This window comes from Rhizobium sp. P40RR-XXII, assembly GCF_012641405.1.
In the GTDB taxonomy this organism is placed as follows: domain Bacteria; phylum Pseudomonadota; class Alphaproteobacteria; order Rhizobiales; family Rhizobiaceae; genus Rhizobium.
On record NZ_JABAII010000001.1, the window covers coordinates 227,481 to 450,271 of the forward strand.

The 222,791-nt window shown below is 60.8% G+C and carries 224 protein-coding genes, 1 tRNA gene, 1 other RNA gene and 2 pseudogenes (2 of these 228 cut by a window edge); 115 read left to right on the plus strand and 113 right to left on the minus strand.

Annotation, left to right across the window (positions count from 1 at the left end; genetic code table 11):
- The 8 genes from HGP16_RS01045 to HGP16_RS01080 all read right to left on the minus strand — a co-directional run.
- Positions 1-227, minus strand: partial view of a 5'-nucleotidase C-terminal domain-containing protein gene (locus HGP16_RS01045; RefSeq protein WP_168838176.1) — the 5' portion only. The gene continues 1,888 nt to the left of window position 1, outside the view; the window shows 227 of its 2,115 coding nt (coding positions 1-227); its start codon is at positions 225-227; the stop codon falls past the left edge of the window.
- A 146-nt stretch (positions 228-373) separates the two neighbouring features.
- Positions 374-697 carry a hypothetical protein gene (locus tag HGP16_RS01050; RefSeq protein ID WP_168838177.1) on the minus strand — a complete coding sequence of 108 codons (324 nt, stop codon included), beginning with the start codon at positions 695-697 and terminating at the stop codon, positions 374-376.
- A gap of 28 nt (positions 698-725) precedes the next feature.
- Complete coding sequence (locus tag HGP16_RS01055) at positions 726-1,112, minus strand: hypothetical protein (protein WP_168838178.1); 387 nt, start codon at positions 1,110-1,112, stop codon at positions 726-728.
- A gap of 181 nt (positions 1,113-1,293) precedes the next feature.
- A complete protein-coding gene (locus HGP16_RS01060; RefSeq protein WP_168838179.1) occupies positions 1,294-2,745 on the minus strand; it encodes a homospermidine synthase in 1,452 nt (483 codons plus the stop codon).
- A gap of 238 nt (positions 2,746-2,983) precedes the next feature.
- On the minus strand, positions 2,984-3,268 hold the full coding sequence (locus HGP16_RS01065; protein ID WP_168838180.1) for a YciI family protein: 285 nt from the start codon (positions 3,266-3,268) through the stop codon (positions 2,984-2,986).
- Positions 3,269-3,272: 4 nt separating this feature from the next.
- Positions 3,273-3,914 (minus strand): aminotransferase class IV family protein, encoded by a 642-nt coding sequence (locus HGP16_RS01070; RefSeq protein WP_168838181.1) that lies wholly within the window; start codon positions 3,912-3,914, stop codon positions 3,273-3,275.
- Positions 3,899-5,059: an aminodeoxychorismate synthase component I gene (locus tag HGP16_RS01075; protein ID WP_168838182.1), complete on the minus strand. Its 1,161-nt coding sequence runs from the start codon at positions 5,057-5,059 to the stop codon at positions 3,899-3,901. Before HGP16_RS01075 ends, HGP16_RS01070 begins: the two co-directional genes overlap by 16 nt.
- Positions 5,060-5,335: 276 nt before the next feature.
- The gene (locus HGP16_RS01080; protein ID WP_168838183.1) at positions 5,336-7,180 is read right to left on the minus strand and encodes a M3 family oligoendopeptidase; all 1,845 of its coding nucleotides are present in this window, start codon (positions 7,178-7,180) and stop codon (positions 5,336-5,338) included.
- Between the two features lie 220 nt (positions 7,181-7,400).
- Here HGP16_RS01080 and HGP16_RS01085 point away from each other — a divergent pair.
- The 6 genes and pseudogenes from HGP16_RS01085 to HGP16_RS01105 form a co-directional block, all read left to right on the plus strand.
- Positions 7,401-8,652: pseudogene (locus tag HGP16_RS01085) on the plus strand (sigma-54-dependent transcriptional regulator); the annotation flags it as partial.
- 116 nt (positions 8,653-8,768) lie between these two features.
- Positions 8,769-8,981 (plus strand): annotated as a pseudogene (locus HGP16_RS34640) (helix-turn-helix domain-containing protein); the annotation flags it as partial.
- Positions 8,982-9,156: 175 nt separating this feature from the next.
- On the plus strand, positions 9,157-11,109 hold the full coding sequence (locus tag HGP16_RS01090) for a DUF882 domain-containing protein (protein ID WP_168838185.1): 1,953 nt from the start codon (positions 9,157-9,159) through the stop codon (positions 11,107-11,109).
- A gap of 252 nt (positions 11,110-11,361) precedes the next feature.
- A complete protein-coding gene (locus tag HGP16_RS01095; protein WP_168838186.1) occupies positions 11,362-11,979 on the plus strand; it encodes a hypothetical protein in 618 nt (205 codons plus the stop codon).
- Positions 11,980-12,099: 120 nt separating this feature from the next.
- Positions 12,100-12,957: a glycosyltransferase family 25 protein gene (locus HGP16_RS01100; RefSeq protein WP_168838187.1), complete on the plus strand. Its 858-nt coding sequence runs from the start codon at positions 12,100-12,102 to the stop codon at positions 12,955-12,957.
- Positions 12,954-13,655, plus strand: a complete 702-nt coding sequence (locus tag HGP16_RS01105; protein ID WP_168838188.1) for a polysaccharide deacetylase family protein — start codon at positions 12,954-12,956, stop codon at positions 13,653-13,655. The genes HGP16_RS01100 and HGP16_RS01105 overlap by 4 nt, the downstream gene beginning before the upstream one ends.
- A gap of 127 nt (positions 13,656-13,782) precedes the next feature.
- Here the strand turns inward: HGP16_RS01105 and HGP16_RS01110 are convergent, their stop codons facing one another.
- On the minus strand, positions 13,783-14,052 hold the full coding sequence (locus tag HGP16_RS01110) for a hypothetical protein (protein ID WP_168838189.1): 270 nt from the start codon (positions 14,050-14,052) through the stop codon (positions 13,783-13,785).
- 345 nt (positions 14,053-14,397) lie between these two features.
- Between HGP16_RS01110 and HGP16_RS01115 the strand changes: the two genes are divergently transcribed.
- The 4 genes from HGP16_RS01115 to HGP16_RS01130 all read left to right on the plus strand — a co-directional run bounded on the left by HGP16_RS01115 (position 14,398) and on the right by HGP16_RS01130 (position 19,081).
- Positions 14,398-15,660, plus strand: a complete 1,263-nt coding sequence (locus HGP16_RS01115) for an NAD(P)/FAD-dependent oxidoreductase (protein WP_168838585.1) — start codon at positions 14,398-14,400, stop codon at positions 15,658-15,660.
- A 180-nt stretch (positions 15,661-15,840) separates the two neighbouring features.
- Positions 15,841-16,938 (plus strand): branched-chain amino acid aminotransferase, encoded by a 1,098-nt coding sequence (locus HGP16_RS01120; RefSeq protein ID WP_168838190.1) that lies wholly within the window; start codon positions 15,841-15,843, stop codon positions 16,936-16,938.
- Positions 16,939-17,034: 96 nt separating this feature from the next.
- The gene (locus HGP16_RS01125) at positions 17,035-17,961 is read left to right on the plus strand and encodes an NAD(P)-dependent oxidoreductase (RefSeq protein WP_168838191.1); all 927 of its coding nucleotides are present in this window, start codon (positions 17,035-17,037) and stop codon (positions 17,959-17,961) included.
- Between the two features lie 67 nt (positions 17,962-18,028).
- A complete protein-coding gene (locus HGP16_RS01130; RefSeq protein WP_168838192.1) occupies positions 18,029-19,081 on the plus strand; it encodes a nitronate monooxygenase family protein in 1,053 nt (350 codons plus the stop codon).
- A gap of 78 nt (positions 19,082-19,159) precedes the next feature.
- On the opposite strand, the gene HGP16_RS01135 is transcribed toward HGP16_RS01130, so the two are convergent.
- The 3 genes from HGP16_RS01135 to HGP16_RS01145 all read right to left on the minus strand — a co-directional run bounded on the left by HGP16_RS01135 (position 19,160) and on the right by HGP16_RS01145 (position 20,710).
- Entirely contained in the window at positions 19,160-19,411 is a 252-nt protein-coding gene (locus HGP16_RS01135) for a DUF2312 domain-containing protein (protein WP_015341059.1), read from the minus strand.
- A gap of 171 nt (positions 19,412-19,582) precedes the next feature.
- Positions 19,583-19,888 (minus strand): DUF1244 domain-containing protein, encoded by a 306-nt coding sequence (locus tag HGP16_RS01140; protein ID WP_168838193.1) that lies wholly within the window; start codon positions 19,886-19,888, stop codon positions 19,583-19,585.
- 27 nt (positions 19,889-19,915) lie between these two features.
- Entirely contained in the window at positions 19,916-20,710 is a 795-nt protein-coding gene (locus HGP16_RS01145) for an N-formylglutamate amidohydrolase (protein WP_168838194.1), read from the minus strand.
- Between the two features lie 202 nt (positions 20,711-20,912).
- Here HGP16_RS01145 and HGP16_RS01150 point away from each other — a divergent pair, with 202 nt between their 5' ends.
- The 4 genes from HGP16_RS01150 (at position 20,913) to HGP16_RS01165 (ending at position 24,618) form a co-directional block, all read left to right on the plus strand.
- Positions 20,913-21,401: a DUF1036 domain-containing protein gene (locus HGP16_RS01150; RefSeq protein ID WP_112343349.1), complete on the plus strand. Its 489-nt coding sequence runs from the start codon at positions 20,913-20,915 to the stop codon at positions 21,399-21,401.
- Complete coding sequence (gene pyk, locus HGP16_RS01155) at positions 21,401-22,840, plus strand: pyruvate kinase (RefSeq protein ID WP_168838195.1); 1,440 nt, start codon at positions 21,401-21,403, stop codon at positions 22,838-22,840. The genes HGP16_RS01150 and pyk overlap by 1 nt, the downstream gene beginning before the upstream one ends.
- 131 nt (positions 22,841-22,971) lie before the next feature.
- A complete protein-coding gene (locus tag HGP16_RS01160) occupies positions 22,972-23,853 on the plus strand; it encodes an NAD(P)-dependent oxidoreductase (protein WP_168838196.1) in 882 nt (293 codons plus the stop codon).
- A gap of 129 nt (positions 23,854-23,982) precedes the next feature.
- Positions 23,983-24,618, plus strand: a complete 636-nt coding sequence (locus HGP16_RS01165) for a LysE family translocator (protein WP_168838197.1) — start codon at positions 23,983-23,985, stop codon at positions 24,616-24,618.
- A 1-nt stretch (position 24,619) separates the two neighbouring features.
- On the opposite strand, the gene HGP16_RS01170 is transcribed toward HGP16_RS01165, so the two are convergent.
- The 4 genes from HGP16_RS01170 to HGP16_RS01185 all read right to left on the minus strand — a co-directional run bounded on the left by HGP16_RS01170 (position 24,620) and on the right by HGP16_RS01185 (position 27,050).
- Positions 24,620-25,591: a threonine/serine dehydratase gene (locus tag HGP16_RS01170; RefSeq protein WP_168838198.1), complete on the minus strand. Its 972-nt coding sequence runs from the start codon at positions 25,589-25,591 to the stop codon at positions 24,620-24,622.
- A gap of 89 nt (positions 25,592-25,680) precedes the next feature.
- A complete protein-coding gene (locus HGP16_RS01175; protein WP_168838199.1) occupies positions 25,681-26,253 on the minus strand; it encodes a DUF4865 family protein in 573 nt (190 codons plus the stop codon).
- 3 nt (positions 26,254-26,256) lie between these two features.
- Positions 26,257-26,652 carry a cupin domain-containing protein gene (locus HGP16_RS01180; protein ID WP_168838200.1) on the minus strand — a complete coding sequence of 132 codons (396 nt, stop codon included), beginning with the start codon at positions 26,650-26,652 and terminating at the stop codon, positions 26,257-26,259.
- A 5-nt stretch (positions 26,653-26,657) separates the two neighbouring features.
- A complete protein-coding gene (locus HGP16_RS01185) occupies positions 26,658-27,050 on the minus strand; it encodes a tautomerase family protein (protein ID WP_168838201.1) in 393 nt (130 codons plus the stop codon).
- 111 nt (positions 27,051-27,161) lie between these two features.
- Here HGP16_RS01185 and HGP16_RS01190 point away from each other — a divergent pair, with 111 nt between their 5' ends.
- Positions 27,162-28,103, plus strand: coding sequence for a LysR substrate-binding domain-containing protein (locus tag HGP16_RS01190; protein ID WP_168838202.1), 942 nt, complete (start codon positions 27,162-27,164; stop codon positions 28,101-28,103).
- On the opposite strand, the gene HGP16_RS01195 is transcribed toward HGP16_RS01190, so the two are convergent.
- The 6 genes from HGP16_RS01195 to HGP16_RS01220 all read right to left on the minus strand — a co-directional run bounded on the left by HGP16_RS01195 (position 28,082) and on the right by HGP16_RS01220 (position 32,010).
- Positions 28,082-29,131, minus strand: coding sequence for an alpha/beta fold hydrolase (locus tag HGP16_RS01195; RefSeq protein WP_168838203.1), 1,050 nt, complete (start codon positions 29,129-29,131; stop codon positions 28,082-28,084). The two genes, HGP16_RS01190 and HGP16_RS01195, sit on opposite strands and share 22 nt — an antisense overlap.
- A 108-nt stretch (positions 29,132-29,239) precedes the next feature.
- Positions 29,240-29,869: a hypothetical protein gene (locus HGP16_RS01200; RefSeq protein ID WP_168838204.1), complete on the minus strand. Its 630-nt coding sequence runs from the start codon at positions 29,867-29,869 to the stop codon at positions 29,240-29,242.
- A 90-nt stretch (positions 29,870-29,959) separates the two neighbouring features.
- Entirely contained in the window at positions 29,960-30,085 is a 126-nt protein-coding gene (gene ykgO / locus HGP16_RS01205) for a type B 50S ribosomal protein L36 (RefSeq protein ID WP_003582204.1), read from the minus strand.
- A gap of 152 nt (positions 30,086-30,237) precedes the next feature.
- Positions 30,238-31,296 (minus strand): 5-(carboxyamino)imidazole ribonucleotide synthase, encoded by a 1,059-nt coding sequence (locus HGP16_RS01210; RefSeq protein WP_168838205.1) that lies wholly within the window; start codon positions 31,294-31,296, stop codon positions 30,238-30,240.
- Positions 31,293-31,787, minus strand: a complete 495-nt coding sequence (purE, locus tag HGP16_RS01215) for a 5-(carboxyamino)imidazole ribonucleotide mutase (protein ID WP_069613329.1) — start codon at positions 31,785-31,787, stop codon at positions 31,293-31,295. Before purE ends, HGP16_RS01210 begins: the two co-directional genes overlap by 4 nt.
- 19 nt (positions 31,788-31,806) lie before the next feature.
- On the minus strand, positions 31,807-32,010 hold the full coding sequence (locus HGP16_RS01220) for a YdcH family protein (RefSeq protein WP_075851912.1): 204 nt from the start codon (positions 32,008-32,010) through the stop codon (positions 31,807-31,809).
- 231 nt (positions 32,011-32,241) lie between these two features.
- Between HGP16_RS01220 and HGP16_RS01225 the strand changes: the two genes are divergently transcribed.
- Positions 32,242-32,415, plus strand: coding sequence for a YdcH family protein (locus tag HGP16_RS01225; RefSeq protein ID WP_168838206.1), 174 nt, complete (start codon positions 32,242-32,244; stop codon positions 32,413-32,415).
- Positions 32,416-32,586: 171 nt separating this feature from the next.
- On the opposite strand, the gene HGP16_RS01230 is transcribed toward HGP16_RS01225, so the two are convergent.
- A complete protein-coding gene (locus HGP16_RS01230; protein WP_168838207.1) occupies positions 32,587-32,847 on the minus strand; it encodes an ArsR/SmtB family transcription factor in 261 nt (86 codons plus the stop codon).
- Between the two features lie 222 nt (positions 32,848-33,069).
- Between HGP16_RS01230 and HGP16_RS01235 the strand changes: the two genes are divergently transcribed.
- The 5 genes from HGP16_RS01235 to HGP16_RS01255 all read left to right on the plus strand — a co-directional run bounded on the left by HGP16_RS01235 (position 33,070) and on the right by HGP16_RS01255 (position 38,182).
- Positions 33,070-33,723 (plus strand): thiamine phosphate synthase, encoded by a 654-nt coding sequence (locus HGP16_RS01235; RefSeq protein ID WP_168838208.1) that lies wholly within the window; start codon positions 33,070-33,072, stop codon positions 33,721-33,723.
- Positions 33,724-33,732: 9 nt separating this feature from the next.
- The gene (locus HGP16_RS01240; protein WP_168838209.1) at positions 33,733-34,971 is read left to right on the plus strand and encodes a tetratricopeptide repeat protein; all 1,239 of its coding nucleotides are present in this window, start codon (positions 33,733-33,735) and stop codon (positions 34,969-34,971) included.
- 196 nt (positions 34,972-35,167) lie between these two features.
- Positions 35,168-35,968 (plus strand): inositol monophosphatase family protein, encoded by an 801-nt coding sequence (locus tag HGP16_RS01245; protein ID WP_168838210.1) that lies wholly within the window; start codon positions 35,168-35,170, stop codon positions 35,966-35,968.
- Between the two features lie 135 nt (positions 35,969-36,103).
- Complete coding sequence (locus HGP16_RS01250; protein WP_168838211.1) at positions 36,104-37,147, plus strand: MotA/TolQ/ExbB proton channel family protein; 1,044 nt, start codon at positions 36,104-36,106, stop codon at positions 37,145-37,147.
- 3 nt (positions 37,148-37,150) lie between these two features.
- Positions 37,151-38,182, plus strand: coding sequence for a peptidoglycan -binding protein (locus tag HGP16_RS01255; protein WP_168838212.1), 1,032 nt, complete (start codon positions 37,151-37,153; stop codon positions 38,180-38,182).
- Between the two features lie 4 nt (positions 38,183-38,186).
- Here HGP16_RS01255 and HGP16_RS01260 read toward each other — a convergent pair whose 3' ends face one another.
- From HGP16_RS01260 to HGP16_RS01275, 4 genes are all read right to left on the minus strand, one after another.
- Positions 38,187-39,434, minus strand: coding sequence for an RNA polymerase sigma factor (locus HGP16_RS01260; RefSeq protein ID WP_168838213.1), 1,248 nt, complete (start codon positions 39,432-39,434; stop codon positions 38,187-38,189).
- Between the two features lie 5 nt (positions 39,435-39,439).
- Positions 39,440-39,778, minus strand: coding sequence for a YciI family protein (locus HGP16_RS01265; protein WP_168838214.1), 339 nt, complete (start codon positions 39,776-39,778; stop codon positions 39,440-39,442).
- 248 nt (positions 39,779-40,026) lie between these two features.
- Positions 40,027-40,215 (minus strand): YegP family protein, encoded by a 189-nt coding sequence (locus tag HGP16_RS01270; RefSeq protein WP_015341032.1) that lies wholly within the window; start codon positions 40,213-40,215, stop codon positions 40,027-40,029.
- Between the two features lie 109 nt (positions 40,216-40,324).
- Positions 40,325-42,145, minus strand: a complete 1,821-nt coding sequence (locus tag HGP16_RS01275; protein ID WP_409526803.1) for an ABC transporter transmembrane domain-containing protein — start codon at positions 42,143-42,145, stop codon at positions 40,325-40,327.
- A gap of 175 nt (positions 42,146-42,320) precedes the next feature.
- Between HGP16_RS01275 and rpmE the strand changes: the two genes are divergently transcribed.
- Positions 42,321-42,542: a 50S ribosomal protein L31 gene (rpmE, locus tag HGP16_RS01280; RefSeq protein WP_015341030.1), complete on the plus strand. Its 222-nt coding sequence runs from the start codon at positions 42,321-42,323 to the stop codon at positions 42,540-42,542.
- Positions 42,543-42,617: 75 nt separating this feature from the next.
- Here the strand turns inward: rpmE and HGP16_RS01285 are convergent, their stop codons facing one another.
- The 4 genes from HGP16_RS01285 to HGP16_RS01300 form a co-directional block, all read right to left on the minus strand.
- Positions 42,618-44,555 carry an elongation factor G gene (locus HGP16_RS01285; RefSeq protein ID WP_168838216.1) on the minus strand — a complete coding sequence of 646 codons (1,938 nt, stop codon included), beginning with the start codon at positions 44,553-44,555 and terminating at the stop codon, positions 42,618-42,620.
- 278 nt (positions 44,556-44,833) lie between these two features.
- Positions 44,834-45,349, minus strand: coding sequence for a DUF1465 family protein (locus tag HGP16_RS01290; protein ID WP_168838217.1), 516 nt, complete (start codon positions 45,347-45,349; stop codon positions 44,834-44,836).
- A 385-nt stretch (positions 45,350-45,734) separates the two neighbouring features.
- Positions 45,735-45,926 (minus strand): DUF1192 domain-containing protein, encoded by a 192-nt coding sequence (locus HGP16_RS01295; protein WP_168838218.1) that lies wholly within the window; start codon positions 45,924-45,926, stop codon positions 45,735-45,737.
- 28 nt (positions 45,927-45,954) lie between these two features.
- The gene (locus tag HGP16_RS01300) at positions 45,955-47,229 is read right to left on the minus strand and encodes an MFS transporter (protein WP_168838219.1); all 1,275 of its coding nucleotides are present in this window, start codon (positions 47,227-47,229) and stop codon (positions 45,955-45,957) included.
- A 226-nt stretch (positions 47,230-47,455) separates the two neighbouring features.
- Here HGP16_RS01300 and HGP16_RS01305 point away from each other — a divergent pair, with 226 nt between their 5' ends.
- Entirely contained in the window at positions 47,456-47,617 is a 162-nt protein-coding gene (locus HGP16_RS01305; RefSeq protein ID WP_168838220.1) for a hypothetical protein, read from the plus strand.
- A 48-nt stretch (positions 47,618-47,665) separates the two neighbouring features.
- On the opposite strand, the gene HGP16_RS01310 is transcribed toward HGP16_RS01305, so the two are convergent.
- The 8 genes from HGP16_RS01310 to tkt form a co-directional block, all read right to left on the minus strand.
- Entirely contained in the window at positions 47,666-48,583 is a 918-nt protein-coding gene (locus HGP16_RS01310; RefSeq protein WP_168838221.1) for a PhzF family phenazine biosynthesis protein, read from the minus strand.
- A 160-nt stretch (positions 48,584-48,743) separates the two neighbouring features.
- The gene (locus HGP16_RS01315; protein ID WP_246705493.1) at positions 48,744-49,928 is read right to left on the minus strand and encodes a serine hydrolase domain-containing protein; all 1,185 of its coding nucleotides are present in this window, start codon (positions 49,926-49,928) and stop codon (positions 48,744-48,746) included.
- A gap of 306 nt (positions 49,929-50,234) precedes the next feature.
- On the minus strand, positions 50,235-51,260 hold the full coding sequence (locus HGP16_RS01320) for a class I fructose-bisphosphate aldolase (protein WP_168838223.1): 1,026 nt from the start codon (positions 51,258-51,260) through the stop codon (positions 50,235-50,237).
- Between the two features lie 213 nt (positions 51,261-51,473).
- Positions 51,474-52,676 (minus strand): phosphoglycerate kinase, encoded by a 1,203-nt coding sequence (locus HGP16_RS01325; RefSeq protein WP_168838224.1) that lies wholly within the window; start codon positions 52,674-52,676, stop codon positions 51,474-51,476.
- A gap of 72 nt (positions 52,677-52,748) precedes the next feature.
- Entirely contained in the window at positions 52,749-54,599 is a 1,851-nt protein-coding gene (locus HGP16_RS01330; RefSeq protein WP_168838225.1) for a potassium/proton antiporter, read from the minus strand.
- Positions 54,600-55,086: 487 nt separating this feature from the next.
- Positions 55,087-55,671: a putative glycolipid-binding domain-containing protein gene (locus HGP16_RS01335; RefSeq protein ID WP_168838226.1), complete on the minus strand. Its 585-nt coding sequence runs from the start codon at positions 55,669-55,671 to the stop codon at positions 55,087-55,089.
- Positions 55,672-55,673: 2 nt separating this feature from the next.
- Positions 55,674-56,684 carry a type I glyceraldehyde-3-phosphate dehydrogenase gene (gene gap / locus HGP16_RS01340; RefSeq protein ID WP_168838227.1) on the minus strand — a complete coding sequence of 337 codons (1,011 nt, stop codon included), beginning with the start codon at positions 56,682-56,684 and terminating at the stop codon, positions 55,674-55,676.
- Between the two features lie 64 nt (positions 56,685-56,748).
- Positions 56,749-58,731, minus strand: a complete 1,983-nt coding sequence (tkt, locus tag HGP16_RS01345; RefSeq protein WP_168838228.1) for a transketolase — start codon at positions 58,729-58,731, stop codon at positions 56,749-56,751.
- 402 nt (positions 58,732-59,133) lie between these two features.
- On the opposite strand from tkt, the gene HGP16_RS01350 reads away from it, so the two are divergent.
- The 3 genes from HGP16_RS01350 (at position 59,134) to ssrS (ending at position 60,059) form a co-directional block, all read left to right on the plus strand.
- Entirely contained in the window at positions 59,134-59,409 is a 276-nt protein-coding gene (locus tag HGP16_RS01350) for a DUF4164 domain-containing protein (protein ID WP_015341018.1), read from the plus strand.
- A 47-nt stretch (positions 59,410-59,456) separates the two neighbouring features.
- On the plus strand, positions 59,457-59,834 hold the full coding sequence (locus tag HGP16_RS01355; protein ID WP_168838229.1) for a cell division protein ZapA: 378 nt from the start codon (positions 59,457-59,459) through the stop codon (positions 59,832-59,834).
- 66 nt (positions 59,835-59,900) lie between these two features.
- A non-coding RNA gene (gene ssrS, locus HGP16_RS01360) (6S RNA) lies at positions 59,901-60,059 on the plus strand.
- 93 nt (positions 60,060-60,152) lie between these two features.
- Here the strand turns inward: ssrS and HGP16_RS01365 are convergent.
- Positions 60,153-61,952, minus strand: coding sequence for a chloride channel protein (locus HGP16_RS01365; protein WP_168838230.1), 1,800 nt, complete (start codon positions 61,950-61,952; stop codon positions 60,153-60,155).
- A 324-nt stretch (positions 61,953-62,276) separates the two neighbouring features.
- On the opposite strand from HGP16_RS01365, the gene HGP16_RS01370 reads away from it, so the two are divergent.
- Positions 62,277-62,714 carry a MarR family winged helix-turn-helix transcriptional regulator gene (locus tag HGP16_RS01370; RefSeq protein WP_168838231.1) on the plus strand — a complete coding sequence of 146 codons (438 nt, stop codon included), beginning with the start codon at positions 62,277-62,279 and terminating at the stop codon, positions 62,712-62,714.
- Between the two features lie 73 nt (positions 62,715-62,787).
- On the opposite strand, the gene HGP16_RS01375 is transcribed toward HGP16_RS01370, so the two are convergent.
- Both HGP16_RS01375 and HGP16_RS01380 read right to left on the minus strand, forming a co-directional pair.
- On the minus strand, positions 62,788-63,504 hold the full coding sequence (locus HGP16_RS01375) for an SDR family oxidoreductase (protein ID WP_168838232.1): 717 nt from the start codon (positions 63,502-63,504) through the stop codon (positions 62,788-62,790).
- A 56-nt stretch (positions 63,505-63,560) separates the two neighbouring features.
- Positions 63,561-64,379, minus strand: a complete 819-nt coding sequence (locus tag HGP16_RS01380) for an SDR family NAD(P)-dependent oxidoreductase (protein WP_168838233.1) — start codon at positions 64,377-64,379, stop codon at positions 63,561-63,563.
- A gap of 102 nt (positions 64,380-64,481) precedes the next feature.
- Here HGP16_RS01380 and HGP16_RS01385 point away from each other — a divergent pair, with 102 nt between their 5' ends.
- Complete coding sequence (locus HGP16_RS01385) at positions 64,482-65,345, plus strand: helix-turn-helix transcriptional regulator (RefSeq protein WP_168838234.1); 864 nt, start codon at positions 64,482-64,484, stop codon at positions 65,343-65,345.
- Between the two features lie 36 nt (positions 65,346-65,381).
- On the opposite strand, the gene HGP16_RS01390 is transcribed toward HGP16_RS01385, so the two are convergent.
- A complete protein-coding gene (locus HGP16_RS01390; protein ID WP_168838235.1) occupies positions 65,382-65,705 on the minus strand; it encodes an ArsR/SmtB family transcription factor in 324 nt (107 codons plus the stop codon).
- 73 nt (positions 65,706-65,778) lie between these two features.
- On the opposite strand from HGP16_RS01390, the gene HGP16_RS01395 reads away from it, so the two are divergent.
- From HGP16_RS01395 to HGP16_RS01430, 8 genes are all read left to right on the plus strand, one after another.
- Positions 65,779-66,261, plus strand: a complete 483-nt coding sequence (locus HGP16_RS01395; protein WP_168838236.1) for an SRPBCC domain-containing protein — start codon at positions 65,779-65,781, stop codon at positions 66,259-66,261.
- A 439-nt stretch (positions 66,262-66,700) separates the two neighbouring features.
- The gene (mprF, locus tag HGP16_RS01400; RefSeq protein WP_168838237.1) at positions 66,701-69,310 is read left to right on the plus strand and encodes a bifunctional lysylphosphatidylglycerol flippase/synthetase MprF; all 2,610 of its coding nucleotides are present in this window, start codon (positions 66,701-66,703) and stop codon (positions 69,308-69,310) included.
- The gene (locus HGP16_RS01405) at positions 69,307-70,704 is read left to right on the plus strand and encodes a virulence factor family protein (RefSeq protein WP_168838238.1); all 1,398 of its coding nucleotides are present in this window, start codon (positions 69,307-69,309) and stop codon (positions 70,702-70,704) included. Before mprF ends, HGP16_RS01405 begins: the two co-directional genes overlap by 4 nt.
- Before the next feature lie 193 nt (positions 70,705-70,897).
- The gene (locus HGP16_RS01410; RefSeq protein WP_246703254.1) at positions 70,898-71,572 is read left to right on the plus strand and encodes an HAD family hydrolase; all 675 of its coding nucleotides are present in this window, start codon (positions 70,898-70,900) and stop codon (positions 71,570-71,572) included.
- A gap of 104 nt (positions 71,573-71,676) precedes the next feature.
- A complete protein-coding gene (locus HGP16_RS01415) occupies positions 71,677-72,264 on the plus strand; it encodes a 5-formyltetrahydrofolate cyclo-ligase (protein WP_168838239.1) in 588 nt (195 codons plus the stop codon).
- A gap of 3 nt (positions 72,265-72,267) precedes the next feature.
- Complete coding sequence (locus HGP16_RS01420; RefSeq protein ID WP_168838240.1) at positions 72,268-73,092, plus strand: YmdB family metallophosphoesterase; 825 nt, start codon at positions 72,268-72,270, stop codon at positions 73,090-73,092.
- Positions 73,093-73,315: 223 nt separating this feature from the next.
- Positions 73,316-74,158 carry an MBL fold metallo-hydrolase gene (locus HGP16_RS01425; RefSeq protein WP_168838241.1) on the plus strand — a complete coding sequence of 281 codons (843 nt, stop codon included), beginning with the start codon at positions 73,316-73,318 and terminating at the stop codon, positions 74,156-74,158.
- 123 nt (positions 74,159-74,281) lie between these two features.
- Positions 74,282-75,028 (plus strand): YebC/PmpR family DNA-binding transcriptional regulator, encoded by a 747-nt coding sequence (locus HGP16_RS01430; RefSeq protein ID WP_168838242.1) that lies wholly within the window; start codon positions 74,282-74,284, stop codon positions 75,026-75,028.
- Between the two features lie 151 nt (positions 75,029-75,179).
- Here HGP16_RS01430 and HGP16_RS01435 read toward each other — a convergent pair whose 3' ends face one another.
- Both HGP16_RS01435 and HGP16_RS01440 read right to left on the minus strand, forming a co-directional pair.
- Positions 75,180-75,983: an anti-sigma factor family protein gene (locus HGP16_RS01435; protein WP_168838243.1), complete on the minus strand. Its 804-nt coding sequence runs from the start codon at positions 75,981-75,983 to the stop codon at positions 75,180-75,182.
- Positions 75,980-76,735 carry a sigma-70 family RNA polymerase sigma factor gene (locus tag HGP16_RS01440; RefSeq protein ID WP_168838587.1) on the minus strand — a complete coding sequence of 252 codons (756 nt, stop codon included), beginning with the start codon at positions 76,733-76,735 and terminating at the stop codon, positions 75,980-75,982. Before HGP16_RS01440 ends, HGP16_RS01435 begins: the two co-directional genes overlap by 4 nt.
- A gap of 321 nt (positions 76,736-77,056) precedes the next feature.
- Between HGP16_RS01440 and HGP16_RS01445 the strand changes: the two genes are divergently transcribed.
- The 3 genes from HGP16_RS01445 (at position 77,057) to HGP16_RS01455 (ending at position 79,171) form a co-directional block, all read left to right on the plus strand.
- Entirely contained in the window at positions 77,057-78,031 is a 975-nt protein-coding gene (locus HGP16_RS01445; RefSeq protein WP_168838244.1) for an MBL fold metallo-hydrolase, read from the plus strand.
- Between the two features lie 24 nt (positions 78,032-78,055).
- Entirely contained in the window at positions 78,056-78,517 is a 462-nt protein-coding gene (locus HGP16_RS01450) for a tetratricopeptide repeat protein (RefSeq protein ID WP_168838245.1), read from the plus strand.
- Positions 78,518-78,733: 216 nt separating this feature from the next.
- A complete protein-coding gene (locus tag HGP16_RS01455) occupies positions 78,734-79,171 on the plus strand; it encodes a DoxX family protein (RefSeq protein WP_168838246.1) in 438 nt (145 codons plus the stop codon).
- A gap of 60 nt (positions 79,172-79,231) precedes the next feature.
- On the opposite strand, the gene HGP16_RS01460 is transcribed toward HGP16_RS01455, so the two are convergent.
- Positions 79,232-80,230 carry an LLM class flavin-dependent oxidoreductase gene (locus tag HGP16_RS01460; protein ID WP_168838247.1) on the minus strand — a complete coding sequence of 333 codons (999 nt, stop codon included), beginning with the start codon at positions 80,228-80,230 and terminating at the stop codon, positions 79,232-79,234.
- A 190-nt stretch (positions 80,231-80,420) separates the two neighbouring features.
- On the opposite strand from HGP16_RS01460, the gene ruvC reads away from it, so the two are divergent.
- The 8 genes from ruvC to HGP16_RS01500 all read left to right on the plus strand — a co-directional run bounded on the left by ruvC (position 80,421) and on the right by HGP16_RS01500 (position 85,463).
- A complete protein-coding gene (gene ruvC / locus HGP16_RS01465; RefSeq protein WP_168838248.1) occupies positions 80,421-80,933 on the plus strand; it encodes a crossover junction endodeoxyribonuclease RuvC in 513 nt (170 codons plus the stop codon).
- A gap of 55 nt (positions 80,934-80,988) precedes the next feature.
- The gene (locus tag HGP16_RS01470; protein WP_168838249.1) at positions 80,989-81,252 is read left to right on the plus strand and encodes an AbrB/MazE/SpoVT family DNA-binding domain-containing protein; all 264 of its coding nucleotides are present in this window, start codon (positions 80,989-80,991) and stop codon (positions 81,250-81,252) included.
- Positions 81,230-81,649 (plus strand): type II toxin-antitoxin system VapC family toxin, encoded by a 420-nt coding sequence (locus tag HGP16_RS01475; RefSeq protein ID WP_168838250.1) that lies wholly within the window; start codon positions 81,230-81,232, stop codon positions 81,647-81,649. The genes HGP16_RS01470 and HGP16_RS01475 overlap by 23 nt, the downstream gene beginning before the upstream one ends.
- Before the next feature lie 12 nt (positions 81,650-81,661).
- Positions 81,662-82,276: a Holliday junction branch migration protein RuvA gene (gene ruvA / locus HGP16_RS01480; protein ID WP_168838251.1), complete on the plus strand. Its 615-nt coding sequence runs from the start codon at positions 81,662-81,664 to the stop codon at positions 82,274-82,276.
- Between the two features lie 154 nt (positions 82,277-82,430).
- Positions 82,431-83,471, plus strand: coding sequence for a Holliday junction branch migration DNA helicase RuvB (ruvB, locus tag HGP16_RS01485; protein ID WP_168838252.1), 1,041 nt, complete (start codon positions 82,431-82,433; stop codon positions 83,469-83,471).
- Positions 83,472-84,374 carry a metallophosphoesterase gene (locus HGP16_RS01490; RefSeq protein ID WP_168838253.1) on the plus strand — a complete coding sequence of 301 codons (903 nt, stop codon included), beginning with the start codon at positions 83,472-83,474 and terminating at the stop codon, positions 84,372-84,374. It abuts the gene before it with no gap.
- Positions 84,375-84,377: 3 nt separating this feature from the next.
- Positions 84,378-84,890: an NUDIX hydrolase gene (locus HGP16_RS01495; protein WP_205926343.1), complete on the plus strand. Its 513-nt coding sequence runs from the start codon at positions 84,378-84,380 to the stop codon at positions 84,888-84,890.
- A 9-nt stretch (positions 84,891-84,899) separates the two neighbouring features.
- Positions 84,900-85,463, plus strand: coding sequence for a DinB family protein (locus HGP16_RS01500; protein WP_168838254.1), 564 nt, complete (start codon positions 84,900-84,902; stop codon positions 85,461-85,463).
- On the opposite strand, the gene HGP16_RS01505 is transcribed toward HGP16_RS01500, so the two are convergent.
- From HGP16_RS01505 to HGP16_RS01515, 3 genes are read right to left on the minus strand one after another with little or no spacing between them, the layout of a single operon-like run.
- Entirely contained in the window at positions 85,408-86,361 is a 954-nt protein-coding gene (locus HGP16_RS01505; protein ID WP_168838255.1) for an NAD(P)-dependent oxidoreductase, read from the minus strand. The genes HGP16_RS01500 and HGP16_RS01505 overlap by 56 nt on opposite strands.
- Positions 86,358-87,221: a glycosyltransferase gene (locus HGP16_RS01510; protein ID WP_246703269.1), complete on the minus strand. Its 864-nt coding sequence runs from the start codon at positions 87,219-87,221 to the stop codon at positions 86,358-86,360. Before HGP16_RS01510 ends, HGP16_RS01505 begins: the two co-directional genes overlap by 4 nt.
- Positions 87,221-88,441, minus strand: a complete 1,221-nt coding sequence (locus HGP16_RS01515; protein ID WP_168838256.1) for an NAD-dependent epimerase/dehydratase family protein — start codon at positions 88,439-88,441, stop codon at positions 87,221-87,223. The genes HGP16_RS01510 and HGP16_RS01515 overlap by 1 nt, the downstream gene beginning before the upstream one ends.
- A 136-nt stretch (positions 88,442-88,577) precedes the next feature.
- On the opposite strand from HGP16_RS01515, the gene ybgC reads away from it, so the two are divergent.
- The 12 genes from ybgC to glmM all read left to right on the plus strand — a co-directional run bounded on the left by ybgC (position 88,578) and on the right by glmM (position 101,097).
- Positions 88,578-89,033, plus strand: a complete 456-nt coding sequence (ybgC, locus tag HGP16_RS01520) for a tol-pal system-associated acyl-CoA thioesterase (protein WP_168838257.1) — start codon at positions 88,578-88,580, stop codon at positions 89,031-89,033.
- A 417-nt stretch (positions 89,034-89,450) separates the two neighbouring features.
- Entirely contained in the window at positions 89,451-90,173 is a 723-nt protein-coding gene (gene tolQ / locus HGP16_RS01525) for a protein TolQ (protein WP_168838258.1), read from the plus strand.
- Between the two features lie 27 nt (positions 90,174-90,200).
- A complete protein-coding gene (gene tolR / locus HGP16_RS01530; protein ID WP_168838259.1) occupies positions 90,201-90,662 on the plus strand; it encodes a protein TolR in 462 nt (153 codons plus the stop codon).
- Between the two features lie 9 nt (positions 90,663-90,671).
- Positions 90,672-91,904, plus strand: coding sequence for a hypothetical protein (locus tag HGP16_RS01535; RefSeq protein ID WP_168838260.1), 1,233 nt, complete (start codon positions 90,672-90,674; stop codon positions 91,902-91,904).
- A gap of 71 nt (positions 91,905-91,975) precedes the next feature.
- Positions 91,976-92,335, plus strand: coding sequence for a hypothetical protein (locus HGP16_RS33745; RefSeq protein ID WP_205926342.1), 360 nt, complete (start codon positions 91,976-91,978; stop codon positions 92,333-92,335).
- Between the two features lie 20 nt (positions 92,336-92,355).
- Positions 92,356-93,660 carry a Tol-Pal system beta propeller repeat protein TolB gene (tolB, locus tag HGP16_RS01545; RefSeq protein ID WP_168838261.1) on the plus strand — a complete coding sequence of 435 codons (1,305 nt, stop codon included), beginning with the start codon at positions 92,356-92,358 and terminating at the stop codon, positions 93,658-93,660.
- 153 nt (positions 93,661-93,813) lie between these two features.
- The gene (gene pal, locus HGP16_RS01550) at positions 93,814-94,347 is read left to right on the plus strand and encodes a peptidoglycan-associated lipoprotein Pal (RefSeq protein WP_168838262.1); all 534 of its coding nucleotides are present in this window, start codon (positions 93,814-93,816) and stop codon (positions 94,345-94,347) included.
- Between the two features lie 160 nt (positions 94,348-94,507).
- Positions 94,508-95,527: a tol-pal system protein YbgF gene (gene ybgF, locus HGP16_RS01555; RefSeq protein WP_168838263.1), complete on the plus strand. Its 1,020-nt coding sequence runs from the start codon at positions 94,508-94,510 to the stop codon at positions 95,525-95,527.
- Positions 95,528-95,532: 5 nt separating this feature from the next.
- Entirely contained in the window at positions 95,533-96,867 is a 1,335-nt protein-coding gene (tilS, locus tag HGP16_RS01560) for a tRNA lysidine(34) synthetase TilS (RefSeq protein WP_168838264.1), read from the plus strand.
- A gap of 116 nt (positions 96,868-96,983) precedes the next feature.
- Complete coding sequence (gene ftsH / locus HGP16_RS01565) at positions 96,984-98,927, plus strand: ATP-dependent zinc metalloprotease FtsH (protein ID WP_168838265.1); 1,944 nt, start codon at positions 96,984-96,986, stop codon at positions 98,925-98,927.
- Between the two features lie 286 nt (positions 98,928-99,213).
- Positions 99,214-99,438: a GDCCVxC domain-containing (seleno)protein gene (locus HGP16_RS33860; protein WP_246703253.1), complete on the plus strand. Its 225-nt coding sequence runs from the start codon at positions 99,214-99,216 to the stop codon at positions 99,436-99,438.
- Between the two features lie 306 nt (positions 99,439-99,744).
- Positions 99,745-101,097, plus strand: a complete 1,353-nt coding sequence (gene glmM / locus HGP16_RS01570; protein WP_168838266.1) for a phosphoglucosamine mutase — start codon at positions 99,745-99,747, stop codon at positions 101,095-101,097.
- A gap of 82 nt (positions 101,098-101,179) precedes the next feature.
- Here the strand turns inward: glmM and HGP16_RS01575 are convergent, their stop codons facing one another.
- On the minus strand, positions 101,180-101,734 hold the full coding sequence (locus HGP16_RS01575) for an SH3 domain-containing protein (RefSeq protein WP_205926341.1): 555 nt from the start codon (positions 101,732-101,734) through the stop codon (positions 101,180-101,182).
- A 318-nt stretch (positions 101,735-102,052) separates the two neighbouring features.
- On the opposite strand from HGP16_RS01575, the gene HGP16_RS01580 reads away from it, so the two are divergent.
- Both HGP16_RS01580 and HGP16_RS01585 read left to right on the plus strand, forming a co-directional pair.
- A complete protein-coding gene (locus HGP16_RS01580) occupies positions 102,053-102,901 on the plus strand; it encodes an outer membrane protein (RefSeq protein ID WP_168838267.1) in 849 nt (282 codons plus the stop codon).
- A gap of 242 nt (positions 102,902-103,143) precedes the next feature.
- Positions 103,144-103,977: an outer membrane protein gene (locus HGP16_RS01585; RefSeq protein WP_168838268.1), complete on the plus strand. Its 834-nt coding sequence runs from the start codon at positions 103,144-103,146 to the stop codon at positions 103,975-103,977.
- Between the two features lie 111 nt (positions 103,978-104,088).
- On the opposite strand, the gene HGP16_RS01590 is transcribed toward HGP16_RS01585, so the two are convergent.
- Positions 104,089-104,874, minus strand: a complete 786-nt coding sequence (locus tag HGP16_RS01590) for a glycosyltransferase family 25 protein (RefSeq protein WP_246703252.1) — start codon at positions 104,872-104,874, stop codon at positions 104,089-104,091.
- 265 nt (positions 104,875-105,139) lie between these two features.
- Here HGP16_RS01590 and HGP16_RS01595 point away from each other — a divergent pair, with 265 nt between their 5' ends.
- From HGP16_RS01595 to HGP16_RS01630, 8 genes are all read left to right on the plus strand, one after another.
- The gene (locus tag HGP16_RS01595; protein ID WP_168838269.1) at positions 105,140-106,318 is read left to right on the plus strand and encodes a phosphoserine transaminase; all 1,179 of its coding nucleotides are present in this window, start codon (positions 105,140-105,142) and stop codon (positions 106,316-106,318) included.
- Positions 106,319-106,462: 144 nt separating this feature from the next.
- Positions 106,463-108,058 (plus strand): phosphoglycerate dehydrogenase, encoded by a 1,596-nt coding sequence (serA, locus tag HGP16_RS01600; protein WP_168838270.1) that lies wholly within the window; start codon positions 106,463-106,465, stop codon positions 108,056-108,058.
- Positions 108,059-108,266: 208 nt separating this feature from the next.
- Positions 108,267-108,914, plus strand: a complete 648-nt coding sequence (locus tag HGP16_RS01605; protein ID WP_168838271.1) for a lysophospholipid acyltransferase family protein — start codon at positions 108,267-108,269, stop codon at positions 108,912-108,914.
- A 2-nt stretch (positions 108,915-108,916) separates the two neighbouring features.
- Positions 108,917-109,867, plus strand: a complete 951-nt coding sequence (locus HGP16_RS01610; RefSeq protein WP_168838272.1) for a phosphatidate cytidylyltransferase — start codon at positions 108,917-108,919, stop codon at positions 109,865-109,867.
- A complete protein-coding gene (locus HGP16_RS01615; RefSeq protein WP_168838273.1) occupies positions 109,864-110,265 on the plus strand; it encodes a hypothetical protein in 402 nt (133 codons plus the stop codon). Before HGP16_RS01610 ends, HGP16_RS01615 begins: the two co-directional genes overlap by 4 nt.
- A 6-nt stretch (positions 110,266-110,271) precedes the next feature.
- A complete protein-coding gene (locus HGP16_RS01620) occupies positions 110,272-110,925 on the plus strand; it encodes a CDP-alcohol phosphatidyltransferase family protein (RefSeq protein WP_168838274.1) in 654 nt (217 codons plus the stop codon).
- Between the two features lie 274 nt (positions 110,926-111,199).
- On the plus strand, positions 111,200-112,399 hold the full coding sequence (gene mnmA / locus HGP16_RS01625) for a tRNA 2-thiouridine(34) synthase MnmA (protein ID WP_168838275.1): 1,200 nt from the start codon (positions 111,200-111,202) through the stop codon (positions 112,397-112,399).
- A 164-nt stretch (positions 112,400-112,563) separates the two neighbouring features.
- A tRNA-Met gene (locus HGP16_RS01630) sits at positions 112,564-112,640 on the plus strand.
- A gap of 98 nt (positions 112,641-112,738) precedes the next feature.
- Here HGP16_RS01630 and HGP16_RS01635 read toward each other — a convergent pair.
- The 3 genes from HGP16_RS01635 to HGP16_RS01645 form a co-directional block, all read right to left on the minus strand.
- The gene (locus HGP16_RS01635) at positions 112,739-112,942 is read right to left on the minus strand and encodes a hypothetical protein (protein ID WP_168838276.1); all 204 of its coding nucleotides are present in this window, start codon (positions 112,940-112,942) and stop codon (positions 112,739-112,741) included.
- A gap of 522 nt (positions 112,943-113,464) precedes the next feature.
- Positions 113,465-113,776, minus strand: coding sequence for a PilZ domain-containing protein (locus tag HGP16_RS01640; protein WP_312867306.1), 312 nt, complete (start codon positions 113,774-113,776; stop codon positions 113,465-113,467).
- Positions 113,716-114,132 (minus strand): hypothetical protein, encoded by a 417-nt coding sequence (locus HGP16_RS01645; protein ID WP_168837992.1) that lies wholly within the window; start codon positions 114,130-114,132, stop codon positions 113,716-113,718. The genes HGP16_RS01640 and HGP16_RS01645 overlap by 61 nt, the downstream gene beginning before the upstream one ends.
- Between HGP16_RS01645 and HGP16_RS01650 the strand changes: the two genes are divergently transcribed.
- Entirely contained in the window at positions 114,038-114,352 is a 315-nt protein-coding gene (locus HGP16_RS01650) for a hypothetical protein (protein ID WP_246703251.1), read from the plus strand. The genes HGP16_RS01645 and HGP16_RS01650 overlap by 95 nt on opposite strands.
- A gap of 4 nt (positions 114,353-114,356) precedes the next feature.
- On the opposite strand, the gene HGP16_RS01655 is transcribed toward HGP16_RS01650, so the two are convergent.
- The 4 genes from HGP16_RS01655 to HGP16_RS01670 form a co-directional block, all read right to left on the minus strand.
- A complete protein-coding gene (locus tag HGP16_RS01655; RefSeq protein ID WP_168838277.1) occupies positions 114,357-114,608 on the minus strand; it encodes a DUF6074 family protein in 252 nt (83 codons plus the stop codon).
- Between the two features lie 121 nt (positions 114,609-114,729).
- Complete coding sequence (locus HGP16_RS01660; protein WP_312862855.1) at positions 114,730-114,987, minus strand: DUF982 domain-containing protein; 258 nt, start codon at positions 114,985-114,987, stop codon at positions 114,730-114,732.
- Between the two features lie 332 nt (positions 114,988-115,319).
- Entirely contained in the window at positions 115,320-115,727 is a 408-nt protein-coding gene (locus tag HGP16_RS34645) for a DUF982 domain-containing protein (protein ID WP_409526800.1), read from the minus strand.
- 79 nt (positions 115,728-115,806) lie between these two features.
- On the minus strand, positions 115,807-116,067 hold the full coding sequence (locus HGP16_RS01670; RefSeq protein ID WP_168838279.1) for a DUF982 domain-containing protein: 261 nt from the start codon (positions 116,065-116,067) through the stop codon (positions 115,807-115,809).
- A gap of 258 nt (positions 116,068-116,325) precedes the next feature.
- On the opposite strand from HGP16_RS01670, the gene HGP16_RS01675 reads away from it, so the two are divergent.
- Together HGP16_RS01675 and HGP16_RS01680 are read left to right on the plus strand one after the other, a co-directional pair.
- The gene (locus HGP16_RS01675; RefSeq protein WP_168838280.1) at positions 116,326-117,021 is read left to right on the plus strand and encodes a DNA-3-methyladenine glycosylase I; all 696 of its coding nucleotides are present in this window, start codon (positions 116,326-116,328) and stop codon (positions 117,019-117,021) included.
- A gap of 55 nt (positions 117,022-117,076) precedes the next feature.
- Positions 117,077-118,108: a hydroxyacid dehydrogenase gene (locus HGP16_RS01680; protein WP_168838281.1), complete on the plus strand. Its 1,032-nt coding sequence runs from the start codon at positions 117,077-117,079 to the stop codon at positions 118,106-118,108.
- Between the two features lie 62 nt (positions 118,109-118,170).
- Here the strand turns inward: HGP16_RS01680 and HGP16_RS01685 are convergent, their stop codons facing one another.
- The 4 genes from HGP16_RS01685 to HGP16_RS01700 all read right to left on the minus strand — a co-directional run bounded on the left by HGP16_RS01685 (position 118,171) and on the right by HGP16_RS01700 (position 121,835).
- Positions 118,171-118,827 carry a methionine ABC transporter permease gene (locus HGP16_RS01685; RefSeq protein ID WP_168838282.1) on the minus strand — a complete coding sequence of 219 codons (657 nt, stop codon included), beginning with the start codon at positions 118,825-118,827 and terminating at the stop codon, positions 118,171-118,173.
- Entirely contained in the window at positions 118,817-119,902 is a 1,086-nt protein-coding gene (locus HGP16_RS01690; RefSeq protein ID WP_168838283.1) for a methionine ABC transporter ATP-binding protein, read from the minus strand. The genes HGP16_RS01685 and HGP16_RS01690 overlap by 11 nt, the downstream gene beginning before the upstream one ends.
- A 366-nt stretch (positions 119,903-120,268) precedes the next feature.
- The gene (locus HGP16_RS01695; RefSeq protein WP_168838284.1) at positions 120,269-121,117 is read right to left on the minus strand and encodes a MetQ/NlpA family lipoprotein; all 849 of its coding nucleotides are present in this window, start codon (positions 121,115-121,117) and stop codon (positions 120,269-120,271) included.
- Between the two features lie 214 nt (positions 121,118-121,331).
- Positions 121,332-121,835, minus strand: coding sequence for a cupin domain-containing protein (locus tag HGP16_RS01700; protein WP_168838285.1), 504 nt, complete (start codon positions 121,833-121,835; stop codon positions 121,332-121,334).
- A 331-nt stretch (positions 121,836-122,166) separates the two neighbouring features.
- On the opposite strand from HGP16_RS01700, the gene HGP16_RS01705 reads away from it, so the two are divergent.
- A complete protein-coding gene (locus tag HGP16_RS01705) occupies positions 122,167-122,556 on the plus strand; it encodes a hypothetical protein (RefSeq protein ID WP_168838286.1) in 390 nt (129 codons plus the stop codon).
- 59 nt (positions 122,557-122,615) lie between these two features.
- Here the strand turns inward: HGP16_RS01705 and HGP16_RS01710 are convergent, their stop codons facing one another.
- Positions 122,616-123,029, minus strand: coding sequence for a carboxymuconolactone decarboxylase family protein (locus HGP16_RS01710; RefSeq protein WP_168838287.1), 414 nt, complete (start codon positions 123,027-123,029; stop codon positions 122,616-122,618).
- Positions 123,030-123,267: 238 nt separating this feature from the next.
- Here HGP16_RS01710 and HGP16_RS01715 point away from each other — a divergent pair, with 238 nt between their 5' ends.
- A complete protein-coding gene (locus tag HGP16_RS01715; RefSeq protein WP_168838288.1) occupies positions 123,268-124,428 on the plus strand; it encodes a CaiB/BaiF CoA-transferase family protein in 1,161 nt (386 codons plus the stop codon).
- A gap of 43 nt (positions 124,429-124,471) precedes the next feature.
- On the plus strand, positions 124,472-125,749 hold the full coding sequence (locus HGP16_RS01720) for an L-fuconate dehydratase (protein WP_168838289.1): 1,278 nt from the start codon (positions 124,472-124,474) through the stop codon (positions 125,747-125,749).
- A 69-nt stretch (positions 125,750-125,818) separates the two neighbouring features.
- Here the strand turns inward: HGP16_RS01720 and HGP16_RS01725 are convergent, their stop codons facing one another.
- On the minus strand, positions 125,819-127,372 hold the full coding sequence (locus HGP16_RS01725) for a VOC family protein (protein ID WP_168838290.1): 1,554 nt from the start codon (positions 127,370-127,372) through the stop codon (positions 125,819-125,821).
- Positions 127,373-127,503: 131 nt separating this feature from the next.
- The gene (locus HGP16_RS01730; RefSeq protein WP_168838291.1) at positions 127,504-127,743 is read right to left on the minus strand and encodes a hypothetical protein; all 240 of its coding nucleotides are present in this window, start codon (positions 127,741-127,743) and stop codon (positions 127,504-127,506) included.
- A 425-nt stretch (positions 127,744-128,168) separates the two neighbouring features.
- On the opposite strand from HGP16_RS01730, the gene HGP16_RS01735 reads away from it, so the two are divergent.
- Positions 128,169-128,378: a cold-shock protein gene (locus tag HGP16_RS01735; RefSeq protein ID WP_034503699.1), complete on the plus strand. Its 210-nt coding sequence runs from the start codon at positions 128,169-128,171 to the stop codon at positions 128,376-128,378.
- 233 nt (positions 128,379-128,611) lie between these two features.
- On the opposite strand, the gene HGP16_RS01740 is transcribed toward HGP16_RS01735, so the two are convergent.
- The gene (locus HGP16_RS01740) at positions 128,612-130,066 is read right to left on the minus strand and encodes an MFS transporter (protein WP_168838292.1); all 1,455 of its coding nucleotides are present in this window, start codon (positions 130,064-130,066) and stop codon (positions 128,612-128,614) included.
- Between the two features lie 157 nt (positions 130,067-130,223).
- Between HGP16_RS01740 and HGP16_RS01745 the strand changes: the two genes are divergently transcribed.
- From HGP16_RS01745 to HGP16_RS34650, 3 genes are read left to right on the plus strand one after another with little or no spacing between them, the layout of a single operon-like run.
- Complete coding sequence (locus tag HGP16_RS01745; protein ID WP_168838293.1) at positions 130,224-130,436, plus strand: hypothetical protein; 213 nt, start codon at positions 130,224-130,226, stop codon at positions 130,434-130,436.
- Complete coding sequence (locus HGP16_RS01750; protein ID WP_246703250.1) at positions 130,433-130,753, plus strand: hypothetical protein; 321 nt, start codon at positions 130,433-130,435, stop codon at positions 130,751-130,753. The genes HGP16_RS01745 and HGP16_RS01750 overlap by 4 nt, the downstream gene beginning before the upstream one ends.
- Entirely contained in the window at positions 130,666-130,914 is a 249-nt protein-coding gene (locus tag HGP16_RS34650) for a GNAT family N-acetyltransferase (protein ID WP_409526801.1), read from the plus strand. The genes HGP16_RS01750 and HGP16_RS34650 overlap by 88 nt, the downstream gene beginning before the upstream one ends.
- Before the next feature lie 194 nt (positions 130,915-131,108).
- Here HGP16_RS34650 and ggt read toward each other — a convergent pair whose 3' ends face one another.
- A complete protein-coding gene (gene ggt, locus HGP16_RS01755) occupies positions 131,109-132,851 on the minus strand; it encodes a gamma-glutamyltransferase (protein ID WP_168838294.1) in 1,743 nt (580 codons plus the stop codon).
- Positions 132,852-133,190: 339 nt separating this feature from the next.
- Between ggt and HGP16_RS01760 the strand changes: the two genes are divergently transcribed.
- Positions 133,191-133,373: a hypothetical protein gene (locus HGP16_RS01760; protein WP_168838295.1), complete on the plus strand. Its 183-nt coding sequence runs from the start codon at positions 133,191-133,193 to the stop codon at positions 133,371-133,373.
- Positions 133,374-133,393: 20 nt separating this feature from the next.
- Here the strand turns inward: HGP16_RS01760 and HGP16_RS01765 are convergent, their stop codons facing one another.
- Positions 133,394-134,659, minus strand: coding sequence for a glycerate kinase (locus HGP16_RS01765; protein WP_168838296.1), 1,266 nt, complete (start codon positions 134,657-134,659; stop codon positions 133,394-133,396).
- A 151-nt stretch (positions 134,660-134,810) separates the two neighbouring features.
- Between HGP16_RS01765 and HGP16_RS01770 the strand changes: the two genes are divergently transcribed.
- A complete protein-coding gene (locus HGP16_RS01770; protein ID WP_168838297.1) occupies positions 134,811-135,239 on the plus strand; it encodes an OsmC family protein in 429 nt (142 codons plus the stop codon).
- Positions 135,240-135,401: 162 nt separating this feature from the next.
- Here the strand turns inward: HGP16_RS01770 and HGP16_RS01775 are convergent, their stop codons facing one another.
- From HGP16_RS01775 to HGP16_RS01785, 3 genes are all read right to left on the minus strand, one after another.
- Positions 135,402-135,965: a carboxymuconolactone decarboxylase family protein gene (locus HGP16_RS01775; protein ID WP_168838298.1), complete on the minus strand. Its 564-nt coding sequence runs from the start codon at positions 135,963-135,965 to the stop codon at positions 135,402-135,404.
- Positions 135,966-135,988: 23 nt separating this feature from the next.
- Positions 135,989-137,335, minus strand: a complete 1,347-nt coding sequence (locus HGP16_RS01780; RefSeq protein WP_168838299.1) for an LLM class flavin-dependent oxidoreductase — start codon at positions 137,333-137,335, stop codon at positions 135,989-135,991.
- Positions 137,336-137,484: 149 nt separating this feature from the next.
- Positions 137,485-138,396 carry a LysR family transcriptional regulator gene (locus HGP16_RS01785; protein ID WP_168838300.1) on the minus strand — a complete coding sequence of 304 codons (912 nt, stop codon included), beginning with the start codon at positions 138,394-138,396 and terminating at the stop codon, positions 137,485-137,487.
- Positions 138,397-138,518: 122 nt separating this feature from the next.
- On the opposite strand from HGP16_RS01785, the gene HGP16_RS01790 reads away from it, so the two are divergent.
- From HGP16_RS01790 to HGP16_RS01800, 3 genes are all read left to right on the plus strand, one after another.
- Positions 138,519-139,259, plus strand: a complete 741-nt coding sequence (locus tag HGP16_RS01790) for an SDR family oxidoreductase (protein WP_168838301.1) — start codon at positions 138,519-138,521, stop codon at positions 139,257-139,259.
- A gap of 86 nt (positions 139,260-139,345) precedes the next feature.
- On the plus strand, positions 139,346-140,248 hold the full coding sequence (locus tag HGP16_RS01795) for an SDR family oxidoreductase (RefSeq protein WP_168838302.1): 903 nt from the start codon (positions 139,346-139,348) through the stop codon (positions 140,246-140,248).
- Between the two features lie 154 nt (positions 140,249-140,402).
- Positions 140,403-141,614, plus strand: coding sequence for an adenylate/guanylate cyclase domain-containing protein (locus HGP16_RS01800; RefSeq protein ID WP_168838303.1), 1,212 nt, complete (start codon positions 140,403-140,405; stop codon positions 141,612-141,614).
- 19 nt (positions 141,615-141,633) lie between these two features.
- Here the strand turns inward: HGP16_RS01800 and HGP16_RS01805 are convergent, their stop codons facing one another.
- From HGP16_RS01805 to HGP16_RS01840, 8 genes are all read right to left on the minus strand, one after another.
- The gene (locus HGP16_RS01805; RefSeq protein ID WP_168838304.1) at positions 141,634-143,589 is read right to left on the minus strand and encodes a 3-hydroxyacyl-CoA dehydrogenase NAD-binding domain-containing protein; all 1,956 of its coding nucleotides are present in this window, start codon (positions 143,587-143,589) and stop codon (positions 141,634-141,636) included.
- A 21-nt stretch (positions 143,590-143,610) separates the two neighbouring features.
- Positions 143,611-144,006: a RidA family protein gene (locus tag HGP16_RS01810; protein WP_120664857.1), complete on the minus strand. Its 396-nt coding sequence runs from the start codon at positions 144,004-144,006 to the stop codon at positions 143,611-143,613.
- Positions 143,984-144,415 (minus strand): thioesterase family protein, encoded by a 432-nt coding sequence (locus HGP16_RS01815; protein ID WP_168838305.1) that lies wholly within the window; start codon positions 144,413-144,415, stop codon positions 143,984-143,986. The genes HGP16_RS01810 and HGP16_RS01815 overlap by 23 nt, the downstream gene beginning before the upstream one ends.
- Positions 144,416-144,423: 8 nt before the next feature.
- Positions 144,424-145,605, minus strand: a complete 1,182-nt coding sequence (locus HGP16_RS01820; RefSeq protein WP_168838306.1) for an acyl-CoA dehydrogenase — start codon at positions 145,603-145,605, stop codon at positions 144,424-144,426.
- A 112-nt stretch (positions 145,606-145,717) separates the two neighbouring features.
- Positions 145,718-146,896: an acyl-CoA dehydrogenase family protein gene (locus HGP16_RS01825; RefSeq protein WP_168838307.1), complete on the minus strand. Its 1,179-nt coding sequence runs from the start codon at positions 146,894-146,896 to the stop codon at positions 145,718-145,720.
- Between the two features lie 4 nt (positions 146,897-146,900).
- Positions 146,901-147,752: an enoyl-CoA hydratase family protein gene (locus tag HGP16_RS01830; protein ID WP_168838308.1), complete on the minus strand. Its 852-nt coding sequence runs from the start codon at positions 147,750-147,752 to the stop codon at positions 146,901-146,903.
- Between the two features lie 3 nt (positions 147,753-147,755).
- Positions 147,756-148,535, minus strand: a complete 780-nt coding sequence (locus HGP16_RS01835; RefSeq protein ID WP_168838309.1) for an SDR family NAD(P)-dependent oxidoreductase — start codon at positions 148,533-148,535, stop codon at positions 147,756-147,758.
- Positions 148,536-148,542: 7 nt separating this feature from the next.
- Positions 148,543-150,861: a bifunctional salicylyl-CoA 5-hydroxylase/oxidoreductase gene (locus HGP16_RS01840; protein WP_168838310.1), complete on the minus strand. Its 2,319-nt coding sequence runs from the start codon at positions 150,859-150,861 to the stop codon at positions 148,543-148,545.
- Positions 150,862-151,159: 298 nt separating this feature from the next.
- Between HGP16_RS01840 and HGP16_RS01845 the strand changes: the two genes are divergently transcribed.
- Positions 151,160-152,773 carry an AMP-binding protein gene (locus HGP16_RS01845; protein ID WP_168838311.1) on the plus strand — a complete coding sequence of 538 codons (1,614 nt, stop codon included), beginning with the start codon at positions 151,160-151,162 and terminating at the stop codon, positions 152,771-152,773.
- A 33-nt stretch (positions 152,774-152,806) separates the two neighbouring features.
- On the opposite strand, the gene HGP16_RS01850 is transcribed toward HGP16_RS01845, so the two are convergent.
- The 6 genes from HGP16_RS01850 to HGP16_RS01875 form a co-directional block, all read right to left on the minus strand.
- The gene (locus HGP16_RS01850) at positions 152,807-153,370 is read right to left on the minus strand and encodes a VOC family protein (protein WP_168838312.1); all 564 of its coding nucleotides are present in this window, start codon (positions 153,368-153,370) and stop codon (positions 152,807-152,809) included.
- Between the two features lie 83 nt (positions 153,371-153,453).
- Positions 153,454-154,308, minus strand: a complete 855-nt coding sequence (locus HGP16_RS01855) for an ATP-binding cassette domain-containing protein (RefSeq protein ID WP_168838313.1) — start codon at positions 154,306-154,308, stop codon at positions 153,454-153,456.
- Entirely contained in the window at positions 154,305-155,177 is an 873-nt protein-coding gene (locus HGP16_RS01860; protein ID WP_168838314.1) for an ABC transporter ATP-binding protein, read from the minus strand. The genes HGP16_RS01855 and HGP16_RS01860 overlap by 4 nt, the downstream gene beginning before the upstream one ends.
- On the minus strand, positions 155,174-156,067 hold the full coding sequence (locus tag HGP16_RS01865; protein ID WP_168838315.1) for an ABC transporter permease: 894 nt from the start codon (positions 156,065-156,067) through the stop codon (positions 155,174-155,176). The genes HGP16_RS01860 and HGP16_RS01865 overlap by 4 nt, the downstream gene beginning before the upstream one ends.
- Positions 156,060-157,067, minus strand: a complete 1,008-nt coding sequence (locus tag HGP16_RS01870; protein WP_168838316.1) for an ABC transporter permease — start codon at positions 157,065-157,067, stop codon at positions 156,060-156,062. Before HGP16_RS01870 ends, HGP16_RS01865 begins: the two co-directional genes overlap by 8 nt.
- A gap of 226 nt (positions 157,068-157,293) precedes the next feature.
- Positions 157,294-158,829 carry an ABC transporter substrate-binding protein gene (locus HGP16_RS01875; protein WP_168838317.1) on the minus strand — a complete coding sequence of 512 codons (1,536 nt, stop codon included), beginning with the start codon at positions 158,827-158,829 and terminating at the stop codon, positions 157,294-157,296.
- A gap of 376 nt (positions 158,830-159,205) precedes the next feature.
- Here HGP16_RS01875 and HGP16_RS01880 point away from each other — a divergent pair, with 376 nt between their 5' ends.
- Positions 159,206-161,359 carry an indolepyruvate ferredoxin oxidoreductase subunit alpha gene (locus tag HGP16_RS01880; RefSeq protein WP_168838318.1) on the plus strand — a complete coding sequence of 718 codons (2,154 nt, stop codon included), beginning with the start codon at positions 159,206-159,208 and terminating at the stop codon, positions 161,357-161,359.
- Positions 161,360-161,368: 9 nt separating this feature from the next.
- Positions 161,369-162,928 (plus strand): indolepyruvate oxidoreductase subunit beta family protein, encoded by a 1,560-nt coding sequence (locus tag HGP16_RS01885; protein WP_205926340.1) that lies wholly within the window; start codon positions 161,369-161,371, stop codon positions 162,926-162,928.
- Between the two features lie 173 nt (positions 162,929-163,101).
- Here the strand turns inward: HGP16_RS01885 and HGP16_RS01890 are convergent, their stop codons facing one another.
- From HGP16_RS01890 to HGP16_RS01900, 3 genes are all read right to left on the minus strand, one after another.
- Positions 163,102-163,608, minus strand: a complete 507-nt coding sequence (locus HGP16_RS01890; protein ID WP_168838319.1) for a MarR family winged helix-turn-helix transcriptional regulator — start codon at positions 163,606-163,608, stop codon at positions 163,102-163,104.
- A gap of 24 nt (positions 163,609-163,632) precedes the next feature.
- Complete coding sequence (locus tag HGP16_RS01895) at positions 163,633-165,222, minus strand: NAD(P)/FAD-dependent oxidoreductase (RefSeq protein WP_168838320.1); 1,590 nt, start codon at positions 165,220-165,222, stop codon at positions 163,633-163,635.
- A 74-nt stretch (positions 165,223-165,296) separates the two neighbouring features.
- A complete protein-coding gene (locus HGP16_RS01900) occupies positions 165,297-166,079 on the minus strand; it encodes a cyclase family protein (RefSeq protein ID WP_168838321.1) in 783 nt (260 codons plus the stop codon).
- A 394-nt stretch (positions 166,080-166,473) separates the two neighbouring features.
- On the opposite strand from HGP16_RS01900, the gene HGP16_RS01905 reads away from it, so the two are divergent.
- Both HGP16_RS01905 and HGP16_RS01910 read left to right on the plus strand, forming a co-directional pair.
- Complete coding sequence (locus HGP16_RS01905; protein ID WP_168838322.1) at positions 166,474-168,042, plus strand: NAD(P)/FAD-dependent oxidoreductase; 1,569 nt, start codon at positions 166,474-166,476, stop codon at positions 168,040-168,042.
- Between the two features lie 98 nt (positions 168,043-168,140).
- Positions 168,141-168,656: a MarR family winged helix-turn-helix transcriptional regulator gene (locus HGP16_RS01910; RefSeq protein WP_168838323.1), complete on the plus strand. Its 516-nt coding sequence runs from the start codon at positions 168,141-168,143 to the stop codon at positions 168,654-168,656.
- 71 nt (positions 168,657-168,727) lie between these two features.
- Here the strand turns inward: HGP16_RS01910 and HGP16_RS01915 are convergent, their stop codons facing one another.
- The 7 genes from HGP16_RS01915 to HGP16_RS01945 form a co-directional block, all read right to left on the minus strand.
- On the minus strand, positions 168,728-169,402 hold the full coding sequence (locus HGP16_RS01915) for an amino acid ABC transporter permease (protein ID WP_168838324.1): 675 nt from the start codon (positions 169,400-169,402) through the stop codon (positions 168,728-168,730).
- 92 nt (positions 169,403-169,494) lie between these two features.
- On the minus strand, positions 169,495-170,292 hold the full coding sequence (locus tag HGP16_RS01920; protein WP_168838325.1) for an ABC transporter substrate-binding protein: 798 nt from the start codon (positions 170,290-170,292) through the stop codon (positions 169,495-169,497).
- Positions 170,293-170,372: 80 nt separating this feature from the next.
- A complete protein-coding gene (locus HGP16_RS01925; protein ID WP_168838326.1) occupies positions 170,373-171,581 on the minus strand; it encodes a pyridoxal phosphate-dependent aminotransferase in 1,209 nt (402 codons plus the stop codon).
- 188 nt (positions 171,582-171,769) lie between these two features.
- A complete protein-coding gene (locus tag HGP16_RS01930; protein WP_168838327.1) occupies positions 171,770-172,552 on the minus strand; it encodes an HpcH/HpaI aldolase/citrate lyase family protein in 783 nt (260 codons plus the stop codon).
- Between the two features lie 171 nt (positions 172,553-172,723).
- Entirely contained in the window at positions 172,724-174,004 is a 1,281-nt protein-coding gene (locus HGP16_RS01935; RefSeq protein ID WP_168838328.1) for a cysteine desulfurase-like protein, read from the minus strand.
- A 102-nt stretch (positions 174,005-174,106) separates the two neighbouring features.
- Positions 174,107-174,829 (minus strand): GntR family transcriptional regulator, encoded by a 723-nt coding sequence (locus tag HGP16_RS01940; RefSeq protein ID WP_168838329.1) that lies wholly within the window; start codon positions 174,827-174,829, stop codon positions 174,107-174,109.
- Positions 174,830-174,911: 82 nt separating this feature from the next.
- A complete protein-coding gene (locus HGP16_RS01945) occupies positions 174,912-175,871 on the minus strand; it encodes a DMT family transporter (RefSeq protein ID WP_168838330.1) in 960 nt (319 codons plus the stop codon).
- Between the two features lie 137 nt (positions 175,872-176,008).
- Here HGP16_RS01945 and HGP16_RS01950 point away from each other — a divergent pair, with 137 nt between their 5' ends.
- The gene (locus HGP16_RS01950; protein ID WP_168838331.1) at positions 176,009-176,770 is read left to right on the plus strand and encodes a helix-turn-helix domain-containing protein; all 762 of its coding nucleotides are present in this window, start codon (positions 176,009-176,011) and stop codon (positions 176,768-176,770) included.
- 3 nt (positions 176,771-176,773) lie between these two features.
- Here the strand turns inward: HGP16_RS01950 and HGP16_RS01955 are convergent, their stop codons facing one another.
- Positions 176,774-177,658, minus strand: a complete 885-nt coding sequence (locus HGP16_RS01955; RefSeq protein ID WP_168838332.1) for a sigma-70 family RNA polymerase sigma factor — start codon at positions 177,656-177,658, stop codon at positions 176,774-176,776.
- Positions 177,659-177,792: 134 nt separating this feature from the next.
- Here HGP16_RS01955 and HGP16_RS01960 point away from each other — a divergent pair, with 134 nt between their 5' ends.
- Positions 177,793-178,251, plus strand: a complete 459-nt coding sequence (locus HGP16_RS01960; RefSeq protein WP_168838333.1) for a carboxymuconolactone decarboxylase family protein — start codon at positions 177,793-177,795, stop codon at positions 178,249-178,251.
- A 59-nt stretch (positions 178,252-178,310) separates the two neighbouring features.
- On the opposite strand, the gene HGP16_RS01965 is transcribed toward HGP16_RS01960, so the two are convergent.
- A complete protein-coding gene (locus HGP16_RS01965; RefSeq protein ID WP_168838334.1) occupies positions 178,311-179,222 on the minus strand; it encodes a LysR family transcriptional regulator in 912 nt (303 codons plus the stop codon).
- Between the two features lie 232 nt (positions 179,223-179,454).
- On the opposite strand from HGP16_RS01965, the gene HGP16_RS01970 reads away from it, so the two are divergent.
- The 6 genes from HGP16_RS01970 to HGP16_RS01995 all read left to right on the plus strand — a co-directional run bounded on the left by HGP16_RS01970 (position 179,455) and on the right by HGP16_RS01995 (position 190,027).
- Positions 179,455-180,267 (plus strand): alpha/beta hydrolase fold domain-containing protein, encoded by an 813-nt coding sequence (locus HGP16_RS01970; RefSeq protein ID WP_168838596.1) that lies wholly within the window; start codon positions 179,455-179,457, stop codon positions 180,265-180,267.
- A 169-nt stretch (positions 180,268-180,436) separates the two neighbouring features.
- A complete protein-coding gene (locus tag HGP16_RS01975; protein ID WP_168838335.1) occupies positions 180,437-181,624 on the plus strand; it encodes an efflux RND transporter periplasmic adaptor subunit in 1,188 nt (395 codons plus the stop codon).
- Between the two features lie 128 nt (positions 181,625-181,752).
- On the plus strand, positions 181,753-184,950 hold the full coding sequence (locus tag HGP16_RS01980) for an efflux RND transporter permease subunit (protein WP_168838336.1): 3,198 nt from the start codon (positions 181,753-181,755) through the stop codon (positions 184,948-184,950).
- 333 nt (positions 184,951-185,283) lie between these two features.
- Entirely contained in the window at positions 185,284-186,168 is an 885-nt protein-coding gene (locus HGP16_RS01985) for an NAD(P)-dependent oxidoreductase (protein WP_168838337.1), read from the plus strand.
- A gap of 7 nt (positions 186,169-186,175) precedes the next feature.
- Entirely contained in the window at positions 186,176-187,960 is a 1,785-nt protein-coding gene (locus HGP16_RS01990) for an IlvD/Edd family dehydratase (protein ID WP_168838597.1), read from the plus strand.
- Between the two features lie 240 nt (positions 187,961-188,200).
- A complete protein-coding gene (locus HGP16_RS01995) occupies positions 188,201-190,027 on the plus strand; it encodes an EAL domain-containing protein (RefSeq protein ID WP_168838338.1) in 1,827 nt (608 codons plus the stop codon).
- Here the strand turns inward: HGP16_RS01995 and HGP16_RS02000 are convergent.
- Positions 189,990-191,012, minus strand: a complete 1,023-nt coding sequence (locus tag HGP16_RS02000) for a YeiH family protein (protein ID WP_168838339.1) — start codon at positions 191,010-191,012, stop codon at positions 189,990-189,992. The genes HGP16_RS01995 and HGP16_RS02000 overlap by 38 nt on opposite strands.
- 116 nt (positions 191,013-191,128) lie before the next feature.
- Here HGP16_RS02000 and HGP16_RS02005 point away from each other — a divergent pair, with 116 nt between their 5' ends.
- Positions 191,129-192,052, plus strand: coding sequence for a LysR substrate-binding domain-containing protein (locus tag HGP16_RS02005; RefSeq protein WP_168838340.1), 924 nt, complete (start codon positions 191,129-191,131; stop codon positions 192,050-192,052).
- A gap of 102 nt (positions 192,053-192,154) precedes the next feature.
- Here HGP16_RS02005 and HGP16_RS02010 read toward each other — a convergent pair whose 3' ends face one another.
- Entirely contained in the window at positions 192,155-192,964 is an 810-nt protein-coding gene (locus tag HGP16_RS02010) for a DeoR/GlpR family DNA-binding transcription regulator (protein ID WP_168838341.1), read from the minus strand.
- A 313-nt stretch (positions 192,965-193,277) separates the two neighbouring features.
- On the opposite strand from HGP16_RS02010, the gene HGP16_RS02015 reads away from it, so the two are divergent.
- Both HGP16_RS02015 and HGP16_RS02020 read left to right on the plus strand, forming a co-directional pair.
- Positions 193,278-194,156: a choline/ethanolamine kinase family protein gene (locus HGP16_RS02015; RefSeq protein WP_168838342.1), complete on the plus strand. Its 879-nt coding sequence runs from the start codon at positions 193,278-193,280 to the stop codon at positions 194,154-194,156.
- Between the two features lie 9 nt (positions 194,157-194,165).
- A complete protein-coding gene (locus HGP16_RS02020) occupies positions 194,166-196,613 on the plus strand; it encodes an FAD-dependent oxidoreductase (RefSeq protein ID WP_168838343.1) in 2,448 nt (815 codons plus the stop codon).
- Positions 196,614-196,674: 61 nt separating this feature from the next.
- Here the strand turns inward: HGP16_RS02020 and HGP16_RS02025 are convergent, their stop codons facing one another.
- Entirely contained in the window at positions 196,675-197,145 is a 471-nt protein-coding gene (locus HGP16_RS02025; protein WP_246703249.1) for an AAA family ATPase, read from the minus strand.
- Between the two features lie 300 nt (positions 197,146-197,445).
- Between HGP16_RS02025 and ung the strand changes: the two genes are divergently transcribed.
- Complete coding sequence (ung, locus tag HGP16_RS02030; protein ID WP_168838345.1) at positions 197,446-198,144, plus strand: uracil-DNA glycosylase; 699 nt, start codon at positions 197,446-197,448, stop codon at positions 198,142-198,144.
- Positions 198,145-198,208: 64 nt separating this feature from the next.
- Here the strand turns inward: ung and HGP16_RS02035 are convergent, their stop codons facing one another.
- On the minus strand, positions 198,209-198,619 hold the full coding sequence (locus tag HGP16_RS02035; protein WP_168838346.1) for a type II toxin-antitoxin system VapC family toxin: 411 nt from the start codon (positions 198,617-198,619) through the stop codon (positions 198,209-198,211).
- The gene (locus tag HGP16_RS02040; protein WP_168838347.1) at positions 198,619-198,873 is read right to left on the minus strand and encodes a type II toxin-antitoxin system Phd/YefM family antitoxin; all 255 of its coding nucleotides are present in this window, start codon (positions 198,871-198,873) and stop codon (positions 198,619-198,621) included. Before HGP16_RS02040 ends, HGP16_RS02035 begins: the two co-directional genes overlap by 1 nt.
- 219 nt (positions 198,874-199,092) lie before the next feature.
- Here HGP16_RS02040 and HGP16_RS02045 point away from each other — a divergent pair, with 219 nt between their 5' ends.
- Together HGP16_RS02045 and HGP16_RS02050 are read left to right on the plus strand one after the other, a co-directional pair.
- Positions 199,093-200,025, plus strand: coding sequence for a VOC family protein (locus tag HGP16_RS02045; RefSeq protein ID WP_168838348.1), 933 nt, complete (start codon positions 199,093-199,095; stop codon positions 200,023-200,025).
- 13 nt (positions 200,026-200,038) lie between these two features.
- On the plus strand, positions 200,039-200,650 hold the full coding sequence (locus tag HGP16_RS02050; RefSeq protein WP_168838349.1) for an alpha/beta hydrolase: 612 nt from the start codon (positions 200,039-200,041) through the stop codon (positions 200,648-200,650).
- Positions 200,651-200,698: 48 nt separating this feature from the next.
- Here the strand turns inward: HGP16_RS02050 and HGP16_RS02055 are convergent, their stop codons facing one another.
- Positions 200,699-201,124 (minus strand): hypothetical protein, encoded by a 426-nt coding sequence (locus HGP16_RS02055; RefSeq protein WP_168838350.1) that lies wholly within the window; start codon positions 201,122-201,124, stop codon positions 200,699-200,701.
- A 370-nt stretch (positions 201,125-201,494) separates the two neighbouring features.
- On the opposite strand from HGP16_RS02055, the gene HGP16_RS02060 reads away from it, so the two are divergent.
- The 4 genes from HGP16_RS02060 (at position 201,495) to rutF (ending at position 204,359) form a co-directional block, all read left to right on the plus strand.
- Entirely contained in the window at positions 201,495-202,391 is an 897-nt protein-coding gene (locus tag HGP16_RS02060) for a DMT family transporter (protein WP_168838351.1), read from the plus strand.
- A gap of 61 nt (positions 202,392-202,452) precedes the next feature.
- Positions 202,453-202,842: a RidA family protein gene (locus HGP16_RS02065; protein ID WP_168838352.1), complete on the plus strand. Its 390-nt coding sequence runs from the start codon at positions 202,453-202,455 to the stop codon at positions 202,840-202,842.
- 68 nt (positions 202,843-202,910) lie between these two features.
- Positions 202,911-203,639, plus strand: a complete 729-nt coding sequence (locus tag HGP16_RS02070; RefSeq protein WP_168838353.1) for a bifunctional 2-polyprenyl-6-hydroxyphenol methylase/3-demethylubiquinol 3-O-methyltransferase UbiG — start codon at positions 202,911-202,913, stop codon at positions 203,637-203,639.
- Positions 203,640-203,819: 180 nt separating this feature from the next.
- The gene (rutF, locus tag HGP16_RS02075) at positions 203,820-204,359 is read left to right on the plus strand and encodes an NADH-dependent FMN reductase RutF (protein WP_168838354.1); all 540 of its coding nucleotides are present in this window, start codon (positions 203,820-203,822) and stop codon (positions 204,357-204,359) included.
- An 18-nt stretch (positions 204,360-204,377) separates the two neighbouring features.
- On the opposite strand, the gene HGP16_RS02080 is transcribed toward rutF, so the two are convergent.
- The 3 genes from HGP16_RS02080 to HGP16_RS02090 all read right to left on the minus strand — a co-directional run bounded on the left by HGP16_RS02080 (position 204,378) and on the right by HGP16_RS02090 (position 207,555).
- Positions 204,378-205,151, minus strand: a complete 774-nt coding sequence (locus HGP16_RS02080; RefSeq protein ID WP_168838598.1) for an alpha/beta fold hydrolase — start codon at positions 205,149-205,151, stop codon at positions 204,378-204,380.
- A gap of 5 nt (positions 205,152-205,156) precedes the next feature.
- The gene (locus HGP16_RS02085; RefSeq protein WP_168838355.1) at positions 205,157-206,161 is read right to left on the minus strand and encodes an NAD-dependent epimerase; all 1,005 of its coding nucleotides are present in this window, start codon (positions 206,159-206,161) and stop codon (positions 205,157-205,159) included.
- A gap of 71 nt (positions 206,162-206,232) precedes the next feature.
- Positions 206,233-207,555: a UDP-glucose/GDP-mannose dehydrogenase family protein gene (locus HGP16_RS02090; RefSeq protein WP_168838356.1), complete on the minus strand. Its 1,323-nt coding sequence runs from the start codon at positions 207,553-207,555 to the stop codon at positions 206,233-206,235.
- A gap of 338 nt (positions 207,556-207,893) precedes the next feature.
- Between HGP16_RS02090 and HGP16_RS02095 the strand changes: the two genes are divergently transcribed.
- The 3 genes from HGP16_RS02095 to HGP16_RS02105 all read left to right on the plus strand — a co-directional run bounded on the left by HGP16_RS02095 (position 207,894) and on the right by HGP16_RS02105 (position 212,836).
- Positions 207,894-208,751, plus strand: a complete 858-nt coding sequence (locus HGP16_RS02095; protein ID WP_168838357.1) for a GNAT family N-acetyltransferase — start codon at positions 207,894-207,896, stop codon at positions 208,749-208,751.
- A gap of 346 nt (positions 208,752-209,097) precedes the next feature.
- Complete coding sequence (locus HGP16_RS02100; protein WP_168838358.1) at positions 209,098-210,393, plus strand: adenylosuccinate synthase; 1,296 nt, start codon at positions 209,098-209,100, stop codon at positions 210,391-210,393.
- Positions 210,394-210,454: 61 nt separating this feature from the next.
- Positions 210,455-212,836 (plus strand): hypothetical protein, encoded by a 2,382-nt coding sequence (locus HGP16_RS02105; protein ID WP_168838359.1) that lies wholly within the window; start codon positions 210,455-210,457, stop codon positions 212,834-212,836.
- Positions 212,837-212,924: 88 nt separating this feature from the next.
- Here the strand turns inward: HGP16_RS02105 and rpoH are convergent, their stop codons facing one another.
- Together rpoH and HGP16_RS02115 are read right to left on the minus strand one after the other, a co-directional pair.
- Complete coding sequence (gene rpoH, locus HGP16_RS02110; protein WP_168838360.1) at positions 212,925-213,833, minus strand: RNA polymerase sigma factor RpoH; 909 nt, start codon at positions 213,831-213,833, stop codon at positions 212,925-212,927.
- A 372-nt stretch (positions 213,834-214,205) separates the two neighbouring features.
- Positions 214,206-215,231, minus strand: a complete 1,026-nt coding sequence (locus HGP16_RS02115) for an RluA family pseudouridine synthase (RefSeq protein WP_168838361.1) — start codon at positions 215,229-215,231, stop codon at positions 214,206-214,208.
- Between the two features lie 50 nt (positions 215,232-215,281).
- On the opposite strand from HGP16_RS02115, the gene HGP16_RS02120 reads away from it, so the two are divergent.
- Both HGP16_RS02120 and HGP16_RS02125 read left to right on the plus strand, forming a co-directional pair.
- Entirely contained in the window at positions 215,282-215,659 is a 378-nt protein-coding gene (locus HGP16_RS02120) for a hypothetical protein (RefSeq protein WP_168838362.1), read from the plus strand.
- A 10-nt stretch (positions 215,660-215,669) separates the two neighbouring features.
- A complete protein-coding gene (locus HGP16_RS02125) occupies positions 215,670-216,500 on the plus strand; it encodes an RNA methyltransferase (RefSeq protein ID WP_168838363.1) in 831 nt (276 codons plus the stop codon).
- 35 nt (positions 216,501-216,535) lie between these two features.
- Here HGP16_RS02125 and HGP16_RS02130 read toward each other — a convergent pair whose 3' ends face one another.
- Together HGP16_RS02130 and HGP16_RS02135 are read right to left on the minus strand one after the other, a co-directional pair.
- Complete coding sequence (locus HGP16_RS02130) at positions 216,536-217,744, minus strand: hypothetical protein (RefSeq protein ID WP_168838364.1); 1,209 nt, start codon at positions 217,742-217,744, stop codon at positions 216,536-216,538.
- Positions 217,745-217,929: 185 nt separating this feature from the next.
- On the minus strand, positions 217,930-218,541 hold the full coding sequence (locus HGP16_RS02135; protein ID WP_168838365.1) for a DUF1134 domain-containing protein: 612 nt from the start codon (positions 218,539-218,541) through the stop codon (positions 217,930-217,932).
- A 303-nt stretch (positions 218,542-218,844) separates the two neighbouring features.
- On the opposite strand from HGP16_RS02135, the gene chpT reads away from it, so the two are divergent.
- Both chpT and HGP16_RS02145 read left to right on the plus strand, forming a co-directional pair.
- On the plus strand, positions 218,845-219,492 hold the full coding sequence (gene chpT, locus HGP16_RS02140; protein WP_168838366.1) for a histidine phosphotransferase ChpT: 648 nt from the start codon (positions 218,845-218,847) through the stop codon (positions 219,490-219,492).
- Between the two features lie 204 nt (positions 219,493-219,696).
- Positions 219,697-220,059 (plus strand): PleD family two-component system response regulator, encoded by a 363-nt coding sequence (locus tag HGP16_RS02145; protein ID WP_168838367.1) that lies wholly within the window; start codon positions 219,697-219,699, stop codon positions 220,057-220,059.
- 192 nt (positions 220,060-220,251) lie between these two features.
- On the opposite strand, the gene ctrA is transcribed toward HGP16_RS02145, so the two are convergent.
- Entirely contained in the window at positions 220,252-220,953 is a 702-nt protein-coding gene (gene ctrA, locus HGP16_RS02150) for a response regulator transcription factor CtrA (RefSeq protein ID WP_069611718.1), read from the minus strand.
- A 441-nt stretch (positions 220,954-221,394) separates the two neighbouring features.
- On the opposite strand from ctrA, the gene HGP16_RS02155 reads away from it, so the two are divergent.
- Complete coding sequence (locus tag HGP16_RS02155) at positions 221,395-221,751, plus strand: flagellar export protein FliJ (RefSeq protein ID WP_149634533.1); 357 nt, start codon at positions 221,395-221,397, stop codon at positions 221,749-221,751.
- A gap of 336 nt (positions 221,752-222,087) precedes the next feature.
- Here HGP16_RS02155 and HGP16_RS02160 read toward each other — a convergent pair whose 3' ends face one another.
- Positions 222,088-222,369: a GNAT family N-acetyltransferase gene (locus HGP16_RS02160; protein ID WP_168838368.1), complete on the minus strand. Its 282-nt coding sequence runs from the start codon at positions 222,367-222,369 to the stop codon at positions 222,088-222,090.
- 234 nt (positions 222,370-222,603) lie between these two features.
- Positions 222,604-222,791, minus strand: partial view of a DUF1153 domain-containing protein gene (locus HGP16_RS02165; protein WP_004107124.1) — the 3' portion only. 88 nt of this gene lie beyond the right edge of the window; only the last 188 of its 276 coding nucleotides appear in the window; its start codon lies off the right edge, out of view — the gene reads right to left on this strand; it ends in the stop codon at positions 222,604-222,606.

The following is a 222,791-nucleotide window of genomic DNA, read 5'->3' on the forward strand; positions in this document are numbered from 1 at the left end:
GCGCGGCGCTGGTCGATGATAGTCTTCAGCCGGGCTGCGCCGCCTAAACACTCGTTCTTGGCCTCCTCGGCTGCCGAGCAGGTCGCGTCGAATTTGTTGATCGATTCCACGCGCGAATGGAAATCATTGAAATGCAGGATGTTGAGCTGATAGTCCGCGAAGGCGGCGCTGGTGCTGAGCGCCAGCAGCGTGGCGGCCAAAAGGCCCACTCCGAAGGGCTGCTTCATCTGTCTCTCCTGTTGGTCATCGCAATCCGGCCCGCCTGTGCCCCGTGGCGGTCCCCCGTGCCGATGTTTTCATCACGGGCAAGCGAGTGCAAGCAAAAGCTGTTGGCTTCATTAGGATTTTTACAAGCGCGAAATGGGGCGCCGGATCAGGCGCATGCCTCGACGGAGGCGGGGCCGTAGGATTCCCGCAATGCCGCAGCGACATTCCAGCCGACGGCGCAGAAGACGAGCAGGCAGCAAAGGGAAGCTGCGAGGTGAAAGCGCCATTTCCGCTTCCGGTAGAGGAGGATCGCGCCGGCACCATAGATCAGCAAGGCCGGCAAGGCGAAGAAGAGGACGCTGATCGGCCCGTCGCAATCGAGCGCCGCGAAGCCCTGAGCCCGATAGGTGTTGACGGGGAGAACCGTCGCCATAACAGCGACGGGGAAGGCTGCGATAAGAGCGAGATAAAGGATCAGCACGCCGCGCATGATGCCTTATCCGTCCAGCCGGCTCATGTCAGCCTTGGCGATTGAGCGAGAAATGCCCACCGGTTTCGGAGGTGCAATTGAGCTGGCTCGGATTGGCCAGGAAGCAATTCACCTTCGACGACGTGCGCTTGATGTTCGAATAAAGATTGATTTGGATCGTGCCCGACGGATCGGTCGTGTAGGTTCCCGAGGCCATCTGCTGGTTCGTGCCGTCCGTGGTGTGCGTTTCGAAGCGGCCGGCGTTGAAGGTCGAGTTCAGGCCGTTCGAATCGGCCCAGCTGCCTTCCACCGCGTTCATCCGCGGCTGGGCGCCGGTGTTCATTCCCATCGGCGGCGGCCTCGATCCGCCGAAATCGACGCAGGCGGACAGGGCTGACGCGGCAGCAACAAGGGCAAGCAAGGTTCTTATCTTCATAAATGTCTCCCGCGAATAAGGGCGGACCAAAGGCGCATCGGTTGCAAGGAAGATGACGCGGCCATCGGGCTAAAGCAAGGCTTCGCCGCCGATCTGCTTGATTTATCTGGCTTGCGTTACAAAAATGCCCGCACGACCTGTGCGGGCATTGAAGCATTGTATTGGACGAACGCTGTTACTCTCAGCGAACCAGAATGTTGCGGAACTGCCAGGGGTCCTTGGTGTCGATGTCTTCCGGGAACAGGCCCGGACGGCCTTCGAGCGGCGTCCAGTCCGTGTAGTGGCCTTCGACCGGACCAAGGTAGGGCAGCTGCACTTCGAGGCAGCGCTTGTAATCGACTTCGTCGGCCTCGACGACGCCGGCCGTCGGGTTTTCCAGCGCCCAGACCATGCCGGCGAGCACTGCCGAGGTTACCTGCAGGCCGGTGGCGTTCTGATAGGGGGCGATGCGGCGGGTCTCTTCGAGAGACAGGCGCGAGCCGTACCAGTAGGCATTCTTGGCATGGCCGTAGAGCAGCACGCCGAGTTCGTCGATGCCGTCCTCAAGCTCGTCCTCGTCGAGAACGTGATGGACCGGTTGCGCGGTGCCGCCGTTGCCGAACATTTCGTGCAGCGAAAGCACGGCGTCATTGGCCGGATGATAGGCGTAATGGCAGGTCGGGCGGAAGGTCACTTCGCCGTCCTTGTCGCGCACGGTGAAATAGTCGGCGATCGAGATCGACTCGTTGTGCGTGACGAGGAAGCCATATTGCGGGCCGGGGGTCGGGCACCAGGTGCGGACGCGGGTGTTGGCGCCCGGCTGTTCCAGATAGATGGCGGCCTGGCAGCCCTTCTTGTGCTTCTTGGCGTTCTTCGGCATCCATTCTTCATGGGTGCCCCAGCCGAGTTCGGCCGGCTGCAGGCCTTCGGAGATGAAGCCTTCGACCGACCAAGTGTTCCAGAAGACGTTGAGCGGCTTCGGATGCTTGGTGCGCTGCGTGTCGCGCTCGGCGATATGGACGCCCTTGACGCCGACCTTCTTCATCAGCTTGGCCCAGCCTTCGCGGTCATGCTGGTCCGGCTCGTCGAACTTCAGGTCGATATCTTTGGCGAGGTTGACAAGCGCCTGCTTGACGAACCACGAGACCATGCCCGGATTGGCGCCACAGGTGGAAACGGCCGTCGCGCCGCCGGGGTTCTTCGCCTTTTCCTTGCGCATGGTTTCACGCAGCGCATAGTTCGTGCGGTCGGCGTTCTTCAGGCTTTTGTCGAAATAGAAGCCGAGCCAGGGTTCGACGACGGTGTCGATGTAGAGCACATCGAGCTTGCGGCAGAGCTTGACCAAATCGAGCGAGCCGGTGTCGACAGAAAGATTGACGCAGAAGCCCTGGCCGCCGCCTTCCGTCAGGAGCGGCTTCAAGAGATCCTTGTAATTGTCCCTGGTGACATATTCCTTGATGTGACGGACGCCATGCTTTTCCAGGATCGCCAGGTGCTCGGCGTCCATCTGCGGGTCGATGACGACCATCCGGCTTTTGTCGAATTTGAAATGGCGCTCGATCAGGGGCAGGGTGCCGCGACCGATGGAGCCAAAGCCGATCATCACGATCGGACCGGTAATTTCGGCATATACCGGATAGTTCTTTTCCGTCATTCTTTTCTCCTTCGAAAGGCAGGACGCCGTTCGGTTTGCGAAATTCAATCAGAGTTGGCGCGAAAACGCGAGATGAGCGGCTCTAATCATAATTTGATGTCACAATAAAGAGCTGTTCAGGGTTAGCCGGGCAAAGTCAAGAAGACCAACATACACGCCATATGCGACGAGTTTGTTGCCTTCAAGGTTTGTTTTCACTGACGTAGGGGAATAGGGCTGCGGTGGCCGCCCTCATCGATCAGGCTTTCAAGCCTTCGAAACCATCGGCGACGGTGGTGAAAGCGATTTCCTGAACCTCGTAAGCAGCGACGCCATGAATGGTAAAGGGGTCGGCGGCAACATAGGCTTCCAGCTCGGTCCGCTCGCCGCGGGCGAGGATGACGCCGCCGGTGCGCGGCACCTTGCGGCCGGAGGCCAGAAACCAGCCCTTGGCATAGCCTTCCTTCACCCAGGCCATGTGCGGCTCCATATGCTTGTCGGCTTCGTCATTGCCCTTGAGATAGGTGAGCGAGAGGATGAACATTCAATCAATTCCATAGGAGTTGTGCGCGGATCAGGCCGCGCAGGGAGTTTCCGACGTAAAGGGTGCGGTCTTTGAGATCGTCGAGCCGGATGCGGCCGACGCGAGCTTTGCGCTGGCAGATAAGTTCCGTGCGCAGGACGCCCGCCAGCAGGCCGGCGGAAATCGGTGGAGTGCGCAATGCGTCCGGACCGTCTTCGATGAAAACCGAGGTGATCGTCCCCTCGCATACCTCGTCCTTCTCATTGAGCAGCAGCACCTCGTCTGCTTCATCGGGTCGATACTCGGCGCGAGCCGCTTCATAGACGCCACGGCGCGTGGTCTTGACGCGTAGCAGCTTGTCGGCGGAATCGAGCCGGGTCGCGGCGATGCGCACCCGCCAGACAGTGTCGGGCGGCAGTGGGACAAAGGGGGCCGTCGTCACCGCCGTCTGCCCTTCGCGATCCAGCGTCAGCCGAACTCGCAAGGGTGCGGCTGCGCCGGCAACAGCCTGCTCGAGTTTTCCAAGCACGTTCTTCGGCGCTGAAAAGCTGAGCCGGCGGGCGGAGCGCTGCACCCGGGCGAGATGCAGGCGCAGGCGGACGAAGCCGGTTTCCGGCTCGTAGCGCAGCGTCTCGATCAGGGAAAAATCCTCTATCGGTTGATCCATCGGTCCCCCACGGCGAAACGCGCCTTGAGGAGGCATTCCTCATATTCCGCTTCCGCCGTCGAATCGAAGACGATGCCTCCGCCGACATTGAACACCGCGCGGCCGTCTTCGAAAAGCGTGATCGTGCGGATCGCCACGGAAAAGCGCATGGCGCCGGTCGGCGAGATCATGCCGATCGCGCCGCAATAGGCGTCGCGGGGTGTGTCTTCGAGTTCGTGCAGGATTTCCATCGCCCGCATCTTCGGCGCGCCGGTGATCGAGCCGCAGGGGAAGAGCGCTGCGAGGATATCGCGGATTGATATGCCGGAAAGCAGCTTGGCCTGCACATGGCTGACCATCTGATGCAGGGTGGGATAGGTCTCGATCTCGAAGAGCCTGGGGACGGCGAGCGTGCCGACCTCGGTGATGCGCGAGATATCGTTGCGCAGCAGGTCGACGATCATGCGGTTTTCGGCTTGCGTCTTTTCGTCGGCCAGCATGGCGGCGATGATCTCGTTATCCTCGGCGGCATCCTTGCCGCGCTTGGCCGTCCCCTTCATCGGATGCGTCTCGATCCAGCCGTCCTCGTCCGTACGGAAGAAAAGCTCCGGCGAGCGCGACAGGATGATCGGTCCGCCGAGATCGACAAGCGCGCCGTATTTCACCGGCTGCCGTTCGATCAGCGACCAGAAGGCGGCGCGTGGATTGCCGTTCCAGCGGGCATGGATCGGCATTGTGAGGTTCGCCTGATAGCAATCGCCCTGGCGCAGATGCCAATGCAGCCTGTCGAAGCGCTCCTTATATATCTCGAAATTCCAGCCGGCTTTCGGCTCCGTGAGGAACTCCCGGTTTTCCGGGCGCTGTGCCGGCCGGCCAAGCGGATGATCATCGGCGGCGGGGGCATCGAAAACGCCAAAGCAGAGAAGCGGCGTTTCCCTGTTCTCCTCGGCGAAAGATGCGAGTTTTTCCTCGAAGAGATGGCCGGCTTCATAGGCCACATATCCGGCAAGCCACTTTCCCTGCCGCTTGGCTTCTTCCATCCTATCGAGGGCATCGAAGAACTGCGCGCGCGTATGGGCCACGATGATCTCGGCCGGTTCGGCAAAGATCATCACCTGTCCTGTGCTGTCGTCCCTGAAGAGGACGTAGGGTATGGCGTCGGCCATGGGCGGATTTCTATCCAGTCTTTTGTTCAGTCGATCTCAGGCATGAATGCGCCTGACGCGTCTTCGCGCATGGCCCCTCACCCCAACCCTCCCCCCCTAGCGGGGAGATGGAGTTACCGCAGCCACTTCCCCATGATTTCAACGGGAACAGTGCGGCTGATGCCGAATAGGTTCCCTCTCCCCGCAAGCGGGGAGAGGCTAGGGTGAGGGGCTACGCCCGATGGCATTGCAATGGCGAAGGTGCCTGGCCCGCTGCTCCTGTCAGCAGGCGGAATTTCAGTTCTTATCTAGCGCTTCCAGCTCGTCGATCAGCCCTTCGATCATCGACAGTCCCTTGCTCCAGAACGACGGATCGGTGGCGTCGAGGCCGAAAGGCTTCAGGAGTTCGGAGTGATGCTTGGTGCCGCCGGCCTTCAGCAGCTCGAAATACTTGTCCTGGAAACCCTTTTCGGCATTGCGATAGACCGCATAGAGCGAGTTCACGAGGCAATCGCCGAAGGCATAGGCATAGACGTAGAAAGGCGAGTGGATGAAATGGGGGATATAGGCCCAATAGGTCTCATAGCCCTCGGAGATCTTGATCGCCGGCCCCAAGCTGTCCGTCTGTACCGAGAGCCACAGCTCGCCGATATTATCCGATGTCAGCTCGCCATTCTTGCGGGCGGTATGCACCTTGCGCTCGAATTCATAGAAGGCGATCTGGCGCACGACCGTATTGATCATGTCCTCGACCTTCTGGGCAAGCATGGCCTTGCGCTCGCGCTTGTCGGTGGTCTTGTCGAGCAGGGCGCGGAAGGTCAGCATCTCGCCGAAGACCGAGGCGGTTTCAGCTAATGTCAGCGGCGTCTGGCACATCAGCGCGCCCTGACCGCCGGCCAGCACCTGATGCACGCCATGGCCGAGCTCGTGCGCCAGTGTCATGACATCGCGCGGCTTGCCCATATAGTTGACGAGAACGTAAGGGTGGGCCGACGGGACGGTCGGATGCGCGAAGGCGCCCGGCGCCTTGCCCGGGCGCACCGGCGCATCGATCCATTCCTCATCGAAGAAGCGCTTGGCGATATCGGCCATTTCCGGTGCGAAGTTACCGTAGGCGGAAAGAACCGTGTCTTTCGCCTCGCTCCAGGGGATCAGTGCATTGGGCGTTTCCGGCAGCGGCGCGTTGCGGTCCCAGAAATTCATCTGGTCCATGCCGAGCCACTTGGCTTTCATCTTGTAATAGCGGTGCGAGAGGCGCGGATAGGCCTCCCGCACGGCAGCCGCCAGCGCATCCACCACCTCGCGCTCGACGCGATTGGCCAGGTGCCTGCTGTCGGCGATATCCTCGAAGCCGCGCCAGCGGTCGGCGATTTCCTTGTCCTTGGCCAGCGTATTGGTGATGAGCGTGAAGGTGCGCAGATTGGCCTTGAAGGTTTCGGCAAGCGCCATTGCCGCCTTGCGGCGCACGTCCGGATCCTGTTCCTGCAACATGTTCAAGGCGACTTCCAGTGGCTGCTTCTCGCCGTCGATGTCGAAACGCAGCTCAGCCATCGTCTCGTCGAACAGACGGTTGAAGGCGGCGGCACTCGTCATGGATTTTTCCAGGAACAGCTGCTCCAGCCTGTCGTCGAGCTGATGCGGCTTGTCCTTGCGCAGGTCGACGATCCACGGGCGATAGTGGCCTGCGGCGGGGTCGTTAGCCATGCAGGCGTCCATGACAGCATCGTCGATGCGGTTCAGTTCCAGCGCAAAGAACAGCAGGTGAGAGGAGTAGTCCGTGAGCTTTGTCTGGACGTCGCCATAGAGCTTGCCGTTGTTCGGATCGATCGTATTGGAAAAGTAGGTGAGCCCGGCGAACGAGCCGAGACGGCCCATGACGTCGTCAAGCGCCTCATACTCCTTGATGGCAGCGCCGATACCGGCATCGCCCGATTTGGCGGCGGCGTCGGTAAGCTTTCCCTTCCACTTTTCCTCGAAGGCAACCGCCATCCTGCCGGCCTTTTCCATATCATCGAGGAAGGCTTGCGAGGTGGCGGACGGATAGAGATCGCTGAGCTTCCAGGCTGGCAGGTCACCAAGCGTCTGGCCGGCGGCCGGGCTCGCGGAGAAGTTAAGGGATTGATGGAGAGAGGTCGGGCTCATGGGCGATATTTCCTCTGCTTTTCTTGTTCGGACCGTCCGGTCCGTTCGTGTCTATTCGGCTGGAAAGCCTGCTGCAAGGCCTGATTTTCCTGCGTTGGCGCTTGAAACATAAGCGATGTTACATTCGTCATAATGATTAAAATGCAATGATTTGGCAAAACTTCATGTTCAAGCCTTTCTGCGAGTGTTCGCTTCAGGTTTCGCATGAAGTGAGGCACCAATGACCGTTTACAATAGCGCCAAGGTGGGCGCGCAGATTCTCGTTGTCGAGGATGATCCGATTCAACGACGTCTGCTGAAAAATGCCATCGAGCGGCACGGACACGTTGCCCATTTGGCAGAGAATGGCCGTCTCGGCCTTGAAGTTTTGAAGCGCAGCAGCGATCAGATCAGCGTGATCGTGCTTGATCTCATGATGCCGGAAATGAACGGCATCGAGTTCCTGGGCGCCCTGAACGATATGGGTATCGATCTGCCCGTGATCGTACAGACGGGGCAGGGCGGCATCGACACCGTGGTGCAGGCCATGCGGGCCGGTGCCTTCGATTTCGTCGTCAAGCCGGTATCGCCCGAGCGTATCGCGGCATCGATCGCCAACGCCCTGAAGCTCGACCAGCGCGAGGCCAAGGCTCGTGCCGGGCGTAAGTCGCGCTCGAGCAGCATCACCTTCGACGACATCGTCTCGGCAAGCCCGGCGATGATGCGTGTGATCGACCTTGCCCATCGTGCGGCGCAATCGAATATTCCGGTCGTGCTGGAAGGCGAATCCGGCGTCGGCAAGGAATTGGTCGCGCGTGCCATCCAGGCCGCCAGCGACCGTGCCGGCAAGCCGTTCGTGACGGTCAACTGCGGCGCCATTCCGCATAATCTGGTCGAAAGCATTCTTTTCGGTCACGAGAAGGGCGCCTTTACGGGTGCTGCCGAGCGCCATGTCGGCAAGTTCATGGAAGCCGATGGCGGCACGCTGTTCCTCGACGAGATCGGCGACCTGCCGCTTGATGTCCAGGTCAAGCTGCTTCGCGCCGTCCAGCAGGGCGAAATCGAGACCGTCGGCGCGCGCGTCGCGCAGAAGGTCAATGTCCGGCTGATCTCGGCGACCAACAAGGATCTGATCGAAGAGGTCAAGGCAGGGCGGTTCCGCGAGGACCTTTACTATCGCCTCAACGTCTTCCCGATCACCATGCCGGCCCTGCGCCGCCGCAAGGAAGATATTCCGCACCTGGCACGCGCCTTCGCGGACCGGTTCGCTCTGGAGCAGAAGCTCGATCATCCGCTCGGGATCAGCAACGATGCCCTTGCGCTGTTGACGGCCTATGACTGGCCGGGCAATATCCGCCAGCTCGAAAATGCGATCTTCCGCGCGGTCGTCCTGTCCGAAGGACCGGAGTTGCTCGATAGGGATTTCCCGCAGATCTCCGCGCAGTTGCCGGGCTATTTCGCGGCCGAGCATCCGACCTTAGTTGTGGATAATTCGCACGCGCACGCCGCGGAAGCCATTGCAACCGAGAGAGCGGACCGGGCCGCACGCCCCCTTCTTCAAGGCGCGGCTGCAACCTCTTCTCTTGCGGGCGGGGATGCTTCAGAGAGCGCTTCCGACAATGTCATCGTCAGCACCAATATATCGGGCGACGTCAGAAAACTGGCGGATGTCGAGGAAGAACTCATCCGATTTGCCCTGAAATTCTATCGCGGGCAGATGAGCCAAGTGGCAAGAAAGCTCGGAATCGGCCGCTCAACTCTCTACCGGAAGTTGAAGGACTACGGCATAGACCCGGATGACCCGCAAAAAAACGCCGCATGAATGGTGATTTAACGTTTAGGCAAGCATATTTTGTTACCCGTCGTAAAGCACTTGTTAGTGCATCGTTCACCATGTATGAAGAGGGCGACCATGTGTGGCATTTTTGCCATCGTGTCACCGCAATTGACAGCCATTTGGAACACGATGCGACATTGTCTGTCGGACGGGGATCGAATTGCCGAATTTGAGTGGAAATACCAAGCCTAAAAGCTTGAGCTGGCATTCTGCGTGCTCTGACTTATTTCGCAAGGTGGCCAAGGTTGCAGCCGTTGGCCTCCTTGCTTTGGCCGTTTCCACCCCAGTTTTCGTCGGCACTCCCTCGCAGGCCGGCGGCGAAACCCGCAGCCTCAAGATCTACTACGTCCATACCGGCGAAAAGGCCGTCATCACCTACAAGCGCAACGGCAAGTTCGATCCGGACGGTCTGGAGAAGCTGAATCGCATCCTGCGCGACTGGCGCAAGAATCAGCCGACCAAGATGAATCCGCGCCTGTTCGACCTCATCTGGGAAGCCTACCGCGAAAGCGGATCGCACGAATTCATCTACGTGATCTGCGGTTTCCGGTCTCCAGGCACCAACGAGATGCTGCGCACACGCACGGCCCATACGGGCGTTGCCAAGAAGAGCCAGCACATGCTCGGCAACGCGATGGATTTCTATCTTCCGGACGTCAAGCTTTCCAAGTTGCGCGAAATCGGCATGAAGCTGCAGGTGGGCGGCGTCGGCTACTATCCGACCTCCGGCTCCCCCTTTGTCCATATGGATGTCGGCGGCGTGCGCGCCTGGCCGCGCATGGATCGCCAGGATCTCGTCCGCCTGTTCCCGGACGGCAAGACCATGCATATTCCGGCTGATGGCCGGCCGCTGCCGGGCTACCAGCAGGCAGTTGCCGATTACAAGCGCCGCATGTCGTCAGACGATATCCAGATCGCCAGTTCCTCGTCGCCGCGGCGTGGCTTCTTTGCCCGCCTGTTTGGCGGCGGCGGTGCGGATGAGGAAGAGGATAATGCGGAAAGCGGCACAGCGGCAGCACCGGTGGCCGTCGCTTCGGCTGCCCGTAAGGGTCAGCCGGCTCTGCCCGCAAGCGACGAGGGTGACGATAGCGCCGCTCCGGTTCAAGCTCCGGCCCAGGTTCAGGTTGCAAGCGTAAACGCTCCGGTTCCGCAGGTTCGTCCGGCCTTCGGCAATCAGCCTGCGGGCAGCGATGTTGCGTCCGCGCTTGTCTCGCCGTCGCGTAACGCCGCGCAGGACGCGCTTGCCGCCGCAATGCCTGATACCGACGATCAGCCCCAATATGCCGATCTTCGTTCCTATCACGTACCCGTTCCGGCCTTGCTCGATCGGCGTGCGCCTGGCGATGCCGAACTGGCCTCTGCCGAGGCTGACATGAAGGGCCAGGTCGCTTCCGTACCCGTGCCGGCACAACGCCCCGAACTCGCCGAGAATCTTTTGGCATCCAGTGATGCGGACCAGGAAGCGCTCGACGATCAGGCCGATGTCGCCGCGCTTTCGCCCTCGGTCGTTGCTGCTCTCGAGCAAAGCCGTCCCGATCGATCCGATGCGAATGCTGCGGTCGCGCCGCCGCTTAACGATGTTGCGTCGAAAGACCAGATCGCGCCCGTCAACGAGGGGGCTGCGGGCGGGAACGGTGCCGCCCAGGCGATTGCTTCGGTTCTGCCACAGCAGAGACCGGCGCAGCAGATGCCGATGCAGGTGGCGGCGCTCGCGCCGATCCGCAACGAGCTCAAAGCCAGCAGCCGTCGTTTCAACGATAGTTTCGATACTGCGACCCCGCAGGAGCGTCCGATTGCCGCTGGCATCGCGACCAAGGGCTCGCGGCCGAGCAGGCAGGATGCGGCCGAGGCCGATGCCGGCCGGGCTACGGTGACGACCGCGCCGAGCCTGACGGAGAAGATGATTTCGCAGTGGGCGATCGCAAAGGCCCGTGTCGAGATCGTCAATCGCCCGGTCAAGGCGCCGCGTTTCGTCAGCCCGACGCTGCGTGCCCAGCCGACCGCCGTCTACACGGATGGCTTCAAGATGCAGACGGCATCGATCGATCCGGAACGTTTCAGCGGATCCGCCGTGAATTTCCTTCAGGTGAAGAAGTTCAATTCGGTCGAATAGGCTGAGTTCCTGTTCTATGCAGTTTGCGGGAGCCGTTTAGGCTCCCTTTGCATATGGCGGGCGGGGCTGAGACGCGGTCTGGAACTATTCGTCATGGGATCTGCGCGTTCTGGCTGAAATGTCGATGACGGCCCGTGGCTGTTGCTTGCCGGTGACACCGCATCTGCTTTCAGGTTCACGTCAGATTTTATTCATCTTGGCCTCATTGAGTGCGATTAGGGCGGCAGTCTTTGCAAGGCTGGATATCCGCGTTTGAACCGAAAGACGGCAATCATCATCGGCAATGGCAAGCTGCAGCGCGATCTCTCGGAGATCGTGGACGGGGCGGATTTTACGATGCGCTTCAACGAGCCGAAGGCGTCGATCGGCATGAGCGGATCGCGCACCGATATTCTCATGCTTGCAGCCTCCAGCAAGCCGATGCAACGCCGACTGACGGATCCGACTTTCCTGACCAGCGCTACCTTCAAGGCCGCAAAGGAGGTCGTGCTTGCCTACCATCCCGTCATCATCAGCAAGTATCACCCCAAGCCCAATTTCCTTTCGCGACTGAAAGGCAGGAGAAGCGACTGGACGATGCGGACGATCGAACTCGTCGGCGCCGCCGGCAAGGAGATCCGCATCATGCCGCCGCAATTCTATATCGAAGGCTGTGCGGAGCTTGGCGTGACCGAATGCCGGATGCGCCAACTTTTTCCGAGCACCGGCTTTTTCGGCATCCGCTATGCCCTGTCGCGGTTGCCCGCCGACGAGTGGGACGTGAAGCTGTGCGGCTTCAGCTGGGAAGGATGGAAGCGTCATGCCTGGCTGGATGAGCGCCGCTGGATCGACGACAAGATGGCGAGCGGGCGCATCAGTCTGCTTGCCTAACCTCCTTTCAGTTGTTCAGATCGGTTGAAAACAACCGTTTTCAGTTTCGGCTCAGGTTTGCCTAAGCCCGCTTTCATTCACGGTTGCTAGAGCCTCGCGAAATTGACCGAGGTATTCTCAATGCAAACCTACGAATTCAACCCGTCTTCGGCGATGCCGCTCGAAAGATCTCATGCGGGATTCGAGTTCGATCATGCATCCAATCCCGTCGGCACCAGACTGGACGAGCCGAGGCAACCCGTCATTCGCGGCTTCATCATTCATCTGGAGCGGGCTCGCGACCGCATGCCCCAGGTCGAGCGGCTTGCCGCCAGGCTTCCGGTGCCAAGCGAAATCATCGAAGCGGTTGACGGACGCGTCCTGTCGGTCGGCGAGGTCGAGCGCGTCTATCGCCGCCGACTGCAGAAGCCGTACTATCCCTTTGCAATGAGCATTGGCGAAATCGCTTGTTTCCTGTCGCACCGCAAGGCATGGGCCGCTATTGTCGAGCAGGGTATCGATGCCGGCCTTGTCTTCGAGGATGACGTCGAAATCGATGATGCGTTCCGGGTTGCCTTTGCCGCAGCCAAGGCTTGCCTGAAGCCGGGTTCGTTCATTCGTTTCCCATTCCGCATGGGTAAGGAGCATGGCAAGTGCGTTCTGTCCGAGGGGGAGACCAATGTCATCCAGCCGACCCGGATCGGTCTCGGCATGGTGGCGCAGCTCGTCAGTCGAGATGCTGCCATCCGTCTGCTGGAGGCGACATCGATTTTTGATCGGCCCGTGGATACGACCGTGCAGATGAGCTGGTTCACCCGCGTATCCCCGCTGGCGGTCCTGCCGGGCGGTGTGCATGAAATTTCGCCGCAACTTGGCGGCAGTACCATCAAGAGCCACAAGACATTGGCCGAGCGGCTTTCGAGAGAGGTGTTGCGGCCACTCTATCGCGCGAAAATCGTCTTCCATTCGCGCCGCTTCATCCGAGACGCCATATCGTGACCATTCCAATCCTCGCCTATCATCAGATTGCGGTGCCGCCCTCGCGCCAGGCGCCGTTCAGAAGCATGGTCGTTCATCCCGAAGCCTTCCATCGCCAGATGGCGTGGCTGAAACGGCTTGGCATCCAGGGCATGACGCTGCGTGAGGCAATGCCCTACATCCGGGGCGAAAAGGCCGGCAAGGTCGCCGCTATCACCTTCGATGACAGCTATGCCAATGTCTATGAGAATGCCTTGCCTGTGTTGCAGGAGTTCGGCTTCACGGCCACGAATTTCGTGGTGGTGAACCAGATCGGCGGCAGCAACGTTTGGGATACGCCCATCGGTCTAGGGCATGCGCCCTGCATGTCGGTGGAGCAGCTGCGCCACTGGCACAGTCTGGGGCACGAGGTGGGATCGCACACGCTCGATCATGTGCGGCTCCCGCGATTGCCGATGGAGGAAGCGCGCCGCCAGATCACGCATTCGCGCGAGCTGCTGGAAGATTTGCTCGACGAGGGTATCTCGTCTTTTTGCTTCCCCTATGGCGACGAAACGCCGCTTGATCGCGTGTTGACCTATGAGGCGGGCTATAGTGCCGCGACGACGACCCGGCGCGGCCGGGCGCGGCCGGGCAACGACCCGTTCGGCTTGCCGCGCGCAACGATCCGGCGCAACGACAGCTGGATGCATTTCGTCAAGAAGTGCATCGTCGGATAGCAGGCTGCCACTAGAGGTTTTTCGCTTTTCTTCGAATCGCGAAAACGCTCCATCTTCTTATTCCGAACGCATTCCGGACGGAAAACCGCACTTTTCCTGGAAATGCGGTGAATCGCGGCAGCACCGGTTATGGCTGCTTTTTCGATACGGGAGCGGGATCCGCGAGGGGGTGGCCATTGATGTCGCTGAGCGTGATGGGGCCGCCGAGATGGTTCCGCACCGTCGTTGCCGGCGGCATGAGGGTCCATGTGAAATAGGCGATCAGGCCGCAGACACCGAGCAGAAAAACGGTGAGAATCGCCGGAATGGACCATTCTTTCGTGAACATCGGCATCTGCCGGCGAGGCTTGAACGTGGCACGGCGGCCTGCCGCCGTCTTATTGAGCTGTGTCGGCATCGGTGCCTCCAAAACTAGGTGTCCAGGCAGAGCAGGGGCCGAGGGATATCAGCGCAACGGCGCATAGAATACGCACCGGCCATTGCGTTGTTGCGAAGACCCGCTTGCGCACGATCCCTCTCCATGTCTGTCTGGATGAAGCACGTACGACATTCGCCGTTTCAGCTCAATGCGGCAATTTGGTATCGCCGTCTTGGTATCGCTGGCGCCGCGCCCGTTTACACGCCACTTCGAGGTCAGCTACAGATGAAGGTGATGGCTCGCGCTGGCGGATTGGCGGGCCTCGTATCGTCCACCGTCGCGCGGCTGGGTCGCTTTCCGGCGCTTGCGCGAAAAGGAATTGGAATGCCCATCGTGTCCTGGAAAGGCGGCGAGGTCGACGTTGCCGTCATCGGTGCGGGAGCCGCCGGTGTGGGCGCTGCCCGGCAATTGCAGCTGCTTCGCCCGGATCTCTCCATCCTATTGCTGGAAGCCTCTGATCGGGTCGGCGGTCGTGCTCGCACAATCCATCCGTTCGGTGCGGATGGGGTCGCGCTCGATCTCGGCTGCGGCTGGCTGCATGGCGCGCGAACCAATGCCTGGACCAGGATCGCTGAAGAGATCGGCCTGACCGTCGATCGCACGCCCGCGCCCTGGAGCGATGGCGGACATCGGCTCGAACAAGACGATCCCGAGGTAAAGGCTGCCGGGGCAGCTGTGAACCGATTTTTCGAACGCGCCTACGCCTATGAAGGCGCGGATGATGCGGATCTTTCGACCCTGGTTGCGCCTGACGATCCGTGGAGTGAACGGATTCATGCCGTCGGGGCGTTCATGACCGGAGGAGAGCTCGACAAGTCCTCGGTGATCGATCTTGGCCGCTATGATCCCGGTCCTGGCCCGGATTGGCGGGTGCGGCAGGGCTACGGAACGCTGGTTGCGACCTATGGCCTGCCGGTGCCGACCGTCGTTGGCGTCGAGGTCCGTCGCATCGACCATAGCGGCGCCGGCCATGTCGTGCTTTCCACGAGCAAGGGCGATCTGCGGGCAAGGGCCGTTATCGTCACCGCTTCCACCAATGTGCTCGCTGCCGAACGCATCGCCTTCTGGCCGCCGCTGCCGGAGAAGATCGAGGCCGCGTCGCGCCTGCCGCTCGGGCTGGCAAACAAGCTTTTCATTCGCATTGCCGAGCCGGATATGTTTCCCGACGATACGCATGTCATGGGATCGCAGCACAGCCACCGGACAGGCGCCTATCAGTTGAAGCCGTTCGGCGCGCCTGTCATCGAAGCCTATTTTGCCGGCGATCTCGCGCTTGATCTGGAACGGCAAGGCATGGAGGCGATGTTTGCTTTTTCGGTGGAGCAGCTAAAGCGTGTCTTCGGTTCGGATGCCGGCGCGAAACTGTCGCCCCTCATCATGTCTGCCTGGGCTGGTGAGCCCTTTGTCGGCGGATCCTATTCCTATGCGACACCCGGCGCATCCGATCTCCGTGGGGTACTGGCCGCCGCCCGCGACGATCGGTTGTTCTTTGCTGGAGAAGCCTGTTCGAGGCCGCGATATTCGACCGCTCATGGTGCCTATGAGACCGGCGCCGCTGCCGCTAAAGCCGTCGCGAAAGCACTGTGACGGGAAGCTGAGAGGAGGGGCGGGCGGGAAATGACGGTTTGCCTCATAAATTTCTGAAAATCACTCTTAAACTTGCGCAGGAACAGGCGTAAACGCAATCAAATACCACCCGATTTGATTTAAACCATCCTTCGGGAGATGGGCGGCGAAAGCCGCAATAAATGAAGCATTGGAGGAGCCATGAGCAACGGCGACACGTTAACCTTCGCCATCGAGAAAAATCCGAACCCCGCAACGGCCAGCGAGCGCGAAGCGCTGCTGCAAAATCCGGGTTTCGGCCGCGTATTCACCGATCACATGGTGACGATCCGCTATTCGCAGGACCGCGGCTGGCATGGCGCCAAGATCGAGCCGCGCAAGGCGCTGGCTCTCGATCCGGCGACTGTAGTGCTGCACTACGCGCAGGAAATCTTCGAAGGCATGAAGGCCTATCACCTGCCCGACGGCGGCGCTGCGCTCTTCCGCCCGAGCGCCAACGCACGGCGCTTCCACAATTCGGCCGAGCGGCTGGCGATGCCGACCTTGCCTGAGGATCTGTTTGTCGAGTCCGTCCGCGAGCTGGTCAAGATCGATCGCGAATGGATCCCGACCGCCGAGGGCGCATCGCTCTATCTCCGGCCGTTCATGATCGGCTCGGAAGCCGCGCTCGGTACGCGACCGGCCACCGACTACCTCTATTGCGTCATCGCCTCTCCCGTCGCTTCCTATTTCAAGGGCGGTGCGTCGGCTGTTACGCTTTGGCTGTCCGAGAATTTCACGCGTGCGGCCCCGGGCGGTACCGGTGCTGCCAAGTGCGGCGGCAATTATGCCGCAAGCCTTTCCGCGCTTGCCGAAGGCCAGCGTGAAGGTTGCGATCAGGTCGTGTTCCTCGATGCCGTCGAAAAGCGCTGGATCGAAGAGCTTGGCGGCATGAACATCTTCTTCGTCTTCAAGGACGGTTCGCTGCAGACGCCACCGCTCGGCGGCACGATCCTGCCGGGCATCACCCGCGACTCGCTGATCAAGCTCGGGCGCGACGTGGGCCTCACCGTGCGCGAAGAGCCCTATTCCATCGAGCAGTGGCAGGCAGATGTCGAGAGCGGGCGCCTGAGCGAAGCTTTTGCCTGCGGCACGGCGGCTGTCGTGACGCCGATCGGCAAGCTGAAGGGCCGCAACTACGGCTTCACCATCGGCGACGGCAATGCCGGCCCAACGACCCTGCGCCTGAAGGCCGCACTGACCGACATCCAGTTCGGCCGCGCGCCCGACAAGCATGAGTGGCTGGACCGCCTGTTCTGAGCGGATGATAGACCGATATCCGGCGGGAAAGGCACGTAAGCTCTCCCGCCGGCTCTGACACGAGATCGCATCGTCACCCGGAATATCGGAGTCGTTATGATGACCAACGTCAGTGAACGCCCCGGCGACGAGCCGGGCGAGGAGATCGGTTTTGTCGGTCTCGGAGTCATGGGGCAGCCAATGGCCCTCAATCTTGCAAAAGCCGGCGCGAAACTCGTGGTCTGGAACCGCTCGCCGGCAGCGGCCGATCCGCTGCGCGAAGCCGGTGCGGCCGTGGCGGCGAGCGTCGAGGGGGTGTTTACGCGCACGCGCATCGTCATCCTAATGCTCGTCAACGAAACGGTGCTGGATGAGGTTCTGCAACGCGGGACGCCGGGCTTTGCCAGGCTGCTTGCCGGGCACATCGTGGTTTCGATGGGAAGCAATCCACCCGACTATTCGCGTGGCCTTGCCGCCGATATTCTTGCTGCAGGCGGGCGCTATGTCGAGGCGCCGGTTTCGGGCTCGCGGAAGCCTGCGGAGACGGCACAGCTCGTCGCGCTGCTCGGCGGCGACGCCGAGACGGTCGCGGAGGTGCGGCCGCTGCTTGCGCTCATGTGCCGTGAAACGATTGTCTGCGGTCCCGTCGGCAATGCGCTGCTGATGAAGCTGACCGTCAATCTCTATCTTTGCACGATGTTGGCGGGGCTCGCCGAGGCGGCGCATTTTGCCGAGAGAAACGGGCTCGATCTCACAACCTTCCAGGCTGCCATCGATTCCGGCCCCATGGCGAGCGACCTGACGCGCGTGAAAATTCCGAAGCTCATCGCCAGGGATTTTTCAGTGCAGGCCGCAACCGCCGACGCATTCAACAGCACAAGCCTGATCGCCGAGGCGGCACGCGCCGCCGGCATGGCGTCGCCGGTTCTCGACCTCTGCCGCATGCTTTATGGAGAGAGTGTGGAACTTGGCAACGGACGGCTTGACATGATGTCCGTGGTTGTAGCCATCGAGGCCCGTACATCGGCTCTCGACCAATCCTAGGCAAGCGTCGCGCCCGCACCTATGTTGCATTGAGACGGAAACAGACACTCCGGAAAGGAAGACGGATATGCCGGCTGCCACGGACAGCAATCTCTTTCGCCAACTCGGTTTGAAGCACCCGCTGATCGTCGCGCCGATGGCCGGCGGCCCTTCATCGGTGGAGCTCACGGCGGCTGCGTCGGCCGCGGGCGCGCTCGGCGCCATGGGAGGCGCCTATTCCAATGCCGCGGCCATCGAGGCTTTTGCGGATCAGGTGCGCCAGCGAACCGACAAGCCGTTTTCGATCAATCTTTTCATTCCGCATTCGATCCCCGACGTTGCAGCAGACCGGCTCGCGCGCGCAGCCGAGGCGACTGCTCGCTATCGACAGGAATTGGAGCTGCCTCCGCCGCGGCTTGGGGCCCCTTATGAGGAGGATTTCGACGTGCAGTTCGAAGCCGTTCTGCGCGTCAAGCCGGCGTGCTTCAGCTTCGTCTTCGGTCTGCTCTCCGCCGAGCATGTCCGCGAGGCGAAAAAGGTCGGTATCCCGCTGATCGGAACGGCGACGACGCTCGAGGAGGCGAGGGCGCTGGAAGACGGCGGCGTGGATGCAATCGTGCTGCAGGGCTTCGAAGCGGGCGGCCATCGCGGCATTTTCGATGCCGGGGCAGCGGATCCGGAAATCGGGATGCGCGATCTCCTGGCGCAATGCGCCGGCACCATTCGCGTGCCGCTGATCGCAGCCGGCGGCATCATGACCTCAGGCGATATTCGCGCGGCGTTGCAGGCGGGAGCGCAGGCCGTCCAGATGGGCACGGCGTTTCTCGCCTGCGCGGAAGCCGGAACATCGGCACCCTATCGCAGGAAGCTTCTCGAAGCGTCGGAGCGCAGGACGCGGACGACACGCGCCTTTTCGGGCCGTTTTGCACGCGGCATCGAAAATCGCTTCATGGATGAGATGGATGGCAAACCGGACGCCATTCTTCCCTTCCCGGCGCAGAATAAGTTCACGCGCGATATGCGTGGCGCATCGACGGCAAAGGGGTTGCCGGATTTCCTGTCTCTCTGGTCGGGAACCGGCAAGGGCGAACTCTGGCAAGGCAGTACTGCCGCCTTGATCGACCGGCTGTTTGGCGAGTGAGGCCTTCTTTCCGGAGATAAAAGAAGGGAGCCGGCAAGCCGGCTCCCGATCGTCTTGCAAGGCTGATGACTGCCTTTATTATTCCATGCCGAGTGCGGCCATGTAGGTCTGCAGGATGGATTCTTCTTCCAGACGTTCATTCGCGTCCTTCTTGCGAAGGCGGATGATGGTGCGGATCGCCTTGGTGTCGTAACCGCGGCCCTTGGCCTCGCCCATCACATCCTTGATGTCGCTACCGATCGCGGCCTTTTCTTCTTCCAGGCGCTCGATCCGCTCGATGAATTGACGCAGTTCCGCCGCGGCCACGTTCTCGACGCTGTTCTCTTCCATGCACTTCTCCTAAAGGGTCTCAAAGGATCGCTTGCGGCCGGTCGCAACTAAGATCGGTGGATCACCGATACGGTAAATCGCTTCGGGGCCTGCGGGGTATTTCGAATTCGATCGGGCAGTTGACGTGCCGCGAATGGCGCGTAAGGTCAAGCCGGATTGGTGAAGGGAGAGTTAATCTTTTGGCTTGTTCTGCTCGAAAGCGGCTTTTTGCACAGGCGAAGCTTCTTTCTGGTGCAGGTTTTTCCAATCCTCATAGGGCATGCCGTAGATGATTTCGCGCGACTCGTCCTTGCTGACGGCCAGGCCCGCTTCCTCGGCCGCTTCGCGATACCAATTGGAGAGACAGTTGCGGCAGAAGCCGGCGAGGTTCATCAGGTCAATGTTCTGAACGTCGCCGCGTTCGCGCAGGTGCGCCACGAGACGGCGGAAGGCGGCGGCCTCGAGCTCGGTCTCTTGTTCCCTGGTAAGCGTGGACATGTTTTTCTCCTCGGTTCGCTCGCGGCCTCATGCCTCGTAAGGACCGGTGCGCGAAGCATAGCGTTTATAGTGGTGCAGGGCCGGATCGGCATTGATCTCGGCGAAGATCGGCGTCAGCCGGTCGACCCATTCGGCAATGCCGGCCTCGTCGCCGATCAGATCCTGCCGGACCTCCAGCAGCGCGTGCGGAATGCCTTTCATCATGCAATGCCGGAACATGGTGTCGTTACGCAGGGCGCCGTCGTAAGGTTCATTGTCTCCGATAACGAGATTGGTATCGGCGCCGAGTTTTGCAAGAAGCGGCACGACGGCGCGATCGTCGCTATCCCAGAGCACGCTCGCATGCCAGGGCCGAGGAACGCCCTTCCATGCCGGCGTGAAGGAGTGCATCGAGAATACCAGAGGTGCCTTGCCCGTTATTGCAGCCACAGCGGAAATCGTCCCGTCAACGGCATTGTGGTACGGACGATGGAAGGCTTCGATGCGGTGGTTCCACTCTTGGTCCGTGATCGGGTGATTGCCCGGGATGATCGCCCCGTCCGAGATCTTCATGATCAGGGTCGGGTCGTCCTCGCCGCGGTTCGGGTCGATCAGCAGGCGGGAGAAACCGCCGAGCACACCCGGCACGCCCAAGCGCTCGCAGAGATGGCGGCACAGGTTTTCGATGCCGATATCATAGGCAATGTGGCGGGAGAAGGCGGTTTCCGGCAGGCCGAGGCTGCCATAGCGCTCGGGCAGATGCCGCATGGCATGATCGCCGAGAATGACCATGCCTTTGTCACGATTGCCGGATATAATTTCGAACGGTCTGAAGTCGATCATGCGGATTGTCGGTTATCGAAATTTTCAACTCTTTGTTTGATTGCATGTGAGGATGGAAGGTGCAAGGTTTGCAGCTTCGATCGGATGGGAGCGGTGCGAGGCGCCGTCACCATCCGTGAAGAAAATATAATCGATTAGAGTTGCGTTGACATTCATGGGATGGCGGCGCAAGAAGACGCAACAACGAATAACCGGGAGCCAATTGGAAGCCGTGTCCAGCCAAGTCGCGCCACGTTTCGTTAAGCGGTCAGGTCCGCTCGCCCGAATCGCCTTCCTCATTCTCGCCGCTGCCGCGCCGTTCTTCTTCATGCCAAATGCGGCTCATGCCGACTTCCGCGTTTGCAACGGCACGCAGAATCTCGTCGGTGTCGCGATCGGCTATCGCGCAAAGGATGGCTGGGTGACGGAGGGATGGTGGCAGGTTCCGGCGACCACCTGCGCCACGCTGATCGAGGGGCCGCTTCAATCCCGCTATTATTATCTCTACGCAGAAGATGCGGCTCGCGGCGGCCGCTGGACGGGCGACGTCGAAATGTGCGTGGCGGAAAATGAATTCAAAATCCCAGGCGTGAAGGACTGCTACGCTCGTGGCTACCAAAAGATGGGGTTCAAGGAATACGACACGGGGCGTCAGGCGAGCTGGATGGTTCAGCTCTCCGATACCTCGGGCAGCCAGGAAAGCCAGAATTGATGAGACGCAACCGCAAAGTCAAAATCCTCGCAACGCTCGGTCCGGCCTCCTCTTCGGAGGAAATGATCCAGAAGCTCCATGAGGCCGGAGCAGATCTGTTCCGCATCAACATGAGCCATGCCAGCCATGATCTGATGCGCACGTTGATCCAGCGCATTCGCGCCGTCGAAGCCCGCTGTGGTCGTCCGATCGGTATTCTCGCCGACTTGCAGGGTCCCAAGCTGCGCGTCGGCAAGTTTGCCGAAGGCAAGGTCGATCTCAAGCCCGGCCAGACGTTTACGCTCGACAATCAGGATACGCCCGGCGACAACACGCGGGTGTTCCTGCCGCATCCGGAAATTCTGGAATCGGTCCAGCCCGGCCATCGCCTGTTGATCGACGACGGCAAGCTGGCTCTGCGCGCCGAGAAGTGCGACGGCAAGAGCATCGTCACGACGGTCATTTCGGGCACGAAGATTTCGGACCGCAAGGGCGTCAGCCTGCCCGATACGCTGCTCGGTGTCGGCGCGCTGACCGACAAGGACCGCGTCGACCTCGATGCTGTTCTCGCCACCAACGAAGTCGACTGGGTGGCGCTCTCCTTCATTCAGCGCCCCGAAGACCTGATTGAGGTCCGCAAGATCTCCCATGGCCGTGTCGGCCTGATGTCGAAGATCGAGAAGCCGCAGGCCGTCGAGCGCATCGAGGAAATCATCGAGCTTTCGGATGCGCTGATGGTGGCCCGCGGCGACCTCGGCGTGGAAATGCCGCTGGAAGCCGTTCCCGGCATTCAGAAGCAGCTGATCCGCGCCTGCCGTCGCTCCGGCAAGCCGGTGGTCGTCGCCACGCAGATGCTGGAATCGATGATCTCCGCGCCGGTTCCGACCCGCGCCGAAGTCTCCGACGTCGCAACCGCCGTCTTCGAAGGCGCCGATGCCGTTATGCTCTCGGCAGAATCCGCATCCGGCGACTATCCGGTCGAATCTGTCTCCATGATGGCCTCGATCGCCGGCACCATCGAGCGCGAGCCGCATTATCCGGGCATCATCTACGCCCAGCGCGCGCTTCCAGAAGCGACCGGCGCCGATGCGATCTCGCTGGCCGCCCGCCAGATCGCCGAAACACTGAAGCTCGCCGCGATTGTTTGCTACACCTCGTCGGGCACGACAGGCCTGCGCGCCTCGCGCGAGCGCCCGCAGGTTCCGATCCTGGCGCTGTCGCCGATCATCCAGACGGCGCGTCGCCTTTCCGTCGTATGGGGCATGCACTGTGTGGTCACGCACGATGCGACCGACCTCGACGACATGGTCAACAATGCCTGCCGCATCGTCGCCGAAGAAGGCTTCGGCAAGCCGGGCGACCGCATCATCATTTCGGCAGGCGTGCCGCTCGGTACGCCCGGCGCCACCAACATGCTGCGCATTGCGTATATCGGTTCGGACGGCCAGTCCGGCGTGTGATTGCCGACATCCGGTCACGGCAGCACCCTGAAATATCCGAAACCCGCTGTCGCAAGACGGCGGGTTTTTTCTTGTAGCCGAAGCGCCTGCGATCACCCCCAGGGCAGGCGGATTGAGAAGGAGATATGCCAATGAAAGTCGGATTTATCGGATTGGGTCACATGGGCAGCGCCATGGCGGTCAATCTCGTCAAGGCCAGGCATGAGGTGACGGTCTACAATCGCTCACGGGACAAGGCCGAGGCTTTGGCCGGCGAAGGTGCTAAGGTTGCCGTGAACGTGGCGGAAGCCTGCGGCGGCGAGGCCGTCTTCACCATGCTTGCCCATGACGAGGCGCTGTCCGCCGTCGTTCACGGCGATGGCGGCGTTCTCAAGAGCCTTGGCAAGGGTGCGGTCCATATCTCCGCAAGCACGATCAGCGTGGCGATGTCCGAACGACTGACAAAGGAACACACCGCCGCAGGCCAGCGCTTCGTGGCAGCACCCGTTTTCGGCCGTCCGGAAGCTGCTGCCGCGGCGAAGCTGTTCGTTGCCGCAGCGGGTGCGCCCGATGCCGTCCAGTCGGTCGCACCGCTCTTCGAGGCGATTGGTCAGCGTACTTTCGTGCTCGGCGAGGAGCCGAAGGCCGCCAATCTCGTCAAGCTCAGCGGCAATTTCCTCATCGCCGCCGTCATCGAGTCGCTCGGCGAGGCCATGGCGCTGGTGGAAAAGGGCGGCGTCGACCGGCACGCCTATCTCGATCTGCTGACGTCGACGCTCTTCAATGCGCCGGTCTACAAGACCTATGGCGGGCTGATCGCCGATCGCAAGTTCCAACCGGCAGGCTTCACCGCGCCGCTCGGCCAAAAGGATATCCGACTGGCGCTCGCCGCCGGCGAGGCGCTCAACGTGCCGTTGCCGCTTGCCAGCCTACTGCGCGACCGGTTCCTGACGTTGCTCGCCCATGGCGGCGAGGAGCTGGACTGGTCGGCCATCGGCGCATTGGCCGCTAAGGATGCCGGGTTGGTGAGGTAACTATGTAACCATCGGTGACTGAGTGCGAGGGGGGTATCAGAAGTGCGGCATACTCAAAGCCTCCATCAAGCAACCCCTTGCTAAGTACCCCACCGCATGCAACCTTCCTCTCGCCAAGAGGAGGGACCCATGCATCTCACCACACTGCTCGCCTTTGCCGCCGTTTCCTTTATCGGTATCGCGACGCCGGGGCCGACCGTGCTTCTGGCGTTGACCAACGGCTCGCGCTTCGGCGTCCGGCGTGCCTTGCCGGGCATGGTCGGTGCTGTTCTGTCCGATGCCGTTCTGATCAGTGCCGTCGCCATCGGCCTTGGCGCTCTGCTTGCGGCGTCGGAATTCTGGTTCTCGGCGCTGAAATGGGTGGGGGCTGCCTATCTCGCTTTTCTCGGCATCATGATGCTGCGCTCGAAGGGAAGCATCGATGGCGCCTTGCAGGCGAGCGCGAACCAGCCGAAGGGAACAGCCTTTGCCATCGGCCTGAAGAGCTTCATGGTCGCCGTGACCAATCCCAAAGGCTATCTCTTCTTCTCGGCCTTCCTGCCGCAGTTCATCGAACCGGCCGCGCCGCAGCTGCAGCAATACGTCGTTCTGGGCACCATCTTCGCCGCGCTCGATTTCACGATCATGTTCGGCTACGCGGTGTTCGGCTCCCAGGCCGTCCGCGTCCTGAAATCGGAAGGGGCGAAATGGCTCGAGCGCGTCTGTGGCGGCGCGCTACTGGCTCTTGCCGGATCGCTGGCGCTCTACCGTCGCGCCGTCAATTGATTTAACGACGGCTCAACGCCGCTTCGAAGACATCCTGGTCGACATTGCCGCCTGACGTGACGGCGATCACCGTATCGCCGTCGATATCCCCGCCATGGAAGAGTGCTGCGGCCAGGGCGACGGCGCCGCCCGGTTCCACCGCGATCTTCAGACGGGTGAAGGCGAGCGCCATGGCCCTTTGCGCTTCCTCATCGGTGACGACGAGGCCGGGGCCGCAGAGGCGTTTCAGGATCGGAAAAGTGATGTCGCCGGGCTGCGGGCTGATGATGGCGTCGCAGATCGAGCCCTGCAGCGCGGCATTGCGTTCGATCTTGCCCGTGACCAGCGAACGGGCGGTATCGTCGAAATTTTCCGGTTCGCACGGGCGCACCTTGAAACCCGGCGCGCGGGATTCGAGCGCCAGTGCAATGCCCGAGGTCAGGCCGCCACCGCCGCAGGGGACGAGCACGCTTGCGGCATCGATGCCTTCCTCGGCAGCCTGTTCGGCGATTTCCAGTCCCGTCGTTCCCTGGCCGGCGATCACCTGCGGCTCGTCGAAGGGCTTGATGAGCGTCAGCCCACGCTCCTTTGAAATGTGTGCGCCAATCTCGTCGCGATCTTCCTTGACGCGATCGTAGAGCACGACCTCGGCGCCGAAGGCGCGGGTATTGGCAATCTTCAGCTTCGGAGCATCCACCGGCATGACGATGACCGAGGGGATGCCGTGCAGCTTTGCGGCCAGCGCCACGCCCTGCGCATGGTTGCCGGACGAGAAGGCGATGACGCCCCTGGCGCGGACGGACGGCTCCAGCGCAGAGACCGCCGACCAGCCGCCGCGAAACTTGAAGGAACCGGAATGCTGCAGGCACTCGGCCTTCACGAACAGGCGGCGCCCGGCAATCTCATCGAGAAAGGGCGAGGAGAGAAGCGGCGTGCGCCGTGCCCGGCCGCCGAGGCGGGTGCGGGCGGCTTCGATCATTGCAATATCGACCATGGAGGGATCACTCTTTTGATTTCGAGAGGCTTTCCATCCATAAAGCGACCGGCTTCCCTTTGAAACAAGGAGATTGTCCCCATGACACTTCAGGCAATACCGGGCAGCGAGAGATGCCCGACATTGTAGGTCTGCACACCGGATCGAGTCGGATCTTTCGGCGGCTCGGCCAGCAGGCGGAAGCGCACCAGCGTCCAGTGGGTCGGTTCGAAGGCAACGACCGAGGCGAGGGCGCCGCCATTCGATATGGCTTGTGTTGCGGCTTCGCTCTCTTCTTTCCGGAGTTCGGCGAGCGATGCGTTGGGATCGATTGCGGCCACCTCACGCGTGGCGAAGCTGGCGTTGCGAATATCCGCCGAGGTATCGGCGCGCCAGACGACCCAAGTATTGACCTGGGGACGGCCGAAGCTCTCGGTCAGGGCCACGAAGCCGGGGCCGCAGACGAAGTCGCTCAGGCCTTCTTCCTGCTGCCAGACGTAGAACGGCGCATAGAGATTTTCCCAGCTTGCCGTCACCGCATCGCCCTTTCTTGCGGTGAGATAGGCCTTGAACTTCAGGCCCGGGAGATTGTCGAGCAGGGGACCCTTGTCGCGGATGCGGCGATCGATGATCGCCATGTCGTAATCCGCGGGCAGGGGGAAATTATACTGCATGGCGATCATTGCTCATTCCTCCAGCCAGGTCACGGCGCTGCCATCCTGCGCCGCCTGGATACTGATATAGGAAAAGGTGCTTTTCGCTGCCGCGCCGTGCCGATGGCGCTCGTTCGGCGCGAAGCTGATGCAGTCGCCAGCCCGAAGTTCCTCAGCCGGGCCGCCGAACCGTTCGGCAAGCCCGATGCCGGACAGGACATAGAGGATCTGTCCGTGCGGATGCTTATGCCAGCGCGTCATGACGCCAGGCTCAAGGGCGCAGCGCATGGCGGTCAGGCCGCCATTCTCACTGTTCTCCACGAGCGACTCGACCCAGAACGAAGCGGTGGCGATGCCCTCGGGCGAGAGACGCATATTCGTGCCGGCACGGTGGATGACGGGTGATTCTCGGGACGTCGTTTGAGGCATCGCTCTCAGGCCTGCTCGATCATCTGCGCGCGGCCATCGGAAAAGGACCAGTCCTCGCGCGCTGCCGTCGTGATGGTGATCATGATGTCCTCCGGGCGGACACCAGGCGCGTCTCCAAGCAGCTCGGCGACGCGGCGATAAAAGGCCTTCTTGACCTCCGTGCCGCGCGGCTTGCCGATCGTGACATCAAAGAAGACGTAATCGTCCGAGCGTGGAGTGCTGGCGAAATAGGTTCGATCGAAGACGAGCTCATACGGCTCCAGCTGATGAATGGCCTGGAAACGATCGGTTGGCGGCACATCGAAGGCCTCTACCATGGCGCGGTGGAAATTGTCCGACAGTGCCTTGAGATATTCCGGCGACTTGCCGCGCTGAAGGGTGATGCGGGTGAATGGCATGGGATTGCTCCTGTTTCCGTGTCACTTGACGAGCATAGAATGCCAGCAGATAATCATCCCGAAAATCAGATAATTCAGGATTTATAGTCCTAAAAATATGGACAGTTATCCATGCGGAAGATTATCTTCGATCTCGATGTACTGCGCAGCTTCGTCACCGGCATGGATCTCGGCAGTTACGCCAAGGCGGCTGACAGGCTCGGGCGTTCGACCTCGGCAATCAGCGCCCAGCTCAAGAAGCTGGAGGAGCAGGCGGGAATGCCGATCTTCCGCAAGGCAGGGCGAGGACTGGCGCTGACGGAGGCCGGCGAAACGATGCTCGGCTATGCGCGACGGCTGCTGGATCTGAACGATGAGGCAGCCACGGCGCTGCATGGGACGGAGCTCGAGGGATGGGTGCGGTTGGGGTTGCAGGAGGATTTCGGGGAAACGCTGCTGCCCGAAGTGCTTGGACGTTTCGCGCGCGCCCATCCAAAGGTGCGCATCGAGGCGCGTGTCGTGCGCAATGCGGAGCTTGTGGAGCGAGTGACGTCAGGCAAGCTCGATCTGGCGCTTGCCTGGAGCGACGGCTTTCGTACTGCTCATTGTGATCGCATTGCGGAAGTGCCGGTCTGCTGGGTTGGTCCGGCGAATGGTGCGGTGAATTGGCATGCCGGCAGCGGCGAGGTTATGCCGCTGGCCTCGCTGGAGGCACCCTGTCTGCTGCGGACGATCGCCACGAAGACGCTCGATCGCGCAGGCATCGGCTGGCGGATATCCTTCGTCAGCCCGAGCCTGGGAGGCCTTTGGGCAGCAACAGCGGCGGGCCTCGGCCTGGCGCTGCGCACCCCGCTGGGCTTGCCGGGTAAAGTGCGGCAACTGGCGCCGGGGGAGGCCGGTTTGCCAGCCTTGCCGAAGCTGGATCTGGTGCTGCATCGCGCCGAGGCCGAGTCGAGCCCGGCGACGGAACGACTGGCATCGATCATGCTGCAGGCCGTGCGACAGACCGTCGGCGCCGTACCGCAGAGCCGGATATTCGAGGATGCGCCGGCTCATGATGTCGTCACGGCCTGAGATCCGGCGCTGGATTCGGAAGATTCTCCCGTCAGGCCGGCGATACGGATTTCAGCCTGGGTTGCCAGTATCCGTAAATCGCGCGGCTGGCCCGCCAGCCGTTCGATGGCTGCGATCGCAACATCCGTGGTCACATAATCGGGCTTGTGGCCGAGATTGCGGATTGTGATGAGTTCCGCACCCGCGATATCCCGCGCAAGCCCGCGCGAATGCAATTTCTCCAGGACGATATCGTCGCTGTCGCCGGTAATGATGATGGTGGGCGCCGTGATCTCGCTGTAGCGCGTCGCATGGGTCGAGACATAGGCAAAGAGATTGACCACGTCGATTGCATTGTTGCGGAAGGTCTGTGGCCGCAACACGAGTTCCGGCGCTGTCTTCATGATATAGTCCGCCGGCCGCGCATTCGGATGGAAGATGTTGAGCGTACCGGTATCAACCCGGCGCAGGCCGATCGGAATGACGAAGAGCTGGGTGAAGAGCCAGCCGAAGACCGGCATGGCGGCGAGCGTATAGTACCAGTCGACGCCGCCGGGCCAGGGGTGAGTCGCCGGAGCGAGGAAGAGCAGCCCTTCCGTCTTTTCGGGATGACGCATGCCGAAGGCCGCAGCTATCGCGCCGCCGAAGGAATGACCGATGATGATGGCACTCTTGATGCCGCGCCCGTCCATCAGTTTGGCGATGGCGTCGGCTTGGCCGGAGGGGAGGGCATTTTCGGCCGTCCCGCGCTCGGAATAGCCGTGACCGGGCCGATCGACGAACAGCATTTCAGCGCGGCCGCTTAAAGGTGCCGCAAAGGCTTCGAACTGATCGCGCAGATTGCCGCTGGCGCCGTGGATGAAGACAAGAGCCGGCAAGTCCGCCGTCGTCGGTCGCGGCAGATGCACGGCGTTCAGGCGGTAGCCGCCGATATCAGTAAGTTCGCCGATATTGGGATAGGTCTGCTCGATGGCACGCGTTTTGTAGGCGGAAAAGCCCGCGGCAACGACAAGAAGCATGACAATGGCAGCGAGAAGAGAATCGAACATTGCAGCACGGATCAAATATCGTAAGACACTAATCTAGCGCAGTTTCGCGGCTTTTTCATCCCCTCCAACTCGGCTTCGACGAAAGGAAGAGCGTTTGCGGCCGTGATATCAGGTGCGGCTGCCGGCAACCTTTTCCGAGAGCTTGGCGGCTTCTTCCTGAGCCGACCGATTCGCCGGATATACTTCCAGAAAGCGCTCCCATGCCCTGAGGGCGAGCGCATCATTGCCGCGTTCGGTCAGGATCGCCGCCATGCCGGCCAGCGCGCCGAAATGGCGCGGCTCTATCCGGAGGACCTGATTGATATCCTCCATGGACTTGCGATAGTCGCCGATGGCGAAATTCAGCGTCGCGCGCCTGTTCCAGCCTTCGACATAGTCGGGTTTCAGCGAGATCACCTGATCGAGATAATCCATGGCGGCGGCATTGCGCTTGTCCTGAATGGCCTTGTCGGCCCATTGCATCAGGAGATTGATCGTGGCACTGCCGGAATCGCTGAGCTCAGTGTTGATCTGATCTGCGATCAGGCTTGCCTGATCGGGATCGCGCTGGCGCTTCAGCGCCGTGAAGAGATTGTCGAGCTGCTGCTTCGGCGACAGGCTGCCGGAGGGATTACCGGGATCCTTCTTCTCCACTATGCCCGGTTCATCCGCCAACGCCGCAGGGGGCGCGGAGGCCGTCAGAGCAAGCAGAATCGGCAGAGCTAGATATGACAAAGCAAAAACGCGCATGGCGGGCATAGTAGCCCGCCAATGTCGAAGATCAAACCAAATTTGATGCGATCAACTAAAACTGAGTGCTCGATCCATGGGATCGAGCCGCGCGCTATATCAGCCCTGACGAGCCTTGTAGCGCGGGTTCAGCTTGTTGATGATGTAGATGCGGCCCTTGCGGCGGACCAGACGGTTGTCACGGTGACGCGCCTTGAGCGACTTGAGCGAATTCTTGATCTTCATTTTTCTGATCCGCGATGTTCGAGGGGGAATGTCACATTCGCCCGTATCTTTAACAATCAAAAGCGCGCTCGGGGCGCGCTCTTTAGGGTGGGGAGCAAATACCCTGTCATACCGGGCCTGTCAACCATGTCAGGGGCTTTTTCCCACGCCTCTCAGCGTAGAAGCTGTGTGACATGGCCCATCTTGCGGCCCGGCCGTGCTTCGGTCTTGCCATAGAGGTGCACCAGCGTATCGTCAAGGCGAAGCCATTCCGGCAATGCCTCGATGTCGTCACCGATCAGATTCGTCATGACGCAATCCGAATGACGCGTGGGATTTCCGAGCGGCAGGCCGGCGACGGCGCGGATATGCTGCTCGAACTGCGAGATGACGCAGGCGGCCTCCGTCCAGTGACCTGAATTATGTACGCGCGGCGCCATCTCATTGGCGATCAGGCTGCCGTCGGCGAGCGCAAAGAATTCGATGCCGATGACGCCGACATAGCCGAGCGCCGTCAAAATCTTCTCTGCCGCCTCGCGCGCGGCGATCGCCGTTTGCGCGGAAATTTTGGCCGGCAGCGTGGAGGTATGAAGGATACCGCTGCGATGGATGTTTTCGGCTGGATCGTAGCAGGCGACCGTTCCATCGACCCCGCGCGCCGCGATGATGGAAATCTCGCGCTCGAAGGATACGAAGCTCTCGAGGATGAGCGGCACGTTGCCTAAAGCCGCATAGCCGCCTTCCGGGCAGTCGGCGGCGGAGCGATAGACGCGTTGCCCCTTGCCATCGTAACCGAGGCGGCGGGTTTTCAGCACGCCTTGTCCGCCGAAATCCGCCAGCGCCTTTTCAAGATCGGCCTGGCTGTCGACGGCGTGGAAACGGGCGGTCGGAATGCCGCAACCATTGATGAACCGCTTCTCGGTCAGCCGGTCCTGCGCCATCTCCAGCGCCTTCGGCGGCGGATAGACCGTTACTCGCGAGGCAAGCTCCTCGGCGGCGGAAACCGGGACGTTCTCGAACTCATAGGTCACGACATCGCAGCGTCTCGCCAGCTCGGCGAGAGCGGCCGGATCATCATAGGCGGCGGCAATCTGTTCGTTGGCGACCTGGGCTGCGGGACAATCCATCTGCGGCTCGATGATGACGGTGCGGAAATTCAGGCGCGCGGCCGCCATGGCCAGCATGCGGCCGAGCTGGCCGCCGCCGATGATGCCGATCGTCTTCGCGCTCATAGGTCGTCCATCGGATATTCGGCGACCGCAGCGCTTTGGCGGGCGCGCCATTCGTCGAGACGGTCGGCGATCTCTTCATCGCCGAGCGCCAGGACGGCGGCGGCAAGAAGGGCGGCATTGACCGCGCCGGCCTTGCCGATCGCCAGCGTCCCGACGGGAATGCCCGCGGGCATCTGGACGATGGAGAGAAGGCTGTCCTGCCCGGACAGCGCGCGGGACTGCACCGGTACGCCGAAGACCGGCAACGGCGTCATGGATGCCGCCATACCCGGAAGATGCGCCGCGCCGCCGGCGCCGGCGATGATGACCTTGAAGCCTTCGTCCTTCGCGCCCTTGGCGAAATTCACCAGCCTGTCGGGCGTACGATGAGCGGAGATGATGCGCGCATCATAGGTGATTTCAAGCGCTTCCAGAGTGTCCGCGGCATTCTTCATGGTTTCCCAGTCGGACTGGCTTCCCATGATGATGGCGACAGGCGGTCTTTCGGTCATCATCGTTGCTTTATGCTCCTCAGGCTATGATATCGGGGATGATCTGGTCTTCCAGCTTGGTCAGCTTGTCCTTGATGACGAGCTTCTTTTTCTTCATGCGCTGGATTCGAAGGGCATCGCAGCCCGTCTGGATCATGGCATTGATTGCGGCGTCATAATCCTCGTGCTCCTGGCGCAGCCGCGCCACGATCAGCCTGATTTCCGCCTGTTCCTGATCGGCCATGTTCATTTCCCCAGCCTATAGCGGAATCGCATTCGTTCCGTCTCCTGAATTCCGCAAGCTCCTATCACCAAACGGCGATAACGGGAAGTTCTCCTTCATCACGAATTTGCCGCCTATAGGCCACGTTTTCGCCTTCGACAAAGGTTCGATATTATGGCACAGTGGGAGGGTTGACACCTAGGGCCTTGGCGAATGGATGGTCAGGGCCCTTAAAGAGGAAGGAAGGGTCATATGACTGTTCAAGCTCATCTTGAATCGCTGGAAAAGAAACATGTCGCTCTCGAGGAGGCGCTGCATCTGGCACTATCATCTCCCTCTATGAATGATACGGAAATAGCCGACATCAAACGCAGGAAACTGCGCGTCAAGGACGAAATCCAACGTCTGCGTTCGTCAGTTCACTGACATAACGGTTTTAAAGTTCAAAAAAGCCATCGATCTTGGGGGCACCAGAGGCAGATCGAAAATTTTCCAGCCAGGATCGATGAGCATTTCCGTCAAAACGGATGCGCCAGCATCATAGTGTCAGAGGTAGAAGTTGGCGCAATTTTCCTGAAGCCGCGAAAGCCAAGGATTTCAGGACCAGAACTGATCCAGCCATAAATTTAGCTTGTCGAAACCGCGGCTGTTGACCGCGTATATGCGTTTCGTGCCTTCATTGGTGACGGAAACGAGATTGCTGTCGAGCAACGCCTTGAGATGCTGCGAAACGGCCGGGCGGCTGATCGGCAGGCCGTGCGCCAGTTCGTTGACCGTTTTGGGTGCGCGGCGCAATTCCTCCAGCAGGTAGCGCCGGTTCGGATCCGCGATGGCTGCGAAAGGGTCCATGATCGACATGGCGGAAAGCTACGTCAAACGCTAAAAGGCGGCAAGTTAATTGTGCGCTGCATGATATATTGTGCGATAGGCTTACCGGCGGCGGCGAGAATGTCCTGGAGTTGCGCCGCAGATCGCCGTTTCAGCCGCTGCCCCTTGTCAGAGAGAGCTAACGGATTTACTCACGACTATCGAACCGGTGCGCCATCGCTGACGATGGAAGCCGAAACCATGGAAGCTCGCATGACCGTGCCCGAAGATCGTTGCCGCCTCGTTCTCATCGTTCCCGACATTGCCGATATCGAACAGCAGGCGAAGGTCGTGGCCGATGCGCTTAGGGGCGGGGATGTCGCCTCGGTGATCATCCCCCAATACGGGCTGGATGACGGCACTTTCCAGAAACATGCTGAAAAGCTGGTGCCGGTGGTGCAGGCGGCGGGAGCTGCGGCGTTGATTGCAGGCGACAGCCGTGTGGCCGGCCGGGCCAAGGCCGACGGGCTGCATATTGCCGGCAATATTACCGAGCTTACCGAAGCCGTCGAAAAGTTCGTGCCGAAGCTGATCGTCGGGGGCGGAAGCGCCGCCGACCGGCACGGCGCCCTGGAGATCGGCGAGCTGCGACCGGATTATATCTTCTTCGGCAAGCTGGAAGGCGACATCAAGCCGGAGGCGCATCCGAAGAACCTGGCGCTCGGCGAATGGTGGGCCTCGATGATCGAAATCCCCTGTGTCATCATGGGTGGCACCGATCCGCAATCGGCGCTGGAAGTGGCCTTGACGGGTGCGGAGTTCGTGGCGCTGCGCGCAGCGGTCTTTGCCGACCCCACGGCGGCTCCATCCATCGTTGCCGAGGTGAATGCGCTTCTGGACGAAAAAGCGCCACGGTTTGAGGATTGATAGCGATTCATGTCGTCTAAGCCTCGATTCCGCCACAGACCTTTACTCGTCGCGCTCACGGCCGGGCTGGCGGTATTTCCACTGCTGGCTGCAGCGCAATCGGATAATGGCGCTGCGTCGCTGCCGGGCGTTACGGCGCCGGCGGAGAAGGGCGCGCGGCCAGACGACAAGGGTCAGGGCGGTGACCAGGCGCAGTCCGATGACGCAGCCACCGTGCCGGATGCGCCGGCGGCCAACGAAAGCATCGTGACGCGGCCGCTGGGTGCCGATGCCGGCACCTTCAAGACCGAGAAGATTCAGCCGGGTACCGAGCCGAAGGCCGACGGCGACATCAAGCCTTCGGAAGGCGTCGGCGTCTTCGAGCGCATGGGCGCCAACCTGCCTGCCCTGCCGCCGGAAAAACCCTTCAAGGGCAAGGTCGACGACGCCTATGGCGCGTTCCAGCGCGGCTATTATCTGACCGCTTTTCAGCGGGCGCTGCCGCGGGCGCAGCTCGGCGACCCGGCCGCCCAGACCCTCATTGCCGAGCTGATGTCGCAGGGATTGGGCGTCAAGCGCGACACCAAGGACGCCGCTTTCTGGTACAGCAAGGCCGCCGACGGCGGCGATGCGACCTCGATGTTCAAATACGCCTTGATCCTGATGGAAGGTCGCGACGTGCCTCGCGATCAGAAGAAGGCGGATGAATGGATGAAGAAGGCTGCCGAAGCCGGGCAGCCTTCGGCCGAATTCAACGTGGCGCAGATGCTGACGGCCGAAAATCCGGGCGTGAAGGGCCTGCAAATGGCGCTTCCCTATTACGAGAAATCCGCCGAGCAGGGCATTGCCGACGCGCAATATGCCGTCTCGCAGCTCTATTTCAATCTTCCCGACCTGCCGCCGGAGAAGAAGGCCCGCGCGCGGGAGTGGCTGTCGCGCGCCGCCAATTCAGGCTTCGACACCGCACAGCTCGACATGGGCCTCTGGCTGATCAACGGCATCGGCGGCAAACAGGATCTGGAAAACGGCTTCAACTGGATGCGGGTTGCCGCCTATCGCGGCAATGTCGTCGCTCAGAACAAGCTGGCGCACCTTTATATCAACGCCATCGGCACGAAGCAGGATCCGGTGGCTGCGGCCACATGGTACGTCATTTCTCGCCGCGCCGGTCTGAAGGACACGGAGCTCGAGGATTTCTATCAGGGTATCGAGGACTATCAGCAGAAGGCCGCCATCGACGCCGCGAACAAGTATCGTCGCGCGCGATAGCAGCCGAGGCTGAAACCGGCTGAAACGGGGCCTGATGTGACGTCAGTTTGCGCGTGCCATAGCCTCACCACTTGAAATTCCCCCGATTTTATGGTCTTGAGGCCGCCAATCTTTATTTCCGCTGACGCTCCCGCTCCGTCGGGGCCTGCTTTAGGGCCGCCCGGTCAGCGCTTTCTGTATTATCCAAGGAAACCCGATGGCCCGTTCTGCTCTTCTCAATGTCATGGTTCAGGCTGCCCTCAAGGCAGGTAAGTCGCTCAGCCGCGATTTCGGCGAAGTGCAGAACCTGCAGGTTTCTGTGAAGGGACCGGGCGATTTCGTCAGCCAGGCGGATTTGAAGGCGCAGAAGATCATCCGCGATGAGCTAATGAAGGCGCGTCCAACTTACGGTTTCCTCGGCGAAGAAAGCGAAGAGGTCAAGGGTACGGACGGCGCGCATCGCTGGATCGTCGATCCGCTCGACGGCACCACCAACTTCCTGCACGGCATTCCGATGTTCGCCGTTTCGATCGCCCTTGAGCGCAATGACGAGATCGTCGCCGGCGTCATCTTCAATCCGGCGACCGACGAACTCTATACGACCGAGCGCGGCGGCGGCGCATTCCTTAACGATCGTCGCCTGCGCGTCGCTTCGCGCCGCGTGCTGTCGGACAGCGTCATCGGCTGCGGCGTTCCGCATCTCGGCCGCGGCAATCACGGCAAATTCCTGGTGGAGCTTCGCCACGTCATGGGCGAAGTCGCCGGTGTGCGCCGCCTCGGCTCCGCATCGCTTGATCTCGCCTATGTCGCCGCCGGCCGTTTCGACGGTTTCTGGGAAGCCGGCCTGTCTCCCTGGGATGTTGCGGCAGGCATTCTGCTGATCCGTGAAGCCGGCGGTTTCGTCTCGGATTTCCATGGCGGCAACGACATGCTCGGCACCAGTTCGATCATCTGCGGCAACGAGCACATCCAGAAGGCGCTCGCCGAAGTGGTCAAGCGTCCGATCCCGACGAAGTAAGCCATTCCCCCATTCGCTTTTTCGAATGACAAAACAGTCTGTTGCCAACGGACTGTTTTGTGCTTTCCGTCTCTTCAATTCGGCACAATGTTGCTCTAGTCTCCGCCTGCGGAAAATGCGGTGGCGGAGCGTGTGATGGAAAATGTGAATCTGTCGGACCTGGGATCGACCGACAACGTATCGGGCAATTACACCTACAAGCTCTCAAGCCCGATGGCCTTCTTCTGGACGATGGTTCTTTTCCTGATCATCGTCGGCTTCATCGTGGCGATCCTCTTCCGTCAGGCCCAGGTCGCCTTCCTGCACAATCCCGGTCTCAACGGCTTGATCCTGGGCGTTCTGGCCGTCGGCATCCTGCTGGTCTTCAATCATGTGCTGATGCTGAGGCCGGAGGTTCGCTGGTTCAATCATTTCCGCGCCGTCGGCAATGCGGACAAGGTCGGCCGCAATCCACGGCTTCTCGCGCCGATGCGGGCGCTGCTCGGCAACCGCCGCGCGATGCAGCTGTCGACGGCGACACTGCGCTCCATTCTCGATTCGATCGCCACGCGCCTCGACGAATCGCGCGATACTTCGCGCTATCTCATCGGCCTGCTGGTCTTTTTGGGTCTGCTCGGCACCTTCTGGGGTTTGATCGGCACGATCGGCTCGATCAACGACGTCATCCAGAGCCTCGATGTCGGCACCGGCGGCACCGGCGATATTCTAAGCGCCCTGAAGAGCGGCCTTTCCGGCCCGCTGGTCGGCATGGGCACGGCCTTCTCGTCGTCACTGCTCGGCCTTTCCGGCTCGCTGATCCTCGGCTTCCTCGACCTGCAGGCCGGCCGCGCGCAGAACCGTTTCTATACCGAGCTTGAAAACTGGCTCTCGTCGGTCACCGATGTTGGCTCCGATATCGCCCCCGTCATCGAAGGCGCGGCTGGTGCCTCTTCGGAGGATGTGCGGGCACTGTCGGACTATCTGCGCAAGATCGCCGAGGAAGGTGGTGGTCAGCGCTCGGTAACCGCCATGGCCAACCTCGCCGAAGGCATTCAGGGCCTGGTCAAGAACATGCGCAACGAACAGCAGATGCTGCGTGACTGGATCGAGGCGCAGCAGGAAGAGGCGAAATCGATGCGCCGCACGCTGGATCGCCTTGCGGACCGCATCGGCCACACCGAGAAGACCGGGAGCAAGTAAGCCATGGCGCTCGCCCGCAACCGACGCCACCAGAGAAGCGTCGACTACTGGCCCGGCTTCGTCGACGCGCTGTCCACGCTGCTGATGGCCATCATGTTCCTGCTGACGGTATTCGTCGTCGGCCAATTCATCCTCAGTCGTGAAATCTCCGGGCGTGACGAGGTCCTCAACCGCCTCAACAGCCGCATCAACGATCTTGTGGAACAGCTGGCGCTGGAAAAGAACGGCAAGCAGGATCTGGAAGATACCGTCGCCAATCTGCAGGCCTCCCTTTCATCGGCGGAAAGCGAGCGTTCGCGCCTGCAGTCCATGCTTGCTGCAGGTTCCGGCAACAGCCAGGCCGCCGAGCAGCGGGCCGGTACGCTGTCGCAGCAGCTCGATGATCAGAAGCAGTTGAGTGCGCGGGCTCTCACCCAGGTCGATCTCCTCAATCAGCAGATTGCCGCCCTGCGCAGCCAGATCGCCGCCGTCGAGGCAGCGCTTCAGGCGTCCGAGTCCAAGGACCAGTCGTCGCAGGTGAAGATTGCCGATCTTGGACGGCGCCTCAACGTGGCGCTGGCGCAGCGTGTGCAGGAACTGAACCGCTACCGCTCGGATTTCTTCGGCCGCTTGCGCGAAATCCTCTCCGATCGTGACAATATCCGCATTGTCGGCGACCGTTTCGTGTTCCAGTCCGAAGTGCTGTTCCCATCGGGCTCGGCCGATCTCAATCCGGCCGGCCAGACGGAGATGACCAAGCTTGCGGCGGCTCTCATCGATCTTTCCAAGGAAATTCCGCCCGAGATCAATTGGGTGCTGCGCGTCGATGGCCACACCGACAATGCGCCGCTTTCGGGCAATGGCCGCTATGCGGACAACTGGGCGCTGTCGTCGGCGCGCGCCATCGCCGTCGTCAAGTTCCTGATCGCGCAGGGCGTCCCCGCCGACAGGCTTGTTGCGGCCGGCTTCGGCGAATTCCAGCCGATCGCACCCGGCGATACGCCGGACGCACGCGCGACCAACCGGCGCATCGAGCTGAAGCTGACGGAAAAATAATCGATCATCGCTCCGGCGATGCGACGCTATCGAGGCGTGCCTGCAGGAATTGCCGCACGGCTTCGCTATCGCTGAGGCCGATCGCGCTGCGATATGCGCTGGAGGCGTTTTTCATATCTCCCGCCTCCGTCAAGAGGTGGGCGCGCACGGCCCAATAGGGTTGATAGTTGACGATTTCGCGCTCGGCTATCCGGTCAAGGAGCGCCAGCCCGGCGGCCGGACCATCCACCCTGCCTGTCACCGCCGCGTGGCTGACGCGGGCGCCGGCTGTCGGCTTCATGATCACAAGCGCCTCATAGAGCTTGGCCAGTGCGGCCCAGTCCGTCGCGCCGGAACGTCGCCGGTCGGCATGCACGGACTGGATCGCGGCCTGGCACTGGAACGGACCGAAACGCCCGAATGCACCAGCCTTTCGCAGCAGATCGTCGGCTTCCGCGATCATTCCGGTATCCCAAAGGGCCATTTCCTGTTGGTCGAGAGGGACATAGTGTCCATTCGCGTCGCGCCGTGCTTCCCGACGGGATTGACTGTAGAGCATCAGCGACAACAAGCCCGCCGCCTCCGGTTCCTGGGGCAGGGTCGCAAGCAGAGTGCGGCCGAGCCAGATGGCTTCTTCCGCGAGCGAGCCTTGCTTGCCGATCTCTCCGTCGACCCCGTCCCAGCCGAGGCCATAGGCGGCATATATCGCCGAGAGCACGCTCTCCAGTCGGTCCGGCAACATGGACCGCTCGGGAACGATAAAAGGAATATGCGCGTCGCGGATCTTGATTTTTGCACGCACCAGCCGCTGGCTCATGGCTTGCGGCGAAACGAGGAAGGCCCGGGCGATGGTTGCGGCATCGACCGCCAGTACGGATTGCAGCATCAGCGGGGTGTGAGCCGAGCGATCCAAAGCCGGATGGGCGCAGACGAAGAGAAGCTTCAAGCGCTCATCTGGAAAGGCGGAGTTGTCGGTATTCATGCGTTCCTCCGCTTCTTCGAAGGCCATCATGATCCTGTCGCGCGCTCCGGCCCTGACGTTCTCGTGCCTGACCCGGCGAAGGAGATTGCGCTTGGCTGCAACCAGCAGCCAGGCTTCCGGATTGTCGGGGATGCCGCGTTCCGGCCAGGTACTTAGCGCTGCCGCGATCGCATCGGACAAAGCATCCTCGGCCGCCGGCACGTCGCGGAAACGCGCGGCGAGAAAAGCAATCAGCTTGCCGTAGGATTGACGCGCCGCTTGCTCGGCAGCGCGTCGGGCATCCAATGCCATGATGGCTACATCTGCAATCGCGGCCGTATCTCGACCGAGCCTTGCTGGGAGATCGGTATGCGCAGAGCCCATTCCAGCGCGGCATCGAGATCCGGCACGTCGATCAGGTAGAAGCCGCCAAGCTGCTCCTTGCCGTCAGGGAAGGGACCGTCCTTTACCTCATGGTCCTCGCCCTGGCGACGGACGACCGTTGCGGTCTCCGGCGCGGTCAACCCCGCGCCTCCTGTCATGATGCCGGCCTGGATAAGCGCCTGCGTGTAGGCAACCCAGCCGTTCTTATAGGTCGGATCGGCGCGACGCTCGAAATCCTCGGCTGATTCACGGATGATCAAAGCATATTGCATGAGATAAGTCTCCGATTGGCAGTTTTGACGATGGCCGGACGGCGTACCTGCAAAGCTCAATGCCGGAATATACAACACCGCTGGCGAAACGGCTTCCTGCCGCTTCGATATAATGAGCCGTGAGCCCGGGCGAATTCGACACTCGCGGAAAGATTTTTGAAATTCATGACCGAAAAATCAAAACGGCCGGCATGCCCAAGGGGCAGCCGGCCGGACATGGCTTCACAGCAGATGCTTGACGCGAAGTCTTAGGCGGTTGCGGTGGTCTGGTCGTCGATGACGGCGCCGCCGACATGAGCCTTGATCGATTCGATGGCATGCAGAGCCGAAGCCTTCGCCTTGTAGCCTTCGGAACCGAACATGGTTTCGCCGTTCGAGGCTTTGAAGCGAAAGCGAAACTCGCCAGCCTTGTCCTTGTAGACTTCAAATTTATACATGGTTCACGTCTCCTAGAATCGCGTCAGCGCGGGATAACGCGGAAAATCTAGCTCAACTTCAAAGTTATTTCCATATGGTTGTATTTGCGGCAACGGGATACTGCACATGCTATTTCGCGATAAGCATGTGTTCCTCTATGCCGGCATCGAACTGCAGGCGTGCAAGCTTCGCGTAGATGCCGCCGTGGCGGATCAGGCTTTGATGCGTGCCTTCCTCGACGATACGGCCCTGATCCAGCACCAGAATGCGGTCGGCCTTCAGCACGGTCGCCAGGCGATGGGCAATGACGAGAGTGGTGCGTGTTTCCATGAGGCCTTCCAGGGCTTTCTGCACCAGGGTTTCGCTTTCCGCATCGAGGGCGGACGTTGCCTCGTCGAGCAGCAGGATCGGCGCATTCTTCAGGATGGCGCGGGCAATGGCAACGCGCTGTCGCTGGCCGCCGGAGAGGGTTACGCCGCGCTCGCCGACTTGCGTGTCATATCCCTTTTCCAGGCGCGAGACGAATTCGTCCGCCTGTGCGGCGATGGCGGCGGCGCGCACTTCGTCGCGAGAGGCATCCGGGCGGCCGAAGGCGATGTTGTCGTGGATGGAAGCGGCGAAGATCGTAGTGTCTTGAGGCACGATGGCGACGCGCTCACGCAAGGCATCCGGCAGAACATCGCGAGCGTCGACGCCATCTATGGCGACTTGGCCCTTCTGCGGATCGTAGAAGCGCAGCAGCAGCGAGAAGATGGTGCTCTTCCCGGCGCCGGACGCCCCGACGATCGCGACCGTCTCGCCCGGCTTCACCGAGAAGGAGAGCCCATGCAGCGCCGATCGCCCGGGTCGTGATGGATAAGAGAAGTGGACATCGGAGAAATCCACGCGGCCCTGCGGCGGCTGCGGTAAGGGCAGGGGATTGGCCGGAGCGGCAATGGGCGAAACCTCGGCAAGCAGCTCGCCCAGGCGATCGGCAGCGCCCGCGGCCTGCGACAGCTCGCCCCAGACTTCCGACAGCGAACCGAGCGAGGAACCGGCGATGACGGAGTAAAGCAGGAACTGGCCGAGCGTGCCGGCCGACAGGGTGCCGGCAAGCACATTCTGCGCCCCGACCCAAAGAACGGCGACGATGCTGCCGAAGATCATGGCAATGGCGAAGCCCGTCAGCAGCGAGCGGGATTTGATCGCCGCACGCGCCGCCTGATAGGCATCCTCGACCGTATTGCCATAGCGCTGCGAGGCGGCGATTTCGCCGTTATAGGCTTGGATGGTGCGGTTGGCCGCGATGGTTTCATTGGCATAGGCCGATGCCTGCGCCAGCGTATCCTGCGCGGCACGCGAGCGCTTGCGCACGGAGCGGCCGAAGCTGACCAGCGGCAGCACGATGATCGGGATGGCGATCAGGACGATGCTCGAAAGCTTCGGGCTGGTGATGATCATCATGATCACGGCGCCCAGACAGAGGATGAGGTTGCGCAGCGCGACGGAGGCAGTAGCGCCGACCGCGGACTTGATCTGGGTCGTGTCGGCCGTCAGCCGCGAGACGATCTCGCCGGACTGGTTGACGTCGAAGAAGGAGGGCGACAGCCGCGTGACGTGGTCAAAGACCTCGCGGCGCATATCCGAGACGATGCGTTCGCCGATGGAGATGACGAAATAGTAGCGCAGCGCGCTCGCCGCGGCGAGCACCAGGGCCATGCCCATGATCGCGATGAAATAGCTGTCGATCAGTCCGCAGTCGGCCTCATCGAAACCGTGATCGATCATGCGGCGCACAGCGACCGGCAGAGCAAGCGAGGTGACGGCTGCAAGGACGAGCGAGACAAGCGCTCCGGCCACCATGCCGCGATATCGCCTGAGGTATGGCGTCAATCGTCCAAGGGGACGGATCGAACGGGTTTTCTTTTCCTCTGCCTGGCCAGTCTCTGACAAGTCGTCTCCTATCCCCATATCAGCAAAGGGACTTGACGTTTCGCCCCTTGTTATCGCCGCTGCCTTCATGTATAGGCACGCCATCTTAATTGGAAGCCGTGGCCTTTAACGGACTGCGGCTTCATTTATTCAATCGGTTCGGTTGCCGCAATGGCTTGCGACAAATGGACCCTGGCATGACAGGAAGATTGTTATGAAGGCCAACATTCATCCCGACTACCACACGATCAAGGTAGTCATGACCGACGGTACCGAATATGAAACCCGCTCGACCTGGGGTTCTGAAGGCGCTGTCATGAACCTCGAAATCGACTCCAAGTCCCATCCGGCTTGGACCGGCGGCAACCAGCAGCTGATGGACCGTGCCGGCCGTGTTTCGAAGTTCAACAAGCGCTTCGGTGGTCTCGGCATCTAATCGCATTGCGATTTGCCGCTTGAAAAGAGCCCGGTTTTGCCGGGCTTTTTTGTGTTGGGTATGTCGCCTCGGCGCTCATCGCACGCGCCGCAGGTAGTCGGCGCGATCGAACGGGTTGGCACCCGCGCGCTCCCGTAAGTGTGGCGGACCGGCCAGCGGGGCATAGTGGTCGAAGGCGTGATCCAAAGCGCCCGCTCCGCCCGACAATCCCGGCAACTGCCTTTGAATATTCTGGATCATCGCCGATGCCACCGTGCCTTCCAGCCGGGCCAGTCCCTCGTCGATCAGCGATTTTCTCATCGATGCGCCGGATTTTGCCAGCAGGCTGTGCATGCCGGCGAGTGCCATTGCCGGTATCTCGATATGAAAATGCTCGATAGGCTGGCACAGGACCGTGCGCGCGGACGAAAGCGCCGATGCCAGCACCAGCGGCGTCAGCTTGCGAAAATCCACAGCGGTCGTGGCTGGCGAGCTTTGGCGCGCCGATGTCATGGCGACGTGGCAATCGATGACCTGCCAACCGAAAAGACCTTCCTTCAGTGTTTCGAAAGTGGCCTCCTCGACCGCTCGATAGAAGCTTGCGGGCATCTGGCCGACGTCCACTTCCAGAGCAAAGCTGTTGCCGGCGCCTTCCGGCCGCGGCTCGACGCGCAATCCGACCGTTGCGAGAAACGGATTGGGCTCCTTGAATATCAGCTCAATTGCGCTTCCGGTTCCGACCAGCCTCTCGGCATAGATGACGGTGCTTTCTTCGAAGACGATATCCAGGCCGAACTCGCTCGACAGCGTTGCCTGGATGACTTCCTTCTGCACCTCGCCGTAAAGCGAGACGTATATGTCGCCGGTTTCTTCATTGGCGCGCAGGTTGATGAGCGGATCCTGCTCTGCGAGCTGGCCAAGAGCCAGCCACAGTGCCGCGTTTTCGGAGGGCCGCATCGGACGGATGTGGGTTTCCAGAGTGGGGGGCGCAAAATGACGAAGAGTGCCGGGTGACGTCTCGGTGCCGACCCAATCGCCGATGCGGGCATTCGCGAGCCCGCCGACCTTGGCGATCTGTCCCGCGCTGACCTGCGTGACCTTGTCCGCTCGGCCGTCCCGGAAAAGCTGAAGGCTGCTGATCTTTGCCAAGCCGTTCGGGAGTTCGAGATCGTCACGAAGTCCGATCGTGCCTGACGCCAGATAGAGATAGGCGAGCTTCTCCCCGCCCCATCCTCGCTCGATCTTGAAGATTTTCCCGGAGACCGGACCATCAGGATTCGGGAGGCGGCTGGGAAGCAGGGTCTCGATCGCCGAGATCAGGGTAGGGATACCGAGGCCCCTTGTGGCCGCACCGGCAAATGCCGGGTGAATGAGAGCTCTCGCCACCTGATCGACAAGGAGGGGCTCCAGTCTTTGTCGCGTCAGACGCTCCGGATGAAGCACATAATCGGCCAGCAGGGCCTCATCGTTGACCGTAAGCACCTCGCATAGGCGCGAGAAATGAGGATCGGCTCCGATATCGGCTGCTTCCACAGCGGCGAGCCTGCTGCCGGCATCGCGCACGGTCGACATCGCAACCGGGCGGACCGCCAGCTGGGTCGCAATATCATCGAGAACGTCATCATAACGCGCGCCGAGGCGATCGACCTTGTTGATGAAGAACACGAAGGGGATGCCGAGGCGCCGCAAGGCCCGGACAAGTACACGGGTCTGCGGCTGCACGCCCTCGACTGCCGAAACGACGACGACGGCCGCATCGAGCAATTGCAGGACCCGTTCTATCTCGGCGATGAAGTCCGGGTGGCCTGGCGTGTCGACGAGGTTCACCGCCACATCGCCAATGGTAAAGGAAGCCACCGCCGCAGCGATGGTGATGCCGCGCTGTCTTTCGAGTTCGAGACTATCGGTCTGCGTATTGCCGGCGTCGACGCTGCCGAGCCTGTCGATAACACCGGTGTCGAAAAGGAGTCGTTCCGTTAGGCTAGTCTTGCCCGCGTCTACATGGGCGAGAATGCCCAGATTCAATGTGCGCATGGTCCATCATCTTCTCAGAATTTCGGATTTGATTTTCGTGAGAAGTGAGTCGGCGCATTGGGTCCTCCACGCACATTCGATATCGGCTTGCCCATCCCTTGAGAGAGGCGGGGTACTCTTTTTTACAGATGTTTCGCGCAAACCGTCAAGCTTGGCCCGGTTTCTACTCTGAGCTTAACTTCGCGTGTCGCTTTTCCAAGTGCGGGATGGCTGTCCAAAAGAAAACCGGCCGCGCCAGGCGCGACCGGTTCAAATTCATAGCAGATGATTAGAACGGCTCAGTTGCTGCCAAAGGCTGTCTGCAACAGGGTCAGCTGTGCCTTGACGCTATTCTGGTTGTCGGGAACGATGGCGGCCTCGGTCGGACGATAGATTTCGCGATCGAGAATGGCGACGCGATTCTGCAGGCGCAACGAGCGCTCGACCAGATCTCGGAACGCTTCCGGCAGATCGTTCCAGCCCGGCGCGCTGCGATCGACGTTGAAGCCGTCGAGACGAACCTTGTTCTTTTCGGCCAGCACCTGGTCACGCGACATTTCGCCATTGTTGACGGCGCGCTGCAAAAGCAGCCAGGACGCCATCTGCATGAGGCGGGTCGTCAGCCGCATGGATTCGGCGGCGTAGAGCACGGAAGCCATGCGCGGCAGAACCTTGGAGGCAGCGCGGCCCTGGCCGTCGAGATAGCCCGCGGTTTCCTCGACCAGCGACATGCCTTCAGAATACAGTGCCCTGAACTGCGCCGAAGACGCGGCATGGCCAGCAAAGCTGATCGTGTTCAACCCAAGTTCCGACATTGAATAAATCCCTGCTTCACGCAACACTTTTGTTCAGGAAAAGCCGGTCAAGTCCCTAAGAGCTTTCGGCATCCGCTTTTATGACTTTAGGATGCTGGTTTTAACTGAAATCCGCAAGGCGATTCTTAAGAAAGGGTTAATCTCCACAGTTTCGATGGAGGTGGTGTCACAGGATGAAAAAAGAAGAGCCGCAAAAGCGGCTCTCAAGGTAAAACAGGGAGAAAAATCAGACCAATTCGCCAAGTGGAGGAACTGTCTGAGTCCAGAGCGAATCTGGATAATTATAGTAATATGTCGTAAAGCTTAATATTCGGTTGAGCATGCCTTGATCGCGAGCTGCGCCGCACGGATCTCGTGCCGCCGCCAAGCGCCTTGGAGCAGTGCTTCAGAAACGGAAGAGGCTCTCCGCCGCCTTGCGTCCGGATGCCTTGGTTTCCATTTCCTCTTGCAGCCGGGCGATCTCGCCCTGGAGCAATGCGATGCGGTTTTTCAGCTCGTCCACGGATAGCAGCGACAGATCGCTGCCTATTTCATGGGCTGACGGCTGCTGCGGACGATCATCGTCGAATAAGCTCATTTCGGCTCCTCCTTTCCCTTTTGGGGGATCAGGTGCCGTAATTTACAGTTATATCGTCCTTTTTTGAAGTCTCACTCCGCGCGAGCGCCATACTCTCCGGCGTGATCATCTGCGCATTGGCTGAAGGCATGGTCGTATAGGCGTCGCGATCGCCCGCCGGCTTGGCGGCTCGCATGCGGCTGCGGAAGATCGAATAGGCCGTGATCAGCACATGAGCGATGGCCGTCACGAAGAACAGCGAGTAGGGGCCGATAGAGGACATGACCGGTCCGCCGAGCGTCGGGCCGATGATGGTGCCGATGCCATAGAGCAGCAGCAGGCCGCCGGAAACCTTGACGAAATCTTCCGATGCGGCGAAGTCATTGGCATGGGCAACCGCGATCGGATAGAGGGTGTTGGCGACCGCGCCATAGATCACCACCATGCCGATAAGGAAGGCGGGATTGCCGGGCTTCACCAGGAAGAGCAGCAGGCCGTCGAGCGCTGCAACGGCGGCCATGCCCGCCAGCACATAGCGGCGGTCGATGCGATCGGAAAGGCGGCCTGCCGGCAGCTGCATGACGGCACCCGCAAAGATCGTCAAGCTCATCATCAGCGCGATATCACTTTGGGAAAGGCCGGCATTGGCGCCGAAGACGGCGCCGAGCGTGCCGTAGGCGCCGTTGGCTATGCCGACGAGCAGGATGCCGATCGAGGCGACCGGCGAATTGCGGTAGAGCGCCTTCAGGTCGAGGCTGACGGCCTTGAGCGGCTGCGGGGAGGCGGCGGTCGATAGCGTGGTTGGCAGCATGGCGACGCAATAGCAGATGCCGCACATCATGAAGAGGATGGGCGTGTGGATGTCGGCAAAGGGAACCATCATCTGGCCGGCAACCGCGCCGATGAGGGTGATGCCGATATAGAGCGAAAAGATTGCGCCGCGGCTCTCATTGGTGGCGCGCTCGTTGAGCCAGCTCTCGATGATCATCGAGGTGCCGGCGGTGCAGAAGCCGGTGACGGCGCGCAGCGCCACCCACCAGATCGGGTCGACGACGATGCCGGTCAAAAGCGCGATGATGGCGATGACGGAAATGAAGCCTGAAAAGGCGCGGACATGGCCGATGCGCCTCACCAGCTTCGGCGCAGTCAGGCAGCCGAGCACGAAGCCGGTGGCCCATGTGGTGCCGAGCAGGCCGAGCGTCGTCGTCGCATAGCCTTCGGCCGTGCCGCGTACGGGCAGCAGCAAGCTATGCAGGCCGTTTCCCGTAAAGAGGAAGAGCGTGCCGAACAGCAGAGCGAGTACGGGCAAAATATTTCTTTTCATGCTCCCCACCTTCATGCGGCTCCGCTTAAGGAACCGATAAGACAGGATCCCGCCCTGCCTGTTTTCACTATTGATTGTGTCCCGGATTGCCGCTATCGGCCTGTAGAAACAGTCTGTTGGCGCGGAAAGATGTCCGTCCTGTGGCGATTACAGCATGAACGCGAAAGCTATGCAGCGGTTTTTGGTCGCGGCGGCTCTCACTCTTGCGAAAATGGGGAAAAAGAGCGTGACAAAAGCCATCGCGGTGCTGCTTCTGCTCGCTATGGCGGTGCACATCATCAAGCCCCTGGGATTGCCGGGACTGAAGCGCCGTGCCGATTTCTGGAAGATCGCGATTTTCGCCTTTGCCATCTGGACGGTGGCGCTGGTCATCAACGAGGCGTTTTAGGGCGTTGTGGGGCTGGGTTCAGGCTTTTAGAAGCTCGCTTGAGGTTGCCTAAAGCCGGATTTCGCCGCGCATGACATGGATGCTGCTGCCCGACAGCAAGACTTCATTTACCGTGCCGGCGGTTTTCTTGACCTCGATGCCGATGACGCTGCGTCTTCCCATCTCCACGCCCTGCTCGATGGTGATTTTCACCTCCGCATCCGGTGCCGGCAGCAGGGAGGTCAGATAAGCGCCGAGGGCCGCGGAAGCGCTGCCGGTCGCCGGGTCTTCCGTGACGTTGTCCAGGGGCGCGAACATGCGGGCGCGGATATGCCACGGATTGTCGGCCGAGCGCACGTAGAGAAAGAGCGAAAAGCCAGTCTCGTCTTCCTTGTGGCGCGTAGCCGCTTCGGCAAAAACAGCCGCATTCGGCCATGCCTTTCCGAGCGTTTCGAGGCTATCCAGCTCCGCCAAGGCAAAGGGCAAGCCGACCGAGGCGAAGGTCGGGGCATGCGTGGCTTTGCGGATCGATTGCGGGTCGATCTGCACGCAACGCGCAATCAATTCGTCGGCAATGGTTTCGCCGATCGTCAGGCTCGCCGGAGCACGTATGCTAGCGCCGGTGACGGCGCCATCAGTGCGCAGCAGCGTTACCTCCACCAGCCCGGCATCCTCCTCGAAGGTCAACCCGTCGCCTGCGGGCTTTCCGAAGATTTCCCGCTGTTGCCCGAGAACGAAAGCGGTGCCGACATTGGGATGGCCGGCAAAGGGGATTTCGGCCGTCGGCGTGAAGATGCGGACGCGGGCGGTATGATCGGGATTTTCCGGCGGCAGCACGAAGGTGGTTTCTGAATAACAAAACTCGGCTGCGATCTTCTGCATGGCGTCGCCGCCAAGGCCGCGGGCATCCGGGATCACGGCCAGCGGATTGCCGACAAAGCGCTCCGATGTGAAGACGTCGACAGTGACATAGGCGACGGTGTTCATGGCGGCCTCCAGAGCTTCGGTAGATCTGCAAGGATTTAGCCGTTGCTCTGCCGAACCTGGAAGCGAGAACTTGTGCCAGTGACAAGTTCGCCAGGGGCCTCTTCAAGAGAAGAGCCCTTTACCCCGACGTTCCAAGCTTGTGGCACGCATCGGGATTGCTTCAATTGTTCTGGAACTGCTTGAGCACGCTGGACCAGAGCTCGACCAACTCGGCACTGCCTATATCGCCGGGCTTGGCACGTACGGCAGTGTGGACCAGGACCAGATGGGTCGTCGGATCGACGAGGATACGCTGGCCGGCTCGACCGTCCAGAAAGAACGTTCGCCGGGGGCCGGGCATCAGCCAGGTTTGATAGCCGTAGCCCCAGGGGTTCGTCTCATGATTGACTGCGAGGAACGAGCCTTGCTTAACCGGCTGCGTCGCATCGAGCAGCCATTGGCGCGGTATGATCTGCCGGCCGTTCAAGGCACCGTCATGGGCGAGCAGCATGCCGAAGCGGGCGTAGTCGCGAAGTGTCGCGCTAAAGCAGCAATAGCCGACCTCCTTGCCCGTGCTGTCGACCTGCCAATTCGCGCTGGCTTCCGCGCCCATCGGCTGCCACATCCGGGATTGGAGATAGTCCGACATCGTCATGTGGGTAGCGTGGGTCAGGACCAGGCTCAGCCCTTCGGTGTCGAGATTGCTGTAGTGCCAGACCGTGTCGGGAGCGGCGACCCGCTTGTCAAATCGCGACACGGCGGTAATCGGGTCGAGTTTTTCCGGGCCGAGCAATGAATTGCTGAGCCGAATGTTGTCGTCGGGATTGCCGAAGTTCTCGGTGAAGGCAATGCCGGAGGCCATATGCAGCAATGCGCGGATCGGCGTGCTGCCCATCTCGGTGCCTTTCAGCTCCGGCACATAGGTCTCTACGGTATCGTCGATCGAATGAATGGAGCCTTCGGAAATCGCAATGCCGATCATCATGCCGGTCAAGGTTTTCGCCAGGGATTGCGAGACAAGGCGGTCGCGATCGGTGCGGCCGTATTGGTAATGTTCGAACAGGATCGTGTCGTTGTGGGCAATCAGCAAGCCCGTTGTGGGATTGGTGTCGAGATATTTCGACAAGGAGGAAGTTTCCGTGCCGAACGTGAACTTGACCGAAACCTCGGATGGGGCGCGTAAGAACGGTAACGGATGCTCGGCGGCGGCAATCGTGTGTGTTGGCGCAAGCTGGTCGGCATGGCTGAAGTTGCCGATCATGTTCCGTTGTTCGCTAAGCGGCAGACCGATGGGATAACCGAGCTTCTCACCGTAAGCCTCTGCGTCCGGTCCGGTCGGGGAAAAGACGGGAACAGCCGTCTGCAACTGTTGGGCGTGAGCAATATCTATTTGAATAACGAAGATTACAGCAAGAACAGCAACAAAACCGCGCCAGGGAAGCATACGACAACCTTTCTATTGAGCCCTCTATTATAAGTGGGACAAGCTTGTGCCGTGCTTCCATAATATGCGTTTGACATGATTATTTTCCGATGTCGAAGCAACTCCATTTTCTTATTGCAGAAGATATGTTTTGCCCAGCGTCAAATATCCGACTGATATTGCCCGAAACTAAAAAAGCCCCGGTCGCATCGCGACCGAGGCTCTGTTCATTCGAACAGCTGCGTCAGATCAAGCAGCCTGTTCGCGGTCCTTCGTCCAGCTGCCCTTGGCGGCGAGATAGTTCATCTCGGCGCGGTGACTGAAGGCGCGTTGGCCGGCGGCGACATTTTCCGGCTTGCCGCCCCAGGCCTTCAGCGCGGCGTCCTGCAGGGCGCGGCCATAGGAGAAGGTTACTTTCCAGGGCAGATCGTAGCCGGAGTTGATGGCGGAGAGATGCGCGGTCGCCTCTTCGGTCGACTGGCCGCCGGAGAGGAAGGCGATGCCCGGCACGGCGGACGGAACGGTTTCCTTCAGAACCTTGACGGTGCGCTCGGCAACCTGTTCGACGGAGGCTTTGCGGACCTTCTTGCCGTCGATGACCATGCTCGGCTTGAGGATCATGCCTTCAAGCTTGACGCGGGCTTCCGCGAGCTCCTGGAAGACGATCTGCAGCGTCCAGCGAGTGACTTCCTCGCTGCGGTCGAGGCTCTGCGTGCCGGGCTCGCCATCCATCAGCACTTCCGGCTCGACGATCGGGACGATCTTCGCCTGCTGGCAAAGGGCGGCGTAGCGGGCGAGTGCGTGGGCGTTGGCCTTGACGGCGCCATAGGTCGGCAGCGTGTCGGAAATGGCGATTACGCCGCGCCACTTGGCGAAGCGGGCGCCGGCTTCATAATATTTCGCCAGGCGATCGGCGAGGCCGTCGAGACCCTCGGTATTGGTTTCGCCGGGGAAACCGGCCAGCGGCTTGGCGCCGACATCGACCTTGATGCCGGGGATGCTGTCTGCAGCCTTGATGATATCGACGAAGGGGGTGCCGTCCGCGGCCTTCTGGAAGAGGGTTTCCTCATAGAGGATGACGCCGGAGATGTACTTCCTCATGGCGTCGTCGGAGCGGAAGAGCATCTCGCGATAGTCGCGGCGGCTCTCTTCTGTGGAAACGAGAGAGATGGTGTCGAAGCGCTTCTTGTTCGTGGCAGTGGATTCATCCGCCGCCAGGAGGCCCTTGCCACCAGCAACCATCTTTACGGCAATGTCTTCAATTCGTTCGCTCATTTTGTTTCTCCAAGGCGATTTCAGTCGGCAACAGGATCAATATAGATCGGCGATAACAGAAGTGTAGAAGGAGGGAAATGGCTGGCTAACTAATTGAAACGATTGAAATGATTTCAACCGTTTGAATGTTTTGGATGTCATCCTAGCACTCATGGAAAAGCCGCGAAAGTCTTGGCTTTCGCGGCTTCCGTCAATCATGGCGCAGAGGCTCGTTTACTTGGCAGACTGCAGAACGGCGACGCCGGGAAGAACCTTGCCTTCCATCCATTCGAGGAAGGCGCCACCGGCCGTCGAGACATAGGTGAAGTCGTCGGCAACGCCGGCGTGATTGAGCGCCGAAACCGTGTCACCGCCGCCGGCGACCGAGGTCAGCTTGCCGGCCTTGGTGCACTCGGCGGCATATTTGGCGACCGCGACGGTGGCGGCATCGAAGGGAGCGATTTCGAAGGCGCCGAGAGGTCCGTTCCAGACCAGCGTCGTGGCGCGGCCGATCCAGCTGTTGACGGCTTCAACAGACTTCGGGCCGACATCGAGCACCATGGCATCGGCCGGGATGGCGTCGATCGCCACGACCTCGTTATCGGCGCCGGCTTTGAATTCACGCGCGATGACGCCGTCTTCCGGCAAGACGATCGCGCAGCCGGCCGTGGCCGCTTCGATCATGATCTGCTTGGCGGTGTCGGCGAGATCGTGTTCGCAGAGCGATTTGCCGACATTGGTGCCGCGCGCGGCGAGGAAAGTGTTGGCCATGCCGCCGCCGATGACAAGCGCATCGACCTTCTTCACGAGGTTCATCAGCAGGTCGATCTTGGTGGAGACCTTGGCACCGCCGACGATGGCGACAACCGGGCGGACCGGATTGCCAAGACCCTTCTCCAGGGCTTCGAGCTCCACCTGCATCGTGCGGCCCGCATAGGCAGGCAGCAAGTGGGCGAGGCCTTCGGTCGAAGAGTGGGCGCGGTGGGCAGCCGAAAAGGCGTCATTGACATAGATATCGCCATTGACGGCGAGCGCATTGGTGAAGGCTGCGTCGTTCTTCTCCTCTTCCTTGTGGAAGCGGGTGTTTTCCAGCAGCAGGATGTCGCCGTTGTTCATCTTGGCAACCGCGTCGGCTGCCGGAGTACCGATGCAGTCCGAGGCGAAAAGAACGGCATGGTCCAGAACCTCTTCGACGGCGGGCACGATCAGACCGAGCGAAAGGTCCGGGGAAGGGCCATCCTTCGGGCGGCCGAAATGGGCAAGCAGAATGACCTTGGCACCCTTTTCGGACAGCTCGAGAATCGTCGGGACGACACGTTCGATGCGCGTCGCATCGGTGACCTTGCCATCCTTGACCGGCACGTTGAGGTCGACGCGCACGAGTACGCGCTTGCCGGTGATGTCGGTGAGATCGTCGAGAGTTTTGAAGGCTGCCATGGGAGGATCCAATGTTGTTGGTGGCGAAAAGTGCGCCGACCATACTACGGATGATCGGAGACGCAAGGCCATTCAGGCGTCGTTTTTTCCGGCATTTGAATCGTTTGAAACGCCGTCTTCCGGGCGTTCCCTGCGCTTTTGCAGATGAGCGCGAATGCTCTTAAAAATATCGTGGAGATTGATGAAGATCGGAAGGATGACGGGCGGCTCCACCGCTTCGAGCGACATGCCGACCGATTGGATGTGATCGTTCTCGTCGAGGTCGCGAACGATGAGGATGATCTCGCCCAGGCGAACGCGATCCGCATAATCGGCCTTGCCACCCAGGCGATGGCGCATAAGTTCGGCGATGGTGAGCCCTTTTTCCTGTTCGCTCAGAAGGCCTGGCCCATAGGCCGCATCGAGATCGGCGGCGGGGCGCAGCGGCGAGATCGAGAAGGCGCCGAAGAATTCGGCATCATCGGGATCGACCGGGGCGCGGCTGGCGAAAAGCCGGTCGAGAAGCCGGGAGTAGTTGGGCGAGATGAAGAGATAGACGATATCGTTTTCGCGCAGGCGGCCGGCATATTGATAACGCATGGATTTGCCGTCGCGCACGACGAGCGAGGGCATGGCCCAGCGCGGTATGCGCTCGCCGCGCAGAACCGGACTATCCTTGACAACACGATAGGACAGAAGTTCGTGGTTGACCGTGCCGGGCAGGTCGACTTCGACCTTGTCGATCGCTCCCATGCGCGGGGGAACGATGAGGCCGAGGCGGCGCGCCATCGGCTTGATGGTCCAGCCCTGGACGAGCAGCGACACCAGCACGACGATGAAGGCGACGTTGAAATAGGTCTGGCCGGCCTGCAGGTTGCCGAGGATGGGCATGATCGCCAGAAGGATGGAGACTGCGCCGCGTAAGCCCACCCAGGCGACGAAGCCGGTCTCGCGCTGGGTGTAATCGAAAGGCAGCAGGCAGAGCCACACGGCGATCGGTCGGGCAATGAAGATCAGGAAAAGAGCCAATGCCACGGCGGGAATGGCAATGGCCGGGAATTGCGACGGCGTGGCGAGCAGGCCGAGGACGAGGAACATGACGATCTGCGCCAGCCAGGTCATGCCGTCCTGGAAGCGCTTGATCGAGGCGGAGGCCGGCATCTTGCGATTTCCGGCATAGATGCCGGCAACATAGACCGCGAGGAAACCGCTGCCGCCGACGGCGCCGGTGAACGAGAAAACGAGAAGCGCCAGCGCCAGCACGAAGATCGGTGTCAGGCCCCGGTCGGTCTCCAGCCGGCTGACGATGAGGACGATCATCATGCCGCCGAGCAGACCAAGAATGACGCCAAGCCCCATCTGCTGGACGAAGGTAGCGAGCATGGCGAGGTTGATGCCGGCATAGCCTTCGCCGCTTGCCAGCAGCTCGACCAAGGCGAGCGTCAGGAAGATCGCCATCGGGTCGTTGGTGCCGGATTCGACTTCCAGCGTCGAGCGCACCTTGTCGCGGATATTGATGCCGCCGATGCGCAGCAGGAAGAAGACGGCGGCCGCATCCGTCGAGGCGACGATCGAGCCGAGCAGCAGGCCCTGCAGCCAGGTGAAGCCGAGCAGCCAGGTGGAAGCGAGACCGAAGAGCGACGCCGTGACGATGACGCCGACCGAGGCAATGGTCAACGCCGGTGCCGCGGCAAGCTTGAAGGCCTGGATCGGCGTGCCGTAGCCCGAATCGAAGAGGATGATGGCAAGAGCCAACGAGCCTAAGATATAGGCGAGATAATTGTTAGAGAATTCGATGCCGAGCCCGTCGGTGCCGGCGGCAAGCCCGATCATGAGGAACAGCAGCAGCAAGGGTGCGCCGAAACGGAAAGCAATAAGGCTGGAGAAAGCCGCAATGAGAATGAGGACCGTGCTGACCAGCACGATGACGTAAAATGCCTCCACCTTTTTCTTCCCCTTTTCCGCGCGCCGCTGTCAGGGCCTAAAGCCCGGAATACGGAAATCCCTTCGTCGTCCCATCATGCAGTCTTGCCGGCCATATTGGCAAATATGGCCTCGTTCAGAGGAGAGCCTTATAAGTGAAGCTTCGCTCCGACGATTGCGACGTCATGGTGTGATGCGCTTTTGCCAGAACGGCGAAGCGGCTTGGAATGCCCTGGGAAACTTTCCGACTCAAAATTTATTGGTAAATCTGGACCATAGCAGGGCAGAGGGAGCAAAGATTGGGGCGTTTTTAGGGGCAATTGCGATTGGGCTACTGAAACCCCGGAATGCATTTCGAAATCTACAATAAATCACCTTACCGCCCGAAACGGTTAAATTGATGAATAGCGAATGACGTGCTCATGATGCCTTGGGCCACACCGAAAGGCTTGTGCGTGGACTTCAACGGCGCCCATGCCGATGTCGAGCTCGATGCCGATACGGCCGCTCAAACATCCGCGCGCGTGAAATAGATCGGATAGTCGATCACCAACCCATCCTCGTCGACCGGGAGATCGACGGTGAAATCCCTATCTTCGGCGGCGTAGCGATAGAGTTTCTCCGGCACGATGCAGGTATAGTGCTGACCGTCGCGCACCGGCTCGAACGTGTCGAATGGGATATAGAGCATGGAGAGCTTGGCGGTTCCGCTTTCCGGCGTCATCTCCAGCCGGCGGATCGGCAGGCTGTTGGTGAAGGGCGAGCCGTAGAGATCGATATCGACGCAGCCATCGAATTGCGGCAGAGCCGCGCCGTCCTCGGTGCGCCAATGTCCCTTGCCGTCGGATATCAGGGCGAGACGGCGCCCATCGGTGGTTTCGACGGAGAAGGAAAGAACGGCCCAATCGGCGGAACAGTCGATGCGGTAGGAGACGCCGTAGGGTGTGCCGCCACGGCCACCAATAATAATGCCGGCGGCGCGGATGGCCGCGACGCCGGCATTGTCGATAGGAACGATCGTGAGATGCTCCAGCCCGTCTCCTTCCATGGGACGCCAGCGGACCGTCGTCGGAAGGAGCGGGCGGAAGGCCATGATCAGATCAGCTTGGCAAGCGCGACGGCCGTGTCGGACATGCGGCTGGAGAAGCCCCATTCGTTGTCGTACCACGACAGGACGCGCACGAAGCTGCCTTCCATGACCTTGGTCTGGTCGGTCGCGAAGATCGACGAGTGGCTGTCATGGTTGAAGTCGCGGGAAACCAGCGGCTCGTCGGTGTAGCCGAGGATGCCCTTCAGCTTGCCGTTCGCTGCAGCCTTGATGGCTTCGTTGATTTCGCCGACCGTCGTTGCCTTCTTGGCCACGAACTTGAAGTCGACAACCGAGACGTTCGGGGTCGGAACGCGGATCGACGTGCCGTCGAGCTTGCCCTTCAGGTGCGGCAGAACGAGACCAACGGCTTTTGCGGCGCCCGTCGACGTCGGGATCATGGACAGGGCTGCGGCGCGGGCGCGGTACAGGTCCTTGTGCATGGTGTCGAGCGTCGGCTGGTCGCCGGTGTAGGAGTGGATTGTTGTCATGAAGCCGTGGTCGATACCGACGGCGTCGTCGAGAACCTTCACAACTGGCACCAGGCAGTTCGTGGTGCAGGAAGCGTTGGAGATGACCAGGTGCTCCTTGGTGAGCTGGTCGTGGTTGACGCCGAAAACGACGGTCAGGTCGGCGCCGTCGGCAGGAGCCGAAACGATGACGCGCTTGGCACCGGCCGTCAGGTGGGCGGCGGCCTTGTCGCGGGCGGTGAAGATGCCCGTGCATTCCATCGCGATGTCGACGCCGAGATCGCGGTGCGGCAGGGTTGCCGGGTCCTTGATCGCCGTGACCTTGATCGGCTTGCCGCCGCCAACGATGATCGTGTCGCCTTCGACCTTCACTTCGGCGGGGAACTTGCCGTGGATGGAATCGTAACGCAGCAGGTGAGCATTGGTCTCGACCGGGCCGAGGTCGTTGATGGCAACGACTTCGATATCGGTGCGGCCGGATTCGACGATTGCACGCAGAACGTTACGGCCGATGCGGCCAAAGCCGTTGATAGCAACTTTTACAGTCATTGAAATTCACTCCCGTTCACTCAGGGTGTTTATCTATTGGATTTGAGAGCGCTTGTCAGCGCCCTCAGGAAAGCTTTGCCTCGGCGGCAGCAACAACGGCCTCCGTCGTGATGCCGAAGTGCTTGTAGACGTCCTTGTACGGAGCCGAAGCGCCGAAGCTCTTCATGCCGATGAAGGCGCCTTCCGGGCCGATGAAGGCATCCCAGCCCTCGCGAACGCCGGCTTCGACAGCGACCTTGACCGGCGAATTGCCGATGACATCCTTGCGGTAGGCGTCCGGCTGCTCGAAGAAGAGTTCGGTGCAGGGGACGGAAACGACGCGCGTGGAGACGCCCTTGCCTTCCAGAACGGCGCGAGCGGCGACGGCGAGTTCGACTTCGGAACCCGAAGCGAAGATCGTTACCTTGGCGTCGGCATTGCCTGCCAGCGTGTAGGCGCCGAGTTCGCAGAGGTTCTTCTCGCTATATTCCGTGCGAGCGGCCAGCAGGTTCTGACGGGTCAGCGCGAGGCCGGACGGACGGTTGGTGGTCTTGATGGCGATCTGCCAGCATTCGGCCGTTTCCGTGGCGTCCGCCGGGCGGAACAGCTGGAAGTTCGGGATGGCGCGCAGGCTGGCGACCTGCTCGACCGGCTGGTGGGTCGGGCCGTCTTCGCCGACGCCGATGGAATCATGCGTCAGGACGTGGATGGCGCGGATGCCCATCAGGGCTGCGAGGCGGAGGGGCGGGCGGCAATAATCCGAGAAGATCAAAAAGCCGCCGCTGTAGGGGATGAGACCGCCATGCAGGGAGATACCGTTCATCGCGGCGGCCATGCCGTGCTCGCGGATACCCCAGTGCATGTAGCGGCCGGAGAAATCGGTCGGGGTAATCGACTTCATCTGGCTGGTCTTGGTGTTGTTCGACGGCGTCAGGTCGGCGGAACCGCCAAGCGTTTCCGGAATGAAGCCGTTGATGATTTCGAGAGCGTCTTCCGAGGCCTTGCGGGTCGCAAGTGTCGGCTTGGTTTCGGCAAGCTTCTTCTTGTAGTCGCTGATGGCGGTATCGAAGCCGGCGGGCAGCTCATGGGCGAAGCGGCGGTTGAATTCGGCTTTCCTGGCCGCATCGGCGGCGGCAAGGCGGCCTTCCCAGGCTTCGCGGGTGCCGATGGAGCGCTCGCCGGCGGCGCGCCATTCACCGAGGATGTCGTTCGGGATGACGAAGGGCTCGTAGGGCCAGTCCAGTGCGACGCGGGTGGCGGCGATTTCCTCGGCGCCGAGCGGCGAGCCGTGAACCTTGTGGGTGCCCTGCTTGTTCGGAGCGCCGAAGCCGATGATCGTCTTGCAGGCGATGAACGTCGGGCGGTCGGACTTGTGAGCCGCTTCGATGGCGGCGCTGATGGCGGCCTGGTCGTGACCGTCGATTTCGATCGTATTCCAGTGAACGGCCTTGAAGCGGGCGACCTGGTCGGTCGAATCCGAAAGCGATACGGCGCCGTCGATGGTGATGGAGTTATTGTCCCAGAAGAGGATCAGCTTGTTGAGCTTGAGGTGGCCGGCAAGCGCGATCGCCTCATGGCTGATGCCTTCCATCAGGCAGCCGTCGCCGCACATGGCATAGGTGTAGTGATCCTGCAGGTCGGCGCCGAATTCCTCGCGCAGCTTGCGTTCGGCGATCGCCATGCCGACGGCATTGGCAATGCCCTGGCCGAGCGGGCCGGTCGTGGTTTCGATGCCGGTGGCGTGACCATATTCCGGGTGGCCGGCGGTCTTGGAACCGAGCTGGCGGAAGCGCTGCAGCTCATCGATCGTCATGTCCGGATAGCCGGTGAGGTAAAGAACCGAATAAAGCAGCATCGAGCCGTGGCCGGCCGACAGGACGAAACGGTCGCGGTCCGGCCAACGGGGGTTCTTCGGGTCGAAGCGCAGATATTTGCCAAAGAGAACGGTGGCGACATCAGCCATCCCCATCGGCAAACCGGGGTGACCGGAATTGGCCTTCTCGACAGCATCCATGGCAAGGAAACGGATCGCATTCGCCATCCGGTCGTGTTGTTCGCGAGAGTTCATGGGTTTTTCCGCAGTGTTCCGGGTTCGGGGGATGGCCGCACGCCGGGGAGGGAGGGCCATCGGTTGAAAGGCAGCTGAAGGGGCGACGCTCTTCCGAACGTCATTTCCAACGTCGCCTCAGGCGGCTGAGACATAGCAGTTGGGACGAGCAAGTCAACAAATCGAGGGCTCAATCCGGCCCTTCCGCGGCAATTTTTTAACATTTGCCCGTTCACTTTTACAAAAGACGACAATGATGCGACAAGGCCTGTGTAGTCGGCAAAGGCGGCCTTCATCCACAGAATAGGGGGGGTGCCACATGACAGCCTTTATTGACGTGCTGTTGCTGAGTTGAATATTGTTGCGAAATCAGACAAGTGGCCGGATGTTTTGATTCGGGCCTTGCGCGGAGAAGCGAAGGGTATGACACCTTCAGGCAAAACGGTGGACGCGGCGCTCGCCCAATTGCGCCAGGCACTCTCGACTTTGGAGAGCGCCGTCGATGGACGGTTCGAGCGGGAACGGGCACAGAGCGATATAGAAGGCGAGGTCCGCAGGGTTCACGCCGATCGCTCCCGGCTTGCCCAGGAATTGGACCAGGCCGAGTTCCGTGCGAACCGGCTCGAGGAGGTCAATCGTGAAGTGTCGCGCCGGCTGGTTACGGCGATGGAAACCATAAGAGCCGTGTTGGACCGCTGATCCCTCGGGAGGCAGCCGTCGCAGCGCGGCAGTGATCGGAAAGTCGAATGGCGCAAGTAACGGTAACGATCGACGGCAAAGCCTACCGGATGGCCTGCGAAGAGGGGCAGGAAGACCATCTGACGGATCTCGCCAATCGCTTCGATCGCTACGTCATGCATTTGAAAAGCCAGTTCGGCGAAATCGGCGATCTTCGGGTCACCGTCATGGCCGGTATCATGATCATGGACGAGGTGTCGGAACTGACGCGCCGGGTCTCCGCGCTCGAAACGGAACTGGAATCCCTGACCAGCAATCGCGATACGACGCTGGCCGCCAATGCGCGCGCGGAGGAAACACTGGCGAGCGTCATCGACGAGGTGACGACACGCATTCACGGCATCACCGAGAAGCTTCTGGCACGGCCGAGTGTCGAGGAGGCTTAAGTTTATTTCTGCGGATGCCAGCTACGGGCCTCTGGTGCGTTGACTTAATCCGCTCTATATAGCTTGGGCGGTCTGCGCTTCCCGACAGGAACCACAATCCCTGGGGCCATACTCGATCCAAAGGGAGCTGTCCCTGACTAGGCCTGTGGGCCTGGACACACGGCGCCCACCTACGTTTGTAGGCACCCAGGATCGTAAACATCCATCGGTCGTCGTGGATCGCTCTCAAATTTCCGGCTTATGGCGAATTTTCCGGCCTATGGCAAAGGATGGCGCCGCGCAGTTCTTCCGCCGCGCTGACGCCGCTCCTCCTCCCCCTTAACCTTTCGACCGCAGGTAGGCACCGCGCTCGAGTTCCGCGCGGTTCGTCGCGCTGCGCAGCCGCAGCAGGTCCTTGCGGGCGATCAGGCCCATGAGGCGGCCGGTCTGGGCCTCGACGACGGGAACGCGTCCCGTATCAGCCTGGATCATGATATCCGCGACGCGTCCGACGGTGTCCTCGGCATGAGCGACGGGAATGGAGGCATCCGAGATCACGTCGAACAGCGATTGATCCATCAGATCCGGCTCGCTTTGCCAACGCAGGGCATCGGCGCGCGAGATCATGCCGACCAGGCGTTCGTTATCCCCGACGACCGGATAGAAGCGGTGGGCATCCGGTTGTTCCGTCATCCGCGCCAGCGCTTCCGACAGGCGCATGGAGGCAGGCAGGGTATCCACCTTGGCGATCATGATGTCGCGGGCGCGGGTGAGCTCGAACGGGTCGATGCCGTATTCGCGGGTGATGTGCTGGCCGCGACGGGCGATCTTTTCCGTTAGGATTGATCGTTTCAGCAGCAGGACGGTGACGGCATAGGCCGCGACAGTTGCCGCAAGCAGAGGCACCATCGCACCGGTGTCCCCCGTCAGTTCGACGGCGAAGAAGGTGCCGGTGAGGGGTGCGCGCATCGTGCCGCCCATCATTGCCGCCATGCCGAGCAGCGCCCAGAAGCCGGGATCGCCGGGCAGGATGAGGCCGACGAGCCAGCCAAGCGCGCCGCCGAGGATGAGCAGTGGCGCCAGAACGCCGCCCGAGGTGCCCGAGGAAAGTGCCACCAGCCAGATGCCGGCCTTGACCAGCAGGATCGCCAGCACCGCGCCGGCGGCGATGTGGCTGTGCAAGAGATCGGCGATGATATCGTAACCGACGCCGAGCGCGCGCGGCTCGATCAATCCGCCAAGCCCGACGATGAGGCCGCCGAGTGCCGGCCACCACATCCAGTGGATCGGCAGCTTTTCGAAGGCATCCTCGATCTTGTAGAGCAGGGTGGTCAGCAGGCCGGATTGCAGTCCCGAGACGATGCCGAGGCCGGCGGCGAGCACGACGCCCCACCAGGAGAGCGACATATCGAAATGAGCGGGGAAGAGCGCACCGCTGCCGATCAGCAACGGACGCCAGACCACCGAAACGCAGGCGGCGACGGCGACCGGAATGAAGCTGCGCGGCTTCCATTCGAACAGCAGCAATTCGACGGCGAGCATGACGGCCGCGATCGGTGTGCCGAACACCGCCGTCATGCCGGCTGCGGCGCCGGCGACGAGCAGGGTCTTTCTCTCGGCCGCGCTCATATGAAAGAGCTGTGCGAAGAGCGAGCCGATGGCGCCGCCCGTCATGATGATCGGGCCTTCCGCACCGAAGGGGCCGCCGGAGCCGATCGAGATCGCCGATGACAGGGGCTTCAGCACCGCCACCTTCGGCGACATGCGGCTGCCGCCGATCAGGATCGCCTCGATGGCTTCGGGAATACCGTGGCCGCGGATCTTCTCCGAGCCGTAACGCGCCATCAGGCCGATGACGATGCCGCCGAGAATGGGCGCGGCCACCATCCAGGGCGAGCGTGCCACCATGGTAAAGGAGAGCGGCTCCGTGCTGATCTTGAACAGCCAGACGGCATTGCTGACGAGTGCGATGAGATTGATGAGCACCCAGGCGGCGAACGCGCCTCCGGTGCCGACCACCAGCGCCATGGCAATCAGCACCAGGACGCGCTTGTCCGTGGTGAAATCGCCATTGTCCTTGCGGGAGGCCCAGCCGGAGAAATCGTGACTGTGATTTTGTGGGGTGGGGGTGTTCTGCATTGGGGCCTTCTGTGCCAGAGCGCTTTCGCTATTCGAAGAAAAGCGAAAGCGCTCTATTTTCCTGTTTTACGCATTCCGGACGGAAAACCGCTGCGCACTGTTCCTCGGAATGCTCTGAGCGCGCGGCCGGCCTTCAGCCGCTCCCCGCTTCGAGATGGCAAATATATCGTAATGCGATATAAATCAACCAGAGCGCATCGCGATCTCCAAGATTCGCTTCGGCACTTTCGGTCCTTGATCTTGAGCATGCCGTTGCTGCAAAACTGCTGAACATTTTGCGCGGCATGCTTTAGGACCGCGAACTGCGGCAACAGGGACGATTTGATGGTGCGACGTTTGGACAAAACCCTTTCTCAGGCGGATTACGAGGCGCTGGCGACGCTGCGCCATACCCTGCGCAAATTCATGGACTTCAGCACCTCGGCGGCGTATGAGGCAGGCTTGCCGCCGCAGCAGCATCAGGCATTGCTCGCCATCAAGGGGAACGGCGCCGGCGAGGCGATGACCATCGGCATGCTGGCGGAAAAGCTGCTGATTGCGCCGCATACGGCGACTGAGCTCGTGGGGCGGCTGATCGATGGCGGCTATGTCACCCGTCATCCCGATCCCTCGGACAAGCGTCGCCAGACCCTGCAATTGACGGAGAAATCCGAGGAGGTTCTTCAAGCGCTGAGCTCGATCCATCTGGTCGAAATCCGGGAAATGGCACCGAGACTGATCGAAATCCTCACACAGCTTCAGGCGGATGCTCGCAACAGCTGAGGACGCCATCGCTGCCGCTGGCTGGCGATGACGCGTTTTCGCGCTTCGAAGAAAAGCGGAAAGGCTTGCGGGATTACTGGCCGAGGCGGATGCCGCCGTCGCAGATCAGCGTGTGACCGCTTGTGAAGCCGTTGCCGATCAGGAAGGCGATGGCTTCGGCGATCTCCCGTGGGCTGCCGACGCGGCCAACCGGCGTGCGCGCTGCGAAGCCGGCAAAGGTCGGCTCTTTCTGCTCCGCGGATAGGAAATCCCACCAGGGCGTATCGACGACGCCCGGGGAAACGCAGTTCACCCGGATGGGTTTGAGTTCGACGGCGAGGATCGGTGCCAAAGCGGCAATGGCGGCATTGATGGCTCCGAGTCCGGCGGTTCCGGGCATGGCGGCCTGCGCCGAGACAGCGGAGACGAAGGTGATGCTGCCCTGTTTCGAAAGATGAGGAAGGCAAGCCTGGGCACAGGCGAAGTGCGCCAACGTCTTCTGCTCGAAACCTTTTTTGACATCGGCAAGGTCGACGGAGGCGAAGGGACCAGCCCCATTTCCGCCGCCCAGTGCCAGGACAAGATGATCCAGCGGCCCGATTGCCTGGAAGGTTTCGACAAGGCCGGCAAAGTCGGCCGCATCCATGACGGTGGCGGTGACATCGCCATTCAGGCTTTGTGCGGCGGCCTGAAGCTTCGCCGCGTCACGACCCGTGATCGTGACCCGATATCCTTTTTCGAGAAGATGGGCGGCGGCCGCAAGGCCGATGCCGGAGGAACCGCCGATAATAACTGCGTGTTGAGACGACATGGATCTCACCTTTCTGGGCTGAGTCTAGGCTGAGGAAGTTGCAGGGAGGTGGCCGGTCAGGCGAGGCGGGTGAGACTTTGGCTGAGTGTCCGCAGCTTCTGTCGCGCGGTCGCATCATAGGCCTGAGCGGTGGCGCGGGACGGGCGCAATCCGTCGTAATAAAGGCCCGTACGCCCTTCCAAGGCGTTGCCGATAACCAGATTGAGGATGGCATCGGCGCCCTGATCGACGGAGCTCAGCGGTGCGACACCTGCCTGGCGCACCATGGTCGTGTTCATATAGGTTGCCGGATGCAGGCAGTTGACGGTGACGCCGGAGCCGGCCAGCTCTTCGGCAAGATCAAAGGTTAAGATGATCTGCGCCAGCTTGCTCTGGCAATAGGCGCGCACGCCACTATAACCGCGGGTCAGCATGACATCGGAGAAGTCGATGGCCTGTTGACCGGCCGAGGAAACATTGACGATGCGGGCGGGAGCGCTTGCCTTCAACAGCGGCAGGAGCCGGCGCGTCAGCAGAAAGCCGGCGAGATAGTTCACCGCAAAGCGCAGTTCATATCCATCGCGGCTTTCCTGGCGTCCTGTGCCGCCGCCGCTAGTGCCGATGCCGGCATTGTTGATCAGGACGTCAAGGCGCTCATGGTCGCGTTCGACGGCATCGGCAAGTGTGCGGACCTCGTCCAGCGAGGAGAAGTCGGCAAGATAGATGGCCGCATTGCCGCCTTTATCGCGAATGCCGGAGACCACCTCGTCGGCCCGTGCCCGGTTGCGGCCGTGGACCAGTACCTTGGCACCTGTCTCCGCCAGTCTTTCCGCAACCCGCCGGCCGACGCCATCGGTCGAACCCGTGATCAGGATCGTCTTACCGCTCATGTCCATCGAAAACAGCCTCCATATAGCCTACGTCCAATACTTTGGCAGCTTGCAGAGGCGACAAACAGTTCCGACTTTATCCTAGTATTAATCCTGCTATGATGGGCGATGACCATCAATCAAAACCAGACCATCCTCGAAGCGAGGCGTCGCGAATTCGCTGCCTTCCTGCGTTCTCGCCGAGAGAAACTGACCCCGGCAAGCGTCGGGCTTCCGGTGGGGTTTCGCCGCCGCACGCCGGGGCTCAGGCGCGAGGAGGTGGCGCTGCTCGCCGGCGTCGGCACCACCTGGTACACATGGCTGGAGCAGGGCCGGGACGTGCGCGCCTCAGCGGAGGTTCTTTCGGCGCTGGCCGATGCGCTGCGCCTCGATCCGGCCGAGCGACGGCATCTCTTTACACTCAGCGACCGGCCAACGGCCGAGGTTCCGTCGCGCGGACCCGAGGATGTGCCGGACGCGTTGCTGCGCATGCTTGCGAGCCTCAAAGGCCAACCCGCTTACGTTCTCGGCCGGCGCTGGGATGTGCTGGCCTGGAACGCAGCGGCAGTCGCGATATTCGGCGATTACAGTCGGCTGCAGGGCGATGCGCGAAACAGCATCCACCGGGTCTTCACCGATCCCGCCCATCGGCAACTATTGGTCGATTGGGAGATCGTGGCGGCGAATTCGCTGGCGATGTTTCGTGCCGATAGTGCCCGTTATGCCGGCGATCAGGATTTCGAGCGGCTGATCACCAGTTTGACGCAGGCAAGTCCGGAATTTCGCGCTTGGTGGCCGAGGCAGGACGTGTTGCGGCCGCTGACCGGTCATAAGCGCCTCCGCCATCCCGAAGGTGGCCTCATGACGTTCGAGTATACCGCGCTTGCCGTCATGGATCGCGCTGATATGAAGCTCGTGGTCTATACCCCGCTCGACGGGGATGGAACGAGTGACAGGCTGGAGCAACTGTTACGGAGGGCGGGCGCGGCATAGTCCCTCTTTCGTCGACCGCAGCCATCATTTCTCGTTTCAGCCTTCCAAATCGCTTTTCAGCCGGTCGAGGATCGATAGAGCGTGGCCGGCATAGGCGCTGATCCAGCGATCGTGGACCTGCTTGATCGGCAGGCTGTTCAGATGGTTCCAGCGCTCGCGTCCGTCCTTTTTGGCGATCACGAGGTCTGCTTCCTCCAGCACTTTCAGATGCTGCATGACAGTACACCGGTCCATATCCGTGAAGGCCTCGCAGAGCATTCCCGTCGTTCGCGGCGCATCCTTGAGCATATCCAGGATTTCGCGCCGGCGACGATGGGCGAGTGCCTTGAAGATGAGGTCGCTATCCGATTCGTTTGACATGTTATATTTTTATAACATAATGAGGCTGCTCGCAATGGAGCGATAGCGACTGACAGATAACGGAGGAGATGTCATGGCATTGAACGTTCGGATATCAGGACGGATTGGCCGCAGGGTCGACGAGGTCTTCGATGCGGTCGTCAATCCGAAGAAGCTTTCGAGCTATTTCACGACAGTCGGCGGCGCCAGCGCCCCGCTTGTGGCGGGAACGACGGTCATCTGGTGGAAGAATGCGCCCGTCGAGGTCAATGAAGTGGAGGAAAACAAGCGCGTCGTCTTTCACTGGGAAGGCGGTACCGGTGAGGACTGTGTCCGCTACAGGACGAAAGTCGAGATGACGTTTGATGCCTTGGACGATGGCGGCACGCTCGTCGTCATCGAGGAATCCGGCTGGCGCGAGGATGAAGCCGGCCGTCGCGGCACCTATCTGAATTGCGAGGGCTGGACGCAGATGCTTTGCTGCATGAAGGCCTTTGTCGAATATGGTATCAACCTGCGCGAAGGCTTCTTCCTCAGCGAAATGCGTGGCGAGCCGGCGGAAGCGCCGGATCGTTGAAGGAATTCCAACATCGTCAAAACATGCTTCCGGCTCGCCCGCACCAACCGTACCTGCGGCCGCTTTCATTTTGCTGAACGATTTGTTTCGGATAGTTTGCCGGTGTGTGCGGCGATGCTCGACCGCACGGCCGCCCCGGGAGGTGACCAGGCCGCGGATTCCTGATAGGGAGCAACATTCCGTGGGGAATGGGAAGATCACTTTTGTGTGTGGATAAGCTCAAAAGCCGGCTGAATGACAAAATCCTTTAAATAATAACAGATTCATTGGTGGTGGAACGGGGCCTGCGCCAAAATTGCCTAAATTCAGAAGGATGGGAGCGCGCGTCATAACGGGCCTGTCGAAAGAAGTGTATGCGGCAACACGAAGACACATCGTCGGTGTTACTGGACATTCTCAGCAATCGGGACCGGCGAAGGTCACTATAAACAGGTAGAACATGTCGAGCCCAATCGATCTCGAAAATGCCGATGAGGAATTGGAAGAGCGTGGCGGTTTCGTCGGTTTGCTGAACCGCTATCGCGCGCTGATCATCGCCGTTCTCACCGTCGCCGTCTTCTGCATTGCTGCCTATGCGATCTACGACCTGACCAATGAAGTGCGCTATGACGATGTCGTTCACGCCTTGACGACGACGAAGATCTCTTCGGTGCTGCTCGCGCTGCTGTTCACCGGCCTGAGTTTCGCTTCCCTGATCTTCTACGACCAGAACGCGCTTGAATATATCGGCAAGCGGCTGCCATTCCCGCATGTGGCGCTGACCTCCTTCAGCGCCTATGCGGTCGGCAATACCGCCGGCTTCGGTGCGCTCAGCGCGGGCGCGATCCGCTATCGCGCCTATACCCGGCTCGGCCTGTCGCCCGATGACATCACCCGCGTCATCGCCTTCGTCACGCTCGCCTTCGGTCTCGGGCTGGCGGCCGTCGGTGCCATTGCGCTGCTTGTTATCGCCGATGAGATCGGCCCGCTGATCAATGTCAATGGATTGTGGCTGCGGCTGATCGCCATCCTCATCCTCGCCGCACTTGCTTTCGTCGTCTATGCCGGCCGCAACGGCCGCGAGGTGCGCATCGGGCCGGTCGCCGTTCGCCTGCCGGATTCGCGCACCTGGTCACGGCAATTCCTCGTAACCGCCTTCGATATCGCCGCATCGGCCTCCGTGCTCTACGTGCTGCTGCCGGAATCCTCGATCGGCTGGCCGGGCTTCTTCGCCATCTATGCCATCGCCGTCGGTCTTGGCGTGCTCAGCCATGTCCCGGCTGGCTTCGGCGTCTTCGAAACGATTATCATCGCCTGGCTCGGCAGCTCCGTGAACGAAGATGCGGTTCTGAGTTCGCTGGTCCTCTATCGCGTCATCTACAACGTCATCCCGCTCGTCATCGCGATTGCCGCGATCTCGGTGGCGGAGCTGCGCCGTTTCGTCGATCATCCCGTCGCTTCGAGCATGCGCCGCATCGGCGCGCGTCTCATGCCGCAGCTGCTGTCGGCCTTTGCGCTGCTGCTCGGCATGATGCTGGTCTTTTCGAGCGTGACGCCGACGCCGGACCAGAACCTGATCGTGCTTTCCGGCTATCTGCCGCTGTCGCTCGTCGAAAGCGCGCATTTCCTGTCGAGCCTTCTCGGCCTTGCGATCATCGTCGCGGCGCGCGGTCTCAGCCAGCGTCTCGATGGTGCCTGGTGGGTCTCTACCTTCTCGGCGCTGCTGGCGCTGTTCTTCTCGCTGCTGAAGGCCATCGCCATCGTCGAAGCCGGGCTGCTCGCCTTCTTCGTCTTCAGCCTCGTCGTCAGCCGTCGCCTGTTCAAGCGGCCGGCCTCGCTGCTCAACCAGACGCTGACCGCGGGTTGGCTGACGGCGATTGCCGTCGTCTGCATCGGCGCTATCGTGGTCCTGTTCTTCGTCTACCGCGATGTTGGATACAGCAACGAGCTCTGGTGGCAGTTCGAATTTGCCGACGAGGCGCCGCGCGGCCTTCGCGCAGCGCTCGGCATTTCCATCCTGTCCTCGGCGATCGCGATCTTCAGTCTGTTGCGTCCCGCGACAAAGCGGCTGGAGCCCGTGACCGACGATGCGGTGACGCGTGCCGTGGAAATCGTCCGCAAGCAAGGCATTGCCGACGCCAATCTGGTGCGCATGGGCGACAAGAGCATCATGTTCTCGGAAAAGGGCGATGCCTTCATCATGTATGGCAAGCAGGGCCGTTCCTGGATTGCGCTGTTCGATCCGGTTGGCCCGCGCCAGGCGCTCCCCGACCTCATCTGGCGCTTCGTCGAGGCTGCGCGAGCCGCGGGCTGCCGCTCGGTGTTCTACCAGATTTCGCCGGCGCTTCTGTCCTATTGCGCGGATGCCGGGTTGCGCGCCTTCAAGCTCGGCGAATTGGCCGTGGTCAACCTCGCCAATTTCGAATTGAAGGGCGGCAAATGGGCCAACCTCAGGCAGACCGCGAGCCGTGCGGTTCGCGACGGACTAGAATTTGCCGTTATCGAGCCTCAAGATATACCCGCAGCCATGGATGAACTTACCCATGTGTCGGACACATGGCTCGCCGATCACAATGCCAAGGAAAAGGGCTTTTCGCTTGGCGCGTTCGATCCGGATTATGTGTGCTCGCAGCCGGTCGGCGTGTTGAAAAAGGATGGTAAGATCGTCGCATTTGCGAATATCCTGATGACGGAGACCAAGGAGGAGGGGTCCGTCGACCTGATGCGTTTTTCGCCCGATGCCCCGAAGGGGTCGATGGATTTTCTGTTCGTGCAGATCCTCGAATACCTCAAGGGACAGGGCTTTCAGCGTTTCAACCTCGGCATGGCGCCATTGTCGGGCATGTCGAGACGGGAATCGGCGCCGGTTTGGGACAGGGTCGGAGGAACTGTCTTCGAGCACGGCGAACGCTTCTACAACTTCAAGGGGCTTCGTGCCTTCAAATCCAAGTTCCATCCCGAATGGCAGCCGCGCTACCTGGCTGTTTCGGGAGGTGTTAGTCCAATGATCGCGTTGATGGATGCCACATTCCTCATCGGAGGCGGACTTAAGGGGGTCGTGAGGAAATGATCTTGAAATACGCAATGTCGTTGGCTTTCGCAGGCATGGTGTCGCTGGGCCTTTTCGCATCAGGCCCGGCCCGGGCTGAAGCCGACGATGCCAAATACGATCTGGGCATGATCCCCGCGCCGCATATCATGCGCCCGCAGGGCAAGGTGACGAGCGAAGTCGTTCTGATTTCCGATCTTGCCGGCTGGAGCGACAAGGAAAAGGCGGTTGCCGATAAACTCGTCGCCAACGGCACGCTGGTTATCGGCATCGATTACCCGTCCTTCCTGGCTTCGCTCAACAAATACGACGTCAGCCAGAACGACGGCTGCATCTATATCGTCGCGGATCTGGAATCGCTGAGCCAGCAGGTGCAGCGCTCCTTTGCCGACAGCACCTATCAGCAACCCGTCATTGCCGGCGTCGGCGCAGGCGGCGCCATGGCGCTGACCATTACCGCCCAGACGCCGGATGCCACGGTTGCCGGGACGCTGGCCGTCGATCCGGCCGCCGGTATCGGTCTGAAGCAGGAGCTCTGCACGCCGGCCGAGAAGAAGACCGATGGCGATATGGTGTCCTTCGGACTTCAGGAAGGCGCGTTGCCCAATCCGATCCTGGTGACCTTCACGCCGAATGCACCGAAGGACGGGCGCGACCATGTCGAAGAGATCCGGAAGGAACATCCCGAGGTCCAGTCGACGGATTCCGACAATGCCGATGCCTATGCAACGCTCGAGGCTTCGCTCGCCGATCTGATGAAGTCGATCGACAGCTCCAAGTCGCCGCTCGGCCTTCCCGTCGATGTCATGGAAACGAAGCCGACCGAGGATACGCTTGCGATCGTCTATTCGGGCGATGGCGGCTGGCGCGATATCGACAAGGAAGTCGGCAGCTATCTGCAGGATCAAGGCATCCCCGTCGTGGGCGTCGACTCGCTGCACTATTTCTGGTCGGAGCGTGACCCGCAGCAGACGGCCGACGACCTTGCCCGGATGATCGATTTCTACACCAAGCGCTTCAAGGTCAAGCATGTGGTGCTGGTGGGTTATTCCTTTGGCGCCGATGTGTTGCCGGCGAGCTATAACCGCTTGAAGCAGGCCGAAAAGGACAAGATCGTCCAGATGTCGCTGCTGTCGCTGTCGCAGAAGGTCGATTATGTGATCTCGGTCATGGGTTGGCTCGGCGCTTCGAGCGAGGGCAAGGGCGGCGATCCCGTCAGCGATCTCAAGTCCATCAATCCGAAGATGGTGCAGTGCGTTTACGGCAAGGACGATGACGAGGATGTCGCATGCCCGCTGTTGAAGGGCACCGGCGCCGAAGTCATCGCCATGGATGGCGGTCACCATTTCGACGACGACTACGAGGCCTTGGCGAACCATATCATCAATGGCCTAAAGAGCCGTCTCGGCGAATAGAACCCATGGCGCAGCATCCTTGCTTGCCGCGCGTTTCTTCCGTCCTTCCCCGTTACCGCAGGTAGATGCCTTTTCTGGATGTCCGGCGCAGCATTCGTTTGCTTCTTGCGGCAGCTGCCGCTAGTCGGGAAGGTACATAGCATGAGCACCGGTTTACGCCGCCGCTTGCCGTCACATCCAGAAAGGTCCAGCCTTGTCCGATGCATTGTCTTCCGCCTTCACCAAGACCTATTCCGGTTTCCTGTTCGACATGGACGGCACGATCATCAATTCGATTGCCGCCGCCGAGCGTGTCTGGGGCAACTGGGCTCGCGGCAAGGGTCTCGATGTCGAAAAATTCATGCCGACCATGCATGGCAAACGCGGTGTTGATACGATTGGTCAGTTGAATCTGCCTGGCGTCGATCCGGTCGCGGAGGCGCTGGAGATCACTGAAGCCGAGATTGCCGATGTCGAGGGTGTGGTCGCACTGCCGGGCGCGGTCGATTTTCTCGCGTCACTGCCGCCGGAGCGCTGGGCGATCGTTACCTCGTCGCCCTATCGTCTGGCGCTGGCGCGGCTGGATGCTGCCGGGATCCCGGTGCCGCGCTTCATCGTCACGGCCGAGGACGTGAAGGTCGGCAAGCCTGATCCACAGGGCTATATCCTCGGCGCGCAGCGCCTTGGCCTCAGCCCTTCGGAATGCCTGGTGTTTGAAGACGTCTTGGCCGGTGTCAAGGCGGGCGAGGCGGCCGGTGCCGATGTGCTCATCATCACCGCCACGCATTCGCATCCGATCGAGACCAATCACACGATGCTGCAGAATTATGAAAACGTCCGAGCACATGTGGCCGGCGAAGGTCTGTTGTCGATCCTTCGCAAGGACTGAGGTTATAGCGCATTCACCGGCTGGCTTGCATGTCGCTTTCGCGCATTGCAATAGGCCGCCGGCTCATTATTTTTTCGTGATCTTATAAAATTCGCTAGGAGCCGATGACACCCAAAGAGCTGAAAGCCCGATATCGCAACGAATGCCTGGCGGCGCGGGATGCCATTCCAGCCGACGAGCGCATCGAAAAGGGCCTTGCCATGCTTGCCCATGGCGGCGATGTCATCGATGTCGAACCGGGGACGATTGTCTCCGGTTTCCTGCCGATCCGCTCCGAAGTGGATATAAGGCCGTTGATGACGCGGCTGCGGGAGCGGGGTGCACGGCTTTGCGTGCCCGTCATCCTCGACCGCAGCACGATCGTCTTCCGGGAACTCGTTGCGGGAGCGCCGTTGGTTCCTGTCGGATTCGGGACGTTCGGCCCTGGCCCTGATGCGGCGGTGTTCGATCCCGATGTCATGCTCGTGCCGCTTTCGGCCTTTGACAGAAGCGGGCATCGCATCGGTTATGGAGCAGGCCATTACGACCGTGCCATCGAGCGGTTGCACCAAAAAGGCTTGAATCCCCAGCTGATCGGCATTGCATTCGATTGCCAAGAAGTGCCATCAGTACCGGCTGAGCCGCATGATGTCCGTCTTGACGCGATTTTGACCGAGAGCGGACTCAATTTCGTTTCGGAAGTGATTGGATAGCGAATGCGGCTGCTTTTTCTGGGTGACATGGTCGGCAAGACGGGACGAACCGCGGTGTGGGAACGCCTGCCGGGGCTCGTATCCGACCTGAAGCTCGATTTCGTCATCGTCAACGGCGAGAATGCGGCCGGCGGTTTCGGCATCACCGAGGATATCTTTCTCGAAACGATCAATGCCGGCGCCGATGTCGTGACGACGGGCAACCATGTCTGGGACCAGAAGGAAGCCGTCGTCTTCTCCGAGCGCCACGACCAGTTCCTCCGCCCCGCCAACTATCCGGCCGGCACCCCCGGTCGCGGCTCCGGCCTCTATTATGCCCGCAACGGCGCGCGCGTCCTTGTTGCCAACATCATGGGCCGCGTCTTCATGCATCCGGAACTCGACGATCCCTTCAAGTCGGCCGAAGCCATTCTCGATGCCTGCCCGCTGAAGGAACAGGCCGATGCGATTGTCTTCGACTTTCACGCGGAGGCCACGAGCGAAAAGCAGTGCTTCGGTCATTTCGTCGATGGCCGCGCGAGCTTCGTCGTCGGCACGCATACGCATGTGCCGACCGCGGACGCGCAGATCCTGAATGGCGGCACGGCCTATATGTCCGATGCCGGCATGTGCGGCGATTATGATTCCTCGCTCGGCATGGAGAAGGAGGAGCCGCTGAACCGCTTTATTTCGAAGATGCCGAAGGGACGCTTCGAAGCGGCTTCGGGGCCTGCCACTATCTGCGGCGTCGGCGTCGAGATTTCCGATGTGACGGGACTGGCCGAGAAGATCGCGCCATTGCGGCTCGGGCCGCGGCTTGCGGAAACCATTCCGGACTTCTGGCGCTGATCGCTGCACGATAATTCATCATCGCTATACGATGACGCGATTGTGAGCAATCGCGCCTGATTGTTGCTGGACCTACTTCCGCTCATGCCGCATCCTCTCGCCACCACTGCATAATTCCCTCAAATCGGAATTGATTGAGGAATTATGCAGCATTTCAAAGTGTTACAGCGCCTTTGGCGCGTCTTAAAGACGCGCGGCGCTGTATCGGGCTTGAGGGGATGGCATGATGCCGCGATTTCCTGTCCTTGCCGTGTTTTTCCTATCGATCATTCTCGGCTGGAGCGCGGCGCATGCCCAGCAAAGCCCGGCGCGTCCGCAACCCAGCCAATGCCAGGCGATCGCGCAATCTCTGCCCAAGGCGACATTCGCCAGCTTTTCTCCGCCCGCTCCGACGCGTGTCAATGACCCCGTCGATGGCGAGGTGAAGATTACCTTCCTCGGCCATGCGACGCTCTTCATTGAAACACCCGGCGGCGTCTCCATCGCCACGGATTATAGCGGCGCATATCCGCCGCCCTATACGCCCGAAGTCGTGACGATGAACAAGGCGCATCCGAGCCACTATACGCTAACGCCGGATCCGGCGATCAAATATGTGCTGCATGGCTGGAGCGATACGCCCGGAGAGCCGGCGAAGATCCATCTGACCGTGGGCGACACGCTGATCCGCAATGTCGTCACCGATATCCGCTCCTGGGGCGGCGGCCTCGAAGCCAATGGCAATTCGATCTTCATCTTCGAGGTAGCGGGCCTTTGCATCGGCCATCTCGGGCACCTGCATTTCGAACTTACCGACCAGCAATATGCCGAGATCGGCCGGCTCGATGTCGTGATGGTGCCGGTCGACGGTGGCCTGACCATGGGCGCCGACAGCATGAGCCGCGTGGTCAAGCGGCTGCGTTCGTCGCTGATCCTGCCCATGCATCGCTGGGGTCCGCCGGTCGATCAGTTTCTGGCTCTGTTCGGTCCCGATTTCGACGTCGGCTACGCGCCGACGCCAAGCGTGACAGTGTCGGTGAAGACCCTGCCGCGCAAGCCGCTGATCTATGTGCTCAAGGGGCTTTGATCGTCGCGATCGCCTTGAAGCGCAGTGTCCCGCATCCCCATTATCCGGCTTTTTACTTGAATGAAGGCCGCTTCGCTTTTATAAGGCGGCCCATTCCCAACAAAAGACGTGAACAGGGGTGCCATGGCTGGCCATTCACAGTTTAAAAACATCATGCACCGCAAGGGTCGTCAGGACTCGGTGCGTTCGAAAATGTTCTCGAAGCTGGCGCGTGAAATCACCGTCGCTGCGAAGACGGGCCTGCCCGACCCGACCATGAACGCGAGTCTGCGCCTGGCGATCCAGAATGCCAAGGCGCAGTCGATGCCGAAGGACAATATCGACCGCGCCATCAAGAAGGCCTCCGGCGCCGATACCGAGAATTACGATGCGGTCCGCTATGAGGGCTACGGGCCCGGCGGCACGGCGATCATCGTCGAAGCACTGACCGATAACCGCAACCGCACGGCTTCCAACGTCCGCTCGATCTTCACCAAGGCCGGCGGAGCGCTTGGCGAAACCGGTTCGGTTTCCTTCTCCTTCGATCATGTCGGCGAGATCACCTATAAGCCGACTGCCGGCGATGCCGACAAGGTCATGGAAGCGGCGATCGAAGCCGGTGCCGACGATGTCGAGAGCGACGAGGAAGGCCATGTGATCATCTGCGCCTTCGAATCCCTCGGCGAAGTCGCCAAGGCGCTTGAAGCGACGCTCGGCGAAGCCGAAACGGTCAAGGCGATCTGGCGCGCGCAGAACAACGTGCCGGTCGACGAAGAAAAGGCCCAGTCGCTGATGAAGCTCATCGACAGCCTTGAAGATGACGACGACGTTCAGAATGTCTATTCGAACTTCGAGGTCTCTGAAGAAGTGCTGGCCAAGCTCTCGGCCTGATCCCTTCCGATCATTCAGAAAAGCCGGCTGCAGCGATGCGGCCGGCTTTTCTGCTTCCGAGCGGTTCCGCTTTTCTTCGAATTGCGAGAATGCGCTATCGCGTTGCGCAATTCCGGGCGGAAAACCGCTGAGCGCTTTTTCTGGAATTGCTTTATAGCGCCGTCGCGCGGGTGAAATCGTCGCGGAAGGCAGCCAGATCGGGCGCTGCGACATCGGAGATAGCCCAGAAGACCAGTCCGTCCGCATGCCATTCGACGAAATTGTAGCCCTCTTTCTCGGCATTGGTTTTGGCTCCCGCAGCGCCCGGCCAGATGAAGAGATTGATGATATGGCCGTGCCGACGATAGATCAGCGCCGCCACTACGCGGCCGTCGAGATAATCCACCCTGCCGCCCACGAGAGGGAAGCCCTGGGCCGCTAGATCGACCACGGGCGGTGAAAAATCGATCTTGCCGTTGAACCATGGTTTGACGGTGTGCTGGTCGGAGGTGAGCACGTCCGTCAGATGATCGGCAAGCATCGAACGCACATGGCTTGCAAGAAGCTGATCCTCGATGGTCTGGCTTTGCTGCGGCACGTTCAGCACCAGCATAAGGCTTGCGGCGAGCACCGCGAGCGACGGCACGAAGCTCCATTCGCGGAGGAAGCGCCAGACGCGCTGCCACGGGCTTTCAGCCCGGTGCGTGACTGTCGTCGCGTGCGCCATCATGGATTGTTCCAGCGAAAGCGCCGCCCGCACGCGGGCATGGACGGTGTCCGGTGCCTGCCATTTCACGCCTTCGCGTGCGGAAAGGCGCTTGACCATCAACGCATTCTCCATCTCGCCGGCACATTCCCGGCAGGTCGCCAGATGCGCCTCGAAACGCGCGGCGTTGGCTGCGTCGAGTTCTCCGTCGATGAAGCCGTGCAGCAGGTCGTTCCACTCGCCGTGATCATTGTGTTCCCCGCCGCTCATCGTGCGGCGCCCTTCTCATCGAGGCGGCGCCAGAGTTCGCCGAAATCGCGGCGGGCGCGGGCGAGGCGTGACATGACGGTGCCGATCGGCGCATCGATGATCTCGGCGATTTCTTTGTAGGACAGATCCTCCAATTCGCGCAGGACCAGAACTTCGCGCATGGTGTCGGGCAGCCTATTGATGACCTCGCGCACCCGCAGCGTTTCCGTCTTGCGGATGAAGGCTGCTTCCGGCGTATCTTCCTCGGAGGCGGGATCGGGGGAGGGCGAGCCTTGCTCCAGGTCTCTTTCGTCGGTCATCGGCTGTTCGTAACGGCTCTTGCGCCGGCGCTCCTGCAGCCAGGCATGATAGCAGTTGCGGACGATGGTGAAGGTCCAGGCTCGCGCATCGCCATCGCGAAAGCCTCCAAAGCCGCGATAGGCGCGCAGAAACGCTTCCTGCACGATATCCTCCGCGGCATCTGCATCCCTGCTCAGGAAGCGCGCGAAATTATAGGCGGCGTCCAGATGCGGGATGATCATGTGCTGGAAGCGGCGCATGGTCTCGTCGGGAGAGGAGATCGAATGCTGCAATGGCGCGGCATGTGCTGATGGTTCCGCCACCGCCATGAGGACGGCGCGGTTGATCGTGTTTTGTGCCGCGACGAGGGCGCGCAGGCGGGTCAGGAACCGCGCCAGCCTGCTTATCGCGGTGTTTTGCGGCCAGCGCCAGGTCCATGCGTGGAGTGGCTCGCCAAGCGTCATCGAACTCATAATTCGGGCGTCTGTCATCATAATCCCCGCAAAACGCCGATACCGACTGTAAGCCTCGGATAAGGCGCTTGCAATGTTGCCTAAAAGGCTAGATCGCGCCCGCGCGGGTTTTATTCCCGATCGGATGCAAAAAATCGCAGATGCGGAATTCGGATGGCCGCTTGGCTAAAATAATCGGATAAACTTCAACAGCTTATGAGAATTCTTCGCGTGGCGGGGAATAACCACCCACGGCTATCGATCTTCTTCCTCAGTGGACGGCCGCGATCTGTTGCGACCTCCGCCTGACCCCAAAAGCCATAACCCTGAGGAGATATTGCTATGTTTGCTATGACCCGCCGCACCGTGCTCGGCACGGCTGCAGCCGCGGCAGCCTTCGGACTGTCGTCGAAGCTCGAATTCATTCCGCAAGCCTTTGCCGCCACGCCGCTGGAGCCGACGGTCGGCTTCTACAAGTACAAGGTCGGCTCGATCGAGGTGACGGCCATTTATGACGGCATCTGGCGCAAGCCGCATGATCCGGCCTTTATCAAGAACGCCTCCGTCGACGACACCAAGGAAGCGCTCTCAAATGCCGGCCTTACCACCGACTTCATGCCCATTCCGCTGACCGTCGTCGTCCTCGATATCGGCGGACGCAAGATCATGATGGATGCCGGCTCCGGTGTCGGCCAATGGCAGGCCAATGCGACGCATCTGCCGGCCAACATGGCCGCCGCCGGCATCGACTACAAGAAGATCGATACGATCATGATCTCGCATTTCCATCCGGACCACGTCTGGGGTCTGATGGAAAAGGGAACCAATACGCCCGTCTTCCCGAATGCGGAGCTGATCGTCAACGCCGCCGAATACAATTGGTGGACCGATCCCGGCCGTGTCGACAAGCTGGCGGAGGGCCGCAAGGAGGCCGGCCGGCGCATCGCCTCCGTCTTCCCGACCTGGAAGAACTGGAAGCTGGTCGAGGATAATGCCGAAGCGGTGCCCGGCGTGCACATGCTGGCCGCCTATGGCCACACGCCCGGCCATTCGGTCTTCCTCATCGATGGCGGCAGCGAGCAGCTGATGGTCTCGGCCGACATCATGTATGTGCCGGCGCTGCTTGCACCCCATCCGGAATGGCAAGGCGCCTACGACCAGGACGGCCCGATGGCCGTCGCCACCCGCCGCAGGCTGATCGATCGCATTATTGCCGACAAGATCAGGATTTGCGGTTCGCATTTCCCGTTTCCGGGCTCCGGCACCTTCGTCAAGGACGGTAATGCCTACGGATTCACCCCCACCATCCAGGCCTGAGCGGCCAGAAAGAGGAGCAAAACCATGTTCAAATATGCCATTTTCGGGATCGCCGGCCTGTGCGCCGTCACCATCCTCCCGGCGGCAACGGCAGGCATCGCCTTTGCCGTCGACAATATGGAATCGACCGACGCGCCGGACCTGACGTCGGTGCGCTCCAAGATCGACGCGAAGGATTATGCCGGCGCGCTCGCCGAGCTTCGTGATATTGCCGAGGAGCACCAGCAGGCCGATGTCTACAACCTGATGGGCTTCACCCTGCGCAAGACCGGCGACTTCAAGACGTCGCTGACCTACTACACCAAGGCCCTGGAGCTGCAGCCGGACCACAAGGGTGCGCATGAATATCTCGGCGAACTCTATGTCGAGACCGGCGATATGCCCAAGGCCCGCGAGCAGCTTGCCGCACTCACCAAGCTTTGCCCGGCGGGATGCGAGGAGCTTGAGGATCTCACCAAAACGATCGCCGCCAAGGCAACCAACTAGAGCCGGATGATTTCAGGTCTGTTCGACCTAAAAGCCGAATCCGCCCTAGAATCAAAGAAGTAGAGCGTGATGTCGTTCGAAAACCGCCTACACTTTTCGGCATCACGCTCTAACGCTCGGCCTCAACCGATCCGGCGGCATTCCATTCGATCAGGTCGTGGGGATGCCGCCGGACAGGATCGGAAACCTATGGATCTTGACGAGAAGGAGATGGTCATGGAATTCGAAGAAGAGAATGCCGTTCTCGTGAACATGACCGATATGGCATTGCTGTTCGGCCGCATACTATTGTCGCTGCTCTTCCTGGAAGAGGGCATCGAACTCGCCAGCAATCTCGACAACGCGTTGGATGCTATGGCGAGGCTTGGCGTCACGGCCCCCATCGCTATTGCAACCATCGTGCTGCAGCTTGGTGCGGGTCTCGCCATTGCGCTTGGCCTGATGACGCGCTTGGCCGCATTTGGTCTCGGCCTGTTCTGCCTGCTGACGGCGCTGCTCTTTCACACCAACTTCGCCAGCCATAACGAGTTGCTGCATTTCGAAAAGGATCTGGCGATCTCAGGCGGCATGTTCGCGCTGATCGTCGCCGGCGCCGGCAAGCTGTCGCTCGACATGTTCATCCGACGCCATTGGAAGACGAGGCTCGTGGCTTGAGCTCGTCGGTCACCCGGTGAGCCATGTTGGCTCACCGGATAATTTACCCGCCCGCGAAAATCAGGACACTTTCTTGAAGCTCGGAAGCGTCGCGAACAGCTCGACCGATTTCAAACGCGCCTCGATATCGTGGATCGGCATCGAAATGATGACTTCATCAGCCTCGGTATCCTTGATGAATTGCGACAGCTTCGTTTCGGCCGTTTCCGGGGAGCCGACCACGGCGTAGCGCAGCGTATTTTCCACATTCAGCTTTTCCATCGGCGTCCAGAAATCGTCCATGTCGCTGCGCGGGCGCGCGAAGGGGCCGCGCACGTTGCGGCGCAGATTGACGAATTGCTGTTGCGCCGAGGTGAAGTGATACTGCGCCTCCTCATCCGTCTCCGCTATCGCGCCCATGGCACCGACCATGACATAGGGCTTGTCGAGCGTGGCCGATGGTGTGAAGCGCTCGCGGTATATGCCGATGGCATCGAACAGCGATTCCGGCGCGAAATGCGAAGCGAAGGCGTAGGGCAGGCCGAGCACGCCGGCGAGATGGGCGCTGTAGAGGCTGGAGCCGAGAAGCCAGATCGGCACGTTGGCGCCATGGCCGGGAACGGCCAGAATGATCTGGTTGTCGTCGGCAGGGCTGAAGAGATGCTGCAGCTCGATGATATCGTTGGGGAAGCTTTGCGCACCGGCTTCGATATTGCGCCGCAGGGCCTGTGCGGTGCGCATGTCGGTACCCGGCGCGCGGCCAAGGCCGAGATCGACGCGGCCGGGAAACAGGGCTTCCAGCGTACCGAACTGCTCGGCAATGACGAGCGGCGAATGGTTCGGCAGCATGACGCCGCCCGAACCGATGCGGATGCGCGAGGTTGCCGCGCCGATATGGCCGATGACGACCGATGTCGCGGCGCTGGCAACGCCCGGCATGCCGTGATGCTCGGCGAGCCAGAACCTGTTGTAGCCCAACTCTTCCGCCTTCTGCGCCATGCGCTTCGAACTATCGAAGGACTGGCGGATGGTGCTGCCTTCGGCAACGGGCGAAAGATCGAGGATGGAAAAGGGAACCATGGCAAGAAACCTGCGTGGTGGAAGGGAGGGTCGCTTGCACATGTAGGAGTGCCGGCCGCGCATTCCAAACCCTGTGCCGCAATTTCGTCACGATGTTTTCGGCGTCTCACTCAGAAGCGCAAACTGTGCCTTGTTTTTGTTTTGTTCACATTTTGCTGGCACATGTCAGGCCTGAAAGATAGGTTGACCCATGCAAAATACGATTCGCATCATCGGCATCGATCCGGGCCTGCGCCGCACCGGCTGGGGTGTCATCGATACGCTTGGCAATTCCTTGCGCTTCGTGGCGTCGGGAACCGTGACCTCGGATGGCGACATGGATCTCGCATCCCGCCTTTGCCAGCTGCATGACGGGCTTGCGGATATCGTTCACAGCTATCAGCCGGATGAGGCTGCCGTCGAGCAGACTTTCGTCAACAAGGATGCGGTGGCGACGCTGAAGCTCGGGCAGGCGCGCGGCGTCGTCATGCTGGTGCCGGCCCGCGCCGGCTTGCCGGTGTCGGAATATGCACCGAATGCGGTCAAGAAAGCCGTGATCGGCGTCGGCCACGGCGAGAAACAGCAGATCCACATGATGCTGAAGATCCTAATGCCCAAGGTCGAGTTCAAGGGCAACGACGCGGCCGATGCGCTTGCCATTGCCATCTGCCATGCCCATAACCGTGGCGCCAGCCGGCTGCGGCAGGCTGCGTTGGCGGGATAGTTTGTTCTTGACTTGTTCTCGGTGGGTCGCTAGGTATTACTGAAGAGGTATTACTATGCGCGTGACGGAAAAAGGTCAGGTGACCATCCCGAAGGAAATTCGAGACAGGCTGGGCATCGCCCCAGGTTCAGAGGTTGATTTCATCGCCTCCGGCAGCGGTGCGATGCTCGTCAAGATCGGGGAAGCGTCGGATACACCCATTCGCGATTTTGACGATTGGCTCGAGCGCGTCAGGGGCACAATTGACCTCGGCGGCATGACAACGGACGAATTCATGGAGTTTCTGAGAGGGCCGCGTGACGACATCGACCCTCATTGATACCAACATTTTCATCGATATTCTCGGCCCGGATTCAGTCCAACGGCAATGGTCGGCCAAATTCTTGAAACGATGTGTCGGCGAAGGCGATCTCGTCATCAGTCCTGTGGTGTGGTCGGAACTCGCTGCCTCGCCTTTGAGCGAAGAGGAATTGACGATCGCCTTGTCCTGGCTCGATATGAAGCGGGAGGCGATACCTTTCGAGGCGGCGTTTCGAGCCGGAAAAGCGCATCGCCTCTATCTGCTTGCTGGAGGGCAACGGGAAAGAACACTTCCGGATTTTCTGATCGGGGCACATGCCGAATGGCGAAGGCATAGGCTGCTGACGCGCGATGCCTCGCGCTATCGCTCCTACTTTCCCTCACTTGACCTCATCTCTCCCGAAACCCATCCCTGACGGACATCATCCATGATCGGTAAGCTGAAAGGCACAATTGAAGAGATCGGCGAGGACTATGTGCTCGTGGACGTGCACGGCGTCTGTTACGTCGCCTATTGCTCGGCCCGTACGCTGTCGAAGGTCGGTTCCGTCGGCGAGGCCTGTATTCTCTTCATCGAGACCTATGTGCGCGAAGACCAGATCCGCCTTTTCGGCTTCATGACAGCCATGGAACGCGAATGGTTCAATATCGTGCAGACGGTTCAGGGTGTCGGAGCGAAAGTGGCGCTCGCCCTGTTGTCGACGCTGACCCCGGCCGAGCTTGCCAATGCGATCGCCTTGCAGGACCGTGCTGCCGTTTCGCGAGCTCCCGGTGTTGGCCCGAAGGTGGCCATGCGTATCGTGACCGAACTCAAGAACAAGGCGCCGGCCCTGGCCGGAGATGCGATCAATATCGGGCTCAAGCAAGAGCTGGGGGAAGGGGTCGCCGCAGCACCCGTTGCCGATGCCGTCTCCGCGCTCACCAATCTCGGTTATTCCCGCGATCAGGCGGCCAATGCCGTTGCAGCTGCGATGAAGGCGGCCGGCGAGGGTGCGGACAGCGCCAAGCTGATCCGGCTTGGTCTCAAGGAACTGTCGCGGTGAGGCTTTGCACCTTCCGCAATCCTTACTATTGTCGCAAAGTCGAGAGATCGAGTTGTAGTGCTCTTTCGGCGAAGACTATGTTTGAGTGCGGCAGAACAAATGCCGTCCTCGGTGCGAGAGCCGCAAAACGCATACCGGGAATGGAACCTCTGACATGAGTGAAGCCGCACGTCTGATATCGCCGGAAAAGCGGGGCGAAGACATCGATGCGACGCTCAGGCCGCAATCGCTGGATGAATTTACCGGGCAGGCGGAAGCGCGCGCCAACCTGAAGGTCTTCATCGAGGCGGCCAAGGCGCGCGGCGAGGCGCTTGATCATGTGCTGTTCGTCGGTCCGCCCGGCCTCGGCAAGACGACGCTGGCGCAGATCATGGCGAAAGAACTCGGGGTCAATTTCCGCTCGACCTCCGGCCCTGTCATCGCCAAGGCGGGCGATCTTGCGGCGCTGCTGACCAATCTCGAGGAGCGCGACGTGCTCTTCATCGACGAAATCCATCGTCTCAATCCGGCCGTCGAGGAAATCCTCTATCCCGCCATGGAGGATTTCCAGCTCGATCTCATCATCGGCGAGGGGCCGGCGGCGCGTTCGGTCAAGATCGATCTCGCCAAGTTCACGCTGGTTGCCGCGACGACCCGTCTCGGCCTGCTGACGACGCCGCTGCGCGACCGTTTCGGCATCCCGGTGCGGCTGAGTTTCTATACGGTCGAGGAGCTGGAGCTGATCGTCCGGCGCGGCGCGAGGCTGATGGGTCTCGGCATGACTGACGAGGGTGCGCGCGAGATCGCGCGCCGTGCGCGCGGCACACCGCGTATCGCCGGCCGGCTGCTGCGGCGCGTGCGCGATTTCGCCGAGGTCGCCAAGGCCGAAGCGGTGACGCGCGAAGTTGCCGACGAGGCTCTGACGCGGCTTCTCGTCGACAATGTCGGCTTCGATCAGCTCGACAAGCGCTATCTGAACATGATCGCGGTCAATTTCGGCGGCGGCCCTGTCGGTATCGAGACCATCGCCGCTGGCCTTTCCGAGCCGCGTGATGCGATCGAGGATATCATCGAGCCCTATATGATCCAGCAGGGCTTCATTCAGCGTACGCCGCGCGGCCGCGTTTTGACCGCGATTGCCTGGAAACATCTCGGCATGCAGCCGCCAAAGGATCTGGAGGCCGCACAGTTCGGGTTGTTCCGGGAGGAAGATTGAATGCTCGGCCGTCGTGCCTTCCTGAAGCTTTTCGGCGGCAGCATATTCGGATTGATGGCACTTGGGGGATATGCCTTCGGGTATGAGCCGGTCGTCCGTCTCAATGTCACCCGTTACGCCTTGACCCCGCCGGGTTGGACGCCCGGGCTGAAGCTCCGGATCGTGGCGCTTGCCGATTTCCATGCCTGCGAGCCCTGGATGACGGCAGAGCGCATCGCTTCGATCTGCGCCCGCGCAAACCAACTTGGCGGCGACATTATTTTGCTGCTTGGGGACTATACGTCGGGAACGGACCTCATTACCTCGCGCGTCGATCATCGTATATGGTCGGCGGAACTGGCAAAGCTGCAGGCGCCACTCGGTGTTCACGCCATCGTCGGCAATCATGATTGGTGGCATGATTCGAGTGCGCAAAGAACCGGCCACGGACCGACGTTCAGCCATCGGGCATTGGAGGCTGTCGGCATCGAGGTCTATTCCAACCGCGCCGCGCGCTTGGAGAAAGACGGACAAGGCTTCTGGCTTGCCGGCGTCGAGGATCAGCTGGCTTTGCGACGGAGCATGCGCTGGAAGCGGCCGTTCACCAAGGGGCTGGACGATCTCGGTGGCACGCTGGCGCAAGTTGGCGACGATGCGCCGGTGATCCTCCTTGCCCATGAGCCCGATATCTTTCCCGCCGTTCCCCAGCGCGTTTCGCTCACCCTGTCGGGACATACGCATGGCGGACAGGTGAGGATTTTCGGCTGGTCGCCCTATTCGCCCTCGCGCTATGGTGACCGGTATGTCTATGGCCATATCGTCAAGGAGGAGCGCCATATCATTGTGTCGGGCGGCCTCGGCTGCTCTATCGCGCCAGTACGCTTCGGCGTTCCGCCGGAGATCGTCGTAATCGATGTGGGGTAGGGGATGACACCGAAACGCAAGCATATCAGATTGAATTCCGGCCGCGCTCGCTTTCAGGTGCGCGTTGCCGGACTCGGATTTCGGGACGGCCATGTCCTGGTGCATCGCGCCGTGCACGAACACTTCTGGACGTTTCCCGGCGGCCGCGCGGAGATTGGCGAGACTTCGGAAGAAACCTTGCGGCGGGAAATGATGGAAGAGATCGGCGTTGACGTTACGGTCAGGCGCCTGCTGTGGTCTGTCGAGAATTTCTTCCATTACGAGCAGCTCGACTGGCACGAGCTCGGCCTCTACTACCTGATGGATATTCCCGCCGAATTTCCCTTCGATCCCCAGGAGATCGTGCATCGCATTCAGGATGGCGACAACGATTTGGAGTTCAAATGGGTGCGGGCCACGCGAGAGGCGCTGGCGGCGCTCGATATCCCGCCCTATTTCATCGCCGATGAAATCGAGGCCTTGCCGCTGACGCCGCGTCATGTCGTCTGGCGGGACGGCAATCTCGACAGGACTTAGGGGGAGTTGATGGCCGCTTTCGATCCAGTTCGCAGTTTTCGCAAGCTTGCCTATAACAATGCATTGGCGAATGTCCGGCTGCATCGCGCCTGCGCAGCCTTGCAACCCGGCGAATTCGACGCCAAGCGGGTCAGCTTCTTTCCGTCGATCAAGGCGACCCTCAATCATATCCTGACGGTGGACTGGTTCTATGTCGATGCGCTGGAAGGCGGTACGCTGGGCCTGAAGGCTTTTGACATCGAGGAGCCGTACGACCGCCTGGACGAATTGACCGGGCAGCAGGCAGATGTCGATCGCCGGCTGGTGACCTTCTGCGAGTCGTTGACGCCGGAGGCCGGCATGCGGGTCATCGATATCCAACGCGACGGCCGCATCCAGCGGGAGCGCGCCGACGATGTGCTGAACCACCTGTTCCAGCATCAGACGCATCACCGTGGGCAGGTGCATGCCATGCTTGCCAGAACCAGCGTCGCGCCACCGCAGCTCGACGAGTTCATCGTTTCGGACGATGCACGGTTCAGGGGCGAGGAATTGGCTGTGCTTGGTTGGGACGAAACGAAGCTGATGCGCTGATGCCGGCCTGTTGCGGCATCGTTTTCGCCAGCGTTTCGATTGTCCGCCGCAGCAATGCCTTTCCGCCGACTTGCCATCCGAGCGCGCGGATTTTCGACGTATTCATGACGCTGATCGTGTCATGAGGTGCCTGCGCCGGCAGCGTGTGCGGACAGCTCGTCACGCTTTGAAGATGCCCCAGGATCTCGCGTGTATCGGTCAGAATATCCGAGAGATTGAAGGCCTCGCCATCGATCCGGCCGGCTTCCGTCTCCAGCAAGAGCCGGACAGAGCGGCCGAGATCGCGGCCATGAACTTCGGTTCCCGCGCGCGAAGGAACCGGCTTGCCGTTGAGATAGTCGTCGAACAGGCCGTCCCACTTATTGGGCCGCAGGTCGCCATAGACGCCTGTCGCTCTCAGGCTCGCGGCAGCGAAGCCGGGCGCGGAGAGTGAAAACAGGGCACGCTCCGCATCTCGTTTCACCTCACCATAGAGCGTGTTCGGCATCGGCTTTGCCGCCTCGGTCAGCTTCTCTCCAGCGATGCCATCGCCATAGATGGCGCGGGAGGAGAGAAAGATGCAACGGCGAATGCCGGCCTTTCGGGCGGTTTCGAACAGCTTGGCCGAGCCGTCGAGATTGAGGCGCCGAAAGCCGTCCGGATCCTCGCCTTCGCCGCCGCGATATTTGCCGGCGACATGGCTGAAGGCCGCATGCACGAAGAAATAGGCGTCGTCGAAAGCGCCGCTCTGATTTTCCGTTGGGTCGAGGCTCAAGGGGACGAAGGAGACCGGTTGCGGAAAGAGGCCGGCTGGCGGCGGATTGCGCCCACCGATCGCAACCTTGTATCCGGCCGACAGCAGCTCCTCGGCGATGTATCGGCCGACGAGGCCTGTTCCGCCTGAGATGAGAACTTTCATGCCGCCGCTTTCGGGTTTGCGAGCGCGGCGATATCGGGCATATTCCGGCCGGTGTGGAAGCTGTGCCACAGCTCGATCAACGGTCTGAGCTGTTCAGCCTTGGGATGGTTTTCTTCCCAGGGTTTCTCATACTGGTAATGCAGGATCGAGATGCTGTTCCAGTCCCAGAGCGCGGGCATGCTGAACCAGACATATTGCAGCATGTTCATGAATACAGGCAATCCGTGCCAATCTGGGAAGAATGTCTCGAGAAAGGTCTGATCCGTGCGCCGCCAGAAGACGTCGGGGCGGTCGAGTTGCTCGAGCATATGCCGGAAGGTTGCAAGCGAAGGCTTGGCGACGAAGACGCCCGAATTCAGCCGATGGAAATCGGCAAGGTTCTCGTAGACGTTCGGCGCGGCGGAAAATTCCGGATAATCGAAGAGCCGGTCGACATTCTTCAGCACCAAAGCGTCGGCGTCGATGAAGACGCAGGTGTCGTATTCGATCAATTGCCAGAGCCGGAGCTTGCAGAAATTGTCGAGCGGCGTGTGAAAGGAAGGCTTGCGGCCCTTGGTGAAAGGGGCGGCGGCATGGAGATTGCCACGGGCGTGTCGCTCGTTGAAAGCGTCCGACAGGGGAAGGTGTTCGACTTCGACCAGCCGGCAGTCGAGTGCGATAAGCGGGGCAAGGTCGTCTTCATTGACCCCCGCCGTATGGAGCACGACGATGTCAGCCTTCGTGCCGCTGTGAATGATGGAGCGCGCCAAGGCCACGGCCCCCATGGCGTAGTCGGCATTCGTGACGAGCGTCACGAATGCCTGCCCGGCACGGGGGCGGCTGTGAGGCCGCAACCCCTGCAGCATTTCGCTTCCGAGCATCATGACACGGATTTCAACCTCTTGCCCTCGGGATCATGGTTGACCGTCGCGGCGAGATCCTTGGTCCAGGCGGAGATGGCCGGAACGCGCGAGCGATCGACGCGGTAGGCATATTTCTTGGCTACATCGACGATTTCGCTCAGAAGGCCGGCTTCGAGCGTGATCGGCGCCAGCCCGAGGTCGAGGAATTTGTCGTTCTTGACGATCAGGTCGTTCTCCGGGGCTTCCTTGCGCGGGTTGGGCAGACGGACGACTTCTGTGCCGCTCATCTTGGCGATCATGTCGGCGAGATCGCGGATGCGATGCGTTTCCGTCATCTGGTTGAAGATTTCCACGCGGGCGCCGCGGGCCGGCGGGTTCTTCAGCGCCAGCTCGATGCAGCGCACGGAGTCCTGGAGATGGATGAAGGCGCGGGTCTGGCCGCCCGTGCCGTGCACGGTCAGGGGATAGCCGATAGCCGCCTGAATGAGAAAACGGTTCAGCACCGTGCCGTAGTCGCCGTCATAGTCGAAACGGTTGATCAGCTGCTCATGCCGGCGGGTCTGTTCCGTATGGGTGCCCCAGACGATGCCCTGATGCAGATCGGTGATCCTGAGCCCGTCATTCTTGGCATAGAACTGGAAGAGCAGCTGATCGAGGCATTTCGTCATATGGTAGATCGAGCCGGGATTGGCGGGGTAAAGGATCTCCTGGCTGACGGTGCGGCCGTCGGTCGTGTCGATGCCGACGGGCAGATAGCCTTCGGGGATGGCGGCGCCGATCGTGGAATAGCCATAGACGCCCATCGTGCCGAGATGCAAAAGATGTGCGTCGAGATTGAGTTCGACAAGCGCGTTCAGGAGATTGTGCGTGGCGTTGACGTTGTTGTTGACCGTGTAGTTCTTGTGACGATCGCTCTTCATCGAATAGGGGGCGGCACGCTGCTCGGCGAAATGCACGATGGCATCGGGGCGATGCTCGGCCAGCCACTTCTTCAGAAGCTCATAGTCCTTGGCGAGATCGATGAGGTTGAAATGGATGCGGCGGCCGGTTTCGGCGTGCCAGATGCGGGTACGTTCCTGGATCGAATCCATGGGCGTCAGCGACTGGACGCCAAGCTCCGTATCGATCCATCGGCGAGACAGATTATCGAGGATATGGATCTCATGACCGGCGTCGGAGAGATGGAGCGAGGTTGGCCAACCGATGAATCCGTCTCCGCCCATAACCGCTATTTTCATGAGATTTTTCCTTCTGCGCCGATCCGCTGTCCGGCTCTATTCCGGATAGTCGGTGTTTATGACAATTGTTCAAAGCTTGCTTGATGGCAGAACTTCGGCCAAAGAGATGCCGGACATTCAAGGAGATGCGGCAACGATGAACAGCCCCTTTCTGATTGCTGGGGAACTGGAAGCCGGAAGCCACCGGCTGGTGCAGCGAGTCTACTACGAGGATACGGATTTTTCCGGCCTCGTCTATCACGCGCGCTATCTGCATTTCCTCGAGCGCGGGCGCACGGACTATCTGCGCTGTCTCGGTGTGGAACAGCGCGAGCTCCTGAATGCCGACGAGGAGGGGCTGGTTTTCGTCGTTCACCGCATGGAGATCGATTTCAAGGGGCCGGCGCGCATGGACGACGTGCTGACGATCCGCACGGTCACGGAAAAGGCCGGCGGCGCCAAGATGGTGCTGTCCCAGGAGATACGGCGCGGCGATACATTGCTGATCGCAGCCAAGGTCATCATCGCGGTGATCAACGCGAAGGGACGCCCGCGCCGGCTGCCGGAAAAGCTCGCGGTGCAGATGCTGGCGGCATCGGAAACCGTCGGCTAAGCCGGGTTTCGCGTGCCTATGGCGACGGTCGGCTGCATGCAAGGATACCGTGCTTGCCAATGTGCGCCTTGCAATAACTTGAGTTTTGTGTGAAGGAATTCGCCGCGCAAGATTTGTCTGCGTCTGTCGCCGGTTTCATCCGGTCAGTTCTTCCCAGGAGCTAGAATAGCCATCACCGCCGTTAAATTCTTCATGTTTCGACGCTAACATTCTTTTAACCATAATAGTGTCTTACTGGTTATGTCGGAGTTTGTGCGGTGCACGCCTTCCTTTGACCAAATTTGACGGCAAGAAGGCAATTGTAAGCTTGGAAGGCTTGACCAGGGCGTTCAGCGGCGGCTGCCAAACAATTCTTGTGAGATCACTTTTAGCCGCCCGGTCTAGCGCCGGGCGTTTGGATTCGGGGATTTTGGATCAATGGAACAAGTAGCATTGGCGGCGGCGACCACACCGGACATCACGCTCTGGTCGCTTTTCATGCAGGCGGGTTTGGTCGTCAAGCTCGTCATGATCGGCCTGCTGGCAGCGTCCGTCTGGACCTGGGCGATCGTCATCGACAAATATCTGAGCTACGCGCGGGCGCGCCGGCAGTTCGATCATTTCGAACAGATCTTCTGGTCCGGCCAGTCGCTCGAAGAGCTGTACCGCACGCTTTCGGAGCGCAACAATACCGGCCTCAGCGCCATCTTCGTCGCCGCCATGCGCGAATGGAAGAAGTCCTTCGAGCGCGGCGCCCGCTCGCCGATCGGCCTGCAGATGCGTATCGACCGCGCCATGGACGTCACCCTGGCACGCGAATCGGAACATCTGACCGCTCGCCTCGGATCGCTCGCGACCATCGGTTCTGCCGGTCCGTTCATCGGCCTGTTCGGTACGGTCGTCGGTATCATGACCTCATTCCAGGCGATCGCCGGTTCGAAGTCGACCAACCTTGCGGTTGTTGCGCCCGGTATCGCCGAGGCGCTGCTGGCGACCGCCATCGGTCTGGTCGCGGCCATCCCGGCCGTTATCGCCTACAACAAGTTCTCCGGCGATGCCGGCAAGCTCTCGGGCCGCATGGAAGGTTTCGCGGACGAATTCTCCGCCATCCTTTCGCGCCAGATCGATGAGAAGCTGCAGCCGCGTCAGGCAGCACAGTAAGTAGCGGACAGGACCGGAGTATTTCACATGGCAATGTCTGTTGGAGGCAAGAGTGGCGGCGGTGGCCGCCGGGGTAGTCGTCGCGGCGGAGGCCGAGGCGGCCCGATTTCCGAGATCAACGTGACGCCGCTGGTTGACGTCATGCTCGTGCTGCTTATCATCTTCATGGTGGCGGCGCCGATGATGACCTCGGGTGTGCCGATCGACCTGCCGCAGACGCAGGCCGGCGCGCTGAACGCCCAGACGCAGCCCATCACGATCTCGATCAAGGCCGATGGCCAAGTGTTCATCGGGGAATCGCAGATCCAGGCCACCGAAATCGCGGACAAGCTGAAGGCGATCGCCACGACTGGCTATAGCGAACGCATCTTCGTAAAGGGCGATGCGAAAGCGCCTTACGGCGTCATCGCCGACGTTATGTCACGCATTCAGGAGGCCGGTTACAAGAACATCGGCCTGGTCACGCAGCAGCAGACAACGGATCACTGACGAACCGACATGAAGCGCAGTCTCGCCACTTCTGCTGTCATTCACATCCTGGTGCTGATCGGCGCCATGGTGACGCTGAGTGCGCCCGCGCCGCTGGAGACGCCGGAAAGCACGGCGATGGATGTGGACATTGTCCAGGCGGACCAGCTCCAGCAAGGCGAGAAGAAGGCGCCAGTGACGGATCACGTCTCGCGGAAACAGACGACGAAGCAGGATCAGGTCGCCAACGCCCAGAATGTCGGCGAGAACAAGGTCGACATCAAGAACCTGGTCGTGCCGACCCAACGGCCCGAGAGCGATACGGCGGCGTTGGCGCCGAAGAAGGTGGATACGCCCGTTCCGCAAGACGATCCGCGGCCGAACGACGTCAAGACGATCGAGCAGAAGGAAACGGAGGCCGCGCCGAAGGAAGTGGCCGCCGTTCCGCAGCAGAAGCCTGACGTGACGCCGACGCCGAAGCCGGATGTCACCCCACCGACCCCGAAGGCCGATGCGACGCCCACCCCGCCGCCGACCGAACAGCCGACCCAGCAGGCCGAGATCCCGGTGCCGAACAATGTTCCGGTGCCTGATGTCAAGCCGCAGCCGACGCCGCCGAAGGCCGCCGAGCAGAAGCCGGAGGTCAAGCCGCAGCCGACGCCGAAGCCGGACGTGAAGGTCGCTGACGCCAAGCCGACGGACAAGACGACGACACAGAGCACCAGCAAAACCACGTCGGCCGATGACGGCAAGAAGGACGCCGACAAGAAGCGCCAGACTCCAAAGTCCTCCAGCAAGGGCCTTGACGATGGTCTCGCCGATCAGATCAACGACCTTCTGAACAACACTTCGTCAAAAGGCGGCGCGAAGCGCTCGTCCCAGCAGGCTTCCGCCGGCGCGGATACGCAGGTCGCCTCGCGCGGTGGCATGAAGTCGCTCGGCGCTGGCAAGCTCAGCCAGAGCCAGCAGGACGGCTTGCGTGATCTGATCCAGAAGTACTGGAACCTCCCTCCCGGTCTTGAGGGCGGCGGCGACGTGCGAATCAAGGTGCACTTCAAGCTCGACAAATCCGGTCAGATCGTCGGTCAGCCGGAAGCGACGACCAACGGTGGACCGGCTTCGACACAAAGTGCCATGCAGTCCGCCGCTGTACGCGCGGTCCTTCGGGCGCAATCGGAGTTCATGACGATTCTTCCGGCGGACAAATATGAAGATTGGCAGGAAGTCGTCGTCAACTTCAGCGCAGCGGATTTGGGGATGTGATGCGGGGGGGGTGGCTTTCGTTGAAACACTGTCCTCGTCTTGGCCTGCCTTTGGTTGCGGCTCTTGGGATCATGCTGGCAGCTTCCGTATCGGTGCTGCCTGCACATGCCACCGGCGAGAATCGCCTAGGGCAGCCCGCCGGTGAAAACATTCGCAATAGCATCATCGCGAACTGGCCCCCGCCTGCCGATCTGACTGACGTGAAAGAAGTTCACGTCCAAATCCGGTTTACGCTTGATCGTGCCGGAAAGATCGTTGGCAAGCCGAAAGTGACGATGACTGGCGGCCCTCAAAAGACCCAAAAAGCTGTTGCGGCAAGTGCGCTGCGAGCCGTGCTTAGGGCTGCTCCATTCAAAAATCTGCCGATGGATCAATATGACGTCTGGAAAGAAGTAATCATCAACTTCAAAGCGGACGATCTCGGGCATTAATGCTGAAAGGCTTGACACATATGATCAGAAACTCCCTCGTTCGTCTCCTGCTGGTGCTGGCAGGTCTGACCGCAGCGTTTGCCACTCCGGCCTACGCCGTGGTGGAACTGAACATCAACAAGGGCAACGTCCAGCCGATGCCGATCGCTATCACCGACCTTCTGTCGAATGATACGCTCGGCCCGCAGATCTCAAGCGTGATTGCCGCCGATCTGCAGCGCTCCGGTCTGTTCGCTCCGATCAACAAGCAGGCCTTCATCGAGAAGATCACCAATCCGGATTCGACCCCGCGCTTCCAGGACTGGACGTCGATCAACGCGCAGGCGCTGGTGACCGGCCGCGTCACGCAGGAAGGCGGCCGCCTTCGTGCCGAGTTCCGCCTGTGGGATACGTTCGGCAACAGCCAGATGATCGGCCAGCAGTTCTTTGCCCAGCCGGACAACTGGCGCCGCGTCGCGCATATTATCGCTGACGCGATTTATCAGAAGATCACCGGCGAGAAGGGCTATTTCGATACCCGCGTCGTTTTCGTTGCCGAAAGCGGCCCGAAGACGGCTCGCAAGACGCAGCTCGGCATCATGGACCAGGATGGCGCCAATGTGCGCATGCTGACCGACGGCAGCGATCTCGTGCTGACGCCGCGCTTCTCGCCAAGCCGTCAGGAAGTGACCTACATGTCCTTCGCCAACCAGCAGCCGCGCGTCTATCTGCTGCAGCTGCAGACGGGCCAGCGCGAGCTGGTCGGTAATTTCCCCGGCATGACCTTTTCGCCGCGCTTCTCGCCGGACGGCCAGCGCGTGATCATGAGCCTGCAGCAGGAAGGCAACGCCAACATCTATACAATGGACCTGCGTTCGCGCACCACGACGCGCCTGACCTCGACGGCTGCGATCGACACGTCGCCGTCCTATTCGCCTGACGGCAGTCAGATCGCCTTCGAAAGCGACCGCGGCGGAAAGCCGCAGATCTACGTGATGGGCGCCGATGGCTCCAACCAGCGCCGCATTTCCTTCGGCGACGGTTCGTACTCCACGCCGGTCTGGTCGCCGCGTGGCGATCTCATCGCCTTCACCAAGCAGTCCGGCGGAAGCTTCTCGATCGGTGTCATGAAGACGGACGGTTCGGGGGAACGCCTGCTGACCACGGGCTTCCACAACGAAGGCCCGACCTGGGCACCGAACGGCCGCGTCATCATGTTCTTCCGCCAGCCGGCTGGTTCGGGTGGGCCGCAGCTCTATTCCATCGATCTGACCGGCTATAACGAACAGAAGATCCCGACTCCGGGCTTCGCTTCCGATCCGGCATGGTCGCCGCTTCTCGAGTAGTAGATGGACTTGCCACGTTATCGCCGCAAAGTCCTGTGAGTGGACCGTTTCCGGACGATTTTAGGACATCATTAACCATACTTGTTGGAATCGGATTAACCGAACCCGGTTACAGTCTGGCAACCCTGATAGAGACTTAAGGAGAGACCGGCTATGAGCCGCACCGCAACCCCGGCCGTTGGCCACATGCAGAACCTCGCCCGCAACCCGATCATGATCGCGCTTTTCGTTGGCCTTTCTCTGGCCGGCTGCGCCTCCAAGAAGGGTCTGCCGAACGATGCCAACGGTCTTGGCTTGAACGGTGCCGGCAACGCTACTCCGGGTTCGCCGCAGGACTTCACGGTCAATGTCGGCGACCGCATCTTCTTTGACACCGACAGCACCTCGATCCGCACCGACGCCGCCCAGACCCTCGACCGTCAGGCTCAGTGGCTTGCTCGCTACCCGAACTACGCGATCACCGTTGAAGGCCATGCCGACGAACGCGGCACGCGCGAATACAACCTTGCCCTCGGCGCGCGCCGTGCGGCTGCCACCAAGGACTATCTCGCTTCGCGCGGCGTTCCGGCCAAGCGCATGAAGACGATCTCCTACGGCAAGGAACGTCCGGTCGCGACCTGCGACGATATTTCCTGCTGGTCGCAGAACCGCCGCGCGGTCACCGTGCTCAACGGCGCCGGTTCCTGATAGGTCGAACGACCGGTCGAATTGTATAAAGGCGGCCCCTGCGGTCGCCTTTACTTTTTTGACCACACTTTGGCCGAACTCCGTTGCTTTTTGAAAGCAATTGTAAAAATCTCATTTTCGAGCCCCAGGCCCGAAGAATCAATGAGACAGGACGATCCATATGAGAAAACTTGTCGTGGCGAGCATGCTTTGTCTCGCTGCCTTTGCAGGTAGTGAGCGCGATGCTTCTGCCTTGTCGCTGTTTGGAATCCACCTCGGAGGCCGCGATGCTTCCGCGCAGTCGGCTTCCAACAATGCGTATCAGAGACAAGCACAATACGGCCAGGCACCGGTCATCAATGTTCAAAACAGCGACGCCGAAGTTCGCCTGCAGCAACTCGAAGACCAGATGCGTCAGTTGAACGGTCGCGTCGAGGAAATGAGCTATCAGCTGCTGCAGATGCAGGAGACCATCCGCAAGGCGCAGGAAGACAACGAATTCCGCTTCCAGCAGCTTGAGAAGCGTGGCGGCAGCGCGCCGACGGCAGCGGGCGGCACGATGAAGAAGAGCGAGGCCGATGTTCCGGCGCAGGGCTCCGGCGGTCAGCAGCAGGACGACATTGCTGGCGTCATCGGCGATTCGCAAAACAATGATGTCGCTTCCCAACAGGGGAGCGGCGCGGGCAAGCCGCCGAGCCAGCTTGGTTCGATCCAGTTCGACCAGGGCGGCAAACAGGTGGGAAGCTCTTCTACCGGCGCCAAGAATGGCTCGGGCGCGCCGCCGAGCGCTGGCTCCGGGACACAGACCGCTTCGCTTGGCAATGAGAACGATCAGTACAAGGCTGCCTACGGCCACGTCCTGTCTGGCGACTATAGTGTCGCCGAACAGGAGTTCCGCCAGTATCTTGACAGCTATCCGAGCAGCACGCGGGCCGCGGACGCGAATTTCTGGCTCGGAGAGGCGCTTTATTCGCAGGGCAAGTACAACGATGCCGCCAAGACCTTCCTCAATGCGCATCAGAAATATAGCGGCTCCGAGAAGGCACCTGAAATGCTGCTGAAGCTCGGCATGTCGCTCGCCGCCCTTGATAACAAGGACACTGCCTGCGCCACGCTTCGCGAAGTGAGCAAGCGCTACCCGAAGGCATCGAAAGCCGTGACCGGCAAGGTTGCCAGCGAAGAGAAGCGGCTTGCCTGCTGAGCGCCATGTCTACTGACGCTGTGACCGGCGGTGCCACAGCCCTCATGCCAGAAGCCGCCGCGGCCGAATTCCTCCAGTCCCTATCGACGCCTGCTCATATTCTGGTTGCCGTTTCCGGCGGCAGCGATTCCACCGGGCTTCTGATTGCCCTTGACGAGCAGCTGAAATCCCATTCCTACAGAGATATCACCCTGAGCGCCGCGACCATCGACCATGGCTTGCGCGCCGCCGCGGCCGACGAAGCGCGAGAGGTCGCCGCACTCTGCGCTTTGCGCGGCATTTCCCATTTTATCTGCCGCTGGGAAGGTGAAAAACCCAAGGCCGGCATCATGGCCGCGGCCCGCGAGGCACGCTATGAATTGCTCGCCGATCTCGCCGAGGAGATTTCGGCCAATCTCATCGTCACAGCACACACCATGGATGATCAGCGCGAGACCATGGTCATGCGCGGCAAGCGCCGGCTGGAGGATGTGGACGGCATTGGCACCGGCATTGCCGACGCGGTGCTGTTTGACCGGCGTAGCTGGATTGTCAGGCCGTTTCTGGCCTGCCGGCGGATGGATATCAGAACCTATCTCGAGATGCATGGCATATCCTGGCTCGACGACCCCAGCAACGAGGATTCGAGATATGAGCGCGTGCGTACGCGCATGGAACTTGGAACGGATCCGCCGAGCTCATCGCCACCGGGGAATGGCGGTTCCGGTCGCGCCGTGCTCTCCGCGAAGGCGGCCAGGTGGCTGGACGACCACGTCACGATCCATGCGAATGCGCTTTGTGCCATCGACCGATCCGGCCTTTCGGCGGATAAAGCGGTCGTCGCCTATGTCCTGTCCTATCTTGCCGCGGTCTTCGGCGGCAGGCCTTACGCGCCGGGGCGCGTGCAAATGGAGCGTGTTCTCGAATTTGTGAACGGCGCGGATTCCGGCCGGCGCACCGCCGGCGGCGTGGTCTTCGATCTGCGTCGCGATGGGCTCTACCTCATGCGGGAAAGCCGCAATATCGCGCGGCTGTCGGTTCCATCAGGCGAAAAGGGCAATTGGGATGGTCGCTTCGAGATAAGCAATTCGGGTCGGACGCCGATCAGCGTGCGCGCCGCCGGGACAGAGAATGCGACGTTTTTTCCGCCGAACCTGCCGAAAGGGGCCGTGCGGCGTGCTACGGCAGCGATGCCGCTGATTGTGACGGAAGCGGGGATAAAGGCGGGATCGATTGCGGTTATGCCCCGTCTTGCGCCTTTCGACCGCTTTTTGACACGATTCGACCTCACATTCGCAGATCGGCTTTCAATCGCTTTTGGCCGTGAAGCCTATATGCGGCCACCGCTTTCGGTCTTATAGACGGAAAAAACATGCGGCGATGCGGTTTGCCTTGGCAACGGCTTGGCGCAACCCTATGTTAGGGATCAAGTAATGCCGTCGCTTAAGCGGCGGAAGTTTCAGTGCTGGGGAGTTCGATGAACCCTAATTTTCGTAATTTCGCTCTGTGGGCAATCATAGCTCTGCTGTTGATTGCCCTGTTCAGCATGTTTCAGAACGCGCCGGCACAAACAGGCTCCAGGGAAATACCGTATTCGCAGTTCCTCCGGGAAGTTGATTCCGGCCGCGTCCGTGACGTGACCGTTACGGGCAACCGCGTCATCGGCAGCTATGTCGAAAACGGCGCGGCCTTCCAGACCTATGCTCCGGTCATCGATGACAGCCTGCTTGAACGCCTGCAGTCCAAGAATGTCATCGTTGCCGGCCGCCCGGAATCGGACGGTTCCTCGAGCTTCCTGAGCTATCTCGGCACGCTGCTGCCGATGCTCCTGATCCTTGGCGTCTGGCTGTTCTTCATGCGGCAGATGCAAGGCGGCTCGCGCGGCGCCATGGGCTTCGGCAAGTCAAAGGCGAAGCTTCTGACGGAAGCGCATGGCCGCGTCACCTTCGATGACGTCGCCGGCGTCGATGAAGCCAAGCAGGATCTGGAGGAAATCGTCGAGTTCCTGCGCGATCCGCAGAAATTCCAGCGCCTCGGCGGCCGCATTCCGCGCGGTGTTCTGCTTGTAGGCCCTCCGGGTACGGGTAAGACGCTACTGGCGCGCGCCATTGCCGGCGAAGCCAATGTGCCGTTCTTCACCATCTCCGGTTCCGACTTCGTCGAAATGTTCGTCGGTGTCGGCGCAAGCCGCGTTCGCGACATGTTCGAGCAGGCAAAGAAGAATGCACCCTGCATCATCTTCATCGACGAAATCGACGCCGTCGGCCGCCATCGTGGCGCCGGTCTCGGCGGTGGTAACGACGAGCGCGAACAGACGCTCAACCAGTTGCTGGTCGAGATGGACGGCTTCGAGGCCAACGAAGGCATCATCCTGATCGCCGCCACCAACCGTCCTGACGTCCTCGACCCCGCGCTGCTGCGTCCGGGCCGCTTCGACCGTCAGGTCGTGGTTCCGAACCCGGATATCGTCGGTCGCGAGCGCATCCTCAAGGTTCATGCCCGTAACGTGCCGCTGGCTCCGAATGTCGATCTGAAGACGCTTGCCCGCGGTACGCCCGGCTTCTCCGGCGCCGATCTGATGAACCTCGTCAACGAAGCCGCCTTGATGGCCGCCCGCCGCAACAAGCGTCTGGTAACCATGCAGGAGTTCGAAGACGCCAAGGACAAGATCATGATGGGCGCCGAGCGCCGCTCTTCGGCAATGACCGAAGCGGAAAAGAAGCTCACCGCCTATCACGAGGCCGGTCACGCGATCACGGCGCTCTATGTCGCCGTCGCCGATCCGCTGCACAAGGCGACCATTATTCCGCGCGGCCGCGCGCTCGGCATGGTCATGCAGCTTCCCGAGGGCGACCGCTATTCGATGAGCTACAAGTGGATGGTGTCGCGCCTCTGCATCATGATGGGCGGCCGCGTTGCCGAAGAGCTAACCTTCGGCAAGGAAAACATCACCTCGGGTGCGTCTTCCGATATCGAGCAGGCGACCAAGCTTGCCCGCGCGATGGTGACCCAATGGGGCTTTTCCGACGAGCTCGGCCTGGTTGCCTACGGCGAGAACCAGCAGGAAGTCTTCCTCGGCCACTCCGTCTCGCAGTCGAAGAACGTTTCGGAGGCGACCGCGCAGACAATCGACACCGAGGTCCGCCGCCTGATCGACCAAGCCTATCATCAGGCCAAGGATATCCTCACCGAACAGCATGACGGCTTCGTGGCGATCGCCGAAGGCCTGCTCGAATACGAGACGCTGACGGGCGAGGAGATCAAGGCGCTCATTCGCGGTGAAAAGCCGGCGCGCGATCTCGGCGACGACACGCCGCCGAGCCGCGGCTCAGCCGTGCCGAAGACCGGCGCCAAGAAGGATGGTTCGCTCGGTGCCAAGGGCGACGAGCCCGAAGGCGGCTTCGAACCGCAGCCGCGCTGACGCACGGAGCCGATTGACCATGTAGACGAAGAGGCCGGTTCTCCTTTGAATAGGGAACCGGCCTTTTTCTTGAGGCTGTGCGGAACGAACAGAAGCCGAGGTCGGTACTGATGATGGTCCGAACATCGGAATTGACGGGAGAGTGGGTCGTTACCTGCGGCTAGCGATGTCGATGGCGATCAGGGCAGCGGGCTTGTCTGCATTCATGTCGTCGAGGGCCGCAATCGTAAATCGGCGTTCGCCGGTCTCGTCGCCGGCATTGCCCTACTGATGATCGAATATCTCCATGCGTACAGCATCCGTGATTCTCAGCTCAACGATTACCTGTCCGATTTGCGGTTTCAAGGCGAGGGAAACGATGCCAACCGACGCCTGCCAGTATTTCTATGATTGCAAAGGCTGTGGCGCCAGCCTTCAGCCAAAGGCCGGTGCTTGTTGTGTGTTTTGCTCGTTCGGAACCGTTCCTTGCCCACCGATCCAGGCTCAGGGCGGGCAAGGCCGTTGCTGTTGACTAGCGTGACACCACGATGATGAGGCTGCAAGTACAGCCTTGAATGCACAATCGTCGTAGCCGGGGGAAGTAATATGGGCAGCTTATGTTGTGAATTGGAATATTGTCCGCCTCCACCCGATGCGGTTTTTTAGTGCTTATTAATGGTAACGCGTTGTAATAGGCGGTCTCGGTAATTTAAGTGCCGAGTTTTACAATCTGTGGCATGAGCCACAGGCATCGATGCTCAAAGCGTCTCTGGATTCAGAGCAGTGTTTTCGATGCCGCTGCATGTTTCGCGAAAATGCAGCAACGACAGGAGTGCATATGAAACGTCGCTATTTCGGAACTGACGGAATTCGCGGTCAATCCAACATCTATCCGATGACGCCGGATCTTGCCATGCGCGTGGGTATCGCCGCCGGCACGATCTTCCATCGGGGTAGTCACCGTCACCGCGTCGTTATCGGCAAGGACACACGTCTTTCCGGTTATATGCTGGAAAACGCGATGGTCGCAGGCTTTACTGCGGCCGGCGTCGATGCCTTCGTTCTCGGCCCTATTCCGACGCCGGCCGTCGCCATGCTGACTCGCTCGCTGCGTGCCGACATCGGCGTCATGATTTCCGCTTCGCATAACCCTTACGAGGACAACGGCATCAAGCTTTTCGGGCCGGACGGCTACAAGCTGTCCGACGATCTTGAAATGAAGATCGAGGATCTGCTCGACAAGGACGTTACCGAGCATCTTGCCAAGGCTGAGAATATCGGCCGTGCCAAGCGCATCGACGGCGTGCATGACCGCTACATCGAGCATGCCAAGCGCACCCTGCCGCGTGACGTCACGCTGCAGGGACTGCGCATTGCCATCGACTGCGCCAATGGGGCCGCCTATAAGGTTGCCCCGGCCGCCCTTTGGGAACTCGGCGCCGACGTCGTGACCATCGGCAATGAGCCGAACGGTACGAATATCAACCTGAATTGCGGTTCCACCAGCCCTGTCGCCCTGCAGAAGAAGGTGGATGAAGTGCGCGCCGATATCGGCATCGCGCTGGATGGCGACGCCGACCGCGTCATCATCGTCGATGAGACCGGCACGATCATCGATGGCGATCAGCTGATGGCTGTCATCGCAGAGAGCTGGGCCGAGAGCCAGACATTGCGCGGCAACGGCATCGTGGCGACCGTCATGTCCAATCTCGGCCTCGAGCGTTTCCTGGAAGAGCGCGGCATGTCGCTTGCCCGGACCGCCGTCGGCGACCGCTATGTCGTCGAGCATATGCGTCAGCACAATTACAATGTCGGCGGCGAGCAATCGGGTCATATCGTGCTGTCCGATTACGGCACGACAGGCGATGGGCTCGTGGCCGCGCTGCAAATCCTTGCCTCGGTAAAACGCACCGGCAGGACGGTCAGCGAAGTCTGCCGGCGTTTCGAGCCCGTGCCGCAGCTCTTGCGCAATGTCCGCATAGCTGGCGGCAAGCCGCTGGAGGATATTCAGGTGCGGCAGGCGATCGCCGATGCGGAAAGCGAGCTTGCCCGCAGCGGCCGCCTGGTCATCCGTCCTTCCGGCACCGAGCCCTTGATCCGGGTCATGGCCGAGGGCGACGATCGCGGCCAGATCGAGCGTATCGTCGGCGGATTGATCGACGTAATTTCGAGCGTCCGCTCGGCAGCCTGAGACTGGAAATACTGGATATCCAAATCTATGGCCGCCTCATCGAGGCGGCCGTTTTGTTTTCCGCCGGTGAGGCAAAGGCGGCTTACTGGAACATTTCGCCGGGATAGGCGCCCCAGAGTTTTTCCTGCCTGACATAGCCTCTTGCCGAATGCTCCCCTACGGAAACACGGCACCATGTTCCCGTGCAGGACTGCAGCGAAACCAGTACGCGAGGCTGCAGCTCCGCGACCGCCCGAGCGGCCGGATTGGGATCGGCGCGCAGCATGGCATTCTTGGTCAGCCAGGGCGCGATCACCGCCATACGTGTGCCGGAGAGCAGGGCACTATGCATCCAGCCGGTCACGCCGGTGTCGTCGCGGACCTGCCGCCAATGGCCATATTCGTCGATGATCTCCAGGGGCAGGCCCGGTTTCGTATAGATCCATTTGGTTGCGTAGATGGTCGATGGACCCACGCGCATGCGTGCCTTCTGAGCCCGCAGGGAAACATAACGAGGGATCGGCAATCCCGTTTCGCGACCCTTGTTCCATGCCGTGGCCGCGACGGGTTTTATCGGCTTCGTGCCGGCCAGAGCGGCAGGGCTCAGGAAGAGGATAAGGAGCCCCAGGCAGGTCCATAGCTTTCGATGGCAAGTCAAAGACTTCCTCCTGAGTTAGCTTCCGGCCACCGCACTGTAGTGGCTCTATTCTTGCCAATTCGTTTAAAATCCAGACCTCCACGACACCTGGTGGCGCATGTCCTCGCGAAGAAGGGAGGAGGTGAAACGGCCGCATCTCGTTCTCTTTATTATAAAATCACAAGTTTCTAATATATTAAATAAAGTATAGTCTCTGAATAAACAGGGTAAATATTCGTAGTTAATCAGGCTTTAACTCATTTTCATCATTATCCCTGTCATGTCTTTTCGATTGGCAAGCGTCTGCTGCGCCAAGGCAAGAAATTTGGAGCCAAAGCCATGATGAAATCCCTAATAGGAGCACTTGCCACTTTGCTTGTCGGCACGTCGGCCTTTTCTGCTGATCTTTATACACCGGAACCCGCGCAGTCGGCGCCGGAAGTGACTGTCGCCCAATCCAGCGGCTGGTACCTGCGCGGCGATGTCGGCTATGCCTTCACGAACCTGCGCGGCGCCAACTATTTCCAGGGCTCCAATTCCAGCCTGGTCGATTTCGATAGGGCGTCGCTCGATGACAACCTCACGCTCGGCGGCGGTATCGGTTATCAGATCAATAACTACCTGCGCACGGACTTGACGTTCGATTATCTCTTCAAGTCCGACTTCAAGGGTTCGACGAAGGGCAATTGCGGCGGCTGCGGTCCGGACTTCACGTCCGTCCCGGCAACGTCCCGCGACCTGGCATCCCTGACGGCCTTCAGCTTGCTCGCCAACGCTTACGTCGATCTCGGCACGTACGGCATCTTCACGCCTTATGTCGGTGGTGGTCTCGGTGGTACCTACGTCAAGTGGAGCAATCTGAAGAACACCTCTTGCTCGGACGCCAATCCGGACTCCTGCGACGGATCGGTTACGCATAATGGTCGCGGCAGCTGGCGCTTCACCTACGCGCTGATGGCCGGTACGTCCATCGATCTGAGCTGCAATCTCAAGGCTGACGTCGGCTATCGCTATCGGCATATCCAGGGCGGCGATATGTTCGGCTTCGCTGAAAACGGCGGCCCCGGCTACGATAAGGGCCTGAACCTGCACGAAGCTCGCATCGGTGCCCGTTACACCTTCGGCGGCTGCCAGACGGCAAGCTACATGCCGCCGGCCGATATTCCGGCCCAGCCGGTCTACAAATAAGCATACCTCACGCAAGCCATTGAAAAGCCGTCCGGTTTCCTCCGGGCGGCTTTTGTCTTTTCTCCCTGCCGTTAAGCAATTCTTCCGTGCTTTAAAGCTTCATTAACCATGAATTCCCTATGGTTAATGAAATGAGAATGGCGGCTTTCCCGCAGGGTCTCTTCTCTGACGGGCTCGCGGGCAAGCAAAGGCCGACCGGTTCGACGCGCGGGCATTCGCCCGAGGATGGAAGGCGAGGGGTAATGATCCGTTTTGACGCTTTGGCGCTGGCCGCAGCGATGGCAGGCGCATCGGCGGGCGTTGCTCTTGCGGGCGATGCGCCGCCGGAAATCAAGGTGCCCGAAGTCAGTGTCCCAGAGGTCAGCGTCAAGGATGCGAAGGGATGGTACGTTCGCGGTGATGTCGGTTATGCCGTCAATGCCAGCCGCAACAACACGACGTTCCGCGCTTACGATCCAGCTGGTGGCGACTACAGTTCGAGCCGCTTCGATTCGACCCGCTTTGGCGGCGATTTTTCCGGCGGCCTGGGCGTCGGCTATCAATTCAACGATCTATTTCGCGCCGATGTCACTGGGGATTTCTTCAGCGGCGATTTCGACGGCCGAATCTCCAGCAATTCGCCTTGCGCCAGCGGAGCCGCAGGCACAGGTTGCTCCACAAAGGCGCATTCTTCCTTCAGGGCCGGCAGCCTGATGGTCAACGGCTACGTCGATCTCGGAACGCTTGCCGGCTTTACGCCCTATGTCGGTGCGGGACTGGGTGCGACGCGTGTCTCGTGGAGCAGCGTCAATGCCATGGGCTCCTGCGTGGACGGTGCTTCCGGCTGTGGTGGCGTGGCTTCGATCAGCGCGCGCTATCCGGGCGATAGCGACTGGCGCATGACCTATGCTCTGATGGCGGGTGTCGCCTACGAGGTTGCGCCGAATATCAAGGTCGACCTTGGCTATCGCTTCTCCCACGTTGCCGGCGGAGACATGTTCGGCGAATCGGTGGCGAGCGCAGGCGGCACTGTGGGTCGTGACGGTGCGCTCTCGCGGCACGAAATCCGGATCGGTCTCAGGATCACGACCTGGTAGGATCGAGGCTTAGAGCGGTTCAGCTTTTCAATGAGCCTCTGAGCCGCTCTATCTCTTTGTTTCCTTGCAATTCCGGACGGAAAACCGCTGCGCACTTTTCCTGGAATTGCTCTATGGCGTCGTCAGCACATAGTTGATACGCCGAAAGAAATCCAAAGTTCGGAAGATGTGGGCGGGTACGCGCCGCCACGCAGAAGACTTGGCGGCGCGATAATCGCGGCGCCAGCCGATCATGGTGGTTCGCTGCAGCCGGCTGAAGCCGGCGATATTGGCGCGTGTGCTGAAGATCGATATATGCATGTCCCAGCCACGCTCCACCGCCACGTCCCAAGGCAATGACATGACCTCTAGCGATTTGACGATTCTCTCGGCGCCGCGGCGCGTGACGAGATAGCAGGCCGTCGAACCCTGTGGGCCGAAAAGGCAACGACCGACGACATCTCCCTTCCTGCTGCGCATCATGGCACGGAAGCCGTTCCAGCGATGGTTGACAAGCTTGATCAGGTCGGCGGTCGGCGCCGCTTCCTTGGCGGCTATAGCGCGCGCCAGGAAATCGGCATCCAGGGCGACATCATCCTCGATGATGATGGCCATTGCGTCGCTGCTCGCAAGAAACTGGCGCAATGCAAGCAGATGGCTGCGATAGCAGCCATATTCACCAGGCAGGATCGTCCGACCGTGCCGGCGCTGGAAACGGTCGTGGTCCACGTCGATCCATTGATCACGCGGGACGAGGGCGCCGTCGACGCCGTCGATGCGTTCAAATCGGAAGCCGAATTCATCGCTCTGCCGGCGGATCTCCGCCAACCTCTCCGTCGCGCGGTCAATATTGATCAGATAGACCGGCACGGTCTGTGCCGGCATGAAGGGGCTTTCGGCGAGCGCAGTTAGTAACATTGGGCACACTTGTTATTTCTATCGGCGCGGCCATGGGACGCTAGGCCTTATATGATTGTGCTTCGGCACAAAAACCAGTTTTTATGTGGCCAAATTTGGCTGAATTTCATTGTGCGTAACTTACGCACCGTCAAACTTTTCGCACGACTTTGTGATCGAGCGCCATCCGCAAATTTTACTATTGTGCTCGTGCTCGGCTTCCAATATACCCGGCGGCGGGACACTCCTCCCCAACGAGGAGCTTTCTATCTGAGAGGATAGCATCATGACTAAGCTCGCCAAGCCGGACATCCGTCCGAATAATACCCATTTTTCTTCTGGTCCATGCTCGAAACGTCCAGGTTGGACACTTAATGCTCTTTCCGATGCGGCCCTTGGCCGTTCGCACCGCGCGAAGGTCGGCAAGACAAAGCTGAAGCAGGCCATCGATCTTACCCGCGAAATTCTGGAAGTGCCGGCAGATTACCGCATCGGCATCGTCCCGGCCTCCGATACCGGCGCCGTAGAGATGGCGCTTTGGTCGCTGCTCGGCGAACGCGGCGTCGACATGCTCGCCTGGGAAAGCTTCGGTGCCGGCTGGGTTACCGATGTCGTCAAGCAGCTGAAGCTCAAGAACGTCCGCAAGCTTGAAGCCGCCTATGGCGAGCTGCCCGATCTTTCCGCTGTCGATTTCGACCGCGACGTGGTCTTCACCTGGAACGGCACCACCTCGGGCGTGCGCGTTCCGAACGCCGATTTCATCCCGGCCGACCGCAAGGGCCTGACGATCTGCGATGCCACCTCGGCCGCTTTCGCTCAGAACCTCGATTTTGCCAAGCTCGATGTCGTCACCTTCTCCTGGCAGAAGGTTTTGGGCGGCGAGGGCGCACATGGCGTCATTATCCTGTCGCCGCGCGCCGTCGAGCGCCTGACGACCTATCAGCCGGCCTGGCCGCTGCCGAAGATCTTCCGCATGACCAGCGGCGGCAAGCTGATTGAAGGCATCTTCACCGGAGAGACGATCAATACGCCTTCGATGCTCTGCGTTGAAGACTATATCGACGCTCTCCTCTGGGCGAAGGATCTCGGCGGCCTGAAGGCGCTGATCGGCCGTGCCGATGCCAACGCCAAGGTCATCCACGATTTCGTTGCCGCCAATGGCTGGATCGCCAATCTCGCCGTCAAGGCCGGGACGGAATCCAACACGTCCGTCTGCCTGAAGATCGTCGACAAGGATGTCGTCGCTCTCGATGCCGACGGCCAGGCGAATTTCGCCAAGGGTCTGGTCGCACTCCTCGAAAAGGAAGCGGTTGCTTTTGACGTGGGCCATTACCGCGACGCACCGTCCGGCCTGCGCATCTGGGCCGGTGCGACGATCGAAGCTGCCGACATGCAGAAGCTGATGCCCTGGCTCGCCTGGGCTTTCGAAACGCAGAAGGCGACGCTCTCCCAGGCCGCTGCCTGAGGTTTGAAGCGTTTATGGCTCCGCCACGATCGGCGGAGCCCAGCATCCCGAAATTCTCGTTGTATCCTGCAATTCCATACGGAAAGCCGCTTTACACGTTTCCCGGAATTGCTCGTCTTAGCTGACCCTTTTCAGGAGGCCTCAATGGCACCTCGCGTTCTCGTATCCGACGAACTGTCGGAAACCGCCGTCCAGATCTTCCGCGATCGTGGCGTCGAAGTCGATTTCCAGCCGCAGCTTGGCAAGGACAAGGACAAGCTGTTCGAAATCATCGGCAAGTATGATGGTCTTGCCATCCGTTCCGCCACCAAGGTGACCGAAAAGATCATCGAAGGGGCCAAGAACCTCAAGGTTGTCGGCCGCGCCGGTATCGGTGTCGACAATGTCGATATTCCAGCCGCCTCGCGCCGCGGTATCATCGTCATGAACACCCCGTTCGGCAACTCGATCACAACAGCCGAACATGCCATCGCGCTGATGTTCGCCGTCGCCCGCCAGCTTCCGTCTGCCGATGCCTCGACCCAGGCCGGCAAGTGGGAAAAGTCGAAGTTCATGGGTGTCGAAATCACCGGCAAGACGCTCGGCATCATCGGTGCCGGCAATATCGGCTCCATCGTGATCTCCCGCGCCATCGGCCTGAAGATGCACGTCGTTGCCTACGACCCGTTCCTTTCCAAGGAGCGCGCCGAGGAAATGGGCGTGACCAAAGTCGAGCTCGATGAGCTGTTCGCGCGCGCCGATTTCATCACGCTGCACGTGCCGCTGACCGACAAGACCCGCAATATCATCGACGCGAGCGCCATTGCCAAGATGAAGCAGGGCGTGCGCATCATTAACTGCGCCCGCGGCGGTCTCGTCGATGAGGCAGCCCTTGCCGCCGCCATCAAATCAGGCCATGTCGCCGGCGCCGCTTTCGACGTCTTCGAGGTCGAGCCCGCGAAGGAAAGCCCGCTCTTCGGCCTTCCGAACGTCGTCTGCACGCCGCATCTCGGCGCGTCGACCACGGAAGCGCAGGAAAACGTCGCGCTCCAGGTTGCGGAGCAGATGGCCGACTACCTCGTCAAGGGTGCCGTCTCGAATGCCATCAACATGCCCTCGATCACTGCCGAGGAAGCGCCGATCCTGAAGCCGTTCATCAAGCTTGCCGATGTTCTCGGTGCCTTTGTCGGCCAGGTCACGGAAGATCCGATCAAGGAAATCGAGATCCTCTATGACGGCGTGACCGCCAACATGAACACCAAGGCTTTGACGAGCGCGCTGCTTGCCGGCTTGATCCGCAACCAGGTTGCCGACGTCAACATGGTTTCGGCGCCGATCATGATCAAGGAAAAGGGTATCGTGCTTGCTGAAGTCAAGCGCGATAAGACCGGCGTCTATGATGGCTACATCAAGCTGACGGTTACCACCGACAGCATGACGCGCTCCGTTGCCGGCACCGTCTTCTCGGACGGCAAGCCGCGCTTCATCCAGATCAAGGGCATCAACCTCGATGCCGATGTCGGCAACCACATGGTCTATATCGCCAATACCGACGTTCCCGGCATGATCGGCTTCATCGGCACGACGCTCGGCTCCGCCGGTGTCAACATCGCCAACTTCCAGCTCGGCCGCGACAAGCAGGGCGGCGATGCCATCGCGCTTCTCTATGTCGACGGTCCGATCAGCGATGACGTGCTTGCCAAGCTGACGGCGCATCAGGCGATCCGCCAGGCAAAGCCGCTGGTGTTCAACGTCGATTGAGCCCGCCCGCCCGCTAAGGGGCGGCAGCCAGAGAGTTTGCTCCTCCCAAGAGCCAATCCGGAAGCCCGGCGCGACGCGAGTTGCGCCGGGCTTTCTTCATGATTGCTTGGGTTGTGGATAAGCTGAAGCTGTGGACTATCTAGGCCGCCGAAACGCGCCTATCTCTTTTGCCATGGAGGCATTGCGGAAGAGTATTTTCGGGGAAAGGATGGGCACGCCGATCGAATGGCTGGCCAGGCCCGTCTCCGTGGCGATCGTGCTCTTTGCACGCGCCATCACCGCCGTCCGGGCGATCTGGCCCGAGAGCGGCATGCAAACCCGCCGCTGCGTCTATTTCGCCAATCACTCCAGCCATGGCGATTTCATCCTGATCTGGACTGTCCTGCCGCCGCGATTGCGCCGACGCGTGCGCCCCGTGGCGGGTGCTGACTATTGGCTGAAATCGCCGCTGAACAGCTTTATCGGCCGCGATGTCTTCAATGCCGTGCTGATCGAACGGGATCGTGAGGCGCGTAAGGAAGATCCGGTCACGCAGATGACGCAGGCGCTCGATGCCGGTTCCTCGCTGATCCTGTTTCCGGAGGGCACCCGCAATTTGACCGAGCAGCCGCTGCAGCCCTTCAAGAGCGGGCTCTTTCATCTTGCCCAGGCGCGCCCGGATATCGATCTCATTCCGGTCTGGATCGACAATCTCAATCGCGTCATGCCCAAGGGCGAGTTCGTGCCCATTCCGCTGATCTGCACCGTCACCTTCGGCGAGGCGCTGCATATCGACGAGGCCGAAGAGAAGACGGAGTTCCTGGCGAGAGCAGAAGCGGCGCTGCTGGCGCTGGCGCCCAAGCGGGCGGGAGACTGAGCATGAGTGCGGCAAGCGCCGATCTGATCCATCTTGTTTTCGGCATTTTCGGCGTCCTGATCGTCGCCTCCGTCGTCGGCTATGTGCTGCAGCGGCGCCTGTCGCCCGACGGATCGAACGCCGCGATCGAAAACCTGAATGCACGCATCAAGGCTTGGTGGGTGATGGTGGTGCTGATCGGCATCGCCTTCATTGCCGGGCGCGCCGGCGTCATCCTGCTCTTCGCCTTCTGCTCCTTTGCGGCGCTGCGCGAATTCATGACGCTGATCAACACGAAGCGGGCGGATCATTGGGCACTTGCCGCGGCCTTCTTTGTGGCCCTGCCGGTGCAATATTATCTGCTCTGGGCCGAGCAATATGGCATCTATTCGATCTTCATCCCCGTTTACGCCTTCCTCTTCATGCCGATCATCGCGGTGCTGCGCGGCGACACGGAGCGGTTTCTGGTGCGGATCGCCGAGGTGCAATGGGCGCTGATGATCTGCGTCTTCTGCGCCTCGCATGTGCCGGCGCTGCTGACGCTGCATATTCCGGGCTATGAAGGCCGCAATGTGCTGCTGATCGCTTTTCTGGTGATCGTCGTGCAGCTCAGTGACGTCCTGCAATATGTCTGGGGCAAGCTGTTCGGGAAAACGAAGATCGCGCCGCGGCTGTCGCCATCGAAGACGGTGGAGGGTTTCGTCGGCGGCGTCATCAGCGCCTCGCTGATCGGGGCGGCGCTCTGGTGGGTGACGCCGTTCACGCCGCTGCAGGCTGGGCTTCTCGCCTTCGTCATCACGATCATGGGTTTCTTCGGCGGGCTTGTCATGTCGGCGATCAAGCGGGATCGCGGCGTCAAGGATTGGGGCCATCTCATCGAGGGGCATGGCGGGCTGATCGACCGGCTGGATTCGGTCGTCTTCTCCGCGCCGATCTTCTTCCATCTCGTGCGCTACTGGTGGTCGCTGTCATGAACGGAAAGCTGAAAGCACTTGCCGGCAGCAGCATCGTGCATGTGCTTTTCGCCTTCCTCGCCATGGGCGGCTGGGCTTTCTTCGCCAACCGCATGCACCCGATGCCGAGGCCACTGATCGCGGGCTTCGTGCAGGGTGTGCTTTCGGGCTGCCTGACGCTGTTCCTGAAATCCGTGGTCGAAGCTTTGTCGCGGCGGTTCGGCGGCTCTACGCGTCTTTGGGCGCCGCCGCTGATCGCCTGCCTGGGCTCGGCGACCATCCTGATCGTCATCCACGCGCTGAGCGGCACGCCGGAGATCCTGAAAACCATTGCGGTGCCGCTGCTGGTCTCCTCCAGTTATGCGGCGATCTACAATTATTCGATATCGGGCGGAAGGCCGCGAAATCATGAGGGATAAGGGCATATGACCGGCGAGGGAACAGGCGACAGGCGGCCGCTGGCGAGCCGCAACACGCGGTGGGCACAGGCACTGGCGCGGCGCATGACCGCGCTTTCGGTGACGCCGAACCGGATCTCGCAGGCAAGCATGCTGATGGCAGCGCTGGCGGGAGCCTCGTTCTGGCTCTCCGGCGCCGTCGGCAGCGCTGAGATGCGGGTGGCCCCGCTGATCTTCGCTGCCTTGTTCTGCCAGCTGCGTCTGCTCTGCAACCTGCTTGACGGCATGGTGGCGGTCGAGGGCGGAAAGGGCGAGGCCGACGGGCCGTTCTGGAACGAGTTCCCGGATCGTGTTGCCGATATCCTCATTTTTGCCGGCATTGGCTATGGCGTCGCAATACCGGGACTCGGCTGGGCCGCTGCCGCCTTTGCAGTGCTCACAGCCTATGTCCGCGAGCTTGGACGGGCCACGGGCAATCCCAGCGATTTCGGCGGGCCAATGGCCAAGCAGCATCGCATGGCGGTCGCCACGGCTGCGGCTTTGCTCTCGATCGTCGAGGCGCTATGGAGTGGTGGCAGCTGGGTTTTGACGATCGCGCTCTGGATCGTCGCCATCGGATCGGCTGTCACGGTCTTACGGCGCGCCGGCAATCTGATCGGACATTTGAAGGCAAAGGGGTGATTCGCGATTTCGCCCGCCCCTTGCATGGGATGGCAATCCTTTCTATATCCGTCCACAATTGAGGCTGGCCGCAAACAGCGGCCGAAGGCCCCGCATGATGAAAATTCGCCGCTTTTGCATGGCATGCGGCGATCAGAAGCATGATCCCGAAAAAGTGTGCAGCGTTTTTTGGATCAGATCATGCGAAATCAAATCGTGATAGCGTGAAGACTTCTCGAAAAAAGTCATCCCGCTTGGCAGCATCGAAGATCGTTCAAGACTGGCGGCAACGACCGTGAATACACTGGATTTTGACAAGAGGCCGGAAGATACCCGCGTCGTCGTCGCCATGTCGGGCGGTGTCGACAGCTCCGTCGTCGCCGGCATTTTGAAGCGGCAGGGCTATGATGTGCTCGGCATCACGCTGCAGCTCTATGATCATGGCGCGGCCGTGCATCGCGCCGGCTCCTGTTGCGCCGGCCAGGATATCGACGATGCGCGCCGCGTCTGCGAAACGCTCGGCATCCCGCATTACGTGCTCGACTATGAAAAGCGCTTCCGCGAGACGGTCATCAATCCCTTCGCCGAAAGCTATGTGGCCGGCGAAACGCCGATCCCCTGTGTTGCCTGCAACCAGACCGTCAAGTTCGCCGATCTTCTGCTGACCGCCAAGGAACTCGGCGCCGATGCGCTGGCGACCGGCCATTATATCCGCTCGCGTCCGAATCCATCCTCGGAGCACCCGCATCGTCGCGCGCTCTATCGCCCGGCCGATGCCGATCGCGACCAGAGCTATTTCCTCTTCGCGACGACGCAGGACCAGATCGATTATCTGCGCTTTCCGCTTGGCGGCATGCCGAAGGCCGAAACCCGCGCGCTGGCAGAGGAAATGGGCCTCGTCGTTGCCAAGAAGGCCGACAGCCAGGACATCTGTTTCGTGCCGCAAGGCAAATATTCCGACGTGATCGCCAAGCTGAAGCCGAATGCGGCGCTGGCCGGCGAGATCGTCCATCTCGACGGCCGCGTGCTCGGCCAGCACGAAGGCATCCTGCACTATACGATCGGCCAGCGCCGCGGCATCGGCGTTGCCACCGGCGAGCCGCTCTATGTCGTCTATCTCGATGCCCGCTCGCGCCGCGTCATCGTCGGCCCGAAGGAAGCGCTGGAAACGCATCGCGTCTATCTGCGCGACGTGAACTGGCTGGGTGACGAGCCGCTTACCCAGGCGGCTTCTGACGACGGTTTTGCCTGTTTCGCCAAGGTTCGCTCCACCCGCGCGCCGTCCCCGGCCGTACTGCATGCCGACGCCAGCGGCATCTATGTCGACCTCACAGTCGGCGAAGCCGGCGTGGCTCCCGGCCAGGCCTGCGCGCTCTATTCCGCGCCGGGCGACGATGCCCGCGTCTATGGCGGCGGCTTCATCGAACGCTCGGAACGCGAGCCGATGGCGGAGGCTTCGCTGAAGGCGCTGCTGGCGAGCCCGGTGGCCGCCTGAGCGCAGACGGCATCGGTGCAAGAGAAACCACCGATTTTTCCAAATCATCCGCTTGACACCGAGCCGAACCGCACCTTATAAGCCGCTCAACCGACGAGCCAGCGCTTTTCGAGCGGCGGTTCGTTTGACCTTTGCGTGTGATCCTAAAGATCATGCGTTGACGTGGCGGAGTAGCTCAGTAGGTCAGAGCAGAGGAATCATAATCCTTGTGTCGGGGGTTCAAATCCCTCCTCCGCTACCAAAATTCCCAAGTAAAATCAAGATTTTATTGATTTTTCGAGGCGCGCTTGCCGCGATTTTTCGATCCTCGCTACCAGCCCTAGATAGACGAGGCTGAGCTCAGGAGCCTGCCGAGCCGATCCCCTTTGGGCCATCGAGACGGGTCATGTTCTCGTCCAAAGATCGCACAGCCTCTATCATGGCGCTCAATGCCGACATCATGAGCGCGTGATCAGGGTCTTCCCGGGACTGGGATAGAGCAAGAGTTCGGGCGTGAAGCTGTTGGTTAATCGAGTCAAGCCTGTCGATCGTATCCTGGTTCATAGCCATCTCCTTTGCAAACAAATCGAACAGAACCCCCTGTCTTCGGGAATGCTCCGCGCGCGACATTTGTTCCGGTGGTGGGCTTCCGTCCAATTGGTGTGGGATACAAGGGACCGGTATCCTGGTTGCGAGGTCGCGGTGTTTCCCACGCGCCGATATGGCGGCATCGAAATTCTTGCCGCGCTTCCGAATGATTGTCGGAACCAAGAGCGGCTGCCTGCGTAAAGACAAGTAACGAGCTTTACTCGATCCTCATGTGGAACCAAGCGCCTTGAGCCTCGCGAATTCCGGGTAGAGGTGCGGCTTTTCATGACGACACCAAGAGCAACTTCGAAGGGAGCCCATGATGTCGAGCTATAAGCTTCTTCTTATGTTCTTTCTGTCCGCCGGCCTGCTGACCTGCATGATTGTGGTCGGCCTGCTTTCGCTGCATCAGTGAAATCATCCAGGATGAAGCAAGCGAGTTTTTATCCTATCTTTCCGAAGGGGCGGCGCGATGTGTGCTTGCGGCGAGAAGCAGTCTCATACGAACTCAACGCCTATGCCGTTGATTTTTCGCCAGCGCATCTCACAGGCGACCAGCCTGTCGTCTGGAAATTGCAGATTGAAGCTGTTTGGTACTGCGAGCGGGTTTTCGATTTGGATCATGGCGCCGGTATCGGACAGATTTCTGACGATGCAATCAAAAACCGAACGGCCGTCGTTGAATATGATCTTTGCGCCGAGAAGCGTACGCTTTCGGAGGGATGCTCGACCTTCGGGCGAGAGTGCCGTCATCGCGTTGGCTCCGTGATCTCCATTTTTTCTAATATGCCATGTTCTAATATCTGACATGTTAACGGGAAGCTGTGAATTGCACGCTTTTCACCTGTCGGGTCGATGAAGCGACGGGTGAGGAGGTTGGCCTCCCGGCTCGTTTGCGGCCGAATATTTCCCGGCAAATCCGGATAATTTAATTCTCCGGCGAACAAGTTGTCGTCAATGACGTTGTATTTCCAAACAGTCATCGCAAATCCGTGCAACATGTCTTGCAAGAAGAAACATGCTCTGGCACCGTGCCGCCATAGGGGATCGGGGTTTTCAATGAGACTGTTTTTGGCGGTGACCACTGCATTGGTGGTCGCCAATTCTGCAACGGCTGCCGATGATGCCGCGAACAATGCGTTCCGGGTTTGTAAAATGATCGACAATACCGGCTTGTTTACTGCGCCGTGTCAGGTTTCCAGCCGGAAAAACGCCGTTGTGGCGACGATAGATTTGCCGAGCGCCGACGCCCGGAAGGCATGCGTGCAGATTGCCGGCGTGGTCTCCTCCAAGGGATTTCATTTCCCCGGCGGCGAATGGACCGTGCAGATCAAGTCGCCGACCAGCGGCGACAAATCGATAGCATTCTGCAGATTGCCGAAATAGCGGGTCAGGCCGACGCGTTCAGCTCTTCTTCGGCAAAGGCGAGCTGCAGCTCCATCTGGACCGCGTGCATGTAGAGACCGGCTTGCCGGGAGATCTCGTCGTCTTCCATTCCCTGTTCCCGCAGGATGGCGGCAAAGCTCGCCATTTCCGAACGCCAGAAGCGGTTTGCCGCCTCTCCGTGAAGCTGTTGCAGGGCTTTGGCACACCGCCTGACATCACTGGTACGCCTGTCGGCTGGGAATGGTAGAAGCGACATATTCTCTCCGTCATTGGCAGCGCGAATCGCCTGCCTCTGTTGGCAAGATCGCCGGCACTCGTTCATAAAAAGTGAATTATCTCAGAGAGATCCCGTACGCGGCGGGAAGGGCGGGGCGATTTCATTGCAATACGGATATGCCTGCTTCCCGGGCCGCCTTGATCAAGGCCTCCCTCACAGCCTCGGGCGGGACGGCGCCGAGCATCGCTTCAAGGCAGATGCGTACCGCGGCGACATATTCCTCGCCATTCTCGACCGGCCAATGCTGCAACAGCAGTTCCGCAACCTGATGCACCGAATTGACGCGGCGGTGTCCGCCGCTTTCTTCCATGACAAGCGTGACAGCTGGAAATGGTCGTAAAGTGTTTCGTTTCAACACGCATTACCTCCGAAACGTACATGCTTTGGTAATGTTGCAAAAAGCATTCCGGATCGAACGGCTTTTGGCCGGTGTCATTGAGCTGGTTTCGTTTGTCCACCGAGAGCGGCGTGGACGCCGACTATCTTCGGGGTTTTACGCATTGGCTGGTTCCTGACGCGGCGGCGCAGGCCCGCAACGGGCCTCCACCGCCGCGTCGTGCGGCTGAGTTCCCTCTATTGGCACTAAGTATTGGCACACTATGTCTGACCGATCGGGATGGGCACCGTCGAAAAACTTAGGCGAGCCCGTGGACGCCTTGCGTCGCAGAGTCGGCGACAGGTTATATGGCCCTAATCCAATACGTCGGCTTCGATGCAGGCTTCGACGAAGATTTTCCTGGCCTTCTCGCTGAGAAGGGGATCGCTGTTGGCGGCAAGGCAAAGGTTCCGGGCCGAATTATATCTCTCGCCTCTGATGGCCGGCCAACAGAAAAGGAGGTAGTTGTAGGCTTCTTCTGGACTTCGAATTGCTTCCGGCATGCCATAGCCGATACGGAGATAAACGGGCTCAGGCCAGCGGACCCCAGCCCTATTAAATATCATGGTCATTTCAATGGTGCTCCGACATTGTGATCGAAACTCCCGTCGCGGCAAAAAGTTTCGCAATTTACGAAAAATCGATCGCGTTGTTCTGCAGAGCCGCTGCGGCCTAGTGTGACGCGAACAGCCGGGCGGGGCAGGGCCAGCGTGAAGTCGCATAGACCAGTTGATGCCCCTATCGCATGGAGAGAGGGCGGCCGTTTTGTGCACGAATGCGTGCGGAAGATTGCGGTAAATTCTATTGAATCACGGGAATTTCGAGGGGGACGCCGGCCTCCGCCGCCGCTATGACAAAGCTGCTGCGGGCCTCCAGCGGTTGCCCCTGACCCCTCTCCACGTCGGCACAGATCTGCAGGGCCATCATGAATGCCTTGCCTTCCGCCACGGGCCACGCATTCAGCAACATGTCCAATGCTTCCTTGGTATTGGCGACCGTATAGATTTTTCCGGTACGCTTGCAGATGACCATGATGGGATAATTCCAGTCTTTATTATTCATGGTACGAGGCTCCGATCCGATGCCGCCGAAATTAACGCTACGCCGCGCGAAATCTCAAGTTAATTTCAAGACGATATCTGGAGCAGCCTGGAACTGTTTCAATCACCGCGAAAATCAATTCACCCGCCAATCTGATCAACTTTCGAGTCATGTCTTTCGATGCCGTGTTTCGCAGCCGATCATTGCGGGAGATTACTTGCGCGGCGGCGGAAGATCATAAAAGACTTGAGCGTACAGCGCAGTTGATGGGAGAAAGCGATGGTGAGCTTTGTGGAGATCCAGGAACGGGCGGAGAAGCGCAAGGGCGGAGCCGCGGGGCTGAAGGCGTTGATGCCGAAGGTGCCGAACCATGACGTCCTGCGCGCCCTGCCTGATGACCGCATCCTCTCGGAGATGACGCGCTACATCTTCTACGCGGGCTTTGTCCGCAACATCATCGATTCCAAGTGGCCGGGCTTCGAGGCCGCATTTTCCGGTTTCGATCCTGCCTTCCTCAACCTCGCGCCTGATGATTACTGGCACGATCTGACGTCCGATGCGCGGGTCATCCGCAACGGCGCCAAGATCATGTCGGTCCGGGCCAATGCGCAGTTCGTCCGCCGGCTTGCCGACGAGCATGGCAGCGTCGGCCGCTTTTTCGCCGACTGGCCGCTGGAGGATCAGGTCGGCCTGCTTGCTGTTCTCGCCAAGCAAGCGAACCGGCTCGGCGGCATGACCGGCCAATATCTCCTGCGGGCGATCGGCCGCGACAGTTTCGTCATGAGCCATGACGTTCTCGTCTGCCTGCGGCTTGCCGGCCTCCCTATCTCGGAAAGCAAGCCCACCAAGAAGGATCTGCGGTTGATCCAGGATCAGTTCAATGCCTGGCATACGGAGACGGACCTGCCGCTCACCTATCTCTCGCGCATCTGCGCCTTCTCCGTCGGAATGCCCGGCGAAGAGGACGAAGCCTGATTGATCTGATCCGTCGAATGCTATTGGATCGCGTCTTTAGACAGGGAGGAACAGAATGACGATCGACAGCAGGCCCTTGGCCATTAGCGCGCCGGAGCCACGCTCGCTCGAGCTTATCTTCACCAACGACGCACTGTCGCTTCTTCACTCGAACTATCGCCTCGTCGAGGCGGATCCGGACGATATCGCCGGACTGGGCGACGAGGTGCTCAGCGAGGCACGCTACATCATCGGCCAGCCGCCGCTGTCGAAGGAAACGCTCGACCGAATGCCGCAACTGCGCTGCATCCTGAATGTCGAGAGCAACCTCATCAACAACATGCCCTATGAGGTGCTTTTCGAACGCGGCATCCATGTGGTCACCACGGGCCTCGTCTTCGCCGAGCCGGTCGCCGAGATCGGCCTCGGATTTGCCTTGAGCCTGGCGCGCGGCATCGTTGATGCCGATCTGGATTTTCGCGAGGGCAGGGAGCTCTGGGGCGGCGATGGCAATGCGAAGGCGCGGCTGCTTTCCGGCAGTGATATCGGCATCGTCGGCTTCGGTGATCTCGGCAAGGCGCTGAACCGGGTGCTCTCCGGCTTCCGTGCCAATATCAGGGTGTTCGACCCCTGGATGCCGCCTTCGATCCTGAGAGAACACGGCGTGCAGCCCGCCGGGCTGGACGAGGTGTTGTCAGGCAGCGATTTCGTTTTCGTAGTCGCGTTGGTCACCAGCGAAAACAAGGGCTTTCTCGGGGCTGAAGCTTTCGCGAAAATGCGCAAGGGGGCGGCCTTCATACTGCTCAGCCGCGCGGATGTGGTGGATTTCGACGCGCTGATGGCGGCGGTTGCCTCCGGCCACATCGTGGCGGCAAGCGATGTCTATCCGGAGGAGCCGCTCGGCTTCGATCACCCGGTGCGCAAGCTCAAGGGTTTCCTTCGCTCGGCCCACCGCGCCGGCGCGCTCGACAGCGCCTTCAAGAAAATGGGCGACATGGTGCTGGAGGATATGGATCTGATGGATCGCGGCCTACCGCCGATGCGTTGCAAGCGCGCCGAGCGGGAAACGGTATCACGCATGCGCTCTAAGCCGGTGACGCGGAACTGATCTTTAGTTTTACTCCCGGCGCAGCATCTCCCTGCGCCGGGAATGGATTTGTGCCGGCGGAACTAGCGGCGATCGAGCCGGTCGGCGAAGCGATCGCCCAGCCATTGCATGCCCCAGACCAGAATGATCAGGATGATGACGACGGCGATCATGACGTTCGTTTCGTAGCGTTGATAGCCATAGCGGATGGCCAGGTCGCCGAGGCCGCCGCCGCCGATCGTGCCGGCCATGGCGGATGCGCCGATCAGCGTCACCATGGTTACCGTGAAGCCGGCGACGATGCCGGGCATGGCTTCCGGTATCAATACCTCGCGGACAATGGTCCAGCGATTGCCGCCCATGGCGCGCACAGCATCGATCAGGCCGCGATCGACATCACGCAGGGAGACCTCGGCAACGCGCGCGTAATAGGGGATTGCGGCGATGGTCAGCGGCACGATCGCAGCCGTTGTGCCGAGCGCCGTGCCGACGATCAGGCGCGTCAGCGGAATGAGCGCGATAAGCAGGATGATGAAAGGCACGGCGCGGAAGCCGTCGACCAAGACGCCCAGAACGCGGTTGATCGCACCCTGCTCGGCAATGCCGCCGCGGCTGGTGACGACGAGAGCGAGGCCGAGCGGCAGGCCGATGATCAGGGAAAGAAAGCCGGATGCGCCCGTCATCCACACGGTTTGCCAGAAGGAGTGCCAAAGCAGGCCGAGGATTACATCAGTCGTCATAGCCTAGAACCTCCACCCGGGCGGAACGGGCTTTCAGAAAATCGCTGACCTGGGTCGGCAAGGTCGCATCGCGCGTCGGCACCGCGACGAAGAAGCGGGCGACGGGTTGGTTCTGGATATGGTCGATGCCGCCGTGGACCAGCCGGAATGAGTGGGGTAGGGCGGCCGAAAGCTCGGCAAAGAGCGCACCTTGCGCGGCCGGGCCGGCAAGATCGACGCTGAGAATGGCCTCGGTACCCGATGCCGGGGAGAGGCGGGCAGCGATATGCTCCGGAAGCTGCGGGCGGGCGCCGCTGAGCAGGCTTGCGGCGATCTCCGTTTGCGGATTGGCGAAGACCGTCCACACCGAACCTTCTTCGACGATGCGGCCGGCGTCGATGACCGCAACGCGGTCGGCGATCGAGCGGATCACCTCCATCTCGTGGGTAATGAGCAGGATCGTCAGGCCGAGCTTGCGGTTGATGTCCTTGAGAAGGGCCAGGATGGATCGGGTGGTTTCCGGATCAAGCGCCGACGTCGCTTCGTCAGAGAGAAGAATGGCGGGCCGCGCGGCAAGGGCGCGGGCAATGCCGACGCGCTGCTTCTGGCCGCCGGACAGGGCGGAGGGATAGGCCTTGGCCTTGTCGGCAAGGCCGACAAGCTCGAGCAACTCGCGGGCGCGCTGCAATCTTTCCGCCTTGGCGACGCCCTCGATCTTCAGCGGCAGTGCGATATTTTCCTCGACCGTCCTGGAGGACAGCAGGTTGAAATGCTGGAACACCATGCCGATGCGGCGGCGTAGCGGCTGCAGCTCCTTTTCCGATAGGCGGGCGATATCGCGGCCCTCGATGTGGATCTCGCCGCTATCGGCACGTTCCAGCCCGTTCAGGCAGCGGATCAGCGTCGATTTGCCGGCGCCGCTGCGGCCGATGATGCCGACAATTTCGCCACGACGCGCGATCAGCGATATGCCGTCCAGCGCCGGCGTCGAACCGAACCGGCGGCGGACATCGACCAGACGGACGATCTCATCGCCGGGCGATCGTTCGGGCGGCGCCTGTCCGTCGATTGATGTGGCTGGGGTGAAGGAATTCATTATGTGTCTCTTTGTGTAAAGGCGGCTTTCGAGTTTGCCGAGCGTATTATCCCCCCCACTGTCACTGCCGTGACATCTCCCCTACAAGGGGAGATCGTTGGGAGTATGTCGCGCACTCTGCGAAATAAATCAGCCAGGTGTCAGCGGATGCGATGCTCGTTTCCGGCGATGGCCTGCCACGAGTTTCCGATCTCCCCCCTTGTGGGGAGATGTCACGAAAGTGACGGAGGGGGTATGTACCTTCCGCGAATTCCAAAACCAACTATAAACTTCATCGCATCCCAAGATCGGAGAAACGCCAAAGGCGACCCGGGCGAGATGCCCCGGCCGCCTGCCGCTCAGCGCTGTTCCCACCTCGTCCTGATATCAATAGGCGCTCTGGCCGGTGCCCTTATAGACCTTGTCGAATTCGGCCTTGACGGTGTCGTTCTGGTAGGAGGCGACCAGGGTCTTCACCCAGGTCTCGTTCTCGTTGCCTTTCTTTACGGCGATGAAGTTGCGGTAGGGGTTGTCGTTGGTCTGCTCCTGCGCAATACGGTCTTTCGCAGAGAGCCCCGCTTTCAGCGCCCAGTCGGTGTTGACGACGGCGGCGTCAAGGTCGTCGATCGAGCGGCCGACGATCCCGGCGTCCAGTTCCTTGATGTCGACGTTCTTCGGGTTCTCAGCAATGTCGGCGACCGTGGCGAGGATGCCGGTGCCGTCCTTGAGCTTGATGATGCCTTCATGCTGCAGCACGAGAAGCGCGCGTCCTTCATTGGAAGGGTCGTTCGGCACGCCGATGGCGGCGCCCTTCGGGAGCTCGGCCACTGTCTTGTACTTCTTCGTGTAGAGGCCGATCGGCCAAATGCCCGTGTAGCCGGCAATGACCATGTGATAGCCATGCTGCTTGACCTGGTTGTCGAGGTAGGGCTTGTGCTGGAAGGCGTTGGCGTCGATTTCGCCGCGCTCCAGGGCCTCGTTCGGCTGGGTATAGTCGTTGAAGACGACAGGCTCGACCTTCAAGCCCTTCTTGGCGGCTTCGGCGACCACGACGCGCCAGACGTCTTCATCCTCACCGCTCATGATGCCGACCTTGATCGTCTTGTCTGCAGCGAAGGTCTGCGGCGCGGTTGCCGTCAGGCCGAATATGGCGACAGCGGAAGCAAAGATGGCGGCAAGGCCGGCGCGGCGGGAAAGGCGCAGCGCGTCGAAACCTTTAGGAAGCTTTTCAGTCATGGGAAATCCTGTTCCAGATGATCGAGATCGTTTTTCTCGTTGACGGACTTATCATCTCAGATGCGTATTGGCGCCGCGAAGCAGGATTATGCGCTGTGCGGTGCGGTTCTGAAAAACTCTTTTCAGTGCAGTGCAAAAGAGCCAACTAATTTTTCTACAAATACAGTAGATTATTAGTGCGGCAAAATAAGCATTTGCCTAAAAATTGAGCGTATCACCGGTGAATCGGATCCTTCCAGAGAACTTCTTCCGGCTTTTCGATGGGATCTATATCGAGATTGACGACGACCGGCTCCTGGCCGGAGCGGACCAGAACGCATTCCAGCGTTTCATCGCGGCTGGCATTGATCTCCTGGTGCGGCACGTAGGGCGGCACGAAGATGAAATCGCCGGGGCCGGCTTCGGCAACGAATTCCAAATTGTCGCCCCAGCGCATCCGCGCCCTGCCTTTGACGACATAAATGATGCTTTCGAGATCGCCGTGATGGTGGGCACCGGTCTTGGCATTGGCGTGGATCGTCACGGTTCCTGCCCAGATTTTTTCCGCGCCGGCGCGCGCATGGTTGATCGCGGTTGCGCGGTTCATGCCAGGCGTCTGCGCCGTATTCGGGTCGAGGGCATTACCGGGGATGATTTTGACGCCATGTTCACGCCAATCGACCGATTGATGGTCATGATCGTGCCCGTCCTGATGCCCATGTTCATGATCGCCGCACATGGTCGTCCTTTCGGCTTTTGGAAGGAGATTCGCCTGTAGTCCACAGGAACGCTGTTGTTCCACTCTACGCGAAGCCATTCAAAAATAAAGGGAATTGCAGAAAGTTATCAATGAGGCTTTTCAAGTCGTGATTAATCTATAGACTTGATCAAGTTACATGACCGGTGGGAACATTTCGTGTGGTTCCCGCGTTGCGCCGGTCGCGAAATGGTTTGCCGCGCCGAAGTCCCTCATTTTCAGGTGCGCCAAACTGCAGAAGCAGCGCTTGGGTCTCGAAGGAGACCATCGACTTTCATACATGCGCCGGACTTCCAATTGAAAGGAGACAGACATGTCGAATGCCTTGCCGCCCCTTCATGAGGGTCATGCCCCCATCACCCTGCAGCAACTCTTCCGTGAGGCGCTCTACGCCTTCGAGGAGTGGGACAGCGAAGTCACCGAACCGATCGTGACGTTCGAGGGACGTATTCATCCCATCAGCGTCGTTTTCGAAACCATGCGCGAATGCACGGACATCGTGCCGAACAATATCGTCTCGGCCGTGACCGAGCGGCTGACCAAGCCCTGGGAGGGCGAAGGTCCGCTTGACACGATGACCTTTTCGACGGCCGCCCGTGTCATGGGCGTTCTGGTCCGCAAAAGGCTGCTCGCGGTGAACAACGGCGTCAGCGTCGTTGCCATTGCGGCAGATGGTCAGGCATCGGAAACCTCGGATCGCTAAAGGTAGCGAAGACAGTCTATCGAAGACCCGCCAGCACATGCCGGCGGGTCTTCTGCATTTCATCGGCCTGTTAAATCAAATTGCGGGTCGACGGGGATCTGCATTGCCGTGACCAGGTGATTGGTCTGGCCGGCAAGCCCGATGACGGCGAGCAACTCCCCATGCTGCGCATCGGTCATGCCCTTTGCTTTGGCGGCTGCCGTATGGGAATGGACGCAATAGGTGCAGCCATTGGCGGTGGAGACGGCGATATAGATCATCTCGCGCACCAGCGGGTCGAGCGCTCCTTCCGTCATCATGACCGCTTTCAGTCCCTCCCACGTCCGCTTCAGCAGAGCGGGGTCATTGGCCAGGCCGCGCCAGAAATTATTGACGAAGTCGGACTTTCTCACCGCGCGAATATCGTCGAACACAGCCTTGACTGTCGGGATTGTGTCTGCTTCCGCATCGTCAAGCAATTTGACCGTCGCCATTCCCTATCTCCTTTTATGTCAGCAACTCTCATTATGTGGGAGCATAATGCATTTCCCCACGACGTGGGTGCGCAGGGCTTCCATTATCCTCCCTCTTTTCGTTTGCAAAATTTATCCATATGTGAAAATACTATTCACATAAGAAGAATAAGGCTGACGCGGAAACCGGTGACGAGGATATTCCTCGGGGCGGAGGGGCGCTTTGAGCCGGAGCGATGTCAGAGGAGCGGGAATATCGATGACGCTGAAGAAGGACTTGCCGCTGGCCGGGCTTGTTGTCGTCGACATGAGCCAGTTCCTGTCGGGTCCCTATTGCACCCTTCGGCTGATGGATCTTGGCGCCAGGGTCATCAAGATCGAGCGGCCAGGCGGCGGCGACCTCTCGCGCGGGCTTTACCTCAGCGATCATGAGATCGGCGATTCGACGATTTTCCATGCGATCAACCGCTCCAAGGAGAGTCTGGCGATCGACCTGAAGAACGAGCGCGACATGAGCGCGCTGCGCAAGCTCGTCTCAAAGGCCGATGTTCTCGTGCAGAATTTTCGCCCCGGCGTGATCGAACGGCTGGGGCTGGATTACGAAGCTGCCCGCAAGCTCAATTCGCGCCTCGTCTATTGCTCGATCAGCGGTTATGGCGAAGAGGGGCTATGGGTCTCGCGGCCGGGGCAGGATCTTCTGGCGCAATCGCGCTCCGGCGTCATGTGGTTGAACGGCGACGAGGGACAGGGTCCGGTGCCCTTCGGTCTTGCGATCGGCGATATGCTGGCGGGTGCGGCCGCGGCCCAGGGCATTCTTGCGGCGCTGGTGCGACGCGGCGTGACAGGCGAGGGCGGGCTGGTGGAGACCAGCCTGCTCGAGGCGCTGGTCGATCTGCAGGTCGAGGTGCTGAGCGTTCACATGAACAGCGGCAACAAGCTGCCCGAGCGCTCCCATCTTCGCAGCGCCCACGCCTATCTTTCGGCGCCCTATGGCGTCTATCCCGCCGCCGACGGTTATCTCGCCATCGCCATGACGCCGATCTCGAAGCTTGCCGATCTGCTCGACATGGAGGAATTGGCGCCCTATCGGGAGAACCCGAAAAGCTGGTTCACGTCTCGCGATGACATCAAGGCGCTGATCGCCGCGCGCATTGCGACGCGCAACGTCGACGACTGGCTTGCGATCCTCGAACCCGCAGACATCTGGTGCGCCAGGGTGCTGAACTGGCCGGAGCTTCTTGGTAGCGAGGGCTTCCGCGTTCTCGACATGCTGCAGACGGTCGGGCGCGATGACGGCGTCAGCCTGCATACCACCCGCTCGCCCATCCGCATCGACGGGCAGCGGCCGAAATTCGAGCGTGCGGCCCCGCACGTTGGCGAGCATAATGCGGCACTCTGGGAGGAGTTCGGCCTCGGTTAAAAGAGGTCGAGAGGTCGCCGATGGATTTAGAAGGAGTTTTCCAATGACGCGCATCACCAATCTTCGCGTTTTCGATTTGCGCTTCCCGACATCGCAGAGCCTCGACGGTTCGGATGCGATGAATCCGGATCCGGACTATTCGGCAGCCTATGTCATTCTCGATACCGACAAGCCTGGTCTTGCCGGCCACGGCCTGACCTTCACCATCGGTCGCGGCAACGACATCTGCTGCATGGCGATCGAGGCGATGCGACATCTGGTCGTCGGCACGGATCTCGCAAAGGTTCTGGAAAACCCCGGCAAATATTGGCGGCATCTGACCAGTGACAGCCAGCTGCGCTGGATCGGCCCGGAAAAAGGCGCGATGCATCTGGCGACGGGCGCGGTCGTCAATGCCGTCTGGGATCTGCTTGCCAAGGAAGCCGGCAAGCCGGTCTGGCGGCTGGTTTCGGAGATGGATGCCGAGCATATCGCCGATATCGTCGATTATCGTTATCTGACCGACGTGCTCACCCGCGACGAGGCGGTTGCCATCCTGAAGAAGGCGGAAGCCGGCAAGGCGGACCGTATCGCCACGCTCGAGCGCGAGGGCTATGCCTGCTATACGACCTCGGCCGGCTGGCTCGGCTATGACGATGACAAGCTGCGTCGGCTCTGCCAGGAGGCGATCGACGCCGGCTTCAACCATGTGAAGATGAAGGTCGGCCGCGATCTCGAGGACGATATTCGCCGCCTCACCATCGCCCGCGAGGTGATCGGCCCCGACCGCTACCTGATGATCGATGCCAATCAGGTATGGGAAGTCAATCAGGCGATCGACTGGGTACGCAAGCTCGCCTTCGCCAAGCCCTTCTTCATCGAGGAGCCGACCAGCCCGGACGATGTCGCCGGACATCGCAAGATCCGCCAAGCCATCGGTCCCGTAAAAGTCGCGACCGGCGAGATGTGCCAGAACCGCATCATGTTCAAGCAGTTCATCGCCGAGGGCGCGATCGACATCGTGCAGATCGATTCCTGCCGTATGGGCGGTCTCAACGAAGTGCTGGCGGTGCTGCTGATCGCCGCCAAATATGGATTGCCGGTCTGGCCGCATGCCGGCGGCGTCGGGCTTTGCGAATATGTGCAGCACCTGTCGATGATCGACTATATCGCAGTATCCGGCACCAAGGACGGACGCGTCATCGAATATGTCGACCATCTGCACGAGCATTTCATCGACCCCTGCATCATTCGCGATGCAGCCTACATGCCGCCGAGCCTTCCGGGCTTCTCGATCGAGATGAAGCCGGAATCGATCGCGGACTATACGTTCAAGGGGTGAGTCCAGCCCAATCTGAGCAAAAGTCCGCCATTTGGCGGGCTTTTGTCGTTCGAGCTAAGCAAATCGGCGTCAGGCGGACTTGTTCAACCACGCCTGAATGACCGGCACGTCGGCATCGTCAAACTCGTGACCGGCGGGCACCGCCGCGAGTTCGACCTTGGCGCCGCCATCGCGCAGCCGTTCGGCGAGAGGCTGGGCGTATGGGCCATACAGATCCTTCTCACCTGCGATGACGAGCACCTCGGCGTCCGACATATCCACCGCCGGCGGATTTTCGAGCGCGGCCATCGAGCGCAGCAGCACGGCGCGGCGGATAAGATGCGGGTGCAGCGACAGCATGGCGTTCAGCAGATTGGCGCCGTTCGAATAGCCGATATAGACGATGCGGTCCGGATCGAGCCCATAAGCATGGATGGCGCCATCGATGAAGGCGGCGAAGGCTTCGGCCTCGCTGGCGATGTCGGCCTGATCGAGGGACATCGGTCCTGTCCGGCGAAACCAGCGCGGTGTTCCTTCCTCAAGCGCGCGGCCGCGCACGCTGAGCAATGTCGCATTGGCGTCGATCTTGTGGCCGAGCGGCAGCATTGTCGTTTCGTTGGCGCCGGAGCCGTGCAGCAGAATGAAGATATTGCCGTTCGGCTGCTCGGGCGTGAAGAAGCGATGGATGAAGGGCAGATCGCGATAGATGACGCGCGGTTCGCCGGGCATGGAGAACTGCGGCAGGACCACGTTCAGTTCGGCCAAAAGCTTCGGGCTGTCGCCGGGAGCAAAGAGGCGCGTGCCAAGCGTTGCCTCGTCCTCGTCAATAAGCATGCCCGGTGCGTCCGTTGCCAGTTCGAATAGGATGCGGCCAGGTTCGCGGACGTAGAGCGAGCGGAAATACTTGCGGTCATGCATCGTCGTCGGCCCGGAGTTGATTGCCTGCAGTGCGGTGTGGACTGATTGTAATTCCGCATCGTTGCTAGCGCGAAAGGCGACATGATCGACCGTGCCCGTGCCCGGAGCACTGGCCCAGAAGCCGCGTGCATCGCGGATATCGAGGATATCGCCCGATACTGAGATGAGCCGGCTGATCGCTCCGCTGGTTGCGAGCGGTTGGTAATTGAAGTGATCGACCAAAATCGCCTGCGTTTCCTCGGGCGTTTCGCTGAACAGCGTCGCGCCACGGATGCGGCGGATGGCGTGCTCTTGCGGAATGGTGTCGCTCGTCCATGGAGCCGTTGCCTGCAGAGCATTGGTCCCGACAAGCTTGACGATGACCCCGTCTGGATCCTTCAATCGCAGGACCGGCTCACCGAATTCCTCGGAGGGGCCTTCCGGCTTGAGACCGGCGCTCAAGGCGCGTGTAAGCCAGAAGCCGATGCTCGCCGGATCGATCGCGACCGAAATCTCGCCGATCTGGCCGACGCCCGCACGGCCGGGAGAGCCGTCTTCCCATACGAGAAACGTGATCAGCGAGCCGGGCGAGCCCTTGGCGTCGCCATAGATGAGATGAAGCTGCGTGGCGTCCTCGAAGCCGCCGGTGCGCTTGACGAGACGCAGGCCGAGGAAGCCGACGTAGAAATCGACATTCGCCTGTACCTTGCGGGTGATCAGCGTGATGTGATGAATGCCGGCGACCATGGGATGCTCCAGACTATTGTTTTGTTCTGGTCGCTATTTAGGCCGGGGCCACTGTTCAATTCAATCTGCGGTCTGTGGAGGCAGTGTTCACAAAAAACGCAATGTTTTGTCGCGCTACATCGGCCGTCAGGTCAGGTTTCAGCCGTTCCAGATTTTTTGGGAGTCTTGCGTCTGGACTTTGTCTTTGGCTCCGGCGGTGGTTGCAAGGCTTCCTTCTCGAGCCGGAGTTCGCGCAGACGGGCCGTTTTTCGCTCACGGATTGCATGCTCGCTGGCGAGAATTTCTTTAACCGCCGAATCGAGCTGATTGGCCTTGTCTGCTGGCGCCTGTCTCTTGGAGCCGAATAGGCTGTCTTTATTCGGTGGTGTCATATCAGCCTCCTTGGGTTGTATCGTGTTGATGCTGGTCGCAAATAGCCCAAGCTGATCGACTGTAGGCACAATGGAGATGGTATCATGCTGTAGCAGAAGATGCCCGCATCAACGATACAATTCCGCAGTCCTTCGCAGAAGCAGGCGAGCGGAGCCCAAAGGACAAGGTTTTCCATTCTATTCAGAAGCAATTTTATCAAGCGCCATCATTTGATGCGCTATCCAACATTTTGATATTTTAGATGTTTCTGCTTGTGAAGAATATACCTATCGGATACAAGATGCGTCATCGATCTTTGTGAATGACGCTTTGCCTCGACGCACTCTGCGCGACAATGACGAACTTCTTTGTCAAAATCGGTCTACTGTCAACCGAGTGTTTCCTGGGTTGGCGTCTTTATGTGAGTGATTGAAAGGTCATCGTTATGAGCACAGGTACTGTAAAGTGGTTCAATGCCGCCAAGGGTTTTGGTTTTATTCAGCCTGATGACGGGGCGACGGATGTTTTCGTGCATATTTCAGCCGTTGAGCGCGCTGGAATGAGCACACTGCGTGACGGCCAGAAAATCTCCTACGAGCTTGTCAAGGACAAGCGTTCGGGCAAGATGTCGGCCGATCAGCTTGAAGCCATGTAAGCCATTTATTTCCGGTCTTTGACCACGAATGCGCTGGCATAGATCGTTAGGCAATGAAGGAAAAGGTCGGGTTAGCCCGGCCTTTTTGTTTTCATTCATCCCTTGCTTCCGCAAGGTCGAAGCACTGATGCATGATCGATGCGCGTTGCGACTTTGCGCCCAGCAGGCTTAGCGCCGGAGGATTATTTCGTCCTAAGGCCGCTTACGCTTTTCAACATCTTGCTCTCGCCAACTCAATGCTCGCCGAGGCTGTCTTCCGGCGATTTGCGGCGATGGCCGCTGATCTCGGAGCCGGCGGTGCGCGAGAAGCTGGCATTCCAGATCACCGCGAGCAGCGCAATGGTCGTCACGACGATGAAGGCGGCGGAGAAGTCGCTCATTTCGGCCTTTGCGTGTCCACGCAGTTGCGTCGAGCCGTGCAGGGCAAGGGCGGCGACGCAGATGCCAAGCGAGAGCATCAGCTGCTGGAAGGTCGAGTAGAAGCTGGTCGCAATGCTCATGCGGTCACGCTCGATCTCGTCATAGGCGATCGTGTTGTAGGCCGTGAACTGGAACGACATGAAGAAGCCGCAGAAGAACAGGATCACGAAGATGACGGGCAGCGGCCAATCCGGCTGGAAGATGGCGCACATGCCATAGCCGAGCGTGCCGATCAGGCCGAAGATAATGAGGGCCGTGCGGAAGCCCAGCGTCCGCAGAATGCGCACCTGCAGCGGCTTCATGGCCATGGAGCCGAGTGCGGTCGCAATGGCGATCTGGCCGGCCGCGGCAGCCGAAAGGCCAAAGCCGAGCTGCAGCATCAAGGGGATCAGGAAGGGATGGGCGCCCTGGCTGATGCGTGTCAGCGAGCCGGCGATAACAGAGGTGCGGAACGTCGGAACCTTCATCAAGGAGAAATCCATGATCGGCGAGGGGTGCTTGCGCGCATGGCGCAGATAGGCGATGCCGAACAGCAGACCGATAGAGATCAGGAAGACGGCTAGATAGCCTTCGCCCTCGCGGCTCGACATTTCGAAGCCGAAGAGCAGAGAGCCGAGCGAGATGCCCGACAGGATGAAGCCCGAGAGGTCGAAACGGCCGGTGCGCGGGCCTTTTACCTCCTCGATGAACATGGTCACCAGGATAAAGCCGACGACGCCGATCGGCACGTTGATGTAGAAGATCCAGCGCCAGTCGAGATAGGTGACGAACATGCCGCCGACCGGCGGCCCGAGAATGGGGCCGACGAGCGCCGGGATCAGCAGCCAGGACATGGCGTTGACCATATCCTTGCGAGCGACGCTGCGCATCAGCACGAGACGCCCCACAGGCAGCATCATCGCGCCACCGAGGCCCTGCAGCAATCGCGCGATCACGAGGAAGAACAGGTTCGGCGCCTGCGCGCAGAGAAGCGAGCCGACAACGAAAACCGCGATGGCGGATCGGAAGACGGTGCGCGAGCCGAAGCGGTCGGCGATCGCGCCGCTGGCGGGAATGAAGATCGCGAGGCTGAGAAGGTATGAGGTCAGCGAGATACTCATGGCCGGCGCGCTGACGCCGAAGTCTCTCGCCATGGTCGGAAGGGCAGTCGCGAGCACGGTCGCGTCAAGCTGTTCCATGAACATCGCGCTTGCTACGATAAGCGCTACTACACGAAAATTCGGTGCGGCCCGCCGGGTATGGGCGGCCTGGAATATCTGATCCGACATTGTCGGGGATCGCTCTCGATGGTGCGGTGGGGTCCGAAGACAGAACCGCAAGTCTGGTCACGGCTCGAAGGCCTATTTGAACGGCGGCTTGTATACTCCCGCTCGAGCGCGATTACCATATCAGAAATCGCAAATCCTATTGATCGGAATGGAAAAAATGACGCAGGCGAGCGGGGATGCAACATCGACGGTCGATCTCTGCGACCCGCTTCGCGAATTGGAAGGCTGGGAAGCAATTTCTGGAAAAGTGCGCAGCGGTTTTCCTGGAATTGCGAGACAACAAAGAGATAGAGATCCCGTGAAAAGTTGTACCGCTCTAAGCAATACAATTACATCTCAAATAAAATTCGATAAAGGAGTTATTCAATGATTTCCTTAAGACGGATGCGAGACAGCGAGTTTCCAGGTTATCTCGAATATTTTATTCCTGATTATGCATCCGAAATCGCCTCCAACTACCGGCTTTCCAATAGTGAGTCTCTTGCACAAGCGAAAAGGGAAATCGCATCTGATCTACCTGATGGCGTCAATACGATCGGGCATGTCTTGCTGTGCCTGGTCGATCCGACCGAAAGCCCTGAAAAGGCTATCGGGTATCTATGGTACAAGCAGGATTTGACGATGCGGCGCGGCATTTATCAGCGATTTTCACATCTTTCCTGCCTATCAAGGTCGCGGCTTCGGTAAGCAGGGCCTTAGACGTTCTCGAAAACGAGCTGAAACGCAATGGGTTTCAGCAAATAAAACTCCGAGTGGCCGACGACAACAAACGCGCTAGGCATGTTTATGAAGTCATGGGCTTTCGGGTAACCGGGATCAACATGAGCAAGCCACTCGTGTCGAAGTGAACCCTGAGGTGTCATTTCACCCTTACCGGAACCGACCCCAAGCAGGGCGTTGGTAGCGGTTGCTTCGCTCACAATTCGTTTTTTACGCAAGCGAGTGTGTTTTCTCTGCCGTCTTCCTGTCCAGGGTTGCGCGCAAAAATGCCGGTACCGCCGTGGCGGTACCGGCCTCGTTGTCGTTCCTAGGCGATGAGCAATCAATAGCCTTCGGCAAGCCCCGAGCCGGCGCGGCTGTCCATGGCGCCGTTATAGCGGGCGCCTCCGCCCTTGGCGATGTCACCGAGGCTCTTGCCGCCTACGAGGATGCCGGCCGCCTGGCCCCAGATTGGCCAGTCGTTGTCGACCTGAACCGTGTAGCCCATGCCGCTCAGAAGCTTGACCGTGTCAGGCGAAAGCGCATGAGGTTCGGTGTAGACCTTGTCGGGCAGCCATTGGTGATGGATGCGCGGCGCATCGATCGCTTCCTGAATATTCATGCCGAAATCGATGACGTTGATGATTGCTTCGAGCGTGATGGTGATGATGCGCGAGCCGCCGGGGCTGCCGATCACCATGAAGGGCTTGCCGTCCTTGGCGATGATCGTCGGGCTCATCGACGACAGCGGCGTCTTCTTCGGCTGGATGGCATTGGCTTCGCCCTGCACCAGCCCGTAAAGATTGGGCACGCCGGGCTTGGAAGTGAAGTCGTCCATCTCGTTGTTCAAAAGGATGCCCGTGCCGGGTGCGACGACGCCGGCGCCGAAGGAGCCGTTCAGCGTATAGGTGACGGCAACGGCGTTACCGTCGTTGTCGATGATCGAATAATGCGTGGTCTCGTGGCTTTCGCCCAGGCCCTTCGGCATCAGATCCTTGGAAACGCCGGCCTTGTACGGATCGATGCCGTCGCGGATCTTTTTGGCATAATCCTTGTCCAGCAGCTTGGTGACGGGATTGTCGACGAAATCGGGATCGCCGAGGGTTGAGTTGCGGTCGACATAGGCATGGCGCATGGCCTCGACCATGACATGCACGGTATCGGCCGAGCCGTAGCCGGTATAGGAGAGCGGATAGCCTTCCAGCACGTTGAGAATTTCGCAGATGATGACGCCGCCGGAAGAGGGCGGCGGAGACGAGATGATCTCGTAGCCGCGATAGTCGCACTTCACGGGGTCGAGTTCACGGACCTTGTATTGCTCGAAATCCTGGGCGGCGAGAATGCCGCCCTTGTCCTGGCTCGCCTTGACGATGGCGTTGGCGACCGGACCCTTGTAGAATCCATCAGGCCCTTGGTCCGAAATGCCGGAAAGGGCATTGGCGAGATCCGGCTGCGTCAGCTTGTCGCCCGTCGCGAAAGGCTTGCCGTCCGCCTTGGTGAAGATCGCCGCGGTGGCCGGATCGCGCGCGAGCCGATCCTTGCTCTCGTTGAGTTCGGCGGCATCGGCCTGGTTCAGCGCGAAACCTTCCCTGGCGTAGCGGATGGCCGGCGCCATCAGATCCTGGCGGGATTTCGTGCCGTATTTCTCGCGGGCGGTCTCGAAGCCCATGACCGAGCCCGGAACGCCGACAGCGAGATAACCGTTGGTGCTGGCCCCTTTGACGATATTGCCCTTGTCGTCGAGATACATGCCCTTGGTGGCCGCCAGCGGCGCCCTCTCGCGGAAATCGAGGAAGTCCGTCTTGCCGTCGCGCATGCGGATGGTCATGAAGCCGCCGCCGCCGATATTACCGGCGGTCGGATAGACCACCGCGAGCGTGTAGCCGACGGCAACGGCTGCGTCGACGGCATTGCCGCCATTTTTCAACACCTGCACGCCGACATCGGTGGCGAGATGCTGCGCCGTGACCACCATGCCATGTTCAGCCTCGACCGGAGGCGGCGCGGCGGCTCTGGCGGTGACGGAAAAGAGGGCGAACGTGACAAGGATCACCGAGGATATCGCCCGTTGGCGGAATTGGCGCATAATGATGCCTTTCGCTGTCGTATCTGTGGAAGATGGCCCGCAAGTGAAATGGAGCCTGACGAGGAAATGGCGATATCCGCTGTCACATTTTTTTAATGAAGCCATCATGCTCCACCTCTTTGATGCCAGCGCGGATTCAGATTTTAGGTCGAATAGACCTAAAATCATCCGGCGTTAGGCGGAAGCGATCCAAACTATGTTGTATTTGCACAACAACGGATAATTTCGTTCTTCCTTCCGCGTGGAAACCTGCTTCGCGCTTGCAATATTTCCTTTATTAGTTACGTCTACTTTAGTTAGGTAATCTATCGCGACCGAAGTATTGCGTGGAGGATGATGATGCCCGTCACGAAACTTGAGCAGTGGAAGAGCGAGCGCAAGATCAAGGCAAAGCCACTCGTCATTGCTGAAAAGATGCACATCGTTGAAATCGAATGCGCCCATTGCAGCAGGCACTTCTTCCGATGGTCATCGATGGCGACCGTCTACTGGCGCTGCGACGATTGCACCGCCATCGTCTGATCTGCATCTCCTCTCAACAGTTACACGATGAGGATAGCGCGGAAGTCGTTGACGTTCGTCCCGGTCGGCCCGGGTACGAAGAGATCGCCGATTGCGTTGAAAGCTGTCCAGGCATCGTTGTTCGCAAGCAAGTCGGCGGGAACCATTCCGGCTTCGCGCAGCCGCGCCACCGTGCTCGCGTCGGCGAAGGCGCCGGCATTATCTTCGCTGCCGTCTATGCCATCAGTATCGGCGGCCATGGCATGAATGCCGTCATGGCCGCCGATATCGATCGCCAGCGACAGCAGGAATTCGGAGTTTCGTCCGCCCTTGCCCTTGCCTTTCAGCGTCACCGTCGTCTCGCCGCCCGATAGCAGAACGATCGGCTTGGCGAAGGGGCGATTGCGGTGAAGCACCTCGCGGGCGATGGCGGCGTGGACATGCGCTGCCTCGCGGGCCTCACCCTCTATGGCGTCGGAGAGAATGGCGGTTTCGATGCCGGCGGCGCGCGCCACTTCGGCAGCTGCCTTCAGGGAGACGCCGGCGGAGGCGATGATATGGACTTCATGACCGGCAAAGCGCGGATCGCCCGGACGCGGCGCATCGGCATCGGCTTTCTCGATATGGGCGAGAACGGCCGGCGGCAGTTCGATGCGGTAGAGGCGGATGAGGTCGAGCGCTTCCGCGCGCGTGCCGGCACCCGGCACGGTCGGGCCGGAAGCGACCAGCGCCGGATCGTCGCCGGGAATGTCCGAGACCACGAGGGAGACGACCTTGGCTGGATGGGCGGCGGCGGCCAGCCGGCCGCCCTTGATGGTCGACAGGTGCTTGCGAATGACATTCATCGCCGAGATCGGCGCGCCGGAGGCCAGCAGCGCCTTGTTGACAGCGATCTCGTCGGCAAGGCTCAGCGAACCGGCCGGCGACGGCAGCAGCGCCGAGCCGCCGCCTGATATCAGCGCGATCACCAGATCGTCTTCCGTCAGGCCCTCGACAAGTTTCAGAAGCCGGCGGGAGGCGATGAGGCCCGCGTCATCCGGCACCGGGTGGGCCGCTTCGATGATCTCGATCTGGCGGCAAGGAGCGAAGAAGCCGTATCGCGTCACCACCAGGCCCTCCAGCGGGCCATCCCAGCATTGTTCCAGCGCGGCGGCCATCTGCGCCGAACCCTTGCCGGCGCCGATGACGATCGTCCGGCCCTTGGGCTTGGCCGGCAGATGCGCGCGAATGCCGGTCAGCGGATCAGCGGCGCGAACGGCGGCATCGAACAGCGAGGTCAGGAAGGCGCGGGGGTCGGTAACGGTCATGTCAATCTGCCTGTCTTGCGATGAGCTTGTAACCATTTGGTGGCTTAACTGGCTGGGAGACGCAAGGGGCGGGAACTGCAATTGTGTCCTGCGCGATGAATTCCTATGTAGAGGGAAAGGGTTTCACGCTTTTATTTCAAGGATTTTCGACATGGCCGAACTGAAAGTGAAGACGAGGCAGACCGGCGCCACCGCCACCGTCGGCCGCACCGGCCTTCCGCATGTGACCTCGGTGACGGGCGGCGAGATCGACATCGTTACCTCGCCGTCGCAGCCTGGTTTCAACCCGCTCGATCTGCTCTATTCATCACTCTCGGCCTGCCTGGTCCTCAGCGCCCGCATGGCGGCAAGCAGCCTCGGCGTGCTCGACAAGCTGACCGAAGTGACCGCCGTCGTAACCGGCGAAAAAGCCACCGAAGGCCTTTCCCGCGTCGAGAAATTCAACATTGCCTTCACCATCAAGGGCGATTTCGGCGATGAGGTCCGTAACGCGATCGCGCACGCCGCCGAAGATGAAATCTGCACCGTGAGCAATACGATCCGCGGCAATCCTCAGTTTTCGACTGTCATTTCGGGGTGAGGTTGGGAGCAGGTGGCGAAGGCCCCTCATCCGCCCTGTCGGGCACCTTCTCCCCGTTTTGACGGGGCGAAGGGGACAGCCGTGCCATCGCCGTCCCTCCCTTAGCACTGAGTTAAGCGAGGATACGCTGATCGTCCCCTCTCCCCGCGTGCGGGGAGAGGGTTAGGGTGAGGGGCCTTTCTCTTGCCTCGCCGGCAGCTCGAACCCTTCAAGATAAGGTCCAAGCTCCGGGTCGATATCGACCTTCACGGCATTGTTGTAGATCGCCGTTGCGATCATGATGCCGGCGAAGGCGACGAGGTTGGCGAGCGTCGGCTCGTCATAGCGGGCTTTTAGCCGCGCCCAGACGTCTTCAGGAATCGCGTTGGAATCCCTGACGATCGCCCTGCCGAACTCGATCAGCAACGCTTCGTCCTTGCTCGGCACGATCGTTTCCGGCGTCAGGCCGGCATTGATCAGCGCGCGCCGGAAGAAGCCGACCGGGATGATCGAGCGGCATTCGAGCGCGATGACATGGCAAAGCAGCCAGACGGCGCGGTCGTCCAGTGACGGACGCAGTTCTTCGCGCAGGGGAAACCATTCCGCATAGATGCGATGCGCCACCGGCGAATGCAGTAGCGTCCGCTTCATGTTCGTCATGCGGCCGCGCAGCTGCATCTCTCGATCATGCTCGGCACGTACGGCGTCTGAAGCGGTCTCGTAATCGATCGGCGTGATATGGCTCATTTCACTCTCTTTGCTGGACTCTCTTACCGCGCTGCCACAGGCGTTGCCTTGAAGAAACGGTTTTCCGGGCGCGGCAGGCCAAGGTGTTCGCGCAATGTCGTGCCTTCGTAGTCGCGGCGGAAGATGCCACGGCGGTGGAGCTCCGGAACAACGCGGGTCGTCACGTCAAGCAGTCCCTGCGGCAGGAAGGGGAAGACGACGTTGAAGCCATCCGAGCCTTCTTCATGCAGCCATTGCTCCATCTCGTCGGCGATGCTCTGCGGCGTGCCGACGAAGGCGAGGCCGGCATAGCCGCCGAGACGCTGGGCAAGCTGGCGCACGGTCAGCTTTTCCGCTTCGGCAAGCGCGATAACACGTTCGCGGCCACTCTTGCTGGCATTGGTCTCCGGAGTTGCCGGCAGCGGTCCGTCTGGATCGAAGCCGGAGGCATCGTGCCCAAGCGCGATCGATAGCGACGCAATCGCGCTGTCGTAATGGACGAGGCTATCAAGCTTGGCGCGTTTGGCCTTTGCCTCCTCGATTGTATCCCCGACGACGATGAATGCGGCGGGCAGGATTTTCAGGTGATCCGGGTTGCGGCCGATCTCTCTCATCCGTCCCTTGATATCGGCGAAGATCGCCTTGCCGTCGGCAAGATTGCGTGGGGCAGCGAAGACCGCTTCCGCCGTCTCGGCGGCGAGCTGGCGGCCGACATCGGATTGACCCGCCTGGACGATGACAGGCCAGCCCTGCGGCGGGCGGGCGATGTTAAGGGGACCGCGGACACTGAGCTCTTCGCCCTTATGCCCAAGCACATGCATCCGTTCGGGATCGAAGAAGATGCCGCTTTCGGCGTCGTGGATGAAGGCGTCATCGGCGAAGCTGTCCCAGAGGCCGGTGACCACATCATAGAATTCGCGGGCGCGATGGTAGCGCTCGCCATGTTCCATATGCTCTTCGAGGCCAAAATTAAGGGCGGCATCGGGATTGGACGTGGTGACGATGTTCCAGCCGGCGCGGCCGCCGCTGATATGATCAAGAGAGGCGAAGCGGCGGGCGATATGATAGGGCAGGTCGAAGGTGGTGGAGGCGGTGGCGACGAGACCGATCCGCTCGGTGACGGCAGCGAGCGCCGAAAGCAGGGTGAAAGGCTCGAAAGAGGTGACCGTCTGGCTGCGCTTCAGGGCCTCGATCGGCATGTTGAGAACCGCGAGGTGATCCGCCATGAAGAAGGCATCGAATTTTGCCTTTTCCAGCTCCTGCGCGAAGCTCTTGATATGCTGGAAATTGAAATTGGCATCCGGATAAGAACCGGGATAGCGCCAGGCTCCGGTATGCAGGCTGACGGGGCGCATGAAGGCGCCAAGCTTCAATTGCTTCTGTTCGGTCATTGGCTCTCTCTCGGGCTCTCTCTCGAAAATCGCCAGGCTGTCATGAGGTCGCGACAGTACCGTCAGCGAGGTAATGCACTACGACGTAGGCGTGCCTGCCGCGCATTCAAAGAGCCGATTTCATTTATTTGATCGCTTTCGCGGAATATTCATCCGGCCGGGCTTTCAGCCACGTTCTGTCCGGCAAAAACCTTCACAAGCCAATCTATGAAGACGCGGACCCGCGGCGAAAGCTGGCGGCTGCGCGGATAGAGCATCGAGACGGGCGTTCGAGTCGGTGGATAGTCCTCAAGGACATGCAGCAGCTCGCCCGATCGTAAGGCTTCCTCTGCGTGGTAGCGCGGGACCTGGATCAGGCCGAGGCCGAGTTTGGCCGCCGCGAAGTAACTCTCAGCCGCATTGACCGAGATGGTGGCCGGCAGGGTAATTTCGCGCACGGCGCCATCGATCTGGAATTCCAGTGGCAGCAGCCCGCCCGTCGCGGAGGAGCGGAAGCCGACCATGCGGTGACCGTCGAGCCTGTCCGGATGGGCCGGCATGCCGAAACGTTCGACATAGGTGGGTGCCGCAAGCGTCACCTCTTCGAGCATCGCGACGCGGCGGCCGATCATATCGCTATCCTGCAGCGTGCCGACGCGCAGCACGCAGTCGATCCCTTCACGGATCAAATCGACGAACCGGTCGCCTTCGGTGATCTGCAGTTCGATATCGGGATAGGTTTCGAGGAAGGAAAGCAGGTTCGGCAGGACGAAGTGCCGCGCAAGCGTGCCGTGCACATCAACTCGTAGCACGCCCTTCGGCTTGGCACCGGCAAAGGCGCCTTCCGCATCCTCGATATCGGAGAGGATGCGCAGGCAGCGCTGGTAATAGGCTTCTCCGTCGAGCGTCGGGCTCACATGCCGCGTCGTGCGCCGCAGCAAGCGCACGCCGAGCCGCGCCTCAAGCTGCTTGACCGCATCGGTCACCGTCGAGCGGGGCAGGCCGGTGTCCTCGGCCGCCAATGTGAAACTGCGTCGTTCCACGACCCGGCAAAACACCCGCATGGCATCGAATCTGTCCATCTATTTGTTCGCCAATTTCGGATAGTGATGCCGATTAATGGCTGATTATCCGCCCGATGAAAAGGGACATCTTCTCCTCATCGAAACGCGCTACGGCGCAGAGCAACGAAAGGATGAGGAAAATGAGCAGCAATTCCAACAAGGTAGCAATCGTTACCGGCGCATCCCGCGGCATCGGCGCCGCGATCGCCGAGCGTCTGGCCGAAGACGGCCTCACTGTTGTCATCAACTATTCCGGCAGCGAAGCCGCCGCCGAGGAACTCGCTCGCAAGATCGAGGAAAAGGGCGGCAAGGCGCTGACCGCGAAAGCCGATGTCTCTGATGTGGATGCAGTGCGCCGCATGTTCGATGCGGCCGAGGCAGCCTTCGGCGGTGTCGATGTCCTCGTCAACAATGCCGGCATCATGCAGCTCGCCAAGATTACCGATGCCGACGACGCGCATTTCGACCGCCATATCGCCATCAATCTCAAGGGCACGTTCAATGCGCTGCGCGAAGCCGGCAAGCGCCTGCGTGACGGCGGCCGCATCGTCAACTTCTCGACCAGCATCGTCGGCCTCAAGCTCGAAACCTATGGCGTCTATGCCGCGACGAAGGCAGCGGTCGAGCTTATGACCGGCATCATGGCGAAGGAGATGCGCGGTCGCTCGATCACGGTCAATGCGGTTGCTCCCGGCCCGACGTCCACAGATCTCTTCCTGAACGGCAAGAGCGACGAACTCATCGACCGCATGGCCAGGATGAACCCGCTGGAACGGCTCGGCACACCGCAGGATATTGCCGCTGCCGTTTCCTTCCTTGTCGGCCCGGACGGCGGCTGGATCAACGGCCAGACGCTGCGCGCCAATGGCGGCATGATCTGAGCCAATGAGGCGCAGGGTAGTGCCTGTCGCCGACCCCCCAGCCCATCGATCGTCAACAACGGCCGATCCAGCAAAGGAACAGGATCATGAGCAAGCAAGTCATCGTTATTACCGGTGCATCGAGCGGCTTCGGCGCTCTGACGGCACGCGCTCTCGCCGAGGCAGGCCACACGGTCTATGCCGGCATCCGCGAAACCAAGGGGCGCAACGCGGTGCAGGTTGCCGCAGCGGCGGCATTTGCCGAGGAAAACGGCGTCGATCTCAGAACCGTCGAACTCGATGTCGCATCGGATGCTTCCGTAGAAGCCGGCATTGCCGCTGTTATCGCTGAGCAGGGTCGCATCGATACCGTCATCCATAATGCGGGTCACATGTCCTTCGGCCCGGCCGAGGCCTTCACGCCCGAGCAGTTCGCCGAGTTATACGATATCAACGTACTCAGCACCCAGCGCGTCAATCGCGCCGTCCTGCCACACATGCGCAAGGAAGGCGAGGGGCTAGTCGTCTGGGTCTCCTCGTCCAGCACGCGCGGCGGCACGCCGCCCTATCTGTCGCCTTACTTCGCAGCCAAGGCCGCCATGGACTCGCTTGCCGTTTCCTATGCTTCGGAGCTGGCGCGCTGGGGCATCGAAACCGCGATCATCGTGCCCGGCGCCTTCACGAAAGGCACGAACCACTTCGCCCATTCCGGCTCCCCGGCCGACAAGGCCCGTGCCGCTGAATATGACAACGGCCCTTATGCCGGCGTTCCCGATCAGGCGCTGAAGGGGCTTGCCTCGCTGGAGCCGGCGGATGCCGATGCCGCCTCGGTCGCGACCACGATCGTCGAAGTCGTCGACATGCCGTTTGGCACGCGCCCCTTCCGTACCCATATAGATCCTTCCGAGGATGGTGCTGAGATCGTCAATGGTGTTGCCGACCGGGTTCGCGCGGAACTCTTCCGGCGGATCGGGCTGGAGGATTTGCTGAAGCCCCATATCCAGGGTTGAAGCTTCGCCGTCACCTTCCAGCGTGTCAAATCGCCGCTTCTGTGCCACAGGAGCGGCGATGACTTACGTTCGTCGAGACTATTTGTGCAGTACGGCATTCCAAGTGTACACGTTTCGTACTAAAGCGAATCCTTCAGAGGGTCGGGAGATATCCATGGACGCGAAGGACATTGGCGAAATTGCCAGCTGGCTCATGCAGGCCGGTCTCAAGGGGATGACTGAAGTCGATATCCTCTCGGGTTTCTGCGAGCAGTGCCGTCTGCATGGCCTGAACCTTGATCGGGCCATGGCGCTGATGGATACGCTGCATCCGGTCTATGAAGGGCGTGCCTTCCGCTGGGATGGCAATCAGGTGATCGAACGTGAGTTCGAATACGGCCCGACACATCAGGGGATCGCCTCCGAAAACTGGCAGCGTTCCGCCTTCTATCACATGTTGACGACCGGTGAGGACGAAGTGCGCCGACGGATCGGCTTTGGCGAACCGACGGATTTCTACGGGCTCGATACGCTGTTGGCAGATGGCCACACCGACTATATCGCGATGGTGCACCGCTTCGAAGAGGGCGGCACGATCGGCGAGATGGATTGCTTCTATTCCAACTTCGCCACGGCTGCGGAAATGGGCTTTCCGGACGAAGATCTGCGCGTGCTGCGCAAGCTGACGCCGGCCCTGGCGCTGGCGATCAAGTGCACGGGCATGAGCCGCATCGCCCGTACCATTGCCGAGGTCTATCTCGGCGAAGATGCGGCCCGGCATGTCCTTGAGGGCAAGATCACGCGCGGCAAGACGGAGCGGATTTCGGCGGCGCTCTGGTTTTCCGATCTCGCCAACTACACGCGCATCTCGGATACAGCCGAGCCGGATGAAATCATCCCGATGCTGAATGCTTACGCCGATGCGGTCATTTCCTCGATCCATGAAGCTGGCGGCAATGTGCTGAAGCTGATCGGTGACGGCACGCTGGCGATTTTCAAGGCCAGGAATTCCGCCGACGCTTGCGCCGCCGCGCTGATGGCGGAATCGCTACTGCGCCAGCGGCTGCGCGACCTCAACTCGCAGCGGCAGATCGAGGGCCGGCCCGTGACGGAGGTCTATCTCGGCCTGCACATCGGCGACGTCTTCTACGGCAATATCGGCAGCATGGACCGGCTTGATTTCACCGTCATCGGCCCGGCCGTCAATGAAGTCAGCCGCATCGCCTCGATGTGCCGATCGGCCGACCGCAACATCCTGATGTCGGCAAATTTCGTTGAGGCGCTGTCGGGCCAGGAGAGCAACGATCTCGTTTCCGTCGGCCGCTATGCGCTGCGCGGTGTCAAGCGGCCGCAGGAACTGTTCACGCTGCTGTCTTCGGCCGCCTGACCGTCCACCGGAAGCGCTCTCAGCGGCGATCGGCGGCAAACATCGGGCCACCCTTGCTGGCGGGAAAGCCGTAGCCGTTGATCATGACGAGGTCGATATCGCTTGCGCGCGCGGCGATGCCTTCCGAGAGCAGCAGTTCGCCTTCGTCGGCCATGGCTTTCAGGAGCCGGGCGGCGATCTCGTCCGCCGTGAAGTGTTTCGGCACGATGTCTTTCTCCGCGCGCGCGGCTTCGATCATGGCTGTTACCTCGGGATCGACAGTCCGTTTGCCGTCGGGATAGGCATACCAGCCACGCCCGGTCTTCTGGCCGAAGCGTCCGGCTTCGCAGAGCCGGTCGGCGATGACGACGTAACGCTCCGCCGGATCACGGATTGCCGCTTGCCGCTTGCGGCGTGCCCAGGCAATTTCCAGTCCCGCCATGTCAAAGACGGCAAATGGCCCCATCGGGAAGCCGTAGGCTTCCAGAGCCGTATCGATCTCCTGCGGCGAGGCGCCATCCTCCACCATGTATTCCGCTTCGCGGCGATAGGCGGAAAAGACGCGATTGCCGATGAAGCCTTCGGTGACGCCTGAGATGATAGGCAGCTTACCCAGCCGTTTTGCGAGGGCAAGGGCTGTCGCCAGCACGTCGGGCGCCGTCTCCTTGCAGTTCACCACTTCCAGCAGTCGCATAATATTGGCCGGCGAGAAGAAATGCAGCCCGACGACACGCTCCGGCAGCTCTGTGGCAGCGGCAATGGCTTCGGGATCGAGATAGCTCGTATTGGTTGCGAGAATCGTATCGGCGCGGACGATGCCGTCAAGGCGTTGGAACAGCTCGGTCTTGACGGCGAGATCATCGAAGACGGCTTCGATGACGATATCGGCCTGCACTAGCTGCTGCGTATCGGCGGTGACCGTCAACCGGCCGAGACGGTCCTCTCGGCCGGCCGTATCGAGGCGTCCGGTTTGCACTGCCTTGTCGAGCAGCTCGGCGATCCGTTCGCGGCCCTTTTCGGCTGCCGCGGCATTCTGCTCGATGCCGATGACGCGATAGCCGCCGTTGAGTGCGGAGACGGCGATACCCGACCCCATCAGGCCGGTGCCGACGATGCCGACGGTTTCGATCTTGCGTGGAGCGACGGTCTCAAGCCCCGCGACCTTGCCGGCGGCACGTTCGGCGAAAAAGACATGGCGCAAGGCGGCGGCCTCGTCGCTGTCACGGAGTTCGACGAATGTGCGGCGCTCTTCGGCAAGCCCTTCCGAAAGGGGGGCGGTAGCCGCCAAGCGTACGAGGCGGACAGCTTCGGCGGGTGCACGCTGGCCGCGGGCCTTGCTTAATGCGTCCGCCGCTGCTTTGGCGATTGTTTCCGAGGCCTCCGAAGGAACCGCCAGCAATCCCGTGCGGCGCATGGGGGCGGTGACGGTGGTTCTGGCCTCGGCGATCAGCTCGCCGTTGGGTATGTCATCGACGATGCCGAGCTTGAGCGCTTCGGCGGCGGAGACGACGCGGCCGTTGGCGATCATGTCGATGGCGGCGGCGATGCCGATGAGCCGCGGCAGGCGCTGCGTGCCGCCGGCACCGGGCACGATGCCAAGCTTGACTTCCGGCAGGCCCAGCTTCGCAGCCGGCGCGGCAAGGCGGCGATGGCAGGCAAGCGCCACTTCCAGGCCGCCGCCGAGGGCTGCACCATTGATCGCTGCGATAACGCGCTTCGGAAAGGCTTCGATACGAGTGATGATATCGGGCAGCAATGGCTCGACCGATGGCTTGCCGAATTCCTTGATGTCGGCGCCACCGATGAAGGTGCTGCCCGCGCCAGTGAGAACGACGCTGGTGACCGCGCCGTCTTTCTCGGCGTGATCAAGCACCGCCATCAGACCGGCCCTGACATCGGCGGAAAGAGTGTTGACGGGCGCATTGTCTATGGTGACAACGAGGATCCCGTCGGTCAATTCCGCCGAGATGGTATCCGAAAAGCGCAATGCCGACATGATCTTATCAGCCTTCCGATATTATTCCGGGATGACGGCGGTTGCCTGGATTTCGATCTTGGCGCGATCCTCGACGAGGGCGACGACCTGTACGGCGGCCATGGCCGGGAAGTGCCGGCCGATAATCTCGCGATAGGCCTGGCCGAGACCCTTCAGATTGCCGAGATATTCCTGCTTGTCGGTGAAATACCAGGTCATCGAGGTGATATGCTTCGGTTCAGCACCGCCTTCGGCCAGGATGGCAACGACATTCTTCAATGTCTGGCGCACCTGCTCCACGAAATCATCGCTTTCGAATTGGCAGGCGGCATTCCAGCCGACCTGGCCGCCGACGAACACCATGCGGCCCGTCGCCGCCATGCCATTGGCATAGCCGATCGGCTTGGCCCAGCCTTCAGGTTGCAGGATGGTGTGCATCGGTCGTCTCCAGATGAGAGGTCAGCACGGCGCGGATATCATCCGGCCATGCAATGGATTTATTGTTGTCGAGGGAGGTGGCGACGACGCGATGCGTAGCCGTCCACAACACATGGCCATTCGCCGAGACCTGATGTTCCAGGTCGAGCGAGGAGCGACCGATGCCGCGCACCGTCAGCACGAATTCGAGTTCGTCACCCTGCAAGCCCGGCTTCATGAAGGTCAGATCGAGCCGCACGGTGGGGACACCGATGCCGCGGTCGTCGATCAGCTTTCGCCAGGAAAAACCAATCGAAGCGAAATAGTCTTCCAGCACCCCGACGAGGATGTTCAGGTAGGAGGGGAAATAGGCGATCCCGGAGGGATCGCAATCTCCGAAACGCAGGGGTCTGGTGGTTTTGAACGCCAAGGCGGGCCTCAGTTCGAAAAGGCGGCGATGCCGGTGATGGCACGGCCGAGGATGAGGGCGTGGATATCGTGCGTGCCCTCATAGGTGTTGACCACTTCGAGGTTGACGAGATGACGCGCGATGCCGAACTCATCGGAAATACCATTGCCACCGAGCATGTCGCGCGCCGCGCGGGCGATATCCAGCGCCTTGCCGCAGCTATTGCGCTTGAGGATGGAGGTGAGTTCGACAGGCGGATGGCCTTCTTCCTTCATGCGGCCGAGACGCAGGCAGCCCTGCAGGCCGAGCGTGATCTCGGTCACCATATCGGCAAGCTTCTTCTGGATGAGTTGGTTGGCGGCAAGGGGACGGCCGAACTGCTTGCGGTCGAGCACATATTGGCGTGCCCTGGCATAGCAATCCTCGGCGGCACCAAGCGCACCCCAGGCGATGCCGAAGCGCGCCGAGTTGAGGCAGGTGAAGGGGCCTTTGAGGCCGGAGACGTTCGGCATCAGGTTTTCTTCGGGCACGAAGACATTGTCCATCACGACTTCGCCGGTGATCGACGCGCGAAGTCCGACCTTGCCGTGGATCGCGGGCGCCGACAGGCCTTTCCAGCCCTTTTCGAGAATGAAGCCACGGATGAGGCCATCCTCGGTCTTTGCCCAGACGACGAAGACATCGGCGATCGGTGCGTTCGAGATCCAGGTCTTGGCGCCCGTCAGGCTGTAGCCGCCGTCGACCTTCTTCGCCCGCGTGACCATCGAGCCGGGATCGGAGCCGTGGTTCGGTTCGGTGAGGCCAAAGCAGCCGATCCATTCGCCCGTCGCGAGCTTCGGCAGATATTTCTGCTTCTGCGCGTCCGAGCCGAAGGTCTCGATCGGTACCATGACAAGCGAGGACTGAACGCTCATCATCGAGCGATAGCCGCTGTCGACGCGTTCGACTTCGCGGGCGATCAGGCCGTAGGCGACATAGCTGAGGCCGGCGCCGCCGTATTCCGGAGAAATCGTCGGGCCGAGAAGGCCGAGCTCGCCCATTTCGCGGAAGATCGCCGGATCGGTCTTTTCGTGGCGGAAGGCTTCGAGGACGCGGGGGCTGAGCTTTTCCTGCGCGTAGGAATGCGCGGTATCCAGCACCATGCGTTCGTCGTCGCTCAGTTGCTCGGGCAGCCGGAACGGGTCGGCCCAGTCGAAAATCTCGCGGCTCATGCTCTCAATCTCCCATTAGAGCGGTTCAGTGTTTCCAGTTAGCACTGAACCGCTCAATTTCTTTGTTCACGCAATTCCAGGAAAACCGCTTCGCACTTTTCCTGGAATTGCTCTAGGCCTTCAAAAGTTCGCGCGCGACGATGAGTTTCTGAACCTCCGTCGCACCTTCATAGATGCGAAGCGCGCGGATCTCCCGATAGAGTTTTTCCGTTATCTCGCCTGATTTCACGCCGCGTCCGCCAAAGAGCTGGACGGCGCGGTCGATGACGCTCTGCGCGGTTTCCGTCGCCGTCATCTTGGCCATGGCCGCCTCGCGTGTCGTCGGCAAGCGCTGCACGTCGCGACGCCAGGCTGCCCGATAGGTGAGCAATGCCGCCGCGTCGATGCCGGTCGCCATATCGCCGAGGGCGGCCTGCGTCAACTGAAGGTCGGCGAGTGCCGCGCCGAACATCGGCCGCGTGCGGACATGCGCTAACGACTCGTCCAGCGCGCGGCGGGCAAAGCCGAGGCCGGCAGCGGCGACCGAAGCGCGGAAGATATCGAGCGTGCGCATGGCGATCTTGAAGCCTTCGCCGGGTGTGCCGAGACGGCGCGATGCGGGGATGCGGCAATTGTCGAAGCGGATCGTCGCCAGCGGATGCGGCGCAATCACCTCGATGCGTTCGGCAATCGAGAAGCCGGGATCGTCGGCGTAGACGACGAAGGCGGAAATGCCGCGGGTTCCCGGCGCTTCGCCGGTGCGGGCGAAGACGGTGTAGACATCGGCGATGCCGCCATTGGAAATCCAAGTCTTCTCGCCATCGAGAACATAGTGATCGCCGTCGAGACGAGCAGCGCAGCTCATCGCGGCCACATCGGAGCCGGCATACTTCTCCGACAGCGCGAAGGCGGCGAGCCAATCGCCGGAGCGCACCTTGGGCAAAACGGCCGAGCGCAATTCCGGCGAGCCGGAGAGGCCGATCGCGCCGGTGCCGAGGCCCTGCATGGCAAAGGCGAAATCGGCAAGGCCGTCATGCCAGGCTAGCGTTTCGCGGGCGAGGCAGACCATACGGGAATCGATCAGCGGTTCGCTGTCGGACGAGCCTGTAGCGGCGGTCAGGAGTCCGGCTTCGCCCAGTGCCTTGACCAGCTTCCGGCATGCGCCATCGACATCGGCATGATCGATCGACGCCATAACGCCGGACTTTGCGAAGGCATCGACCTCGGCTGTGAAGCGGTGATGGCGCTCCCCGAAGAAGGGCCAGTCCAGATGATCGCGTGTCGGGCCGGGGAGGCTGCTTGCCTTGGACATCCGTTCAATCCCCCTGGAATTCCGGCCGGCGCTTGGCGGCGAAAGCCTCGAAGGCGCGGCGGAAATCCTGCGTCGCCATGCAGATCGCCTGGGCCTGCGCCTCGGATTCGATCAGCTCATCGATGCCCATCGCCCATTCCTGGTTCAGCATGGTCTTGGTCATGCCATGGGCGAACCAGGGGCCGTCGGCCAGCGAGCGGGCGAGCTTGACCGCTTCCTGCTCCAGATCGGCACTGGCGTGCAGGCCGTTGTAAAAGCCCCAGGCTTGTCCTTCCGCTCCTGTCATCGCGCGGCCGGTAAAGAGAAGCTCGGCGGCGCGGCCCTGGCCGATGATGCGGGGCAGGATGCCGCAAGCGCCCATGTCGGCACCGGCAAGGCCGACGCGGGTGAAGAGAAAAGCCGTCTTGGCCTCCGGCGTCGCCAGCCTCAGATCGGAGGCCATGGCAAGGATGGCGCCGGCGCCGGCGCAGATGCCGTCGACTGCTGAAATGATCGGTTGCGGGCATTTGCGCATCGCCTTGACGAGATCGCCGGTCATGCGCGTGAAAGCCAGAAGCTCGGGCATGGCCATGCGGGTCAGCGGCTCGATGATTTCGAAGACATCGCCGCCGGAGGAGAAATTGCCGCCCGCGCCCGTCAGCACGATGGCGCGGATATCGGAGGCATAGGCGAGATCGCGGAAGAGATCGCGCAGTTCGGCATAGCTGTCGAAGGTTAGTGGATTCTTACGTTCCGGGCGGTTCAGGCGGATGGTGGCGACGCGGCCGTCTTCGCTGACCTCCCAGAGGAAGTGCTCCGGCTTCAAATCCTTAAAGGGCTTCAGATGGCCCTTCATCGTCATGTCGCGTTCGCTCATCCCTCAAATCTCCCCACCAGCAACCGCGATTGCCTGTCCATTGATCGACGCCGCAGCCGGCGAGGCCAGCCACAGCACGGTGTCGGCAACCTCTTCCGGCTTTATCAGCCGTCCCTGCGGATTGGATTTTGTGAATTCGCCAAGCGCCTGCTCGGCGGTGCGCCCTGACTTGGCGATGATCGTCTCGATCGAGCGCTGGATGATCGGCGTATCGGTAAAGCCGGGGCAGACGGCATTCACTGTGATGCCGGTCTTCGCCAGTTCCAGCGCCAGCGAGCGGGTGAGGCCGACGACGCCATGCTTGGCGGCCACGTAGGCTGAGACGTAGCCATAACCCTTCAGACCGGCCGTCGAGGCGATATTGATGATGCGCGCGCCGGTGCCACGAGCTTTCAGGTCGGGGAGGACTGCCTGCGTCACCACAAAAACACCGGTCAGGTCGACCGTAAGGACATGGTTCCAGGCCTCCAGCGTCGTCTTCTCGAAGGGCGCGCTCGGTGCTTCGCCGGCATTGTTGACGAGGATATCGACCGGGCCGAATTTTTCGCGTGCTTTGGCGAGGCCTTGCGCCACGGCGTCGGGGCTGGTGACATCGAAGCCGTCGATAACGAACCCATGGGCGCCGATCTCGGCCACGACCGCCTCCAATGGCTCCCTGCGGCGACCGGCCAGGCTGACGCGCGCGCCCTCGGCGGCCAGCGCCTTGGCGATCGCGGCCCCAATGCCGCTGCCGGCCCCGGTGACAAGCGCGTGACGGCCGGCGAGTTTGCCCGAAGTCGTCATCTCATCCTCATTTCGCCGGTGCAGCGGTGGCCGCGCGGGCGAGGTTGGTTTCATACTGCGTCTTGCCGGAAACATATTGCTTCGGCCAGGGAATGGAAGTCAGGCCGATCTTGGCGGCTTCATGCAGCGCCCAGGCCGGATCCGCCAGATGCGGGCGGGCGACGGCGCAAAGATCGGCGCGGCCGGCGGCGATGATCGAATTGGCATGATCGGCCTCCGAGATCGCACCGACGGCGATGGTGGGGATGCCGATTTCGTTGCGGATCTTGTCGGAGAAGGGCGTCTGGAACAGGCGGCCATAAACCGGTTTTTCTTCTTTCGATACCTGGCCCGATGAGCAATCGATCAGGTCGGCGCCGGCTTCCTTGAACATGCGGGCGAAGATCGCCGCATCTTCCGGCGTATTGCCGCCATCGGTCCAGTCATGACAGGAGAGGCGTACGGAGATCGGCTTGTCCGCCGGCCAGATTGCGCGCATCGCCTTGAAGATTTCCAGCGGATAGCGGGCGCGGTTTTCATGGCTCCCGCCGTACTCGTCGTCGCGCAAGTTGGTCAAGGGCGACAGGAAACTCGATAGCAGATAGCCATGGGCGCAATGCAGTTCCAGCCAGTCCGCGCCGGTCTCGATCGCGAGCCGCGTCGATCGGATGAAGTCGGCCTTGACGCGCTCCATGTCGGCGCGGTCCATGGCCTTCGGCACCTGGCTGTTCTTGAGGTAAGGGATTGCCGATGCGGAGATTAGCGGCCAGTCGCCTTCGGCAAGCGGCTGGTCGATGCCTTCCCAGGCGAGCTTCGTCGCGCCCTTGCGGCCGGCATGGCCGATCTGGACGCCGACCTTGGCGGCGCTGTTCATGTGAACGAAGTCGACGAGGCGCTTCCACTGAGCGACCTGCGCCTCGTTCCAGAGGCCGAGGCAGCCGGGCGTGATACGGGCATCCGGGGTGACGCAGGTCATTTCCGCGAAGATCAAACCGGCGCCCCCAAGCGCGCGCGAGCCGAGATGGACGATGTGGAAATCGTTCATCACACCGTCCGCGGCCGAATACATCGCCATCGGCGACATGACGATGCGGTTGACGAGCTGGACATCACGCAGGCGATAGGGCGTGAACATCGGCGGCAGGCACCGGTCGTTGCCGACGGCAAGGCCGGATTTCTCGGCGAACCAGCGCTCATAGCCCTCGAGCCAGGTCTTGTCGCGGAGCCTCAGATTTTCGTGGCTGATACGCTGTGAGCGGGTCAGCATCGAATACATGAATTGCGGCGGCTCGAGCGTATCGGCATAGCGGCGTCCGACGACTTCGAACCATTCCATCGCATTGCGAGCGGCGTTCTGAATGCGGGCGACGTCGACGCGGCGGATTTCCTCGTAGGTCTCAAGGACGGCCGGAATCTTATCCTTCTCGTGCCCGTGGATCTGGAACTGCCGGGTGAGTTCGATCGCATCGTCGATGGCGAGCTTGGTGCCGGAGCCGATGGCGAAATGCGCGGTGTGCGCGGCATCGCCCATCAGCACGACATGGGAATCGCCGTTGAAATGGCTCCACTTGCCGCAGATCAAGCGGTTGAAGTTCAGCCAGGCCGAGCCGCGGATATGGCGCGCATTGGTCATGAGCGAAGCGCCTTCGAGCACTTCGGAGAACAGGTTTTCGCAGAAGGCTATGGAGCCGTCCTGGTCGATCTTGTCGAGGCCGTGGGCGAGATAGGCCTCTTCCGTCGTCTCGACGATGAAGGTCGAGGTCTTGTCGTCGAACTTGTAGATATGCGCCTGGAACCAGCCGTGATCCGTACGGCGGAAATCGAAGGTGAAGGCGTCGAAAAGCTTGTTCGTGCCGAGCCAGATATAGCGGTTCGGCCGTGTGATCATATCCGGCTGGAAGACTTCGGGATAATGATTGCGAATCCTGGAATTGAGGCCGTCCGAGCCGATGATCAGATCGGCGTCCGGGTAATCCAGATCGGAATTGACGTCGGTTTCGAAGATCAGCTCGACGTCGAGCGCCTCGCAGCGCTTCTGCAGGATATTCAAAAGTTTCTTGCGGCCGATGCCGACGAAGCCGTGGCCCGATGTACGCTGGCGCGTACCCTTGAACAGAACCTCGATATCGTCCCAATGGTTGAAGGCGTCCTCGATTTCGGCAGCACTTTCGGGATCCCATTCCCGCATCGAAATCATGGTCGCGTCGGAGAAGACGACGCCCCAGCCGAAAGTATCATAGGGGCGGTTGCGCTCGACGACGTGGATCGAATGCTCGGGATGGAGCTTCTTCATCAGAAGCGCGAAGTAGAGCCCTGCGGGGCCGCCGCCGATACAGACGATGCGCATCGCTTTTCCCTCCTCGTCCGGCCGGAGCCGATTTCAAAATCATTTAAGTTTAAAATATCTCGTCGCCGTCATTCGTCAAGGCTTTTCCTGCCGGGATATGCGGATAGCAGATGATCACAATATCGTAAAAACTGAAAATTGTTATTTTAAATCAATGGAAATCCAAAAATAGTTTAGGCTTAAAATTTCTTGCTTGAACATTGCGGGCTTCGGTGCGATCCTTTTTGACAACGCTGCATGTGCCGCTGGGGAAAGCGGCGACGGTGGCTTTGAACGATAGGAATGCGGGAGCAAGGCAATGCTGGGACCGACCGGCCATACCGATACATTCACGCGAGACAATCTGCCGCCTTTTGACGAATGGCCCGAGCTGCGGATGGATGGTTTCGACTATCCGGAATGGCTGAATGCCGGTTTCGAGCTCAGCGACCGCATGGTCGAGAAGGGTTTTGGCGACAACGTCGCGCTGATCGGCAACGGCCGTCGCCGCACCTATAAGGAACTGGCGGACTGGACCAATCGCATCGCCCACGCGCTCATCGAGAATTTCGGCGTCAAGCCCGGCAATCGCGTGCTCATCCGCTCCGGAAACAATCCCGCCATGATCGCCTGCTGGCTGGCGGTGACGAAGGTCGGAGCCGTCGCGGTCAACACCATGCCGATGCTACGGGCGGGCGAGCTTTCGAAGATCATCGACAAGGCGGAAATCTCGTTCGCGCTCTGCGATACCAGGCTGGTGGAGGAACTCGTCGCTGCCGCCAAGGACAGCCGTTTCCTGAAGCAGGTGGTCGGCTTCGATGGCACCGCCAATCACGATGCCGAACTCGACAGGATCGCGCTCAACAAGCCGGTGCGCTTCGAACCGGTCAAAACCGGGCGGGACGATGTGGCGCTGCTCGGTTTCACCTCGGGATCGACGGGTGTGCCCAAGGCGACCATGCATTTTCATCGGGATATCCTGATCATCGCCGATGCCTATGCCAGGGAAGTGCTGCAGGTCACGCCGGATGACGTCTTCATCGGTTCGCCGCCGATCGCCTTCACCTTCGGGCTTGGCGGCCTGGTCGTCTTCCCCTTGCGTTTCGGCGCGTCGACGGCCTTGCTGGAAAACGCGTCGCCGAAGAACATGGTCGAGATCATCCAGGAATATGGCGCGACCATCAGCTTCACCGCGCCGACGGCCTATCGCGCCATGCTGGCGGCAATGGACGAGGGGGCCGATCTTTCATCGCTGCGGATTGCGGTTTCCGCCGGCGAAACGCTGCCGGGACCGATCTTCGAAGAGTGGACGCGCAAGACCGGCAAGCCGATCCTCGACGGAATCGGCTCGACCGAGTTGCTGCACATCTTCATCTCCAACCGTCTTTCCGACGTCCGGCCGAATTGCACGGGCAAGCCGCTGACCGGCTATGAGGCCCGTGTCGTCGATGACGAGATGAACGAGGTTCCCAGCGGCACGATCGGCAAGCTCGTCGTTCGCGGGCCGATCGGCTGCCGCTATCTCGCCGACCACAGGCAGGCCGACTATGTGCGCGATGGCTGGAACCTGACGGGCGACAGTTTCGTTCAGGACGAGGAAGGCTATTTCCACTTCGCCGCGCGTTCGGACGACATCATTCTTTCCGCCGGCTACAATATTGCCGGACCGGAAGTCGAGGCAGCGCTTCTTTCGCATGCCGATGTGCTCGAATGCGCCGTCATCGGCAAGCCGGACGAGGAGCGAGGTCACATCGTGCAGGCGCATGTCGTGCTGGTGTCAGGTGTCACCGGATCGGATCTGCTGGTCAAGGCGCTGCAGGATCATGTGAAGGCCGTCATCGCGCCCTACAAATATCCGCGCTCCATCGTCTTCGTCGAGGCTCTGCCGAAGACGGAATCGGGCAAGATACAGCGCTTCCGCCTGCGTAGCTAAGGATACCGCCAGGCGACGTTTTCCCGCTCGAGATCACTTACCGGGATCTTTCGGATTCCACAGCACGGTTTCGGCATCTTTTTCGTAGGCCATGCCCTTGGGATAGCTGATTGCCTCCAATTGCAGACCCCACGGTGCCTGGAAGTAAAGGATCGACTGGCCAGCTGCCGGGCCTTCTGTGATTGGCAACGGCCCCAACCGCGTTTCAATGTTCTTGCTGTCCAGATGAGCCTTTGCCGCATCAATATCGTCAACGTAAAGCGAGATATGAAACGCACCGATGTCGCTGTTCTTCTGCTTGAGGTCCCGCTGATCCGGAGCTGAGTATTCGAACAGTTCTATGTTCGATCCGAAACCGCACCGAACTTGCGTTATCTGCTTTATTTCAGCCCTGGGATCGACGCCGAGCAGATCGGTCATGAAGGTACCCTTATCGTCGGCAAACGGTCCGAACGACATGATGACCTCGCAGCCGAGAACGTTCTCGAAGAAATCGACCGCCTGCTTCATGTCCGGCACGGTAAGCCCCGTATGGTCGTGACCACGAAGACCTGGAAGCCCGCCGGCTTTTGTCGCTGTTGACACAGGGTATTTCATAGTGGCTCCCTTTCTGTATGCCGATGCTGTTGCGTTCTTACTGCGGTTTAAGTGACAGCTTTACGCCCCCTTCGGGCGGCTATTCAGGCATCGGATACTTCTTCAATCAGGCTCTCGCGTCCGAGCCAGCGCGGGTCGATCTCCGGCAGAGGAATGGCGTCGAGCAGCATGCGCGTATAGGCGGAGGCAGGTGCGGTGAAGACGCGCTCACAGTTACCTTCCTCTTCCACTCGGCCGCGGCGCATCACGTAGACGCGGTCGCAGATGGCGCGGATGACCGAGAGGTCATGGCTGATGAAGGCCATGGACAGGCCGAGGTCGCGCGAAAGCTCCTTCAGCAGATTGAGCACCTGTGCCTGGGTCGATACGTCGAGGCCCGAGACGATCTCGTCGGCGAGCACGAAGTCCGGCCTGAGCAGCGCGGCGCGAGCGATGCCGATGCGCTGGCGCTGGCCCCCGGAAAGCTCATGCGGATTGCGATCGAGGCAGGCCTGCGGCAGCATCACCCGCTCGAGGATTTCAGCGACGTGGCGTTCGGCCTCTTTCCGGTCTGAAGCCAGCCGATGCAACAGCAACGGCTCGACCAGGATGCGGCGGATCGTGTGGCGCGGATTGAGCGAGGCCATCGGATCCTGGAAGATCATCTGCATGCGGCGGCGCAGTGGCCGCATGTCGGTATCAGGCAGACGGGTGATGTCCCTGCCGTCGAAATGGATGCTGCCCGCGGTGACGTCGACCAGCCGCAGCAGCGCACGGCCGAGCGTCGTCTTGCCAGAACCGCTTTCGCCGACGATTCCCACGGTCTCGCCTCGACGGATATCGATGTCGACGCCGCGCAGCACTTTGATGCCGTGGCCCGGAGGTCCAAAGAGATGCGGCTTGGCACCATAGGTGATCTCGATGCCCCTGGCGGACAGGAGATTATCGGAACCACTCATCGGCCGCCCTCCGGAATGCCGATTTCGCGGCGCAATTGCTCGAAGACGGCCTGCGGCACCGGTGTCAGCCCGGCATCCGGCCGGTCGTAGCGCGGCCCGGCCGATATCAAAGATTTGGTGTAGATATGTTGGGGATGCGCAAGCACGTCGCCCGTGCGCCCCTCTTCGATCACCTTGCCGGCATAGAGCAGGGTCACGCTGTCGCAGATCTGGGCGACGACGCCGAGATCGTGTGTGACGAAGATGACGGCGGTGCCGTGCGCTTCCTGCAGGCCGCGGATTAGCCGCAGAATCTGCTTCTGCACGGTGACGTCGAGCGCCGTGGTCGGCTCGTCGGCGACGACCAGTTTCGGCTCCAGTGCGAAGGCGGCGGCGATCAGGATGCGCTGGCGCATGCCGCCGGACAATTCATGGGGATAGGCGCGCAGCACGCGTTCGGGATCGCGGATATGTACTTCCTCCAGCAGTTTCAGCGCGCGCTGCCGGGCACCGCTTGACGACAGGCCTCGCTTCAATCGCAGGCCGTCGGTCAGTTGCGCCTCAATGCGCCTGCCGGGATTGAGCGCCGTTTGTGGGTCCTGCGGGATCAGCGAGATGTCGCTACCCATGATGTCGCGCAGCTCTTTACTGGAGAGAGCCAATAGGTTGCGGTTCTCGAAGAGGATCGAGCCGCCGGTGATGCGGACGCCGCGCGGCAGGATGCCGAGCAGGGCCTTGGCGATGGTCGACTTGCCGGCACCGCTTTCGCCGACGAGGCCGCGTACCTCGCCGCGCTCCAGTGTGACGGAGACATCGCGCAGGATGGGCGCGCCGCCGTCGCGGTCGGATGCGGCGTTGAGGCCGATAATCGAGAGAAGTGGAGATGTCATCGGCGCATCACCGGATCGAGGGCGCGGCGCAGGCCGTCGCCAAGCTGATTGAAAGCAAGCACCGTCGCAAAGAGCGCGATCAGCGGCACGACCAGCACCCACCATCCCTGATAGATCATCTGCCGTCCCTCGGCGATCATGCCGCCCCAGGTTGGCGTATCGGATGCAACGGATAGGCCGACGAAGGACAGGATGGCTTCGACAATGACGGCGATGCCCATTTCCAGGCTGACGAGGGCGATCAGCACCGGCGTCACATTGGGCAGGATTTCGCTGAAGAGGATTCTCTCCCGCGAAAAGCCGATCGTATGGGCTGCGGTCACATAATCCATCCGCGCCTGTGCCTGGGTTTCCGAGCGCACGACACGACAGAAGCGCGTCCAGTCGATGATGACGATGGCGGCGATCACCGAATGGACGCCGGAGCCGAACACGGCCACGAGCAGGATCGACAGCAGCACCGGCGGGAAGGCCATCCAGATATCGACGAGGCGGGAGATCACCTTGTCGATCCAGCCGCCGTACCAGCCGGCGAGAAGGCCGAGCAGCGTGCCGATGAAGGCCGCGAGCCCGGCCGCGACGAAGGCGACTGTCAGAGCGATGCGCGTGCCGAAGATGGCGCGGGACAGCACATCGCGGCCAAGATCGTCCGTGCCAAGCAGGAAGCCGGGATCGGAGCCGTCGATCCACGCCGGCGGCAAGGTGCCGGACATGAGGTCCTGCTCCAGCGGGTCTTTCGGCGCGATATAAGGGGCAAAGATTGCGAGGATAATGAGAATGAGAATGAAACCGCCGCCGAAGATCACCTTCGGCTCGGAGAGCAACGCCCGGACGCGCTTCGCCATCCTGGATGGTGGTCGTGGCATGGCGGGCAAGGTGACGTCAGCCATGGGCGAGCCTCGGATTGAAGGCTGCGACCAGAAGATCGACCGCCAGATTGACGAGAATGAAGAGGGCGCCGAAGACCAGCACCAGCCCCTGGATCAGCGGCAGGTCGCGATTGATGACCGCATCGATCGCCATGTTGCCGATACCGGGATAGGCGAAGATGCGCTCGACAATGACGGTGCCGCCGATCAGGAAGGTGAATTGCACGCCGGTCAGCGCAATCGTCGGACCGACGGCATTGCGCAGCGCCTCCTGCAGCACGAGCCGCAGCTCGGACATGCCCTTGAGCTTGGCGAGCAGGATATAATCCTGCACCATGGCCTCGGAGAGTGCGGCCTTCAGCACGCGGGCAATGATGGCCGCCAGCGGCAGGCCAAGGGCCAGGACCGGCATGACCATATGCGCACTGATGTCGGCGAAAATGCCGAAGCGAAGCGTCACCAGGCTTTCAAGGAGATAGAAGGGCGTCGCGAATTGCGCGTCGATGCTTGGATCGATGCGGCCGGAGAGCGGGAAAAGCGGAAAAAGAACGCCGAGGACAAGAACAAGCGCCAGCGCCCAGACGAAATCCGGCACGGCGAGGAAAAGGCCGTTCAGGCTATCGATTACAGGCTCGAAAATCGTGCGGCGGGCAAGCGTACCGACGATGGCGACCGTGCCGCCGAGAAGAACCGCGAGTGCGAGGGCTGCGAAGGCGAGTTCCAGCGTCGCCGGGAGGCGTTCTCCCAAGAGAGATAATACATCACGCTTCAAGGAGATCGATGTCCCAAAGTCACCGGTCAGAACCGATTTCAGCCAGAGCCAGAATTGGGTCGTGAGGCTTGCATCGAGCCCGTAATGGGCGCGGAGCGCGGCGATGTCGGCAGGGCTTGCGCCCGGTGAGATCATCATGGCGATGGGATCGCCCGGCACGACGCGCAGCAGGACGAAGACGATCACCGCCACGCCGAAGAGGGTAATCGCGGCCATGATCAGCCGGTTGAGAATGGAGACTGCTATCATGCGTTATGAGTTCCGATCGCATGTGCTGACTATAACATGGAACGTGCCGGCCCCTCATCCGGCCTATCGGCCACCTTCTCCCCGTTTTGACGGGGAGAAGGGGATAGACACCCACAGCCTTCCTTCCGAGCGCCTTTCCAGACGAGGGTACAGAGGTCGTCCCCTCTCCCCGTCAAAACGGGGAGAGGCTAGGGTGAGGGGCAGCCACATACTCAAGCCCGAGCCATCAAGCCTTCGAAACCAACGTCGGCTGCAGGGCGCCGGAGACGTTCGGTGTGACCTTCAGGCTCGATTTGTAGACGATCGGCTGGGCATATTGCAGCAGCGGGATCACATAGCCCTGCTCGGCGATGTATTTGATCGCCGCCTTCCAGCCGGCAATGCGCTTTGCCTCGTCCTTTTCCACCCAGAGCGGCCCCAGCATGTCGTCGACATCCTTGGTTTTCCAGGCCGAGTGCGGCGACGGGCCGAACATGGCGAAACCGGTCGAGGTCGTCGGGTCGCCGATGGCATTGCCCCAGTTATAGAAGGCGGTCGGGCCGAGCTGGTGGGCGGCGCGCAGTTCGTAGTGCTTGGCGATTTCGTAGACTTCGATTTCAGCCTGGATGCCGACCTTGCGCCACATGCCGACGATCGCCTGGATCATCTCGTAATCCTTCGGCTTGAAGCCGCGGGTGGTCTTGATGCCGAACTTCACCGGCTTTTCCGGTGAATAACCGCTGGCGGCCAGAAGCTTCTTGGCCTGTTCCGGATCGTAGGGGATCTTGATCGAGGCGTCGTAGGCCTCGTATTCCGGCGCCTCCAGTGTCGACAGCGGCTTGCCGTATCCGCGCAGCAGACGCTTGATGATCGCTTCCTTGTCGATTGCCATATTGGCGGCAAGGCGGACATTCTTGTCGAGCATCGGATCGACATTGCTGATGAAGATCATGCCGATGTCGGAGATCGGGGTGGTGACGCCTGATAGCCCTGACTTCTTCTTCAGCCGGTCGAAATCCTCATAGGGGATTTCCAGCGTCACGTCGGAGGAGCCGGATTCGATTTCGGCGACGCGGCTCGTCGTATCCGGCACGAACTTGAAGATGACGGTATCGAAAGCCGGCTTGCCGCCGAAATAGTTTGGGTTCGCCTTCAGGCGCAGATAGGAATTGCCCTCATAGGCATCGACCATATAGGGGCCGGTGCCGATCGGCTTCTTTTCGAAACCTTCGGCACCCACCTTGGTATAATAGTCCTTCGGCAGGACATAGCCGGTGAGGAAGGCCATCCATTTGAAGAAGGTCGGTTCGAAGCGGACGACGTCGCCGGTGATGCGGTTGCCTTCCACCTTGTAATTGTTGGCCGTCGACCAGATGAACTGGATCGGGTTGCCGGTGTCCTGCTTGGCGGCGCGCTCGAGCGACCAGACGACATCGTCCGGCGTGAACTTGGAGCCGTCATGCCAGGTCACGCCCTCGCGGACGTCCATCCAGACCTTGGTCTTGTCGTCGTTCCAGCCCCAGGCGGTCAAAAGGCCCGGCTGGAACTTGAGGTCAGGTCCCTGGCCGATATACTGATCGAAGATCGAGCGATAGATCGCCTGGATCGTCGGGTTGACGGCGGACGGGCCGGTCGTCGGATCGAAGGATGGCAGGTTGACGTTGAAGGCGATGGTCAGCGTGCCGGCTTCGGCGGCTTCCACCTGTGTCCTGCCTGCAAAAATCCCAGTCAAGAATGCGGCTGCGCCGAGGCTCAGGGCCTCGCGCCGAGTAAGCGTTGTCATGGTCACTCCGTTCCCCTGTTAAGCGACAGAAAAGCATGACGCCCGACTGCCGCTGGCGATTTATTGTCGGAATGTTTTAATCTTAAAATATGTATTTCGGAGCGGCAAGTGCTTTCTCTGGTGCTTCCGCAGAATCCCGGCCTTCATTCCTTGGCCGGCTTCGTATGTCCGTATAAATTTTATGCATATGCATATATTTGGATGCTGGACCGATGCTTTGACCAACGGCTCTGCATCGCCGCGCGCTATTGTTACGCAGCCGATATCGCAAATTGCAGTAGCGACATCCGATAATTGTTCGTTGACAGTTCAAGGAAGTTCAAAATATGATTTTGCAAATGATTTAAAGAAGCCCATAGGGCAAAGGGGTAACACGATGGCCGAGCGATCATTTGCGCGCGAGGTCGAGGATCTGAAGCTCGGGGAAGGCGACATCTTCCGCGGCGAGGGTATTCTCGCGATCACCAAGGCGCTTCTGCAATCCGGTGTTTCCTATGTCGGCGGCTATCAGGGATCGCCGATCTCGCATCTCATGGACGTGCTGGCCGACGCCAAGGACGTGATGCAGGACCTGGGCGTCCACTTCGAGACATCCGCCTCGGAAGCGGCGGCCGCTGCCATGCTCTCCGCCTCCGTGATGTATCCGGTGCGCGGCGCCGTTACCTGGAAATCGACTGCCGGCACGAACGTCGCCTCCGATGCGCTTTCCAACCTGTCTTCCGGTGGCGTCACCGGCGGCGCGCTCATCATCATCGGCGAGGATTATGGCGAGGGCTCCTCGATCATGCAGGAGCGCAGCCACGCCTATGCGATGAAATCGCAGATGTGGCTGCTCAATCCGCGCCCGAACCTGCCGTCGATCGTACAGGCGGTCGAGGAAGGGTTCGAACTGTCGGAAGTATCGAATACGCCCGTCATGCTGCAGGTCGGCATCCGCAGCTGTCATGTGCATGGCCAGTTCGTCGCCAAGGACAACAAGCGTCCCGCCTATACGCTGAAGCAGGCGCTTGAAAATCCGGTTCGCGACGTCAACCGCATCGTGCTGCCGCCGGCTTCCTTCATGCATGAGAAGGAGAAGCTGGAGAAGCGCTGGCCGGCTGCGGTCGATTTCATTAGGAAACGCCAGCTCAACGAATATTTCGGCCCCTCCGAAGGTGAGGTCGGCATCATCCTGCTCGGCGGCGCTTACAACGGCGTCATGCGCGCTCTGCAGCAGCTAGGGCTCGCCGATGTCTACGGCAATTCCGCGGTGCCGCTCTATGTCCTGAATGTCGCCTATCCGCTGGTCGACGATCAGATCGCCGAGTTCTGCGCCAGCAAGAAAGCGGTGCTGATGGTGGAAGAGGGCGCGCCCGAATATATCGAGCAATCCCTCAACACCATTCTGCGTCGCCGCGATATCCAGACCAAGGTGGCGGGCAAGGACGTGCTGCCGATGGGCGGCGAATATACCGCGCCGGTGCTGATGAAGGGCATCAAGAACTTCCTGGAAATCCATCAGCGCGTGCTGCTCGGCAATCAGCCGCCGCTGCCGGATCCGACGCCGATCCTCAACGATCCGAAGATCAAGGCGCTCGCCGAAGTCGTACCGCCGCGGCCGCCCGGTTTCTGCATCGGCTGTCCCGAGCGGCCGATCTTCGCCGCCATGAAGATGGTGGAGGGCGAACTCGGCCAGCACCACATATCAGGCGATATCGGCTGTCACCTCTTCTCGATCCTGCCGCCCTTCAATCTGGGCAGCACGACCATGGGCTATGGGCTCGGGCCGGCGGCTGCCTCGGCCTTCAACGTCGAGGCCGACAAGCGCGTAATTTCGGTCATGGGCGACGGCGGCTTCTGGCACAACGGCCTTGCGACCTCGGTCGGCAATGCCGTCTTCAACAAGCAGGACGGCGTCATCCTCGTCGTCGACAATTATTATTCGGCGGCGACCGGCGGCCAGGACATACCGTCGTCGCGCGCGCTGAATCCGCGCCGCAAGACCAATAATTCCATCGTCAATGCGGTGAAGGGCATCGGCGCGACATGGGTGCGTCAGATCGACAGGACCTATGATGTCGGCAAGATGCGCGACACGTTGCGCGAGGCTCTGACCTCGAAGGAGCCGGGGCCGAAGATCATCGTCGCTTCCTCGGAATGCATGCTCAATAAGCAGCGCCGCGTGAAGCCGCAATTCGCCAAGGCGGTCAAGGACGGCAAGCGCATGGTCAAGGAGCGCTTTGGCGTCGACGAAGACGTCTGCACCGGCGATCACGCCTGCATCCGCCTTTCCGGCTGTCCCTCGCTTTCGGTCAAGCATACCGACGATCCGCTGAAGGACGATCCTGTGGCAGCGATCGACAATAATTGCGTCGGCTGCGGTAATTGCGGCGAGGTTGCGGAAGCGGCGGTGCTCTGTCCCTCCTTCTATCGTGCCGACATCATTCACAACCCGACGGGCTGGGATCGCTTCGTCGCCCGCATGCGTTCCGGCATCATCGGCTGGCTGCAGGCGCGCCGCCGCGCCGGCCGTATCGTCTTTTCGGATTGAGAGGGCGATATGAACGAGCATATGAGCATGAGCGATCTTGGCGCTACCAGGCTTTCGACGGACAAGCCGCTGTCGCTTGCCATCCTCGCCATGGGTGGGCAGGGCGGCGGCGTGCTGGCCGACTGGATCGTCGGTCTTGCCGAGGCTGAGGGATGGATGGCGCAGACGACGTCTGTGCCCGGCGTGGCGCAGCGAACGGGCGCGACGATCTACTATATCGAGATGCTGCCGGCCCGCGACGGTCACGAGCCGATTTTTTCGCTGATGCCGACGCCGGGTGATGTCGATGTCGTCATGGCGGCCGAGCTGATGGAGGCCGGCCGCTCGGTGCTGCGCGGTCTGGTCACACCGGACAAAACGCTGCTGATCGCCTCGACGCATCGCTCCTTTGCGGTCGCGGAAAAAGAGAAGCCGGGCGATGGTATCGGCAATGCCGAGGTGGTGGTCGACGCCACGGATTTCGCCGCCAAACGCACCATCGCTTTCGACATGGAAACGATGGCCGTCCGGAACGGTAGCGTGATATCCGCTTCCATGTTCGGCGCACTGGCCGGCTCCGGTGCGCTGCCTTTCGGTAAGCAGGCTTTCGAGGCGATGATCCGCGCCGGCGGCAAGGGTATCGAGCCCAGCCTGAAAGCGTTCAATGCCGCTTTCGACCGCGTCAAGGAGAAGCCGCGCGATGCGGTTTCCGCAACGCCGCCGAAGCATTTCGATGCCCTGCCGGAGACGGCTGGCCATCCGGCGCTCGATCGGCTGGTCAATCGTATCCGGTCAGAATTTCTGGAAGCCGCCTGGCCGCTGCTGTTTGCCGGCGTCAAGAAACTGACCGACTATCAGGATCCGGTCTATGCCGATGAATATCTGAGCCGCGTCGCCACCCTTCATACGCTCGACCGCAAGGCCGGCGGCGGGGATAAGGACTTCGCCTTCACCGTCCAGGCTGCCAAATATGTCGCCGTTGCCATGGCTTACGACGATGTCATTCGTGTTGCCGATCTGAAGGTGCGCGGCTCGCGCTTCGAGCGCGTTCGCAAGGAGGTCGGCGCCAAGGACGACCAGGTCGTCTACATGACCGAATACATGCATCCGCGCATGGATGAGGTCTGCGGTACGATGCCGAAGGCCATGGGCTTGTGGATCGAGAATAGACCCCGCCTGTTTTCGCGGCTCGACCGCTTCGTCAACAAGGGCCGTCGTGTTCAGACCGGCACGCTCTTCTGGTTCTTCGGTCTCTACATGGTCTCGGCGCTACGGCGTATCCGACGTGGCACTTTGCGGCATTTACGCGAGGTGGAGCATCGCGAGGCCTGGCTTGCGGCAGCATCCAATCTGCTGGCCGTGAATTACGATCTCGCGGTTGAGGTGCTCGGTAACCGCCGCCTCGTTAAAGGCTATTCCGATACGCATGCGCGGGGGCTTTCCAAGTTCGATCGCGTCATGTCGGCCCTGCCGCTGCTGCGCGATCGCGACGATGGCGCCGCCTGGATGCGGCGGCTGCGACAGGCGGCCCTTCTGGATGAGAAGGGCGCGGCGCTCGATGGTGCGTTGAAGACTGTGGAGACGCTGTGAGGCAGGGTCGGCCACCCGCCCTCGCGGTTCGAGGGCGCTTGCGCACCACCTCATCGTGAGGGCTAATCCTTCATGCCGATTGCGAAAATCTCTCCGCCTCATCCTGAGGTGCGTCTTGACGCGCAGCGGAAAGATGCCTCGAAGGACGGGCGGCCATAGGCGCCCCAACCTCTTCAAATCTCATGCTTGCGGATGTTGTGCAGCACCTTGTGCAGTGTCGAGATGAAGGTGCGGTATTCGGCCTCTTCGACGCCGTCGAACATCTGCAAGAACAGGTCGTACATGGTCGGCCACACCTTCTCGAAGGCCGCGCGGCCTTCCTCGGTGATCGATACGTCGCGGATGCGCATGTCTTCGGCGCGCGGCTGGCGGCGGATATAGCCCTGCTGTTCGAGGGAGTCCAAGGTGCGGCTCATCGTCGATTGCTCGGTCACGGCGAAGACGGAGAGCTCGTTGATCGTCACGCTGGAGGATACGCTGAGAACGGCGAGCGCACGCATCTTTGCGGTCGTCATGTCGTATTCGCGCAGCTCTTCGGACAGGTTGGCGTTCCAGCGCGCCATCAGCCGGTTCATCAGATAGGGTGCGAAGTGATTGAGGCCGATTTCGCCCATGGTCGGACGCTTCGCGTTCTCATCTCGCTTGCGCCTCAAAACGGTGCCTGAAAACCGTTCCTCCATCGACGATCCTCCCTAGGAAACGTGTTACTTCAGCGATGATGCGAGCAGGAAGCCGGAGCCCCCACCAAGGCCCGCACCGGGATGCGCCGAAGCGCCGATGTGGTAGAGGCCCGTTATGTGGGTGCGGTGGTTAACAGATGACTTGAAGGGACGCCAGATGAAAAGCTGGTCGAGGCCGCAATAGCCGCCATAAGGGTCACCGCCGACGAGGTTCATGTTCATCGCTTCCAGATCACCCGGAGAGTAGGCGCGGCGTGCGAGCTTTATGCCCGAGAAGTTCTCGATGTGGCTGGCAAGCAGCGCCTCGATGCGGTCGGCATAGCGCTCGCGCACCTCTTCCGTCCAGCGGCCGTCCTCCGGCGTTGCGATCTCGCCGGCGGCATCGCCCTTGATATGGCGCGGCGCTTCGGGAAGCTGCAGCCAGAGGATCGACTTACCTTCCGGCGCGCGGCTGGGATCGAGCGCGACCGGTTGCCCGACGCAGACGGTGGGCTCCGCAGGCAAGAGCCCACGCTCGCATTCGTTGGCGGCGCGCGAGACGCCGTCGAGGCCGGAGGTCAGATGCAGCAGCGCCACCTTGCCGAGCTCTGCATCGGCCTTCCAGCGCGGCGGTTCGGAGAGCGCGTAATGGATCTGCATGTCGCCCTTGCCGTACCGATAGCTGGCAACGCCGGATTTGACTTCGGCCGGCAGCGGATCCGGCCAATCCCCCATCAGCCGCTCGTAGAGTTGATTGGGCGTGACCGAGCAAATTACGCCGGATTTGGCTCTCAAAATTTCGCCGCTTGCAAGTCGCACGCCGTCGGCGCGGCGATTGGGGCCTGGAATGATAGCCTCGACATCGGCGCCCACGCGGATTTCGCCGCCATTGTCGGCAATCAGCCGTTCGAAGGCGGCCAGCAGTTTCCCCGCGCCGCCCTTGACGATCGGCGCGCCGCCCAGTTCCAGCGCAAAGCCGATGACCTTCAGCATCTCGGCCGAATAGGCGCTTTCCGGCCCGAGGCCGCAATGAAGCACCCAGGGTGCCCAGAGCGCATGGATATCATCCGAGCGATAGGCAGTTTCGAGGTAGCCGCGCGCCGGCGTCAAGGCCTCGCCGAACCAGGCGGCGAGCTTGCGCAGGCCACGGTTCCAGCCTTGCCCGGCAACGGCTTTCAGGGTCGATCCCGACCATAATGCGCCGCCGAGCAAGGAAAACAGGAACGGCGCGTCGGCGGCAAGGGCCGCCATCTCGCGGGAGAAAGTCTGCCCGTCGCCGAGCGACAACTCGTCGAAGGTGGCGATATTTCGCTGCCTGTCCTTGGAAAAGATCACATGCGAACCGTTAGGTCGCAGAACGCCTGTGGGAAAGTCGGCATGGGCAAATTCCAGACCCCGCGCCTCAAGGTCCCCGCCGATAGCGCCATAGGCCGGCGAGGTGAGGAACAGCACCATGGTCGTTGCCATGACGTCGTGGATGAAGCCGTGCTCGGTGATCTCCTCGGTGCGCAGGCAACCGCCGATGCGGTCGTTGCGCTCGAGGACGAGCACCTTGTGGCCCTTTTTGCCGAGCATCGCGGCTGCGACGAGCGCATTGATGCCGCTGCCGACGATGATGTAATCACGATCGCCCATTGCCGTTGCCCCTCATAGGCAAGATGAACGGAAAGGCCGGAGCCCGCCCCTCGGGTCCCGGCCTCTCCAGCCTATCATGCAATCAATGCCAGTGCACGAACCGGCGAGCCGGTGCCCTTGACGAATTTCAGCGGAGCGGCGATCAGCACGGCGCCCTTGGCCGGAAGCTGATCGAGATTGGAAAGGCTGGCAAGGCCGTAGCGGTTGGCCTTGTGCATAAGGTTGTGCGCCGGGAAGGGCGGGTTCATGCCGCCGGCGGAACCGGCATCGGTGCCGATCGTTTCCGAACCCCAGCCGATGATGCCCTTGGTCAATAGATATTCGATCGCCTCGGCGGTCGGGCCTGGAGAATGCGGGCCGTTTTCATCGGCGTTCAGGAAGGTCTCGGTCGAGCCGTTGCGCTTGTACCAGTCGGTGCGCAGCAGCACCCAGCTGCCGGGCTCGATCGCGCCGTTCTCAGCTTCCCATTCCTTGATGCTGTCGACCGTTAGCAGGTAATCGGGATCGGCCGTGGCTTCCTTGGAGCGGTCGATGACATTGACCGGAGCTACGAAATTCTGCGGCGGGATGGTGTCCGTCGTGTTGTTCGGATGGTCTTTGCCGGTGATCCAGTGACAGGGCGCGTCGAAATGCGTGCCGGTGTGCTCGCCGAGTTCCAGCCAGTTCCAGGCCCAGAAGGGGCCGTCCTGATTGTATTCCGAGATCGTATGGACCTTGACCTTGGGGGTGTTCTTGCCGAACTGTGGCGGCAGGTAGAGCACCGGGGTGTCCGGGCCGAGCGGCGCGGTGAGATCAACGACCTTGACGGAGCCCGAAAGCAGGGCCGAAGCGAGGCTGGCGAGTGCGGTAGCGGTCATATTTTGAGTTCCCCTTGTTGTCGCATGATCCCATGCGAGGAGCCGTTTTTGTGGGTCTTTTATTCGGATCAGGCTTGAAGTCAGTGTCGCCAAGCGCGGGTGCGTTTCCTCCCGGCACCGGTCCGCGCGGCGGCGGAATGGAGGGAGCCTATGTCACAATATATGATATTGCAAGCATTCCGACCTGCTTCCAGAGGGCAAAATTTGGCCTCAATTCGCGTGCGGACCGGATTGGTAAATCACTGAAATAAAACGCTAATCTCTGGGGTATTTTCAAGTGTGCCATTTTAGATTGCAATGATGTCAAGCAATTCGCGTCGGCATATACTTGAAGCTTAAAACTCAGGATGTATGCATGTGATAATAATAATCACAATTCGAAGAGGGGCAAGCGATGAGCTATGATTCGATCATAGTGGGGGCCGGCCATAATGGCCTGGCGGCGGCGGTGCATTTGGCTTCCAAAGGCTGGAAGGTCGTCGTCATCGAGGGCAATGCGGAGCCTGGCGGTGCGGTGAAGACGCGCGAAGTGACGCTGCCGGGTTTCCGGCACGATCTCTGTGCCATGAACCTCTCCATGTTCGCCGGCTCGGCCTTCTTTGCTCAATATAAGAACGAGCTGTCGGCTGAAGGCCTGAGCTTCGTGCCCGCCGCGGATTGCTTCGCCAGCGTTTTTCGCGACGGCACCTATCTCGGCGTCAGCACCGATCTCGAGAAGACCGCAGGCGCCATCGCCGACATATCGCCCCAGGATGCCGCCGCCTGGCGCAACATGCTCTCGCAATTCGGGACGGATGCCCCGCACATCTTCGGCCTGCTCGGCTCGCCGATGCCCTCCATGACTGCCGCCAAGGTCATCTGGAAAGCCTGGCGTCAAAAGGGAATGGGCTGGATCTACGATACGGCGCGCATGCTGTTTGCTTCGCCACGCGATTTTCTCGACGCCCGCTTCCAGAATGCGAAGCTCAAGACGATGATGGCCGCTTGGGGATTGCATCTCGACTTTGCGCCGGATGTTGCTGGCGGTGCGCTGTTTCCCTATCTCGAATCCATGGCCAATCAGGCCTTCGGCATGGTGATCGGCAAGGGTGGCGCCGATACCATCATCAAGGCGATGGCCGCCGTGCTGAAAAGCAAGGGTGGGGAACTGATGCTGGGTACGCGTGTCGACAAGATCGTCACGTCAGGCGGCAAGGCAACGGGCGTCGTTCTCGCCGATGGACGCCACTTTGACGCGAAGCGGGCCGTCATCGCCAATGTCCACCCGCAGATCCTGTTCGGCAAGCTTCTCGACCAGGATGCGTCGCGTCGCGAGTTCGACGGCAAGGTTTCGCGCTTTCGGGCCGGACCCGGCACGATGATGATCCATCTGGCCTTGTCGGGTCTGCCGGACTGGACCGCAGGCAAGGCGCTCCAGAATTTTGCCTATGTGCATATCGCGCCGGATCTCGAAATGATGTCGCGTGTCTATGCCGAGGCGATGGGCGGGCTTCTGCCGGCCGAGCCCGCTTTGGTGATCGGGCAGCCAACGGCGATCGACCCGACGCGCGCGCCTGCGGGGCAGCATGTGCTCTGGATCCAGGTGCGTGTCCTGCCGGCGGAATTTCACGGCGATGCGGCGGGCGAAATCATCGGCGCAAGCTGGGATGAGATCAAAAGTACCTATGCCGAGCGCGTTCTCGATATCGTCGAATGCCATGCGCCCGGCTTGCGTAGCAAAATATTGGGCCAATCGGTGTTTTCACCCATCGATCTCGAACGCGAGAACCCGAATCTTGTCGGCGGCGACAACCTTTCCGGCAGCCATCATCTCGACCAGAATTTCCTATTCCGCCCCGTTGCCGGCTATTCGCGCTATAGGACACCGGTGGCTTCGCTGTTCATGTGCGGAGCTTCGACATGGCCGGGTGCGGGAACGGGGGCCGGTTCCGGTTTCATGTTGGGGAAAATGCTGGCCAGGTGAGCACCATTTGGCTTGACGCGTAAACCTTTGACATTTCAAATGTTGCTCCCTAGATCGTCCACATGAATGAATGTAGAGCATTGAATTGAGCTGACGCGATGGCAGAACCGGAAAGTGCAACCGTTGACCTGGAGATTATCGTTCAGGGGGCGCAGGAAGGCAAAAAGCTGGAGTTGCGACTCTGGTTGCGCATGCTGTCGACCACGAAGCTGATCTCGCAGGAAATTCGTCGCCGACTGCGCAACGAGTTCGGTGCGACCCTGCCGCAATTCGATCTGATGGCGCAGCTCTATCGCGAACGCGAGGGTCTGCGGCTTGGGGAGCTGTCGAAGCGAACCATGGTTACCAACGGCAATGTCACCGGGCTTGTCGAACGGCTGGAAGCGGATGGCCTCGTGCTGCGCGTCACGCCCGATGGCGACCGGCGCGTGACGGTCGCGAAGCTGACGGCGAAGGGAGAAACATCGTTCAGCGCCATGGCCGCAGCGCATGAAGGCTGGCTGCGCGACATGATGGCGGATGTGGATCCCGCTGTTGTCAGCGAGTTGTGGCGGGATATCGGCGCGGTGAAGTCGTCGGTAAGCAACCATCTTTCGGGCGCCGACTTCGATTGATGGCCGCTCTGTCTGTTTGTTTCCGCGCAATTCCATGCGGAAAACCGCTACGCACTTTTCCTTGAATTGCTCTATCTGGCCTGCTCGCCCTTGAATTTCTTCTCGAGCACGCTGACGAGGCGCACCATCGGCCAGAGCAGGATGACGTAAATCACCGCGGCCATGATCAGGGGCGAGGGGTTGGCATAAAGGCCCTGGGCGTTCTGCCCTTCTTTCAGCAATTCCGGCAAGGCCACGGTCGAGGCAAGCGATGTATCCTTGAACATCGACACGCAGTTGCTTGTCGTCGGCGGGATCACGATGCGGACCGCCTGCGGCAGTACGACCTTGTAAAGCGTGATCAGGAAGGGAATACCAAGGGCGGCGGCGGCCTCGAACTGGCCGCGCGGCACGCTTTCGATCCCTGAGCGAAAGACCTCGGCCGAATAGGCAGCCAGCACGATGGAAAATCCAAGGATCGCCGACCACCAGGCGGAAAAGCTGATGCCGACGAAAGGCAGGGCGTAATAGATCAGGATCAGCACGACCAGCATCGGCATGGCGCGCATGATGTCGATATAGGCGATCATCAATAACTGCAGCGGTTTAGGAGCGTAGAGGCGGATCAGGCTGACGACGAGGCCGCCGGTCACGCCGATCAGAATGCTGACCACGCCGAGCGCGATGGTCATCCAAAGCCCGCGCAGCAGTTGGGGGAAAGCCGAGATCATGACGTCGGAATTGAAGAAGGTGTCGACGAAAGACATTGGCACTCCCGCGCGCAAAACGAAGATATGATTTCTTACATCTACGCCGGTTGCTGCGACCGGCGTAGCTCATTTCAGTGATGATCTTTTGATCACGCCTTGGGGATAGGCAATTCGGTGACGGTAGAGGAGCCTGTCGGCGCTTTGCCGCCGAACCACTTTTCGTGGATCTTCTCCAGCGTGCCGTCCTTCTTCATCGCGGTGATGGCATCGTTGATCTTCCCGAGCAACGGCGAATCCTTGGTCATCATCAGGCCGTATTGTTCGCCGGTCTTGATGCGATCCTTGATGGCGAAGCCCTTGGTCTTGACGAAGAGATACTGCATGCCTGGAATATCGCTGACGACGGCATCAATGCGGCTGGCGCCGAGATCGAGGAACATGTCCTGCTGCGAGTTGTAGCCCTTGACGTCGGCAAAGCCCTGCGCTGCCTTGTTGTCATTGACCCATTTTTCACCCGTCGAACCCGACAGCACGCCGACGGTTTTGCCCTTGAGATCGGTAAGGCTTTTGATCGAGCTGCTGTCCTTGGCGGCCACGCCCATGTCGGAGTCGTAATAGGGCTGCGTGAAGGACTGCGATTTCAGGCGCTCCGGCGTAATCGTGATGGACGAGATCGCGACGTCGATGCGCTTGGAGCTGGTTGCCGCGAACAGCGCCTGGAAGCCATAATCGGCGATGTTAGTCGTCATGCCGGCGCGCTTGGCCGCCTCGTTGACGACATCGACCTCGAAGCCTTCGAAGCCGCCATTGGCGGTCTTGTATTCGAAGGGCGGATTGTTCGGATAGGAGCCGACGTTCAGCACGTCGGCGGCATAGGCAAAATGGCTTCCGCCGGCTAGGCCGACGGCGGTCGCAAGGACCAGCAGACTGCGACGAGTAATGGGCATTTTCTTGGTCTCCCTCTGGTTATGGCTGCGGGCTTTTCCTCTCACCCGCGGTATTCCCGTCCGCCTGACCGGCGGCCGTCTCATGTCATCGCGTTGACCATGCGATCGAGCGCGATGCGCATCTGTTCGGTTTCGCGGAAGGTGCACATGCGCAGGAAGGCGCGGGACGATTCGCCGAAGTGGTATCCCGGCGCCAGGCCGACGCGGGCTGTTTCGAGGATACGCTCGCACAGCGCCGTCGCATCGGGTTCGCCCTGCAGCGCGAAGAAGGCATACATGCCGCCGCGCGGTTTCTCCGGCAGGATCATGCCCGGTATCTTCGGCAGCTTCTCATAGGCCAGATCGAGGCCGGCCTTGATGCGTCCGCGGATTTCAGCGACCAGCGGCTCGCCTTCGCGCAAGGCGGCTGCGGCACCGGCCTGAATCATGGCCGAGGTGCCGCTGTTGATATATTGCGTCATGGCGCCGAGCTGATCGGCAACGGCAGACGGGTGCGTCAGCCAGCCGACGCGCCATCCGGTCATCGCCCACGCCTTGGAGAAGCTGTTGATCGCGATCACGCGATCGCCGTCCTCGGCCACCTGCAGGATCGAAGGGGCGATTTCGCGATCGAAATAGAGGCGGGCATAAACCTCGTCGGAGATGATCCAGATGCCGGTGCGGCGGCTGAAATCGAGCAGCGCCTGCATCTCCTCGCGCGACGCCGTCCAGCCCGTTGGGTTGCAAGGGGTCGACAGGAAGATGGCGCGGGTGCGGGCATCGCAGCGAGCGAAAAGCTTGTCGAGATCGAGGCGCCAATCGGTATCGAAATCGAGCGATACGGCGCGTGGCTCGCCGCCGATCAGGTGGATGGCGTTATGAATATTCGGCCATTGCGGCGCGACGTAGACGACATTGGTGCCGACGTCGACGAGCAGCTCGAGGGCCATATAGAGCGCCTGCATGCCGCCAGGCGCGACCGTCGTACGCTCGATGGGGATAGGGCGCTGATGCCAGTGAGTCTGATAGTCCGACAATGCTTCGTTGAGCGTCGCCAGCCCGCGCATATTTGGAACATAGAAAGTCGCACCATCGTCGAGCGCTTTCTTTGCCGCGTCGCGGATGAAGCCGGGTGTCACCACATCGCCTTCGCCGAACCAAAGCGGAATGACGCCGCCGAGTTCGCGTGCGCGCTTGGCAAGCACGGCGATGTTGTCGGTGCGCATGTCGCGGATCTGAGCGCGGATGCCTTCGAGGGCATCGCGGCCTGATATTGCGTTCGGCAAATTATGCTGCGGTCGAAGAGACAAGGAGTTTCCCCTGGGAATCCGGTATTGGAGGGTTCAAACGGCTGCGGAAGCTCTCGCTCTCGCCACCCCTCGATTTCGAATGGTTATCCAAAAACCAATGCATTTCAAGGACAAATTTTAAGCTTAAAAAGTCTGCCTCCTTGCTGGATTTCATTTTGCCTTTCAAAGTGGTAACACCCTGATAGAAATCAACTTTCCTTCTTGTTCTCGCGCTGACCGGCCGCTCTTGCGGCATCGACGCCGGCGGCCAGGCTGGCGCCTAAAAACATCGTGTCGCTTGCCAGTACAAAGAAGCTGATACCGTCTTCCGACCATGCGCCGACATCATCAGGCGAAGGGCGGAAGATGCCGACCGCGCGACCGGCGGATAAAGCCGTTTTTGCGATAGTGCCGATCGCCGCGTCGAGCCTGTCTTTGCCTGCCGGTCCCATGGCGTCGATCGAGACCGAGAGATCGCCGGGGCCGATGAAGATCAGATCGATACCGTCGACGGCCGCGATCTCGGCGACATTGGTAAGCCCCTCGGCCGTTTCGACCTGGATGGCAAGCAGTAGCTCCGCATTGGCCTTGGTGAGGTAATCCGGAATGCGGTAGCCATAGGCAGCAGCGCGACCCGGGCCGACGCCGCGTGTGCCGAGCGGGGGATAGCGGGTGGCCTTAACGGCGGCGCGGGCTTGCTCCGCCGTCGAAACGCGCGGTACCAGCACGCCCGCGGCACCCGCATCCAGAACGGCCGCGATATCCTCAGCCGCATGCCCAGGTACACGGACTATGGCGGGAACGCGATGGACATCGGCGGCGCGGATCAGATCCTCGATGCGCTCGCGGCCGATCTGCGAATGCTCCCAGTCGATGCAGAGGAAATCGACGCCGGAGGCTGCGGTAACTTCGATGGCGACCGGATGCGGAATGGCCGCAAACGTACCGACGAGCAGCTTCTGCTCCATACAATTCCGGCGGAAATCGCTCATCGGCATCCTCATATTTCAGCGGTCCTCTCAACGAGGGATAGACCGAAAAGATACAACTGCGAAGCGGCAATAGCCCTGAACTCAGGGCACCTTCCGTGCCGATCACGCACCGGCACGGAGGCATTACAGTGGCGGAGTTGTTCGGGCGCCGCCACCGCTCACAGGCACGGCTTACTTGCGCCGCGCCATGATCTCGGTCAGGACCGCATCGAACCGCGCGATCTCTTCAACCTTGTTATAATGCACCAGCGACACGCGGATGGCACCCGTTTCCATGGACAGGCCGAGGCGCTTCATCAGGCGCGGTGCGAACATGTGCCCGTCGCGCAGGCCGATGCGCCGCTTGCCCATCTCGTCGGCGAATTCCTGCGGCGTGATGCCTGGCATGTTGAAGCAGATTGTGGGAACGCGCTGCTCCAGGCGAGCCTCGTCGGAGATGCCGTAGATGGTGGCGCCGTGGCGCTTCAGCACCGCGATCATCTCGCGCGACAGTATCAGTTCGTATTGGCGGATCGCACCCATGGCGGCGGCTAACGCCTGACGGCGGCTATGATCGCCGGCAGGCAGGAAGCGACGGCCGAGGCCTTCGAGATATTTGACCGCCGCGTTCATGCCGGCGACGTTCTCATAGGTGAAGGTGCCGACTTCGATCTTGTAAGGCGGCACGTCCGGGATGAAGTCTTCCTTGAACGTCGGCAGCTTGACCAGCGCGTCGTAGCGGCCCCAGAGGAAGCCCATATGCGGCGAGAAATTCTTGTAGCCGGAGCAGACGAGATAGTCGCAGCCCCAGGCCTGAACGTCGATCAGGCCGTGCGGGCCGTAATGGACGCTATCGAGAAAGGTCTCGGCACCGGCGGCCTGTGCCAGTTTGCAGACCGCGGCGACGTCGACGATCGTGCCGATGGAATGCGCCGTGACGGTGCAGGCGACAAGGCGGGTCTTGTCGTTCAGAAGCGGCTTCAGGTCTTCCACGTGCAACGTGCCATCCTCGCGCATGCGCCACCAGACGATCTTCGCGCCATCGGCTTCCAGCGCCATCCAGGTGGCGATGTTGGCATCGTGATCCATGTCGGTGACGACGATCTCGTTGCGCTCGCCGAGCAGCTTGGCAACGCCGAGGCTGACAAGGCGGATGAAGGAGGTGGCGTTCTGGCCGAAGGAGATTTCCTCGGGACGATAGGCATTGACCAGCATAGCGACGCTTTCGCGCGCTTCGTCCAGATTGCGGTCGACGCCCTGACTATGCTGGTATTTCGCCATGCGCTGGACGTTGAAATCGATGAGGTGATTGGCAACCGCGTCGACGACCGCCTGCGGCACCTGCGCACCGCCCGCATTGTCGAGGAAGACGAAATCGCCGGCCTTCTGGATGGCCGGGAACATGGCGCGGACCTCGTCGACCGGGAAGCTGTTGTGGCCGGCGAATTGCGATGCGGAAGCGGCGGAGCTCATGGGGATCTCGCTCTGGACGTTGGGACTGAAACCTCAATTTTGATCATTTGATCACAAAGTACTTTAAGGTTCAACCAAATTTCTCGATCTCTTTTGATAGGCTTAGCGACGAGCCGAGCCGGAGCCCTTGCGCGGTTCGTCCTGCGTGGCCGGGCAATAATCCTGGAGGATTTCGTGGGTGCGTCTGATATCGGCGACGACACCGTCGCGGGCGCCGGCAAAGTTGCCCGCCTTCAGCGCCTTGACGATGGCAACATGCTCGCCGGCGGGATCGAGTTCGCCGCTGCGCATCAGGGGTTCGACCGAGGCGGATAGCATGCGCATGTAGGGGCCGAAACGTAGCCACAATGTCTCGATGAGCTGCAGCAGCACCTCGGAGCCGGAGGCGCGATAGATGGTGAAGTGGAATTGCTGGTTCTTGGCCATCAGGTCGTAGACATTGGCACCGAGGCCGATCACATGCTGTTCCCCGGCGATGCGCTCGAGCGTTTCAATGTCGGTGGGGGTGAGGTTCGGCATGCCGAGTTCGGCCGCCAGACCCTCCACGGCAATGCGGGCGCGGCACAGATCGCCCAACCGGGCAAGGGTGACGATCGGAATACGGGCCGAGCCGTTGGCCGCGACCTCCAGCGCATTTTCCGCCGCCAGCCGGCGCAGCGCCTCGCGCACCGGCATGTTGCTGGTTCCGAAGGTTTCGGCAAGCGAGGCGATGGTCAGGGTCTGGCCCGGATCGAAATTGCCGGCCATCAGCGCGTTCCTGAGCTGCTGATAGACGCTCTCCTGGATCGTCGTTCTGGAGGACACCGGTTCCAGGGCTATGCGCACGCTCGCTTCCTTTTCGCTTCTCGGGACTCGTTCATGGTAGAACGAAGGGCGGGCGAAAGGAAAGGGTTTCCCAGAGCAGTGCTCAGGCTTCCTCGGCCTTCCAGTCCGCCGCATCTGTCGTGGATGCTATTTGACCGTTCTTCACTCGGGTCTTTCGCAGGCCGAGACCGACGCCGATGAGGGCAAGCGCGCCGCCGATGGCGTGATAGGCATGCAGCTGCTCTCCAAGCAACGCCCAGGCCAATGCCGCGACGATAATGGGCAGGAGATTGATCAGCAGCGAGGTTCGGCTCGCGCCGAGCCTCTGAATGCCGATCATCCAGCATAGCGGCGCGACGAGAGAGGTCGGGATCGCGGCATAAAGGATCAGCGGCAGATTGGCCGCGGTGACCGGCGAAATGTCGCCCATCAGGAAGATCGGGATCAGCAGCAAGGTCGAAAAACCGATCTGCCAGAAAAGCTGCTGCCACATCGGAATTGGCATCGCCCAGCGTCTCAGCATCACGCCATAGAGCGCGTTCGAGAGGACGGCGATGATCATTAGGCCGTCGCCGATATGAAAGCCGCCATTCGCCAGCCGCATCGGGTCGCCTTGAGACGTCAGATAGATAAGGCCGACCAGGGAAATTCCGCCACCGGCAATACTCGCGATGCTCAGTTTCTCTCCGGCGAGCAGACTGGCAAAGAACGTCGACATCAGAGGCATCAGCGCAACCATCACACCCATATTGACGGCAGAGGTGGTCTTGGCCGCCTCATAAGCGAGGCTCTGGTAGATCACCATGCCAAGAGCGGCGAGGGTAGCGAGCTTCAGCCAGTGCTGCCGGAGCAGGGCGCGATTGCGCCATGCCGCGCGGCCGACGAAGGGCAGCAGTACGACGAAGGCAAGCAGCCAGCGATAAAAAGAGATGGAGCCCGGGGAGATCACGCCGGCGGACGCTTTGGTGACGACGGTATTGCCGGACCAGATCAGCACCGTCAGCAGGGGCGCAAGTCCGGCCGCACTGACGATGGATGCGGAAGCGTTCGGCTGGGTGCTCATGGGAATGATCTCTCGTCGTCTTCTGGCTTGGGCAAAATGAAGGAAAGCGGACATAGTTCGCCATCCCGAAGCTTTTCTATCGTCTGTCCGAATTCTGGTATATAGCGAAATCAAGACAACGGGAGTGAAATGAGGACATGACTTTCAAGTCTCCACGCATCGAGGGTGATCCGCCGCACCCGGTTTCCTTCCGAACCGAAAACTATAGGGCAGGTACGGTTTTTCCCAGAAAGAGCCAGCCTTGGGGCGAGCTCAACTATGCGCTTATCGGTGTCTGCGAGTTCGACATTGAGGGCGTGCGCTATCTGTCGCCGCCCCATTATGCCATCTGGCTGCCGCCGGATACGATGCATGGCGCCTATAGCCAGCATGACTTGCGCTATGTGACCGTCTACGTCGAACGCGCGCTCTGCCACGATCTGCCGGAGAAGCCTTCCACGCTCAGCATCAGTCCGCTGCTGAAGGCGATCCTGGCGGATTTCGCGGCGCGTGATGTCACCATACCCGAAACTGCCGAGGATCTGCGGCTTGCGCAGGTGCTGGTCGATCAGATTCGCCTGGCGCCACGCTGCGAAAGCTATCTGCCGCTTTCCGACGATCCGCTGCTCGGTCCGGTGCTGAGCGCCCTGCAGGCCGATCCCGGCGACAGGCACTCTCTCTCGGAATGGGCGCGCAGGATGGGGACGACGGAGCGTACTTTATCGCGCCGATGCCAGGACGATCTCGGCCTTTCCTTCAACGAATGGCGACAGCGGTTGAAGCTCGTCGCCGCGCTTTCGCTGATCGAGGCCGGCCAGCCCGTGCACCGGATCGCATCGCGATTGGGCTACAGCAACGCTTCCGCTTTCATCGCGATGTTTCGCAGGCTGACGGGCGCGAGCCCGACACAGATGCGCTAGATCCTATGGCTCGACTAGAACGATTTCCAGCTCGCGCAGCCCCTGCGGATCGGCGACCACGTTGATGTTCGTAATCATGCCGCCCTCGTTGACGGCGCACAGAAGTGCGATGCGTAACTGTCCGCCGATCACCACGATGGCACCGACCGCGCCGTTGATGACGGCGAGCCGGGCTGCCTGCGCGCGGCCGTGGAAGGTCTTGGCGACGTCGGCGCGCCCGCGGATTTCGCTGACCGATCCCATGCGTGCCGCAACGGCGTCCGGCCGGAAGACCGCGTCTGGGTCGAGGACGGCGAGCAATGCCTGCATGTCGCCATGACGCGAGGCGGTGAAGAAGGCCTCGACGACGTGGCGCTGGCGGGTGAGATCGGCCTCTGTCGCCGACGGCGTGTCCTGCACGCGGCGGCGGGCGCGGCTCGCAAGCTGGCGCGTCGCGACCGTCGTGCGGCCGACAATCGGGGCGATGTCGTCGAAAGATACGTCGAACATATCATGCAGGACAAAGGCGAGCCGTTCGGCCGGGTTCAGCTTTTCCAGAACGACCAGAAGGGCGAGACCGACTGAATCGGCCAGCAATGCATCCTGTTCCGGATCGGTGCCGTTTCCGGCTTCATGCGTGACCATCGGTTCGGGGATCTGAACCGTCAGCGGCTCCTCGCGGCGGGATTTGCGGGCGCGCAGCAGGTCGAGGCAGATGCGTGCCGTGACCGTCGTCAGCCATCCGCTGAGATTTTCGACGTCCGAGGTATCGCTCCTGACGAGGCGCAGCCATGTTTCCTGCACCGCATCTTCGGCCTCGGTGCGCGAGCCGAGCATGCGATAGGCAACGGCGCGCAGATGCGGCCGGTTCGCCTCGAATTTTTCAGCTTGCCACTTTTTTTCGTCCATCGGTCACATTCCCTCATCGCGTTTCGTCAGACCCATGACGAGTGAAATCCAGCCGGTGTGACAGCGGATCGGCAGGAAAGTGCATCGTCAGGACATGAGCCGCAACCGTGCTCTCACAATCAGAGGAAATAGATATGCAAGCTCGTATGAAGAACCCCGCCCTCGTTCTGCCCGAAACGCTGCAAGCGCTTCTGGCTGTCAGCAATTCGATCAAGGATCAGGGTCTTTCGGAAAATATCATGGACCTCGTGCATCTGCGCGTCAGCCAGATCAACGGTTGCAGCGTCTGCACGGATATGGGCTTTCGCAAGCTCCAGAAGGCCGGCGAGACGCTGGAGCGAATCGTCGGCGTCTCCGCCTGGCGCGAAATGCCTTATTTTTCGGAGGCCGAGCGCGCGGCTCTGGCCCTCGGCGAAGCGGCCACCCGGCTTGCCGACCGGCCGGATGCCGTCAGCGACGAGATCTGGAACGACGCAGCAAAGCATTTCGACGAAAAGGCACTGGCGGCGCTGATTGTCGCGATCGCGATCGACAATGTCTGGAACCGGCTGAATGCAACGGTCCGCCAGCAGGCAGGCGCATCCTGGAACTGATCGTTCGCAATGAGCGCCACCTTCTTCTCACAGCATGTGGAAGAAGGTGGCCCGCATTTTTAAGCCTCGCCTACTCGCGAGGTCACCAGCAATTTCGCCATCCAATCCACGAAGACACGCACCTTGTTGCTGAGGTGCCGGTTGGGCGGGTAAACGATATGCAGGGGCAACGACGGCCGGGTCCAGTCGGAAAGAATGGGAACGAGTTTGCCGCTGGCAAGCGCGTCCCGAGCCATGAAGCTCGGAACTTGCGCAATGCCGAGCCCCATCAACGCCGCCTGGAGATAGCTGCGGCTGTCATTCACCGAAAGGATATAGCGCGGGCTGATTTCCAGTGCCTCGTTGCCGTGTTCGAACAGGAACGGAATCGTACGGCCGGTTTGCGCGCGAAAATAGCTGACCGCATAATGGCTGGTTTCCAGATCCTCCGGCCGTTCCGGGAAGCCATGCTTGTCGATGTAAAGCGGCGCCGCGCAGGTGACGAGGTGAATTTCACCGACGCGGCGGGCAATCAGCGACTGGTCGCTCGGCATGCCGGCGCGCAGCGCGCAATCGACATTCTCGGCCAGATAATCCACCAGACGGTCGCCGACACCGAGATCGATATGGATATCGGGATAACGCTGATGGAAATCGCACAGCGCCGGCATGACGATCTTCTCGGCGAAGGCGCCGGCCATTTCGACGCGCAGGCGCCCGCTCGGCAGGCTCTGCGAATTGCTGATGCTGCCGTCCAGCTCCTCTATCTCCGAAAGGAGCTGAACCGCGCGTTCGTAATAGAGCGCACCGTCCGTCGTCACCATGACGCGCCGGGTCGTACGGTTGAGGAGCTTGGCATGCAGATGCGCCTCAAGCGACTGGATGAGCGTCGTCACCGTCGCCTTCGGCATGGAAAGGGCGGCTGCGGCGCGGGTGAAATTACCCGTTTCCACCACACGCGCGAATGCCCGCATTGCTGATAACTGATCCATTCTATGATGTCCCTGCACCGTAAAGAAAAGGTGCCGATTGTTTGTAATCGTGAACAGTCTGATCGAATATAAGCTACTTATTCTCGAAGCGGAATAACAATATGTTTTTCTCGTGATTGTTGCAATGCGGCATGGGGGCGCCAAAGACCGCATTCGAGAATATGATTGCAAAGCGTGGCAGACCGCTTCTGAATTGGATCATATTCGCTCGAACAGACAAGGATTTGGGTCGATGAGTGCGCCGTGGAAAGATGTTGTGCTGGAAAACGTGCCTACGGGGCCCGTGGAAGCCCGGATCTACAACGGCGAAGGTTTGAAGAAGGCGGCACCTCTCGTGCTTTATCTGCACGGCGGCGCTTTCCTCGACACCGATCACGCGACTGACAGGCCGGTGGCGGCAAGTCTGGCAGAGGCTGGTGCCATCGTGGTTGCCGCGGATTATACGAGCGGCAATCAGAATGCTTTTCCGAAGGTGCTCGAATGCGCCTACGGAATTCTCGCCTACCTCGGCAACAAGCGGAACATGCTTGCGCTGGGTGGAGCGAAAAAATCGCTGCTGTTTGTCGCCGGAGAGGAATCGGGTGGCAATGTTGCGGCGGGTGTCGCTTTAAAGGCGCGCGATCAGATGCCCGGTTCGCTGGACGGACAGGTGCTGATTTCGCCTTTGCTTGATCCCTTCATGGGATCGAAATCTTTCCTCCAGGCGGAGGAAAGCGGCATGCGCGAGCGCTGGACGGACGGCTGGAACCGATACCTGGGCTTTCTGGGCGGTGTCTGCCACCCTTATGCAGCGCCTCGATACTGTTCGCGGCTTTCGGGCCTCGCGCCGGCATTGGTGCTCACGGCCGAGGACGACCCGCTCCGCGACGAGAGCATGGAATACGGCAGTCGGCTGAAAGCGGCTGGCGTCCGTGTTCGCCAGCAAGTCCTTCCCGCCGGGACAGGCTGGCCCACCCTCTATGGCGGGCAGTCGAAAGACAGGCCTTCGTGGCGACAGGATATCTGTTGCTGTTTCAAGGGTTTTGTCGAAGACGTGCAGGCTTGATCGACTAGGCTATCCCGTCCGCGAGAGACAAGCGCGAACTGGATGAGGCGTCGAAGGCACGACCGAAGCGGTGGTCGCGCGAATGCGCGGCGCTTCGGCCCCTGATTTTATTGAGACGATAGGAATTTTCGGTCCCGTGTCCCAAGACGGGACCAAAGGAGAGACCAACATGAAGTCCAACCGTAAGAGCTGGGCCCTGTGGGGCGCCGGCGTGGGTGTTGCTGCGGCTGTTGCAGGCGCGGCTTTCTATCTGGAGCTGCCGCGCGGCGCTCAGGCAACGGAGGCGGCCAGCAAGGCGGCACCGCCGGCGGTCCCCGTCACGGTTGCCGCTGTCGAGCCGCGCGACGTCACCTCCTGGCAGGAATTTTCCGGCCGGCTCGAAGCCATCGACCGGGTCGAAATCCGGCCGCGTGTCGCCGGCGCAATTCAGTCTATGCATTTCCGTGAAGGCACTTTGGTCAAGCAGGGCGACCTGCTGGTGACGATCGATCCCGCACCCTATGAGGCGGCCGTCGCCCAGGCTCAGGCCCAGGTCGGAGCAGCAAAAGCCAAGCTCGATCTCGCCAAGGTCGAAGTCGGCCGTGGGCAGAAGCTCTTCGACAACAAGACCATTTCGCAGAGCGACATGGACACGCGCACAAGCAATTATGCCGAGGCCGAGGCCAATCTGAAGGCGGCGCAAGCGGCCTTGCAGACAGCGCAATTGAACCTCGACTATACGCAAGTCCGCGCTCCGATCGCCGGCCGCGTCGGCAAGATCGCCGTCACAGTCGGCAATCTCGTGGCCGCCGGCTCTTCTTCGCCGGCATTGACGACGCTTGTTTCGGTCGATCCGATCTATGCAAGCTTCAATGCGAACGAGCAGACGGTCACCAGGGCGCTGTCCGAGCTGTCCACCAGCAATGGTGTGGCTCCGCCGGTGGAGCAGATCCCGGTTCAGATCGGGACGGCGAGCGACAACGGCACGCCGATCACGGGCAAGTTGCAGTTGATCGACAATGAAGTCGATGCGGCGAGCGGCACCGTCAGCGTTCGCGCCGTATTCGACAATCCGGGCGGCCGTCTTATCCCAGGTCAGTTCGTGCGGGTCCGCATGGGCCAGCCGAAGGCCGAGACGAAGCTGCTCATCAGCGAGCGTGCGATCGGCACCGACCAGGACAAGAAGTTCGTCTTCGTAGTCGGGGCGGACAACAAGGTCGAATATCGTCCGATCAACCTTGGTGACAGCTCCGACGGCATGCGCATCGTCACTTCGGGCTTGAATGCCGGTGACCGGATCATCGTCAACGGCCTGCAGCGGGTTCGCCCCGGCGCCGTGGTCGATCCGAAGCTGGAAGAGAAGGTCGCCGCCAAGTAATTATCCGGCCGGGAGGCTTAGCTTTCCGGCCGCCATTCCAAGTCTCGATTTTGCAATGCTCGTGGCGCCTCTTGGGCCGCGGGCCTGGGCCTCGTGTCCCTTGATTCACTCGTGGAGAGGGTTCTGCCATGAACATCTCAAGATTTTTCGTCGACCGTCCGGTGTTCGCCGGCGTGCTATCGATCCTCATCGTGGTTGCCGGCCTGATCGGTCTCAAGCTGCTGCCGATCTCCGAATATCCGGAAGTCGTGCCGCCGTCGATCGTCGTCACCGCGCAATATCCGGGCGCCAACCCGAAGGTCATTGCCGAAACGGTGGCAACGCCGATCGAGGAGCAGATCAACGGCGTCGAAGGCATGCTCTACATGAGCAGCCAGGCGACGTCTGACGGTCTGCTCACGCTGACGGTCACCTTCAAGCTCGGCACCGACCCGGACAAGGCGCAGCAGCTCGTGCAGAACCGCGTCTCGCAGGCAGAGCCCCGCCTGCCGCAGAACGTGCGCGATCTCGGTATCACCACGGTCAAAAGCTCGCCCGACCTGATGATGGTGGTCAACCTCATCTCGCCGGACAATCGCTACGACATCACCTATCTGCGCAACTACGCCACCCTGAACATCAAGGACCGGCTCGCCCGTATCGACGGTGTCGGCCAGGTTCGCGTGTTCGGATCGGGCGATTATTCCATGCGCGTCTGGGTCGATCCGCAGAAGGCGGCCGAACGTGGTCTCGCCGCAAGCGACATCGCCAATGCCATTCGCGCGCAGAACATCCAGGCGGCCGCCGGCATCATCGGCCAGTCGCCGAGCGTTCCCGGCATCGACGTCCAGCTGAACGTCAATGCTCAGGGCCGCCTGACGACGCCGGAGGAATTCGGCAACATCATCGTCAAGAGCGGCACCAACGGCGAGATCACGCGCTTGCGCGATGTCGCCCGCATCGAACTCGGCGCGGCCGATTATTCGCTGCGTTCGCTGCTCGACGGCAAGCCGGCAGTCGCTGTTCCGGTCTTCCAGTCGCCGGGCTCCAACGCGATCACCATCTCGGACAACGTCGTCAAGACCATGAACGAGCTGCAGACCGCTATGCCCGATGGCGTGAAGTATGAGATCGTCTACGACACCACGCAATTCGTGCGCGCGTCGATCGATAAGGTCGTGCACACGCTCCTCGAAGCCATCGTGCTCGTCGTCATTGTCGTCATCCTGTTCCTGCAGACATGGCGCGCCTCGATCATCCCGCTGATCGCGGTTCCGGTCTCGATCATCGGTACCTTCGCTGTCATGTATGTCTGCGGCTTCTCGATCAACGCGCTCAGCCTCTTCGGCCTGGTGCTGGCGATCGGTATCGTCGTGGACGACGCCATCGTGGTCGTCGAGAACGTCGAGCGCAACATCGAGAACGGCCTCAGCCCGCGTGACGCGACCTATCGCGCCATGAAGGAGGTCTCCGGCCCGATCATCGCGATCGCGCTGGTGCTGGTCGCCGTCTTCGTGCCGCTGGCCTTCATCTCCGGCCTGTCGGGCCAGTTCTATCGCCAGTTCGCGCTGACGATCGCGATCTCGACCGTCATTTCCGCCTTCAACTCGTTGACCTTGTCTCCGGCCCTGGCGGCGATGCTGTTGAAGGATCACCATGCGCCGAAGGATCTGCTGACGCGCGTGATGGATGTGGCGTTCGGCTGGTTCTTCCGCGGCTTCAACAAGGTCTTCCATCGCGGCTCGTCTGCATACGGCAAGGGCGTCGGCGGCATCCTGTCGGTGAAGAGCCTGGTCATGGTCGTCTACCTCGCCTTGATCGGCGCGACCTACTACCTGTTCCAGGCCGTCCCCGGCGGTTTCGTGCCGCAGCAGGACAAGCAGTATCTGATCGGCTTTGCCCAGCTGCCTGATGGTGCAACCCTCGACCGCACAGATGACGTCATCCAGCGGATGAGCAAGATCGCGCTGGAACAGCCTGGCGTCGAACATGCGATCGCCTTCCCGGGCCTGTCGATCAACGGCTTCACCAACTCCTCCAACGCCGGTATCGTCTTCGTGACGCTGAAGGCATTCGAGGAGCGCACGACGCCCAATCTGTCGGGTGGGGCGATCGCCATGCAGCTGAACCAGAAGTTCGGCGCGATCCAGGATGCCTTCATCGCCATGTTCCCGCCGCCGCCCGTCCAGGGTCTCGGCACGACCGGCGGCTTCAAGCTGCAGATCGAGGACCGTGCCGGTCTCGGTTACCAGGCGCTCGACGAGGCCAACAAGGCGTTCCTCGCCAAGGCCTACCAGACGCCGGAGCTCTCGGGCATCTTCTCGAGCTATCAGATCAACGTGCCGCAGCTTTTTGCCGATCTCGATCGCGCCAAGGCCGAACAGCTCGGCGTCTCGGTGACCGATGTCTTCGATACGCTGCAGATCTATCTGGGTTCGCTCTACGTCAACGACTTCAACGCATTCGGCCGTACCTACAGCGTGCGTGTGCAGGCGGACGCCCAATTCCGCTCGCATGCAAGCGATATCGGCCAGTTGAAGGTTCGCTCGGCGTCGGGCCAGATGATCCCGCTGTCGGCATTGCTGAAGGTCGAGGCGAGCACCGGGCCGGAACGGACGACACGCTATAACGGCTTCCTTGCCGCCGATATCAACGGCGGTCCGGCCCAGGGCTTCTCGTCCGGCCAGGCACAGGCCGCCGTCGAGCGGATCGCCAGCGAGACGCTGCCTCCGGGCATCGGCTTCGAATGGACGGATCTGACCTATCAGCAGATCCTGGCCGGCAGCTCGGGCGTCATCATCTTCCCGCTCGCCCTGCTGCTCGTCTATCTCGTGCTGGCCGCCCAGTATGAGAGCGTGAGCCTGCCGCTTGCGATCGTCATGATCGTGCCGATGGGTGTGCTGGCCGCCTTGACGGGCGTCTGGCTGACGGGTGGCGACAACAACATCTTCACGCAGATCGGCTTGATGGTGTTGGTGGGCTTGTCGGCGAAGAACGCGATCCTGATCGTGGAATTCGCCCGCGAGCTGGAGTTCGACGGCCGCAAGCCGGTCCAGGCCGCGATCGAGGCCAGCCGCCTGCGCCTGCGCCCGATCCTCATGACCTCCATGGCTTTCATCATGGGTGTCGTGCCATTGGTCACCTCGACCGGCGCGGGTGCCGAGATGCGCGCCGCCATGGGTGTCGCGGTGTTTGCCGGCATGATCGGCGTCACCTTCTTCGGCATCTTCATGACGCCGGTCTTCTACGTGCTGATCCGCAGCGTGACGGGCAATCGTCCGCTGAAGCAGCATCCTCACAACGACAACGACCAGTCGGCGCACATACTCCCGATCGCCGCCGAATAGAGGGCCGTGCCGAGCGGTACTCCAGTGCTCGACATGCCACGGGCGGGACCGAAAGGTCCCGCTTTTTTCATGCATTAATATTTTCGTTTTAGCTAATTTACCCTTCTTTCGAAGAATTTGCCGCATGACCGCCGATTTCCTTTGCATGCTGGCACCAGAGGTTTATCAAGCTCTTGGATGAGTTGATTGACGTACGTCGGGCGTGAGGAGTCGCCTGCGTCTCTTGGGGGCTTGAGGGCGAGAATGGGCGGAAGATCGTCGCCGAATCCATCGGCATGACGAAGGGCGCTCCGCTATCCGGTATCCGATGCGTTCCAATTCGGAGGATATTTCATGCAGGGCAGAAAGATCGCGTTTCTTGGTACGGGATTGATGGGCGCGCCGATGGCGCGGCGGCTGCTCGCCACCGGTTTCGCGGTGACCGTCTGGAATCGCGACCGCAGCAAGGCGGAGCCTTTGGCTGCCGATGGCGCGACTGTCGCGGATACGGCGGTCGAGGCGGCGCGGGGAGTATCCGTTCTTTTCACCATGCTGACCAACGGCGGTGCCGTCGGCGAGGTCCTGTTCGGCAGCGGTGTGGCCGAAGTGCTGGAAGCCGGTGCGATCGTGATCGACCATAGCTCCATATCGCCCGCGGTTGGCCGCGAACATGCGGGCAAGCTTGCCGAGCGCGGCATTCGGCATATCGATGCTCCGGTCTCCGGCGGCGTCGTGGGTGCCGAGGCCGGAACGCTTGCAATCATGGCCGGCGGTGATGCCGACGTGATAGACAGCGTTCGCGATATCATGGCGCCTCTCGGACGCGTGACCCGCGTCGGCCCCAGCGGTACGGGCCAGCTCGCAAAGCTCGGCAACCAGCAGATCGTTGCCGTCACCATCGGCGCCGTCGCGGAGGCGATGCTCCTTGTCGAGGCCGGCGGCGGTTCGCGCGAGGCATTCCGTGCCGCCATCCGCGGCGGTTTCGCTGAAAGCCGCATCCTGGAACTGCATGGTCAGCGCATGATCGAGCGCAATTTCGAGCCGGGCGGAACCGCTCGCAATCAGCTGAAGGATCTCGATACCGTTCTGGCGACGGCGGAGGGTCTCGCCCTTCATCTCCCCTTGACGGAAGCTGTGAGAGCCGAATTTGCCGAATTCGTCGAGAATGGCGGCGGCGAGCAGGATCACAGCGGTTTGCTGCAGCATCTGGAAGACAAGAATGCCCGAGGAAAGGCTTGAGGAAGAGATGAGCGATAAGGGTGCATCCAAGCGTCGCCTGCGTTCGCAGGACTGGTTCGACAATCCCGATCATATCGATATGACGGCGCTCTATCTCGAGCGTTTCATGAATTACGGCATCACGCCGGAAGAGCTGCGATCCGGCAAGCCGATCATCGGCATAGCCCAGAGCGGTAGCGACCTCACGCCCTGCAATCGTCATCACCTCGATCTTGCCAAGCGCGTGCGCGATGGCATCCGTGATGCCGGCGGCATTCCGATCGAATTCCCGACCCATCCGATCTTCGAGAACTGCAAGCGTCCGACGGCGGCGCTCGACCGCAATCTTGCCTATCTCGGTCTGGTGGAAGTGCTCTATGGCTATCCGCTCGATGGCGTCGTGCTGACAACCGGCTGCGACAAGACCACGCCGTCGGCACTGATGGCGGCCTCGACCGTCAATATTCCGGCAATCGTTCTGTCCGGCGGCCCGATGCTCGATGGCTGGCATGAGGGAGAGCTTGCCGGATCGGGAACGGTGATCTGGCGTTCGCGCCGCAAGCTGGCGGCCGGAGAGATCGACGAGGAGGAGTTCATGGAGGCGTCGCTCGCCTCGGCGCCCTCGATCGGCCATTGCAACACCATGGGTACGGCCTCGACCATGAATGCCATGGCGGAAGCCCTCGGTATGTCGCTGACCGGGTGCGCCGCCATCCCCGGCGCCTATCGCGAGCGCGGCCAGATGGCCTATCGCACAGGAAAGCGTGCGGTGGAGTTGGTTCTCGCCGATATCAAGCCTTCGGACGTGCTGACGCGCGAGGCTTTCCTCAATGCCATCCGCGTCAACTCGGCCATCGGCGGCTCGACCAATGCGCAGCCGCATCTGGCTGCCATGGCCAAGCATGCGGGGGTCGAACTCTACCCCGGCGACTGGCAGGTGCATGGCTTCGACATTCCGCTGCTCACCAATATGCAGCCGGCGGGCGCCTATCTCGGCGAGCGCTTCCATCGCGCCGGCGGCGTTCCGGCTGTCATGTGGGAGCTACTGCAGGCCGGCAAGCTGGACGGAAGCTGTCCGACGGTTACAGGCAGAACGATGGCGGAGAATCTAAACGGCCGGGAGGCGACCGATCGCGAGGTCATCCGCCCCTTCGCCGAGCCGCTGAAGGAGCGCGCCGGCTTCCTCGTCCTCAAGGGCAATCTGTTCGATTTCGCCATCATGAAGATGAGCGTCGTTTCGGAGGAGTTCCGCAGCCGTTACCTGCAGGAGCCGGGCCATGAAGGTGTGTTCGAGGGCAGGGCTGTGGTCTTCGATGGATCGGAGGATTATCACAAGCGCATCAACGATCCCGGGCTCGGCATCGACGAGAGGACCATCCTGGTAATCCGCGGAGCCGGGCCGATCGGCTGGCCGGGGTCGGCCGAGGTCGTCAACATGCAGCCTCCGGATGCTCTTCTGAAGCGGGGCATCCGCAGCCTTCCCACGATCGGTGACGGCCGCCAGTCGGGTACGGCCGACAGCCCATCCATCCTCAATGCATCGCCGGAAAGTGCTGCCGGCGGCGGCCTTGCCTGGCTCAGGACCGGCGACGTCATTCGCATCGATTTCAATCACGGCCGCTGCGACATGCTGGTGGACGAGGCGGAAATCGAGCGCCGCAAGGGCGACGGTATTCCGGCCGTTCCGGCGGATGCGACGCCATGGCAGCGGATCTATCGCCGTTCGGTCACGCAGCTTTCCGATGGTGCCGTCCTCGATGGCGCGGCCGAGTTCCGCAATATCGCCGCAATACCGCCGAGGCATAACCATTAGCGCCGGACGATTTTAGGTCGAAGCAACTTAAAATCTGAATCCGCGCTGGAATCAAATGAGTAGGGCATGATGTCGTCGTAAGCCGCTTACACTTTTCGGCATCATGCTCCAGTTGGGATATCAAAAAACTGCTGACCGAACGCCAATGCGCTGCCGTTAAAGTTCGTGAAAGGGAGTGGTGCATATATACTTAGCAGCAGTTATGCGGTCTCTTCAGTTTCCGAAGGGGGGTGGAACTCTTTGGCAGAGACGATATCAGGGCGAAGCGAAGAAGAGTTCCAGGACCTTTTGAGAAGGCTGGAGCTGGCGCTGGAGGCGTCTCAAATCGGCGTTTGGCAGCATAACGTCAACGAACAGGAGCTGCTCTGGGACCAGCAGATGCACAAGCTCTACGGGACCGGGCGCCACAATCGCCGGGTTTCCTCGAATGTCTGGTTTAAGGCCCTGCATCCCGAGGATCAGGAAGGGGCGGTCAACGACTTCCAGGTCGCGCTTGAAGGGAAGGGCTTCTACAACTCGCAGTTCCGCATCATTTTGCCCGATGGCGAGGTGCGCCATCTGCGCTCGCGCGCGCATTATTATGAAGATGCGCATGGTGCGCCTTCCTTCATCGGTGCCGAATGGGATGTAACCGCCGACGTACTGCTCAATCGCGAGCTGACCAGCCAGAAGGCCATTGCGGAGGCCCGCGCCGTCGCGCTGGAGCAGAGCCGCGCGCGAATCGAGCATGCCGCCGATCACGATTATCTCACCGGCCTTCCCAACCGGCGCTATTTCGATCGGCGATTGGCCGAATTGCGCAATGACGCGTCTATCGAGACGTTGGCCGTGCTCCATATCGATCTCGACGGGTTCAAGGAGATCAACGACAAATGGGGTCATGCGGCCGGCGACGCGACATTGCAGAGTGCGGCCGCGCGCGTATCGGGAGCCATAACCGCCAACGACATCGTCGCGCGTATCGGCGGCGATGAATTCGTCGCTGTCCTGGTGAATGTCGGCAGCGCCGAGAGGCTGGAAGCGATCGCGAATGATATCTTCGGGCGATTGCGACGCGAGGTGCGTTTCGGCAATGAGATGCTGCGGTTCGGCGCCTCCATCGGTGTGGCCATGAGCGAGGCCGGGAGCGCCGGCAATCTGCTGGCCGAATCCGACGTCGCCCTTTTCCAGGCCAAGAAGCTCGGCCGCAACCGGGTGGAGTTCTTCACGCCGAAGCTGCAATCCGACCTGCAGGCGGAACGCCAATTGGCCGACGAATTGCGCTTGGCGCCGGTGCTGCGTCAGATCGAGCCCTTCTATCAGATTCAAGTGGATGCCCACAGCCGCCGCATTGTCGGGCTGGAGGCACTGGCACGCTGGCGACATCCGGAAAGGGGATTGTTGAGCCCGATCGCGTTCCTGAAGGTGGCTGACGAATACGGGCTCACCGCCGAGATCGATGCGGCGGTCCTGAGGCGCGCGCTTGCTGATCGGTCGGACTGGGCGTCGCTGGGTCTCTCGCCGCCGCGCATTGCCGTCAATATCTCCGGGCGCCGGCTTGCCGATCCAGATCTGATCGAAGGGTTGTTGGCGCTCAGGATACCCCGCAATGCCATCGCTTTCGAACTGGTCGAAACTATCTTTCTCGATGCTCCCGACGACCAGGTGCTTGCCAACATCGCCGGCATCAAGGAGATGGGAATCGATATCGAGATCGATGATTTCGGCTCGGGCCACGCGTCGCTGATCGGCCTGGTTACGCTGAAGCCGAAGCGGTTGAAGATCGACCGGCAACTGGTGACGGCGGTAACGGTGTCCGATGAGCAGCGCCGGCTTGTCGGCTCCATCGTCGATATTGCGCGGGCCTTGAATGTCGAGGTCGTTGCCGAAGGAGTCGAGACCGAAGAACATGCGCGCATCCTGGCCGAGGTCGGCTGCGACGAACTCCAAGGTTATGCCATCGGCTATCCCGCCTCGGAAAGCGAGGTTGTCGCGTTGCTGAAATCGGCTGTTGTCGTGGATAAGAGCCGGCCGACGGCGGGCGCGGGCGCTACTGGATCTGCAAGGCGGCGATCAAGCCGTAGCTGATGACGCCGAGCATCAGCAGCGACAATGTCGCGGCGGCAATGACCCGGCCGCCGGCATGCGCGACGGAGCGGATATTCACGGACAAGCCGAGTGCCGCCATGGCGATGACGGTCAGGATGCCTGACACCACCTCCATCGGGGCAACCAGCGCATCCGGAATGAGGCCGAAGGAACGCAATGCCATCAGCCCGAGAAAGCCGCAGATGAACCAGGGAACAAGCGAATAATGATGATTGCCGCGCGCGTCGGCGCCAACTGCCTCAGCCTTGGTGATGATGCCGAACAGAAAGATCACGGGACCCAGCATCAGGACGCGGACGAGCTTGACGAGCGTGCCGGTCTGGACGGCGAGCAGGCCGACGGGCGCGGTCGCGGCCAGCACCTGCGGCACCGCATAGACGGTCAGTCCTGCCAGGGTCCCGTATTGCGGCACGCTCATGCCGAGGTGGAAATAGAGTAGCGGCAGCAGAAACACAGCCGCAATGCCAAGGACGGCGGTGAAGGCGAGTGCCGCGGCAATCTCCTGCGAATCCGCCTCGATTACGGGAGCAACGGCCACGATCGCCGAGTTGCCGCATATCGAATTGCCGCAGGCGATCAGCGTTGCCAGCTTCGGCGGCAGGCCAAGCGCCCGTCCGATGACGTAAGTGGCGGCGATCGACAAAATCACGACGATGGCGATGCCGGCGATGAGCCAAACGCCTGCGCCGCGAATGGCGGAGAGGCTGATTGAGGCGCCGAGAAGCACGATGGCAATTTCCAGCAGGATCTTGGCGCTGAAATCGATGCCCGGCTTCATCGCTGGCTTCAGCGGCTTGAGAGTGCAGACGGCGATGCCGAGCGCGATGGCAAGCACCAGGCTTTCGATCCATCGGCCTCCGAACAGGCCGATTTCAATATGCTCGCCGGCGTAGGCGAGAAGGGCGACGGCACAGGTGAGTGCGAGGCCGGGGAGGATCGTGTTTGCGCGTTGAGCAAGAGACATATGGTGCCGTCATTCGTTTGGTATGCTTTGGTGACGGGCGGAAAGTCTCATCTGTCGATGTCGACATCCATCGAATATTATCCTATGTATCGTTCGATAAATTAGAATGATTTCCCATGACCTTCGAGCAGCTTGCAATTTTTGTCGCCGTCGCCGAACGAGAACATCTGACCAATGCAGCAGAAGCCATCCACCTGACGCCTTCGGCCGTCAGCTCGGCGATCAAGAACCTCGAGGCTTACTACGGCGTGGAGCTATTTCATCGCGTCGGCCGGCGGATCGAACTGACGGAGACGGGACGCTCCTTCCTGGGTGAAGCCAAGGCGACGCTCGCACGCGTACGCTCGGCCGAACTCATGCTGTCCGAGCTAGGCGGCCTGCAGCGTGGGCGGCTCAGCCTCTATGCGAGCCAGACCATCGCCAGCTACTGGCTGCCGCCGCTGCTGATGCGGTTTCATCGCGATTACCCCGGTATCGAACTGGATCTGACGATCGGTAACACGCGAACCGTCACCGAGGCCGTTATCGACGGCGCGGCCGAGCTGGGTTTCGTCGAGGGCGAGGTGGACGCGCCGGCGCTGTCGATGAAGATCGTCGCACAGGATGCGCTCGTCATCGTCGTGCCGCCACATCATCCCTGGGCGGACGGGCGTCAGCTGACGGTTGCTGACCTTGTCGCCGCGACCTCCTGGGTAATGCGTGAAGAAGGCTCGGGCACCCGTTCGGAATTCGAGAATGCGGTTGCCAAGCTCGGCGCTTTGCCGCGCGATCTCAAAGTGGCGCTCGTCCTGCCATCGAATGAAGCCGTACTGTCGGCGGTCTGCGTGGGAGAAAGTGCCGCTGCCATTTCCAGCGCGGCGGCCAGAGCCTATCTCGGGCAAGGACTGCTGGTTCAGGCAACGTTCGATCTCCCGGCCCGCAGCTTCCGGCTGCTGCGCCACAAGGAGCGCCATGCCAGCAAGGCGGCCCAGACGCTGGAAGGCATGTGTAAGAATTACCGTGAGTCCATCGCCTTCGATACGGATGAGCGCGGTCAATAGCCTGACGTGGGCGATCGCCTGTAGCTTCGATATCTCTTTCGTGCGTTTGTCGGCAGATATCGCCGACCATTTTTCCAGGCGGCTCGAAAGAGTTGCCACCGTCTATCGCCGCTCAGCCCGTTGGCGGTTGGCGACCACGAGTTCGATGTTGTTGCGCTCAAGCATGGCGCGAATGTCTGATGGTGGCGTGTCGTCGGTGACCAGCACGTCGAAGGTTGCCGGCTCGCTCAGGACGATGGGTGCGCTGCGTCCGAATTTGGCGCTGTCGGCGACGATGATGCAGTTCTCGGCGCGGCCGGCCGCTTCCCGGGAATATTCCGCTTCTTCGAGATCGTGCAGCATGAAGCCGGAGGTGGCGTTGATGGCGCCGACCGACAGGATGGCATGGCGTATGTTGAAGCGGCGCAGGAAATTGGCCGCTTCCATGCCGAAGGCGCCGCCGTCATGGCCACGCAGCTCGCCGCCGGCGAAGAAGACGCGGTTGCCGTTGCGGGTCGCGAGCGCGTGAGCGACCGCGACGGCATTGGTGACGACGAAGAGGTTCTGGTGCTTCTGCAGCGCGACGGCGATGAAGGCGGTGGTCGAGCCGACATCGAGGAAGAGCGTATCACCGTCCTCGATCATCGATGCGACGGAGGCGGCGATCATCCGCTTGGCCTCCGCATTCTCGTTCATGCGCAGATGCAGCGGCGGCTCGATCATCGAGTCCTTGATGTGGACCCCGCCATGCACCTTGGTGACCAGCCCGTTGGCTTCGAGGCTACGGATGTTGCGGCGGATGGTTTCTTCGGAAACGCCGAGCCGTTCGGCCAGGAACTGGATGCGGCTTGCGCCGCCGGCCAGGCGCAGTTCCTCCAGAATCTCGCGTTCGCGATGATTGGAGTGAAGCGGTGGCTGGGATATGCCCGACATGGTTGCTGATCCTATTGAGGGTATTGATCCCGAAATGTGCTTGGCATCTGGAATGACTGACCCTGTCGCCGCCAGAGGCGTCAACGCGCACAGGCTTGATCCGATTGCCTCGCGCTTGAGTTTTTAAGGCAAATCTCACCTATGGTGAAGCGTCGTGTTTGCGATATCCATAGCTCATCGAGTTCGAATGACATCTCAAAACCAACAAAAAGCCAAGTATTCGTTTCATTTTGTGGGATGCCCCTTGACAGCTTCGCGTTTGTAAGGAACCTTTCTCATCCGAAGGATGCTCAGCAGTGGTACCGGAGGGGGAATGACTGCGACGCCGGAAGACAGGATCCATTCTCTCGGCATCTGGCACGGGTCGATCGAGATCGCCCCGCTGGTCGGCGGCATCACCAATCGCAACTATCTGGTTGGCAATGCAGGCCGGCGTTTCGTCGTCCGGCTCGGGGCGGATATTCCCGTTCACCACATCAGCCGGGTCAATGAGCTGGCGGCGAGCAGGGCTGCCCATGCAGCCGGTCTTTCGCCCGCCGTCATCCATCACGAGCCCGGCATACTGGTGCTTGACTATATCGACGCAAAGCCGCTGGTGGCCGATGATATAGGTGACCCCGCAATGATGGCCCGTGTCGTGGCGCTTGTCCGGTCCTGTCATCGCGATGTCGGCAAGCATTTTCGCGGTCCGGCCGTAATCTTCTGGGTTTTCCATGTGGTCAGGGACTACGCGGCCGTTCTGAAGGCTGGCGATAGCCGGCACAAGTCGCTGCTCCCTTCCTTTCTGGAGATCGCCGAGCGGCTCGAACGCGAGGCTGGTCCCTTCGAGATCGCCTTCGGCCACAATGATCTGCTGGCCGCGAATTTCCTCGACGACGGCAAGCGGCTCTGGCTGATCGATTGGGACTATGCCGGGTTCAACACGCCGCTTTTCGATCTCGGCGGTCTTGCCTCCAACAATGAATTCTCCGAAGCGCTGGAAGAGGCGATGCTGGAAGCCTATTTCGAGGCCCCCGTGAGCGACGATCTGCGCCGGCGCTATCAGGCGATGAAATGCGCCTCTCTCCTGCGCGAGACGATGTGGAGCATGGTTTCGGAAATCCATTCCGACATCGATTTCGATTATTCTTCCTACACGGCTGAAAATCTGCGGCGGTTCGAGAGCGCCTGGCAGGGCTTTCGCGACTCTTGAGGTGATGCAATGAAGGAACTGCCGGCTACAGCAAAGACCGTCGTCATCGGCGGCGGTATCATCGGCTGCTCGACCGCCTACCATCTCGGCAAGCTCGGCTTCACCGATACCGTGCTGCTGGAGCGCAAGAAGCTGACCTCGGGCACGACGTTTCACGCCGCCGGCCTCGTCGGCCAGTTGCGCACCAGCGCCAACATCACCCAGATGCTCGGCTATTCCGTCGATCTCTACAAGAAACTCGAGGCGGAGACTGGCCTTGCCACCGGCTGGAAGATGAATGGCGGCCTGCGTCTCGCCTGCAACGAAGAGCGGTGGACGGAAGTGAAGCGGCAGGCGACGACGGCACAATCCTTCGGCCTGCAGATGCATCTGCTGACGCCCAAGGAGGCTTTCGATCTCTGGCCGCTGATGGATGTCGACGACCTGGTCGGCGCTGCCTTCCTGCCGACCGATGGGCAGGCCAATCCTTCCGACATTACCCAGGCGCTGGCGAAGGGCGCCCGCATGAGCGGTGTGTCGATCTTCGAGGATACCGAGGTTCTCGATCTGGAGATAGACAAGGGCCGGATCCGCGCCGTCATCACCGAGAAGGGCCGTATCGAATGCGAGCGCGTCGTCGTCTGCGCGGGGCAATGGACGCGGACCTTTGCCGCCCGTTTCGGCGTCAACGTGCCGTTGGTCTCGGTCGAGCATCAATATCTCATCACCGAATCCTTCGGCGTGCCGTCCAACCTGCCGACGCTGCGCGATCCGGACAGGCTGACTTATTACAAGGAGGAGGTCGGCGGGTTGGTCATGGGCGGCTATGAGCCTAATCCCATCCCCTGGGCGCCTGATGGTATCCCCAGGGATTTCCACTATACGCTGCTCGACAGCAATTTCGACCATTTCGAGCAGATTATGGAACTGGCGCTGGTGCGCGTGCCGGCGCTGCAGACGGCCGGCGTCAAACAGCTGCTATGTGGCCCGGAGAGCTTCACGCCCGATGGCAATTTCATTCTCGGCGAAGCGCCGGAGTTGAGGAACTTCTTCATCGGCGCCGGCTTCAATGCCTTCGGCATCGCCTCCGCCGGCGGGGCCGGCATGGCGCTGGCCGAATGGGTCGCCAAGGGCGAGCCGCCCTACGATCTCTGGCCTGTCGATATCAGGCGTTTCGGCCGTCCGCATTTCGACACCGACTGGGTGCGGACCCGCACGCTGGAAGCCTATGGCAAGCACTACACCATGGCCTGGCCTTTCGAGGAGCATTCCAGCGGCCGGCCCTGCCGCAAGTCACCGCTCTATGATCGCCTGAAAGCACAGGGTGCCTGCTTCGGTGAAAAGCTCGGCTGGGAGCGGCCGAACTGGTTTGCCGATCTCTTTGCCGGCGAGGAACCGAAAGATGTCTATACCTATAACAGGCAGAACTGGTTCGATGCCGTCGGCCGCGAGCACAAGGCGGTGCGCGAGGCGGCCGTGATCTTCGACCAGACGTCCTTCGCCAAATTCGTGCTGAAGGGCCGGGATGCCGAGGCGGCAATCTCCTGGATCGCCTCCAATGATGTCGCCAAACCCGTGGGTGCCTTGACCTATACGCAGATGCTGAACGACCGGGGCGGCATCGAATGCGATGTCACCGTCGCCCGCATCGCCGAGAACGAGTTCTACATCACGACAGGCACCGGCTTCGCCACCCATGATTTCGATTGGATCGCCCGGAATATTCCGCCCGAGATGCATGCCGAGCTGGTGGACGTGACCTCGGCCTATTCCGTCTTGTCGCTGATGGGGCCGAAGTCGCGGGAGATATTGCAGGCCGTAACCTCCGCCGACGTTTCGAATGCCGCATTTCCCTTCGGCAAGGTTCGGACGGTCGGTATCGCCGGCTGCCCCGTCAGGGCACTGCGCATCACCTATGTCGGCGAACTCGGTTATGAGCTGCATGTCCTGGTGGAATATGCCGCGACCGTCTATGACGTTCTGATGGCGGCCGGCCGCGAGCATGGCCTCGTCAACGCCGGCTATCGCGCCATCGAAAGCTGCCGGCTGGAGAAGGGCTACCGCGCCTGGGGCTCCGACATCGGGCCGGATCATACGCCGATCGAGGCCGGGCTGGCCTGGGCGGTGAAGATGAAGAAGCAGGTCGCATTCCGCGGCCGGGAGGCGATCGAGCGGCAGCTCGCCTCGGGCGTGAAGAAGATGCTTGCCTGCTTTGTGCCGGACGATCCCGAGATCGTGCTTCTCGGCCGCGAGACGATCTATCGCGACGGGCAACGCGTCGGCTGGCTGTCGAGCGGCGGTTATGGCTATACGATCGGCAAGGCCATCGGCTACGGCTATGTCCGCGATCCCGGTGGGGTGACGGAAGATTTCGTGCTTTACGGCCGCTATGAGCTCGATGTCGCGCAAAGCCGCGTGCCGTGCCGGGTGTCGCTGAAGCCGCTCTATGATCCGCAGATGGAGCGGATCAAGGGGTGACTAGCAAGGGTGCAAAGCAGCGCGCCGATTGGAGACATCACGCGAACATTCCCACACTCTCCTACCGTCTGTTTGGTAAATCCCAAACCCGGTAGAGGTTCTTGAGCGCCTCTGCCGTATGGCATTCCACGATTGGCAAACCGGATTCCTGAAGAATTCTCGCGTATTTGGCGCCGCTGTCGCGGGTCTTCACGAGTATCCAATGCATCATCTCCCATTTGATACTGTCCTTGGCGCCTTCCAGATGTCCCGCGCGGCCCGAGCGGTTGATGAGTGTGCGCTTGAGATAGCGGGAAAAGCGTAGCCAATGGTTTGAGGTTATGAGGATGGCGCCGGTAGCGCGCGCCAAACGCTGCGGCATCAGGCGCGAGTAGTTGCCTTCCATGATCCACTGCTCGTCAAGAATTGCCGTATCGTGAAGCGCGGCGAATTCCGCTTCGGGGCGCTGTTGCCAATCCGTATGGGGCAGATGGTGAAGCTGGTCGAGATGGACCGTTGGAAAACCAAGCTTTTTGGAGAGTGCGACCGCCAAGGTCGACTTGCCGGCATTGGAAGGGCCGAGCACGACGATGCGCTCGCCAAGGGAATGCAAGGGAAGCATAGGGCACCGGTCGGGAAATTGGGATGGCTTCCATTGGCTGAAGTAAACGGAATTGTCAATGATATGGGGACCTATCTTCAGTCATCGGTGGCGTTGATCGAATAAGAGTGAGATCAAACTATTTGCTCCTCAAAAACTGTGATCTCCCCGTCGCCACATCTGCCATTTTCTTGACACGCCGGCACTTTCATCCTCAATCGACATGCTGACAACAGATGGAGGCCCGAGACGATGGCGGAAGCGAGCATCAAGCTAGAGGAGAGCTGGAAAGAGGCGCTGTCTCCGGAGTTCGAAAGCCCCTACATGCAGCAGCTCAAATCCTTTCTTGTCGAGGAGAAGCAGCGCGGCAAGGTAATCTTTCCGCGTGGCAGCGAGTATTTCCGCGCGCTGGACCTAACGCCGCTCGACGAGGTGCAGGTCGTCATTCTCGGGCAGGACCCCTATCATGGCTTCGGCCAGGCGCATGGGCTCTGCTTCAGCGTCCGTCCCGGCGTGCGCATTCCGCCGTCGCTTGTCAACATCTACAAGGAGCTGGAGACCGATCTCGGCATTCCGCCGGCGCGCCACGGCTTTCTGGAAAGCTGGGCGAAGCAGGGCGTGCTCCTGCTCAACAGCGTGCTGACGGTCGAGGAATCACAGGCCGCGTCGCATCAGGGCAAAGGGTGGGAGCGCTTCACCGACGCGGTGATCCGCAGGGTCAACGATGAATGCGACGGCGTGGTCTTCATGCTCTGGGGCTCCTATGCCCAGAAGAAGGCCGCTTTCGTCGATACCGAGCGCCATCTGGTGCTGAAGGCGGCGCACCCGTCGCCGCTATCGGCCCATAACGGCTTCCTCGGCTGCCGGCATTTCTCCAAGGCCAATGCTTATCTTGCCGAGCATGGTCGAGAGCCGATCGATTGGGCGCTGCCGAGCAATCCTGATGCTTAAAGCGCGAAGCGATCTTTCAGAGTCGCTTGTTGCGCTTTAAACTCTAGATTTTGCGCGACATGCCTTAGTAAGGCGCCTGTTCCCAGGGGTTGATGATTGAAGCGCCGGTGTCGTCGAAATCGCCGACGTTGCGAGTGACGACGATGAGGTCATGAACGATCGCCGTTGCCGCGATCAATCCATCGGCGTCAACGCGTGGGCGCTGTGCTGCGATACGCCCCCATTCGACCGCAATCTGATCGGTAACGGCAAGGATGCGATTGCGATGGTCGTGCCGGATCTTGCGCATCCATTCTTCCAGATGTGCTGCGCTACGCGGGTCCGTTTTTCGCTTCAGCGCAATCCCGCGCATGATCTCTCCAAGTGTGATGACACTCAGATAGATAGTGGAGGGATTGACCGAGCGCAGCCACGTAATCGCCTGGGAATTGCCGCGGCGAATTTCCGAGATGACGTTGGTGTCGACCAGATACATCAGAAAAGGACATCCCGGCTTGGCGTTTTATCCCGTTTAGATACGGCCTCGGCCATTTCGTCGTCCCAAGCAGGTCCGGACAGCAGGTCATCGGCAAGGCTTGGTTTGCCGGCTAGGAGAGCATCGTAGTCTTCGGCAGAGAGGACGACGGCTGCAGGTTCGCCGCGCAAGGTGACGATTTGCGGTCCCTCGCTGCGTGCTTTCTGTACGACTTTTGAAAATTGGTTCTTTGCATCCTGCAATGGCCAACTCATCGCAATCCTCTCTAGCTAGACTGTCTAGCTTAACCTAATGCGGCACCTGCTGGGAATCAAGAGATGAGCGATATTGCTTCAAGATGAACGATCCGAATTTATCGTTCACTCGATGAAGACAATCCGTTTGGCACTTGAGGGCTATCGAAACACGGGCCACAAGACCATCTTCTGCCCATGAGAAACGCCTGCCAGTGCAGGCGAGCAAAGGGGTTAGAGATGCTCAACCAGATCAAAGGTCTTCACCACGTTACCTCGATGGCGGAAGACGCCAGGACCAACAACAAGTTCTTCACGGATACGCTCGGCCTGCGCCGCGTCAAGAAGACGGTGAATTTCGACGCGCCCGATGTCTATCACCTCTACTACGGTGACGAGATCGGTACGCCGGGCACGATCATGACCTACTTCCCGTTTGCGAAGATGGCGCGCGGTCGCCCTGGCACCGGCGAAGTCGGCAACACGGTTTACTCCGTTCCGGAAGGCGCGATCGGCTATTGGGCCGATCGGCTCGGCAAGCACGGCGTCGAGGGCCTGAAGACGGACGAATCCTTCGGCCAGAAGCGCCTGCATTTTTCCGGCCCCGATGGCGACGGCTTTGCTCTCGTCGAGGTCAAGGACGACAAGCGTCTGCCCTGGACGCATGGCGGCGTCGATGCCGAGCATGCCATCAGGGGCTTCCATTCGGTCGCCATGCGGCTCCGGGACGAAGGCGCCACGGCCGAGCTATTGAAGTACATGGGCTATGAGGTTGTCGACACGCATGAAGGCGTCAAGCGTCTTGCCATTCCCGGCGGCAACGGGGCCGATTATGTCGACCTCGAAACCATGCCGAATATCAACCGCGCGCTGCCGGGAGCCGGCTCCGTCCACCACGTCGCCTTTGCCGTCGAGAACCGCGCAAAGCAGCTCGAGGTGCGCAAGGCGCTGATGGATACGGGCTATCAGGTCACTCCGGTCATCGACCGCGACTATTTCTGGGCGATCTATTTCCGCACGCCGGGCGGCGTGCTGTTCGAAATCGCCACCAACGAACCCGGCTTCGACCGCGACGAGGATACGGCTCATCTCGGCGAGGCGCTGAAACTGCCCGAGCAGCATGCGCATCTGCGCGGCCTGATCGAGCAGCATCTTGAGCCGCTGGAAGGTTGATCGGGAGGACATCATGACGGATATGACTTATGTGCACCGGCTGAAGGCCGGTGCACCCGGAAAGCCTATTTTCTTCACCTTCCATGGCACCGGCGGCGACGAGAATCAGTTCTTCGATTTCGCTGGCCGCCTATTGCCGGATGCAACCATCGTCTCGCCGCGCGGTGACGTTTCGGAATATGGCGCGGCGCGTTTCTTCCGCCGCACGGGCGAGGGGGTCTATGACATGGCCGACCTTGCGCGGGCGACGGGAAAGATGGCGGCCTATGTCTCGGAGTTGGCGGTTCAATACGGTGCATCGCAGGTGCTGGGCCTCGGCTTTTCCAACGGCGCCAATATCCTCGCCAACGTCTTGATCGAGCATGGCGATCTTTTCGATGCGGCCGTACTGATGCATCCGCTGATCCCGTTCCAGCCGAAGGACAATTCAAGGCTGAAAGGGAGGCGCGTGCTGATCACGGCCGGCGAGCGCGATCCGATCGCGCCTGCGCCGATGACCCAGGCGCTGGCCGATTATTTCGCGCGGCAGGATGCTGAGGTCACGCTCGAATGGCATCCGGGCGGCCACGATATTCGCTCCAACGAGATCGAGGCCATCAGCAAATTCCTTGTGCCCTACGCGTGAACTGGAGCAACCGGGCCACGCGGCGGAAAACCTCTGCCGCGTGGCCCGCTATTTGCCGATCAGACGCAGCATCGCCTTCGCTTGCGAGGCGGCTGCGAGCTTTGCCCTCTCATCGATGTAGTCCGTTCCGCAGAAACGGTTGAGGTTCGCCGCATCCATGCTGTCCGGCTGGGCGTGTTTCGTCTCGGCAATGACCATGCGCCAGGCGCAGCCGAGTATCTTGTCCGGTTGGATCGCCTCGTCGCAGCCGGTGCTGAGGCACAGGGCGACGTGTTTCTGCGCGCGATATCCGCCTGCGATGGCTTCTTCGTAATCGGCCGTCCAGCTATCGCGCGTATGTTCGCAACGGGCGGGATTGCTGCTCTGGCTGCATTGCACGGTCTTGTCAACATAGGTTTGCGCCGGCGGCCACAATGGGCCGTCGACCAGGCTGACGCAGCCGCACGCGAACAAGGTGGCTGACAGCAGGCGCAATTGATTCTCCTTCGGCGAGGTTGCCAGAACCGTAGAGCATGTCGCGCAAAAGTGTGCAGCGGTTTTGCGATGGCGATATGCAAAAAATCAAGAGTTTAAAGCGCAGGGAGCGAATCTGAAAGATCGCGACGCGCTTAAAGCGATCGTAAAGATATGCAAGATCAATATGATCTTGCCAACAGCGGCGACGAGACGGCGCTCCCTTGACTACTCGTAGCAATGTGTGGCGTGACCTTCCTGCAACCCTCATCATCTTCCTGCAACCCTCATCATCTTCCGGCAGCCGCGACGCGCAACGACGCAAGCTTAGCTTGTAGGCATCATGGCCTCCCGCTAATGATCTGCCTCGACAGGGCGGGGGGATTCCATCGTGACGCTGGCGGAACAGCAGCAATATAGGCTCGGCGTGATGTATGTTGCGCTCTCGGCGCTCGCCTGGTCGACATCAGGCCTCTTCATGCGCGCGATTCATGCCGACCTGATGACGATCCTGTTCTGCCGCGGAATCGTATCGGGCCTCGGCGTGTTCGCGCTGTTCTTCTATATCGAGCGCCGCAACGCCTTTCGCGTCCTGCGCTCCATGCGCGGCCCATCGCTGGCGGCGACGATCTTTTCCACCGCATCGATGATCAGCGGCATCGGCTCGATCTATTATACATCGGTTGCCGACGCCATGGTCATCTACGCGACCGTGCCCTTCGTCACCGCGGGCGTCGCTTTCCTCTTCATCGGCGAGCGCCCGAATTTGAGGACGCTGATTGCCAGCGGCATTGCCTTCATCGGCGTGCTCGTCATGCTTTCCGGGCATGCGAGCGACGGCGGCAGCTGGTTCGGCAAGGGGCTGGCCGCCATCATGACGCTGACAGTCGCTGCCCTTGCCGTCGTCATGCGCCAGCATCGTAATGTGCCGATGCTGCCTGCGATGGCCCTGTCCGCCTGGCTTTGCTCTTTCATCACCTTCTGGTTCGCCTCACCGCTCTCCCTGTCCGGACAGGATCTCGGCCTGATCATCGCCTTCGGTATCATCCAGAATGCGATGGGCCTCAGTCTCTACACATTCGGCTCGCGGCTAGTTCCGGCTTCGGATGCCGCGTTGCTGACGGCGCTTGAGGTGCCTCTGACGCCGCTGTGGGTCTGGATGGTCTTTGCCGAGCGTCCGTCGACGGCGACGCTGATCGGCGGGCCGATCGTGCTTGCGGCGCTTTTCGGCCATATCCTGTTGGAAGTGCGCCGAAACCGGGCGGTTATTTCAGCACAAGTGCATTGAACGGCTTGTCCGCGTAGCGTCAAAATGCTGAAATCGCTCCGATCACGAGGAGTCGATATCGATGAAAAAGGTATTCAACCCCCCATCCGTCCGCCGCCCTTTCGGCAATTATAATCACGGCCTTCTGGTGCCGCCCGGCGCCAGCCTACTGGTCACCTCAGGCCAGCTCGGCATCGGTCTCGACGACCGCATCCCGGCTGACGTTACGGCGCAGGCCGAGCTATGTTTCAAGGCGATCAATGCCATTCTGGATGAGGCCGGCATGAGTTTTGCCGACATCATCCGCATTTCCGGCTTCGTCACCACGCGCGAGGATTTTCCCGCCTATATGGCCGTGCGTGATCGCTATATCCTGGATCCCAAGCCGGTCTCGACCCTGCTGATTATTGGCGGATTTACGCGCGCCGAATTTCTGGTGGAAGTCGAGGTCACGGCGGCGAAGGTGATGTAACCTCAGTAGCAATGCGAGCTTCTAAATCAGGCTGCCGGATCGAAATTGTCGATCTGCAGGAGACGAGCATGACCCAGAATATCTACGACGATCAGGCTTTCTTCGAAGGCTACAGCCGCCTGCAGCGTTCGGTCGACGGGCTGGCGGGCGCGGCCGAGTGGCCCGCCATCCGCGCTCTGATGCCTGAGATGAAGGGCCTCGATGTCGTGGATCTCGGCTGCGGCTTCGGATGGTTCTGCCGCTGGGCGGCAGAGCAGGGGGCCGCGAGTATTCTGGGCCTCGATGTTTCCGAAAAGATGCTCGAGCGCGCCCGCGCCGAGACGGCGGACGGGCGTGTTCGCTATGATCTGGCCGATCTCGAAAAGCTTCAGCTGCCCGAGGCCGCCTTCGATCTCGTCTATAGTTCCCTGGCCTTCCACTATATCGAAGGCTTTGCCGGGCTTCTGGCGACCATTCGTCAGGCGTTGAAGCCCGGTGGCCGGCTGATCTTTTCGATCGAACATCCAATCTATATGGCGCCACGGCAGCCGGAATGGCAGGTCGATGCTGGGGGTCACAAGATCTGGCCGCTCAGCGCCTATCAGATCGAAGGGCCGCGGGTGACGAACTGGCTTGCCGAAGGCGTCGTCAAGCAGCACCGGACGATGGGCACGACGTTGAACCTGCTGATCAAATCAGGCCTCACCATCGCGCATGTCGAGGAATGGTCGCCGAGCGATGAGGACCTCGCCGCCCATCCGGATTGGGCAATCGAGCGCGAGCGGCCGATGTTTCTGCTGATTTCGACCCGGACCTGAGATCGGTTCGGTATGATTCTGCAGCTTTGCTCCTGTGGGTGAATGATTTTCCTTTTGTCGATAGATTTTATGGGGAATTTATTGCTCGCCGCGGGCCGTTTCCGTAAAATGTCGTTTCTTGAGGCGCATCGGTCCTCCCGATAGTGTGAGTTATCTGGCGCGAGTTAGGGGATAGTGGGAATGAACATGAAAACCTCCGTGGCAATCGAGAGGGCGGTACCCGTCGCCGATCCGGATATCGCGCGCACCGAGTTTCGCAACGCCATGGCCCGGATGGCGGCAGCCGTGAACATCGTCACGACCGATGGCCCGGCCGGGCTGGCCGGCTTTGCGGCGACCGCGGTCTGCAGCGTCACCGACAGCCCGCCGACCTTGCTCGTCTGCCTCAATCGCGGCGCTTCCGTTCATCCCGCCGTGACGCAAAACGGCGTGCTCTGCGTCAACGTCTTGTCGGAAGCGCATGAGGATCTGTCGCGTCTCTTTGGTGGCAAGACCCCGGTCGCCGAGCGGTTCGCGGCCGCCTCCTGGTCGGAATTATCCACTGGTGCGCCGGTGCTGGAAGATGCTCTTGTGTCGTTCGATTGCCGGATCGTGCGTTGGGCCGATGGCGGCACGCATGACATCCTGTTCTGCGAGGTCGATGCCATCCGCCAGCGCGATAGCGGGCAGGGGCTCATCTATTTCGACCGGGCCTATCATTCCGCGGGTCAGGCCGGGTAAGCCGGCCTTCTCGTCGTTTCACGCCAGAAAATCTTTGATCGTCTTTATGACAAGGCCAGGGCGTTCGCGATGCGGCGAATGCCCCGTGTCCGACAGGATATGGAGCGACCCGCGTCCGGCCGCGATCCGGCGCGGATGGGCTTCCGAGCCGTATTCGTCACGGTCTCCGTGAATGGCGAGCACCGGGCATCGGAGCTTTTCAAGTGCCGGATCGAGGCTCCACCCGGCGCGTTCGGGAGCAAGCCAGGTGTCGATCCATGCATGCAGCACCCAATCGGTCTTGCTGCCGTGATATCTGGCAAGCCGGGCGAGGGTCTCCGCCGATCTGAATTCCTGTTCCGCGACCCTGATACCCTGCAGGGTTCTCTCCTCCACGAAAGCCTGAGCGGCAATGGAGATTACGGCATCACAGCGCTCGCCAAAGCTCGCTGCCGTTTCCACAGCCATGCCGCCACCGACACTGTGCCCGCAGGCGACGAACTTTCGGATGGAGAATTGTTCGCACAGCAGCGGCACCGCCTCCTCAGCCTCCAGGGCCACGAAGTTCTGCTGCAGAAGGTCTATGCGGGCATCTGACCGCCCGAAGCCCAATCGATCATAAGCGATCACCTGACGGCCGAGGGAATGGGCGAGCGGCTCCGGGAAATCTCTCCAGAGCGCGATGCACCCGAGGGAATCGTGAAAGAGGATTATCGGCGGCAGGGAAATCTTGGCATCCGGTGCCCAGGATTTGGCATAGAGGCGTCCGGCGGCGCTCTCGATCCAATGTTCCGTTTCGACGATGCCTGCCATTTCGCTCAATAGTTTTCCTGATACCATTCCACGAAGCGGCGCACGCCCTCATCGACTTCGATCTGCGGCTTGAAGCCTGTCAGCGCCACCAGCAGGTCCGGCACGGCATAGGTATTGTGGACGTCGCCAGGCTGCATGGGCAGCATCTTGCGGATCGCCTGCTTGCCGAGCATCGTCTCGATCGTCTCGACAAAGGTCATCAATCCCACCGGCTGGCCGCCGCCGATATTGACGACGCGGAAGGGGGCGTTCTTCGACAAGGTGTCGATGACCGTCTCCGACACCACGCGGTTTTCCTCCGAAGGCACCACGCCGATGAGGCGAACGATGCCTTCGACGAGATCGTCGATATAGGTGAAATCGCGGCTCATCTTGCCTTCGCCGTAGATTTCGATCGGCCTGTCGTTGCGGATGGCATCGACGAATTTGAACAGTGCCATGTCCGGGCGGCCCCACGGGCCATAGACCGTGAAGAAGCGGAAAGCAGTGGTGGGCACGTTGAAGAGATGAGCGTAGCTGTGCGCCATCAGTTCCATGCTCTTCTTGGTCGCCGCGTAGATCGTCATCTGCTCGTCGGCCTTGTCGCTTTCGGCAAAGGGGATCTTTTCGTTGGCGCCATAGACGGAGGAGGTGGAGGCCAGCAGCAGGTGCTTCGGCTGCAGGTCTCTCGCCAGTTCCAGGATGTTGAACGAGCCGACGAGGTTGGAATCGACGTAGGAGCGTGGATTTTCGAGGCTGTAGCGCACGCCGGCCTGGGCGGCGAGATGGACGATCACATCAGGCTCGGCGAGCTCGGCTGCATGCTCGAGCGCCGCCTTGTCCTCCAGCATGCCGGTAACGGCCTTGAAGCCGTTGGAGCGGGCGAGGATGGCCGTGCGCTTCTCCTTGAGCCTGACATCGTAATAGGGCGTCATGCCGTCGAAGCCGACCACGAAATGACCCTCGTCGAGCAGACGCTTGGCAAGGTGGAATCCGATGAAGCCGGCGGTGCCGGTGATGAGATAGCGCATGGGTCGGCCTTTGCTTAAAGCATTTCCAGGAAAAGTGCTTAGCGGTTTTCCGTTCGGAATGCGTAAGCGCTCTAAAGTGTGGCGTCGTTCGAGGGTCTGCCGACGCTTGTATAGGCAAAGCCGTGCTTTGTGACCTCGTCATGGCGATAGATGTTTCGAAGGTCGACGAGGACCGGCGCCTTCATCACGGATTTCAGCCGGGCGAAATCGAGCGCGCGGAACTGGTTCCATTCGGTGACGATGACGAGCGCGTCGGCGTCGCGCGCGGCGCTGTAGGCATCGTCCGCATAGGCAATATTGTCGATCACCAGGCGGGCATTGTCCATGCCTTCCGGATCATAGCCGGTTACCGTGGCGCCGGCATCCTGCAGCGTCTGGATGATCGAGATCGAAGGGCTGTCGCGCATGTCGTCGGTATTCGGCTTGAAGGTCAGGCCGAGGACTGCGATCGCCTTGCCCCTGATATCGCCGCCCATGGCCGCGATCACCTTGCGGCCCATGGCGCGCTTGCGGTTGTCGTTGATCGACACGGTTGTTTCGATCAGGCGCACGGGGCTGTCGTAATCCTGCGCCGTCTTGGCGAGCGCCAGCGTATCCTTCGGGAAACAGGAGCCGCCATAGCCCGGGCCGGCATGCAGGAATTTCGAGCCGATGCGGCCGTCAAGCCCGATGCCGCGCGAGACCTCCTGCACATTGGCGCCGACCTTTTCACAGAGATCGGCCATCTCGTTGATGAAGGTGATCTTCATAGCAAGGAAGGCGTTCGCTGCGTATTTGATCAGCTCCGACGTGCGGCGGGAGGTAAAGAGCAGCGGCGCCTGGTTGAGATAGAGGGGGCGGTAGACTTCGGTCATGACGCCACGGGCGCGCTCGTCATTGAGACCGATGACGATGCGGTCGGGACGCTTGAAATCCTCGATGGCCGCACCTTCGCGCAGGAATTCCGGATTGGAGACGACGGCGACATCGGCTTGCGGATTGGTTTCGCGGACGATGCGCTCGACCTCGTCGCCAGTACCAACAGGCACGGTCGATTTGGTGACGATGACGGTGAAGCCGTTGATATGTTGGGCAATCTCGCGGGCGGCGGCATGGACGTAGGAGAGGTCGGCATGGCCGTCGCCGCGCCGGGACGGCGTGCCGACGGCGATGAAGACGACGTCGCTGTCGGCGACGCTGGTTTCGACGTCCGTGGTGAAGGAGAGGCGACCGGCGCGGACGTTGTCTGCAACGAGCTGCTCCAGGCCCGGTTCGAAGATCGGTATTTCACCGCGTCGCAGCGCCTCGATCTTGCCTGCGTCCTTGTCGACACAGATGACGTCATGGCCGAAATCGGCAAAGCAGACGCCGGACACCAGCCCCACATAACCCGAGCCGATCATCGTGATGCGCATGAAACTTCATTCCTTTTTGCTGGCCTTTTGCTGGCGCCGGATCCCGCGTCAGAGCACGAAGCAGGCATTGGCGATTGAATGTTCTTATACACAGGATCGCGGGGGACGCCTATATGCGACGGCCCGGCCGGAGGAATTGCAAAAGAAGTGTCACAAAAGGCTTTTGCTTTGCTTTCGTTCCATTGGCGTTGTTCTTTGTGCTCAGAGTGAAACGAAGCCTTTGTATTTCCAGCTTATCATCGCTGTCGCTTGTGATTGGCATCATGTTGCCGCATGATGAATTGGGCGCAATCGTTCCGTTGGGAACGGCTGTGTAATGGGCGGTTCGGGACTATTGCATGAAGTCGACTTTTGCCGTGCGTACAATGCGGGCTGGCGAGCTGGAGCTTGCTCTGGAATGGGCCCGGCAAGAGGGATGGAATCCCGGTGTCGATGATGCTCCGGCCTTCTGGGAAGCGGATCCATCCGGCTTTCTGATCGGCGCGATCGGAGAGGTGCCGGTCGGCTGCATCTCCGTTGTTCGATACGGCGAGACTTTCGCGTTTCTCGGCCTTTACATTCTCCATCCGGAGTTTCGTGGGCGGGGATACGGCAAGCAGCTTTGGAACAAGGGCATGGCGCTTGCCGGCAATCGCACCGTCGGACTGGACGGCGTCGTCGCGCAACAGGAAAACTACCGCCGGCACGGCTTCGAGACCGCTTATCGGACTATGCGCTATGGTGGCATCCCCAAGGTACCCGATGTGGAGGATCAGCAGGCAAGGCAGGTGGTGCCGGTAACCGACAGCAAGCTTGACGGGCTGTTGCATTATGATGCGGAAATCTTCCCAGGCCTGCGCCATTCCTTTATTCGTGCCTGGTGCGGTGCTCCGGAAAGGCGCACCTCCTTCATCGTCGGCGGTGGCAGCAGGGTTCGCGGCTATGGCACGATCCGGCGCTGTTTCGAGGGCTACAAGGTCGGCCCGCTGTTCGCCAACAAGCCGGACGTGGCGCTTGCCTTGTTGAGCAGGCTGCTTGCGAAAGCCAAGGGAGCGCCGGTCTATCTGGATGTGCCGGTGGACAATGCTCGGGCCATCAGGCTTGCGGAAGATTGCGGCCTCTCGCCGGTTTTCGAAACGGCTCGCATGTACCGCGGCTCCGCGCCGGCAATCCCGCTCGATCGCGTTTTTGGCGTGACCACGCTCGAGCTTGGCTAGCCGCAGTTCGCTTGCGCCAGCCAGGAACGAGAGCAGCTGATCTTCGATGGAAGAGTAATCGCGGTATCGGAGTATAACCGGTGCGATGATCTCGGCCGAGCATGAATATCTCCATGTCTTTGCGTACAAGCCTGGCCTTTGATGAGGAGGACCGTCAGCTGGATGAGAGCTGTTCGCAGGCGTCGCCCAGCCGGTAGCCGGGAAAAATCCTGTTGGAGGTGCTGATTCGTCATGCAAAAAGCCGAATCTCCTGAGACAACAGGGTCGCTTTCCCAAAAACAAAGCTTTATAGATGCGCGGGTTTGAGCAAGGCACGCGGCTGCGTGCAGGAAGCGGGAATGGATAAATGACGAATGTTGTAGTGATCGGCTCACAGTGGGGTGACGAAGGCAAGGGCAAGATTGTCGACTGGCTTTCGGAACGCGCCGATGTGATTGTGCGCTTTCAGGGCGGTCATAATGCCGGTCATACGCTTGTCGTCGACGGTGTCAGCTACAAGCTGGCGCTGCTGCCTTCCGGGCTGGTGCGCGGCAAGCTCAGCGTCATCGGCAACGGCGTTGTCGTCGATCCCCACCATTTCGTTGCGGAAGTGGAAAAGCTGCGCGCCCAGGGCATCGCGGTTACTCCCGATGTGCTGCGCATTGCCGAGAATGCACCACTGATCCTGTCGCTGCACCGTGATCTGGACGCCATGCGTGAAGATGCAGCCTCCAATAGCGGCACGAAGATCGGCACGACGCGTCGTGGCATCGGTCCTGCCTATGAAGACAAGGTCGGTCGCCGGGCCATTCGCGTTATCGATCTTGCCGAGCCGGAAACGCTGCCGGCCAAGATCGACCGGCTTCTGACCCATCACAATGCCCTCCGCCGCGGCATGGGCGTCGACGAGATCTCCTTCGATTCCCTGCACGACGAGCTCAGCTCCGTCGCGGAACATATTCTTCCCTATATCGATCAGGTCTGGCGGCTGCTCGACGAACAGCGCAAGGCTGGCGCCCGCATTCTTTTCGAAGGCGCGCAGGGCGCGCTGCTGGATAACGACCACGGCACTTATCCATTCGTGACCTCGTCCAACACGGTGGCCGGGCAGGCAGCGGCCGGTTCGGGACTTGGTCCGACGGCGCTGGGCTATGTACTCGGTATCACCAAGGCCTATACGACCCGCGTCGGCGAGGGACCATTCCCCTGCGAACTGCATGACGAGATCGGCAAGCATCTGTCGACCGTCGGCCGCGAAGTCGGCGTCAATACCGGCCGTCCGCGCCGTTGCGGCTGGTTCGACGCCGTGCTGGTGCGCCAGACCGTGAAGACCTCGGGCATCACCGGTATCGCGCTTACCAAACTGGACGTTCTCGACGGCCTCGACGAGCTGAAGATCTGCGTCGGCTACATGCTCGACGGCAAGGAAATCGACTACCTGCCGGCAAGCCAGGCGGCGCAGGCCCGCGTCGAGCCGATCTACATCACGCTCGAAGGCTGGAAGGAATCGACCGTTGGCGCGCGCAAATGGGCTGATCTTCCGGCGCAGGCGATCAAATATGTTCGCCAGGTGGAAGAGCTGATCGGAGCGCCGGTGGCGATGCTTTCGACCAGTCCGGAGCGCGAGGACACCATACTTGTGACTGACCCCTTTGAGGGCTAAAGTCGCGTATCTATGATGAATCCCGGCCCGGCTGCCCGCCGGGCATCATGAGAAAGTACTGATGGCGGATTTTGTAGCAGTTATTCGACGGGCCGTTGACGGCCTGGCCGAAAATACTCCCGAAATGCGGGTCAAGGTTTACGATCGAGCTCGTGGTGCCGTGCAACGGCAGCTCGAGAGCATGAAGCCGCGCCCCCCCGAGGAAATGCTGCGCCGTCAGCTCGATAAGCTCGAGGCCGCAATCGTCGAGGTCGAGGCCGAGCATGCCGAGGCCCTTCCTGGAGCCGAGGAACCGGTCGCGGAAGCGCCTGCGGTGCACGAGCCTGCGGAGCATGAGGATGTCGCCCCCGAGCCCGTTCACGAGCAACACCCGGCTGAAGAAGTCCATGCCGAAGCGGATGTGGAAGAGCCTGTGGCCGCTCCGGCCGAGGTGCATGCCCATGAGGAGCCGGACGTTACTCATCCGGCCCATGAAGAACCCGTCCATGAAGAACCTGTCCATGAGGCGCCCGCTCCCGAGGAGCCGGCTTTGCATGTCGAGCAGGACCATGCACATGGACATCAGCCTGCCGAGGAATGGAGCGAGCCGCATCGCGAAGAGGAGCCCCATGTTCCGGCTGCCGAACATGCTGGCGTCGAACACCATGCCGAGATCGACGAGGAGCCCACCCTCGAGCCGGTTTATCCGGACGAGCCGCAACATCATGCGGAGGAAGCGCCGGCGATTGCCGTCGAGCCTGTCCACGCCGCGCCCGGGCAGCGCGCGCAATCCGCGCCGGTCGACGACGTTATAAGCCAGGTCGAGCAGATCTGGGCCGAGGTGGATGCGCCGGCACGTCGTTCCGAGCCCGAGCCCGTCATGCCGGCCGCGGCTTTCGCGGAGGCTCCGTTCGGCCATCCCGTCGAGGCATCCGAGACGGCGAAGACGCCTGCCATCAACAAGGGCTTTGCCTGGGACGCCGATGTCTTCGAGGAGTTGCAGTCTTCGTCCACGGTGGCCATACCGGTCCAGCAGCCGGCTCGGCAGATGCCGGAAAACGCCTTTGACGATGTCGATCTCTTTGCGGATGTGCATCCCGCCAGCAAGACGGCACCGGACGCCGATGCCGCCAACGACGGCTGGCGCGAGCTCAAGGAACTTGCCGGCTTCGATAAGCGCGCGGAAGATGAGCGGGGCGGTGGTTCCTCCGTTCCGCCCGATCTCGATCAGGCCATGGCGGCAAAACTGCAGGGCCGCAGCTTCCGCATGGAGCCGAAGCGCCGTCGTCTCAACGTTACCGGCATCATCGTCACGCTTGTGGGACTTGCGGTCGTCGGGGGAGGTGGCTACGCGGCCTGGCTGAACCGTGATGCGCTCAACAGCATGGTGACGAAACTCGTCAGCTCGGCAACGAAGAACGGGGCGACGCCACCGGCTGCGGATACGGCAGGCAACAATGCCCCGAAGAACGGTAACGCTTCCACCCCTGCCCAGCAGCAGGCGGCTGCGCCGCAGCCGAACAATCCGGCGGCTCAACCTTCGTCGGGTGCCGGCAATACGGATGTCGCCACGGTGACCAGCGACCCGAATACGGTCAATACGAAGTTCACGCAGCGTCTTCTGGCCAATGGCACCGAAGAGGATAAAGGACCGGCCGCGAACGGTCAGCCGGGTGTCGTCGAGGGCAAGTCCGTTGCGCAGCAGAATGTTGCTTCCGCTGCTCCGTCCGCGACGGCGACGCCGCCTGCGAACAATTCGGCTGCCGCGCAGACCCAGGCGCCGGCGAATGCCGCGCCGAGCCCATCCGCTTCCACGGACCAGCAGGCACCCGCGGCCAGCCAGCAGCAGGCCCCCGCCAATCAGCCGCCGCCCGTGACACAGCAGACGGCAACGGCTACCGACGGGCAGAAGGTGTTTCTCTATGAGGAGCGCCTCGGTCAGACGTCGCCATCCGCCTTCCAGGGCACCGTCACCTGGTCCGTCCAGGAAGGCAAGGGGGCCGATGGCCGGCCAGAGCCTTCGGTACAGGGTCTTATCACCGTTCCGGATCGCGGCCTGACCGCCACGATCACCGTTTCGCGGAATTCGGATTCCTCGCTTCCGGCGAGCCATCTGATCGAGCTGGCATTCCAGGTTCCCCCGACATTCGAAGGCGGGGCGATCGATAATGTCCAGCGCGTTGCGTTGAAGGCGACTGAGCAGGATCGCGGCGATGCATTGATCGCGGTGCCGGCCAAGGTGACCGACGATGTCTATATGATCGCGCTCAACGATTTCCCGGATGCACGCAAGACCAACCTCGACCTTTTGAAAAGCCGTAACTGGATCGATATTCCGATCGTCTATCGCAACGGCCGACGCGCCCTGCTGACGATGGAAAAGGGTCCGACCGGCACGGATGCCTTCAACAAGGCAATTTCGGAATGGCAGGCACTTGGCGGTGTTGCGTCGAGCGGTCAGTAAGGCTTTCTGAAATCGATGAATACGCAAAAGGCGGGCTTGCGGCCCGCCTTTTCATTTCTACCCATTCGGTATCTATCGAAGATAGGTTTCAGGCTGTCGCTTCGACGACGCGAAGCGCCTTGGCGCGTTCCAGCGCATCCTTCTGCACGGCTTCCTGAACCTTTTCGAAGGCGCGGACCTCGATCTGGCGGACGCGTTCGCGGCTGATGTCGAATTCGGACGACAGATCCTCCAGCGTCACCGGCTCATCGGCGAGGCGGCGAGCCTCGAAGATGCGGCGTTCACGATCGTTCAGCACGCCCATGGCGCGCGCCAGCATGCGGCGGCGGGTATCGAGCTCGTCCTGTTCGATCAGCACGTCTTCCTGACTGTCGTGATCGTCAACGAGCCAATCCTGCCACTGGCCGGAATCGCCTTCGGAAGCCTTGATCGGCGCGTTCAGCGACGCGTCGCCGGAGAGGCGGCGGTTCATCGAAACGACTTCCTCTTCCGAGACCTTCAGCTTGGTGGCGATCTCGGTCACGTGTTCCGGCTTCAGATCACCGTCGTCGATAGCCTGGATACGGCCCTTCAGACGGCGCAGGTTGAAGAACAGACGCTTCTGGTTGGCGGTCGTGCCCATCTTCACCAGCGACCACGAGCGCAGGATATATTCCTGGATCGAGGCCTTGATCCACCACATGGCATAGGTGGCTAAACGAAAACCGCGTTCCGGATCGAACTTCTTCACGGCCTGCATCAGGCCGACATTGCCTTCCGACACGACTTCGCCGATCGGCAGGCCGTAGCCGCGATAGCCCATGGCGATCTTCGCCACGAGACGCAGATGGCTGGTGACGAGCTTATGCGCGGCCTGACGGTCGGCATGTTCCGCATAGCGCTTGGCGAGCATGTACTCTTCCTGCGGTTCCAGCATCGGGAACTTGCGGATTTCGTCGAGATAGCGATTAAGGCCGGCTTCTCCGGCGGCGATGGACGGCAAGGTATTACGGGCCATGATTGTGCACCCTCCTATTCAAGATTTGGTTCCTTCTTGGGGGCGTAATTGCGCGCCTTCTGCGAAGCGGACCAAGGCGTACGGGTCCGAGAACCCCGCACTGAACCAATGTAAAGATAAGTACGGCGAAACGGTGATTCAAGGATATGGTCACGCAAGTGTTATCGCAGCGTGACCACTGGTCTCGCCGTGACGTCGCCCTTGGGATTATCCTCCCGAATGTTCCGGCGCCAGATGATTTGACCAAATCGACCCCGAAAACGCGGTCGCGTTTCCGACAGGCACAAGCGCTCGGACTTCGGTCCTCCATGTTTCCTATTATAGGGCGGTAGGTCGCGGGCGTCCAGCGGTCAGGCTGAGAAGCCTCACCGCCTATCCCCTCAGCGCCGCCGCCAGCTCTTCCATATCGTCCGGCAGGGGCGCTTCGAAGTGCATGATGTCGCCGGTGCGCGGATGTTCGAATTGCAGCATGTAGGCATGCAGCGCCTGGCGGGTGAAGTGGTTGACGACCTGCTTGGCTGCGTCAGGCAGAAGGTTCGCCTTGGTCTTGAAGCCGCCGCCATAGACGGCATCGCCCAGCAGCGGATGGCCGATATGCGCCATGTGCACGCGGATCTGGTGGGTGCGGCCGGTTTCGAGATGGCAATCGATCAGCGAGGCAAGCGCAGTCGAGTCCGGCGTCTCGTGAAAGCGCTCCAGCACTTCGTAATGCGTGATGGCCTCATCGGCTTCCTGCGAATCCGGGCGCTTGACGGCCCGGCGCGTGCGGTCGCCGCTCGACCGGCCGAGGGGCGCATCGATGGTGCCGATAAGCTGGCGGGGGCGCCCCCAGACGATTGCCTGATAAGCACGCTCGAGCGAGGTTGTCCTGCCATGATCGGCAAATTGCTGCGACAGACGCCGGTGGGCGACATCGTTCTTGGCGACGACCATTACGCCCGTCGTATCTTTGTCCAGCCGATGGACGATGCCCGGGCGACGGACGCCGCCGATGCCGGAAAGGCTGTTGCCGCAATGATGGATCAGCGCATTGACAAGTGTTCCGGTCCAATTGCCGGCAGCGGGGTGGACGACCAGGCCGGCGGGCTTGGAGATGACGATGACGTCGTCGTCTTCATAGAGCACATCGAGTGGAATATCCTCGCCCTGCGGCGTCGGATCCGCCGGCTCGGGCAGCGTGATCTCATAGACATCGCCTGGACGCACCTTGCGCTTGGCGTCGGTGATCGGTGCATTGTTGAGCATCACGGCGCCTTCCTTGATCAGCGCCTGCACGCGGCTGCGGGAAAATTCCTCGCCGATCTCGGCCGTCAGCCATGAATCGAGCCTTCCTTCGGCATTTTCATCGGCGGTAAGGACTTTTCTATTGCTCGCGGCTTCTTTAAAGGGGTCGCTCAAACGTATTTCTCCGGCGCACAAAGCGCTCTACTGGAAGCAAGGACGCATCGATGACGAATCTCGAGCCAGACGATCAAGAGGAAAAGCCCCTCGATCCGGCCCTGGAGAAAGTCCGACGCAAGATGATCCGCCTGCAGATCGTCTCTGCGGCCGTCATGGTGGTGAGCCTTATGGCTGTCTTCGGCGCCGTTGTCTACAAGACGATGAAGCCGGCGGCGAAGCCTGCAGGCCAAGCGGCCTCCGGCATCCCGTCCGATGCTCCTGTTGCCGCGACGGCTCTGCTGCCGGCAGGCTTTACGGTTCAGTCCACCGCGCTGTCGGGCAATCAGGTGCTGTTCTACGGCACGCTTGCCGGCGGCCAGCGCCAGGCCATCGTGTTCGACTACGGTATCGGCCGCATCGTGGCGACCATATCGCTGTCCAATTGACGGGCTGACGATGACGAGCGAGCGGCTCATCGAGATCACTTATCTCGACGATCCGCGTATCGCCGAATTCCGCAATATCCGCGAACGCGATCTGACAGGCCGAGAGAACCGTTTCATCGCGGAGGGGACCGTCGTGCTGCGGCTTCTCGCCGGCGCGCATGCGACTGGTGGCGATTTCGTCGCCGAGAAAGTGCTGCTGCTCAAAAATCGCGTTGCCGGCCTAAGCGATATCATCGACACCTTCCCATCGGATGTCCCGATCTATGTCGCGGCCGCCGAGGTGCTCGATGGCATTGTCGGCTTCCATCTGCATCGCGGCGTTCTGGCGTTGGGGCGCAGAACGGCGGAAGAGGGGATGAACGACCTTCTCGACCGCCTCCCGAAGCGGTCGCTCGTGCTCGTCGGCTGCGGCATTTCCAATCACGACAATATGGGGTCCATGTTTCGCAATGCGGCGGCCTTCGGCGCCGATGCGGTGCTGCTCGACGAGAGCTGCTGCGATCCGCTCTATCGCAAGGCGCTGCGGGTTTCGGTCGGCTCGATCCTGACCATACCGTACCGACGGCAATCGAGCGCCGTGGAGCTGCTTACGGCGCTGGCCGAGCGCGGCTTCGCGATCTGGAGCCTCTCGCCACGCGGGACGGTCGATATTCGTGACGTCGCGGCTTCGCAGCGCATGGCGCTTGTCGTCGGCACGGAAGGGGAGGGTCTGCCCGAAAGCATCCTTTCCGCCTTCGGCAGCGTGCGCATCCCGCAGGCGCCGGGGCTGGACAGCCTCAATGTCGCGACGGCCAGCGGCATCGCGCTTTTCGAGATGGCTGCGAAGAACGGGCGTATCTGAACGGCGCTGTGAGGCTTTGAATTATGCAGTGGCGGTCAGGAGTGCTTCGGCAGCATGGCCGCGACGCGATCGGCGAGGCTAAGGCGTGCACCCGGTTCGGCGGCTTCCCTGTTCTTCGGTAAAAGACCGAAGATCGGGGAGCTATCGCCCTCCTTGAGCGCCGTCAGCGCCACCATGTTGGCAGCTATCTTTGCAATCTCCTCGCGCATGGCGTCATCATGCGCGGGCGAGCGGGTCTTCGCCAAGCGGTCAGAAAGGGCCGCCGCCCGGTTGCGGACCTCTTCCGTCATTTCGGCGATCTCGTCTTCCACTGTGCGCCCCGGTTCCGCCACTTGCGGCGGTTCTGCAGTCTTTGTCTGGTCATCTGCCGTCGCGATCACCGAGGCAGCCGAAAGCTTCGGTGTTCTTGCCGGCTTTTTCGGTGGCGTGAGGCCGGCCGCACGCAGTGCCTTGCTGGCCTCCCTTGATTCCTTGACGGCGGCCTCGAGCCGCTCCCTCAGGCGGATGACATCCTGAGCCTGCCGCTCGATCGCGGTTTCCTTGTCGGCGCTGCCGGCGATTTCGCGATTGAGGCGCTCCTCGAGCCGCTTGTTCTTGTCGCTTTCCTGTCGCAGCGACTGTCCAACATCCGCGGCACGCAGGTTTGCCGCACTCAGATCCTGGCGCAGCGTATCACGCTCGTCCCGCAATGTATTGATGCGCAGCTTCAGGCTCTCGATTTCGGTTTCGCGGGTTGCTAGGTCGATCTTGAGATTGTCCGTGTCGGCGGCCATCTTCGTCATCCGCTTGCGCAATCCGTCAATATCGGCTTCCTTTTCGGCACTTGCCTGCTCGGCGGTATGGATGCCCGATTTGAGCTGGCTGATATAGCTCTCCTCGTGCCTCAGGCGCGAGCGCAGTTCGCCCGCCTCCGCTTCCAGATCGTCGATGCGCGTCTGCAGCTCAGCACTTCCGGCGGAGAGGCGGCTCGCTTCCTGCTGAAGCTTGCCATTATGGATCTGCAGGCTAACGGTCTTGTCGCGCTCCTGCGTCAAGGCGTGCTCGGTTCTGGCGTTTTCGGCCGCAAAGAGGGCGCGCGCCATATCCTTCTGCGCGCGCACTTCCTGCGGGCTCAGCGGCATGGTCGCCTTCAGGCGCTTTTCGGTGAACCAGACGATGCGGCGATGGATTGCCGGCGCGATGAGAAAGACCAGAAGAGCGGCCGTCAGAAAGCCCAATCCGAACAAGAGAGCAAATTGAATCACGACGCGGCCAGTATCCTGGAGTTATGTTCGATCTTGATAAAAGGATTAATCATGGGTTAGCCATGCGGGCAAGCGTTTAACGCGGATATGGTTTATCGGCACGAGGTCGAATTTACGGAAAGAAAAGGCCCGCGATCTGCGCGGGCCAAGGCTGGGCTGCCTGGGAGACCATATGAGGTGGAGGATCAGAAAGGATTCCAGGTCGGGCTGGGCGTAACCTTCAGATAGCCGAGGTTGACGCCGAGGCGGGCGCCAAGGCCGGTTCGGATCGGCACGAGGACGATATTGTTGTTCTTCAGCACGGTCATGCCGAAGCCGGCAACCACGAAGGCCTGGCCGCTGACGCCGCCAAAGCGGGTATAGACGCTGTTGATGCTCGGCAGATCGTAGACCAGCATCATGACGCGGGTGCCCTGGCCGCCATAATCGAAGCCGAGCGACGGACCCTGCCAGTAGAGCGGATGCTCGCCGGCATTCTTAGTGTTGAGCTGGCCCTCGCCGTAAGTCAGGCCGGCGAGAAAGGCGCCGGAGCCTTCCTGGCCGAGGATATAGCCGTTCGGCAAACCATATTGCTGGAAGGCCCGCTCGATCACCTTGGCGAGGCCGCCGCTGGTGGAGCCGAAGAAGGAATGGCCGGCATCGACGATTTCCTGCGCCGAATACTGATTTGTGGGCGCGGCAGAGGCCTGGCGAACCGGCAAGGCGAAGCTCACGAATGCGACAATGGCCAGGATCAGGCCGAGGCCGAGCGTCCTGGTGCCGGGGCTTGGCATTCTCTTGAGGAGTTCATAGCGCATGAAAGTCATCCGTTCATCATGGTCGGTGCAACAGGGGTGAACGAGCAACGCATTCGCCTGAATGCGCCACGCATGGCACGCCCCATCCTCAGACCAATCCGCTCATTTATCGCAGGCCGATTCGCGTGCGAAAAAGTCTGATGGTGATGAATGCATTTTGCGTCGATGGTCTTAACAATCGGTTTACCAAATATGGTGTCATTATGGCGCGCGGTACACTGGCTGCGACAACCCTCGGGCAACCTTACCGTGGCAACGTGGACTCGACTGCATTTTGCCTTGCCAGCATTCAGGAGACAATGAATGTCGAAGAACCCGAACCTCACCTTGACCGGACCGGATCTGGCCGCGCTGCTGTGCAGCCGCGTCTGCCATGATGTGATCTCTCCGGTCGGGGCGATCAATAATGGCCTGGAGCTGCTCGACGAGGGTGGTGCTGACGCGGATGCCATGGATCTGATCCGCACGAGCGCGCTCAACGCCTCCGTCCGCCTGAAATTCGCACGCCTCGCCTTCGGCGCTTCGGGCTCGGTCGGCGCCTCGATCGACACAGGCGAAGCGGAGCGGGCGGCCAAGGATTTCGCCGCCGCCGAGAAGAAGACCGAGGTCAATTGGATCGGCCCGCGCGCCATCATCGCCAAGAACCGCGTCAAGTTGCTGCTCAATCTCTTCCTGGTTGCCTATGGCGCGATTCCGCGCGGCGGCAACATCGACGTAACGCTCGAAAATCCGGAATCGGACGCCAAGTTCACGCTCGCCGTCAAGGGACGGCTGATGCGCGTGCCGCCGAAATTTGCCGAGATCTGCTCAGGCACCCTGGAAGAGGCGATCGATGCACATTCGATCCAGCCATACTACACGGTTCTTCTTGCCGACGAGAGTGGCATGGAGCTTTCCTACAATGCGACGCCGGAGGAATTGACCTTCGTCGCGTCCATGGCGGCGCAATAAACGGATCGGTTCACCCGTGTCCTTCGCCCGCGGTCGAACATCGGCTGCGGGTTTATTTTTTCGTGCATTGAAAATTCTGTGCAATCTTATGGTTGTTTGCGCAATTAACAATATAGCGGTAACGAATCCTTAGCTTGCTGCTCCTATCGTTTCAATTTGAAGTCGTCGTTTGGACAATGGCGGCTGATGCCAGGGAGCTCAGAGATGCAGCGGTTCATGATAACGGATAGTTCGGATGTCGTCAGAAAAGTCGGCAAACGAATCCTGTCCGAGCTGGATTTTCTCGTGAGCGAAGCCGGGGACGCCCGTGAGGCGCTGATGCGTTGCCAGGCCGAAATCCCGGATTACCTGCTCGTCGATGCCGGCATGGAAGGGGCGCTCGATCTCATCGCCAGCATCCGCGCCATGCCTGATGGCAAGGATGTGAAGATCTATTATTGCGTTGTCGAGGCCGACCTTCGCAAGCTGATGGCCGGAAAGCGCGCCGGCGCCACGGATTTTCTGCTGAAGCCTTTCGACCGCAAGATCCTGACGGCTATATTCGGTAATCGCGCCGCGGCCGCGTAATTTCATCGAAGTTATCGAACAATAATGGCCGCCCTATCGAGGCGGCTATTATTTTGACTTTCACCGCAGCACTTCAACGTGTTGCAGCGTCCTTGGCGCGGCTTAAAAGACGCGGCGCTGTAAAGCGCGAAATAGAAAATCCCGCCTGGAGAGGCGGGATTTTCCATGTTTCGGCGGGTGTGACGGGGCGGCTCAGGCGCTCTCGGCGAAATCGCTGCTATCGGGCTCGCGCAGCACATAGCCGCGGCCCCAGACGGTTTCGATATAGTTGGCGCCGCCGGCGGCATTGGCCAGTTTCTTGCGGAGCTTGCAGATGAAGACGTCGATGATCTTCAGTTCCGGCTCGTCCATGCCGCCATAGAGATGGTTGAGGAACATTTCCTTGGTGAGCGTCGTGCCCTTGCGCAGCGAGAGCAGCTCCAGCATCTGGTATTCCTTGCCGGTCAGATGCACGCGCTGGCCGCCGACTTCGACGGTCTTGGCGTCGAGGTTGACGATCAATTCGCCGGTCATGATCACCGACTGGGCATGGCCCTTGGAACGGCGAACGATGGCGTGAATGCGGGCGACCAGCTCATCCTTGTGGAAAGGCTTGGTCATGTAGTCGTCGGCGCCGAAACCGAGGCCACGAACCTTGTCCTCGATGCCGGCCATGCCGGAGAGGATGAGGATCGGCGTCTTGACCTTCGAAAGGCGCAGGGTGCGCAGGACTTCGTAGCCGGACATATCGGGAAGGTTGAGATCGAGAAGAATGATGTCGTAGTCGTAAAGCTTTCCGAGATCGACGCCTTCCTCACCGAGATCGGTGGTATAGACGTTGAAACTTTCGGATTTGAGCATCAACTCGATGCTCTGCGCTGTCGCGCTGTCGTCTTCAATGAGTAGAACCCGCATAATTGTCCCCTTTACCGCCGCCGAAAGGTCGTCAGCCCCCTTACGCGATACCGATCAAATCACTGGTTGATTTGGAAGCTGCCATGCAATGGTTAACAAATTCTGATTCACTCTGGCAAGTCGTATCGAATTTATTAAATAATTTTTCCATTGCACTGTTTTCCAACGACAATCAGTAAAATCTTCTCCTAAAGTATCGCATTAAGAACTTACGCCAAGTGATTCATCCGACTCATCAATGCCAACATGTCGAAATCCGACCACAACATTTACCGAGCCTTAAATCATTGCGCCTATCATTAACGATGCCCGTAAACGAAAGGTTACCAGCGGTAGGCTTTTATTAAGATCGCTGGAAATTTTTTTAACCAAGCCGTCTCAAAGCGGTTCGGCGGGCGGAAATATCGAGAGCCGGGGTCTCGCATCACGGGAGTAATGCGTATGAAGTCACGTGAGAGCCTTGTTCGCCTGAAAGAGTTTCAGGTGAACGAAAAACGCCGTCAGCTGCAGCAACTGCAGATGATGATGGCGGAATTTGACCGCATGACGAAGGAACTGGAAAGCCAGATCGTGCTGGAAGAGAAGAAGTCCGGCATTTCCGATCCTAACCACTTTGCTTACCCGACTTTTGCCAAGGCGGCCCGCCAGCGCGCGGACAATCTGCAGGTGTCGATCCGTGAGCTGCAGGTTCAGGAAGAAACGCTGGAAAGTTCGCTTGAGGAAATGCAGGCGGAATATGCCAAGGCTGCCGCGCTCGAGGAGCGTGATGGTTTGGGTCCGGCGCGGGCACGCGCCTGACAATGCAAGCCCGTTGCTTTTCGGGATCGGATTAGCTTCGTCCCGATATAAGGGCAATCTTCGCAATGCGGAGAAGATTTGACGGCAGGCGTTTGAAAGCTGCGCATGACTGGCCGTGACAGGGCCGGCCATGCGCAGCTTTTGCATTCTGTAAATTAATCCGTCTATCCGGACGGATTAATTCCGCTTGAATGATTACCGCAAGCATATGCACGGTTGGTATTGACGCGTCCTTAGAGCATTTCCGCTTTTCTTTGAATCGCGAAAACGCTCTATCCTCTTGTTTCCCAACGCATTCCGGACGGAAAACAGCCGCGCGCTTTTCCTGAAAGTGTCTTAGAGATTGACGACGTCGCGCCAGTCGTCGTGGCGTTGTGCCTGCGCCTTGAAGAAGGGGCAGAGCGGGATGATCTTCCAGCCGCCGCGCCGGGCTTCCTCGACGGCGTGAAGCGCCAGCGCCTGGCCGACACCCTTGCCGCGCAGGGCATCCGGCACGCCGGTATGATCGATGATGATCAGCTTGGGAGAGGTGCGGGAAAACGTCATTTCCGCCTCGTGGCCTTCGACGGTCGCGACATACCGGCCGCCGGAGGCATTGTTTTCGTTGCGGATATCCATGATTTTCTCCCTTATCGCGTTGTAGACGGCGAAGATTGCATGCACCCGTCGCGCTGCCAACTCCCGAATGATCTAGGAGAAATCAGTCTGTCGCCGAATGTTTTCAAGCGGTTCGCTTGCCCGGCAATCAATAACCAGTTCGCTTCGACGTCAGCCGCGTCAAATAATTCGGGCCTCTTTCTTGGAAAAGAGGCCCGAACACAAAAGCAAATTAAGGTGGTGCTGTCGCTGCTGTCAGTGGCGATACTGCTGTATCCGGGTCGTCCGAAGGCCGGCGAGGCCATGGGTATTGATGGACGACTGCCAGGAGAGGAACTCTTCGACGGTCAACGTATAACGTTCGCAGGCTTCTTCCAAGCTGAGCAGACCACCACGCACGGCGGCGACAACCTCTGCCTTACGACGAATGACCCAGCGGCGCG

What these genes read in the sequence shown, in the direction of transcription:
- HGP16_RS01050 (WP_168838177.1), bottom strand. Translation starts at nt 697, where the DNA reads ATGCGCGGCGTGCTGATCCTTTATCTCGCTCTTATCGCAGCCTTCCCC.
- HGP16_RS01055 (WP_168838178.1), bottom strand. Translation starts at nt 1,112, where the DNA reads ATGAAGATAAGAACCTTGCTTGCCCTTGTTGCTGCCGCGTCAGCCCTG.
- HGP16_RS01060 (WP_168838179.1), bottom strand. Translation starts at nt 2,745, where the DNA reads ATGACGGAAAAGAACTATCCGGTATATGCCGAAATTACCGGTCCGATC.
- HGP16_RS01065 (WP_168838180.1), bottom strand. Translation starts at nt 3,268, where the DNA reads ATGTTCATCCTCTCGCTCACCTATCTCAAGGGCAATGACGAAGCCGAC.
- HGP16_RS01070 (WP_168838181.1), bottom strand. Translation starts at nt 3,914, where the DNA reads ATGGATCAACCGATAGAGGATTTTTCCCTGATCGAGACGCTGCGCTAC.
- HGP16_RS01075 (WP_168838182.1), bottom strand. Translation starts at nt 5,059, where the DNA reads ATGGCCGACGCCATACCCTACGTCCTCTTCAGGGACGACAGCACAGGA.
- HGP16_RS01080 (WP_168838183.1), bottom strand. Translation starts at nt 7,180, where the DNA reads ATGAGCCCGACCTCTCTCCATCAATCCCTTAACTTCTCCGCGAGCCCG.
- HGP16_RS01100 (WP_168838187.1), top strand. Translation starts at nt 12,100, where the DNA reads ATGCAAACCTACGAATTCAACCCGTCTTCGGCGATGCCGCTCGAAAGA.
- HGP16_RS01110 (WP_168838189.1), bottom strand. Translation starts at nt 14,052, where the DNA reads ATGCCGACACAGCTCAATAAGACGGCGGCAGGCCGCCGTGCCACGTTC.
- HGP16_RS01115 (WP_168838585.1), top strand. Translation starts at nt 14,398, where the DNA reads ATGCCCATCGTGTCCTGGAAAGGCGGCGAGGTCGACGTTGCCGTCATC.
- HGP16_RS01120 (WP_168838190.1), top strand. Translation starts at nt 15,841, where the DNA reads ATGAGCAACGGCGACACGTTAACCTTCGCCATCGAGAAAAATCCGAAC.
- HGP16_RS01125 (WP_168838191.1), top strand. Translation starts at nt 17,035, where the DNA reads ATGATGACCAACGTCAGTGAACGCCCCGGCGACGAGCCGGGCGAGGAG.
- HGP16_RS01130 (WP_168838192.1), top strand. Translation starts at nt 18,029, where the DNA reads ATGCCGGCTGCCACGGACAGCAATCTCTTTCGCCAACTCGGTTTGAAG.
- HGP16_RS01135 (WP_015341059.1), bottom strand. Translation starts at nt 19,411, where the DNA reads ATGGAAGAGAACAGCGTCGAGAACGTGGCCGCGGCGGAACTGCGTCAA.
- HGP16_RS01140 (WP_168838193.1), bottom strand. Translation starts at nt 19,888, where the DNA reads ATGTCCACGCTTACCAGGGAACAAGAGACCGAGCTCGAGGCCGCCGCC.
- HGP16_RS01145 (WP_168838194.1), bottom strand. Translation starts at nt 20,710, where the DNA reads ATGATCGACTTCAGACCGTTCGAAATTATATCCGGCAATCGTGACAAA.
- pyk (WP_168838195.1), top strand. Translation starts at nt 21,401, where the DNA reads ATGAGACGCAACCGCAAAGTCAAAATCCTCGCAACGCTCGGTCCGGCC.
- HGP16_RS01160 (WP_168838196.1), top strand. Translation starts at nt 22,972, where the DNA reads ATGAAAGTCGGATTTATCGGATTGGGTCACATGGGCAGCGCCATGGCG.
- HGP16_RS01165 (WP_168838197.1), top strand. Translation starts at nt 23,983, where the DNA reads ATGCATCTCACCACACTGCTCGCCTTTGCCGCCGTTTCCTTTATCGGT.
- HGP16_RS01170 (WP_168838198.1), bottom strand. Translation starts at nt 25,591, where the DNA reads ATGGTCGATATTGCAATGATCGAAGCCGCCCGCACCCGCCTCGGCGGC.
- HGP16_RS01175 (WP_168838199.1), bottom strand. Translation starts at nt 26,253, where the DNA reads ATGATCGCCATGCAGTATAATTTCCCCCTGCCCGCGGATTACGACATG.
- HGP16_RS01180 (WP_168838200.1), bottom strand. Translation starts at nt 26,652, where the DNA reads ATGCCTCAAACGACGTCCCGAGAATCACCCGTCATCCACCGTGCCGGC.
- HGP16_RS01185 (WP_168838201.1), bottom strand. Translation starts at nt 27,050, where the DNA reads ATGCCATTCACCCGCATCACCCTTCAGCGCGGCAAGTCGCCGGAATAT.
- HGP16_RS01190 (WP_168838202.1), top strand. Translation starts at nt 27,162, where the DNA reads ATGCGGAAGATTATCTTCGATCTCGATGTACTGCGCAGCTTCGTCACC.
- HGP16_RS01195 (WP_168838203.1), bottom strand. Translation starts at nt 29,131, where the DNA reads ATGTTCGATTCTCTTCTCGCTGCCATTGTCATGCTTCTTGTCGTTGCC.
- HGP16_RS01200 (WP_168838204.1), bottom strand. Translation starts at nt 29,869, where the DNA reads ATGCCCGCCATGCGCGTTTTTGCTTTGTCATATCTAGCTCTGCCGATT.
- ykgO (WP_003582204.1), bottom strand. Translation starts at nt 30,085, where the DNA reads ATGAAGATCAAGAATTCGCTCAAGTCGCTCAAGGCGCGTCACCGTGAC.
- HGP16_RS01210 (WP_168838205.1), bottom strand. Translation starts at nt 31,296, where the DNA reads ATGAGCGCGAAGACGATCGGCATCATCGGCGGCGGCCAGCTCGGCCGC.
- purE (WP_069613329.1), bottom strand. Translation starts at nt 31,787, where the DNA reads ATGACCGAAAGACCGCCTGTCGCCATCATCATGGGAAGCCAGTCCGAC.
- HGP16_RS01220 (WP_075851912.1), bottom strand. Translation starts at nt 32,010, where the DNA reads ATGGCCGATCAGGAACAGGCGGAAATCAGGCTGATCGTGGCGCGGCTG.
- HGP16_RS01225 (WP_168838206.1), top strand. Translation starts at nt 32,242, where the DNA reads ATGACTGTTCAAGCTCATCTTGAATCGCTGGAAAAGAAACATGTCGCT.
- HGP16_RS01230 (WP_168838207.1), bottom strand. Translation starts at nt 32,847, where the DNA reads ATGTCGATCATGGACCCTTTCGCAGCCATCGCGGATCCGAACCGGCGC.
- HGP16_RS01235 (WP_168838208.1), top strand. Translation starts at nt 33,070, where the DNA reads ATGACCGTGCCCGAAGATCGTTGCCGCCTCGTTCTCATCGTTCCCGAC.
- HGP16_RS01240 (WP_168838209.1), top strand. Translation starts at nt 33,733, where the DNA reads ATGTCGTCTAAGCCTCGATTCCGCCACAGACCTTTACTCGTCGCGCTC.
- HGP16_RS01245 (WP_168838210.1), top strand. Translation starts at nt 35,168, where the DNA reads ATGGCCCGTTCTGCTCTTCTCAATGTCATGGTTCAGGCTGCCCTCAAG.
- HGP16_RS01250 (WP_168838211.1), top strand. Translation starts at nt 36,104, where the DNA reads ATGGAAAATGTGAATCTGTCGGACCTGGGATCGACCGACAACGTATCG.
- HGP16_RS01255 (WP_168838212.1), top strand. Translation starts at nt 37,151, where the DNA reads ATGGCGCTCGCCCGCAACCGACGCCACCAGAGAAGCGTCGACTACTGG.
- HGP16_RS01260 (WP_168838213.1), bottom strand. Translation starts at nt 39,434, where the DNA reads ATGGCATTGGATGCCCGACGCGCTGCCGAGCAAGCGGCGCGTCAATCC.
- HGP16_RS01265 (WP_168838214.1), bottom strand. Translation starts at nt 39,778, where the DNA reads ATGCAATATGCTTTGATCATCCGTGAATCAGCCGAGGATTTCGAGCGT.
- HGP16_RS01270 (WP_015341032.1), bottom strand. Translation starts at nt 40,215, where the DNA reads ATGTATAAATTTGAAGTCTACAAGGACAAGGCTGGCGAGTTTCGCTTT.
- HGP16_RS01275 (WP_409526803.1), bottom strand. Translation starts at nt 42,145, where the DNA reads ATGGGGATAGGAGACGACTTGTCAGAGACTGGCCAGGCAGAGGAAAAG.
- rpmE (WP_015341030.1), top strand. Translation starts at nt 42,321, where the DNA reads ATGAAGGCCAACATTCATCCCGACTACCACACGATCAAGGTAGTCATG.
- HGP16_RS01285 (WP_168838216.1), bottom strand. Translation starts at nt 44,555, where the DNA reads ATGCGCACATTGAATCTGGGCATTCTCGCCCATGTAGACGCGGGCAAG.
- HGP16_RS01290 (WP_168838217.1), bottom strand. Translation starts at nt 45,349, where the DNA reads ATGTCGGAACTTGGGTTGAACACGATCAGCTTTGCTGGCCATGCCGCG.
- HGP16_RS01295 (WP_168838218.1), bottom strand. Translation starts at nt 45,926, where the DNA reads ATGAGCTTATTCGACGATGATCGTCCGCAGCAGCCGTCAGCCCATGAA.
- HGP16_RS01300 (WP_168838219.1), bottom strand. Translation starts at nt 47,229, where the DNA reads ATGAAAAGAAATATTTTGCCCGTACTCGCTCTGCTGTTCGGCACGCTC.
- HGP16_RS01310 (WP_168838221.1), bottom strand. Translation starts at nt 48,583, where the DNA reads ATGAACACCGTCGCCTATGTCACTGTCGACGTCTTCACATCGGAGCGC.
- HGP16_RS01320 (WP_168838223.1), bottom strand. Translation starts at nt 51,260, where the DNA reads ATGAGCGAACGAATTGAAGACATTGCCGTAAAGATGGTTGCTGGTGGC.
- HGP16_RS01325 (WP_168838224.1), bottom strand. Translation starts at nt 52,676, where the DNA reads ATGGCAGCCTTCAAAACTCTCGACGATCTCACCGACATCACCGGCAAG.
- HGP16_RS01335 (WP_168838226.1), bottom strand. Translation starts at nt 55,671, where the DNA reads ATGGCCTTCCGCCCGCTCCTTCCGACGACGGTCCGCTGGCGTCCCATG.
- gap (WP_168838227.1), bottom strand. Translation starts at nt 56,684, where the DNA reads ATGACTGTAAAAGTTGCTATCAACGGCTTTGGCCGCATCGGCCGTAAC.
- tkt (WP_168838228.1), bottom strand. Translation starts at nt 58,731, where the DNA reads ATGAACTCTCGCGAACAACACGACCGGATGGCGAATGCGATCCGTTTC.
- HGP16_RS01350 (WP_015341018.1), top strand. Translation starts at nt 59,134, where the DNA reads ATGACACCTTCAGGCAAAACGGTGGACGCGGCGCTCGCCCAATTGCGC.
- HGP16_RS01355 (WP_168838229.1), top strand. Translation starts at nt 59,457, where the DNA reads ATGGCGCAAGTAACGGTAACGATCGACGGCAAAGCCTACCGGATGGCC.
- HGP16_RS01365 (WP_168838230.1), bottom strand. Translation starts at nt 61,952, where the DNA reads ATGCAGAACACCCCCACCCCACAAAATCACAGTCACGATTTCTCCGGC.
- HGP16_RS01370 (WP_168838231.1), top strand. Translation starts at nt 62,277, where the DNA reads ATGGTGCGACGTTTGGACAAAACCCTTTCTCAGGCGGATTACGAGGCG.
- HGP16_RS01375 (WP_168838232.1), bottom strand. Translation starts at nt 63,504, where the DNA reads ATGTCGTCTCAACACGCAGTTATTATCGGCGGTTCCTCCGGCATCGGC.
- HGP16_RS01380 (WP_168838233.1), bottom strand. Translation starts at nt 64,379, where the DNA reads ATGGACATGAGCGGTAAGACGATCCTGATCACGGGTTCGACCGATGGC.
- HGP16_RS01385 (WP_168838234.1), top strand. Translation starts at nt 64,482, where the DNA reads ATGACCATCAATCAAAACCAGACCATCCTCGAAGCGAGGCGTCGCGAA.
- HGP16_RS01390 (WP_168838235.1), bottom strand. Translation starts at nt 65,705, where the DNA reads ATGTCAAACGAATCGGATAGCGACCTCATCTTCAAGGCACTCGCCCAT.
- HGP16_RS01395 (WP_168838236.1), top strand. Translation starts at nt 65,779, where the DNA reads ATGGCATTGAACGTTCGGATATCAGGACGGATTGGCCGCAGGGTCGAC.
- mprF (WP_168838237.1), top strand. Translation starts at nt 66,701, where the DNA reads ATGTCGAGCCCAATCGATCTCGAAAATGCCGATGAGGAATTGGAAGAG.
- HGP16_RS01405 (WP_168838238.1), top strand. Translation starts at nt 69,307, where the DNA reads ATGATCTTGAAATACGCAATGTCGTTGGCTTTCGCAGGCATGGTGTCG.
- HGP16_RS01415 (WP_168838239.1), top strand. Translation starts at nt 71,677, where the DNA reads ATGACACCCAAAGAGCTGAAAGCCCGATATCGCAACGAATGCCTGGCG.
- HGP16_RS01420 (WP_168838240.1), top strand. Translation starts at nt 72,268, where the DNA reads ATGCGGCTGCTTTTTCTGGGTGACATGGTCGGCAAGACGGGACGAACC.
- HGP16_RS01425 (WP_168838241.1), top strand. Translation starts at nt 73,316, where the DNA reads ATGATGCCGCGATTTCCTGTCCTTGCCGTGTTTTTCCTATCGATCATT.
- HGP16_RS01430 (WP_168838242.1), top strand. Translation starts at nt 74,282, where the DNA reads ATGGCTGGCCATTCACAGTTTAAAAACATCATGCACCGCAAGGGTCGT.
- HGP16_RS01435 (WP_168838243.1), bottom strand. Translation starts at nt 75,983, where the DNA reads ATGAGCGGCGGGGAACACAATGATCACGGCGAGTGGAACGACCTGCTG.
- HGP16_RS01440 (WP_168838587.1), bottom strand. Translation starts at nt 76,735, where the DNA reads ATGAGTTCGATGACGCTTGGCGAGCCACTCCACGCATGGACCTGGCGC.
- HGP16_RS01445 (WP_168838244.1), top strand. Translation starts at nt 77,057, where the DNA reads ATGTTTGCTATGACCCGCCGCACCGTGCTCGGCACGGCTGCAGCCGCG.
- HGP16_RS01450 (WP_168838245.1), top strand. Translation starts at nt 78,056, where the DNA reads ATGTTCAAATATGCCATTTTCGGGATCGCCGGCCTGTGCGCCGTCACC.
- HGP16_RS01455 (WP_168838246.1), top strand. Translation starts at nt 78,734, where the DNA reads ATGGAATTCGAAGAAGAGAATGCCGTTCTCGTGAACATGACCGATATG.
- HGP16_RS01460 (WP_168838247.1), bottom strand. Translation starts at nt 80,230, where the DNA reads ATGGTTCCCTTTTCCATCCTCGATCTTTCGCCCGTTGCCGAAGGCAGC.
- ruvC (WP_168838248.1), top strand. Translation starts at nt 80,421, where the DNA reads ATGCAAAATACGATTCGCATCATCGGCATCGATCCGGGCCTGCGCCGC.
- HGP16_RS01470 (WP_168838249.1), top strand. Translation starts at nt 80,989, where the DNA reads ATGCGCGTGACGGAAAAAGGTCAGGTGACCATCCCGAAGGAAATTCGA.
- ruvA (WP_168838251.1), top strand. Translation starts at nt 81,662, where the DNA reads ATGATCGGTAAGCTGAAAGGCACAATTGAAGAGATCGGCGAGGACTAT.
- ruvB (WP_168838252.1), top strand. Translation starts at nt 82,431, where the DNA reads ATGAGTGAAGCCGCACGTCTGATATCGCCGGAAAAGCGGGGCGAAGAC.
- HGP16_RS01490 (WP_168838253.1), top strand. Translation starts at nt 83,472, where the DNA reads ATGCTCGGCCGTCGTGCCTTCCTGAAGCTTTTCGGCGGCAGCATATTC.
- HGP16_RS01495 (WP_205926343.1), top strand. Translation starts at nt 84,378, where the DNA reads ATGACACCGAAACGCAAGCATATCAGATTGAATTCCGGCCGCGCTCGC.
- HGP16_RS01500 (WP_168838254.1), top strand. Translation starts at nt 84,900, where the DNA reads ATGGCCGCTTTCGATCCAGTTCGCAGTTTTCGCAAGCTTGCCTATAAC.
- HGP16_RS01505 (WP_168838255.1), bottom strand. Translation starts at nt 86,361, where the DNA reads ATGAAAGTTCTCATCTCAGGCGGAACAGGCCTCGTCGGCCGATACATC.
- HGP16_RS01510 (WP_246703269.1), bottom strand. Translation starts at nt 87,221, where the DNA reads ATGCTCGGAAGCGAAATGCTGCAGGGGTTGCGGCCTCACAGCCGCCCC.
- HGP16_RS01515 (WP_168838256.1), bottom strand. Translation starts at nt 88,441, where the DNA reads ATGAAAATAGCGGTTATGGGCGGAGACGGATTCATCGGTTGGCCAACC.
- ybgC (WP_168838257.1), top strand. Translation starts at nt 88,578, where the DNA reads ATGAACAGCCCCTTTCTGATTGCTGGGGAACTGGAAGCCGGAAGCCAC.
- tolQ (WP_168838258.1), top strand. Translation starts at nt 89,451, where the DNA reads ATGGAACAAGTAGCATTGGCGGCGGCGACCACACCGGACATCACGCTC.
- tolR (WP_168838259.1), top strand. Translation starts at nt 90,201, where the DNA reads ATGGCAATGTCTGTTGGAGGCAAGAGTGGCGGCGGTGGCCGCCGGGGT.
- HGP16_RS01535 (WP_168838260.1), top strand. Translation starts at nt 90,672, where the DNA reads ATGAAGCGCAGTCTCGCCACTTCTGCTGTCATTCACATCCTGGTGCTG.
- HGP16_RS33745 (WP_205926342.1), top strand. Translation starts at nt 91,976, where the DNA reads ATGCTGGCAGCTTCCGTATCGGTGCTGCCTGCACATGCCACCGGCGAG.
- tolB (WP_168838261.1), top strand. Translation starts at nt 92,356, where the DNA reads ATGATCAGAAACTCCCTCGTTCGTCTCCTGCTGGTGCTGGCAGGTCTG.
- pal (WP_168838262.1), top strand. Translation starts at nt 93,814, where the DNA reads ATGAGCCGCACCGCAACCCCGGCCGTTGGCCACATGCAGAACCTCGCC.
- ybgF (WP_168838263.1), top strand. Translation starts at nt 94,508, where the DNA reads ATGAGAAAACTTGTCGTGGCGAGCATGCTTTGTCTCGCTGCCTTTGCA.
- tilS (WP_168838264.1), top strand. Translation starts at nt 95,533, where the DNA reads ATGTCTACTGACGCTGTGACCGGCGGTGCCACAGCCCTCATGCCAGAA.
- ftsH (WP_168838265.1), top strand. Translation starts at nt 96,984, where the DNA reads ATGAACCCTAATTTTCGTAATTTCGCTCTGTGGGCAATCATAGCTCTG.
- HGP16_RS33860 (WP_246703253.1), top strand. Translation starts at nt 99,214, where the DNA reads ATGCGTACAGCATCCGTGATTCTCAGCTCAACGATTACCTGTCCGATT.
- glmM (WP_168838266.1), top strand. Translation starts at nt 99,745, where the DNA reads ATGAAACGTCGCTATTTCGGAACTGACGGAATTCGCGGTCAATCCAAC.
- HGP16_RS01580 (WP_168838267.1), top strand. Translation starts at nt 102,053, where the DNA reads ATGATGAAATCCCTAATAGGAGCACTTGCCACTTTGCTTGTCGGCACG.
- HGP16_RS01585 (WP_168838268.1), top strand. Translation starts at nt 103,144, where the DNA reads ATGATCCGTTTTGACGCTTTGGCGCTGGCCGCAGCGATGGCAGGCGCA.
- HGP16_RS01590 (WP_246703252.1), bottom strand. Translation starts at nt 104,874, where the DNA reads ATGTTACTAACTGCGCTCGCCGAAAGCCCCTTCATGCCGGCACAGACC.
- HGP16_RS01595 (WP_168838269.1), top strand. Translation starts at nt 105,140, where the DNA reads ATGACTAAGCTCGCCAAGCCGGACATCCGTCCGAATAATACCCATTTT.
- serA (WP_168838270.1), top strand. Translation starts at nt 106,463, where the DNA reads ATGGCACCTCGCGTTCTCGTATCCGACGAACTGTCGGAAACCGCCGTC.
- HGP16_RS01605 (WP_168838271.1), top strand. Translation starts at nt 108,267, where the DNA reads ATGGGCACGCCGATCGAATGGCTGGCCAGGCCCGTCTCCGTGGCGATC.
- HGP16_RS01610 (WP_168838272.1), top strand. Translation starts at nt 108,917, where the DNA reads ATGAGTGCGGCAAGCGCCGATCTGATCCATCTTGTTTTCGGCATTTTC.
- HGP16_RS01615 (WP_168838273.1), top strand. Translation starts at nt 109,864, where the DNA reads ATGAACGGAAAGCTGAAAGCACTTGCCGGCAGCAGCATCGTGCATGTG.
- HGP16_RS01620 (WP_168838274.1), top strand. Translation starts at nt 110,272, where the DNA reads ATGACCGGCGAGGGAACAGGCGACAGGCGGCCGCTGGCGAGCCGCAAC.
- HGP16_RS01635 (WP_168838276.1), bottom strand. Translation starts at nt 112,942, where the DNA reads ATGAACCAGGATACGATCGACAGGCTTGACTCGATTAACCAACAGCTT.
- HGP16_RS01640 (WP_312867306.1), bottom strand. Translation starts at nt 113,776, where the DNA reads ATGTCAGATATTAGAACATGGCATATTAGAAAAAATGGAGATCACGGA.
- HGP16_RS01655 (WP_168838277.1), bottom strand. Translation starts at nt 114,608, where the DNA reads ATGTCGCTTCTACCATTCCCAGCCGACAGGCGTACCAGTGATGTCAGG.
- HGP16_RS34645 (WP_409526800.1), bottom strand. Translation starts at nt 115,727, where the DNA reads ATGCGACTTCACGCTGGCCCTGCCCCGCCCGGCTGTTCGCGTCACACT.
- HGP16_RS01670 (WP_168838279.1), bottom strand. Translation starts at nt 116,067, where the DNA reads ATGAATAATAAAGACTGGAATTATCCCATCATGGTCATCTGCAAGCGT.
- HGP16_RS01675 (WP_168838280.1), top strand. Translation starts at nt 116,326, where the DNA reads ATGGTGAGCTTTGTGGAGATCCAGGAACGGGCGGAGAAGCGCAAGGGC.
- HGP16_RS01680 (WP_168838281.1), top strand. Translation starts at nt 117,077, where the DNA reads ATGACGATCGACAGCAGGCCCTTGGCCATTAGCGCGCCGGAGCCACGC.
- HGP16_RS01685 (WP_168838282.1), bottom strand. Translation starts at nt 118,827, where the DNA reads ATGACGACTGATGTAATCCTCGGCCTGCTTTGGCACTCCTTCTGGCAA.
- HGP16_RS01690 (WP_168838283.1), bottom strand. Translation starts at nt 119,902, where the DNA reads ATGAATTCCTTCACCCCAGCCACATCAATCGACGGACAGGCGCCGCCC.
- HGP16_RS01695 (WP_168838284.1), bottom strand. Translation starts at nt 121,117, where the DNA reads ATGACTGAAAAGCTTCCTAAAGGTTTCGACGCGCTGCGCCTTTCCCGC.
- HGP16_RS01700 (WP_168838285.1), bottom strand. Translation starts at nt 121,835, where the DNA reads ATGTGCGGCGATCATGAACATGGGCATCAGGACGGGCACGATCATGAC.
- HGP16_RS01705 (WP_168838286.1), top strand. Translation starts at nt 122,167, where the DNA reads ATGTCGAATGCCTTGCCGCCCCTTCATGAGGGTCATGCCCCCATCACC.
- HGP16_RS01710 (WP_168838287.1), bottom strand. Translation starts at nt 123,029, where the DNA reads ATGGCGACGGTCAAATTGCTTGACGATGCGGAAGCAGACACAATCCCG.
- HGP16_RS01715 (WP_168838288.1), top strand. Translation starts at nt 123,268, where the DNA reads ATGACGCTGAAGAAGGACTTGCCGCTGGCCGGGCTTGTTGTCGTCGAC.
- HGP16_RS01720 (WP_168838289.1), top strand. Translation starts at nt 124,472, where the DNA reads ATGACGCGCATCACCAATCTTCGCGTTTTCGATTTGCGCTTCCCGACA.
- HGP16_RS01725 (WP_168838290.1), bottom strand. Translation starts at nt 127,372, where the DNA reads ATGGTCGCCGGCATTCATCACATCACGCTGATCACCCGCAAGGTACAG.
- HGP16_RS01730 (WP_168838291.1), bottom strand. Translation starts at nt 127,743, where the DNA reads ATGACACCACCGAATAAAGACAGCCTATTCGGCTCCAAGAGACAGGCG.
- HGP16_RS01735 (WP_034503699.1), top strand. Translation starts at nt 128,169, where the DNA reads ATGAGCACAGGTACTGTAAAGTGGTTCAATGCCGCCAAGGGTTTTGGT.
- HGP16_RS01740 (WP_168838292.1), bottom strand. Translation starts at nt 130,066, where the DNA reads ATGTCGGATCAGATATTCCAGGCCGCCCATACCCGGCGGGCCGCACCG.
- HGP16_RS01745 (WP_168838293.1), top strand. Translation starts at nt 130,224, where the DNA reads ATGACGCAGGCGAGCGGGGATGCAACATCGACGGTCGATCTCTGCGAC.
- HGP16_RS01750 (WP_246703250.1), top strand. Translation starts at nt 130,433, where the DNA reads ATGATTTCCTTAAGACGGATGCGAGACAGCGAGTTTCCAGGTTATCTC.
- HGP16_RS34650 (WP_409526801.1), top strand. Translation starts at nt 130,666, where the DNA reads ATGGTACAAGCAGGATTTGACGATGCGGCGCGGCATTTATCAGCGATT.
- ggt (WP_168838294.1), bottom strand. Translation starts at nt 132,851, where the DNA reads ATGCGCCAATTCCGCCAACGGGCGATATCCTCGGTGATCCTTGTCACG.
- HGP16_RS01760 (WP_168838295.1), top strand. Translation starts at nt 133,191, where the DNA reads ATGCCCGTCACGAAACTTGAGCAGTGGAAGAGCGAGCGCAAGATCAAG.
- HGP16_RS01765 (WP_168838296.1), bottom strand. Translation starts at nt 134,659, where the DNA reads ATGACCGTTACCGACCCCCGCGCCTTCCTGACCTCGCTGTTCGATGCC.
- HGP16_RS01770 (WP_168838297.1), top strand. Translation starts at nt 134,811, where the DNA reads ATGGCCGAACTGAAAGTGAAGACGAGGCAGACCGGCGCCACCGCCACC.
- HGP16_RS01775 (WP_168838298.1), bottom strand. Translation starts at nt 135,965, where the DNA reads ATGAGCCATATCACGCCGATCGATTACGAGACCGCTTCAGACGCCGTA.
- HGP16_RS01780 (WP_168838299.1), bottom strand. Translation starts at nt 137,335, where the DNA reads ATGACCGAACAGAAGCAATTGAAGCTTGGCGCCTTCATGCGCCCCGTC.
- HGP16_RS01785 (WP_168838300.1), bottom strand. Translation starts at nt 138,396, where the DNA reads ATGGACAGATTCGATGCCATGCGGGTGTTTTGCCGGGTCGTGGAACGA.
- HGP16_RS01790 (WP_168838301.1), top strand. Translation starts at nt 138,519, where the DNA reads ATGAGCAGCAATTCCAACAAGGTAGCAATCGTTACCGGCGCATCCCGC.
- HGP16_RS01795 (WP_168838302.1), top strand. Translation starts at nt 139,346, where the DNA reads ATGAGCAAGCAAGTCATCGTTATTACCGGTGCATCGAGCGGCTTCGGC.
- HGP16_RS01800 (WP_168838303.1), top strand. Translation starts at nt 140,403, where the DNA reads ATGGACGCGAAGGACATTGGCGAAATTGCCAGCTGGCTCATGCAGGCC.
- HGP16_RS01805 (WP_168838304.1), bottom strand. Translation starts at nt 143,589, where the DNA reads ATGTCGGCATTGCGCTTTTCGGATACCATCTCGGCGGAATTGACCGAC.
- HGP16_RS01810 (WP_120664857.1), bottom strand. Translation starts at nt 144,006, where the DNA reads ATGCACACCATCCTGCAACCTGAAGGCTGGGCCAAGCCGATCGGCTAT.
- HGP16_RS01820 (WP_168838306.1), bottom strand. Translation starts at nt 145,605, where the DNA reads ATGAGCCGCGAGATTTTCGACTGGGCCGACCCGTTCCGGCTGCCCGAG.
- HGP16_RS01825 (WP_168838307.1), bottom strand. Translation starts at nt 146,896, where the DNA reads ATGTCCAAGGCAAGCAGCCTCCCCGGCCCGACACGCGATCATCTGGAC.
- HGP16_RS01830 (WP_168838308.1), bottom strand. Translation starts at nt 147,752, where the DNA reads ATGAGCGAACGCGACATGACGATGAAGGGCCATCTGAAGCCCTTTAAG.
- HGP16_RS01835 (WP_168838309.1), bottom strand. Translation starts at nt 148,535, where the DNA reads ATGACGACTTCGGGCAAACTCGCCGGCCGTCACGCGCTTGTCACCGGG.
- HGP16_RS01840 (WP_168838310.1), bottom strand. Translation starts at nt 150,861, where the DNA reads ATGCGCATCGTCTGTATCGGCGGCGGCCCCGCAGGGCTCTACTTCGCG.
- HGP16_RS01845 (WP_168838311.1), top strand. Translation starts at nt 151,160, where the DNA reads ATGCTGGGACCGACCGGCCATACCGATACATTCACGCGAGACAATCTG.
- HGP16_RS01850 (WP_168838312.1), bottom strand. Translation starts at nt 153,370, where the DNA reads ATGAAATACCCTGTGTCAACAGCGACAAAAGCCGGCGGGCTTCCAGGT.
- HGP16_RS01855 (WP_168838313.1), bottom strand. Translation starts at nt 154,308, where the DNA reads ATGAGTGGTTCCGATAATCTCCTGTCCGCCAGGGGCATCGAGATCACC.
- HGP16_RS01860 (WP_168838314.1), bottom strand. Translation starts at nt 155,177, where the DNA reads ATGACATCTCCACTTCTCTCGATTATCGGCCTCAACGCCGCATCCGAC.
- HGP16_RS01865 (WP_168838315.1), bottom strand. Translation starts at nt 156,067, where the DNA reads ATGGCTGACGTCACCTTGCCCGCCATGCCACGACCACCATCCAGGATG.
- HGP16_RS01870 (WP_168838316.1), bottom strand. Translation starts at nt 157,067, where the DNA reads ATGATAGCAGTCTCCATTCTCAACCGGCTGATCATGGCCGCGATTACC.
- HGP16_RS01875 (WP_168838317.1), bottom strand. Translation starts at nt 158,829, where the DNA reads ATGACAACGCTTACTCGGCGCGAGGCCCTGAGCCTCGGCGCAGCCGCA.
- HGP16_RS01880 (WP_168838318.1), top strand. Translation starts at nt 159,206, where the DNA reads ATGGCCGAGCGATCATTTGCGCGCGAGGTCGAGGATCTGAAGCTCGGG.
- HGP16_RS01885 (WP_205926340.1), top strand. Translation starts at nt 161,369, where the DNA reads ATGAACGAGCATATGAGCATGAGCGATCTTGGCGCTACCAGGCTTTCG.
- HGP16_RS01890 (WP_168838319.1), bottom strand. Translation starts at nt 163,608, where the DNA reads ATGGAGGAACGGTTTTCAGGCACCGTTTTGAGGCGCAAGCGAGATGAG.
- HGP16_RS01895 (WP_168838320.1), bottom strand. Translation starts at nt 165,222, where the DNA reads ATGGGCGATCGTGATTACATCATCGTCGGCAGCGGCATCAATGCGCTC.
- HGP16_RS01900 (WP_168838321.1), bottom strand. Translation starts at nt 166,079, where the DNA reads ATGACCGCTACCGCACTCGCCAGCCTCGCTTCGGCCCTGCTTTCGGGC.
- HGP16_RS01905 (WP_168838322.1), top strand. Translation starts at nt 166,474, where the DNA reads ATGAGCTATGATTCGATCATAGTGGGGGCCGGCCATAATGGCCTGGCG.
- HGP16_RS01910 (WP_168838323.1), top strand. Translation starts at nt 168,141, where the DNA reads ATGGCAGAACCGGAAAGTGCAACCGTTGACCTGGAGATTATCGTTCAG.
- HGP16_RS01915 (WP_168838324.1), bottom strand. Translation starts at nt 169,402, where the DNA reads ATGTCTTTCGTCGACACCTTCTTCAATTCCGACGTCATGATCTCGGCT.
- HGP16_RS01920 (WP_168838325.1), bottom strand. Translation starts at nt 170,292, where the DNA reads ATGCCCATTACTCGTCGCAGTCTGCTGGTCCTTGCGACCGCCGTCGGC.
- HGP16_RS01930 (WP_168838327.1), bottom strand. Translation starts at nt 172,552, where the DNA reads ATGAGCGATTTCCGCCGGAATTGTATGGAGCAGAAGCTGCTCGTCGGT.
- HGP16_RS01935 (WP_168838328.1), bottom strand. Translation starts at nt 174,004, where the DNA reads ATGAGCTCCGCCGCTTCCGCATCGCAATTCGCCGGCCACAACAGCTTC.
- HGP16_RS01945 (WP_168838330.1), bottom strand. Translation starts at nt 175,871, where the DNA reads ATGAGCACCCAGCCGAACGCTTCCGCATCCATCGTCAGTGCGGCCGGA.
- HGP16_RS01950 (WP_168838331.1), top strand. Translation starts at nt 176,009, where the DNA reads ATGACTTTCAAGTCTCCACGCATCGAGGGTGATCCGCCGCACCCGGTT.
- HGP16_RS01955 (WP_168838332.1), bottom strand. Translation starts at nt 177,658, where the DNA reads ATGGACGAAAAAAAGTGGCAAGCTGAAAAATTCGAGGCGAACCGGCCG.
- HGP16_RS01960 (WP_168838333.1), top strand. Translation starts at nt 177,793, where the DNA reads ATGCAAGCTCGTATGAAGAACCCCGCCCTCGTTCTGCCCGAAACGCTG.
- HGP16_RS01965 (WP_168838334.1), bottom strand. Translation starts at nt 179,222, where the DNA reads ATGGATCAGTTATCAGCAATGCGGGCATTCGCGCGTGTGGTGGAAACG.
- HGP16_RS01970 (WP_168838596.1), top strand. Translation starts at nt 179,455, where the DNA reads ATGAGTGCGCCGTGGAAAGATGTTGTGCTGGAAAACGTGCCTACGGGG.
- HGP16_RS01975 (WP_168838335.1), top strand. Translation starts at nt 180,437, where the DNA reads ATGAAGTCCAACCGTAAGAGCTGGGCCCTGTGGGGCGCCGGCGTGGGT.
- HGP16_RS01980 (WP_168838336.1), top strand. Translation starts at nt 181,753, where the DNA reads ATGAACATCTCAAGATTTTTCGTCGACCGTCCGGTGTTCGCCGGCGTG.
- HGP16_RS01985 (WP_168838337.1), top strand. Translation starts at nt 185,284, where the DNA reads ATGCAGGGCAGAAAGATCGCGTTTCTTGGTACGGGATTGATGGGCGCG.
- HGP16_RS01990 (WP_168838597.1), top strand. Translation starts at nt 186,176, where the DNA reads ATGAGCGATAAGGGTGCATCCAAGCGTCGCCTGCGTTCGCAGGACTGG.
- HGP16_RS02000 (WP_168838339.1), bottom strand. Translation starts at nt 191,012, where the DNA reads ATGTCTCTTGCTCAACGCGCAAACACGATCCTCCCCGGCCTCGCACTC.
- HGP16_RS02005 (WP_168838340.1), top strand. Translation starts at nt 191,129, where the DNA reads ATGACCTTCGAGCAGCTTGCAATTTTTGTCGCCGTCGCCGAACGAGAA.
- HGP16_RS02010 (WP_168838341.1), bottom strand. Translation starts at nt 192,964, where the DNA reads ATGTCGGGCATATCCCAGCCACCGCTTCACTCCAATCATCGCGAACGC.
- HGP16_RS02015 (WP_168838342.1), top strand. Translation starts at nt 193,278, where the DNA reads ATGACTGCGACGCCGGAAGACAGGATCCATTCTCTCGGCATCTGGCAC.
- HGP16_RS02020 (WP_168838343.1), top strand. Translation starts at nt 194,166, where the DNA reads ATGAAGGAACTGCCGGCTACAGCAAAGACCGTCGTCATCGGCGGCGGT.
- ung (WP_168838345.1), top strand. Translation starts at nt 197,446, where the DNA reads ATGGCGGAAGCGAGCATCAAGCTAGAGGAGAGCTGGAAAGAGGCGCTG.
- HGP16_RS02035 (WP_168838346.1), bottom strand. Translation starts at nt 198,619, where the DNA reads ATGTATCTGGTCGACACCAACGTCATCTCGGAAATTCGCCGCGGCAAT.
- HGP16_RS02040 (WP_168838347.1), bottom strand. Translation starts at nt 198,873, where the DNA reads ATGAGTTGGCCATTGCAGGATGCAAAGAACCAATTTTCAAAAGTCGTA.
- HGP16_RS02045 (WP_168838348.1), top strand. Translation starts at nt 199,093, where the DNA reads ATGCTCAACCAGATCAAAGGTCTTCACCACGTTACCTCGATGGCGGAA.
- HGP16_RS02050 (WP_168838349.1), top strand. Translation starts at nt 200,039, where the DNA reads ATGACGGATATGACTTATGTGCACCGGCTGAAGGCCGGTGCACCCGGA.
- HGP16_RS02065 (WP_168838352.1), top strand. Translation starts at nt 202,453, where the DNA reads ATGAAAAAGGTATTCAACCCCCCATCCGTCCGCCGCCCTTTCGGCAAT.
- HGP16_RS02070 (WP_168838353.1), top strand. Translation starts at nt 202,911, where the DNA reads ATGACCCAGAATATCTACGACGATCAGGCTTTCTTCGAAGGCTACAGC.
- rutF (WP_168838354.1), top strand. Translation starts at nt 203,820, where the DNA reads ATGAACATGAAAACCTCCGTGGCAATCGAGAGGGCGGTACCCGTCGCC.
- HGP16_RS02080 (WP_168838598.1), bottom strand. Translation starts at nt 205,151, where the DNA reads ATGGCAGGCATCGTCGAAACGGAACATTGGATCGAGAGCGCCGCCGGA.
- HGP16_RS02085 (WP_168838355.1), bottom strand. Translation starts at nt 206,161, where the DNA reads ATGCGCTATCTCATCACCGGCACCGCCGGCTTCATCGGATTCCACCTT.
- HGP16_RS02090 (WP_168838356.1), bottom strand. Translation starts at nt 207,555, where the DNA reads ATGCGCATCACGATGATCGGCTCGGGTTATGTGGGGCTGGTGTCCGGC.
- HGP16_RS02095 (WP_168838357.1), top strand. Translation starts at nt 207,894, where the DNA reads ATGAAGTCGACTTTTGCCGTGCGTACAATGCGGGCTGGCGAGCTGGAG.
- HGP16_RS02100 (WP_168838358.1), top strand. Translation starts at nt 209,098, where the DNA reads ATGACGAATGTTGTAGTGATCGGCTCACAGTGGGGTGACGAAGGCAAG.
- HGP16_RS02105 (WP_168838359.1), top strand. Translation starts at nt 210,455, where the DNA reads ATGGCGGATTTTGTAGCAGTTATTCGACGGGCCGTTGACGGCCTGGCC.
- rpoH (WP_168838360.1), bottom strand. Translation starts at nt 213,833, where the DNA reads ATGGCCCGTAATACCTTGCCGTCCATCGCCGCCGGAGAAGCCGGCCTT.
- HGP16_RS02120 (WP_168838362.1), top strand. Translation starts at nt 215,282, where the DNA reads ATGACGAATCTCGAGCCAGACGATCAAGAGGAAAAGCCCCTCGATCCG.
- HGP16_RS02125 (WP_168838363.1), top strand. Translation starts at nt 215,670, where the DNA reads ATGACGAGCGAGCGGCTCATCGAGATCACTTATCTCGACGATCCGCGT.
- HGP16_RS02135 (WP_168838365.1), bottom strand. Translation starts at nt 218,541, where the DNA reads ATGCGCTATGAACTCCTCAAGAGAATGCCAAGCCCCGGCACCAGGACG.
- chpT (WP_168838366.1), top strand. Translation starts at nt 218,845, where the DNA reads ATGTCGAAGAACCCGAACCTCACCTTGACCGGACCGGATCTGGCCGCG.
- HGP16_RS02145 (WP_168838367.1), top strand. Translation starts at nt 219,697, where the DNA reads ATGCAGCGGTTCATGATAACGGATAGTTCGGATGTCGTCAGAAAAGTC.
- ctrA (WP_069611718.1), bottom strand. Translation starts at nt 220,953, where the DNA reads ATGCGGGTTCTACTCATTGAAGACGACAGCGCGACAGCGCAGAGCATC.
- HGP16_RS02155 (WP_149634533.1), top strand. Translation starts at nt 221,395, where the DNA reads ATGAAGTCACGTGAGAGCCTTGTTCGCCTGAAAGAGTTTCAGGTGAAC.
- HGP16_RS02160 (WP_168838368.1), bottom strand. Translation starts at nt 222,369, where the DNA reads ATGGATATCCGCAACGAAAACAATGCCTCCGGCGGCCGGTATGTCGCG.